We start from the raw sequence: 229,752 nt of genomic DNA, 5'->3' as shown, positions 1-229,752 counted from the left end.
CTCGTCGACACTGCGGCCTTCGCGCAGGGCCTGTTCGCTGATGCGTTGACGCAGGGAAGGGGAGTCGACAGTGCCGGGGCAGATGGCGTTGCAGCGGATGTTCTGGCTCACAAAGTCAGCCGCCACCGAACGGGTCAGGCCAATCACGGCACCCTTGCTGGCGCAGTAGGCAAAACGGTTGGGCACGCCTTTGACGCTGGATGCCACCGACGCCATGTTGATGATCGAACCGCCGCCGTTACTCAGCATGCCCGGCAGGAAAGCGCGGATCATGCGGTACATGGCGGTGACGTTGAGGTCCAGGGCGAAGCTCCAGTCTTTTTCGCTGCACTGCAGGATATTGCCGCTGTGCACCACACCCGCACAGTTGAACAACACATCCAGCGGGCCAAGCTCACTGGCCAGGCGCTCGATGGCACCGGCATCGGTAACGTCTAAAAGAACAGGGTGTGCGCCTTCGAGGGCGTCGAGGGCGGCGGCATTGATGTCGGCGGCGAATACTTCAGCGCCAGCGGCGAGGTATGCCTGGACACTGGCCAGGCCAATGCCCTGGGCGGCGGCCGTGATCAGCACGCGTTTGCCGGAAAGATCCATAGATGCTCCGTATTGCAGTTCATTATTTTTATTTTGGCCCAATGGTCAGGCCATTGTGGGCGTAGCAAATGGCAAAACCACGCAGTATCGGGATAAGGTTTGCTATGATCGCTTTACGTTATCCGTTCAATGGTCAGGCCATTGGGCCTTTTGTAGCATGCACCTCAAGCATCAACAAGCGTCTTTTTTCCCCAAAAGTGCTCGTCGAACGCTGTCCAGACCAGAGCTTATTTCACGATGCCATTTCAAGTAATTGATAACCAAAGACTTTATCGACAGATCGCCGATCAGTTGCGGGCCTTGATCGACAGCGGAGAATTTCCGCCGGGCAGCCGTTTGCCGGCCGAACGCGAGCTGGCCAAGTTGCTGGGGGTGAGCCGGGCTTCTGTGCGCGAGGCGATGATTGCGCTGGAAGTGATTGGTCTGGTGGATGTGCGTGTGGGTAACGGGGTGCTGGTATGCGAGCCGCCGGTACAAGCGGTATCCAATGAACCGGTGATGGCCCAGGTTACGCGCAACCAGTGGAAAGAACTGGACCCCGAGCTGGGTATCGAGGTGGATTTCAGTGCCGAGATCCCGCCCTTCGCCTTGCTCCAGGCGCGCCGTCTGATCGAACCCGAAGCCGCGGCGCTGGCGGCGGTGAATGCCAGCGATGAAGAACTGGCAGGCATCCGCGAAGCGTTCGAGCGCAACGTGCAGGACAACCGCCAGGACTCGCACACCCATCCCGGTGATCGCCTGTTCCATATCCGCATCGCCCAGGCCTCGGACAATCCGGCCTACGCGCTGATGATCCAGCACCTGCTGGGCCATCGTTACGGCAGCATGTTCCAGCGCCTGCAAAGTCATTACGGCTCAGGTGACATGCCCCATCGTTCCGAAGATGAGCACCGGCGAGTGCTGCAGGCGCTGGAGCAGCATGACCCGGCCGCTGCGCGGCAGGCGATGGCGGAGCATCTGGATGAAGTGATCCGGATTTTCAGTCGCAGCGCTCAGTAAGCGCCGTGATCACAGCCAGGATTCGCTGATACGCCGGTCCAGCTCTTCCAGATCAGCCATGCCCAGTACCCGGGTGGTGTTCAGGCCGCGCAGATAGCCCCTGAGCTGATTTGCGGTAGAGCGCACGACGTCCACAGGTGCATGTTCGTCGTGCAATGCCTCTTCATACACCACCAGGTATTCAGCTACCCGGTCGCGAAATTCAGGGAGTACTGCTTCACGGATACGGTCGAAAGTTCTGAGCTTTTGATTAGTGTTCAAGTTTCCCCCTGTGGGAGTGTTGTTATTAGATGCGAGCTCAATGTATCTCACGTGAGCGTATCTACACAGGGGGCACGGCTATTTGCTTATGCCGCGTTGAGCACCGGCGCTTTATGCTGACGATAGAGCGCCATCGTTGCGCAGAACCCGCAGAAGGCCGCGAACATCAGCCAGAACGCAGGTGATGCCTTGTCTCCGGTGGTTTGCACCAGGATGGTCGAGATAGCCGGGGTAAAGCCACCGAACAACGCGGTAGCCAGGCTGAAGGCCAGAGAGAACCCCACCACCCGCACGTTTTGCGGCATGACTTCGGTCAGGGCCGCCACCATTGCGCCGTTGTACAGACCAAAGAAGAACGAGAAGTACAGCAGCACGATGAGCAGCCGTTCAAAGCTCGCGGCCTCGGCCAGCCAGTGCATGGCCGGGTAGGCGGTCAGCATGCACAGCAGGGAAATGCCCAGCAGCAAGGGCCGACGGCCGATCTTGTCGGAGAGCGCACCGCCAATGGGCAACCAGATGAAGTTGCTCAGGCCGACGAACAGGGTCACCACCAGACTGTCGGTGGTGCTCAGGTTGAGCACGGTTCTGCCGAAGGTCGGGGTATAGACCGTGATCAGGTAGAAGGTGGTAGTGGTCATGGAAGCCAGCAGGCCGCCCGCCAGTACGGTCCGCCAGTTATCACGCATGGAGCGGAACACTTCACGGGTACTCGGGTGGTGGCGTCGGGCTTTGAAGTCTTCGGTTTCTTCCAGCGAACGGCGAATGACGAAGATGAACGGGATAATCGCGCAGCCGATGAAGAACGGAATGCGCCAGCCCCAGGCGGCGATTTCGGATGCCTCCATATAGGTATTGATCGAGTATCCCAGAGCGGCGGCCAGAATGATCGCCACCTGCTGACTGGCTGATTGCCAGCTGGTGTAGAAACCGGTACGCCCGGGTGTGGCGATTTCAGCCAGATAAACCGAAACACCGCCCATTTCTGCACCCGCAGAAAATCCCTGCAGCAGCCGTCCCAGCAACACCAGAACCGGTGCGGCAATGCCGATGCTGGCGTAGCCCGGCACCAGTGCAATCAGTACCGTGCCCGCGGCCATGATCGACAGCGTTACGATCAACCCTTTACGCCGCCCCACTTTGTCGATGTAGGCACCCAGAATGATGGCGCCCAGCGGGCGCATCAAAAAGCCGGAGCCAAAGACTGCAAAGGTCATCATCAGCGAGGCAAATTCGCTGGTCGCCGGAAAGAAGGTCCTGGAGATATAGGTGGCGTAAAAGCCGAACAGGAAGAAGTCGAACTGTTCGAGGAAGTTACCGCTGGTGACCCGCAAAATGGCGCCCAGCTTGGACCCCTTTTTGCGGCTTGTTTCTGTTGTTGTTTTCATCATGGCTACCGTCTTGCTGGATATTGTTATTGGAATGAGTGCTTCTGGTGTCAGTCGCTTGCCGCGTTGATCGGGTTTGGCTGGCGCTTTTCGATGGCGTATTTGAGCAGTGCTGCGCTGCGGAAGATGCCGTGGGCAAATTTGCTGTACGGCATGGTCAGGAAGAACGCCATGACCAGGCCGAGGTGGATCGCCAGAGCCAGCCCCAGGCCGCTGGTTTCACGCAGGGCGAGTAACGCCAGGCCGCTGGCACTGATCAACAGCAGCAGTGCGATAAAGCCGCGGTCCATGGGTTTTTGCTGCTCGTCGCCCTGATCCGGATGACGGCGCAGGTTCAGCCACAACAACCCGGCGGGGCCGACCAGCAGGCCAAGCCCACCGACAATCCCCAGCATCACGGGCAGGCTGAACACGGGATACGGAGCCGACCAGTGCAGGACAAAGTGATAGAGGGTGGCGACGCCGGTCGCTGCGAAGCACAGCAGGAAGCCGTAGAAGGTCAGGTGGTGGAAGCGCCGACGCCACAGGGTGAAAGCGTCGTCGCTATTGTTGCAGCCCTCGCCATGCCCGCCGTCCAGATACTTGAGCCGGGCAACGTTGGACGTCGCTTCAAGGGCCGCTGAGGTTTTAAGCCCCAGGCTGGCACTGGCAGGTGATACATCGCGCCAGAAGCGGCGTACGCCCAGGGTCAGGGCAAGCACTGCAAAGCCGAACACCGGCCCGAACATCAATGCCAGTGTGTTGTGCGGGAAAATTCCGTAGAAATTGCCCCCGGGCATAGCGGTAAAGAGATTGCCCATCACCAGCAACATGAGGCACAGAAATAGCGTCAGCCCCGCCGCAGTGGCCAGAGCCAGGGTCAGGCCGTTGCGCTGATACAAAGTGCCCAGGGCCTTGGGCCAGGCGTATTCGGCGTAGGTGTCCAGGCGTACCTTGGCCATGGCCTTGGGTATATTGATTGCGAATTCGTGGGGAGCTGCGTATTGGCAGGCATGCAGGCACGCACCACAGTTGTGGCAAAGATTGGCCAGGTAGTGGATATCGGCCTGGCCAAACTCAAGACGCCGGGTCATGGCCGGAAACACCGCGCAGAAGCCCTCGCAGTAACGGCAGGAGTTGCAGATCGCCAGCTGGCGCTGGACTTCGGTTTCATCAAGGTTCAATACCGGGATCAATTCGCCGGATGCCTTGGGATCAAACAGTTGCATGTCGAGATTCCGATATCGTGGAGGAAGGGCCATAGCCCACGGAGGCGGCGGCCTGGACGCCGGCAATACGCCCGAACGCAGTACCGATGGCCATGCCGATACCCGCGGTGTAGCCCTTGCCCAGCACGTTGCCGGCCATCATTTCGCCGGCAACGAACAGGTTGGGGCTGGGCTCGCCATTGAAATGCACGGCAGCGGTTTCGTCGGTGGCAAGGCCCAGATAGGTGAAGGTAACGCCCGGTTTGAGCGGATAGGCATAGAACGGTGGTTGCACCAGCGGCCGTGCCCAATGGGTTTTGGCCGGGGTCAGCCCCCGGGTGTGGCAATCGTCCAGTGCGGTGTGGTCGAAGGTGCCGACGTGACAGGCCTGGTTGTAGTCCTCCACGGTTTTCACGAACGCAGCCTGGGGCAGTTGCAACTGGCGGGCCAGATCCTCAAGGGTGTTGGCCCGGGTACCGGGGAAGACCGGCGGCATGAAGCGACCGATGGCTTGCTGGTCGATGATCGAGTACGCCTGCTGACCCGGTTGACCCGCCACCAGCCGTCCCCAGATGGCATAGCGCTTGGGCCAGAAATCTTCGCCCTCATCGTAGAACCGCTCGCCGTCACGGTTGACGACCACACCCAGGGATACGCAATCGATACGCGTGCAAATACCGCCGTCATACAGGGGGGCGCGAGCATCAATGGCGACCATGTGCGCCTGGGTCGGATCGCCGATGCCATCAGCACCGTGATCAAGCATGCGCCGCAGCAGGATACCGGTGTTGAACCGTGTGCCACGGATCAGGAAGTTGTCCGAAGGCCATTCCCCCCGTTCATTCTGCCCCCAGGCTTCGCGCAGCCATTCGCGGTTGGACTCAAAGCCGCCAGCTGCCAGTACGCAGGCCCGGGCTTCAATGCGTTGCGCGGCCACGGCCTGGCCATCGACCTCATGGGCGCCAATGTGGGCGGCGATAAATTTGCCGTCCTTGAGCTCAATGTCGGTCACTTGCGTGTTGTAGCGGATCTCGACGCCCAGGCGTTCGGCACTGCGGAAATAAGCATTGACCAGGGCTTTACCGCCGCCCATGAAAAAGGCGTTGGTCCGCGCCACATGCAGCGCGCCTGATAGCGGTGGTTGAAAATGCACGCCGTGGGAGCGCATCCAGTCGCGGCAGGTGGACGACGCGCGAATGGCGATTCGGGCCAGCTTCTCATCGGTGATACCGCCGGTGACCTTCAGCAGGTCTTGCCAGTATTCCTCTTCGGGATAGGCATCGATCAGCACATCCTGAGGAGCATCGTGCATGCAGCGCAGGTTACGCGTGTGTTGTGAATTGCCGCCTCGCCATACCTTGGGCGAGGCTTCAAGCAGCATGACGCTGGCGCCGGCTTCCCGAGCCATCAGTGCGGCACACAGGGCTGCATTGCCGCCACCTATGATGAGTACATCGATCATTATTTCTCCTCGGTTCCCAAGGCAGCCGGAGCAAAGTGCGCCTTGCAAAGGAGGGAGAAGGTAGGTGACAGCGCAAAGCGCCGAAAGACGGGATTCGACGCGGGGTGTTTAGTTTTATTAAAGGGTTGGCCGGTTCGGGTTGCTAGCCGCTGGCGGTTTCAACCAGGGTTGCGCCGGGCCACTGCTGATCGAGCACCAGTTTTTTTGCCACCTCTACCATTACCAGCCGCGTGGCCAGCGCCGCGGGGGACAGTTCGTCATCGGCCAGGGTCGCCAGAAGATTACGCCGGCCCACATGGGGATCAGTGATTTGCACCAGTGAAAGCCCGGACTCACCTTTAAGCGCCGCTGCCGCGCCGGGTTGAATCGTGGCGGCATGCCCGGCCCGCACGGCGTTCATCAAGATTGCCAGACCGTCGACTTCCATTACGATATTGGGGGTGATCCCCGACCGCTCAAAGGCCGTCATCAAGGTTGAACGCAGTCCGTGTTGCGAACTCGGCATCACCAGCGGCAAGCCCCCCAGATCGGCTATCTGCACGCCATCACCGCGAGGAGCATTGGGCAATTGGGGTGAGGCGATGACAAACAGCTTTTCATCCAGCAGGGGGGTGATGCTCCAGCGCTTCCCGCCTTCGAGCTGAAACAGGATGGCCAGGTCGATCTGGCGGGCATTGAGCTGCGTGGCCAAGTGGCCCGACAGCATTTCCACCAGATGCAACTGAATGTCCGGATAGCGCTCACGCATCGCATTGATCAAGGGCAGCGCGAGCACGGTAGCCGTGGTCGGGGCCAGGCCGACGCTGACGTACCCGCTCATACGGCCGCGATGGGCAGCCATCACGGCGTTTTCCGCCTGACGCAGGGTCAGTTGGGCGTGATGTAAAAAGGCAACACCGGCGCTGGTGGGGGTGACGCCGGTGGAGGTGCGATTCAGCAGGCGGGTCGACAGCTCGTTTTCGAGCCTTGAGACTTGCTGGCTCAGGGCCGAAACCCCGACCTCCAGCTCCAGGGCGGCACGTCCAAGACTGCCCAGTTCAACAATCTTTACGAAATAGCGCAGTTGCCTCAACTCCAAACGATACCGCTCCCCTCAAATGCTGATTCAGACGCCGGGAAATGCCTGGCGAGTCGCGCCGCTATTGTGCCCATCCCGGGTTCAACGCAGAAAGCGACTTTTACCCCAGGCCGCCGGTTATTGGAAGCTGTAAGGCGTGAGCGCGGTCGGATCAATGTTCTGATCGACTTTCAGCAGCGCCTCTTTGAGCGGGCACAGCAGGCCGACGCTGGTTTTGCGGCAGTCTTTGGCGCTGGCGAAATCACCCTTGAGCGGTTTCTCGGCGCCGTCCAGCCGGGTCAGGTTGCGGATCTGATCCATCGACTGGGCTTCAAAGGCGATGCGCAAAAAGTACTCGCCGGTTTTGACTTCCCGGTAACGCTCGAACTGCAGGGTGCCCACCGGCGGGATGTTGTTTTCCAGATAGTCACCCAGTTTCCAGCCGAAGCCGAGCATGGTGCGCAGGTACGAGATGTTGGTGTCATGGGCCACCAGCAGCATCAGCGGTACATCGGGCGGGGTGCCTGGGGCATCTTTTTTGGCGAAGGAGGTGCCTTGCTTGAGCTCCAGGGAAATCTGGTTCATCAGCTCGGATGCGCCACGGCTGGCGATATAGGGGATGTCATTGAGGAAGTCGTACTTGGCTTTGGTCAGTACCATCAGGCTCGACACTTCGGCCGGGGTGCGGGCATTACCGAAGGCGACCTTGTCCAGCGGCAGGCCCTGGCTGTACTCCAGGCGGAACACTTCGCCCATGTTGGCCCCGGCGCTCAGGCCCTTGATCGAGAAGCGGCCCTTGGCGTTTTCTTCGAGCACCCAGGGCTGTTTGCCGTACGGGCAATCAGCACCCGGCAAGCAGGCCACTTCCCGGAGTTTTTCTTCATAGGGTTTGTAGCGTGCCTGGGCGGCTTCGATGCTGCCCCCCATGGCTTTGAATATGCCGGCCTTGGCTTTGTCCGGGTCGAGTGCGGCAAATGGCATTTCATTGGCCTGGAACAGGGCGTCCTGTTTGCCTGCAACGTAGGTCGGCTGGAAACCGCAACCGGGGAACATGCCGTCGAGCAAGGCCTGGGCCGTGGCTTTGGTGCGTTGCAGGGGACTGGCATGGACCAGCAGTTGGCTGGCGTCCGGGCAGCCTTTGGGGATCAGCCCGGCAGTGCGCAGCACCTGGCCCCGGTAGCGGCCCATTTCCACGGCGCCGGTGTAGCCGTGACCGGTCAGGTTGCCCAGGGGCACCAACCAGATCGGCCATTGGCGTTGGGTGACGCTGGTGAGCAGTTTTTCATTGGACTCGGTAGGCGGGCGGACTCCGTGGCGGCTGACCTGTACCACTTTATCCAGGACGTAGCCGTCACTGGATGGCGTTTGGGCAAAGGCTGGCGGGCTGAGCATGCCGGCCAGCAGCAGGCTGGCATAGAGCGAGGTCTTCATGGGTTTTCCTTTTAGTCTTCCTGGACACAATGGGCGCAGAGTCTAGTCGGCTAATGACTCAAGTACGGTGAATCCTGTAGTCGCTGCCAAAGGTTGCGATAAGGGCCCAAGGACCTTCGTCTCTGTCCGGCCCCATCGCAGCCTGCGGGTTTATGGGTAGCGCGCTGTGGTCATCGCTGTGCGGTCAATGGCTTTGCTCAGGTTGCTGGCAAAACTCTCCAGCGGGCACAGGGTGCCAACCGCGGTTTTCTTGCAGCCGGGCTGTTCGAAGTCCACCTGCAGCGGCGCGTTGTTGCCGGTCAGCGGGGTCAGGTTGCGGATCTGATCCGGTGACTGGGTCACGAAGGTGGTCCTGATGAAGCGTTCGCCACTGTTGGTATCGCGATAGCGTTCAAAGGCCAGGGTGCCGGTGGGCGGGATGTTGCCGGGCTGGTACTCGCCCAGGGTCCAGTGAAAACCGAGCATGGTGCGCAAGTGCGAGAGGTTGGTGTCGTGGGCGACAATCACCAGTAACGGGGCTTTGGGCGGATTGCCCAGCGGGTCGGATTTTTCCAGTGCGGTGCCTTGTTCCAGTGCCAGCAGCAGCTGGTTCATCAACTGCGAACCACCGCGTTTGGCAATGTGCGGCGTGTCATTGACGAAGTCGTACTTGGCGCGGTGCAGTCGGGTCAGGGCCATCACCTGTTTGGCGTTGGCGGCATGGCCGAAAGCGACTTCGGACAAAGGTTTGCCTTCGCTGTATTGCAGGCGAAAGGTTTCGCCCAGGGATGACGCCTTGTCCAGGCCCTTGATCTTCAGACGCCCCTCATCATTCTGTTTAAGCACCCATTCGGCTTCGTAGAACGGGCATGGTTTGCCTTCGATACAGGCTGCGGCCTTGAGCAGGTCCAGGTCCGGTTGCAGTCGGGCCTTCGCCGCCTGCAGGTCACCGCCCAGGGCCTTGAGGATTTCACCTTTGGCGATCACCGGATCGATGCGGGCAAAGTCCATCTTGTCGGTCTGGAACAGCGGGTCGAGTTTTTCCGCGCTGGCCAGGGCCTTTTGTCCGCAGCCGGGGAACATGCCGTCGAGCAATGCGCCAGCGGTGGCGCGGGTACGCTGTTTGGGGCTGGACAAGGTGTACACCGTGGCGGTGTCCGGGCAACCCGCCGGGAGCAACCCGGCCTGACGATAGTGCCCGGCCTGCCAGGCGCCCATCAGGCTGGCTGCCAGATAGCCGTGGCCGGTGAGTTCGCCGTCACGCACCAGCCAGGTGGGCCACTGGCGCCGGGTGGCGTCCACCAGTTTTTGCGTGTCGGTCTGCGGGCGTACGCCGTGGCGGCTGACCTGCACGGCTTTTTCCAGTACGTAGTGGCCGTTGTCCTGGGCGTGGGCAATCTGGGGGGCGCTGATGCTCAGGGCCGCCGTCAGCAGCGGGCCGCTGAGGCGAAAAAGGGCCGAAAGAGAAACGTTCATTCACAGTCTCCTGGAGGGGGTTGCAGGGGGGCGCGCGATCAGAATTTGTATTTAAAGCCCACGCGATAGCGGGCCTGACGCTCGTCGGTGTCTTTGTCGACGTACACGTCGGCCACTTCAAAGTAAGGAATAAACCGGTGGGTCACTTTGTAGTCGATGACGAACTTGTTGCTGTAGTTACGCTTCTTGCCGTCAAACGCTATCTGGTTGCTGTAAATCTCTTTGCGCGCTATGCCGATGGACATCCGGTCGGTTCGGTACTTGCCGCCCAATGACCAGACGTTGTCCCTTTTGCTTTCCTTGCCGTCATCTTTATAGGTGGTGACCTTGTAGTAGTAACCGGGGATCACGGAAAAACTGTTGTTCAACTCGTAGGGGAACTTGAACGCCGGTTTATAGGACTTTTTATCCTTGCCCTGGGAGTAGGTGAACTTGGGTTTGAACTTCAGGCGCTTGGTGAGTTTGTGTGAATACTTGACCTTGCCTTTCAGGGAATCCTTGGTCATGTGTTCAAACGGCTGGCCGGGCTGACCGTTTTCCTTGACTGCGGGGCTGGCAACCATCTGGAAGGAGAACGCCAGGCCATTGTCCAGGGCCTGGGTGATCATCACCTTGTCGGTGTGGTCGCGATCCTTTTCGTTGTACTGATGCTGGTAATCCAGATCCAGTGCGTGGGACGCAGTGGGCATCAGCATGAGCGCGCCTTCCAGTGCGGTGAAGCACAGGGCGGCGATCAGACCGTTGTAGCGACCGGGTTTGCACACGTGTGCATTCCGCGGCGAAAAAAAAGATGTGTTCAGGGCTTCATTCAATGGATAGGTCATCTTGTTTGCTCGTTTATTGTTGTTGTTAGTTCCAAGACACGGCGGTATTGCTCTTGGGAAACACACAACTCCTTGCTGGCCAGTCGCCAACTATGCGGGATGAATGTTGCAGGTATATGTCACTTTTTGTTTCAGGATCAAGAGCGGTTTAAATCTTTGCCGGTTCAGCAAAGGCTGCTGTTTTACCCATAGGCGGTTGTGTGCGCTTTTGGATATACAGGGCAAACAGGGCGGTCATGAGCACCGAGATCAGCGAGGCACTGACCCAGAAGATCGACAGGGTCTGGAATTGATAGACCTTGCTGCCATTGCTCAACACCGTAGTGCCGTGCTCGATCAGTACGCCGGTGAGAATTTCACCTGCTGCAGCGCCGCCATAGCTGGCGATACCGATCATGCCCAGCGCAGCACCGGAAGCGCTTTTGGAGGCAATGTCAGTGGCCATCAGGCCGCCGAGGAAACACAGCAGAGCCCCCATCGACAGACCGAAGAACATCATGGCCGTAGCATCCAGCCAATAGTGGCCGGCCGGAACGAACAGGAATGCGGCCAGCGACGCGGTGTTCATCAAGCCGAAGATCATCGCCAGGGCATTGCGCTTGCCGTTGAAGAAACGGTCCGAAATCAGCCCGCTCAGGCCGGTACCGATAATTCCGAAAACCCCGGTAATGGAGATCAGTGTCGAAGCGCTGAGGGTGTTGTAGGCCTTGGCGTTTTCCAGGAAGAACACGCCCCAGGAAATCACTGCATAGCGCCCGATGTACATCAGGCAAGAGGCCAGGGCGAGCAGCCACAGGGCCGGGTTTTTCAGCAGTTCCAGCTGTTTGCCGAAGATGCTCGGCCCCGTCTTGTCATGGGGTTCAGGAGTTTGTACCGGGGGGAAACCGCAACTTTGTGGCGAGTCGGCCATAAAAAAGTAAATCAGGGCCAGCCCCGCCAGGCCCATCAGGGTGGCGAGCCAGTAGCCGAACTGCCAGCCCCAGGTCACCACCACAGCGGCCACGGCCACGTAGGTCAAGGCTTCGCCCAGGCTGTGGGCAATCGACCAGAAGCCATAGAAGGTCCCGCGTTCCTTGTCGGTGTACCAGCGCGACAGCGAGACCACGCACGGCCCGACCCCCATGGATTGGGCCCAGCCATTGAGGCCCCAGATCAGGGTCAGAATGATGGTGTTGGTGGTCATGCCCATGCAGGCATTGACGATGGCGCTGAGCAGCAGGCCCAGCATCATGAAGCGGCGCACATTGGAGTGATCGGCCAGAAAGCCGTTGACCAGTTTGCCGATGGCATAGGCGAAGAACAGCGCCGAGCCGATGATGCCCAGTTGGGTGGGGCTCAGAATGTTGTTCGATACCAGTGCCGGCTTGACCACGTTGAACGAGAGGCGACACACGTAGAACAAGGCGTAGCTCAGTGACATGGATATAAAGGTCTGCCAGCGCAAAACCCTGAACCTTTGCATGTCCTGGCTGGGGATACCCTCGCGGGCAGGTGCAGCCTTGAAGGCATTGAGTAGAGATTTCATGGCGCAAGATTTCCTGTTTTTGTTTTTCTAGGGGCCTGCTTGTAAAACCTTTTCTGGATCTGTCCGGTGCAGCCTGATTGATCTGACCTGCCGGGTTGAGTCCGCTGCCACAGCAGTCAGCTGTTCAGAGAAGGCCCGATCATACGGGCCAGTGCCGGGTACAGCTGAGGCGCGGCCACCAGTAGCGGGTTGCCTTCGATCAGGCCCCGGTCCTTTAAAAAGTCACTGCATTGACCGCCGGCTTCGCTGACCAGTACCAGACCGGCAAGGCAATCCCAGCTGTTGATATGGGTTTCGTAGTAACCGAGCAGGCGCCCGGCGGCGACGTAGGCGATCATTAATGCACCCGAACCATTACGAATGAACATTCCGCCTTCATCCAGCAGCTGTTTGATGAATGGCAGAAAGTGTTCCTTGCCCCGTCGATGGGAGGTACCGACTCCGGTTACGCCCAGGGTCAGATCGACAGCCGGGTTGACCACGATGGGGGTCTGGTTGACGTAGGCGCCCAGGCCTTTGCAGGCATGGAATAGTTCGTCGTGGTTGGCGTCGGCCACGGCGCCCAGGCTGGGCACGCCATCCACCAGCAAGCCGATGGACACACACCAGGTGTGCAGGCCGTTGACGAAGCAGCTGGTGCCATCAATCGGGTCGACCACCCAGATGCAGCGTGCCTGCAAATCGCTGCCGCCGGTTTCTTCGCCGAGAAAGCCATCTTCGGGGAAGTGTTGGGCCAATTGCCCCTTGATGAAATCTTCCAGTTCGCGGTCGGCCATGCTGACCACGTCCTGGCCAACACCGTCCTTGTGCGCGACTTCCAGGGTTTCGCGCTGGCGATAGTATTCAAGCCCCAGCTGCGCCGCCTGTACGGCGATGCGCTGGGCTTGCAGGTAGCGATGTTCGAGGGCCAGCGGCTGGTTTGGGTCGAGGTCCAGATGAGCAGTGAGGGTTGCCGGCATGCTTTTTTTCCTTGGATTGCACACGTGTGCAATCTGCTGTTTAAAAAAAGTGAATGGACCTTTTTGCCTTGGGGCGGGCAGGGGGCGATTCACTGTTGGGGCTAATACAACACGAAACAAAAATTCAATTCAACATAAAAATAAAACAATTATTCCACTGTGCTGCCGCGACGAACCAGAGACACCGCAATAGAGCCGTGCAGGCCACAGTGCTGAAAATTTTTGCGACGGGCGACAATTGCGGCTACCGCGCTTTTTGCCAGTTCACTGCTGTTCTGGCGCAGGGTGGTGAGGTTGTAGGCCAGGTGCGCAGCCTGGGGAATATCGTCGAAACCTATGACTTGCACGTCGTTCGGCACCGATAACTGCAACTTGTAACGCAGCCCGTCCAGCGCGCCCAGGGCCAGCATGTCGGTGGCACAGAACAGGGCGTCCGGTCGCTCGCGGCCGCTGAACAATTGTTGTACGGCGCCAAGTCCGCCGTCATAGCTGGGCGCTGCATCCAGAACCGCGACCGGGCTCAGGCCCGCTTCGGCGAGCCGGTCGCGAAAGCCTTCCCAGCGTTCGCGGCTACTGAAGTTGTTTTGCCCCTGGCCGATGAAGGCCAGGCGTCTGGCGCCACCCGCGAGCAGGGTGGCCGCTGCCAGGCGGCCGCCGCCGCGGTTGTCGCTGCCGATTACCTCGGCGCCTTCCAGTTCGTGTCCGCGGTTGATCATGGCCACCGGGATCTGGTGTTTCAGGTAATGCTGAACCACCGACAGCGGCGGTGATGCCGAGGTCAGAATCACCCCGGCAATCTGGTAGCTGAGCAGTTCGTGCAGTGACTGTTCGAGTTGCCGCGGGTCATCGGCGTTCATCAACAGTGGCATCAACCCCTGTTTGTTCAGCGCCTCGGTGATCGGACTGAGCAGGCTGGCCCGAAACGGGCTTTCAAAACCTGCGGTGACCACGCCGACGAAATTGCTGTAGCCCTTGTTCATGGTGCGGGCGATCAGATTGACCTGGTAACCCAGGGCCCGGGCCGCAGCCATGACCTTGTCGCGGGTAAGCGGCGACACGCTGGCGCCCGGGGTGAAGGTGCGTGAAACCGCTGAGCGGGAGACTCCGGCATGGCGCGCGACGTCGTGGGCGGTGATCAAGTGAGTGTCGTCTTTAGGCATGCCGGGCACTGCGAAGAAAAATAGAATCGCCACCCTAATGGCTTGTGTTGCCGTTGCATAGGTATCGGCGTTTTTTCGCGCTATCACGCTCTACGTCGTCGCTGCCAAGGAACAAAGACTGCGAGGGCAGATTCAGCGAGCTGAACATCTGAAGGCCTGGGGCCCTTATCGCAGCCCTCGTTCCTCGGCAGCGACTACGAGGGTATTCCAGGAATTGTTCGGCGACTGCTTGAAATCCCGAACGGGTGGTGCGTATTTTGTACGGATTGCCGTTCGCGGCCCGTACCACAACAAGGAAAGTGTCATGACGACCGATGACCAGCGCTCTCTCGCACAGCGATTGACCGGCATTGACGAGATTGAATGTGTGACTGCCGATTTGAACGGCGTTCCCCGGGGCAAGGTAATGACTGCAGCGGGGTTCCTCGAAGGGCGGCGTTTGCAAATGGCCCGGGGGGTGTTGCTGCAATGCATCATGGGCGGTTATCCCGAGGCGCGCTTTTACGGCAGCGATGATGGCGATCTGGCACTGGTGCCTGACCCGGCCCACATCTATCCCTTGCCCTGGAGCCAGCAACCCCGGGCGCTGGCCATTTGCGACGCGGATGAATTCAGCGGTGAAAGCTCGCGTTTGTCGACCCGTGGCCAGTTGAAGGCGGTCATCGCCCGTTATGCCGCTCGCGGCCTGGCGCCGGTGGTGGCGACAGAACTTGAGTTCTTTGTGTTCGCGCCCAACCCCGATCCGACCCAGCCGTTCCGTCCGCCGGTGGGCCTGGACGGTCGTCGCGAAGACGGTTTTTCGGCGTTCAGCATCAGTTCCAATAACGGTCTGCGGCCGTTCTTCAATGAAGTCTATGAGTGCATGGCGGCACTGGGCTTGCCCCGTGACACCTTCATGCACGAAATGGGCGTCAGCCAGTTCGAGATCAACCTGCTGCATGGCGATCCGCTGCTGCTGGCCGACCAGACCTTTTTGTTCAAGCACCTGCTTAAAGAAGTCGCACTCAAACATGGCCTGACCGTGGTGTGCATGGCCAAGCCCCTGGCGCACACGGCCGGCAGCTCGATGCATATTCACCAAAGTGTGGTGGAACTGGGCAGCGGACGTAATGTGTTCAGCGATGATGCGGGGCAGCCGACCGCGACCTTCCGTCATTTTATCGGCGGACAACAGGCGGGCATGGCCGACTTTACGGCGCTGTTTGCGCCGAACGTCAACTCCTATCAGCGCCTGTGCCACCCTTATGCATCGCCGAACAATGCCTGCTGGTCCCATGACAACCGTGCCGCAGGGTTGCGGATTCCGGCCAGTTCACCGGTCGCCCGGCGGGTCGAAAACCGCTTGCCGGGGGCAGACGCCAACCCCTATCTGGCGATTGCCGCGAGCCTTGCGGCGGGCCTGTACGGGATTGAAAACGAGCTGGAGCCGACGGCTGCGATCCAGGGTGAATTCGAAGTGCCGGATTCTTTGTCCCTGCCATGTACCTTGCATGCCGCCCTTGAGCGTCTCAAACGCAGTCACTTGGCGATTGAACTGTTCGGTAAGGAGTTCATCGAAGGTTACATTGCGTCCAAGACCCTGGAACTCACCAGCTTCTATGATGAAATCACCCCCTGGGAGCGTCGTGTATTGGCGGCTCAGGCTTAATCGTTCAAGCGCCTGCCACTTGGCATGAGCGTTTGACACTGTGGCCGCCGGCTATCGAAGGATTGCCGGCGGCCCGCACACGGAGCTGCACGGAACGCCATGCACCAAATCTGGAAGTCTTTTCGCGCCCTGTATTTTGCTTCGCTGATGATGTTGATCGGCTCGGGGCTTTTGAGCACCTATCTTGCCCTGCGCCTGGCTGCCGACGATGTCGACGGCTTGTGGATCGGCGCATTGATGGCGGCCAACTATTTTGGTCTGGTGCTGGGCGGCAAGATCGGTCACCGGCTGATTGCCCGTGTCGGTCATATCCGGGCCTATGCCACCTGCGCCGGTATCGTCGGGGCAGCAGTACTGTGCCACGGCCTGACGGACTGGTTGCCGATATGGTTGCTGCTGCGGGTGATCGTCGGTCTGGGCATGATGTGCCAGTACATGGTCATCGAAAGCTGGCTCAACGAGCAGGCTGATGCCAAGCAGCGTGGGGTGGTGTTCAGTCTGTACATGATCGCTTCCTACCTGGGTCTGGTACTCGGCCAGCTGGTACTGGTGATTCATCCGGCCCTTGGCCCTGAATTGCTGATGCTGGTGGCGTTGTGTTTTGCCCTGTGCCTGGTGCCCGTGGCCATGACCCGGCGGATTCACCCGGCGCCGCTGCACCCGGCACCGATGGACCCGAAATTTTTTATGAAACGGGTACCGCAGTCATTGATTGCGGTACTGGGCGCCGGCTCGCTGGTCGGCTCCTTTTACGGCCTGGCGCCGCTGTATGCGTCGCAGCAAGGGCTGTCCACCGAACTGGTCGGCCTGTATATGGGCTGCTGCATTTTCGCCGGCCTGCTGGTGCAGTGGCCGCTGGGCTGGCTGTCGGACCGTTATGACCGGCCTTTGCTGATCCGGATCTTTGCCTTGATCCTGGCGGTGGTTTCATTGCCGCTGGCAATCCTGCCTTCAGTGCCGCTGCAAGTGTTGTTTGCAGCAGGTTGCCTGAGTGCGCTGGTGCAGTTCTGTATTTACCCGCTGGCTGTGGCGTTTGCCAACGACCACATTGAAGGCGAGCGCCGGGTTTCGCTGACCGCCATGCTGCTGGTGACCTACGGCATTGGCGCGAGCATCGGCCCTCTGGTGACCGGGGTGCTGATGAAACTGTTTGGCAGCCATATGCTCTACGCGTTTTTCAGCGTTGCGGGGTTACTGCTGGTTTGGCGCATACGGCCGAATGCGGTCACCAACCTGCACCAGGTCGACGATGCGCCTCTGCATCACGTTGCCATGCCTGACAGCATGTCCAGCTCACCGCTGGTGGCAGCGCTTGACCCGCGGGTGGATGAGCAGGTGGTGCAGGATCAGATGGTGGACAACATCGCACCGGAGCCTGAACCTGATCCTGAAACCGGGCATTCAGAACCTGAAACCAGGCCTGAGCCCTGAAGGCAGGAGCAAACTGACTGTAGGAGCGAACTGACTGTAGGAGCGAGCTTGCTCGCGAGCTCTTCAACGAGAGAGCAAAAGCTCGCTCCTACAGGTTTATTTCTTTTTTACAGGCTTATCAGTAGTCGTCTTTATCGAACTGGCGCGCTTCGCGCTGCAGTTGATAGACAAAACGCTCGACCTGACGCTGCACAGCCCCGCTGATGTTGTGAAACCGCAGGCCGGCAAAGGTGACGTTGAGGCGCTCTTCAAAATGCAGGTAGCGCAACTCCACGGCCGTGGTCATGGCGCCGAAGGGCAGGGCGGCACTGAAGCGCTCATACACCTGGCCCAGCTGCATGCTCTCGCCGATATTGCCTTCGAAGCGCAATTTGCAGCCCGTGGCCGATACATCAAGCAGCTTGCCCTTGAGCGGCGCCTTGAGCTTTTCGCCCGCCACTTCGACATTCACCAGATTGGCCAGTTTGAGTGCCGCGCGAAATGCGTTGCGCCGCTGGTGGTACAGCACTTCGCCCGGCAGGGCGGTGCGGTAGCAGCGGTGGTCATGGGCGTCGTCAATGGTCAGGCGGCTGGTGCATTCCCAGGCGATGCGTACGCCTTCATGGAAACCTTCAACCCGAAACGGTACGCCGTCCTGAAGAAAACGCTCGCCGTCACGGGGGATCATTTCGTCCAGGGCCATGGAGTTGCCCTCACGATCCACTTCGACCACATAGCTCTGGAAGCGCTGGCTGCGGTCCTGGAACGTAATAATCAGCGGGTCATGGCTCTCTTGCAGCATGCGCAGGCTGGAGGCCACTTCCAAAGGTGTGGAAAGCACCTTGGGTGGCTGCGGAGCATCTTGGGAATCGAACACGGTTCAGCGGTCTCCGGACAATAAACAGCAACACGCAGGGGGTGGCATTTTGCCATTGTGTTGCGTGTCTAGATAGCGTGACCGTGCAGGTTCAGGCCTGGCTGTAAGCGCGGGGTTTATCCAGCATTGAGGTCGAGCCGCGGGCGTCATACAGCGAAGGCGCTTCGCCGCCGTGCAGGATGCGCAACTGATTGGCGGTGATCGCCTGTTGCGTCTGGATCGATTGGCCGTTTAGCAGGTTGGCTGCCTGGCACCGGGCCAGCAACTGGTTCAGCAGATCGCTCTGTGTCAGTAATTGCTCGCCCACGCTGGAGTGGCTGGCAAGGCTTTCGAGGCCGCGGCGGTTGGTGGTCAAGCCCAGGCTTGCCAGTATCTCGCTGCGTCGGCGGCCATGCTGTTCAAGCAGGATGATCAGCGACTGTTTACGCGCCAGAATGTTTTCCAGCACCCGCATGTCGCGGCTTTTGAGGGCAATGGACTCGTCCTGCAACAGGCCGAGCAGTTGCTCGGCCGGTGCCAGATCGTCATTGATCAGTTGCAGCAAATTTTCATCGTGGATGTTGTGCATGTCGGGCTCATGGGTGTTAAGCGTCCAAAAGCCTGGCACTGGCCGTGGGCCTAGCGCTCAGCTTCTATATTCAGCAGTTTGCCGGCAACCCGATTGCTGTCGACTTTATAACTGCCATCGGCAATGGCTTGCTTCAATTCGGCAACCCGATTTTTATCGACCACCGGTTGGTCACGCAACGAGTCACTGATTTTCTGCAACTGTTGAGCTTCTTGACTGAGGTGCACAGATTCACCGCTTGGGGCGCTGACACTGGTTTGTTCAGGTTTTTTTGCAGGGGCCGCTTGCGTGGCGCTACCCGCTTCCTGGTTGGCATTGCTGCGGGTACTGCCGTTTAAGGGCGGGGCACTGTTGAGACGGCTAAAGTCGATGACCATGACGAAAAACCTCTGGGTATTTGGACGCTTGCCATGTTTTCGGCCAAATCCGGGAAAACTTTAGGCGCGATTAATCATGGCTGACTGCTTGTCGGTACTGACCTGCGTCAAGGCACAGTGTAGGAAAGTCGCGAAACTGATGCCAACTTTCCTAGAGTGCTACTTCAACCTGGCCCGGTGCGGTAATCCGTGCCCGGATGACGCGCTTGGAGTTCAGGTTTTTAACCCGGATCTGTTCGCTGAGGCCACCATCAGACAGGGCCTCGCCGGGCATCTTGACACTTAATGTGCCGCTACGTGCGCTGATCACCACGTGATCGCCTTTACGCACGGCCGCAGCCTGTTCCAGATGGGTGAGGGTCAGCACCTGATCAGTGACCATGGGCCGCAGCAGCTTTTGCCCCACTGCCAGCTCGGTCGCGGTCAGGTAGCCCTGTTTGATCAGGCTGATATCGCGCTCGCGCAGGGTGACATCGGCGTAGTCGATGACCATGCCGCGCTGCAGGGGGTGGGTCACGGTGACGACATCGCGGAACAGTTTGACCTGTGCCGGAACAAAGATGGTCCAGGGTGAGTGCCCTTCACAGCGTACGCGCACAATGACGCGGCCCATGGGTTGGGCCGGGCTCTCGAGGCTGGCTGTCAATTCCTTGTCACACCAGGCCAGGCGCAGCCGGGGGTCGAGGTTGTTGACCTGGATTTGATAGCGGCCCTCGATCTGACCAGTGGCAAGGTAGTCTTCGACGGTAAATTCAAGAAAGCCCTGGGTCACGCCGATAAGCTGATCAGGCGATGTGAATTCATCGGCGTGGGACGGCATGCCGATAACCGTCAGGCACAAGGCCGCAAGCAGGCTGAAACAGCAGCGCGGCACGTGGCAGGATTTTGTCGTTTTAGCGTTCATGGCAGATAAATAGCAAAGCCCGTGCCGTTTGCCGGGCAATGTGTGTCGTAACTTAAAGTTTTAACAGGAGCTGAGTATGGCCGGGGTGATGGATGCGGTTAACCAGCGCACTCAACTGGTAGGGCAAAACCGCCTTGAACTGTTGTTGTTTCGTCTGGACGGGCCACAGCTGTACGGGATCAACGTGTTCAAAGTCAGGGAAGTGCTGCAATGCCCCAAGCTGACAATGATCCCCAAATCCCATCCAGTGGTATGTGGAGTGGCGAATATTCGCGGGGCGACCATCCCGATTCTCGATCTGGCAATGGCCACCGGGTCGGGTCCCCTGCAAGATCAAAGCAGCCCGTTTGTCATCATCACCGAGTACAACACCAAGACTCAGGGCTTTTTGGTTCGTTCGGTCGAGCGTATCGTCAACATGAACTGGGAAGACATTCATCCGCCACCCAAGGGTGCCGGTCGCGACCATTACTTGACGGCTGTGACGCGACTGGACGAGCAACTGGTGGAAATCATCGATGTGGAAAAGGTTCTGGCTGAAGTTTCGCCTTCGCCGGAAACCATTTCCCAGGGGGTGATAGATGTCGAAACCCAAGCCAGAGCGCTGTCTTTGCGGGTGCTGACGGTCGATGATTCGTCGGTGGCGCGTAAACAGGTTGCCCGTTGCCTGCAAACGGTCGGGGTCGAGGTGATATCGCTGAACGACGGCCGTCAGGCGCTGGACTACCTGCGCAACATGGCGGGTGAGGGCAAGGACCCGGCCGAAGAGCTTCTGATGATGATTTCGGATATCGAGATGCCGGAAATGGACGGCTATACCCTGACCGCCGAGATTCGTAACGATCCACGCATGAAAAATTTGCACATCATTCTGCATACTTCATTGTCCGGTGTATTTAATCAGGCGATGGTCAAGAAAGTCGGTGCCGATGACTTCCTGGCCAAGTTTCGCCCCGATGACCTGGCATCCCGGGTAGTAGACCGGATCAAAGCAGCAGACCATAGCCAGGGTTCATCCCTGGCGGTCAAAACGATTTAAGAGGCGCGATCATTTGTCGACGGCTAATTTGGATTTTCAACAGTTCCGGGTTTTCCTGGAAAAAGCCTGTGGCATTTTGCTGGGTGAGAACAAGCAGTACCTGGTCTCCAGTCGTCTCAACAAGCTGATGGAGCAGCAAGGGATCAAGTCCCTGGGCGAGCTGATTCAGCGCATTCAGAGCCAGCCCCGCAGCGGGTTGCGCGAGCAGGTGGTCGATGCCATGACCACCAACGAAACCCTGTGGTTTCGCGATACCTACCCCTATGAAGTACTGAAGAACAAAGTCCTGCCCGAGCAGATCAAGGCCAGTCCCGGTCAGCGTCTGCGTATCTGGTCGGCGGCGTGCTCTTCGGGGCAGGAACCCTACTCGCTGTCGATGGCGATTGACGAGTTTGAGCGCAGCAATCCGGGACAGTTGAAAGCCGGGGTGCAAATTGTGGCCACCGACCTCTCCAGCTTGATGCTCAATACCTGCAGAACCGGCGAATACGACAACCTGGCGATTGGTCGCGGTCTGTCGCAAGAGCGCTTGCAGCGCTATTTCGACCCCAAAGGGCCCGGGCGCTGGGTGCTCAAAGCGGCAATCAAGAGCCGGGTCGAGTTCCGCTCCTTCAACCTGCTGGACAGCTACGCCGGGTTTGGCAAGTTCGACATCGTGTTTTGTCGCAACGTGCTGATCTATTTTTCGGCTGAAGTGAAGAGAGACATCTTGCTGCGCATTCACAGCACCTTGAAGCCGGGCGGCTACCTGTTTTTGGGGGCCTCCGAAGCGCTTAATGGCTTGCCGGATCATTACCAGATGGTGCAATGCAGCCCGGGGATCATTTACCAGGCCAAGTAAGCAAAACGGGAGCCCTTGTACGGCTCCTTTTTTATGCCTGCCAATCTTTCCCTGCAGGAGCAGGGAGGGGGCGGCAGAAAAACGGCAGTCAGCGGTCAGGCATTGCCGCTTTTATGACATTGCCGCGCCCCATCTCCCTGCAAAGCCCTGAAATATGGGCCTTAGGTAATTGGCACGGGGTTTGCTCAGTTCATGTCATATAAAGCCTGAATTGCGTTCAGGTCAGCCCACAAAGGTTTCCCGACATGAGCATCAGCTTCGATAAAGCGCTCGGTATCCACGAACAGGCCCTGGGCTTCCGCGCACAGCGGGCCGAAGTGCTGGCGAACAATATCGCCAATGCCGATACCCCGAACTACAAGGCTCGGGACCTGGATTTTGCCTCCGTGCTCGCCGCACAAAGTGACAAAAACCAGAACGGCACGTTTGCGTTGAACAAGACCAACGGCCGGCACATCGAAGCCCAGGGCCTGAGCAGTGGCGACGAGTCCCTGCAGTACCGGGTGCCGATGCAACCGTCGATTGACCAGAACACGGTGGATGCACAGCTGGAACAGTCGAACTACGCAGAGAATGCGGTCAACTTCCAGGCCAGCTTCACTTTGCTCAACAGCAAATTCAAAGGGCTGATGTCAGCCCTGCGCGGGGAGTAATTCATGTCTCTAGCCAGTGTTTTCAATATCGCCGGTAGTGGCATGAGCGCGCAGACCACGCGCCTGAACACCGTCGCCAGTAACATCGCCAACGCCGATACCGTGTCGTCGAGCATCGACCAGACTTATCGCGCGCGGCACCCGGTGTTTGCCACCATGTTTCAGGGCGCGCAAAACGGCACCGACGGTTCACTGTTCCAGAACCAGGACGGTGCCGGCAAAGGCGTGCAGGTGCTGGGTGTGGTCGAGGACCAGAGCGAGCTCCAGGCCCGTTACGAGCCCAGCCATCCTTCTGCCGACGCCAAGGGCTACGTGTACTACCCCAACGTCAATGTGGTTGAAGAAATGGCTGACATGATTTCTGCCAGCCGTTCGTTCCAGACCAACGCGGAAATGATGAACACCGCCAAAACCATGATGCAGAAGGTCCTGACCCTCGGTCAGTGATAAGGGACGACGCAAATGAGTGTGACCGATTCCACCAGCGGCCCGACCCTTAATCAGGTACTCGCCAACTCGGCCCGGACCACGACCACCGACACCAGCCTGGGCGGGGCGTCCAAGGCCGTTGCCGGCAGTAGCTCCCTGGGCAAGGATGCATTCCTGCAATTGCTGGTCACCCAGCTGAAAAACCAGAACCCGCTGGACCCGCAGGACAACACGGCGTTCGTTGCCCAGCTGGCGCAGTTCAGCAGCCTGGAGGGCATCACCACCCTGAACGATTCGGTGAATTCCATCACGGGTGGCCTGCAGTCGTCGCAAGCCTTGCAGGCGTCGTCGCTGGTGGGCCGTTCGGTGATAGTGCAAACCGGCGAAGCCTATGTCGACCCCGCCAGCGGCAAGCCGTTTAACGGCACCGTGGTGGTCAAGGATGCCGATTCCAAACCCACCATCACTATTACCGATGCGGACGGTGAGGTGGTCAGGACCATCGACATGGGCACCCAGAAAGCCGGCAATGTCGACTTCACCTGGGACGGCAAGGATGACGACGGCCTGTTGCTGGACAAGGGTAACTACACCTTTACCGCATCCAGTAAAACCGACACGACCACTACCGCGCTCACCACCTACCTGCCAGCCACGGTCAACAGCGTGACCCTGAGCAAGACCGGCGGTGAAATCATGCTCAACCTCGCAGGCCTGGGCAGCATTGGCATATCCAAAGTCCAGACCATTGGCCTCTAAGCCGACCCAAGGAGAGACACATGTCATTCAATATCGGCCTTAGCGGCCTGTATGCGGCCAACAAGCAACTTGACGTTACCGGCAACAACATCGCCAACGTCGCCACCACCGGCTTCAAGGCGTCCCGTGCCGAGTTCGCCGATATCTACTCGGCCAGCAAGCTGGGGATCGGCAGCAAGACGGTCGGCAGCGGCGTCAACCTGGCGGCGGTCTCGCAAAACTTTGGCCAGGGGGCGATCAATAACACCGGCAACCTGCTGGACATGGGCATCTCCGGCAGCGGCTTCTTCGTGCTCAGTGACAATGGCTCCCTGAGCTACACCCGCGCCGGGACCTTCAAGTCCGACAAGGACGGTTACGTGACCAGCACAGACGGCACGTCGCGCTTGCAGGGCTATGGCGTGGATGCCAACGGCAATATCGTCAACGGCACCTTGACCGACCTGCGTATCGATACTTCCAACCTGGCGCCCAAGCCGACCGGTTCGGTGGAGTCCACGATCAACCTGAACTCCAATGCCGACACTATTGATCAGGTCGCGAACAAGTTCGACCCGGGCGAGACCGCCAGCTACAGCAAAAAATTCAACACCACCGTCTACGATACCCAGGGCAACCCGCACCCGATGGATCAGTACATGGTGAAGACCGGTTCCAACACCTGGAAGACCTACACCCTGATCGACGGCCGCAACCCTGATGGCAGCCCGGTCAGCGGCGCCGGCGCCAAAGATCCGGTGGCCTCGACCATGAGTTTCGATTCGACCGGTGCCCTGGTCAGCGTCACGACGCCGAACCCGGTTGCCGGAGGCCCGGACATCATCAGCAGCACTTTGACTGTCGCGGACTGGATGCCTGGCGCAACCGTCAATGGTGCATGGGTGTCCAACGGCGCCAAGGCCAAAGATGACGGCTTTGGCATCAACATGGCCAGTACCACCCAGTACAACACCGACACCTCGCGCAACCCGCCAACCCAGGACGGCTACGCTACCGGCCAGATCAACAACCTGACCATCGACGGTTCAGGCGTGATGTTCGCCAACTTCAGCAACAACCAGAGCCGTGCCATTGGCCAGATCTCGCTGGCCAGCTTCACCAACGAACAAGGCCTGCAGCCGGCGGGCGGTACTGCCTGGAAAGAGACTTTCGCTTCGGGCCTGGCCGGCTACGATGCGCCGAAGGTCGGCAGCCTGGGCGCGATCCAGTCCAACTCGCTGGAAGACTCCAACGTCAACCTGACCAGTGAACTGGTGGACCTGATCAAGGCGCAGAGCAACTACCAGGCCAACGCCAAGACCATCTCGACCCAAAGCACCATCATGCAGACCATTATCCAGATGACCTGATAGCGGGCAGCACGACAAAAAGCCCCGGCACGCCAATGCCGGGGCTTTTTGTTGTTGAAGCAGGGGGCTTGCTACTGATTGTGAGAGCCAGCCTGCTGGCGATTGCAGCGGTGCGGTGTTGCAGCTGTTTCGCGTCGTTTGTACCGCTGGCTTCAGGGTCTGTTGAATTCAACCCGCTCCGGTACGCGGGTCATCAGCACCTTGCCGGCACGGATCGAGACCCGGGCCTTGGCCTGACGGCGTACTGCTTCGTAATCACTGTCGGCGTCCAGTATCACCAGGTTCGCCGGCCGGCCGACGGCGATGCCATAACCCTCGCCAAGGTTGAGGGTGCGGGCACTGTTGTCGGTGACCAGGTCCAGGCAACGTGCCAGGTCTTCGAAGCCCATCATGTGGCAGATGTGCAAACCCGCATCCAGCACCCGCAGAATGTTGCCGTTACCCAGCGGATACCAGGGGTCCTTGATCGAGTCCTGGCCCAGGCACACGTTCATCCCGGCGCGGTCCAGTTCGGCCACGCGGGTCACGCCGCGGCGTTTTGGAAAACTGTCAAAGCGCCCTTGCAAGTGAATGCTTTCGGTCGGGCACGAAACGAAATTGATCCCCGAAGCCTTGAGCAGGCGAAACAGTTTCGAGCAATAGGCATTGTCGTAGGAACCCATGGCCGTGGTATGGCTGGCGGTTACCCGGCTGCCCATACCGCGGACCCGGGCCTCTTCGGCCAGCACTTCAAGAAAGCGCGAGTGCGGGTCGTCGGTTTCGTCGCAGTGCACGTCCACCAGGCAACCGCTGCGCTCAGCCAGGTCCATCAGAAACTTGATCGAGCTGACGCCTTGCTCGCGGGTGTTTTCAAAGTGCGGAATGCCGCCGACCACATCGGCGCCCATCTCCACTGCACGGATCATCAACTCACGGCCGCCGGCGTAGGACTCGATTCCTTCCTGGGGGAAGGCGACGATTTGCAGGTCGATCAGCCCCCGGGCTTCTTCACGGACCTCGATCATCGCCTTGAGGGCAGCCAGCGTCGGGTCGGTGACGTCGACATGGGTACGCACATGCTGAATGCCATGCTCGGCCAGCATGCGGATGGTGGTGTGGGCGCGCTGTTTGGTGTCTTCATGGGTGATGGTTTCCTTGCGCTGCGCCCAGCGTTCGATGCCTTCGAACAGCGTGCCGCTCAGGTTCCACTCGGGCTGGCCCGCCGTGAGGGCGGCATCCAGGTGGATATGCGGTTCCACCAGGGGCGCGATCAGCAATTGGCCTTGAGCGTCGATATCGCCCGCCTGCGCCATCACACTGGCGCACTGCAGGGTTATGGCGCTAATGCGCTCGCCCTCGCAGCTGACCGTATACAGGCCTGGAGTTTTACGTAGCGTGGCATTGATGATGTTCATGCTTGGTCCTGTCGTTGGGCTTCGGTCATGCGCCACACGAGGAGGGCAACCGAAGCATTCATTCTGAAAAGTGGGTCATCGAGCGATTGTCCGCTGTGTTGCTCGATGCGTTGTATCCGTTGGTTGATGGTGTTTCGGTGAATGTTCAAACGCCGGGCCGCCTGCAGGGCATTGCCGTTTTCCTGGAGCAGGGCGTCCAGGGTTTCAAGCAGGCTGTGGGGTTGCTTGCGCCGGGGCTCGATCATGGAACCCAGGGTCTGCTGCACGAATGCCTCGATCACCGAGCGTTCGCCAATGGCCTGCAACAGGCGCAGCACCCCCAGCTCACTGAAATCACAGAAACCGCTGGCCGGGCGCAGATTTTCTGCAACATCCAGGGCCTGGCGCGCTTCGTTCAGCGCCTGATGGTAGTGCCCGCAATCCTCTGCCTTGCTCGCCACCCCCATGAACAGCGCCATGTCACCGATCATGGCATGCAAGTCGCGATACAGGCAGCCCAGTTCGGCGCGAATGGTTTCGCCCTCGTTCAGCAGCAGAATGAACAGATCCCCCTGGACGATGACCGGCAGCGCGCGGGGCAGGGCACGGGCCCAGATATCCAGATGATCCTGTACGGCCTGTCGCGTTTGTTGCAATAACCGTTCTGCGGCATCCGGGGCATGGTTGTCGAACAGCACGCTGACCGCCGACAGCCGCATTGCCACCAGGCGTCGCGGGCCGTCCAGAGGCAGTTTCAAGTGCGCCGCACGCTGGCGGGCAGTGGCCAGGCTCGGATAATCGCCGCTGAGCAACTGCGCCAGAATGTCGTGGCGTGAACGCTTGGTCTGGCCCATTTGTACCAGCGCCGTGCCGATCAGGTGCGTGACAATAACCATCTTCAGCAAGTACGGCTGTTCGATCAGCACCAGACCGTACTCCTCGCACAGTGCTATGACCGAGTCCGGAATACGCTGAATAAAGGCATCTCCGGTCAGGATCACCAGCCCGGCAATGCCGCTGGCGTCGCCTTCGTGCACCAGGCGCAGCAAGTTGGCCTCGTCCCGGGGATGGTTGATGCCGGTGACGAACACCAGTTCGCCGCCCATGACCCATTGCCTCAGGCCTTCGTTCTCGGCCACGTAGGGCCAGCGCACGTTGCGTTGCAGGTTGCAGGCACCGGCGCGCAGGGTCATTTCTTCCAGGCCGGCCAGCCCCAGAATTTCTGCAACCGTGAGGCTCAAATGTCCTCCTGCACGACGGGCAGCACGGCACGCCGGCGGCTGATTTCCAGCAGCAGGATGTAGCACGCGGCGGATGCGGCAATTCCAACCAGTGGCGCAATCCACGGTGAGCAGTAGGCCAGCAGTGCGCCGAAGGCGTATGCGGTCAGGCCCGGGACGTTGTAGCGCGGCAGTTTCACACTGGCCAGCGTCGGGTATTTGCCGTGATGGCGATACCAGAAGTCGGCCATGATCACGCCCCCGATGGGCGGGATGATTGAGCCCAGCAGCACCAGAAACGGGATCAGCATTTCATACATGCCGCCAATGGCCAGCACCACGCCGACGGCAGCGGCGATCAGGGTCATGGTGCGGCGCCGTTCGCTGCGCACCAGATGGCAGGCTGCCGCCGACACGTTGTAGATGGTCGGGCCCTGGATCGTCCAAAGGTTCAGGCACAGCATGACTACCGCGGCGAACGACAGGCCCTGGAGCATCATCACGCTGACGATGTCGGCCTGTTGATAGACCATGGCGCACCATGCGCCGGCCACTATCATCAGGCCATTGCCCAGCAGAAAACTGACCACGCTGGCGATGACGGCAATCCGCCCGGTGCGCGATAGCCGGGTCCAGTTGGTGGCTTGGGTCGCGCCGCTGGCGAACGTGCCGAAGACCATGGTGATGGCGGCCGAGAAGGTCATTGCTTCGTGGGGGATTACCGCTGCCAGGCCCTTGAAGCCGCCGACATGGCGGGTGGCGATGTACATGGACACGATCAACAGGACAAACATCAGCGGCACCGAGACCCGCGACAGCACGTCCAGCCCTCTGTAGCCGATAATCGCGGTGATGCTGAAACCCAGCCCGAAAAACACCATCAGCGGCCAGGTGAAGCCTTCAGCCAGGCCGAGCATTTTCACCAGTACGATGGCCACGGTGGCCGTGCCCCAGGCGAACCAGCCCAGCTCGGCAAAACCCAGCAGAAAGTCCGAGAGACGGCTGCCGGCCTCGCCAAAGCAAAAACGCCCCATCAATACCGTATTCAGGCCGCTGCGGGCGGCAATCAGCGCCAGTGCGGCGGCATACAGGGCCAGCAGGCTGTTACCGATGGCCGCAATCCACAGCATGTCGACGAAGTTGAACGCCATGCCCAGTTTGCCGCCGGCGAACATGGTGCCGGTAAAGAACGTGAAGCTGAACAACACCATGGAAATCGATAGCAGCCCCTTGCGTGCAGAACGCGGGGCTTCGCTTAAAGGAAATTCGCCGGGTGCACTCATGTTGTATTTCTCCGCCTCGAATGGGTAGGGCCGTGGTCAGTGGCACCCTGGGGCTAGAGCAATAAGCGGGCCTGTTTCGGGCCAGATGTCAAAACAGAAAAAAGCGGGCAGAGGGCATAGAGGTCGGTGTTCAGGTTGAACATATTTGAAGGGGATTGGCGGGCAGAGGTGTGCAGAGTGATTCATTTTGTAGCGCTGATGCACCGTTGTGGGTGCTTATGGCCAATCGCCGGCTCCGACAACGGGCTGGTGACCTCCTTGTGGGAGCCGGCTTGCCAGCGCTGGACGCGGGTGTGTTGCCCATAAAAAAACCCCCGTTAAACCCAACTGTTACCAGGGTTTAACGGGGGTTTCGGTCAGGCGGTCAAGCCGTCTGACGGCTCAGCTTATTGGCAAGCTTCGCAATCCGGCTCGTCAATGGCGCAAGCCTTTGGCACCGGTGCAGGACCGGCAGGCGCGGCAACCACGTCTTCGCTGTTGTTGCCGTTGGACACCGCGTTGAGCTTGCCGGTGTTGACGGTGGACTTCTCGGTGCTGGTCGCGGCCAGGGCACGGAGGTAGTAAGTGGTTTTCAGACCACGGTACCAGGCCATGCGGTAGGTCACGTCCAGCTTCTTGCCCGAAGCGCCGGCGATGTACAGGTTGAGCGACTGAGCCTGGTCGATCCACTTCTGACGACGGCTGGCGGCGTCAACGATCCACTTGGTGTCGACTTCGAACGCAGTGGCATACAGCTCTTTAAGCTCTTGCGGGATGCGTTCGATCTGCTGCACGGAACCGTCGTAGTACTTCAGGTCGTTGATCATGACCGAGTCCCACAGGTCGCGGGCCTTGAGGTCGCGAACCAGGTACGGGTTGATCACGGTGAATTCGCCCGAGAGGTTCGATTTCACGTACAGGTTCTGGTAAGTCGGTTCGATCGACTGCGATACGCCAGTGATGTTGGCGATGGTGGCGGTCGGTGCGATGGCCATGATGTTGGAGTTACGGATGCCTCTCTGAACACGGGCGCGAACCGGTGCCCAATCCAGGGATTCGTTCAGGTCAACGTCGATGTACTTCTGGCCGCGCTGTTCGATCAGGATCTGTTGCGAGTCCAGTGGCAGTACGCCTTTGGACCACAGCGAACCCTGGAACGTCTCGTAAGCGCCACGCTCGTCTGCCAGGTCGCAGGACGCCTGGATCGCGTAGTAGCTGACCGCTTCCATCGACTTGTCGGCAAATTCCACGGCCGCTTGCGAGGCGTATGGAATGTGCTGCAGGTACAGCGCGTCCTGGAAGCCCATGATCCCCAGGCCGACCGGACGGTGCTTGAAGTTCGAGTTGCGGGCCTGTGGCACCGAGTAGTAGTTGATGTCGATTACGTTATCGAGCATGCGTACGGCTACATCGATGGTGCGCTTGAGCTTGTCGGTATCGAGCTTGCCGTCCTTGATGTGGTTCGGCAGGTTGATCGAGCCCAGGTTGCAGACCGCGATTTCGTCCTTGTTGGTGTTCAGGGTGATCTCGGTGCACAGGTTCGAGCTGTGGACCACGCCCACGTGCTGCTGCGGGCTGCGCAGGTTGCACGGGTCTTTGAAGGTCAGCCACGGGTGGCCGGTTTCAAACAGCATGGACAGCATCTTGCGCCACAGGTCTTTGGCCTGAATGGTCTTGAACAGCTTGATCTTGCCCGGGTACTGGGACAGGGCTTCGTAGTACTCGTAACGCTCTTCGAAGGCCTTGCCGGTCAGGTCGTGCAGGTCCGGTACTTCGGATGGCGAGAACAGGGTCCACGGGCCGTCATCGAAGACGCGCTTCATGAACAGGTCAGGGATCCAGTTGGCGGTGTTCATGTCGTGGGTACGACGACGGTCATCACCGGTGTTCTTGCGCAGCTCGATGAACTCTTCGATGTCCATGTGCCAGGTTTCCAGGTAGGCACAGACAGCGCCTTTGCGCTTGCCACCCTGGTTAACGGCTACGGCGGTGTCGTTCACTACTTTGAGGAACGGGACCACGCCCTGGGATTTGCCGTTGGTGCCCTTGATCCATGAACCCAGTGCACGTACCGGAGTCCAGTCGTTGCCCAGGCCACCGGCGAATTTGGACAGCATGGCGTTGTCGTGGATCGCGTGGTAGATGCCCGACAGGTCGTCCGGAACTGTGGTCAGGTAGCAGCTGGACAGCTGTGGACGCTGGGTGCCGGCGTTGAACAGGGTCGGAGTCGAAGCCATGTAGTCGAAGGACGACAACAGGTTGTAGAACTCGATGGCACGGTCTTCTTTTTGCTTCTCTTCGATTGCCAGGCCCATGGCCACGCGCATGAAGAAGATCTGCGGCAGTTCGAAACGCACGCCATCCTTGTGGATGAAGTAACGGTCGTACAGGGTTTGCAGGCCCAGGTAGGTGAACTGCTGATCGCGCTCGTGGTTGATCGCCTTGCCCAGTTTTTCCAGGTCAAAGGTCGCCAGCACCGGGTTCAGCAAATCGAACTCGATACCTTTGGCGATGTAGGCCGGCAGGGCTTTGGCGTACAGATCGGCCATCTCGTGGTGAGTCGCGCTTTCTGCCACTTCTAGGAAGCTCAAGCCTTCGGCACGCAGGGTGTCCATCAGCAGGCGAGCGGTTACGAAGGAGTAGTTTGGCTCACGCTCTACCAGGGTGCGGGCGGTCATCACCAGGGCGGTGTTGACGTCGCTCAGGGCTACGCCGTCGTAGAGGTTTTTCAGGGTTTCGCGCTGGATCAGGTCGCCGTCAACTTCTGCCAGACCTTCGCAGGCCTCGGTGACGATGGTGTTCAGGCGGCCCATGTCCAGAGGTGCGAACGTGCCGTCAGCGCGGGTGATACGAATCGACGGGTGAGCCTGGACAGTGTCTTCGGCCGGGGCGCGGTTAGCACGCTCCTTGGAGCGGGCATCGCGGTAGATCACGTAGTCGCGAGCCACTTTTTGCTCGCCGGCGCGCATCAGGGCCAGTTCAACCTGGTCCTGGATTTCTTCGATGTGGATGGTGCCACCCGATGGCATGCGACGCTTGAAGGTCGCGGTGACTTGTTCAGTCAGGCGCGCAACAGTGTCGTGAATGCGGGACGAGGCGGCAGCTTTGCCACCCTCAACTGCGAGAAACGCTTTGGTGATGGCGACGGTGATCTTGTCATCGGTGTAAGGAACAACAGTCCCGTTACGTTTGATCACGCGCAATTGGCCTGGCGCGGTCGCAGACAGATCCAGATTTGAATCGGAACCCTGCGAGTTCTCGCGAGTTGTGTCGGTTTGCATGGGGGGGTGTCTCCACATTCTCTATGTTTGTTTGGGCACCTTTTGGGGGCCCACCGTTCCGTCCTGAAGCACTACAACCGACGATCAAGCCGGGTATAACAACTTCGGGACGTACAGAAAGGGGGGTTAAGCCGCTTCCGTGCCGAAGTCCTGGCGTTGCGCGTACCGGCGCAAATCCTGTTCCTGATGGGTGACAGTATTTTTACTGCAACACCCGGGCCGCTTTCCGGCTTTTACGCTGGAAACCGGCTGCCATCCGCATGCGCGGTTTGGACTTTAAAAGCGTGTTTACTCAAACCCGACAGGCGCGAGAAAAGGACTTGAAATTCTCGTCTGAGTTGTGTTGGGTTTTTGGCCTAAAACCCTATATGTGGGGTTGTTTGGCCGAATAGATACAAGATATGCGTTTTGCCGAGTCTCTGCAACGTAGGATCTTGGCTTGAATCACTGCGTGTTTTGTGTATGAAAGCGTAAAAAACCGTGTAGGCCCCATGGGCTCGGCTTCAGACCGTTTGTCACCAAATTTTGCCGGATTAAACGCCCCGGACTGAATTTTGAGGGCGCGAACCCTACCACAAAAAACAGCGCTGTCCGAACGCATTTTCAGGCGCGTGCAAAGATAGGAAAGGTCAAGGGGATATTGGTGTTTCAAGACACCGCAAAGGCCTTGGCTGACCTTTGCGGCAGATGCGGGAAATTACAACAATTGGAAGCTGTTTTGCTGCACGTTCTGCGAATCAAGGCCGATCATCACCTCGAACTCACCGGGCTCGGCGACGTATTTCAATTGCGGGTTGTAGAACTTCAGCGCGTTCTCGTCGATGTTGAACTGCACGACTTTCTGCTCTCCGGCCTTGAGCATGATTTTCTGGAAGTCCTTCAACTCCTTGAGCGGCCGGCTCATGGAGGCGGCGACATCATGCAGGTAGAGCTGGACCACGGTTTCGCCATCGCGCTTGCCGGTGTTTTTCACGGTCACGCTGGCGGTCAGTGATGCCCCGGGTTTCAGGGTTTTGGCGGACAGGCTGACGGCCGACAGGCTGAAATCGGTGTAGCTCAGGCCATAGCCAAACGGGTACAGCGGGGTGTTTGCCTCGTCGAAGTACTGCGAGGTGTAGTTGCCCGGCTTGCCCGGGGTAAAGGGCCGGCCAATGCTCAGGTGGCTGTAGTAGGTCGGAATCTGCCCTACAGAGCGCGGGAAGGTGATGGGCAGCTTGCCGGAGGGGTTGTAGTCGCCGAACAGGACATCGGCAATGGCATTGCCGCCTTCAGTACCGCTGAACCAGGTCTCCAGCACGGCATCGGCCTGCTGCTGTTGCAGGTCGATCGACAGCGGCCGGCCATTCATGAGCACCAGCACCAACGGCTTGCCAGTGGCCTTGAGGGCGGTGATCAGGGCGCGCTGGCTGGCTGGCATGTCCAGGCTGGTGCGGCTCGACGACTCGTGGGACATGCCCCGCGACTCGCCCACCACAGCCACCACCACATCGGCCTGCTGCGCCGCCTTGACCGCTTCGTCAATCATCACATGGGCCGGGCGCGGGTCGTTGGTCACTTCCGGGCTGTCGAAGTTCAGGAAGTTCAGATAGTCGACGATTTTCTGGTCGTCGGTGATGTTGGCGCCCCGGGCATAAATCAGCGTGCCCTGCTGGCCGAGTGCGTTGCGCATGCCGTCAAACACGGTGACCGATTGCGCCGGCTGGCCATTGGCCGCCCAGCTGCCCATGATGTCGATCGGTGCCTTGGCCAGCGGGCCCACCAGAGCGATGCGTGCCTGTTTTTTCAGTGGCAGGGTCTGGTCCTGGTTCTTCAGCAGGACCAGACTCTTGCGCGCCACTTCGCGGGCTTCGCGCCGGTGCAGGCGGCTATCGGCGTTGGCATCGGCCGGATCGTCCTGGGCCTTGCCGATCCGCAGGTACGGGTCGGCAAACAGACCCATGTCGTATTTGGCCCCGAGCACTTCGCGCACCGCATTATCCAGATCGCTTTGTGGCACTTCGCCCGACTTCAGCAAGCCCGGCAATTCTTCGCCATAGACCTTGTCGTTCATGCTCATGTCGATGCCGGCCTTGATTGCCAGCTTGGCGGCTTCGCGCCCGTCCTTGGCGACGCCGTGCCTGATCAGCTCGATGATCGCGCCATGGTCGCTGACGGCGACCCCTTTGAAGCCCCAGTCCTTGCGCAGCAGATCCTGCATCAACCACATGTTGGCGGTGGCCGGGATACCATTGATCGAGTTCAGCGCCACCATCACCCCGCCAGCGCCGGCATCAATTGCGGCGCGGTACGGAGGCAAGTAATCCTGGTACATGCGCACCGGGCTCATGTCGACGATGTTGTAGTCCCGGCCGCCTTCCACTGCGCCATACAGGGCGAAGTGCTTGACGCTGGCCATGATGTTGCCGGGCAGGGCGGGTGAAACTCCCTGATAGGCGTGGACCATGACTTTGGCAATGCGCGATACCAGGTAGGTGTCTTCGCCAAAACCTTCCGAGGTGCGCCCCCAGCGCGGGTCGCGGGCAATGTCGACCATCGGCGCGAAGGTCAGGTCAATACCGTCGGCGCTGGCTTCTTTGGCGGCAATCCGGCCGCTCAGGCCGATGGCGTCCATGTCCCAGCTGGAGGCAAGGGCCAGGCTGATAGGGAAAATGGTGCGATGACCGTGAATCACGTCGTAGGCAAAAAACATCGGGATTTTCAGGCGGCTGCGTTGAGCGGCATCCTGCATCGGACGGTTTTCGGCGCGGGTGATCGAGTTGAAAGTGCCGCCGATACGGCCTGCAGCGATTTCCTTGCGAATCATCTCGCGGGGCATTTCCGGGCCGATGCTGATCAGGCGCAGTTGGCCGATCTTTTCATCGACCGTCATTTGTTTGAGCAGATCAGCCACAAACACATCTTTGGGCGGGAGCGGTGTCGGCGGGTTCTGGGCTAAAACCGAGTGACTGGCCAGACTAAGGGCCAGGCCCAGCAAATACATATTTCTCATGACATTCTTCTACGCGGCCGCTCTCTTAAAGCGAGGGATGGCCCGCGCTTTTGAAGCGATATTGTTCTGTGGGGGATGTAAGGACTACTTAACTTAAAAATTACCCTATCGTTAAGGTAAGTATTCCCACATGGCAGGCAGTCTTTTAGCTGATTAGCTACCAGCAATCCAGTGTTGCCGGGAGATATTCAGTCACGGTGAGGGAGTTTTTCCACAGGGTATGCGGTCAATAAACTCAATCGGGTTATTTCGGAGCGTCACAAGCATGGAATTACAAAGCGTTAGGTCCTCGGGCTGGAAAGTCATCGCGCTGCTGGCGTTGAGCAGTCTGCTGGCGGGATGCGGGATCAATACCATTCCGACCCTGGACGAGCAGGTCAAGGCGGCCTGGTCGCAAGTGCAGAACCAATACCAGCGGCGTTCCGACTTGATCCCCAACCTGGTGGAAACGGTCAAAGGTGCGGCCAGGCAAGAGCAGGCGACCCTCACCGCGGTGATTGAGGCACGGGCCAAGGCAACGTCGATCCAGGTGGATGCCAGCACCCTGAACAATCCGGAAAAACTCAAACAGTTCCAGGATGCACAGAACCAGCTGACCGGAGCCTTGAGCCGTCTGATGGTGGTGTCCGAGCGCTATCCGGACCTCAAGTCCAATCAAAACTTCCTCTCCTTGCAGTCGCAACTTGAAGGCACGGAAAACCGCATCAGCGTGGCCCGTCGCGACTTCATCCAGGCAGTTGAACGTTACAACACCGAAATCCGCACCTTCCCCGGCCGTTTGTGGCATGCCGTGATGTACAGCGACTTGCCGATTCGCCCGACTTTCGAGGCCACCGCACCGGATGCCGACAAAGCCCCGGAAGTGAAGTTCTAACCACCGCCTGACCCTGCACTTACTGGGGGGCAAGCTGCCGAGGTGCTGATGCGCGTATCAAAACCGGGTTTGGGTCTGTTGCTTTGGCTATTTATAGCCACCGCACAGGCACTCACTTTTCCGACGCTGAGCGGGCGGGTGGTGGATGACGGGCAGATGCTCGACCCCGCCACACGCCAGCAACTGGCGCAAACACTGGAAGCCCACGAAAAAGCCACCGGCGAGCAAGTGGTGGTGGTTACGGTGGCGGATCTGCAAGGGACTCCCATTGAGGATTTCGGCTACCAGTTGGGCCGGGCCTGGGGTATCGGGCAAAAGGATAAAAACAACGGCGCCCTGCTGATCGTCTCGCGTGATGACCGCAAACTGCGGATCGAGGTCGGCTACGGTCTGGAAGGCCGCCTGACCGATGCGCAATCCTCGGTCATCATTAATCAGATCATTACCCCGGCCTTTAAAGCCGGTAACTTCAGCCAGGGCATCAGCGACGGTGTTGCCGCGATCCTGCAAGTGTTGGGTGGCGATCCCGTGCCTGAGCCGGCCTACGCCAGCGGGCAGGGCGATGGCAGTGACTTGATGACCGAGCACCCCGGTGTGGTGTTGCTGTTATTTCTGTTGTTCGTTGTGGTCGTGGCTGTCTGCCAGTTTTACGGCATTTGCAACTCGGGCGGCGGCGGTGGCACCCGCTCCGGCGGGTTCGGTGGCGGGGGCTTCGGTGGCGCAGGCGGTGGCGGCTTTCGGGGTGGCGGCGGCAGTTTTGGCGGCGGCGGAGCTTCCGGCGGCTGGTAATTCACTTATTTAACGGGCATCGACACTCATGGCTTTACTTACCCCACAGCAACAACAGCAGGTTGCCGACGCGGTAACCCGCGCCGAACAGCGTACCGACGCCGAAATTGTCACCGTGCTGGCGCCGCGCGCGGATGATTACAGCTATATCCCCTTGTTATGGGCCAGCCTCATCGCCCTGGTGGTACCCGCTCTGGTGCATTTTTTGATCGGCGGTCTGCAGATTTACGGCTTGCTGATGTTGCAGTGGGCCTGCTTCGTCTTCCTCAGCCTGATCTTTCGTCTGCCGGCCATCACCACCCGCTTGATCCCGCCGCGCATTCGGCATTGGCGCGCGAGCAATCTTGCCCGGCGCCAGTTTCTCGAACAAAAACTGCATCACACCCGGGACCGCACCGGCGTGCTGATTTTTGTCAGCGAAGCCGAGCGCTATGTCGAGATTCTGGTGGACGAAGGGATATCGCAACATCTGGACGACAGCGATTGGGGCAGCATCGTCAGTGATTTCACGCGCCGTGTGGCATTGGGTCATACGGCTGAAGGCTTTATTTCCTGCATCGATGCCTGTGCCGAACTGCTGGAGCGGCATGTGCCGAAAACCCATCCGCGCAATCAATTGCCCAATCGGCTGGTGATGTTGTAATCGCCGCTGGCTGAAATAACCCCGTGCCCCTGGCGGCGAACGCGCCTAAAATAGCCGCCATTGCTTTTCAGATTCCCCCTCCTGCATCCCCCGAGGCACCTTTTTCAATGTCAGTGACTGCTACCACCGCCCCGTCTGTGCCGGATCATCGTGCGCAATTTTTGCACTTGCTGGAAACCGGCCTGGCCCAGAACTCCTTTATCAAACTGGTACTGGCCAAGTATGTCGGGCCAGAGGCCGAGCTGCAGCGGATCATCATCAAGCAAGTCACGGTCAAGGATCAGCCTTGCCTGTCGTTTGTGTACCGTTACAAAACCCGCGATATCACCAAGAACTTCCCCCTTGAAGAGGGCGTGGCCAATATCGCCGGGCTGTTGCCTGAAGCGTTTAAAAACGCGCATTTGCTGACTCTGACCGACGAAGTGCAGCTGGAATACAGCAAAAAGGGCAAAAGCTCGCTGTTCAAAGGTAAAAGCCAGCAGGAGCGTGAACTGCCTTCGGCTGAGCATAATCGTGAGAAAAATCGCTTCCTGGACCTGACCCGGCCGTTTTTGGCGGATCTGGGGGTCACCAACAAGCAGCAAGAACTGATCCCGGCGATGTCGCGTAAGTGGAAGCAGATCAACAAATTCATCGAGGTGTTTTCCCACGCCTTGAGCAACTCGCCGCTTAAGCTCGATCAACCGGTCAAGGTGGTGGATTTCGGTTCGGGCAAGGGTTACCTGACCTTTGCCATTCACGATTACCTGCGTCACAGCCTCAAGGCTGAAGGTGTGGTCACCGGGGTTGAGCTGCGTGAAGACATGGTCACGCTGTGCAACAACGCCGCCCAGCGCCTGGAGCACCCGGGCCTGTACTTTCAGCATGGTGACGTACGCAGCTTTGCGCCGACCCCGATTGACGTGATGATCGCCCTGCATGCGTGTGACATTGCCACCGACTATGCGATTCATATGGGCATTCGTTCGGGGGCGGCGATCATCATGTGCTCGCCGTGCTGCCATAAGCAGATTCGCCTGCAGATCCAGAGCCCGGCGCTGCTCAAGCCGATGCTGCAATACGGGTTGCATCTTGGCCAGCAGGCCGAAATGGTCACCGACAGCTTGCGTGCACTGTTCCTTGAGGCCTGCGGTTATGAAACCAAAGTGTTTGAGTTCATTTCCCTGGAGCACACCAACAAAAACAAAATGATCCTCGCGGTAAAACGCGACGAACCCCTGGACCCGGCGCAGTTGCTGGTGAAAATCCAGGAGCTCAAGGCGTTTTACAACATTCAGGAGCACTGCCTGGAAACCTTGCTGCAGGCGGACGGTTTGTTGAAGTAGGCCTGTAACAAGCCTGCGGGCGGGCACGTAGTACCTGGCTATTACCCGCGTGGGCCCTCAGGGGGTACCTTGGCTACTCTTATCAGTCCAAGGCTTACCCCGGAGGAGAACTCACCATGGCGGCGAAAAAAATTCTGATGCTGGTTGGCGACTACGTTGAAGACTACGAAGTGATGGTGCCGTTTCAGGCGCTGTTGATGGTGGGTCATCAGGTTCACGCAGTGTGCCCCGGCAAAACCTCGGGGCAGACCGTTCGCACGGCGATTCATGACTTCGAGGGCGATCAGACCTACAGCGAGAAGCCGGGTCATCTATTCGCCCTGAATTTCGATTTCGACAAAGTCCGGGCCAGTGACTATGACGCGCTGGTGGTACCAGGTGGCCGAGCTCCGGAATACCTGCGGTTGAACGAAAAGGTTCTGGAACTGGTTCGTGAATTCGATAAGGCCGGTAAGCCAATTGCTGCTGTGTGCCATGGCGCGCAATTGCTGGCGGCTGCCGGAACGCTGCGAGGCCGCGAGTGCAGTGCTTACCCGGCCTGCGCCCCGGAAGTGCGATTGGCCGGCGGTACTTACATTGATATCGACGTGACCAAGGCCCATGTGCAAGGCAACCTGGCGACGGCGCCTGCGTGGCCGGCGCATCCTGCCTGGCTGGCGGCGTTTCTTGGGTTGTTGGGTACGACCATTACCTTGTAAGAAGAGGGTGCGACCATGTGTGAGCTATATGTCAAAGCCGATCCGATTCTTTACGAGTCGCGCTCGCGCTCCTTGCGTATTTGCGGCGTGGTCACCACCTTGCGCCTGGAAAACCAGTTCTGGGACATCCTCAGCGAGATTGCTGAAACCGATGGCATGACCACCAACCAACTGGTGGCCAAGCTCTACGAAGAGGTGATGGATTATCGGGGCGAAGTGGTCAACTTCGCCTCGTTCCTGCGGGTAAGTTGCAGCCGCTACCTGAGCCAGCGCCGGGTGCAGGCGCCGGAATTGAATTTGGTGGGGCGCAAGCAGGGTTGAGCCTCTCTCTTGTAGCCGCTGCCGACAGGCTGCATCCGGTGGCGAAGCTGTCCTGAGGTCGGTGTGCGAGGTATCTGCAGTTTTAGAAGAACCGGGTCACGCTGACTTTGGCGTTGCGGCCCTGGCTGTAGGCATTTTCTCCGCTGAGCATCGGGCGATAGCTTTTGTTGAACAGGTTATCCACCGTGAAGTTGACCTCGGTGCCTTTGAGGTAGGGCTGAGTCGGTTTCCAGTTGGCAAACAGGCCCTGTACGTTGTAGCCGTCATTGTCGTAGTGGTCCCAGTAGCGGTCGCCCAGGGCACTGATATCGCTGCTGTAGTAGTTATCGCTCGGCAAGCGGTCAGTCTTGCGCACGAACTCGCCTTTCCAGCCGATTCGGGCATCCCAGGCCGGAATTTTCGTGCCCAGTACGGCCACCCACTTGGGCGCAGGAACATCTCGGGCCCATACGTCGGGGCCCCAGGGGTTGGTGTAGGCGCCTTGGTGTTTGCCGGTCATCCATGCGTACGACAGCGATCCGAAGAGGTAAGTGGCCTCGTAGAAGCTTTCGATCTCAAAGCCCTTGATGGTCACGCTACCAATGTTGCGGTAGTTCGGCATGTTGGGGCCGCAGTCTTGTGTCATGCCGCCTGACGCGGTTTGCGCTGCACAACCCACGCCCGTGGCTTTGAAAATCTCATCGTCGATCTTGTTGCTGAACAGGGTGGTGCGGATCAGTGCGTGGTCGCTGTCGCCAAAGATCTGATCGAACGTGGTGATATTGCCCCCGCGCCAGCCAGTGATGCGCTCCGGTTTGAGGCCGAGGCTGGTGGATGTTCGGCCGCCAATGGCCTGGACTTCGTACTGTTCGTCGATCACCGGGGCGCGCCAGGTTTTGCTGTAGTCGACAAACAGGGCGGTCTGCGGGGTTATTTTCCAGAACGCTGACAGGCGCGGCGACCAGCCGGTGTAGGTTTTGGCGCTGTAGTCATGGCCCAGTTCCAGGTGGTTGTAGTAGGGCGCATCGTTCTCCTGGCCACGATTTCGAACATGGTCATAGCGCATCGACGGCGTCAGAGTGAAATCACCGAGGGTGATGGCGTCCTGGATATAAAAGCTGTTGGTGTCCACCTTGCCGGCGGGCATAAAGCCTGGCTGGTAATGGCCATAGTTGTATTTTTCTACTTCGTAGGTCTTGCCCGGCATCCACATGTTCACATCGCGTTCATGCTTGCGAAACTGCACGCCGGTGGTGATTGCATGGTCCAGGGGGCCGGTGGCAAACAGGCTGATGTTTTCGATCTGGAGCATGTCATCGGTGTAGCCGGTTTCCATCTTGCGCCCGCCGCTGGTGGGCTGGATGAAGGCCTGTTCGCCGCGCTCGTCGGTCTGCTCGGTGTTGGAGTGCGAGTACTTCACTTCCAGATCAAGCAGAGGGTTATCGATGGGCTCGTAGTTGTATTTGGCCGACCAGGTGGTGTCGACGGTCGAACGGGTGGACAGGTAGCGCTGCGAAGCAATGTCGTAACCGTATTTATCGATGTTGGCCTGGCTCGGCGGCGCCGGGTAGCTGACAGCCGAGAACGGGACCCACAAGTGGTTGTTCGATTGCGAGTAGGACATTGCGACGCTGTGCTCGTCGGTCAGGTGCAGGTTGAGCTTGAGCAGTTGCGCATCCAGGTCCTGGGCCGTATTGGGCAGGCGCAAGGGGTTCACCGGGTAGACATTGCCGGGGTTGGGCATATTATCCGCGAGCTTCATGTCATCGCCGTCGCGTTTGGTGTAGTACACCAGCGCATCGGCGCGGCCATCTTCGGTCCGGCCGTAGGCGGCGCCACTGTAGACCTGTTGATGGTCGTTGCTGCTGTAACCGTACTTGAGCATGGCGCCCAGGTCTTTGCCTTCTTCCAGCAGGTCCGGTGCGTCTTTGGTCTCCATGTGCACGACGCCACCAAAACCGCCATTGCCGGTGCGGAAATCGTGGGGGCCTTTTTCGACTGCAAGGCGTTTGATCAGTTCAGGTTCGATGAAGATCGTGCCTTGCTTGTAGCGCTCAAAACCGCTTTTGGTCGCGCCATCAACGGTCATCTGGACGTCTTCGGCTTCGCCCATGCCCCAGATGTTGATGGTCTGGCCGCCCGGTTTCAGGGAGCCGCCGAGGTTGATGCCCGGCAAGGTGGCCAGCAGGCTGGGAATGTTATTGGCCTGATACCTGTTGATTTCGGTTTGGGTCATGGTCGACTTGCCGACGTTGCTGGAGTCGACTTCGTTGCCGTTGCCTACCACGCTGACCGCGCCCAGCTCCAGGCTGTTGCTGGTGGTGATGCCTTCTTCCCGGGGGCGCACAACATAGGTGCGGTCGACCTGGATCAGACTGAAATCCGTGCCTTTGAGCAACCGGTTGATCGCCTCTTGCGGGCTGAAAGTGCCACTTAGGGCCGGGGCTTGCACATTGCGTAACAAGGCTTCGTCAAACAGCAGCTGGATTTTTGCCTGCTGTGCCACATCACTCAATGAGCTGGCCAGCGATTGCGCCGGCAGTTGCAACTGGATCGATTCGGCATGGGCGTGCAGGCTGACCGCCATACACGCAGCGAGCAATCCAGTACGTGTGCACAAGTGCGAGAAGTGATGTGGTGCGCGAAACATGAAATCCCCCGGTGCGGCAACAAAGGCCAAAAAAGACATGCGTTAGCAGACCGAAGGAAGACGCGGCACAAAGAGAAAACCACATATGCGAATGAAAAATATTCGCATATGTTTTTTAGCGGGGCTCGATACGGATTTTTCCGTTATCCAGCAGGTGATTTTTCACCGGGATCAGCGCGGGTAAAGCCTTGACCAGAGCCAAGGGGTCACTGACATCCAGATTGCCCGAGACCTTGTAGCGGCCAAGCGGGCCGTCTGCCAGCTCGATCACCCCGGGGCGGTATAAGTCCAGCTCGTCCACCAGGCTGGCCAGTTCACGATTGCGAAAGGACAGATGCCCGCTGCGCCAGTCAGCCACTTCACCCGGGCTGAGACTTTGCTCCTCAAGCGAGCCTTTGGCGTAGTCGTAAGTGGCACGCTGTGAGGCGCCCAGCAAGGCGGCCGACTTGCCATCGGGGATAAACGCGACTTGCCCGTGGGCGACACTCACCACCAATTGACGCTGGCTGCGGCGCACATCAAAACCGGTGCCGACGACCCGGACCTGCGCATGGCCGGCGTGTACCACCAGCGGCTGTTCCTTATTGGCGGCCACTTCGATATAGAGCTGGCCCCGATCCAGATAGATGTCCCGCTGACTGGCGCTGAAGTCGATGCGCAAACGGGTGTTGGCATTGACGGTCAAGGTGCTGCCGTCGGGCAGTCTGACGGTTTTTGCGTCCTGACTCTGGGTTGCGATCTGTTGTTGATGCAGCTGTACCGGGGTACCGATATTGAGTGCAAACACGGCGCATAACACTGCTGCGGCCGTTGCCAGGGCAAGCACTGAGCGGCGGCGCCGGGGCAGGGGCACGGGTTTATTCAACTGCTTGAGTTCGCCGAGATCGGCCCACAGAGACTCAAATTCGGCATATGCCCGGGCATGGGCAGGGACGGCCTTCCAGCTGTTGAATTGCTCGCTGCAATTGCTGTCGGGTTGATTGCGATTACGCGCAAACCAGGTGGCCGCCTGTGGGTCGATGCTCTCGTGAGCGGTCATTTGAAAAGGGGTCATTGTGGCTGCTCCTTGCCGCTGTCCCGTTGTAAATGTCGCTTGCAGTGAAGCAAGGCAAAGGCAATGTGCTTTTCCACCATGCTGACGGAGATCCCCATACGTTCGGCAATCTGCGCCTGACTCAAGCCTTCAAAACGATGCAGCATAAGGGCTTCGCGGCGTCTGGGCGAGAGTTCTGCGAGCACGGCTTTGAGTTGCTCGAGATATTGCAGGCGTTGTGCGCCAGCCATCGGCTCATCCCTCTCGTCGGTCAGGGGCTCGGGTTGACCCGCACTCTGTTCGCTGTGCACCGCTTGACGTACCTGTTGGCGACGCCAGTGATCGCGTAACAGATTGCGCGCCATCTGGAACAGAAAGGCCCGTGGCTGCTCGACTTTGGCCCGGTCCTGATAACCCAGCCATTGGGTGAATACATCCTGGGTCATGTCAGCTGCATCGCTGGCGTTGTCCGTGCGTTTGCGCAGGAAGTGCAGAATCTGTGTGTAGAACTCGCGCAAGGATTCGGCCACTGGCGGGTCAGGTTTGAAGCGGGACATGAAGATCCTTAAGGATGCAGCGATGCAAACAAGTCGCGAATGGTATCGAGAATTATTGCTATTTGTCTCGCTGGAAATTCATCTTTGCGCTTATTGCGGCGGATAAATGGCTAAATACCCTGTGGCCGCTTTACTGAAGAAGGGAAAAATCCCTACTACAGCAGGAGAGTGGTTATGTCAGGTTGGTACGAGTTGAGCAAAACCAGCAACGGACAGTTCCGTTTTGTCTTGAAGGCGGCAAACGCCGAAACGATTTTGGTCAGTGAGCACTACACCACCCTGGCGGCGGCCAAAGCCGGGATTGCCTCGGTGCAGGCCAATAGCCCCCATGATGAGCGCTATGAGAAGAAGGTCGCCAAAGACGGCAAGCCGTACTTCAACCTCAAGGCGGCGAATCACCAGATCATTGGTACCAGCGAGCAGTACAGCGCCGAGGCGGCGCGGGACAAAGGCATAGCCAGCGTCAAAACCAACGGGCCGACCACGCTGATCAAAGAAAAATTTTGATGACCCCATTGGTCTGAGCCTGCTGGCGAAGGTGTCACTGGGTTTTCAAGGGCAAAGCATCAGTGTCATGTTCGGCAGCAGGCCCGGGTGTTGCGGGAGAGTCAGCGCAGGGTTTTCAAGATTTGCTGCAATTGTGAAACGGCGCTTTCAGACAGTGGAAATACCGGCAGGCGCGGGTCCCCAGCCTCAATGCCGGTAAGGCGCAGACCTGCCTTGATAGTTGCGGGCAAGCCACCTTTTAGAATGAACTGCAGAAGTGGCAATTGGCGATAGAACAGCTCGCGGGCTGTTTTCAGGTCGTTGGCCAGTACCGCTTCATACAACCCCAGATTGAGTGCCGGAATCAGGTTCGGTGCAGCCGTACACCAACCTTTGGCTCCGGCCGCGAACGCTTCCAGTGCCAGCGGGTTGCAACCGTTATAAAACGGGATCTGCCCCTCGCCCAGCTGTTGCAGGCGATGCATGCGCTGAATGTCGCCGGTGCTTTCCTTGACCATGGTGACGTTTTCAACCGCATTGAAAATGCGCAGGATCAACTCGACCGACATGTCCGTACCGCTGGTGGCCGGGTTGTTGTAGAGCATGATCGGAGTGCTGATGCTGTGGCCAATGGCGCGGTAGTGAGCGAGGATTTCGGCTTCGCTGAGTTTCCAGTAGGCGGCCGGCAAGACCATCACCACATCGGCGCCATATTGCTCGGCAAGGCGCGCGCGCCGCACAGCCTTGGCGGTGGTCAGGTCGGACACACTGACTATGGTCGGTACCCTTTTGGCGACATGGGCCAGGGTGAACTGGCTGACTTGATCCCATTCGGCGTCGCTCAAGTACGCGCCTTCGCCGGTGCTGCCCAGGGGGGCAATGGCGTGAACACCGCTGTCGATCAGTTGGTCGATGGAGCGTCCCAGTGCGCTCAGGTCAATCTGTTCGCCGTCGGCGGTAAACGGGGTGATGGTGTAACCGATGATGCCGTGAATGTTTGAGGTCGACATGAAGTATCTCCGTTTCAACAGGTAGGTGGGCTCAGTTCAGGCAATCGGCATGACGACGCAGGTTTTGCCGGGCGTAGTAATTGAATGCGGCAGCGTGACGTTTAGGACGGCTGATCCAGTCATGGGCTTCGCGACCCAGCGCCGGCTCGACGGGTTTGATAGTGCCGGCCGCCATCGCCAGCAGTTGCAGCTTGGCGGCGCGCTCGATCAGTTGCGCGATCACGCAGGCTTCTTCGATGCTGGCCCCGCTCGACAACTGGCCGTGGTGCGAGAGCAGGATCGCGCGTTTGGCGCCCAGCGCCCGGGTGATGATTTCACCTTCTTCATTACCCACTGGCACCCCCGGCCAACCTTGCAGAAAAGCGCAGTCTTCGTACAGCGGGCAGAGATCCATGTGCGACACCTCAAGCGGTACTTCCAGCATCGACAGTGCGGCTACGTGGGTCGGGTGAGTGTGGATGATGCAGTTCACATCCGGGCGGGCGCGGTAGACCCAGCTGTGAAAGCGGTTGGCCGGGTTCGGCATGCCGTGGCCTTCGAGTACTTCCAGGTCTTCATTGACCAGCAGTAGATTGCCGGCAGTTATTTCGTCGAATCCCAGGCCCAGTTGTTGGGTGTAATAGGTGCCGGGTTGTGGCCCGCGAGCCGTGATTTGCCCGGCCAGACCAGAGTCGTGGCCGTTTTCAAAGAGGATGCGGCAGGTCAGGGCCAGCTTTTGCCGGTCAGTCCACGTATTATCCGCCAGCGTATTTTGCATCTGTACAAGCGCTTGCTTGACCAGCTGCTCTTTCGGGAGTGCTAATGTCTTGGCCATGTCGGTGTCCTTTGCAGTGATTGCCGGATTGCCTGCCCCGCAGCCTGGAAAGTGGCGGGGTAGCGTATATGACACTTAAGAGGCTATATGACACAAAGTGTCATTGGCAAGAGAAACCCGCGGCTCCTTTGATGGATTAATTGCTATACATGTCTATCCGATTGAAATTACTCAGAAAAAAACTGGGCGTTACCCTTGAGGTGCTGGCCGAAAAATCCGGCATGACCAAGAGTTACCTGTCCAAAGTTGAGCGCGGGCTTAATACGCCGTCGATCGCCGCGGCGCTTAAATTGGCCAAGGCGCTGAATGTGAACGTCGAGGAGCTGTTCTCGGAGGACAGCGCACGGCTGGACAACTACAGCCTGGTGAGAAGTGATCAGCGCCAGTTGCTGTCGGGCACCGGGCAGTCACCCGGTTATGCAGTGCTGGCGCATCAGGTCAGCGAGCGCAACCTGTTGCCGTTCATGATGTTCCCCCCTTTCGAATTCGCCGATCCCAGCTTCAAGGAGCATGCGGGCGAAGAGTTTTTGTTCGTGCATGAGGGGGCAGTAGAGGTGGATTTCATGACTGAGCGGGTCATTTTGCAGAAGGGCGATGCCTTGCATTTCAACGCCCAAAAGCCCCACCGTTTACGTTCGGTGGGGCAGGTTCAGGCGCAGTTGCTGGTGGTGGTCAATAGCAGGGATGACTAGGGATTGCGGGCCCTTTTCCCGTTGCGGGAGGGGAGCGGATTCAGACCTCCACCGGCACCGAGTGCCTGGTGTAGCCAAGCGGGTGGGTTTTCGAATTATAGAAGCGTAATGTCAGCTTTTTGTCTGCAAATAGCGCCGCGTAGTGGTGCTTCTGAAAGCGGATAAAGGCTTCGTTGCGCGGGTAAATCGAGATCCACAGGGTTTTCAGCGGCGCCTGGCGCAGGGCATCAATCAGGTGCTGATCCTGCTCTCCCAGGCTGTGACCAAAGATGCACAAGCTGTCTTTGTGGCTCATCAACTGTTCATGGCAAAACGACAGGTAATCCGAGTGACGAATGGATTTACGCTTGTCGTCGCTGTTGCTTTCGCTGACAAACAGCGGCACATCGTCCAGGGCGCTGATCGAGTGATTAATCGCGAAGTTACTTAGCAGCACGGGTGGCGTGGCGTTGATCTTGCGCGCCTTGCCTTCCTGGTTTTTCACCAGATGCAGGCCGCCGTGCAGGTAAAGCACGCGGGTGGATTTGCTCTTGCCCAGTGCTGCACCCAGTTCGAAGGTAGCCCCGGGGCTGTCGAACAAGTCATTGAACTGTTTTGGCGCCTGCATCACAGCCCAGGGGGTGAGCAGGTCGTAGTTGGAGCAGTACACCGTGGCGTAGCGCGCCAGCTCCTGGTTCCAGCATGCCAGGGTTTCGGGTTGCATCAGGCGCCAGGGGATATGTACGTCCTGGGTGCTGTTGATCAAGGCTTCCTTGATGGCGTAGTAGCGTTTGCGCGGCGAAGCCGAGTTGATGGCCAGGGCCTTGTTGACCTTGCTTGCGGTTTTGAGTGCACTTAACACGTGCTCGAAATTACGCGTACCCAGTGCTTCGAACACGCTGAGTTCGGTCTGGCTGAGGGGCTTTTCGGCGACGCTTTTGGCTTTTTCGAATAGCGAGTCGTAATAAAAGTCATGCCACACGGCCATGCTTGCGCCGTTACCAATCAGCAGTCCGCTGCACGCTGTGCCGGTGCTCAGTGCATTCCAGTCTTCTAGTTCTGCATCAAATTCCTGGAAGGGGGTCATGGCAAATATCGTCTCAAGGCGGGGGGCAAAGCAGGACTTTATCACGCTCAAGTGTTGAGCCAGATCAACATTGGTGTACCAAAACAGGTTGAAGCTATGCACATGGATTTATTCAGCGTCGCGGGCTGCACCCCGCCTTAGAGGACTCGCCATGATCAGCACATTTTTTATTCCCGCCGTGAACATAATGGGTAACGGTTGTCTGGATGAAGCGATGAGCGCGATTCGCAATTATGGGTTTCGCAAGGCGCTGATCGTGACTGATGCCGGGCTGGCCAAGGCCGGGGTAGCGACGCTGATCGCAGAAAAGCTGGGCTTGCAGGATATCGAATCGGTGGTTTTCGACGGCGCCAGGCCGAACCCGAGCATTGGTAACGTAGAGGCGGGCCTGAAGGTCCTCAAGCAGCATCAATGCGACTTTATTGTCTCGCTGGGCGGCGGTTCGCCCCACGACTGTGCCAAGGGGATTGCGCTGTGCGCCACCAACGGCGGGCATATTCGTGATTACGAAGGCGTCGATCGGTCGGCCAAACCGCAACTGCCGCTGGTTTCGATCAACACCACGGCGGGTACGGCCAGTGAGATGACGCGTTTTTGCATCATTACTGACGAAGAGCGCCATGTGAAAATGGCAATTGTCGACCGCAACGTAACACCGCTGCTGTCGGTCAACGACCCGCAACTGATGGTGGCAATGCCCAAGGGGCTTACGGCTGCGACCGGTATGGACGCGCTGACCCACGCCATTGAAGCCTATGTGTCGACGGCGGCCAACCCGATTACCGATGCCTGTGCAATTAAAGCCATGGAGCTGATCAGTCAGAACTTGCGTCAGGCAGTATCCGACGGCAAGGATCTGACCGCCCGGGAGAACATGGCCTACGCGCAGTTCCTGGCGGGCATGGCGTTCAACAATGCGTCGCTGGGGTTTGTGCACGCCATGGCGCACCAGTTGGGTGGCTTCTATGACTTGCCGCACGGGGTGTGCAACGCGGTACTGCTACCCCATGTGCAAACCTTCAACGCTCATGTATGTGCGGCTCGCCTGACCGACGTGGCCCACGCGCTGGGCGCCGATGTCCGGGGTTTGAGTCCGGAGGAGGGTGCGCAAGCAGCCATTGCGGCGATTCGGACCCTGGCCAAGGATGTTGAAATTCCGGCGGGGCTGCGGGATCTGGGGGCCAAGCTGGATGACATCCCGATTCTGGCAACCAACGCGCTGAAAGACGCCTGTGGTTTTACCAACCCGCGCAAGGCAGATCAGGGGCAGATTGAAGAAATCTTCCGTAACGCGTTTTAACATCCCGCAGGAGCGCACTTTTTAGCGCAGCAACGAAAAGCTCGCGAGCCAGCTCGCTCCTACAGTGAAGTGGCATAAAAAAACGGCCGGGTGATTAACCCGGCCGTTTTTTTGTGTCTGGCTTAGAAGGGCTTACTGCACTTCAACGGCCAGGCTTTCGCTGATTTTCTTCTGCCAGATTGCCGGGCCGGTGATGTGCACCGACTCGCCTTTACTGTCGACAGCCACGGTAACCGGCATGTCTTTTACGTCGAACTCGTAGATCGCTTCCATGCCCAGTTCGGCAAAGGCGACTACGCGGGATTTCTTGATGGCCTGAGCCACCAGATACGCTGCACCGCCAACCGCCATCAAGTACACGGCTTTGTGGTCCTTGATCGCTTCGATAGCGGTCGGGCCGCGCTCGGATTTGCCGATCATGCCCAGCAGGCCGGTCTGATCCAGGATCTGGCGGGTGAACTTGTCCATCCGCGTGGCTGTGGTCGGACCGGCAGGCCCCACTACTTCGTCGCCGACCGGATCAACCGGGCCCACGTAATAGATGAAGCGACCCTTGAGGTCGACCGGCAAGGTTTCGCCGCGGTTGAGCATTTCGACCATGCGCTTGTGCGCAGCGTCGCGACCGGTGAGCATTTTGCCGTTGAGCAAAACGGTCTCGCCCGGCTTCCAGCTTTGCACGTCTTCCGGGGTCAGGGTGTCCAGGTCTACACGGCGTGCCGATGGACCTGCTTCCCAGACGATTTGCGGGTAGGCGTCCAGCGGTGGTGCCTCGAGTTCGGCCGGGCCGGAACCGTCGAGCACAAAATGCGCATGGCGGGTGGCCGCGCAGTTCGGGATCATGCACACCGGCAAGGAAGCGGCGTGGGTCGGGTAGTCCATGATTTTTACGTCGAGCACGGTGGTCAGGCCGCCAAGGCCCTGGGCGCCGATGCCCAGCTGGTTGACCTTCTCGAACAGCTCAATACGCATCTCTTCGATACGGCTGGACGGGCCGCGCTTGATCAGGTCGTGGATGTCGATGGATTCCATCAACACTTCCTTGGCCATTACCGCTGCTTTTTCAGCCGTGCCGCCGATACCGATGCCGAGCATGCCCGGTGGACACCAGCCTGCACCCATGGTCGGAACGGTCTTGAGTACCCAGTCAACGATCGAGTCGGACGGGTTGAGCATGGCCATTTTCGACTTGTTTTCGGAGCCGCCGCCCTTGGCTGCTACGTCCACTTCCACGGTGTTGCCCGGAACGATGGAGTAGTGGATAACTGCCGGGGTGTTGTCCTTGGTGTTGCGACGAGCACCGGCCGGGTCGGCCAGGATCGAAGCCCGCAGGACGTTTTCCGGGAGGTTGTAAGCGCGACGCACGCCTTCGTTGATCATGTCGTCCAGGCCCATGGTGGCGCCGGTCCAGCGCACATCCATGCCCACACGCACGAATACGGTGACGATGCCGGTGTCCTGGCAAATCGGGCGGTGGCCGGTGGCACACATGCGCGAGTTGATCAGGATTTGCGCCATCGAGTCACGGGCCGCTGGCGATTCTTCGCGCAGGTAAGCCTCGTGCATGGCCTGGATGAAGTCCACGGGGTGGTAGTAGGAAATGAACTGCAGGGCGTCAGCAACGCTCTGAATCAGGTCGTCTTGCTTGATCACGGTCATGGGTCGCGCTCCTCTATAAGACGGGAACATTCAATAAGGTGTTTGCGACCTGGGTCTATCGGTCTGTCGAAAACATCTTTGCTGGGCATACCGGGCACGGAGGGCCGGTACAAAAAAGGCGCGGCAGTATAACCCGGCGTACGACTTGATACACCTGCGGGGGGTATAAACGAAGGTCGGGGGTATTTGTAGCCGCTGGCGAAGGCTGCGCCGGACCTTGGCTTTTCATATTCGGGGCCGCTGCGCGGCCTGTGGCAGGCAGCGGCTACAGGCTTATCGGATTATCATGCAGCACTGAACCTCTTACAGGACATATGAAGTGCCCGAGTTACACGTCGCTGACCGGCGCTGGTCGGTTCCCCAGGATGCCAATTTGCTCGATAGCCTCAATCAGGCCGGTGTGGCGGTGCCTTACAGCTGCCGTGCCGGCAGTTGCCATGCCTGTCTGGTGCTTTGTGTGCGTGGCGAGCCGGCCGATCTCAAGCCCGAGGCACTGAGCCGCGCCCAGCGCGAACAAGGCTGGCGCCTGGCCTGTCAGTGTCAGGTGGTGGAGGACTTGCAGCTTGAAGCCTTCGATCCGATCCGCGATGGCTTGCCCGCCGAGGTGCTGAGTGTCGACTGGTTGAGCCCGACGGTGTTGCGCTTGCGGTTGTTGCCCGGGCGTTCGCTGCGTTATCGCGCCGGTCAGCATATGGTGTTGTGGACAGCCAGCGGTGTCGCGCGTCCGTATTCGCTAGCCAGCCTGCCGGATGAAGAGCGGTTTCTGGAGTTCCACCTCGATTGCGCCCATGCCGGTGAGTTTGTCAGCGCCGCGCGTCAGTTGCGGGTTGGCGATCCGCTGCGGTTGGGGGAGCTGCGTGGCGGCGCCCTGCGTTACGACCCCGACTGGCAGGAGCAGCCGCTCTGGCTGCTGGCGTCCGGCACCGGGCTGGGGCCGTTGTATGGCGTACTGCGCGAGGCGCTGCGTCAGGACCATCAAGGGCCGATCCGTCTGATCCATGTGGCCCGGGATGCCGCTGAACACTACCTTAAGGCTGAACTGCAGGCGCTGGCGGCCGCTGAGCCAAATCTGCAGGTCGAGTGGGTCGAACGTGCCCGGCTAGCGGACTTTCTGGCCGGGCTGAGGGTGGATTCGCGCCAGACCCATGCTTTGGTCTGCGGTCACCCCGACAGTGTCGAGGCCTTCGCCAAGCGTTTGTTTCTGGCGGGGCTGGCGCGTAACCGGCTGCTGGCAGACGCCTTTTTAACCCGCAGCTGAACGCAAGTACGACTTAAGCCCTCTACAGTGGGAGGCTGTCTGACTGTAGAAACCTACTTGAGCGGGCGCTCCAGACCCGCATGATCACGCCGAGCCTGAGGATGGAACACACCTTTTAATTATCCGCACTGGAGCAATTATCAATGAGTGCCAACGTCGACCTCAACAATCGTCCCGACTATGACCGCGTCTTGCAGGACATTGCCGATTACGTCCTGACTTACACCATCACTTCGCCCGAAGCCCTGAACACTGCCCGCCACTGTCTGCTGGACACCTTGGGCTGTGGCTTGCTGGCGTTGCGTTTTCCGGAGTGCACCAAGCACCTGGGGCCGATAGTCGAGGGCACGCTGGTGCCCTTTGGTGCCCGCGTGCCGGGCACTTCGTTGCGGCTGGACCCGGTCAAGGCGGCGTGGGACATCGGCTGCATCGTGCGCTGGCTGGATTACAACGACACCTGGCTGGCGGCGGAGTGGGGTCATCCTTCGGATAATCTGGGGGGCATTCTGGCGGTGGCCGATCACCTGTCGCAAAAGCGGGTGGCCAATGGCGAAGCGCCGCTGAGGGTGAGGGCGGTGCTTGAGGCCATGATTATGGCCCATGAGATTCAGGGGGTGATTGCCCTGGAAAACTCCTTCAACCGTGTAGGACTCGATCACGTGCTGTTGGTGAAAGTCGCTTCGACGGCGGTCTGCGCCAAGCTGATGGGGGCTGACCGCGAGCAGTTGCTGTCGGCATTGTCCCATGCCTTTGTCGATGGCCAGGCGCTGCGCACCTACCGCCATGCACCCAATGCCGGGTCGCGAAAATCCTGGGCGGCCGGGGATGCGTCGAGTCGTGGCGTGCGTCTGGCGGATATCGCGATGCGCGGCGAGATGGGGGTTCCCGGGGTGCTGACGGCGCCGCAGTGGGGTTTTTACGATGTGCTGTTCAGCCATACCAACAAGGATCTGGCGCTCAAGCCTGAAGACCAGCGTCAGTTCAGCCTGTCCCGGCCCTATGGCACTTATGTGATGGAAAACGTGCTGTTCAAGATCAGTTTTCCGGCCGAATTTCATGCACAAACCGCCTGTGAAGCGGCGGTAACCTTGCATCCGCAGGTCAAGGATCGTCTGCATGAGATCGAAAAAATTGTGATTACAACCCACGAATCAGCGATTCGGATCATTTCCAAGCAGGGCAAATTGGCCAACGCAGCGGATCGGGATCACTGCATTCAATACATGACGGCTGTGCCGCTGGCCTTTGGCAATTTGGTGGCGGAGCAGTACGAGGATGATTTTCACGCGGCGCATCCGATCATCGATCAGTTGCGCGAGAAGATGGTGATTGTTGAGGAGCCGCGTTTTACCCGCGAATACCTGGAGGCCGACAAGCGCTCGATTGCCAACGGGATTCAGGTGTTTTTCAGCGATGGCAGCAGCACCGGGCAAGTGGTGGTGGAGTATCCGGTTGGCCATCGTCGGCGGCGTGCCGAAGGTATTCCTTTGCTGGAAGACAAGTTCAAGGCCAATTTGGCGACGCGCTTTGTGGGCCAGCGTTGCAAGCAGATTTTTGCGTTGTGCAAGGACCAGGCGGCGCTGGAGGCGACACCGGTTCATACATTTGTGGATTTGTTGGTGATGTAAACCCGTTGTAACCCCAGAGCAATGATTGCGGGAGCTGGATTGCCAGCTCCCGCAGAGTAAGGGCCGGGTTTATTTGAAACGTCGCTCCACGCCTTTTTCGACCAGGATTTTGGCCGAGATTTCTTCCACCGAAAAATGCGTGGAATTGATGTGAGGAATGTTTTCGCGCTGGAACAGTAGCTCGACCTCGCGCACTTCAAACTCGCATTGGGCGTAGCTTGAATAGCGACTGTTGGGTTTGCGCTCGTTGCGAATGGCGGTCAGGCGGTCAGGGTCAATGGTCAGGCCGAAGAGTTTGTGTTTGTGCGCGCTCAAGGCCGCCGGCAACTTGAGGCTTTCCATGTCGTCATCGGTCAGCGGGTAGTTGGCCGCCCGAATGCCGAATTGCATTGCCATATAAAGGCAGGTCGGGGTTTTGCCGCAGCGTGACACGCCCACCAGGATCAGGTCGGCTTTGTCGTACTTGTGGGTGCGGGCGCCATCGTCGTTGTCGAGGGCAAAGTTCACGGCTTCGATTCGCTCCATGTAATTGGAGTTGTGGCCGATGGAGTGGGATTTGCCCACCGAGTACGAGGAATGCTCATCCAGCTCTTGCTCCAGTGGTGCAAGGAAGCTGGAGAAAATATCGATCATGAAGCCATTGGAGGTGGCGAGGATCTCGCGAATATCCTGATTGACGATAGTGTCGAAGATAATCGGCCGAAGTCCGTCTTTTTCGGCGGCGTTGTCGATTTGTTGTACCATTGCCCGCGCTTTGTCCACGCTGTCTATATAGGGGCGTGTGAACTTGCTGAAGGTCACATTTTCAAATTGTGCCAACAAACTTTGGCCCAGGGTTTCGGCAGTAATGCCGGTGCCATCGGAGATAAAGAAAGCAGATCGTTTCATTTGCGCCTTGGGCCTTAAGCTGGTGACGATTGTTGGATATGATAGGTGCGATTTGTCGCGCTACATGGCCGGCAGTGTCACTTATTTTCCAGGTCCAGGCCACAATCGCTGCGATGCCCCCCAGATGAGCATTCAGCGCCCTGAGCTTTTCCAACACAGTTAGTGGAGAGATCACCTTGGTAGAGTACGTAGTTTCCCTCGATAAGCTCGGCGTCCATGATGTAGAGCATGTGGGGGGCAAGAACGCATCCCTCGGCGAGATGATCAGTAATCTTGCAGGCGCTGGTGTTTCGGTTCCCGGTGGTTTTGCCACCACCTCCCAGGCATATCGTGATTTTCTTGAGCTGAGCGGCTTGAACGATCAGATTCATGCGGCGCTGGACGCGCTGGATGTCGATGACGTGAACGCCCTGGCCCGCACCGGTGCCCAGATCCGTCAATGGATCATGGAAGCCGAGTTCCCGGAAAAGCTCAACGCAGAAATCCGTACCGCTTTCGCAACCTTGTCCCAGGGCAACCCGGACATGGCTGTTGCCGTGCGCTCCTCGGCCACCGCCGAAGATCTGCCGGATGCCTCCTTTGCCGGTCAGCAAGAAACTTTTCTGAACATCCGTGGTGTCGAGAACGTGATCCGTGCGGCCAAAGAGGTATTTGCCTCCTTGTTCAACGATCGTGCGATTTCTTACCGCGTGCACCAGGGTTTTGACCACAAACTGGTCGCCCTGTCGGCAGGTGTGCAGCGCATGGTGCGCTCCGAAACCGGCACCGCGGGTGTGATGTTCACCCTGGACACCGAGTCGGGTTTCCGTGATGTAGTGTTTATCACCGGCGCCTACGGCCTGGGCGAAACCGTTGTGCAGGGCGCGGTCAACCCGGACGAGTTCTACGTCCACAAGCAGACTCTGGAAGCCGGTCGCCCGGCGATTTTGCGCCGCAACCTGGGCAGCAAGGCAATCAAGATGATTTACGGCGAAGAGGCCAGCGCCGGCAAGTCGGTCAAGGTGATCGACGTTGACAAGGCCGACCGTGCCCGCTTCTGCCTGACCGACGCTGAAGTCAGCGAGCTGGCCAAGCAGGCGATGATCATCGAGAAGCACTACAAGTGCCCGATGGACATCGAATGGGCCAAAGACGGTGACGACGGCAAGCTGTACATCGTTCAGGCGCGTCCTGAAACCGTGAAAAGCCGCAGTGCCGGCAATGTCATGGAACGCTATCTGTTGAAAGAAACCGGCACGGTGCTGGTGGAAGGTCGGGCAATCGGTCAGCGTATCGGCGCAGGCAAGGTGCGCATCATCAAGGACGTGTCCGAGATGGACAAAGTCCAGCCGGGCGACGTTCTGGTCTCTGACATGACTGACCCGGACTGGGAACCGGTCATGAAGCGCGCCAGCGCCATCGTCACCAACCGTGGCGGGCGTACCTGTCACGCGGCGATCATCGCGCGCGAGCTGGGGATTCCGGCCGTGGTCGGTTGCGGCAACGCAACCCAGTTGTTGAAAGACGGCCAGGGCGTGACTGTTTCCTGTGCCGAAGGTGACACCGGTTTCATCTTCGAAGGCGAGCTGGGCTTCGACATCAAGAAAAACTCGGTTGATGCCATGCCGGAACTGCCGTTCAAAATCATGATGAACGTCGGTAACCCGGATCGCGCGTTTGACTTCGCACAGTTGCCGAACGCAGGTGTGGGTCTGGCCCGTCTGGAATTCATCATCAACCGTATGATCGGTGTGCACCCCAAGGCACTGCTGAACTACGACGGTCTGCCTCAGGAAATCAAGGACAGCGTCGACAAGCGTATCGCTGGCTATGACGACCCGGTCGGTTTCTATGTCGAGAAACTGGTTGAAGGTATCAGCACCCTGGCCGGTGCCTTCACTCCGAAGAAAGTGATAGTGCGTCTGTCGGACTTCAAGTCCAACGAATACGCGAACCTGATCGGCGGCAAGCTGTACGAGCCGGAAGAAGAGAACCCGATGCTGGGCTTCCGCGGTGCTTCGCGTTACATCAGCGAAAACTTCCGCGATTGTTTCGAGCTCGAGTGCCGCGCCCTCAAGCGTGTGCGCAACGAGATGGGCTTCACCAACGTCGAAATCATGGTGCCGTTCGTGCGCACCCTGGGTGAGGCGAGCCAGGTCATCGACCTGCTGGCTGAAAACGGCCTCAAGCGTGGCGAAAACGGCCTGCGCATCATCATGATGTGCGAGTTGCCGTCCAACGCGATTCTGGCTGAAGAGTTCCTTGAGTTCTTCGACGGTTTCTCCATCGGTTCCAACGACCTGACCCAGTTGACCCTGGGGCTGGACCGCGACTCCGGTGTCATCGCACACTTGTTTGACGAGCGTAACCCGGCAGTTAAAAAGCTGCTGTCCAATGCTATCCAGGCCTGCAACAAGGCTGGCAAGTACATCGGTATTTGCGGTCAGGGCCCGTCCGATCATCCGGATCTGGCGCTGTGGTTGATGGAGCAGGGCATTGAAAGTGTGTCCCTGAACCCTGACACCGTGCTGGAAACCTGGTTCTTCCTGGCGGAAGGTCAAGCCCAGGCTTGAGTCGTTGAGAGAAGGGCGGGGCAGCCAATGGGCTGCTCTGCTCTTTATAAGCAGTGGTAGGGCGAGTTCCTCTATGGAGTCGCCCTTTTTTGTGCAAGAGCATTATGCAAAGCAGCAGTCATCTTTTTCCCGTTGCCCTGATTAGCGCTGAGCGTCGGGGTGATCTAAGCGAAGACGTTTATCGCTTGAAACCCGCCAATAGCCCGGACATTTCCGTGGAGCTGGTGGTGACGCGCCTGGGCATGGCTGACGCCAGCGAAGTGCGCGGTGTGCCGGTTATCCTGTTGCACGGCAGCTTTTCCAATCGTCGGTTCTGGTACTCGCCCAAAGGTGTGGGGTTGGGGGCATTTCTGGCCCGGGCCGGCTTTGATGTGTGGTTGCCCGAAATGCGCGGTCATGGTCTTTCGTCACGCAATATCCATTGGGGCAAGAATCGGGTGGCGGATTACGCCCGTTATGATTTGCCGGCCATCGGCGCATTCGTGCGCGAGCAAAGCGGTGATATACCGCACTGGATCGGTCATTCTCAAGGCGGCATCAGCCTGGCAGCGGCCCTTGGTGGACAGTATCTGGGGGATGAGGACGTGGCCTCGGCGGCATTTTTTGGGTGCCAGATCAACCGCCGTTACTGGTCACTGAAAATTCCGCCGGTGCAGTGGTGCGCTTATCTGCTGTTGAAGCGCTTTGCGCAGCTCTCGGGTTCGCGGCTTAAGCGTGGTCCGGAAGACGAGCCCATCAGCATGGCCCTGGAAACCTTGCGCTGGAATGGTTTCATGGGTGGCTTCAAAGATACACAAAGAGATTGGTGGGCAGGGCTGGCCGAGGTTCAGGTGCCGGTACTGGCCGTTGCTGCCGCGGGCGATCAGCAAACGCCGGAGTGGGCGTGCCGAAAACTCTACGATCAGTTGGGCTCGCAGCAGCGTACTTTTGTCACGTTGGGGCGCCAGCAGGGTTTCACTTCTGACTTCAGTCACGTAGAAATGCTGGTTAGCCAGGCGGCTCGGCAGGAAGTCTGGCCGTTGGTGCGTAACTGGTTGATGCAGCACTCCGTGCCGGCGGCCGAAGAAGGGCATGCCCGGGTCAGCGGTTTTTAATCCGGGGCGCTGAGTGCTGCAGGTGCTGGCAGGTCGGTGACGCCGCTTGTGATTATGGTCACATTTGGCGTCCTGGCTTGTGCTCTGATCTCGCTGATGGATGCGTAAACATATACAGTCAGCCTGTACCAGAGCGTCTATAAAGTAGTGTTGTCGTATTTCTCCCTGCTGCGCCATCCGAAACAGGAGTTATTCCATGAATCACTACATCACTCCCGATCTGTGTGATGCCTACCCTGAGTCTGTCCAGGTGCTTGAGCCGATGTTCAGCAATTTTGGCGGACGGGACTCCTTTGGTGGTGAGATCGTGACCATCAAGTGCTTCGAGGACAATTCCCGGGTCAAGGAGCAAGCCGAGCTCAATGGCAAGGGCAAAGTCCTGGTTGTTGATGGCGGGGGCTCTCTGCGTCATGCCCTGCTGGGCGACATGATTGCCGAAAAAGCATCGAAGAACGGTTGGGAAGGGCTGGTGATTTACGGTTGTATCCGTGATGTCGATGTTCTCGCTCAAACTGACCTGGGGGTGCAGGCCTTGGCCAGCCACCCGCTCAAGTCCGTCAGGCGTGGTCTTGGTGATGTGAATGTGCCAGTGACGTTTGCAGGTGTCACATTTCGTCCCGGAGAATTCATTTACGCCGATAACAATGGCGTTATCATTTCTCCAGTTGCTCTGAAAATGCCGGACTAAACGCTTTAACACTAAGGATCATGGATGTTCGAGGACGAAAACGCTCAATGGGGGCTGGTGCATGCGCTGGTGCTGGACGGTGAAGGCGGTGCGCGCTCGATCGCTCGTACCGAGCTGAACGGTCTGCAGTTGCAGGCGCATGAAAGCATTTGGTTGCATTGGGATCGCAGTCACCCGCAAACCCAGAGCTGGTTGCGGGACTCCAGTGGTTTAAGTGACTTCAGCTGTGATTTGCTGCTTGAAGAAAACACCCGTCCTCGTTTGCTGTCACTGCCCGACAGTGAGCTGCTGCTGTTTTTGCGCGGGGTCAATCTGAACCCCGGGGCAGAGCCCGAAGACATGGTCTCGCTGCGGATCTTTGGCAGTGCCCAGCGGGTTATTTCTTTGCGGATGCGTCCGTTGCGGGCCACTGACGAGCTGCTCGGTGAGTTTGCCGTGGGTGAAGGCCCCAAAAATCCGGCTGAACTGATCCTTTATCTGGCTCAGCACCTGACATTGAAGGTGCAGGATTTGATAAGCGAGCTGTCAGAAATCGTCGATGACGAAGAAGATAAAATAGATGCCGACGAACGGTATACGCCGGAGCATGGATCTATTCTGCAGATTCGTCGGAGGGCTGCCGCTTTGCGTCGTTTTCTGGCACCGCAAAGGGATATTTTCGGACAGCTCACACGGACAAAATTACCGTGGTTCAGCTCTGATGATGCTGATTACTGGAACGAGCTGAACAACAGCCTGACCCGCTATCTGGAAGAACTCGAGTTGACCCGCGAGCGCGTGGGGCTGGTCCTTGAGGCTGAAGATCGTCGTTTGAATGTGCGCATGAGTCGCATCATGTATCGCTTCGGCGTGCTTACCGGGATATTCCTGCCCATCACCTTTCTTACCGGTTTGCTCGGGATCAACGTGGGCGGTGTACCGCTCTCCAACGACCCCTATGGTTTTGCCGTGATTTGCATTTTGATGCTGATCATTGGTGTCGGTCAGTGGTGGTTTTATCGTCGTTTGCAGTGGCTTTGAACGGGGCGCATGTGACGCCGATAAAGTTGTTCGCGTCTTTTACAGACATACCGAGAGGTGCTTATGCACGATCCGTTTGAACAGTCATTACGTGAAATGCTCAAGGCGCCGCCGTCCACGCGGGACGATGACGCCTGCCTGGGCCGAGTACTGAAAACCGCTAACCGCCAGGTAGGCGCGGGCGATCTTTTCAGCTTGCTGGGGCGCTGGGTGCAAGCACTGATGATTGCTTTGAACAGCGGTTCGGCTCATATTGCGCCCGTTTCGCGACGCAAACCTGTTGCTCGCCCTGCTGATAAGGCTGATTGAACATGGAACTTGATCTCTGGACCCAGAGCCTGGTCACGGCAATGACTGCCTTGTGGACTAAAATTGCCAACTTCATCCCTAACCTTTTCGGGGCGTTGGTGGTGGTGCTGCTGGGCTTCGTTGTAGCCAAGCTGCTGGATACCCTGCTGTCGAAGCTGCTCGCCAAGTTGGGTCTTGACCGTTTGATGGGTGGCACCGGTCTCACCAAGATTCTGGGGCGCGCAGGCATTCAGGTCCCGATTTCGACCCTGATTGGCAAAATCGTCTATTGGTTTATTCTGCTGATCTTTCTGGTCTCCGCCGCGCAGTCGCTGGGGCTGGAACGTGTCTCTGCTACGCTTGACATCTTTACGCTGTATTTGCCCAAGGTCTTTGGTGCGCTGCTAGTGTTGTTGGTAGGTGTGCTGGTTGCACAGTTGCTCAACGGTCTTGTACGTGGCGCTGCCGAGAGTGTCGGGTTTGATTACGCAGGCGGTCTGGGGCGTGTGGCACAGGGTCTGGTGATCATCATCAGTATTTCCGTGGCAATCAGCCAGCTGGAGGTCAAGACTGACCTGCTTAACCATGTAATTGTGATTGTACTGATTACCGTTGGCCTGGCTGTGGCCCTGGCCATGGGGCTGGGAAGTCGGGAGATTGCAGGGCAGATCCTCGCCGGGATCTATGTGCGTGAGCTGTATCAGGTTGGGCAGGACGTTCGAGTGGGTGAGGTTGCAGGTCAGATTGAAGAAATAGGCACGGTTAAAACCACGTTGCTGACTGATGAGGGTGAGCTAGTCTCCATCTCTAATCGGATCTTGCTGGAGCAGCACGTGACCAGCCGCTGATGCGGCAAACCCTGCTAATGTATGCCACCGCAAAAAAGCCTGTTTTCAAGGCTGCGGCGGACATTGACCTGACTGTCGGCACGACTCGTTTTGAATAAAGCCCAATCGCTATCCATGCGCTACGACCCCCGCGAGCTCTCTGATGAGGAGTTGGTGGCGCGCGCGCATGATGAGTTGTTTCACGTCACGCGCGCCTATGAAGAACTGATGCGACGCTATCAGCGCACCTTGTTCAACGTTTGTTCAAGATATTTAGGGAACGATAGGGACGCTGATGATGTCTGTCAGGAAGTGATGCTAAAGGTGCTGTATGGTCTGAAGAATTTCGAGGGCAAATCGAAATTCAAAACATGGCTATATAGTATTACTTACAACGAATGTATTACGCAGTATCGAAAGGAACGGCGAAAGCGTCGCTTGATGGACGCATTAAGTATTGACCCCCTCGAGGAAGCGTCCGAAGAAAAGGCGCCGAAACCTGAGGAAAAGGGCGGACTTGATCGCTGGCTGGTGCATGTGAACCCGATAGATCGTGAAATTTTAGTGCTGCGTTTTGTCGCAGAACTGGAATTTCAGGAAATCGCAGACATAATGCATATGGGTTTGAGTGCGACAAAGATGCGTTACAAGCGTGCTCTTGATAAATTACGTGAGAAATTTGCAGGTATTGCTGAAACTTAGTTCAGCGCAAATTGCTCTACGTGTAGGCAAGGTCTGATAGACTTGTCGCCGAGTTGTCCCCCGGATATGTGGGACTGCTTTACAATCACCAGATGGGGATTTAACGGATGAAACTGAAAAACACCTTGGGCATTGCCATTGGTTCCTTTGTAGCCGCAACTTCGTTCGGTGCCCTGGCACAAGGCCAAGGCGCGGTCGAGGGTGAACTGTTCTACAAAAAACAGTACAACGACAGCGTCAAGTCCGTAGAAGACGGTTACAACCCAGGCGCATCGATCGGTTACTTCCTGACCGACGACGTTTCGTTGAACCTGACCTACGACACGACTAACCACACCCGTTCCACCAAGGGTGACCATCAGAAAATCAAAGGCGACAACTTTGGTCTGAACGCTCAGTACCACTTCGGCACCGTAGGTGACGCTCTGCGTCCATACGTTTCCGGCGGTGTTGCTCACAAGAGCATGACCGGCGTTGAGGCCAATGGCCACAGCGGTCGCGACAAGTCGACTTTCCTGACTGCAGGCGCTGGTGTTAAGTGGTACATCACTGACAACCTGTTCGCCCGTGCAGGCGTTGAAGCTGACTACAAACTGGACAACGGCAAGTGGGACTACGCTCCTACCGTTGGCCTGGGTGTGAACTTCGGCGGCAACGGCGGTAAAGTTGCTCCTGCTCCAGTTCCAGCGCCAGCACCAGTTGCTGAGCCAGAGCCAGAAGCTCCGATCGCTGAAGTGGTTCGCGTTGAACTTGACGTGAAATTCGACTTCGACAAGTCGGTTGTTAAATCGCAGTACATGCCTGACATCAACAACGTTGCTGATTTCATGAAGCAGTACCCTGCGACCAACACTACTGTTGCTGGTTACACTGACAGCATCGGTCCAGACGCCTACAACCAAAAACTGTCGCAACGTCGTGCTGACGCTGTTCGTGCAGCTCTGGTTAACCAAGGTGTTGCAGCTAACCGTGTAGACGCTGTTGGTCACGGTGAAGCTAACCCAGTTGCAAGCAACGCAACTGAAGAAGGCCGTGCTCTGAACCGTCGCGTAGAAGCTACCGTTCAAGCAGAAGCTAAGTAATTTTTAGCTAGGCTGTTCAGAAAAACCCGGCTTAGGCCGGGTTTTTCTTTGCCTGCGATTTAGCCCGGCAGGGGCATTGTGATGCGTCTGCCCCTCGCTTGCGCAGGGGATGCGCGGCTATAATCGCGCCCCTATTCAAGTCATCTTCGAGACCATTGAGCCCATGTATAACCTGGCCCGCCAGTTGCTCTTCAAACTATCCCCAGAAACCTCTCACGATCTGTCCCTGGATTTGATCGGTGCGGGTGGCCGTCTGGGGCTCAACAGTTTGTTGTGCAAGACACCGGCAAAACTGCCAGTGACCGTCATGGGACTCGATTTTCCGAACCCGGTGGGGTTGGCGGCAGGTCTCGATAAAAATGGTGCGGCCATTGATGGCTTTGCACAGCTGGGTTTTGGCTTCGTCGAGATTGGTACGGTTACGCCGCGCCCTCAGCCAGGCAACCCGAAACCGAGAATCTTTCGATTGCCTGAAGCACAGGCAATCATCAATCGTATGGGGTTTAACAACCTTGGGGTTGATCACCTGCTGACGCGGGTTCAGGCTGCCAGGTACAGCGGTATTCTGGGCATCAATATTGGCAAGAACTTCGATACACCGGTTGAGCGCGCAGTCGACGACTACCTGATCTGCCTGGACAAGGTGTATACCCACGCCAGCTATGTAACGGTCAACGTCAGTTCGCCGAATACACCTGGATTGCGCAGCCTGCAATTCGGTGATTCGCTCAAGCAATTGCTTGAAGCCCTACAACTGCGTCAGAACGAACTGACGCAACGCCACGGCAAACGAGTACCGCTGGCGATCAAGATTGCCCCGGACATGACTGACGAAGAAACCGTCCTGGTGGCCCAGGCACTGCTTGAGACGGGGATGGATGCAGTGATTGCGACCAACACCACCCTGAGTCGTGTCGGGGTTGAGGGTATGGAGCATGGTGACGAGGCCGGTGGTCTGTCTGGCGCGCCGGTTCGCGACAAGAGCACCCATACGGTCAAGGTACTGGCGGCAGAGCTGGCAGGGCGCATGCCGATCATTGCCGCCGGCGGGATCACTGAAGGCAAGTACGCAGCTGAGAAAATCGCTGCTGGTGCTAGCCTGGTCCAGCTCTACTCGGGCTTTATCTACAAGGGGCCAGCCTTGATTCGTGAGTCGGTCGACGCCATTTCTGCTCTGGTTCGCAAATAACAGTTTGCAAAAGGGTAATTGCGTCGACAGGCAGGCATAAAAAAGGGCTCCCAAAAGGAGCCCTTGGGCCGAAGCCCGCCGCCCGGATAGGACGGCATGGTTAAGTCGTTACATCTTCGAGGTGATGTCGGATTATGCCCGGTGTTAGCCGACGGCGTGGAGTTCGTTGAGTTTGTGGATGCCCGCAGTGCCAGTCATACCGTCCCAGTTGTCGCCGCGTCCTTCGCGCCAGCCGTTAATCCAGGCTTGGCGTACCGACGGTAGAGTAAAAGGGCAAAGCTCACGGGACTTTCCATGAACGCCGTATTGATATCCGCGTATAAAAGCTTTTTCCAACGGATCACGCTTAAGTCTTCTCATAGGGTGTTGCCCTCACTTGTTGACTGTTTTATATAGCGTCGACCTACCAAGGGTCGGGGCAGAGTGTTCTGCCGTTGGTGTGCTCGCTGCCGGCGTGGCGAGCATTTTGTTGGCGCCTGTGCGGCGACAACCTAGGTTCAGTTCTAACCAATGCGCCAAGGCGTGTGAATGATCGTTTTGTCATAAGGACGTAACGATAATGGTGTTAAGGCCATAAGAACGGCTGCTTTTGCATGGCCGGTTTCGCCCAAAGCCTGATAGGGCGAGTGTTTACAAAGATGATGTGTTTCATTCTCTGCTGCGAATACCTATCCATATCGCTGGGAGACTATTCGACGAAGGGTCTGATCATGACCATTTGTTTCTCGATGAATGACCTGCCTCTGCGTCTAAACTCTTCGTGCCTCAGGGCATGACTGATCGCGGGGGTGGAACGGCACAGTTTCGTGCCACACGAGCGCTCTTCAAGAAAAGCGCTTGATTGAAAACGGAGCAGGCAATGCGTTGTCTGCTCACTGATAGCTAAAAGCTCAGGAATCCCATGTCGGATCGTTACGAATTCTTCCTTACTTGTCCCAAAGGCCTTGAAGGCCTTCTCCTTGAGGAGGCTACCGGCCTTGGTCTTGAGGAAGCCCGCGAGCACACCTCGGCCATTCGTGGCATGGCAACTATGGAAACTGCCTACCGCCTGTGCCTCTGGTCGCGTCTTGCCAACCGAGTGTTGCTGGTGCTCAAGCGCTTCCCGATGAAAGATGCGGAAGACCTGTACCACGGTGTGCTGGATATCGAATGGCAAGACCATATGGTTCCGGACGGCACCCTCGCCGTTGAATTCAGTGGCCATGGCTCAGGCATCGATAACACCCACTTTGGCGCCCTGAAAGTTAAAGACGCCATCGTCGACAAGCTGCGCACGCCGTCCGGCGAGCGTCCTTCCATCGACAAGATCAGTCCCGATATTCGCATTCACTTGCGCCTTGATCGCGGCGAAGCGATTTTGTCCCTGGACTTGTCGGGCAGCAGCTTGCACCAGCGCGGCTACCGTCTGCAGCAAGGTGCTGCACCGCTGAAAGAAAACCTGGCAGCAGCCATTTTGATCCGTGCCGGATGGCCGCGTATGGCCGCCGAAGGCGCAGCCCTGGCTGACCCGATGTGCGGTGTGGGTACCTTCCTGGTCGAAGGCGCGATGATTGCTGCCGATATGGCGCCAAACCTCAACCGTATTCACTGGGGTTTTGACGCCTGGCTGGGCCATGTGCCGGCGATCTGGAAGAAGCTGCATGAAGAAGCCACAGCGCGTGCAGAGGCCGGCATGGCCAAACCGCCGTTGTGGATTCGTGGCTATGAAGCTGATCCGCGTCTGATCCAGCCTGCCCGCAACAACATTGAGCGTGCGGGCTTGAGTCACTGGATCAAGATCTACCAGGGTGAAGTCGCGACCTTTGAGCCGCGTCCTGATCAGAACCAGAAAGGTCTGGTTATCTGTAACCCTCCGTACGGCGAGCGTCTGGGGGATGAGGCTAGCTTGCTCTATCTCTACCAGAACCTTGGCGAGCGCTTGCGTCAGGCCTGTCTGAACTGGGAAGCGGCAGTGTTTACCGGCGCCCCGGATCTGGGCAAGCGCATGGGTATTCGCAGTCACAAACAGTATTCGTTCTGGAACGGCGCCTTGCCGTGCAAGTTGTTGCTGATCAAGGTCGTCCCGGATCAGTTCGTCACTGGCGAGCGCCGCACGCCTGAGCAGCGTCAGGCTGAGCGTGAGCAGGTCGAATCTGATCTGCCGTCCAACATCGAAGCTCCGGGCAAGTACGAGAAGTTCAACAAGAACGGCAACCCGATCAAGCCGGCTCCTGTGGTGATCGAGCAGCCGCGCTTGAGCGAAGGCGGGCAGATGTTTGCCAACCGTCTGCAAAAGAACCTCAAAGCGCTGGGCAAGTGGGTCAAGCGCGAAGGTATTGATTGCTACCGTGTATACGACGCCGATATGCCTGAGTACTCGATGGCTATCGACCTGTATCACGACTGGGTTCACGTCCAGGAATACGTGGCGCCAAAATCCATCGATCCGGAAAAAGCCTCGGCCCGTATGTTCGATGCCCTGGCGGCAATTCCGCAGGCGCTGAACATCGATAAAAGCCGCGTCATCGTCAAACGTCGCGAGCGCCAGAGCGGCACCAAGCAGTACGAGCGTCAAAGCGCCCAGGGCAAGTTCACTGAGGTCAATGAGGGTGGCGTGAAGCTGCTGGTGAACCTCACGGACTATCTGGACACCGGGTTGTTCCTTGACCACCGCCCGATGCGGATGCGCATTCAGAAAGAAGCGGCCGGCAAGCGCTTCCTCAATCTGTACTGCTACACCGCAACCGCCAGCGTTCACGCGGCCAAGGGCGGCGCACGCAGCACTACCAGCGTCGACCTGTCGAAAACATACCTGGACTGGGCGCGACGCAACTTGTCCCTTAACGGTTTCTCGGACAAGAACCGTCTGGAGCAGGGTGATGTGATGGCGTGGCTGGATGCCTGCCGTGAAGAGTACGACCTGATCTTTATCGATCCGCCGACCTTCTCCAACTCCAAGCGCATGGAAGGCATCTTCGATGTCCAGCGTGATCATGTGCAGTTGCTGGACCTGGCCATGGCGCGTCTGGCGCCGGGTGGCGTGTTGTACTTCTCTAACAACTTCCGCAAATTCATCCTCGATGAAAATCTGGAAGCGCGTTATGCGGTAGAAGAAATTACCGCCAGCACCATCGATCCGGACTTTGCCCGCAACAGCAAAATCCACCGTGCCTGGAAAATCACGGCTCGGTAAGAGCAGTGACACCGGCATAAATAAAAACGCCCCCGATCTTGTGATCGGGGGCGTTTTTTATTGTGGGCTAAATGCCCGCGGCGCTACAGAATCATAGTAGCTAGGGCCTGCAAAATTTATTGCGCGATAGATACCGAGGTGTTGGCCAGGGCAGGCTGGCGATACAGGTCGAGCAGTACCTGGTCGAGAATCGATGAAGCGCCCCATGGGCGAGGGTCGTTGAGGATGGCCACGACTGCCCATGTATGACCGTTGCTGTCGCGGCTAAAGCCTGAAATCGCGCGCACGGTATTGAGGGTGCCGGTTTTGATATGGGCCTGGCCGTTCATGGCTGTGGTTTTCAGACGTTTACGCATGGTGCCGTCTTTACCGGCAATGGGCATAGAGCTGATGAACTCGGCCGCATACGGACTTTTCCAGGCGGCCTGGAGCATTTGCGCCATTTCCCGCGCGCTGACACGTTCGGCCCGTGACAGTCCGGAGCCGTTCTCCATGACCAGATGGGGCGCGGTAATGCCTTTCTTGGCCAGCCACTGGCGTATGACACGCTGTGCAGCCTTGGCGTCGTCACCATCGGCATCGCTACGGAACTGCGCGCCCAGGCTCAGGAACAGTTGCTGGGCCATGGTGTTGTTACTGTACTTGTTGATGTCGCGAATGATCTCTGCCAGATCCGGTGAGTAGGCCCGGGCCAGCAATTTGGCATTTTTGGGCACGGCGGCCTGACGGTTCTGCCCCTGAATGCTGCCGCCCAGTTCTTTCCAGATGGCGCGTACCGCACCGGCGGTATAAGTCGCATGGTCGAGCAAGGACAGGTAGGTCTGGGAGTTGCAGCCATCGGCCAGCTGGCCGCTGACGGTGACCAGGACCGACCCGTCGGCCTGGGTGACGGGGTTGTAGCGAACATCACCCGTGCATTGCTTGGTGTTGACGGCCTTTACCTGATTGTCGATCCGGATGCTGGCAATCGGTGGTTCGACCGAGATCAGCACCTTGCCGGCATCATTGCGTGCAACAAAGCGCAGGGCTTTAAGGTTGACCATCAGTGAGTCGGGTTTGACCAGGAACGGTTTGTTCTTGTCGTTACCGTCGTCATCAAACACCGGCAGCTGTGGTTGCTCGAAGAAACTGCGGTCAAGCACCAGGTCGCCGGTGATTTGCTGCACGCCGTTGGCTCGCAGGTCGCGCATCAGCAGCCAGAGTTTTTCCATGTTCAGCTTGGGATCGCCACCACCCTTGAGGTACAGGTTGCCCTGCAGGATGCCGTTGCTCAGGGTGCCGTCGGTATAGAACTCGGTTTTCCACTGATGGGTCGGGCCGAGCATTTCCAGGGCCGCGTAGGTGGTCACCAGCTTCATGGTGGAGGCGGGGTTCATCGATACGTCGGCATTGAAGACTGTTGGAGTGCCGGGGCCATCCAGGGGGATCATGACCAATGACAGTGCATCATTTTGCAGCTTGTTGGTCTTGAGGGCTTGCTGGACTTTTGGCGAAAGGGTGGTGTTGACGGGGGCGGCGTTGGCGCCGAAGGCGAGCGGCAAAAACAGGCTGGCCAGAAGCAATGGTCGTAAAGATTTGATCATATGAAGTAAAACCCTGCAGGCGAGGGGAGAAAATAAGAGGGCATGATAAATAAGCCCTCGATAGTCATAAAAGTATCGGCATTATGCCCCAAGGTCAGCGGGCTTGTGCATCGCTGTGATGCAGGTATTGGCTGATTAAATACAGAAAACGATGAACCGTTCACATGGAATCGGGCAACTGCGGCCTTAAGCTGCTAAAGTGCCGCCCGTAATTACTTATGAGGATTGTTCAATGGCTACTAATCGTTCCCAGCGTCTGCGCAAAAAACTGTGCGTTGATGAATTTCAGGAGCTGGGTTTTGAGCTGAACCTGGATTTCAAAGAAGACCTGTCGGAAGAGGCTATCGATGCATTCCTCGCAGCGTTTTTGAAAGAAGCCATGGAAGCTAACGGTCTGGGCTATGTTGGCGGCGACGACTACGGTCTGGTTTGCCTGCAGAAGCGCGGCTCGGTCAGCGAAGAGCAGCGTGCCGCTGTTGAAGCCTGGTTGAAAGCTCGCCCAGAGCTGACCAGCGTTGAAGTTAGCCCGCTGTTGGACGTGTGGTACCCGGAAAAGCCAATCAATCCGGTAGCCTGATGTCAAATGAAGGCAGCCCCAGTGGCTGCCTTCATGTTTTACCCCCGCCTGCATCTGGCCCGCTTCGGGCAGCGCTTTACTCTCTTTCTGCTTTTTGACCGCAACCTTGTGCGTGACTTCGCGCGGGTGGCACTTTTTGAGCTGCCATCAAGCCCCGGGCTTTGCTGCTGCCTGCCATAGAATTTCAGCGATCCCCTGCCGCTTGGCGATCAGGCGGGCTGCGACGAACAGTAAATCTGACAGACGGTTGATATACGCCAGGCCTGCCCCGGTCATGGGCTCAACTGCATTGAGTTGTTGGCAGCGACGTTCGGCACTGCGTGCCAGGCTGCGACAAACATGAGCTTGTGCGATCAGGCTCGAGCCGCCGGGCAGAATGAAGTTTTCCAGCGGGCCCAGTTCTTCGTTCCAGCGGTCAATCGCCGCTTCAAGTCTTTCGATTTCAAGGTTGTCGAGCGCCTGGTAGGCCGGCATGGCCAACTCGCCGCCCAGATCAAACAGCCGATGCTGACAGGGCTCAAGTACTTCAATCAGCTCATTGAGCCCCGGGCATTGCGCGCTGTGCTCGGTGAGTCCGGCCAGCAACAGGCCGACCTGGCTGTTTAGGCTGTCGACCTCACCAATGGCTTCTATTCGCGGATGGTCCTTGGGGACACGGCGCCCGTCACCCAGGCCGGTTTCGCCCTTGTCGCCCGTGCGGGTATAAATCTTCGATAAACGAAAGCCCATGTCTAGAGTTCCACCTTGGTTGATTCCTGTGCGGCTATCAGGTTACCAGCCAACGGCAGGCGCAGGGTAAAGCAGGTGCCCTGACCCAGGGTTGAATGCACTTCCATTTGGCCCTTGTGGTTGTTGGTAATGATGAAGTACGACACTGACAGGCCGAGCCCTGTGCCCTGGCCAACTTCCTTGGTGGTAAAGAAGGGTTCGAAAATCCGTTTGCGCACGTGCTCCGGCATGCCGACGCCGTTATCTTCAACCTGTATTTGCGCCCACGGCGGGTTGAGCTTGGTACGCAGGATGATGCGTCCCGGTTCGCGCTTGTCGGTGCGCTGGTGAATCGCCTGGGCGGCGTTTTTCAGCAGGTTCAGCAACACCTGTTCAAGCTCGTTGGGAATAACGGGCACGGGGCCTAGCTGCGGATCGAACTGGCGCGTAACGGCGTGTCCCTTGAAGTCAAAGCCAATGCTCAGGTCAAAGTCATTGCTGGCGATATCTATGGCCTGATCGATGAGCGCAGACAAATCGCAGGGGCTCATTTGTCGATTGCTGCGCCGGCTGAAACTGAGCATGTGGGTGACAATTTTTGCGGCTCTGGCCCCTGCCTGCTGGATGCCATCCAGCAGTTTGGGTACTTCACGGGCTTGCAGGTAGCGATTGATAGCCTCCAGTTCTATACCGGCCTGCTGCGCCTGTTCCACATTCTTTGGTAGGTCGCTGGACAAGCGCCGGCGAATGTTCTGCACGTTATGCAGGATGGCGCCCAGCGGATTATTGATTTCGTGTGCCATGCCGGCGGCCAGGCCGCCCACGGAGAGCATCTTCTCGGATTGCACCATCATGTCTTCCAATGACAGGCGCTGGGTAATGTCGTCAATCCGGATAACCACACCGCGGCCGCCACCGCCCATCAGCGGGTAGAACGTCAGAGCATAGTGCCGTGCATCTTCGCCCTGGCCCCAGGTCACGCGTTCAATTTTAGCGACCCGGTGGTTTTCGATGGTGTCCTTGAGCTGTGGCAGGAAGGGCTGGAGGGGTTCGAAGGCAAGGTCAATCGGCTGATTCAAGGCCTCATCCAGTTGCGTTCCCGAGAGTACGCTGGCCTCCTGATTCCACTGGGTGACATAGAGTTGTTCGTCCAGAGCGATCAGGGCTGAAGGCATGGAGTCGATAATACTGTTCAGGTATTTCTGAAACCCGGTCAGTTTTTTCTCGATTTTGCTGCGTACCTGGACTTCCAGCTCCAGCTTGCGATTGGTGTTGCGGGTTTCTTCTGCGAGTGCCTGCGCTTGATCGTACGCTGCTTGTGCTTCATCCCGCGCACGCTTGAGTTCCTGTTCACGCGCTTCAATGCGCGACAGCATGGTGTTGAATGCCTCGGCGAGGCTGCCGATTTCGTCGTTGTTGCCCGGCGCTGCGCGTAAGGCGTAGTTCTCTTCCCGGGTGACCTGGCGCGACAGCTCTTCAAGTCGGTAAATGGGTTGGGTAATCAGGCGTTTGATCTGCCGGGCAATCACGAACCAGAGCAAGGTGCTGAAGATCAAAATCCCCAGGCTGGCGGTGAGTGTGCCGGTGTAAAACGCCATGGGCAGTTCGCTGCTGGCGACCAGCAGTAAATGCCCTGGAGGGCCCTGGTCCCGGGGGAGTTTCGCGAGTTGATTGCTGCGCAGTTCGGTCAGGCGCCAGGCTTCGATCTGGCGGTAGTGCTCGGGCAGCGGCAGGTGTTCTCCGTGCTGCAATTGCGCCAGAAGATTACCCGCACTGTCATAAATCGCAGCGGCCCGCAGAGGGGCGTAGCTGCCAATTTCCTCAAGCAGGGCTTCGGCGTTGTGTTCGGAGTCCAGTGCGTGAGCGATAAGTGCGGGTTTCGACGCCAGCTGCCCCAGTGTCTGCAAGGCCTGTGGTGCAGTGCTCTCGTGGGAGATCCAGTACGCAGCACTGATAAACGTCAGGTTGGCCACCAGCAACACGGTAGCCAGCAATACGAGGAGGGCGGCCAGCAACTTCTGGCCTACCGGGAGGTTTTCAAGGCGCTGGCGCAAGGGCATGGGTCGTCGCATTCAAGAAGAACAAGGCCGCAGAGTAGCGCGGGCCTCAGTTGCAGGGCAATCCACGCTGCTTCAAGTGATTGCTGAGCCGCTGTTGCAGCGCCTGTAAGTGCGGGGCCGCGAGTTGGTGATTGGCAGCGGCCGCGCAGGCATAGCCCAGCAGGTAGCTGATTTCGGTGCGCCGGCCTTGGGTGACATCCTGGTGCATGGAAGAAAAGTTGTTGGCAGTGGCCTGGATGACGCGGTTGACTTCGGCAGTCAAATCGATCGCAGCCTCAGGGTGTCCGCAATCTTCAAGCAAGCGACTGAGTTCGGTGCACAGCGTGCCGACTTCGCCACTGTGTGCTTGCAAACCGCCGTTACGACAGTCGTGCAGTACGGTCAGTGGATTGATCGCACAGTTAAGGGCCAGTTTTCGCCATAGACGGCTCAGAATATTCGGGCTCCACTGGTGGGCTATGCCGCTGCGCTGCAGTTCTTCAAGCCATTGCGGTGCTTCGCCGCCGCTGGTATCTCCCAGCCATGTCTGGCCTTGGCCGGCAAACACTACGCGCCAGTCGCTCTGGCGAAATGCGCCTTCAGTGCTTGAGGCAAAGATGCAGCGGTTGCGTGGGACAAGGTCGGCGACGATTTGCTGACTGCCAAGGCCATTCTGCAACAGGATCAGTTCGGCATCGGGGCTGAGCCGTCCGGCAATCTGCCTGACGGCGTGCTCTGCGTCATAGGCCTTGCAGGTCACCAGCAGACGCTGAACTGGCTCGTCGGTCTCGGGTGTTTGGGCGCGGATGGGTATCAGTTGCGAGTGCTCACCTTCAACTAAAGTTACCCCCTGTGCCGCTTGATAGGCTTGCAGGCGCGCGCCGTTGCGCAGGATCAGCGTGACAGGCAGGCCGGCACGCGCCAGTCGCGCGGCCCACAGCATGCCCATGCTCCCGGCGCCGAGAATGTGCCACGGCGTCGGCATATTGGAGGAGGTTTGAGGCAAGGCCGAATTTGGCATGTGTACTCGCAAGTGAATGAAGTCGAAGAACCGCTATAATGCCCGCGCATTTTAACTGTCAGGTCAGGCGTGCTCCATCTGTGTTGAGCGCGCCCTTTATTATTGGAGAAAACTACATGCCGTCGTTCGACGTGGTATCCGAACTGGACAAGCACGAAGTCACCAACGCCGTTGAAAACGCGGTCAAGGAGCTGGATCGTCGTTATGACCTCAAGGGTAAGGGTACTTTTGAGTTCAAGGAGAAGGACCTGACCGTGAACTTGACCGCCGAGGCTGACTTTCAGCTGGAAGCGATGATCGAGATTCTCAAGCTGGCCCTGATCAAGCGCAAGATTGATGCGCAATGCCTTGAGATCAAGGATGCCTACGCTTCTGGCAAATTGATGAAGCAGGAAGCCGTATTGAAGGAAGGCATCGACAAGGAGCTGGCGAAGAAAATCGTTGCTCACGTCAAGGACGCCAAGCTCAAGGTTCAAGCTTCCATTCAGGGCGAGCAAGTGCGTATCACTGGCAAGAAGCGTGACGACTTGCAGGAAGCGATCGCTGCACTGCGGGCCAAAACCTTCGATATGCCGCTGCAGTTCAATAACTTCCGTGACTGAATACGGGGGAACCTATGGCGATTATCTACGTCCGATTTTCCCTGGACCTGCAAAAACGATTGAGCTGTCCTATCGTCTCGCTGAACGAATGAAGTCGCCGGATATGGGTGCAAGGAGATACAAGTGGATTTGAATGCTGAAGTTGATCAGTTGATCAAGGCCTCACAGGCCTGGATCCCGATGATTATGGAATACGGCAGCCGTGTGCTGCTGGCAGTGATCACCCTGGCGGTAGGCTGGTGGTTGATCAACCGGTTGACGGCAAAACTGGCGCACTTGCTGGCGTTGAGGAAGGCTGATCTGGCGTTGCAGGGTTTCATCAGCAGCCTGGTCAATATCATTCTCAAGGTGTTGCTGGTTGTTAGCGTTGCCTCAATGATTGGCATCCAGACCACGTCGTTCGTGGCGGCCATTGGTGCGGCAGGCCTGGCTATTGGCCTGGCGTTGCAGGGCAGCCTGGCGAACTTTGCCGGCGGAGTGCTTATTCTGTTGTTCCGTCCGTTCAAGATCGGTGACTGGATTGAAGCGCAAAGCGTGAGCGGAACCGTCGATAGCATTCAGATCTTCCACACGGTGTTGCGTACCGGTGACAACAAAACCGTGATCGTGCCAAACGGTAATCTGTCCAACGGCATCATCACCAACTACAACCGTCAACCGACACGCAAGGTGGTGTTTGACGTCGGTGTTGATTACGACGCGGATCTGCAGAAGGTGCGTGAGGTGCTGCTGATGCTGGCAGATGATCCGCGGGTACTTAAAGATCCGGCCCCGGTGGTGGTGGTATCCGCCCTGGGTGAGAGTGCTATCACGATGTCGCTGCGGGTTTGGGTGGATACGCCGAACTACTGGGATGTTCTGTTCATGTTCAACGAGCACGCACGTGATCGCCTGCGGGCCGAGGGTGTGGACATTCCGTTTCCTCAGCGAGTCATCCGTATGGTTCAGGAAGTGGCTGCGAACTAATACTGCGCACCACACTTGATCATCAGGTGCAGGAACAATTAAAGGGGCGAATATGCCCCTTTATTTGTTTTAGTGCCTTCATACGAGGCGATGGGGGCAGGGGCCAAGAAGTTGTTGGTTACCGGGTTGTTAGTTAGCTTGCTATATATACTTTGCCCTGGGCAATAAAAAACCACGCCCCTGAGGCAGGGGCGTGGTTTTTACTAAACACAGTACTTGTAACTAAAGCCCGAAGGCATCGATTACAGGATGTTCAGTGGGTACTCAGCGATCAGGCGAACGTCGTTGACGTCATTGCCGTAGTTGCTGGTGGTGCGGTAAATAGCGCTACGCAGACGGAAAGACAGGTCTTTGGCCGGGCCTTCCTGCAACACGTACTTGGTTTCGAAGTCGAACTCGTGCTCTTTACCTTCACCGTCATTGGTGGAGATGTTGGTGCCTCGAACGTAGCGAGCCATGAAGCTCAGGCCTGGAACGCCGTAGCTGGCCATGTTCAGGTCATAACGACCCTGCCAGGACTGCTCGTCTTTGGCGTTAAAGTCGGAGTACTGCACGGAGTTGGCGAGGAAAATGGTGCCGCCGCCGTCTACGCCGTAGTAGTAACCGCTGTCACCGGTGGAGCGCTGGTGAGCAATGGTGAACTTGTGGGCGCCGAGGCTATAGGCAGCTGCCAAGCTCCAGATTTTGTTGTCTACGTTGCCAGCCAGTTCCTGGCCCTGGCTCGAAGTTCTGTAGCCGTTGAGGTCGAAGTTCAGGGCTTGAGAGTCTGCGATCGGCAGGGTGTAGTTCAGGTTGATGTACTGCTTCTTGAAGTAGTCATCAACATCGGATGCCGCCACACCACCGACAAGGTTGTCGGTGAACTGGTAGGTTGCGCCAGCAATGTTGGCAGAGGTCAGGCCAGGCTGGCCTGGGCCGTTGATGCTGTCACGAGCCATGCCAGTTTGCGAGCTCAGCGCTGTGAAGCGGCCGGCGCTCAGTTCCAGACCCTTGATTTCCTTGCTGGTGAGCAAGGTGCCGGTAGCTACTTCTGGCAGCAAACGGCTGTCATCGGTAGAGAATACCGGGCTGGCAACAAACTGGTTGCCGTATTTCAGAACGGTATCGGAAAGACGGAATTTTACAGCACCGCCGATTTTCGATTGGGTATCTTCCGGAGAACCGTCGCCTTTGGTAGCGAACAGGCCGTTGCCCTGGCGACCAGCGCCGCCGTCCAGGCGTACTGTGCCCATGGCGAAAGCGTCAACACCGACACCGACGGTGCCCTGGGTGAAGCCGGACTGGTAGTTGAGCAGTTCGCTCAGGCCCCAGTCTTCGCGGTAGCCGCTTTTGAAGCCGCCACCTGGCTTGGCGATGTTGCCAGCGCCGTTACGGAAATCACGGTTCATGTACAGCATGCGAGTTTTGGAAGTCAGCGTGCTGTCTTCAATGAAACCTTTAGCATCGTCCTGCGATGAGGCCATTGCGAACTGGGTAGTACCGGCTGAAACAGCCAGGGCGATCATGCTCCACTTCATCACGCGCATCGTGATTTGCTCCTTTGGTTTTTAGGAAGAGTACTGCCGTCCCACCTGAATTATTATCTGGGGCGGCTCTTTCTTTTTGTGTCGGCGCAAACTTATATCACGCCGGCCATGTTGGCGATACTTGCTCTCATAAGCATTCAGTTTCTTTACAGCCGTGTCGCAAATTGCTACCCCGCATGTCGCAGGCGCATAGCTGTATGCCGTTTTTCAGCATGTTTAAAGTGCTGTTTACAGCTGTGGCTACATGGAAACTACGTTGCGCCTACACATTTAAATCCCGGATTCTAGCGGCGCAGCTATTGTTATTTATCGCCCGGTGACCGCACTCCGGCAGACACTTGGACGACTGTCTCAGTGGCTTATGCAACAAGCATGCTCAAATTACCCAATAGCTCGAAAAATATTTTTTTGGGCATTTCCAGTCTGAAAATCCAGACGCTGCTTGGGTTAAACGGGAATATTGCAGGGCTGGCTGCCAGTTTTTCCGTTGTAAAGGCCAGGTTCTGGCGCAGGGAAACACCTCAAACGTTACCGGTAAACACCTGTTGGGGTGGTCGGTGACGTTTTGGTGCACTAAAAACATTCATATTGTGCGTTTTTGGTGCACAAGTGTTTGATGACTGTTGATTGAGCCCTTGTTGCTGCGCTGCTGGTGGAAATCAATGCTTGCTGCCGTGATGTATGGAGCAATCAAGGGTATCCTGCAGCTCTTTCGCCTGGCGGTTGATACGTGTCGTCAGGCGCCGGTTGAACTGAAACTGCCCGTTGAACAGGAGAACACCCAGTGTTCGTTTTGGATACACGCCTTCACGAGGATACCTGGCTGATAGGGGACTTCCCCTTGTGCCGCCTGCTGCTCTCCAATGATTCGAATTATCCCTGGTTTATTTTGGTGCCACGGCGCGAGGGTATAAGTGAATTGTTTCAATTGGATGAACATGATCAGCAGTTGATGTGGGCTGAGACAACAGCCCTGGCGCGGACGCTGAAGGATGCATTCGGCGCGGACAAAATGAATGTCGCGACGCTGGGTAATGTTGTCAGCCAGCTGCACATGCACGTCATTGTTCGGTACCAGGCCGATGTTGCATGGCCCGGTCCGGTCTGGGGCAAGCACCCGGCAAAGCCGTATACCCAGGCAGAGGTGGGCGCGATCCAGGACAAGTTGAAGTCGGCCCTTGGTGCCGAGTTCACTTTTTCAGAGGTGCAATGATGGCCCTTGAGGCGCGGGTAATGGACCTTGAGAGCCGTCTGGCTTTTCAGGATGACACCATTCAGGCATTGAATGATGTACTGGTGATGCAGCAGAACGCCGTCGACCGTTTGCAAATGCAGATGGCTGCGCTGCTCAAGCGCCAGGAAGAAATGGGCGGACAGTTCGAATCATTTGAGGAAGAAGCTCCGCCGCCGCATTATTGATTTTTGAGCAGGCAATAAAAAACCGCGATCAGCCAGGGCTGGATCGCGGTTTTTTTTTGCTGAAATTAGCGGCGTGGCAACGCTGCAATCACATCTTCAGCTTGTAGGCCTTTATCGCGGTTCATCACCGAGAACTCGACACGTTGTCCTTCCACCAGTACCCGGTGACCTTCGCCGCGAATGGCGCGAAAGTGGACAAAAATGTCATCCCCGGAGTCGCGGGAAATAAAGCCGAACCCCTTGGAGGTGTTGAACCACTTTACAGTGCCTGTATCGCGGTTGGTCATGTCATAGCTTTGCGAAGTCGACGAAGGTGAAGATTTGTAGAAGCTGACTACAAGATGCAGCAACACGGCAATTACAGCAGGAACGAGACTGATCAAAATTGCTGGCTGATCGCCGATCGGCAACAACAGGCCGAACAGGGTCAGGGTTTGCAGGACAACAGCCAGCACCAATAGAGCGCTGACCAGATTTTGCAGTTGATGACGGGGGCCTTTATTCCAGAACGGAATGACTGGAGCCAGTGTCAGGTTAAGGAGACCAAAAAAAGCCAGATACAGAGCATCGGCGTGTTGCAGGTAAGGTATAGCTTCAGGTTGCAGGCTAGGAATGAAGGACAGCAGCAATGCAGCTGCGCCCGTTAGCAGGTGGACGATTTTCAACATTTCAATAAACTCACATTTAAGACGGATCGCAAGGAAGAGCTGATTGCGTACGGTTCGCTTCTGAAAATGATGGAGGCGCTAGACACGTACGGGCATCAGCCTATGCGCCGTCGCCAGAGGCTTGACGAAGGCGACACGCCGCCTATTTAACAGCAAAGCTTGGGCCTTCTCAAATTAAGCGTATTGATGGGATGTTGATGTGATTGCACAGCACATGATGATCCCCCGCGTTTTTTAGTGGTAGAGCCTTGTTCTAGAGGTGTGCAGCCCATTTCAGGCGGCATCTGCTGGCGTCGGGTGATTGTGGCTGGTTACAGCATCCTATGCCGATGTTGGTACAGGCATGACCGTTGGTCATATTTCCAGGGGGCAGAGCCCTGGAAGGAGTTGTATTTATAATCTGCTATGAATTGACAAAAATAATGGGTTGCTCAAGTACTGAAAGTGTCGTGCTGGCTCGTATTTAAACTATGAGTGATAGGGGGCTTGTAGTATGTGATTTAAAAGGCGGTGCTTGAGTGTCGAGCATGATCTGGATGAGTGCGGTTTTGTGTTTTTTTGATCATGCATAAAGTGTCAGTTGTCGCTGCGGGCGGGTATTTTTTAACGCTGAAGTACCAGACGTTGAGTGGGGGCATTGTATTTTCCTTAACTGTTCTGGATGGGTGCGAAGGCTTTAGCATGGACGTTCCCGGTTAGTTTGCTCAGGGGTTCATGTTCTTTGGTCGGGCCCGGGGCGCGCATGCCGACTTGAGAGGCTTGCGGTCTGTGTTTCATAAGGGGTTGTTTCAAAAAAACCACCTTTGATTGTGCTGGATGTTGATTGATGTTGGCGCAGAAGTGCAGGGCGCAGGGCGGGATGGATGTTTGTATTTTTTGATTTTGCAAAGAACTTGCCCAGGACCCTTTCCAGTTTGGCCTGGCTGGAGGACTGTCGCCGGTTTGCCGATATATATCAGCAGGTGGGGTTTTATATTGAGGGTAAGAACCGTTGTTTGATAAATGCCCGGCGTTCTTGCATTGATCGGGAAGTTGATAGTGGGGCGTGGAGGGTGCAAGACGTTGACTGCCTCATTGGGTTGGCATGTACCCAGGCTCGGAGAGCTTCTCCCGAAGCTGCCGAAAAATACCGGTTTGCCGGGCGATTCGGGGTGTGGCGCCGGAGCAGTTTGTTCGGTGGCTTGTAATCTTTTGCGAATCATGGTGCCTTTAAGGTCTTATGGCTGTTCATGCGGCTGCAATGGCTCGATTTACCAGATATAATCTCGCGCTTTGCTGCGTAACCCTCCTTATGGGTTGCCGCTAACGGATTGTCGAGACACGCCAATGCCCATGTACGATTACCAGTGCGCTTCCTGTGGTCATCAACTGGAAGCCATTCAAAAGATCAGTGACTCGCCACTGGTTGATTGTCCTGCCTGTCAGGCCCCTGAGCTGAAGAAAATGCTGTCCATGCCAGGCTTCCGCCTTAGCGGCACCGGCTGGTATGAAACAGACTTCAAGACAGGCTCGAAAAAGAATCTGGCAGGCGGCGACAAATCCGACTGAGGCTGAACCAAAGCAGTCTGAACACAAGCGGGCTCTTGCATTGTTACCAGCACTGACGGTGCGCAAGACCTCCACCGAATTTCGAATTACGAGAAGTGAAACCACTACCATGATGCGCAGCCATTATTGCGGCCAACTGAACGAAAGCCTGGAAGGCCAGGAAATTACCCTTTGCGGATGGGTCCATCGTCGCCGTGACCACGGTGGGGTGATTTTCCTCGATATCCGTGATCGTGATGGTCTGGCCCAGGTGGTGTTTGACCCGGATCGCGCCGAGACCTTCGCCGCCGCAGACCGTGTGCGCAGCGAGTACGTGGTCAAGGTCACCGGCAAGGTGCGCTTGCGTCCGGCCGGTGCCGGCAACGCCAACATGGCTTCGGGCATGATCGAAGTACTGGGCTACGAGCTGGAAGTCTTGAACGAAGCGGAAACCCCGCCGTTCCCGCTCAACGAATTCTCCGACGTCGGCGAAGAAACCCGTCTGCGCTATCGCTTTATCGATCTGCGTCGCCCGGAAATGCTCGAGAAGTTGCGTCTGCGCTCGCGCATGACCACCAGCATCCGTCGCTTCCTGGACGAGAACGGCTTCCTGGACGTCGAAACACCGATCCTGACCCGTGCCACACCGGAAGGCGCGCGTGACTATCTGGTGCCAAGCCGTACCCACGCCGGCTCCTTCTTTGCTCTGCCGCAATCGCCGCAGCTGTTCAAGCAGTTGTTGATGGTTGCCGGCTTTGACCGCTACTACCAGATCGCCAAGTGCTTCCGTGACGAAGACCTGCGTGCCGACCGTCAGCCTGAGTTCACTCAGATCGATATCGAAACCAGCTTCATGAACGAAGCCGAGATCATGGGTCTGACCGAAGAAATGATCCGCAACCTGTTCAAGGAAGTGCTGGGTCTGGAATTCGGTGAATTCCCGCACATGACCTGGGAAGAGGCCATGCGCCGCTTCGGCTCCGACAAGCCTGACCTGCGTAACCCGCTGGAACTGGTTGACGTTGCCGATCAGCTTAAAGATGTGGAATTCAAGGTGTTCAGCGGCCCGGCCAACGACCCTAAATGTCGTATTGCTGCCTTGCGCGTTCCTGGCGGCGCGAGCATGCCGCGTAAACAGATCGACGACTACACCAAGTTTGTCGGCATCTACGGTGCCCGTGGCCTGGCGTACATCAAGGTCAACGAGCGCGCCAAAGGTGTTGAAGGTCTGCAATCGCCGATCGTCAAGAACATCCCTGAGGCCAACCTCAATGTGATCCTCGATCGCGTCGGTGCGGTTGATGGTGACATCGTGTTCTTCGGTGCCGACAAGGCCAAGATCGTTAGCGAAGCGCTGGGTGCACTGCGTATCAAGGTCGGTAACGATCTGAACCTGCTGACCTGTGAGTGGGCTCCGATGTGGGTTGTCGATTTCCCGATGTTCGAAGAGAACACCGACGGCAGCTTCAGCGCCTTGCATCACCCGTTCACCGCACCCAAGTGCTCGCCTGAAGAGCTGGAGGCCAACCCGGCCACCGCGCTGTCCCGTGCCTACGACATGGTGCTCAACGGTACCGAATTGGGTGGCGGTTCGATCCGTATTCACCGCAAGGAAATGCAACAGGCGGTCTTCCGTCTGTTGGGTATCGGTGAAGCCGAGCAGGAAGAGAAATTTGGCTTCCTGCTGGACGCCCTGAAATACGGCGCGCCACCCCATGGTGGTCTGGCGTTCGGTCTGGATCGTCTGGTGATGCTGATGACCGGTGCCCAGTCGATTCGTGAAGTCATTGCCTTCCCGAAAACCCAGAGCGCTGCCTGCGTCATGACTCAGGCTCCTGGTGTAGTTGATGCCAAGGCACTGAGCGAGTTGCACATTCGTTTGCGCGAACAGCCTAAGGCTGAGTAAAGCTGACCTGCAAAGGCGCATCTCCGGATGCGCCTTTGCTATTCGGGTCGAGAATTTTTATTGCCGGTTCGTGGCACGTGTCAGGACCGGCAAGGTTTCATAAAGGATTCGGAGTGCGTTATGGCAGGTCATTCTAAGTGGGCGAACATCAAGCACCGCAAAGAGCGTCAGGATGCCAAAAAAGGCAAGATTTTCACCAAGTGGATTCGTGAACTGACCGTCGCTGCCCGTCAGGGCGGGGCTGATCCGGGTTCGAACCCGCGCCTGCGTCTGGCGCTGGACAAGGCCCTTGGTGCAAACATGAGCCGTGACATCATTGACCGTGCCGTCGCTCGCGGTGCCGGTGCCGCCGATACCGACGACATGGTCGAGTTGAGCTACGAGGGCTACGGTCCGGGTGGCGTTGCAGTGATGGTTGAGTGCATGACGGATAACCGTAATCGCACCGCAGCCGCCGTGCGTCATGCGTTCAGCAAGTGTGGCGGCAATCTTGGTACTGACGGCTCGGTGGCTTATCTGTTCGAGCGCAAAGGGCAGATATCCTATGCCGCGGGCATTGATGAAGATGCGTTGATGGAAGCTGCGATGGAGGCGGATGCCGACGACGTGGTGACCAACGAAGACGGCTCCATGGATGTATTCACTTCGTTCTCAAGCTTCTACGCGGTTCGCAACGCACTGGAAGCCGCGGGTTTCACCCCGGCAGACGCTGAGATTGTGATGTTGCCGACCACCAGCGCCGAGCTGGACCTGGACGGTGCGCAGAAGGTGCTCAAGCTGATCGATATGCTTGAAGACCTGGATGACGTACAGAACGTGTATTCCAATGCCGAAATTCCTGATGCGGTGCTGGAACAGCTAGCCTGATAGCGTGCTACAAACCTGAGGCCGGAGGTGCAACGTTGCGATGATCGCTACGCTGTGCACCTCCGGCTTCTGCCTTTAAGCTGTTCGGGCATGTTCCCGTGGGCGTCACTTCATAAGCTGTAGGCGTTATGACTCTTATTCTTGGTATTGATCCTGGTTCGCGAATCACCGGTTATGGCGTGGTGCGAGACACCGGGCGTGGTTGCGTGTACGTGGCGTCGGGATGCATTCGTACGGGCAGTGGCGAGTTGCATGAGCGGTTGCAGATCGTCTATCGCGGAGTGCGCGAGGTGATTCAGACTTACGGGCCGGTAACCATGGGCATCGAAAAAGTGTTCATGGCCCGCAATGCCGACTCGGCGCTCAAGCTGGGCCAGGCAAGGGGCGCCGCCATTGTGGCGGGTGCTGAAGAAAGCCTGGAGATTGCCGAGTACTCGGCCACTCAGGTCAAGCAGGCCGTGGCGGGTACCGGGGGAGCCAACAAGGAGCAGGTGATGATGATGGTCATGCATTTGCTCAAGCTCACGACCAAGCCGCAAATCGATGCGTCGGATGCGCTGGCGATTGCCTTGTGCCATGCACATACTCGTTCCAGCCTGTTGCCCCACGGCCTGGGTGCGGCGCGTAGCCGGGGCGGGCGTTTGCGGCTCTGAAACACGTTTATTAATGTAATTAAGCTTGCTGGCAGGGCTCTATCTGCAATGATGCAGCCTGCTCGTTGCAGTTGTGAGCCATTGATCTGGCCAGAGAAAAGGATCTAAAACGTGATTGGACGCTTGCGCGGTACTCTGGCTGAAAAACAGCCGCCGCACCTGATTCTTGATGTAAATGGCCTGGGCTATGAGCTTGAAGTGCCGATGACCACGCTGTATCGGCTGCCATCCATAGGCGAGCCGCTGACCTTGCACACCCACCTGGTGGTTCGCGAAGACGCCCAGTTGCTCTATGGTTTTATCGGCAAGCGTGAGCGTGACTTCTTTCGTGAGCTGATCCGGCTCAACGGTGTCGGCCCCAAACTGGCTTTGGCGTTGATGTCCAGCCTTGAGGTAGACGAGTTGGTGCGCTGCGTGCAGGCGCAGGACACATCTGCCTTGACCAAGGTTCCGGGGGTGGGCAAGAAAACCGCCGAGCGACTATTGGTTGAGCTCAAGGATCGTTTCAAGGCCTGGGAGCAGGTGCCAAGCATGTTTGCGCTGGTGCCAAACCAGCCGGACGCGCCGTTGCAGGTGGCCAGTGCAGAAAGCGATGCGGTCAGCGCCTTGATTTCTCTGGGGTATAAACCTCAGGAAGCAAGCAAGGCGGTAGCCGCGATCAAGGATAAAACGTTGAGCAGTGAAGATATGATTCGTCGTGCCCTCAAGGGAATGATTTAAGTGATTGAAGCTGACCGTTTGATAACCGCCTCAGGCGGGCGGGACCGCGAAGAGGTTCAGGATCGGGCGATTCGTCCTTTGAGCCTGGCCGACTATATTGGTCAGCCGACGGTGCGCGAGCAGATGGAGCTGTTTATCCAGGCTGCCCGCGGGCGCTCGGAATCGCTGGATCACACCCTGATTTTCGGTCCGCCCGGGCTGGGTAAAACTACGCTGGCCAATATCATTGCCCAGGAAATGGGGGTGTCGATCAAAAGCACCTCGGGTCCGGTGCTGGAACGACCGGGTGATCTGGCCGCGTTGCTGACCAACCTTGAGCCGCACGATGTGCTGTTTATCGATGAGATCCATCGCTTGTCGCCCATCGTTGAGGAAGTGCTGTACCCGGCAATGGAGGATTTCCAGCTCGACATCATGATTGGTGAAGGGCCGGCCGCACGCTCGATCAAGCTCGACTTGCCACCGTTCACCCTGGTGGGAGCGACTACCCGCGCGGGGATGCTCACCAATCCGTTGCGTGACCGGTTCGGCATCGTGCAGCGGCTGGAGTTTTACAGCACGGATGACCTGGCAACGATTGTCAGCCGTTCGGCCAAAATCTTCGGTCTGCCCCTCGATCCGGAAGGCGCCTACGAAATTGCCCGGCGCGCACGTGGCACACCACGCATCGCCAACCGTTTGTTGCGTCGTGTACGGGACTTTGCCGAGGTGCGGGCCAAGGGTCATATCACCAAGCCGGTGGCCGACCTGGCGTTGAATCTGCTGGATGTCGACGAGCATGGTTTCGATCATCAGGACCGGCGCCTGTTGTTGACCATGATCGAGAAGTTCGACGGCGGTCCGGTCGGAGTCGACAGTCTGGCCGCTGCAATCAGTGAAGAACGCCATACGATCGAAGATGTGCTGGAGCCGTATTTGATCCAGCAGGGCTATATCATGCGCACGCCCCGTGGTCGCGTTGTGACCCGGCACGCGTATTTGCACTTCGGACTGAACATTCCGTCGCGCCTGGGCGAAATGCCGGTCGTAGACGAGTTTTTGAATGCTTTAGATGATTAATAAGCGGTCGGCAGTCGATTTTTTCGGCGTTTTTGCTGTCTCAAGGGCTGGCGCTGAAAATCCCGGGTCTTAAAGTCCGGGAAGAATGAAAAAACAGTCGATTGGCGGATTGGCAACCTGAGGAGTAAGCACTAGAGTATGCGCGCGCAAAACAGGCTTGAGCCGTTCGCACATCGCTGTCGCGTTTATTACGAAGACACCGATGCGGGTGGCGTCGTGTATTACGTAAATTATCTAAAGTTTATGGAGCGGGCTCGAACCGAAAGGCTGCGGGAGCTGGGTTTTTCCCAGTCCGAGCTGGTGGGGGAGAACCTGTTATTTGTCGTGCATTCCAGCGAGGCGCGTTACCACGCTCCGGCGCGACTGGACGATGAACTGTTGGTTAGTGCGCAAGTGACAGAGCTCAACCGTGCAAGCCTGCGTTTCAAGCAGCAGGTCTGGCGGGCGACAGATGCAACACTGCTCTGTGAGGGGCAGTTTTTGGTGGCCTGTGTGCGCGCCGATAGTTTTAAACCCCGGGCCATTCCCGAAGCTTTACGTACGGCCTTTGCCGACGTGAGCGGCGCGGGTAAACATTTAGAGCAGGAGATAAAGCGTGGAAGCTAACGTCGTCGACCATTCCTCCATGTGGAGCTTGGTCAGCAATGCCAGCATTGTTGTGCAGTTGGTAATGTTGATCCTGCTGGCCGCATCGGTTACCTCATGGGTCATGATTTTTCAGCGCAGCACCATGCTGCGCGCCGGTCGACGTGCCCTGGAAAGCTTTGAAGAGCGTTTCTGGTCCGGTATCGACTTGTCGAAGCTGTATCGTCAGGCGGGTAGCAACCCGGACCCGGACTCCGGAGTCGAGCAGATTTTCCGTGCCGGCTTCAAAGAGTTCTCTCGTCTGCGCCAGCAGTCGGGTGTTGATCCGGAAGCCGTTATGGAAGGTGTTGCACGTGCCATGCGTGTAGCCATCTCCCGTGAAGAAGAGAAGCTTGAGCAAAGCCTGCCGTTCCTGGCAACCGTGGGTTCTGTCAGCCCGTACATCGGTTTGTTCGGTACGGTCTGGGGCATCATGAACTCCTTCCGGGGTCTGGCCACTGCCCAGCAAGCGACTCTGGCGACTGTTGCCCCGGGCATTGCCGAAGCACTGGTTGCCACGGCGATTGGTCTGTTCGCTGCGATCCCGGCAGTTATCGCTTACAACCGTTTTGCTGCACGTAGCGAAACCTTGATTAGCCGCTACTACACCTTCGCCGATGAGTTCCAGGCGATCCTGCACCGCAAAGTGCACACCAGCGAAGAATAAGCAGGTAATTTCCAATGGCTTTAATCGCTCGAGCGCGCAAAAAGCGCAAGCCGGTTGCCGAGATGAACGTAGTGCCATACATCGACGTGATGCTGGTACTGCTGGTCATCTTCATGGTGACCGCACCGATGCTCAACCAGGGTGTGAAGGTTGATTTGCCCAAGGTCTCCAGCGAGGCTTTGCCGCAGGACAACAACACTCAGGTTCTGACCATTTCGATCAAGGCTGACAAGACCTATTTCTGGAACCTTGGCAGTGAAGTCGACACCGAAAAGCAGATGGACAAGGCCATGACCTTGCCGCAGATGACTGACGCAGTGACTAAAATCATCCGCGCGGGCAACGAAGGCGGCAAGCACACCCAAGTCTTTATCCGCGGTGACAAAACTGTGGATTACGGCGCGGTGATGGGCGCCATGGGTGGCCTGCAGAAGGCCGGGGTCGGTAACGTTGGCCTGATAACCGAGGCTCCCTGATGCGCGAACAGCGGGAGCCGTCCGCCTCTGAAAACTATTTTTGGCCTACAGTCTGGGCGGTAGGGCTGCACATCCTGATTTTTGGCATGCTGTTCGCCAGCTTTGCCATGACTCCGGAACTGCCGCCGTCCAAGCCGATTGTTCAGGCAACCTTGTATCAACTGAAGTCCAAAAGTCAGGCGACCACCCAGACCAATCAAAAGATTGCGGGTGAGGCGAAGAAATCCGCCGCACGCCAGACCGAAGTCGAACAGATGGAACAAAAGAAGGTTGAGCAAGAGGCTGTAAAAGCCGCGGAACAAAAGAAAGAAGAGGCTGCCGAAAAAGCTGCTGATGCCAAGAAGGCTGATGAAGCCAAGGCGAGCGAAGCCAAAAAGGCAGACGAGGCGAAGAAGGCAGATGACGCCAAGAAAGCCGACGATGCCAAAAAGGCTACAGAAACCAAAAAAGCCGAAGAGAAGAAACTGGCTGATATAGCCAAGAAGAAATCTGAGGAAGAGGCCAAGAAGGCTGCGCAAGAAGAGGCCAAGAAACAGGCCGCTGAAGACGCGAAGAAAAAAGCGGCCGAAGATGCGAAGAAGAAAGCTGCTGAAGATGCCAAGAAAAAGGCCGTAGCAGACGAGGCGAAGAAGAAAACCGCCGAAGATGCGAAGAAAAAGGCGGCTGCCGATGCTGCCAAGAAAAAGGCCGTAGAAGCAGCGCGTAAATCGACCGAAGACAAAAAGGCGCAAGCACTGGCTGATTTGCTTTCCGATACGCCACAACGCCAGCAAGCCCTGGCTGATGAGCAGGGCGATGAGGTCGCCGGCAGTTTCGATGACTTGATTCGTGCTCGAGCAGCAGAAGGCTGGGCTCGTCCACCTTCGGCCCGCAAGAATATGACAGTGGTACTGCAAATTGGCATGTTGCCAGATGGCACGGTAACGTCGGTGACGGTTGCCAAGTCCAGTGGTGATGGCCCGTTTGATAGCTCGGCTGTGGCAGCGGTCAAGAATATTGGCCGTTTAACGGAAATGCAGGGCATGAAGCCCAGCGATTTTAATCCTTACCGATCATTCAAGATGACATTCACACCTGAGGATCTAGCCTTGTGATTAAATTTTTTCGAGGACTGCTAGTCATCGTCTGCTGCGTGGCAGGGATGGCGGTAGCAGATGAAAAGAACATTCTGGTTACCAGTGGTAGCGACCGGGCAACGCCAATTGCAGTTGTTCCTTTCGGCTGGCAGGGCGGTACCGTCCTGCCCGACGACATGGCTGAAATCATTGGCAATGACCTGCGCAATTCGGGTTATTACGCGCCGATTCCAAAGCAGAACATGATTGGCTTGCCGACCCAGGCCAGCGAAGTCATTTTCCGTGACTGGAAAGCCCTGGGCGCCCAGTACGTCATGGTTGGTAATATTGTCCCGGCGGGCGGTCGCCTGCAGGTTCAATATGCCTTGTTCAACGTGGCGACCGAGCAGCCAGTGTTGACCGGCAGCGTGTCGGGTACCACTGATCAGCTGCGGGACATGGCGCATTACATCTCTGACCAGTCATTTGAAAAACTGACCGGTATTAAAGGTGCATTCTCTACACGTCTGCTTTATGTAACGGCTGAACGTGCCAGTGCGACCAACACCCGCTACACCTTGCAGCGTTCGGACTACGATGGTGCCCGTGCCGTTACCCTGCTGCAGTCGCGCGAGCCTATTCTGTCGCCGCGTTTTGCTCCGGACGGCAAGCGTATCGCTTATGTATCGTTCGAGCAGAAGCGTCCGCGTATCTTCATGCAGAACATTGATACCGGCCGTCGTGAGCAGATCACCAACTTTGAAGGCCTGAACGGTGCGCCTGCCTGGTCGCCGGATGGTTCCAAGCTGGCGTTTGTATTGTCCAAAGACGGTAATGCCGAGATCTACGTGATGGAACTGGCTTCGCGCCAGCTGACTCGCGTGACCAACAATCCGGCAATTGATACCGAACCGTTCTGGGGTAAAGATGGCAATACCATCTATTTCACCTCTGACCGGGGCGGTAAACCGCAAATCTACAAGACCACAGTTGGTAGCGGTAATGCAGAGCGCGTAACTTTTATCGGGAACTACAACGCCAGTCCGAAGCTTTCGGCTGACGAAAAGACCCTGGTAATGATCCATCGTCAGGACGGTTTCACTAATTTCCGTGTTGCAGCGCAAGATTTGCAGCGTGGAACCGTGAAAATCCTCACAGATACCAACCTTGATGAGTCAGCTACTGTTGCACCCAACGGCACCATGGTAATCTACGCCACCCGCCAGCAGGGCCGGGGAGTCTTGATGCTCGTGTCCATTAACGGACGCGTAAGGCTCCCTCTTCCTACCGCTCAAGGCGAAGTCAGAGAACCTTCCTGGTCCCCTTACCTGAACTGACGTGGTGATAGCTTTACGTTGCATATAACACTTGGGGTTCATTAGGAGTTTTACGATGGAAATGCTGAAGTTTGGTAAATTCGCTGCGCTGGCACTGGCCATGGCTGTAGCTGTAGGTTGCTCGTCCAAAGGCGGCGACAATGCCGGTGAAGGCGCTGCTGTTGATCCAAACGCTGGTTACGGCGCAAACACAGGCGCTGTTGATGGCTCCCTGAGTGAAGAAGCTGCTCTGCGCGCGATCACTGTTTTCTACTTCGAATACGACAGTTCGGACCTGAAACCAGAAGCAATGCGCGCTCTGGACGTACACGCTAAAGACCTGAAAGCTAACGGCGCTCGCGTTGTTCTGGAAGGTAACACTGACGCCCGTGGTACTCGTGAGTACAACATGGCACTGGGCGAGCGTCGTGCGAAAGCCGTTCAACGCTACCTGGTACTGCAAGGTGTTTCTCCAGCACAGCTGGAGCTGGTGTCCTACGGTAAAGAGCGTCCAATCGCTACTGGCAACGACGAACAGTCGTGGGCTCAAAACCGTCGCGTCGAACTGCGTAAGTAATTCGTCATGCGAACGTGCCGCCGTGCTGTAACTATTCTGACTCTCAGCCTCATGCCGCTAGCGGCATGGGCTGCGGTTCCTGTGGTCGATGACAACTCTGGCTATAACAATAGCGGGGGGAGTAATCCGGCTACGGGTTACGGTGCGAGCGGCGCCTATGCCGGGGGAGGGGTTTCGACCCCTATCTCGGCACAGGGCGAGCTGTTCAACCAGTTGCAACAAATGCAGGAGCAGATTGCCCGCCAACAAGGTGTGATCGAAGTTCTGCAAAATGATGTTTCGCGGATGAAGCAAGAAAGCCTGGAGCGATACCAGGAACTTGATCGGCGAATAGGAACCGGCGTTGCTCCTGCTGCCGCTCCTGATAATTCCTCTGCCGGTGGTGCTAATGCCGCCGGTAACAGCGCAGCACCTGCTTCTCAGGCCGCTGCCAGTTCGGAACCTGGCGATCCGGCGAAAGAAAAGCTCTATTACGATGCTGCTTTCGACCTGATCAAAGCCAAGGACTTCGACAAGGCCAGTCTGGCGTTCACTGCCTTTCTGCGCAAATACCCGAACAGTCAGTATGCGGGCAATGCCCAGTACTGGTTGGGTGAAGTGAATCTGGCCAAAGGTGATTTGCAGGCCGCTGGCCAGGCATTTGCCAAGGTCAGTCAGCTGTATCCCAAGCATGCCAAAGTGCCGGACTCGCTTTACAAGCTCGCTGATGTAGAGCGCCGCCTCGGTCATACCGACAAGGTAAAAGGCATTCTGCAGCAAGTGATCGCCCAGTACCCTGGTACTTCGGCGGCACAGCTGGCGCAGCGAGATCTGCAGCGCATGTAAGCAACACAATGCTTTCATCGAGAAACCCGCGCCTGTCGCGGGTTTTTTCGTTAGAATCCACGCCCTTTTATGAAATACGCTCTTCTGAGTCCTGCGCAGGCAGATTCTTTGGAGTGCCTGACGGAGGCGGACAGCCTGTTTAGCTGTTACGCCCGTGGCGGATATGCAAGACACATTGAGAATTACCGAAGTTTTTTACTCTTTACAGGGTGAAACGCGAACGGCTGGCCTGCCCACCGTTTTTGTGCGCCTGACCGGCTGTCCTTTACGCTGTCAATATTGCGACAGTGCCTACGCGTTCAGTGGCGGCACCGTACGTCCCCTCGACAGTATCCTTGAGCAAGTGGCCGGGTTTCGTCCGCGTTATGTTTGTGTGACGGGAGGGGAGCCTCTGGCGCAGCCCAATGCCATCCCTCTGCTCAAGCAACTGTGTGATGCGGGTTATGAGGTCTCGATCGAGACCAGCGGAGCGCTGGATATCTCTGCGGTCGACCCGCGTGTCAGTCGGGTGCTCGACCTGAAGACGCCGGGCTCCAAAGAGTCCCATCGCAACCTCTATGAAAACATTGCGCTGCTGACACCCAATGACCAGGTCAAGTTTGTGATCTGCTCGCGGGAAGACTATGACTGGGCGGTCTCCAAGCTGATCGAGTACGGCCTGGAGCGACGAGCTGGCGAAGTCTTGTTCTCGCCAAGTCACCACGACCTGAAGGCCCGCGATCTGGCGGACTGGATCGTGGCGGATAACCTGCCAGTACGCTTGCAAATGCAGCTGCACAAATATCTTTGGAACGACGAGCCGGGGCGCTGAAATGACCGAACAAACTGTTGTCACCGAAAAAAGAGCCGTAATCCTGCTGTCTGGCGGTCTTGACTCCGCGACTGTGGTGGCCATGGCGCGCGCCGAAGGCTACAGCTGCTACACCATGAGCTTTGATTATGGTCAGCGTCACCGTTCCGAACTCGACGCCGCCGCGCGCGTAGCCCGTGACCTGGGTGCGATCGAGCACAAAGTCATCGGCCTGAACCTGGACGGCATTGGCGGCTCGGCTCTGACCGACAGTTCTATTGACGTGCCAGAGACCCTTGGCGAAGGCATCCCGGTCACCTACGTGCCAGCACGTAACACCGTGTTCCTGTCGTTGGCGCTGGGCTGGGCAGAAGTGCTGCAAGCGCGGGACATCTTCATCGGCGTCAATGCGGTGGACTATTCGGGCTACCCGGATTGCCGTCCTGAATTTGTTCAGGCATTCGAAGTCATGGCAAACCTTGCGACCAAGGCCGGCGTGGAGGGGAACGGGTTCCGCATCCAGGCTCCGCTGCAAAACCTGAGCAAGGCGCAAATCGTCCAGACCGGTGTAAAGCTCGGTGTTGATTACTCCCTGACGGTTTCCTGCTATCAGGCAGACGCTCAGGGCCGTGCGTGCGGTAAATGCGACAGCTGCCGACTGCGTGCTGAAGGCTTTGCAGCGGCCGGAATTACTGACCCAACCCGCTATTTTTGAATTATTTCGCATTTATTTTTAACTGGGTGTTGAATTCTCGTTAAAAATCAGTATTATACGTCCCACAACGAAGCGGGTCGTTAGCTCAGTTGGTAGAGCAGTTGGCTTTTAACCAATTGGTCGTAGGTTCGAATCCCACACGACCCACCATATGCAACACCAAAACAGCCGGTCTAATCCTCAGGATTAACCGGCTTTTTTGTGCCCGGGATTTGTGGGTGCAGGGTGGCACGCAGAGAAGAGCCACCATGGCGGGCCAAGGCCCGCACAGGTCGACAACGCAAGTTGGCGTCGTTTCCGGGGTGAGTCCAGCCTCAGTTGCTTCCGCCCCCCTGTCGAGCCTCCACGAGCCTGTACGCGGCTAAATTCCTTTGAACACGTCTTTAAACAATCCCTTCAACTGTTCGTTGCCTGCGTCTACGAGATGGTTGTCATCGTAATACAGCGGAACCCCGTCCCTGGACCCCATGCATTTGCCGTCAGGGCATAGATATGGGGTTGGATCCACTACGGTTGCGTTGCAACGCTTTGCTGCAGTTTCGATCGCGGTAATGGCAATCCTGTTGCGCTTTTCATATTCATGCAGCGGGATCGAAATATCCGTGGTGTGCTGGAATATTCGCCTGTGCAGATTCAGGCCTTTATAGACACTGAAGGGCATTTCCGGAATCGGCTTTACGATATAAACCGGATGGTTTTGTGCGATCGAGCAGACGACGTCGATGTATTTCGCGGTGTAGGTTTCGACAAAAGATGAGCCATCCGGGTCTTTGGCCTCAGGGAAGAAAATTCGGTGCTTGTTGTTTCGGCTCTGGTCCCAGTACAGCGCTGCCCGACTGAACAGCACCACGGGGATTCCCTTATAGGAGTTCTTCAGGACTTCCAGTTTTTCCTGGTTGAACGCCTGGCATTGGCGCTGCAGTTCTTTGTCACGCATTTCAAAATTTTGCAGGGTCGGACAACCACCGCGCGCCCAGGATAAAGCGGCTTGCTTGTTCTCGAGCTGGACCGCTGCTGCCGTTGATTGAGCGTGACTGTCACCAAACAGAATGACCGACACTTCGCCCGTACCGAGTTTGCAATCGGCGGCGGCATAGTCGTTGGGGAAGCATTCCTGCGAGTACAGTGTGCCGGAATACGCAGGTTGGCCCAGGTCCACAAAGGCAAACCTGACGCCAGGGTAGTCTTTTACTACCGAGGACGTGACGGCTGACAAGGCGACTGCGCCAAGCGCATATGAGGCGTACTTGATGATGGTTTTCGTAGCGGAGGTAGCGCTGTTCGCCCGTGACTCCACCAGATAGAACGACAGGGCACCCAGCACGAACGAAAGAATAATTGCGCCGGTCACGTACGGCCAGCTCGTCAGCAGGCCACAGGTATAGAGCAATACCACCAGCGGCCAATGCCAAAGGTAAACCGAGTAAGAGATCTTGCCGGTGTATTGCAGGGCTCTGTTGGTACTGAAAGCCGACTGGGTATTTCCGTAAATCACCAGCGCTGTTCCGAGAACCGGCAGCAACGCTAAATAACCGGGCCACTGATCCTGCTCGGAAAAGCACATCACACTGGCCAGGATGGCCATAAGGCCCAGGCCTTCGCAAATCGAACTGCTGCGCTTGCCAAGTTGCAGCGGGTACAAAAATACCAGCCCGCCTGCGATCATCTCCCAGGCTCGGGTGGGCAGCATATAAAAGGCAAATACGGGACTGGTCCTGGTCAGAACGACAGAGGCCGCGAACGAGATCAAAGCCAGCAGTACCAAGGTACTTCTTGTGTTTTTGGCACCCATAAACTTGTAGAGCGCCATCAGCAGTAACGGATAAAGCATATAGAACTGCCACTCAACCGACAGTGACCAGGTATGCAGTAGCCAGTTTTCGTGCAGCGGAGCGTCGAAGTAACTGCCGCCTTTGGCGAATGTGAAGTTCGAGCTGAAAAGCAGACTGCTTTTGAGCGTCCTTATGGCATCCCGATAATCATCCAGGGGCAGAAATACGAAGCCGAATATCAACAGTGCAATGCACAGGGCCAAAAGGGCCGGGATGATGCGGCGCGCTCTTGATGCGTAAAACCCCAGGAGGGAGAAGCGCTGCGTTTGTAGACCGGTGAAAATGATTCCGGTCATCAGGAAGCCCGAGATGACAAAAAACACGTCGACCCCTGCAAATCCTCCACCAAACCCTTGAACCTTGAAGTGGAAAAGCACCACCGAAATAACGGCGAGTGCCCGTAACGCATTGATGTTATTTCGAAATTCCATCGTCCTGCCCAATATCACGTCCATTGTGGGGTGGCATTGTAGTGGCCATGATGGGCTGTATGAACGGAAATCGTTTTTCCATCGCTAAACTATTTCAGCCGGCATCGGCGGTCGATGCTGTGCAAGGTTTCGCGCAGGGAAATCACCTGCTCCGGAGCCAGCCAAAAGCACCTGCCCAGGGGTGGGTGGGCGATCTTGCCGGCTCGCTGTTGGCCGGATTGCACTTCAAGTGGCGTCAACACCAGCGGGGCTTCAGATAAGGTTTAAAATCTGCCCGGTCTCGACAATGGTCGCGTAGTCCATTGCCAGATTGCTGAGAGAGATTGCATGTATATCCTCTGCACTCCAGTGGCGGCCTGTCAGATCATTTTGATCGAACGTGTAAGCAGCGTCCGCAGGCACTATCACCTCAAAGCCCAGGTTGCCTCCCGAGCGCACCGTCGACTCCACCGAGTTATTGGTAACAACACCGCAGATCACCAGTTGCCGAATTGAACGGGTGGTCAGCCAGCGCTCAAGGCTGGTGGCGGTAAAGGCATCCGGGACGTTCTTTTCCACAACGTGTTCATGGGCCAGAGGCACAAACGCCTCCTGAAACTCGCAGCCGGGTTGTCCCGGGTGAAATACCGAGTCGGCTGATCGCGATATGTGCCGCACGTGAACCACCGGCCTTGCAGACCGTCGCCATGCACTCAGTAACGCCTCGATCCGCAACTCGGCCTGGGGGTTGTTGCGTCTGCCCAGCTTGGGATGATCAATGCCTTTCTGCATGTCGATGATCACCAGTGCTGCGTTGTCTTCGAGCCTTTGCATGTGATGTCCGATTGCCGGGGGGAAGGGGCGCAATGCTAGCGCGAAGTGCCGGGCGGGCGCCTGCTGTCCGGCAATGAACATCAGGCGACCGCCGTGCAGGGTTTATGGGCGCTGCTTCTCAAAGCGCACATCACCTTGCTCCAGGTTCTCCACCGCTTGCCAGCCGAGCTTGCGGTAGAAGCCACTGGCGCGGCTAGCCCCGGCGGTTTCGAGCCAGATCGTCGGGTGCTGCTGGAACAGGCAGGCTTCGGCTTTTTCCATCAGGCGTCGGCCGAAGCCGTGACCCTCGAATTCAGCCTGCACGAATGCCGCAAACACGCAGCCTTCTTCGAGATCAACCATGGAAAACCCCACCGGGGTGCCATCGGCCTCCGCGATCCAGAGGCACGGCGCCCGGGACATCGCCTGGCGTATGGCTTCGGGGGTAATGCCCATTTGCGTTAACTGATCACGGGACAGGTGGTTCTCTGTCACGCTGGTGCGGATGTCGAATATCACCTCGATATCCGTCTCATTGGCGATTCTTACCGTTCTTTGCATGATCTGTGTCCTCGGCTTCGGCGTTTTTTTGCTGGCAATTCAGTCAGCGCAGGGGTCCTGAAAGCTCCAGTCCTGTGCCTGGACAACACGGCAGAAAGGTCCGTCCAGGGTCGCATTGTGATGTGCCACTATCTGCCGGGCCTTGAGCAAGGGTGTGTCGGAGCAGGTATGACCGTCGGCAATCAGCACCGCATCAAAGCCCAGATCCCTGGCTGCCCGGCAGGTGCTGTCTACGCAATATTGAGTCTTCATTCCGGTGACGACTATGCCCGTGCATCCATGCACTTGCAGCTGTTGCTCCAGCTCAGTCATGCAAAATGCGTTTGGCCGGCTTTTGTTGAAGATAACTTCGTCACCCTGCAGCTCCAGTTCTTTAACGATTTGCGTCAGCGGGCTGCCTGGTTCGATGGGCGACCCCGACGGGCCAGTGTGTCGGGCCAGGAAGATCGGGGCGCGGGATTGCCGTGCATCGCTCATCAGCCTGTTCAATGTGTTTATCAGCGCTGGCACCTGCCAGGGCTGGTCCGGGCCCTGAACCAGACCGACCTGCATATCGAGAATCAGTAGTGCATACATGGTGCATTTCCTTGCGAGTGAGCCAGCGACAGCAAGGCACAAAAAAGGCCCTGCGCATTGCTGGCGGGCCTTTGAAGTTCGTTTGGGTTCAGCTCACGACACTTCTCACGGCCCGCCTTGTGCGGTCGTGGTAGTGGTGGTGGTCGAGGCGATACGGTACGTGCTCATGGACTGGAAGGTAGCCACCCCATTGCGGATTGGCAAGCGCCATTGTGAACGCGGTGTAGCGCAAGGTTGTCCCTCACCCGGGCGCACGCTAGTCTGCGCCACTTCGTATTGACACTGGTACAGGGAGGGGCCGCAGCATGATTTCAGTACGTCCGGTTGAGGCCGGTGAGTGGCGCAGTTACCGGGACCTTCGTCTGCAGTCGTTGCAAGACTCTCCCGATGCTTTCGCCAGCACCTATGAGTCAGAGGCGGGCAGGACCGATGAGGTCTGGGCTTCACGGCTTGCAGGTGCCGTATCCTCGGGGCAGGCGCGAATATTTGTTGCGCTCGATCACCAGCAAATGTGCGGGCTGGTCTGGTGCAAGTTGCCGGAAGCCGGCGTGGCCGAAATTTTTCAGATGTGGGTTGATCCTGCGCGCCGTGGCCTGGGCGCTGGCGGTGCACTGCTGCATGAAGCGCTGGAGTGGGCAAAGAGTGTTGGTGTACGCCGTGTTTGCCTGGGCGTAACGGCCGCAGACACGCCGGCAATGGGCCTGTACACGGCATCTGGCTTTCGTCCGGTCGGCCCTCTGGAACCCCTGCGTGATGGCTGCGGCCTGATGTCCCAGGCAATGGAACTGCAACTCGGCGCTGACTGATCCGCCGGTTGTGGCACCTTCCGGAGAAATTGAAGTCCATAGCTGCTCCCGACACATGAAAATTCAAGGATCGAATGAAAACAACTCTGGTTTTTACCCTCGCAATAACCCTGGCCCTGTCAATTACCGGCTGCGCCAGCCGCCAGTCTGCCGTTCAATCCACGCCAGAGCCGCTGGTGACGATACCCGCGGATGAGCAGCATGCAAGCCTTGCGTTCCGCACTGTCGGCGGCGCAGGTGACCATCCCGTCAGCTACTCCACCGGGCCGAGTGACGCCGGTCGATTCGGCATGCAGTCTGCTGGCGAACAGGTGTATGACACGGCTTATTTCAAGCGCATACCCGGGTACCTGAAAAAAATGGCCGGTGGGACGTCGAGTATCGACACGCTGGTAGAGGCCAATAAACCGCTGAAGGTCAATGCGCTGGTCAAGCAACAGGTTGCGACCCTCAACGGCATTCCCATGCACTCGATGTTCGGTTACGCCATAGCGGCTCAGCCTGAGACTCAAGTCTTTACCCCAAAACCCAAGACCGCTTACCTCATCGAAACAGTCATAGCAGATAACTACGTCATGACGGTTTACGAGATTACGGGCACGGGGGAGCGCAAGCCGGTGAGCGTGGTTAAATCCCGGGAAGAATTCTATTAACCCTCCATCACCCAGGAAAACCCTTTATGCCGTTACCCGTCACGTCCTCCTATGCGCAGCGAATGCTCGAGCTGGAAGCCAGTAACTCGGATGTCGCGCAACTGGCCGGGCAAATTGCCGGGGCAATAAAGTCGGAGTATCTGAGCCAGTCGGCCGAGGTGCTGGTGCAGGATCTGTTTGCCCATCTGGACCCGGTCGCCCGACAGGAGCCCGGTTGCGTGACGCGCCTGGCAATGTGGCTGCAGAAGCTGGCGGACGCCCGGGCATTGTCCCATGCCCAGGTGGCGAAGTTTGTGACCGGCGCAGTCGGCCAGGGTGGTCCATCCGCTGTGGTGCCGCTGTAGGGGTCAGTGCCGGGCGGGGCCGTCTGACTGTGCGCTTGAGTCTCGCACCACCAGGGTCACCAGGGGCGCATCCATGCGCTGACGTTGCCCGGTATTGTTGATTTGCTCGAACAGTAACTCGATGGCCTGGGCCGCGATTTGTTCGAGATGCATGTTCACGGCCGTCAAGGGCGGGTTGCATTCCCGCGCCCGCAAGCCGTTATAGCGCGTCACCACTTTTACATCCTGCGGCACCTTCAAGCCTCTTGCCGTCAACGCCTGTACGGCGCCAGTGGCGAAGGCATCCACCGGGACGCACAAACTGTCCAGTTGCGGGTACTCCTCCAATAATTGCAGGCAGGCCTCAGCGCCGGCTGATTCGCCTCCGGCTTCATCCGCCCGCACGATGGCGACGGGCTGGTCAGTGGAGGCGCAGTAAGCGCGATAGGCATGCTCCATATCGACATAGGAGTGCCTGCTTTGAGCGCCGATTATCAGACCGGTCCGGCGGGCGCCCTGTGCGTGCAAGTGCTCCAGCAACAGGGCACCTGCAACGTCTGCATGCATATCAATGTACGGCACCGGATCGTCGGTCTCGGGCTGGCGTCCAATTGAAATCAGCTTCACTCCTCTCTTGCGCAAGCGGGCAATGTGCGGGTCGTTTGCCACCGGCTCGATGATGATTGCCCCGTCAATATCCAGGGTATCCAGCAAATCCTGCGCTCCCTCCATCGGTGGCACCAGAACCAGAGCCACGCCCTGACGTAATGCAGCCTCCATCGCGGTGGCAGCGATTTCCATCAAAAACCCCAGGCGTGAAGATCCGCCGGCAACGGCAAAGGGCATGGATGACAGCAGGGCTATTGAGTTGGCGCGCCCGGTGCGCAGGCGCTGCGCCCGCAGGTTCGGGCTATAGCCCAGGCGGGCGGCGACTTCCTTTACCAGGGTCCGGGTCTGGGGGTCGACCTGGCCGCGGTCATTGAGCGCATGGGAGACGGTGGTACGCGACACACCAGCGGCACTGGCTACATCAGCAATGGTGGGGCGACGAGAGCTGCTGCTGGGCATAGGTAGGGAAACTCAATAAACGATGGGCCGAGTTATACGCCTCCTGACCCGGATCAGCTACTCAAGCCGGGTTGCCCGGGGTCTGCCGTTGACAGGTTAATTGAACAGGACTACATTCCACCCAAATCGATTTGGGCGGCATGTGTAAATCGATTTTGGCGCGGATTTATCTGCATGTTCATCGTTAAGGCTGCGTCTGGAACAATCACTCAATGAGCCGTTGATGCTGGCTTAACGTAGAGGTGGGATATGTCGGATAACAATAAGAAACCCGTTTCCCCTGTTGATGAGTTTCTGCCATGGCGCCAACTGCTGCTGTTTGGCGGCCAGCATGTGCTGGTGATGGCGGCGTCACCCATAGCGTCGGTTTTTCTGATGGCGACCGCCCTTGGATTTTCCAGCGACTTAACCCTTCAGCTGTTGAGTGCCACCTTTCTGGTCTGCGGCCTGGGGACGCTCTTGCAGTCACTGGGCTTGCGCGGATGTGGCTCGCGCTTGCCTTTCATCATGCTCCCCGGCGGAGCCCCGATCATGCTGTTCATATTGATTGCCCAGCAAAACGGGGTCGCCACTGCTTCGGGCGCAGTGATCCTGACGGGTTTTTTCTACTTTCTGGTACTCCCGGTTTTTCGCCGGCTGCTGCGTTTTTTTCCCTCTGTGGTGGTCGGTACCATGTTGCTGCTGGTGTCGGTCAATCTGGTCAAACTCTCGGGCCAGCTCATTGTGGGGGAGCCGGGCACTGCCGGTTTCGCCGCGCCACAGCAACTCCTGCTGGCCTTCTCAACCATCTTTATCACGGTGCTGTGTTCACGCCTGCTGCGTGGAACCTTCGGTCAGCTGTCTATTTTGCTTGGCTTGATTGGTGGCAGCTTGCTGGCCGTGGCTCTGGGGGCATTCGACAGCTCGCGGTTGAGCCTGTTGCCCCTGCTGAACCTGCCCACGTTGATGCCGTTCGGGGTCCCGCAATTCGATCTGTTCGCCTCCATTCCGCTGATGCTGTTCTGTCTGGTGTCCATGGTCGAAGCAACGGGCCAGACCGTCGCCATCAGTGAAGCCGTCGACAAGCCCCTGGATATAAACCGCGATGTGGTGCGAACCATCCGCGGGGATGCGCTGGCCTCGATTCTGGGCGGGTTTATGGGCACCTCACTGATTATTACCAGCGGAGAAAACATAGGTGTCATTCGTGCCACCGGGGTCCGCTCCCGTTATGTCACTGCCGTTTCAGGGCTGCTGTTACTGCTTTTTGCACTGCTTGCGCCACTGGCGCGTTTGATCGAGGGCGTGCCCCAAGCCGTGGTCGGCGGCACCAGCCTTATCGTGTTTGCCATTGTCGGCACCATGGGCATCGACATGCTGCGCAAAGTGGACCTGCGCGACCACGGCAACATGTACGTGGTGTCTGTGGCCCTGGCCGTGGGGCTGCTGCCGATTCTGGTCCCGGGGGTCTACAGCCACTTCCCGGACGGCCTTGCCGGCCTGCTGGGCAACGGCGTCGCCATGGGGGCCTTGACTGCGGCACTGATGAACTTTGTATTCCATTGCGTTGGTCGCCAGCCAGCCTCAGTTGCCGCCAAGACCAAGCTGATTAACTGATTCAAACAAAAAGGCATCTCCATGGATTCCAGCTCTGCGACTCACTTACTGTCTTCACCGCAACAGCTTGTTGCCTCTGGTCAATTATTGGCTCCCCAATGGCTAATGCTCCCTGAGGGGCCGCGCCGCGAACATGCCGTGCTGATTGAAAATGGCTGCTTCGCCGATGTGGGGCCTTTGGCACTTTTGCAGGGCCGTTATCCCGATCATCAAGTGCTGCGCCTTGATGATCAATTATTGATGCCGGGGTTTATCGATACCCATCACCATCTGAGCCAGAGTTTCGGCAAGGGGCTGGTGTTCGGTGAGCCTTCAGAAATATTCAAACGTATCTGGATACCACTGGAAGGCTCCCTCGATACCGACCTGCTGTACCTGACCAGCAAGCTGGCGGCATTTGAATCCCTGCGGGGTGGTTTCACCACCGTATGTGATGCGGGTACCCGATCCAGAGAGGGGGTCGAGACAATTGCCCGGGCCGTCCATGAAGTGGGCATCCGCTGTGTATTGGCCAAGACCTGCAATGACCTTCAGGGCGGGCAGGTACTGGAGGCAGGTGCGATTCTCGCCAGGGCAGAGCAGCACCTGTCAGAGTGGGACAACGACACACTGGTCACGCCTTCATTGGCAATCCCCATTCCGGAAATAGCCACCGACTCGACCCTCAAGGCGGTCTACGGTCTGTGCCACGAGGCGGGACGCATATTCCAGAGCCATGTCAATGAACACCTGGTGGCCGTCGAACGTTCGCTGGAACTCTATGGCGTGCGCCCCCTGGAGCACCTGCACCGGGCCGGAGCGCTGGGCCCCGGGGCTCTGCTTGCACACGCCACATTGCTCACACCGAATGAAATTTGCCTGTTGCGCGATAGTGGCGCCGCCGTGAGCTACAACCCGGTTGCCAGTGCCTGGAAAGGCAATGCGGTGGCACAGGCGCATCTGATGCACTGCCTGGGTATTCCAGTGGGGCTGGGCACAGACGGTACCCGCGGTGACGGGTTCCGCCTTCTGGATTATGCCGAAGCCGCCCAGCGTTTCGCCCACGGCTTGCCAGTAGGGGACTCGGTGTGCGGCAGCGGCAAACTGTGGCTCGACATGGGCACCCGGGACGCAGCCCAGGTGCTGGGGTTAGGCAAGGTCACGGGGCAAATTGCCCACGGTCTGGCGGCCGATTTTCTGCTGGTGGACCTGGCGGTACCGGAACTGCTGCCGTCCTGGAACCTGACCTGGGACCTGGTCCGGCTGGCCAACCGCGATCAGATCCAGGCCGTTGTGGTGCAGGGCAAGGTGCGGTTATGGCAGGGCTGGCCCACCGACTGGGATGCCCGGGCCCTCATGCGTCAAGTGGATGCTCTGGCCCGGGATGTTGTGAGTCGGGCACCCATTCATAAAGTCCATCCGTTACCGTCTGTGCTTTTGCACGGCGAGTAGATGAGTAAAACATGAGCTTACCTTTCGATCCGATTTACATCATCGCTATAGCCGTCGCATGTGGTGCCCTGATCCAGGGCACCACCGGAATGGGCTTCGCCCTTATCGTGGCGCCGGTCATGGGCTTGCTGGCTCCAGAGTCATTGCCCATCAGTTTATTGATCCTGATGTTGCCCCTGAATGCCGCCATCGCCTGGCGCGAACGGGCGGCAATCGATTTCAGAGGCAGTTCGTGGATCACTCTGGGGCGCTTTGCAGGAACCTTTGGCGGGGTCTGGATTCTGTTCTGGCTGCCGCTCTCGCAACTCAACATATTGATCGGCCTGTCTACGATTGCGGCCTGCATCGCCACCTGGGTGGCCCCCTCATTCGTCCCCGGCCGGCGGGCGCTTATTTCGACGGGAGTCATTACCGGCATCACCGAAACGGCCACCGGGGTGGGCGGTCCGCCTCTGGCTCTGGTGTACCAGCATTCTCCGGTTGCCACTTTGAGAGGCTCGGTTGCCCTGTGCTTTCTGGTGGGCGAATTGATCTCGCTGGCGGTACTGGCGGCAGGCGGTCATCTACAGGCCGGACAAGTCGAACCGGTGCTGATCCTGTGCTTGCCCCTGGCGCTCGGCGTGCTTGCCAGTTACCGGGCCCGGCACATGATCAACGAGAAACGCCTGCGCCGGTTCGTGCTGATCTTCGCTTTCGTTTCGGGATCACTGTTGCTGGTGCAGTAAGTCGTACAGCCAGCGGCGTCCCTACGGAAAACGACTGGCCTTCAGGGCTTTCACAAAGGTGTACGAGGCGTGGTTGAGCGAGTCCCTGGGCGGGGTGATGACACTGACCGAGCGCATGATCCGCTCGTCTTCCAGGGGTAGAAAGCGCAGGTCGGTGCTACTGGCCGAGCGCCTGAGCAATTCGGGAAGCAGCGTCACGCCCATGCCCTGGGCAACCAGAGCCAGCAATGAAGTGGTGTTTCTGACGCTGAGGGTCGACTGGTCTCTGATGTGACGAAACTCCGCGGCATTGATGTCTGCTCCCAGGCCGCTGTTGATGAAGTTATGACCTTCCAGATCGCTCCAGCGTACCGGGCGGGCGAGTGAGCACAGCGGGTTATTGGCCGCGCAGACCACGCAAAAGGCGTCCGAGAACAGAAAGTCCTGATTGATGTTCGGAATACTGGCCGGCACGGTGGCGATGCCAATATCCACTTCGCCGGCCAGTACCGCCTGGACGACTTTTTCGGAGTCCATGTCGCGGATATCAAGGTGGAATTGCGGGTATTGCTCATGGAAGTGCTTGAGCAGCGGTGGCAATAGCGTGATAGCGAATGACGGCACCGCTGCCACCCGCACCAGCCCGGTTTCGGCCTTGGCATAGGTCTTGATGGTGGTGATGGTGCGCTCGAAGTGGGTCAGCTCGCGTTGCGCCTCCTGCAAGACAAACCTGCCCAGGGGGCTGAGCAGGTTTTTGCGCTCGCCTTCAAATAGCGCGCCGCCCAACTCCTCTTCCAGTTGCTTGAGCGAGAGCGAGACGGCCGCCGGTGTGCGATGCACCCGTTGGGCGGCCTGGGTCAGGCTCTGACTGGTGGCGACAGCGACGAAAAACTGCAAATTGGTGATTTTGATGCTCATGGCGGTCAGTTCGCAGATTAAGGCTTTATTTAAATAATACTTAACTATCGTTAAAATTTACTAGATTTACTTAATAGTCTGGCCGCTCATAATCTCCTCCATAACAGTTACAGGCGATGCCGATTCATGGCATGCCAGTCAGGAGGAATTCATGACGTACAGCAATTTGAATTACATCGCCGGTGAGTGGCTCAAGGGCCAGGCTGAAGTCGAAAACCGCAACCCTTCCGATACCCGGGATCTGATTGGCCTCTACGCACAGGCTTCTTCGCAGCAACTGGAAACAGCCATCGAAGCCGCCACCCATGCGCAAAAACTCTGGGCCCGTTGCGGTATCGAACAGCGCTACAAAGTGTTGATGGCCATTGGTCAGGAGTTGATCAATCGCAGCGCCGAAATCGGTCAGATGCTGTCCCGTGAAGAGGGCAAGCCACTGGCTGAAGGTGCTGGCGAAGTGTATCGGGCTGGCCAGTTCTTCACCTATTACGCAGCCGAAACCCTGCGCCAGATGGGGGATAGCGCAGACTCGGTACGTGATGGCATTGAAATCGATGTACGTCGCGAGGCGGTGGGTGTGGTGGCCATTATCTCGCCATGGAATTTCCCGATGGCCACGGCCTGCTGGAAGATTGCTCCGGCACTGGCCTTCGGCAATGCCGTGGTCTGGAAACCGGCCAATCTGACCCCGGCCTGTGCTGTCATCCTCAGCGAAATCATTTCCCGCCAGGACATTCCCAAAGGCCTGTTCAATCTGGTGATGGGCGCCGGGGCGCAAATTGGTCAGGCCCTCATCGAACATCCGGGCATCAGTGCCATCTCCTTTACCGGCTCGGTTGAAGTTGGCAAGGGGATTGCCGCCGCTGCCGTGGCCAATATGACCAGGGTGCAGCTGGAGATGGGCTCCAAGAACGCCCTCGCAGTCATGGATGATGCCGACCTGGACCTTGCCGTGACCTGCGCGGTTAACGGTGCGTTCGGTGGTAGCGGGCAAAAGTGCACTGCGTCCTCGCGGCTGATCGTGCACGAGCGCGTGCACGATGCCTTTGTCGAAAAGCTGGTCGCCGCTACCCGGGCGTTGAAAGTGGGGCACGCCCTGGAAGCGGGAACCCAGATCGGCCCCGTTGCCAGCGCTGCGCAATTGGCCAGCAACCTGGCCAGTGTCGAGCTGGGGCGCCAGGAAGGCGCTGAATTGATCACCGGTGGCAATCCTCTGGAACTGGCCACACCCGGTCACTTCATGGCCCCCGCGTTGTTCGTTGAAACCCGCAACAGCATGTTGATCAATCGCCAGGAACTGTTTGCGCCTATTGCCTGTGTACTCAAGATCGGCAGTTATGATGAAGCCCTGACGCTGGTCAATGACACGCGTTTTGGCCTGACTGCCGGGATCATGACCCGCTCGCTGGCCCGTGCCAGCCATTTCCGGCGCAATGCCCGGGCCGGCTGCGTCATGGTCAACCTGCCAACCGCCGGTACTGACTACCACGTGCCCTTCGGTGGGCGCGGTGATTCCAGTTATGGCCCGCGGGAACAAGGCCGGTCGGCCGTCGAGTTTTATACCCATGTAAAAACCGGCTACATCGCCGCAGGAGAGCCGCTATGAATCCGGCCCGACCATTCGCTGTGCGCGGGCCCCGGGTTGACTGCATGCAATACGGCAACTGGTCAGAGAAAATCTTCCGGCAGATGCGCGACGGCGGGGTTGATGCGGTGCACGTCACCATCGCCTATCACGAAAACTTTCGTGAAATGGTGGCCAATATCGAAGCCTGGAACCTGTTGTTCGAGCGCTTCAGCGATTTGATCCTGCACGGCAAATGGGCCGGCGACATCGCGTTGGCGCGCCAGACCGGGCGCACGGCGATCTTCTTCGGCTTTCAGAACCCGTCGCCGATCGAAGACGACATCGGCCTGGTGGAAGTGGTCCATGCCCTGGGTGCGCGCTTTATGCAGCTGACTTATAACAACCAGTCGCTGCTGGCCACCGGCTGTTATGAACAACATGACACCGGGCTGACCCGCATGGGCAAGCAGGTGGTGCGCGAGATGAACCGTGTGGGGCTGGTGGTGGACATGTCGCACTCGTCCGACCGCTCCACCCTGGAGGCTATTGAGCACTCGCAGCGACCGATTGCGATCACCCATGCCAACCCGGCGTTCTGGCATCCGGCCTTGCGCAACAAGTCCGACCAGGTGCTCAAGGCGCTGGGCCAAAGCGGCGGCATGTTCGGTTTTTCCCTGTACCCCCATCACCTGCACGGCAAGAGCGCCTGCACCTTGCAAAGCTTTTGCGAGATGGTCGCCCGCACGGCCGATCTGGTGGGGGTCGAACACCTCGGGCTGGGTTCCGACCTGTGCCAGGACCAGCCTTACAGCGTGGTTGAGTGGATGCGGGTGGGGCGCTGGACCAAGGAAGTCGACTACGGCGAAGGTTCTGCGGCAAATCCGGGGTTTCCAGACCAGCCCGAATGGTTCCGTGACAACCGCGACTTCGTAAACATTGAAGCAGGCCTCGCTGCCACAGGCTTCGGGCCTGCCGATATAGCGGCCCTGATGGGCGGCAACTGGCTGCGGTTTTTCGAAGCGGGCTTTGTACCCGAAGATGCCCGCAATAGCACCACGGCTCGCACCGTAGATATCGCGATTTAAAGTATTTCAGCCACCCGGATTCGCAACTGCAAGGCCGACAAGGACATCGCGCAATAACAACAAAAGTACTTCCAACAATAACAATACTGGCGATCGACAACTCTCTTCGGAGGGGAGGCTCAATGGAAATTCCAACTGAAGTTTTGGTGGGGAGTGAACCCTGCACGCTTCGTAAAAGTGCTATCGGCAAACTCGACTGGTCAACGTTCTGGATCAGTGGCGGCTTCTTCCTGCTGTTCCTGATCATTGCCCTGATTGATTTGAAAACCCTGTCCGGCCTGATCGGCGGAGCGTTTTCCTGGGGCACCCATTACTTTGGCCTGTACTGGCAAGTGCTGATGCTGCTGACATTTGCCTCCAGCCTGTATATCGGTTTCAGCCGGGTCGGCCGGGTCCGCCTTGGCGGGGTGAACAGCACACCGGGCATGAGCACCTTCAATTGGGTGTCGATGATCATGTGTGCACTGCTGGCCGGTGGCGGCGCTTTCTGGGCGGCTGCCGAACCCTTGTCGCACTTTATGAAACCTGCGCCTTACTTCGGCGTGGCGGCGCAGAGTGCGCCGGCCGCGGTGGCGGCACTCTCGCAGTCATTCCTGCACTGGGGGTTCATGGCCTGGGCCGTTCTCGGCAGCCTGTTGACCGTGGTGTACATGTACCTGCACTACGAGAAAAAACTGCCGCTGATGCCGCGAACCCTGCTTTATCCATTGCTGGGAGAGCGAGCGCTTAAAGGGCCCATCGCCGTGATTGCGGATGCCTCGGCGATTATTGCCGTGGTTGCCGGCACCATCGGGCCAGTGGGTTTTCTGGGGTTGCAAATCGCTTTTGTCCTGCACTCGGTGTGGGGCGTGCCCGATACCATTACTACCCAGGCCATGGTGATTCTGGCGGTCACGACCATCTACACCCTGTCGTGCGTGGTGGGCCTGGGCGGTCTGCGTCTGGTCAGCAAGGTCCATGTGTGGCTGATGCTGGGGCTGGCCGCGTTTCTGTTTATCTTTGGCCCGACTCTGTTTCTCAGTGAGACCTTCGTGCAAGGCCTGGCCTTGCATGTGACCAGTTTTTTCCAGACTGCCCTGTACCGTGACGACAGCCAGTGGCTCAACAGCTGGACGCTGTTCTACTGGGGCTGGTTTATCGGTTATGCACCGATGATGGGGATCTACGTCGCCAGGGTCTCCCGCGGCCGCAGCATCCGCGAAGTGGTGGGCTTGCTGTCGGTGGCGGCGCCCCTGATCACCATGGTCTGGTTCACCCTGGTGGGTGGTACCGGCATTGGCCTGGAACTGAGTTCGCCGGGCAGTGTGGTCAGCCACGGGGTGCAACCTGAAGCACTGTTGCTGGGGGTTGCCCAAGCGATGCCGATGCCTACTTTGATTTCAGCACTGTTTCTGTTCCTGAGTTTTTTCTCGGTGGTGACCAGTGCCGGGTCGATGTCCTACACCGTGGCCATGGCCATCAGTACCGATCATGGCGAGTCGCCAACCTGGCTGAGGGTGTTCTGGGCGGTCGGCATGGGAGTGGTCGGCGCCATTCTGATCACCCTGGGTGAAGGCGGAATCACAGCTTTGCAGTCGTTTATCGTGATCACGGCAGTACCTGTGTCGATCCTGATTTTGCCCTCTGTGTGGGATGCCGTGCGCATTGCCCGGCAGATGGCGCGTGACCAGGGAGTGATCTGATATGCAACTGCGACCACCTTCCAGTGTCATGAAGGCCGCGCGCCTGGGTGCCTTTCATCAGTCCCGGCTGTCGTTCATGCGCCAACTGCTGCGCCGCTTGAAGCGCGAGCAGTGGCAGTTCCAGCGCACGGTCTGGAGCATCGACGGGCAGGGCGTCGGCCGGGCCGTGTATGTGGCCCGGGGGCCGGAGCGCGCATATAGCCTGGTGGCCTTTGCCCATGATCTGGACCCTGCGCTGCGCTCTGACCGGGTGATTGCCACGGCCTGGGATGCCACTTTCGCTTTGTTCGACGGGGTTCCTGATGAAGTCGAGCTGCAGCGCCTGCAAGCCAATGTGCCGAAACAGGAAGCGGGCCGCGTGTCGTCCCGTGAGCTGTGCATGGCGCGAGCTAACCGCTCGGTGCGCCTGTTTGACCATGTGCTGCAGGAACTGGCCGCAGGCCGCCAGCCGGACTGCGCTTTTGTCGAGCAGGTGGGTTACCTGATGCGCACCACGGCGGTCTATGGCAGCGGCAAGTTTGGCGCGGCCGATCGTGAGTCGGTGGCCGCGCGCCCCGAGCTGTCGGCACCTTTTCAGGCGGAAATGCTCACGGTGTTCCTGATTCGGGCCTTTAGCGTCGATCTGGTGGAGCATCTGGCACAGGTTCAGGCCCCGGGCACGGCGGTAGTGCTGGAGCCCGGAATTCGCCGCCGTTTCGGCCTGGGCAACTCCACGGGCCTGGGCATGGCACCTTTTCTGTTGAATCACCCGATGCTTTTAAACAACTGGGTGCAAGCCCGGGAAACAGCGCTGCAGCGGGTGCGTGCAGTGCGCCGGCCAACGCCTGCGGAGCAGGGAATGTTTGTGGATTTTGTGCGCCGCGCACAAGCCGACGCCCGCAGCTGGCACTCGGACCACCCGTTGCAAGGGCAGCGCATCCTCGAGTTGCAACAGGACTTCAAGGCCCTGCAACTGTGTATGGGCGAAGGCATTCTGCAGCGCGAGTATCCATGGGATGCGCTTTATCGCTGGGCCGAAAACCGGCTGTCGCTGGAGGCACAAGAGCAGTTGGTGTCTTTGTTGCTCGAGCCCTACGGGCATTTGATCGACGATCTGGGGCAAACCATGCAGGCCGATGAACAGCTGGGTTTCGCGGTGGACGGCAGCATGGGGGTGGGTGCCCTTAAACAGATTCTTGCCACTGATTACGCCTGGGTCGCGGCCATCGATTTTTCCACCGAACAGAGTCACTCGCTGTTCTGGTATGTGTCCGAGGAAAAGCTCGAGCCGCGGATCGGGCAGCGCTTCAGCGAGCCGGGCGAAGCACTGGAGCAGCCTTTGGCAGTGGCGCGGGATATTTCCCGGCTGCAGCAGGCCCTCAATGGTTGCGACGACGGGCAGACGGTGGCCACCTTCCTGCTGGAGCATCCCGAGCACCGGCATGTGGTCAGGCGTGTGCAGCTGGCGCCGGGCTGCCCGTACGCCGATATACAGGACAACTTGATTGACCGGGCTCTGCTGCCGATCGATTTGCTGCGCTGCAAACTTTCGTTCTTCGGCGCCACCCGGTTCGACCCGCGTTCCGATCGTTGGGTGCGCATCAACATGTATCAGAACGCCCCCTTTCCCCATGAGTTGAGTCAGGTGTTGGCCGATGACTGGTCTTATCCCGGTCTTGGCAGTCAGGAGCAGCGCCATGCATGCATCGTTGAATGAGATCGAAAGTCTGTGCAAAAAGGCCGCCCGTGGTGCGGGCATGTCCTGGGGGCTGGCGGAGGAGGCCGGCAAGGCGGCGAAATGGTTGTCGGCCCATGGTCTCGATGGCCCGCAGGTGATTGCCGGGCAGTTGCGGCGTGACGACGGGGTTGTTTATAGCGAGCTGGCGCCAGTGATCGGCGCTGGCGCCTGGCACGGGGCCAGCGCTGCGCTGTGCCCCTTGATCACAGGCGCGGCCCTCAGTGACCACGCTTATCTGCTGGGTAGCCACGGACAGATTCTGTTGAACGATGTGGCCAGCCCGCAGTTACTGATCCCCTTTGTCAGCGCCATGGCCAGACGCCTCAAGGCGCCCGTCGAGCTCTCGTGGCCGGGTTGCAGCCTGGGCTTCGACAGTCTGGGCGGGGTTTTTCTGAATGACGCAGGGGGGCTCGGCCAGCAGCGCGCAGTCAGTGTGTGCTGCAAGCAAGGCACGGATGCTCTGGATCCGGCCAGTGCGCTTGCCGGCAGCGTTCGCCCGGTCGCCGAATCTGACCTTGCCTATCTGCAATCACTGGCCGCCCGTACCTACGTGCCCGCTACCGAAGCATCGCGGCTACTGGGCGCCGGTGCCGGACTGAGCGACAACAACTAAATACCCATCTTTTAACCCAAACGGATCTGCATCATGACCTCTGCTATTCAACGTCTCGGCACCACCCCGCGTTTCAGCCAAATCGTCATCCATCAGCACACCGCGTATCTGGCAGGTCAGGTCTCGCAATTGATTGAGGGTGATATCAGCGACCAGGCGCAGGACGTATTCGGTAAAATCGATGCCTTGCTGGCCACCGCAGGTTCAGACAAGAACCATCTACTGTCGGCGCAGATCTGGTTGGCTGACATGGCGGACTATGAGGCCATGAATCAGGCCTGGGATGCCTGGCTGACAGGCGTGGGGGCGCCGGTGTGTGTGCAATCGCCCATGGCGAAAAAGCATTATCGCATTGAAGTTCTGGTCATTGCCGCGCTGACCGCCTGAGGCCCGCGCGGTGTCTGAGGTGCTGTCTTACAACGTCCACTTCAGCGAGACCATCAGGTTGCGCGGGTCGCCGTAGGTCCCGCTGCCGCTGGCGGTGGGGATGCCCTGCCAGTATTTTTCGTCGAACAGGTTGTTCAGGTTGACCCGGGCGTCCCAGTGCTCGTCCAGGCGATAGCCTGCCATCAAGCCGACAACTGCATAGGCATCCTGTACCGCATGGCCATTACCGACCCGGCCGTAGGTTTCGCTTTGGGCCAGTACGTCGGCGCCGATGCGCAGTTTTTCCAGGTCGCCGCGCAAGTGATAGGTGGTGGCGGCCTTGAACAGGTGCTTTGGCTGGTTGGGTGCGAACAGGTTGCCTTTGTCAAAGGACTTGTCCTTGACGTACTGGCTCAGCACCAGGGTGTAGGCAGCCGAGGCTTGCCAGTACGGGGTGAGGGCACCGCTGATTTCAGCGTCCAGCCCGCGGCTGCGGACTTCGCCGGCGGCTTCATAGCAGGTGCGGTTGGTGGCCAGGCAACTGGCGGGCTGGGTGTCCAGCGCATAGGCACGGTTTTCCTGGGTCATGTCGAACAGCGCCAGGGAGGCATTCAGCTCGCCGTCGAAGTACTCACCCTTGATCCCCACTTCATAACTTTCACCGGTCATCGGTTTGAGCACCGCGCCGCTGACGTCCTGCTGGGTTTGCGGTTTGAAAATTTCGGTGTAGCTGGCGTAAACCGAGTAGGTATCGTTGAGGTCGTAGATGACGCCTGCATAGGGCGTGACTTGCTGGGTGACTTTGTAATCGCCGGTGCCCGAGCGATTGTCGTAGTCGTACCAGCTCAGCCGGCTGCCGACTATTAGGTGCAAAGGGTCGATGGGGTTGAAGCGGGCGGCGGCGTAAACGCCTTCTTCGGTGGCCGTATTCTGGCTTTGGTACGGGGTGCGATCGGCAATGTCCGGCTTGGGAATGACCCCCGGATCGAAGTTGTAGATATCGATCGGAGTCGCCTTGGACCAGAAGCCGCCTTTTTGGTCGAACTTTTCCTGACGCCGGCTCGCGCCCAGGGTCAGTTCATGTTCACGGCCAAACAACCTGAACGGGCCCGAGAGCGAGCCATCCAGATTGGTCTGCACGTCGGTGGTGTCATATTGCCCTGACGACTGGTTGAATCCGCCGCCCTTGGCAGCGCTCAGGTAGCTGGAGAAGGTGTTGGACTCGGCCCAGATTTTGGCGAATGCCAGTTTTGAGGTCCAGCCGTTGTCGAAGCGGGTGGTGAGGTCGGTGAACAGCGAGACGTTGTCCCGATCCCAGTAGGCCCAGTCGTTGCTCAGGAAGGTCGAGCGTGGCAAGTGCAGGTTTTCACCATTGGGTCCGGCCGGCAGGCTGCCCCAGTCCGAGGTTGCATCGTCACGCTGTTTCGAGGCCCCGAGGGTCCAGGTGGTAGCGTCGCTCAGGTCGGCTTCCATAACCCCGTAGAAGGTCTGGCGCTGATTATCGCGTACGTCGATATAGCTCTTGTTGTCTTCATAAGCGGCCACTACCCGCCCGCGAACGGTCCCCGTTTCATTGAGCCTGTTCGAGGCGTCGACCTCGGTGCGGTAGCGATCCCAGCTGCCGGCGCTGGTGGTGATGCTCACTTGCGGCGTAGCAGTGGGGCGCTTGCGCACCAGGTTCAGGGTGGCCGAGGGGCTGCCGGCACCGGTCATCAGGCCGGTGGCGCCGCGTACCACTTCCACCCGGTCATACATCGCCAGGTCAGCCCCGGCGATGGTGTCCAGGGTGAAAGTACTGAGGCTGGTGGGCAGCCCGTCGTACATCAGGTTATCGATGGTAAAGCCGCGGGCCAGAAACTGTTGGCGGTCACCGCCGAACTTGCGCAGGGTGATGCCCGGTGCGTACTTGACCACATCGTTGAGGTCTTTGATGCCCTGATCATCCATGCGCTGGCGGGTCATGACGCTCACCGACTGCGGTGTTTCGCGGATCGACAACGGCAGGCCGACGGCAGTGCTCATGGCCCCGGTGGTGTACGAGCCGCTGCCTTCGGTGGTGGCGGTGCCTGAAATACCGGCTTCGGCATTCACATTGACGCTGTCGAGGGTCAACGGGCCTGCGGCTGGTGCTTGCCGGTCGGCGGATTCGTCAGCCGCCAGGGCCGCCGCCGAAAAAGCCAACAGCAAAGAACCGGTCATCACGGGCATAAAGGGACGAAGCATCTCAGAGATCCTGTAGAGGGGAGGGAGACGTGTCGCCTTTGCGGACACCTTGCAGTGGGGCGCCAGACGTATGGCAAAGACTACGCAGGGCGGAATGGTAGAGATTTATTCGCATATGTAAATAGTAATTATTACCATATGCAGTGAATTTGTATTCGCTCCTGTCTTTATGGCCTGTTCTGGTCCCTGGCTCAAAAGCGGGCACTTCGGTCAAAGCACTGCGGGCCTGTTGAGGGACCAACGGGGCGGCAGCGGCTGAACGGTTGCCTGATCAGCATGGTCTACCCTGCAGCACCTATGGGTTGTCTCTCTCAGCAGGAGGTTAACGATGAGCAAGAAAATTCTGGTGGTACTGACCAGTGTCGAAAAATACCCCGACCTCGATCGCGCCACAGGGTTGTGGCTGGGCGAGGCAGTGCATTTTGTGCACAAGGTCGAGGCCGCGGGGTATGCCGTTGACTATGTCAGTCCGCAGGGCGGTTACACGCCGATCGATCCCCACAGTCTGGCCAAGGACATGGCGTCGCAGATTGACTGGGAGTGGTATCACGACAAGGGCTTCATGAATCGCCTCGGGGCAACGCTCAAGCCGGACCAGGTCAACCCGGATGATTACGTCGCCATTTATTACACCGGCGGCCACGGGGTGATCTGGGACTATCCGGACAACCCGCAGTTGCAGGCGTTGAGTCGCCATATCTATGAGCGGGGCGGGGTGGTTTCGTCGGTTTGTCACGGTGCAGTGGGGCTGCTCAATATCCGACTGTCTGACGGCGAGTTGCTGATCAAGGGCAAAAAGCTCACCGGTTTTTCCAATGAAGAAGAGAAACTGGCAGGCCTGGCTGACGTTGTGCCGTATCTGACCGAGAGTGAGTTGATGAAGCGTGGCGCTCAGTATCTGAAGGCCGGCACGCCCTGGGCACCCTTTGCCATTGCCGACGGGCGGCTGATTACCGGGCAAAATCCTGCGTCCGGCGGTCCGGTGGCAGATCTGGTGCTGGCCGCCATCAAGTAACCCCGGCCGCTGCCAAACCTTGCGGTTGAGATAGCAGCCGTTTCAGACCGATGCCGGGCCGTCCGTCCGGCATCGCTTATCCGCCGCTCATGGCAACAATAAACTTTTGAATCCCAAGGATATTCTGTAGCCTTGTCGCGCTTCATTGCTTGTCCGTGCCTGATGACACACACATTCTCCCAGCGGGACTCGAAGGGTCCAGAGCTGGTGGTACACTCGACTTTCGCGCACTAGCGCTTGCAGGTCTTGCGAACATGACGCAAATTTCTGAACGACTTCTGGTTCAAGCCCACCTCGATGCCAGGCAGCCCAAGCCTTTGACCGAGGCTCAAGCACAGGGCCTGCGGGCACAGATCGCGGCTGAGCTTAAAGCCCGCGACGCGGTGTTGGTGGCGCATTTTTATTGTGATCCGGTCATTCAGGCCCTGGCCGAAGAAACCGGTGGTTGTGTGTCCGACTCCCTTGAGATGGCCCGTTTTGGTGCTGCCCATCCTGCCAAAACCATTCTGGTGGCCGGCGTGCGCTTTATGGGCGAGACAGCCAAAATCCTTACCCCGGAAAAACGCGTGCTGATGCCCACGCTGGAGGCGACCTGTTCGCTGGATCTGGGGTGCCCGGTTGAAGAGTTTTCGGCCTTTTGCGACAAGCATCCCGAGCGCACCGTGGTGGTTTATGCCAACACTTCGGCGGCAGTCAAGGCCCGGGCTGACTGGGTGGTGACCTCCAGCTGCGCACTGGAAATCGTCGAAAGCCTGATGGACAACGGCGAGACGATCATTTGGGGGCCGGACAAGCATCTCGGGCATTACATTCAGCGCCAGACCGGAGCCGACATGTTGCTGTGGGACGGCGCTTGTATCGTCCATGAAGAGTTCAAGTCCAAGCAGCTGGAAGACATGAAGGCGCTGTATCCCGATGCGGCCATTCTGGTGCATCCGGAGTCACCGGAGTCGGTGATTGATCTGGCTGACGCGGTAGGTTCTACCAGTCAACTGATCGCGGCGGCGCAAAACCTGCCGAACAAAACCTTTATCGTGGCCACCGATCGCGGCATTTTTTACAAAATGCAGCAGCTGTGCCCGGACAAGGTGTTTATTGAAGCCCCTACCGCAGGTAACGGTGCCGCGTGCCGCAGTTGCGCTCACTGCCCGTGGATGGCGATGAACACCCTGGAGCGCACCCTTGAGTGCCTGCAGCAGGGGAGCAATGAGATCTTCGTCGATCCGGCGCTGGTGCCTCAGGCCATTCGTCCGCTTAAACGCATGCTGGATTTCACCCAGGCCGCGCGTTTGAAACTGGCGGGCAATGCCTGATAACAAATAAACAAACCCTAGGAGCGAGCTTGCTCGCGAGAATAGAGCTCGCGAGCAAGCTCGCTCCTACAGGGGTGGGGCGGGTTAGTTCATCATGTCCTTGAGCGCACGTTCCTGATCCATCAGCTCGCGCTTGCGGGCATCCAGGCGCGATGACAGCTGGAAGTTGTTGGTGAGCTTTTGTGCGAAATCCAGCTGTTGTATGGCCTGGCGGAAATCACCGACCAGAGCGAAATACTCGGCGCGGGCCTGATGCAGGCCAATGATGTTGCCCGATAACCCCCGGGTTTCGGCGACCGAGTACCACACATCCGGGTCATCCGGACGGCTCTTGAGCAATGCTTCCAGCGCCTTGTCGGCATCGGCCGGGCGGTTTTGCTTGAGCAACAGATCGACCCTGGCCTGATTGAGCGGGTAGTTGCCCGGATACAGGGTGCGCATTCGATCGACCCGTTGCTGGGCTTCCGCCAGGCGGTTGCTGTCGGTGTCCAGCTCAATCTGCGCCAGGTTGTATGTGATGTCGTTTGGTGCCTTGTCCAGCAGCGGCTTGAGGTTTTCTCGCGCTTCGTTGAACTGGCTGCCCTTGATCTGGGCTATTGCCAGGCCATAACGCGCCACATCGTTTTTCGGGTTTTCATCCAGTTGCTGGCGAAAGCGCTTGGCGGCAATACCCGGTGTTTCTTCGTAGTTGAGCTGCACGCGGGCGCGAATCAGCTGGTAGCGCAAACTGTCTTCGGTGCCACCGGCCCTTGCCTGTTCGGCGCGGTTACGGGTGTCGGCGATACGCGACTCGGTCACCGGGTGAGTCAGCAGGAATTCCGGCGGTTTGGCGTCAAAGCGGTACTGGCGCATCAGGCGTTCAAACATGGTCGGCATCGAGCGCGGGTCGTAGCCGGCTTTTTCCAGATTGAGGATGCCGATGCGGTCGGCCTCTTGTTCATTTTGTCGCGAGAAGCGGCGCTGTTCCTGTAACGCGGCAGCCTGGCTGCCGGCAATGGCGGCGATCCCGGCATCGCCTGCACCAGAGGCCGCGACGATGATCCCTGCGAGCAAGGCCGCCATCATCGGCAGCTGCATGCGCTGCTGGGCTTCTACGCCCCGGGCGAAGTGGCGTTGCGACAAGTGAGCCAGTTCGTGAGCCATCACCGAGGCATATTCACCTTCGGTTTGCGCGTTGAGGAACAGGCCGCCATTGACGCCGATGATCCCCCCGGGCGCGGCAAAGGCGTTGAGCTGCGGGCTGTCGATCAGAATGAATTCCAGACGCCGGTCTTGTACCTGGCTGGTTTCGACCAGTTTGTAGACGCTGGTTTCGACGTAGTCCTTGAGCTGCGGATCGTTGAGTTGCGCCACCTGGCCGCGCAGCATGCTCAGCCAGGCGCGACCCAGTTGGTATTCTTGTTGGGGGGAGACGATGGACGAACTGGCGTCACCCAGAGACGGTAAATCGTCGGCAAAACTCGGTGATGCGAGCAGGCAAGCGAGCGTCAATAGGGTCGGGCGCAGAAAAGTCATGCACAAAGCTCTGGTCGGTAAAGCGCTTACTGTAGCCGCACACGTGTCTGGCGACCAGTAGCGGGTCCGCTTGGGGTATTCTAACCGGCCGCAAAATGCCGACTCTGAAGGAGCACGTAATGACTGATGCGTTGGCGCATGATGCGCTGGTGGATGCCAGTGGCCTGAACTGCCCGTTGCCTCTGCTCAAGGCCAAGCTGGAGCTTAATCGCCTGGTCAGTGGTCAGACCCTCAAAGTGATCGCCACGGACGCCGGTTCGCAGCGAGATTTTCGGACCTTTGCACGTTTGGCAGGCCATGAACTGCTGCGTGAAGAGAATGATGCCGGCACCTATTGCTACTGGTTACGCAAGGCCTGAGATGCGGGCCTTCTTCTAAGGAATATCGATGTTCAAAGTGTTGCGTGATTGGGTTCAGCGCTATTTCTCTGATGAAGAGGCGGTGGTGCTGGCGGTGTTGCTGGTGCTGGCCTTTACCGCCGTGCTGACCTTGGGCGGCATGCTGGCGCCGGTACTGGCAGGCATGGTGCTGGCGTACCTGATGCAGGGGCTGGTGGTGGCTCTGGAGCGGCTGCGGGTGCCGGCTGCCGCAGCGGTCGGCCTGGTATTTGCGCTGTTCATGGGGTTACTGCTGGTGTTTATCGTAGTGGTGCTGCCGTTGCTCTGGCATCAGTTGATCACGCTGTTCAACGAGCTGCCGGGCATGCTGGCCAAGTGGCAGTCACTGTTGTTGCTGTTGCCGGAGCGCTATCCCCATCTGGTGTCGGATGAGCAAGTGCTGCAGGCCATTGAAGTCGCCCGCGGTGAAATCGGCAAATTCGGGCAGCTGGCACTGACCTTTTCCCTGTCCAGTTTGCCGTTGTTGGTCAACATCATGATCTATCTGGTGCTGGTGCCGATTCTGGTGTTCTTCTTCCTTAAAGACCGGGCGCTGATCGGCCGTTGGGTACGTGGTTATTTGCCTCGTGAGCGGGCGTTGATTACCCGTGTCGCACAAGAAATGAACCGCCAGATTGCCAATTACATTCGCGGCAAAGTCATCGAGATCATTATTTGCGGCGGTGTGACCTACATCGCATTTGTCACCATGGGCCTGAACTACGCGGCGCTGCTGGCGCTGTTGGTGGGCGTCTCGGTGGTGGTGCCGTATGTGGGGGCAGTGGTGGTGACGGTTCCGGTGCTGCTGATTGCGTTGTTTCAGTGGGGCTGGAGTGACCAGTTCATCTATCTGATGGCGGTCTACGGCATCATTCAGACCCTGGATGGCAATGTGCTGGTGCCCTTGCTGTTCTCCGAGGCAGTGAGCTTGCACCCGGTGGCAATCATTTGCGCGGTGCTGTTGTTTGGCGGGTTGTGGGGGTTCTGGGGGGTGTTCTTCGCGATACCGCTGGCGACCCTGTTCAAGGCCGTACTGGATGCCTGGCCGCGGGAGCAGCAAATCGTCGCGCCACTGCTTTAGAGCTTTTACCCCGCACATAAAAAAGCCCCGGCTCACAAGAGCCGGGGCTTTTTCGTTACTGCATCAGCTTACGCTTGAATAACCGGGATATTGGCAGTGGCTGCCGCTTCACGGAATTCGGCGATCTGATCAAAGCTCAGGTAGCGGTACACGTCCGCCGCCATGGTGTTGATCTCTGCCGCGTAGACCATGTATTCCTCTACGGTAGGCAGGCGACCCAGGATCGAGGCTACCGACGCCAACTCGGCCGAGGCCAGGTAAACGTTCGCGCCGTCGCCCAGACGGTTCGGGAAGTTACGGGTCGAAGTCGATACCACGGTGGAGTTCGGTTCAACCCGTGCCTGGTTACCCATGCACAGCGAGCAACCTGGCATTTCCATGCGCGCGCCGGCTTTGCCGAAGATGCCGTAGTAGCCTTCTTCGGTCAGTTGGTGAGCGTCCATCTTGGTCGGCGGCGACAGCCACAGACGGGTTGGCAGCTGACCCTTGACCTTGTCCAGCAACTTGCCCGCAGCGCGGAAGTGGCCGATGTTGGTCATGCACGAACCGATGAACACTTCGTCGATTTTCTCGCCGGCAACGCTGGACAACAGGCGTGCATCATCCGGGTCGTTTGGCGCGCAGAGCACAGGCTCCTTGATATCAGCCAGATCGATTTCGATGACTTCAGCGTATTCGGCGTCAGCATCGGCTTCCATCAGCTCAGGGTTGGCAACCCAGGCTTCCATCGCTTGAGCACGACGCTCAAGGGTACGGGCGTCGCCGTAACCTTCACCGATCATCCAGCGCAGCAGGGTGATGTTGGAGTTCAGGTATTCGGTGATGGATTCTTTGGACAGCTTGATGGTGCAGCCAGCAGCCGAACGTTCTGCCGAGGCGTCGGACAGTTCGAACGCTTGCTCGATGCTCAGGTTGTCCAGGCCTTCGATTTCCAGGATGCGACCGGAGAATTCGTTGACCTTGCCTTTTTTCTCTACCGTCAGCAGACCCTTCTGGATAGCGACGTAAGGAATGGCATGAACCAGGTCACGCAGGGTGATGCCTGGCTGCATTTCGCCTTTGAAGCGAACCAGAATCGATTCCGGCATATCCAGTGGCATTACGCCAGTGGCTGCGGCAAAGGCCACCAGACCGGAACCGGCCGGGAACGAAATGCCCATCGGGAAACGGGTGTGGGAGTCGCCGCCAGTGCCGACGGTATCCGGCAGCAGCATACGGTTCAGCCAGCTGTGGATGATGCCGTCGCCCGGACGCAGGGAAACACCGCCGCGGGTCATCATGAAGTCTGGCAGGGTGTGGTGCGTGGTCACGTCGATCGGCTTTGGATAGGCCGCGGTGTGGCAGAACGACTGCATGACCAGATCGGCCGAGAAGCCCAGGCACGCCAGGTCTTTCAGTTCGTCACGGGTCATTGGACCGGTGGTGTCCTGAGAACCTACGGTGGTCATCTTCGGTTCGCAGTAAGTGCCCGGGCGAACGCCGGTCACGCCGCAAGCCTTGCCGACCATTTTTTGCGCCAGGGTGAAACCCTTGGTGCTTTCAACAGGCGCTTCCGGCTTTTTGAACAGGTCGGATGGACCCAGACCCAGTTCGGCGCGGGCCTTCTCGGTCAGGCCACGGCCGATGATCAACGGGATACGGCCGCCAGCGCGAACTTCGTCCAGCAGAACCGGGGTCTTCATTTCGAAGGTGGTGATGACTTCGTCGGTACCGTGTTTGCAAACCTTGCCGGCGTGCGGGTACAGGTCGATCACGTCGCCCATGTTGATGTTGCTGACATCGAATTCGATTGGCAGTGCGCCAGCATCTTCCATGGTGTTGTAGAAGATCGGAGCGATTTTGCTGCCGAAGCAGAAACCACCGGCACGCTTGTTCGGCACGTAAGGAACGTCGTCGCCGAAGAACCAGAGTACGGAGTTGGTTGCCGATTTACGCGAAGAACCGGTACCGACTACGTCGCCGACGTAAGCGATAGGGAAGCCGGCGTTACGCATTTCTTCAATTTGCTTCATCGGACCGATGGAGCCCTGCACGTCCGGCACGATGCCGTCGCGAGCCATTTTCAGCATGGCCAGGGCGTGCAGCGGGATATCAGGGCGTGACCAGGCGTCCGGTGCCGGCGACAGGTCGTCGGTGTTGGTTTCGCCGGTGACCTTGAATACGCGCAGGCTGATTTTGTCAGCCAGGGTAGGGCGGTTCTTGAACCACTCGCCGTCAGCCCAAGACTGCACCACGGCTTTGGCGTGGACATTGCCGTTTTTGGCTTTTTCAGCGACGTCGTGGAAGGCGTCAAACATCAGCAGGGTGTGCTTGAGTTGCTCGGCGGCAACCGGTGCCAGCTCTGCATCGTCCAGCATCTCGACCAGAGTCACGATGTTGTAGCCGCCTTGCATGGTGCCGAGCAGTTCAACAGCGCGTTTTTTGTCGATCAGCGGGGAAGTCGCTTCACCTTTGGCGATGGCGGACAGGAAGCCGGCCTTCACGTAGGCGGCTTCGTCAACACCGGGTGGAATACGGTTGGTGATCAGGTCGACGAGGAATGCTTCTTCGCCTGCAGGCGGGTTTTTCAGCAGCTCGACCAGGCCTGCGGTTTGTTCGGCGTTAAGCGGCTGGGGAACGATACCCAGGGCTGCACGCTCTTCGATATGTTTGCGGTAGGCTTCAAGCACAGTTATTACCCTCATCATTGGTCCCAAATGGGTGTCCGGGACGCTCATCCAGGAATGCCGAGCACCCATGCGCTGCGGGGCTTTTTGAGCCGCTTAGCCAGAGTTCAAGGATTCCCAACAGAAGCTGTTTTCAAAGTTTTACGCCTTCCGAACGGGGAGGGTGATGAATGTTGATGCGGGCATTTGCAGTGCAAACACCCCACACCAACACCGTTCTTCGGGATCAACTGTGCTCGTGACGCTTTGAAAACAGCTTCTAACGGACATTGGCGCCTTAAAAGGCAGGCCGATTCTACGGTAAAAAATTGTTAAAGGTAAGTTAGCCCCTGAAGGTTGAGGGGTGATCTGCGTTAGACAAAGGGCTAACATGTGCACCTGTTTCGCTCTGCAGTGCTCTATTTCGCCATGTCCAATCAAACCATCAAGACTCCCTGCATCGGCCTCTGCTCTACGGTTTACGGCGACCTTGTGTGCCGCGGTTGCAAGCGTTTCCATCACGAAGTGATCAACTGGAACGGCTATGACGAACAGGCCAAACGTGCGGTCTGGCTACGTCTTGAGCAACTGTTGGTGCAGGTGATGACGGGCAAGGTGGAGGTTTTCGACCCGGCTGCGTTGCGCGCTCAGCTGGTGGCCCGCAAGATCCGTTTTGTGCCGCATCAGTCGGAATATTGCTGGGCCTACCAGTTGATTGCCCGGGGGGCGCGGGTGATCAATCAGCTGGAGATGTACGGCATGGTGCTGTTGCCGGAGTTTCGCGACTGGGGTCTGCCCGAGTTGCGCGACGCCATTGATCGGGAATTCTTCCTGCTTTCCGAAGCGCACTACGAGCGCTATATCGCGCCCGGCTTTCTCAAGGATGCGATCTTGTAGGTGCTGGCCTGCCAGCGATGCAGCCATCGCCGGCAGGCTCCTGCAGTGGTGAGGTTGTAGCCATGAGGATCAGGCCTTGGCCGCTTTTTGCTCCAGGTGCTGGATGATGTCATCGGGCTTGAGCACCAGAATGTCGCATTCAAGCTTGTCGATCACCACTTCTGCGGTATTGCCGATCAGCGCCCCGGACAGTCCGGTACGGGCTACGGTGCCGATGACTGTTACCACTGCATCCAGCTTTTTGGCGACCTGTTGAATGATGATGTCCGCCGGCCCTTCATTGATGTGCAGGCGACTGTCGTCGATTTCGTACTGGTTCTGGAACTCTTTGCAGGCCGCTCTGTAGCTGGCTTCGTACTGGGTGTCCACGGGGTAGACCGCATCGACTGCTGCCAGCATGGGTGCTGGATGGGCGCTGACCACGTGCAGCTGGCCGTGGGCGAGGCTGGCGACACGAAAACCCTGGTCGATAATGGTTTTGTGCAAAACCATGTGTTCGTCATCGCTGCAGCCCACATCCACTGCCGCCAGCACCACGCCGCCGCTCCAGCTTCTGGCGTGTTTGACCATCAATACCGGGCACGGGCAATCGCGCAGCAATTTCCAGTCTTCCGGCGTGAGCAGCAGTTTTTTCAGCATGGAATCGGGAGCGTGCTGCTTGATCACCAGCGCACAACCCCTGGCTTGCTGCTCCTTGATGATGGTGGTGTGCTGGTTTTCGTACCAGGTCTGGTTGCTCGTTACGCTGTAAGCCTCGCTCGCCAGGCTGCTTTGCAACACGCTGAGCAAGGCTGAATGGTCATTTTCCTTGTCGCAAATCAACAGGTGCAAGTGCGCCTTGGTGCTGTTGGCGATTTCCTTGGCACGCTTGAGGGAGAGGCTTTCCATCAATTGGGGTTCGATGACGACCAAAAGGCTGCGTATGGTTTGCATGACCGGTAGCTCCAAATGTTTTCAGGCGATTTGAAGTCACTATAGTTGCTCGTCAGTTGTAGCCGTGTTGATACATATCAAGTCGTGCGGCTGGTGCTGCGACGCGGGGCCCGTATAATCAGCGGCCCTCGCCTCAATCCAGTCTTTGTGAGCCACATGTCAGCGATTTTTCAAAACACTGCCGGTCTGCTGTGCACCCCCCCATGTTCGGGAGCGCGCCCGTGATTCTTCCAGAAATTCATGAGTTTTTGGGCTGTCGTACCCCTGACGGCTGGATTGCGGCTGCCCTGGCGGATCAGGAAACCTTGCTGATCGACCACAAGAATTGCGAGTTCAAGGCAGCCAGCACCGCGTTGAGCCTGATCGCCAAGTACCATTCCCACGTCGATCTGATCAACATGATGTCGCGTCTGGCCCGTGAAGAACTGGTTCACCACGAGCAAGTCATGCGCTTGATGAAAAAGCGCAAGATCGAACTGCGTCAGCTGTCGGCCGGGCGCTATGCCTCAGGGCTGCGCAAGGTAGTGCGCAATCACGAACCGGTGAAGCTGGTGGATACCCTGGTGGTGGGGGCCTTTATCGAAGCGCGCAGCTGTGAGCGATTCGAAGCCCTGGTGCCGCATCTGGATGAAGAACTCGGCAAGTTCTACTTCGGTCTGCTCAAAAGCGAAGCGCGACACTTCCAGGGCTACTTGAAGCTCGCCTATCAATACGGCGATGCCAAGGATATTGCCCAGGTCATCGAACGGGTGCGGGCGGCCGAGCAGGAACTGATCGAGTCGCCGGATGTTGAGTTCCGTTTCCATAGCGGCGTGCCAGCCCAGGCATAAGCCTCCTCCCTGCGTCAGCGGCTACGCACATTCAGACAGGCAAATAGATAGCCGGCTAATAGTCGGCTTGACATTAGCTGCCTAGGCAGTAACATTTAGAAACATTACTGCCTGGGCAGCTTCCTGATGAAGCATTTCCATCCCGATACTTTTCAAAATTGCACCCTGGGTTTGCTCCTGGGGCGTACTGCCATGCTCAAAGACCGCATCATTGACCGCCACATGGAGCCTTTCGGCATCACCGCGGCGCAGTTCAAAGTGCTGATCATCATGGCCCAGTTCGACGTCGATACCCCGGCCGAACTCTGCCGTCACCTGTCACTGGACAGCGGCTCGATGACTCGCATGCTTGATCGGCTGGAGCAAAAAAACCTGCTTATACGCCAGCGCTCCGAGGCTGACCGACGTCAGGTGCGACTGGTACTCACCGATGACGGGCAAGCACTGGCGGCCTTGCTACCGCAGGTTGGCGCCGATGCCATGAACCAGTTGGCGGCTGCTATCAGCCCGCAAGAGTTGCAGAGCCTGGAACAGATCCTCAAAAAAATACTGCTGGCGGCCGGTGATCCGATCACTGTCATGCGCTTGGGTGAAAAATGAGCAACAAAACGCTACGTACAGGCCTGAGCCTGGTATTTGTCTGCATGGCGTTGGCCGGTTGCGCCAGCTATAGCGGCCTGGGCACCGAGGGTACCAGCCTTGAAGCCAAAAGCCTCAAGGCAGCGCAGACGCTCAAGGGTGTCAGCGTCACGCCTGCCGCCTGGCCGCAAAAGGACTGGTGGAAACGCCTGGGCGACGGGCAGCTCGACGGCCTGATTCAGGAAGCATTGCGCGACAGCCCTGATATGCAGATTGCCAGTGCCCGGGCTCACCAGGCGAGCGCAGCGGCCGGTGCAGCCAATGCCGCACGCATGCCGACCCTGGATGCCGAGGCGGACGTTACGCGTTCGCGCCTGGCCCGTTCCCAGGATCCGAGCGGTCGCGGCGGTGTTTATGACACGGTGCGCGACGTCAATCTGACGTTCAATTACACCTTCGATCTGTGGGGCGGTCAGCGTGATGCCTGGGAGGCCGCTCTGGGCGAAGCCCGTGCCGCCGAGGTCGACGGCCAGGCCGCGAGCCTGACTCTGGCTGCTGATGTGGCGCGGGCTTACAGCAGCCTGGGGCATGCCTACAGCGTGCGTGATCTGGCCAATGACGATCTGGCGCGTACTCGCCAAATGCTCGACTTGAGCAAGCGGCGCCTGCAAGCCGGGATTGACAGTCACTATCAGTACCAGCAAACCGAAAGCCTTGAAGCCAGCTCCCAGGAGCAGGTAATCAATGCCGAAAAACAACTCAAAAGCGCCCGTATTGCGTTGGCGGTGTTGTTGGGCAAGGGGCCTGACCGGGGCATCGAGATTGCCCGGCCGAAGATTCTGGCACCCGGTGCCGTGGCGTTGCCAAGCACTTTGCCCGCCGAGCTGCTGGGTCGTCGTCCCGATCTGGTCGCTGCCCGCTGGCGGGTAGAGGCTGCCAGCAAGAACATTGCCGCCGCCAAAACGCGTTTTTATCCCAACCTCAATTTGACTGCGGCGGCGGGTACCCAGTCGTTGCTGGGGGATGCGCTGTTCGGCTCGGCCAGCCGCTTCTTCAATATTGCACCTGCGGTTTCGCTGCCGATCTTTGATGGCGGGCGCCTGCGTGCCGGTCTGGATGCTGAAGACGCCAACTACGATCTGGCCGTGGCGCAGTACAACAAGACCCTGGTGGCGGCACTCGGTGATGTCAGCGATACCCTGGAGCAGCTAAAAGCCATGGGGCTGCAAATCGGCGCGCAGCAGCGTGCGGCGGATATTGCTCAAGAGTCCTACAACACCGGGTTGCAGCGCTATGAATCGGGCGTGGGCAATTACCTTGATGTCCTCAGCATTGAGCAACAACTGCTTCAGGCCCAGCGCCAGCTGGCGGACCTGAATGCTGAGCAGATCGATCTTTCGATTCAACTGATGCAAGCCCTGGGCGGTGGCTTTGAGCCCGGCAACACGGCTGCGGCCGTTCCCACTCAAGCCTCGCTGGCAGAATAAATTTAGGTACTCGTCATGGCCACTGTGCAAACACCGAATGAAACGCAACAAAACCAGGACGCTGGCAATCAGCGCAAACGCAAGCTCTGGCTCGGCGGGCTGGCGATTCTGGTGATCCTGGTCGCGTTGGGCGTCTGGGCCTGGCATGAGCTCTATGGTCGCTGGAGTGAGAGCACGGACGACGCCTATGTAAACGGCAATGTGGTGGAGATCACCCCGCTGGTCACCGGAACGGTGGTGAGTATTGGCGCCGATGATGGCGATCTGGTTCATGAGGGGCAGGTGCTGCTCAACTTCGACCCAAGCGATGCACTGGTTGGCCTGCAGAGTGCCGAGGCCAACCTGGCCCGCACCGTGCGTCAGGTCCGCGGCCTGTTCAGTGATGTGAACGGCATGAAGGCCCAGGTCTCGGCGCAAAAAGTCGAGGTGCAAAAAGCTCAGGACAATTACAACCGCCGTAAAAGCCTGGCCGCAGGCGGGGCGATTTCCCAGGAAGAACTGTCCCACGCCCGGGATGATCTGGCCTCTGCCCAAAGTGCCTTGCGCAATGCCGAGCAGAAGCTCGATACCACCAGTGCACTGGTGGATAACACCACGATTGCCGATCATCCCGATGTGAAGGCTGCAGCAGCGCAGTTGCGTCAGGCCTACCTGGCGAATGCCCGCTCCACGTTGATTGCTCCAGTGACCGGTTATGTGGCCAAACGTACGGTTCAGCTGGGGCAGCGGGTTCAGCCGGGTACTGCCTTGATGGCCGTCATTCCGCTGAATCAGTTGTGGATCGATGCCAACTTCAAGGAAACCCAGTTGCACAAGATGCGCATCGGGCAGCCGGTGGACATCGAGTCGGACATCTATGGCAGTGACGTCAAGTACAGCGGCAGCATCGACAGTATCGGTGCCGGTACCGGCAGCGCATTCGCCCTCTTGCCGGCGCAAAACGCCACCGGCAACTGGATCAAGATCGTGCAGCGGGTGCCGGTGCGTATTCATATCAATGCCCAGGAGCTGGAAAAGCATCCACTGCGGGTCGGCTTGTCGACCACGGTCGATGTGAACCTGCGTGACCAGAGTGGCCCGGTGCTGGCCCAGCAGCCGCCGCAAAAAGCGTCGTTCACCACCAATGTGTACGAGCAGCAGCTGGCGGACGCCGAAGCCATGATTACGCGCTTGATTGACAGCAACAGCGCCTTGACGGGCAACACTGCGGCTCAACGCTGATTCGCCAATCCATAAGCTCTGCCGCACGGGCAGGGCTGCAGCCCGAGTTTTAAAGGATTTGCGATGAGTACAAACGCGTCTTTTTCCCCGCCCAGCTTGGTGCTTGCCACCATTGGCCTGTCGCTGGCGACCTTTATGCAGGTGCTCGATACCACCATCGCCAACGTGGCGTTGCCCACTATCTCCGGCAACCTGGGGGTGAGTTCGGAGCAGGGTACGTGGGTAATTACTTCATTTGCCGTAAGTAACGCTATTGCCTTGCCGTTGACTGGCTGGCTGAGCCGGCGCTTTGGTGAGGTGAAGCTGTTTCTGTGGGCCACGGTTCTGTTCGTGCTGGCTTCGTTCCTGTGCGGTATTTCAACCTCGATGCCTGAACTGGTGGGCTTTCGGGTGTTGCAAGGCCTGGTCGCCGGCCCCTTGTATCCCATGACCCAGACCCTGCTGATTGCGGTGTATCCGCCTGCGAAACGGGGGATGGCATTGGCATTGCTGGCGATGGTCACGGTGGTTGCGCCCATTGCGGGCCCCATATTGGGTGGCTGGATCACGGACAGTTACAGTTGGCCGTGGATCTTCTTCATTAATATCCCGATCGGCTTCTTTGCCGTGATGGTGGTTCGCCAGCAACTCAAGGCGCGTCCGGTGGTGATTACCCGTCAGCCGATGGACTATGTGGGTCTTATAACTCTGATCATTGGCGTTGGTGCGCTGCAGATAGTGCTCGACAAGGGCAATGATCTGGACTGGTTCGAATCCAATTTCATTCTTATGGGCACTGCATTGTCAGTGGTGGCGCTGGCGGCTTTTATCATTTGGGAAATGACCGACAAGCACCCCATCGTAAATTTGCGTTTATTTGCTTATCGCAACTTTCGTATCGGTACCATCGTGCTGGTATTGGGCTATGCAGGCTTCTTCGGCATCAACCTGATTTTGCCGCAATGGCTGCAGACGCAGATGGGCTATACCGCGACCTGGGCCGGTCTGGCCGTGGCGCCGATCGGTATCTTGCCGGTACTGATGTCGCCGTTTGTGGGCAAGTACGCGCATAAATTCGATTTGCGCCTGTTGGCGGGGCTGGCCTTTTTGGCCATTGGCCTGAGCTGCTTTATGCGGGCCGATTTCACCAGCCAGGTGGACTTCCAGCATGTGGCACTGGTGCAGCTGTTTATGGGGATAGGTGTGGCGCTGTTCTTTATGCCGACCTTGAGCATTTTGATGTCGGATTTACCGCCACATCAGATCGCCGATGGCGCCGGGCTGGCGACGTTCCTGCGAACGCTGGGGGGGAGTTTTGCGGCATCCCTGACCACCTGGATCTGGATTCGTCGTGCGGATCAGCACCATGCCTACATGAGTGAAAGCATGAGTACCTATGACCCCATCACCCGGCACGCGCTGGAGAATCTCGGCGGGGCGAGCACCAAGGCTTACGCCCAGCTGGATCAAGTCCTGACCAGTCAGGCCTATATGCTCTCGACTGTGGACTACTTCACGTTGATGGGCTGGATGTTCATGGGGCTGATCTTGCTGGTGTGGCTGGCCAAACCGCCGTTTGCCGCGAAGGCGGGGCCGGAGGCGAGCGGACATTAATGCGGTAAAAGCCGCAGGGCTGTGGGAGCCGGCTTGCCGGCGATAATATCGCCGGGGTCTGGCTGATGCCGGGTGATGCCATCGCTGGCAAGCCGGCTCCCACCATCCTACTGTTGGCTGTGTTGCAGTAAGGGCGGGGTGGCGAAATCAAACGGCGCCAGTTGCATGCCTTGCTCATCCACCTGGAGTGCCCAGCCCTGTTTGTCCCAGTCGCCGAGCACAATGCGTTTGGCGGCATGTTCGCCGATCTGCAGCTTGTGAATGGCCGGGCGGTGAGTGTGGCCATGAATCAGCGTGCGTACGCCATGCCGGGCCATGATCAGCGGTACTTCTTCGGGGGTCACATCAACGATGTCGTTGGCTTTCATGCGGGTCTGGGCGCGGCTTTCGCTGCGTAACTTGCGCGCCAGTTTTTGCCGGGTGCCCAGTGGCAGGTGGCGTAAAATCCACATGATTACGGGGTTGCGCAGGTAGCGCCGCAGGCGCATGTAGGATTCGTCGCGGGTGCACAGGCTGTCGCCGTGCATCAGCAAGACCGGTTCGCCGTAGAAATCTACAACGCTGGGGTCTTTGATCAGGGTGCAGCCAGCCGCTTTACAAAAGGCCTGGCCAAGCAAAAAGTCGCGATTGCCGTGCATCAGAAAAATCTGCGTGCCGCTATCGCTCAGTGTTCGCAGCGCTTCACAGATAGAGCGCTGGTAGGGCGTCATTGCATCGTCGCCTATCCAGGCTTCGAAAAAATCACCCAGGATGTACAGCGCCTGAGCCGAGCGCGCACGCCCGGTCAGGAAATCCAGAAACGCCCGGGTTATGTCCGGGCGCTCCTCTTCCAGATGCAAATCTGAAATCAGCAGTATCACTCAATGATCTCTGCTTTCTCGACAATCACGTCTTCAGCCGGCACGTCTTGATGGCCCGCTTTGGAAGTGGTTTTGACACCTTTGATCTTGTCGACCACGTCCTGACCTTCAACCACTTTACCGAACACTGCATAGCCCCAGCCTTGAGCGGTCGGTGCGGTGTGGTTGAGGAAGCTGTTGTCAGCCACGTTGATGAAGAACTGGGCGGAAGCCGAATGCGGCTCCATGGTGCGAGCCATGGCCACGGTGTACTTCTCGTTCGGCAGACCGTTGTCCGCTTCGTTCTTGATGCTTGGACGCTTGTCTTTCTTTTCTTTCATGCCAGGTTCGAAACCGCCGCCCTGAACCATGAAGTTACCGATTACACGGTGAAACACAGTGTTTTCGTAGTGACCGGCTTTTACGTACTCGATGAAGTTGGCGACGGTGATCGGCGCCTTTTCAGCGTTCAGCTCAATCACGATGTCGCCGTGGTTGGTAGTCAGTTTTACTTTGGACATGATTGCTATCGCTCTATCAGATGAATTCGGTGAGCTTTTTGGTCCGGCCAATTGGCTCGGAGACTAAAAGCTGGCTGGGTAGATACAGCCGCGCGGCGCAGTTTAGCGTGCCCGCACGGCATTTCGATGCTGTTTTTGCGATATGGGGGCTAAAAGGCGCTATTTCAAATGCGTTGATTGAGCGCCTGCTCTGTCAGGGACTTGACAGCATCGGCTATGATAGGCGCTTTGATTTAGTCGGCCGACCCAGGCCGCGCACCTGTTACGTTCAAGGATCCTATGAGCAAGCCCACTGTCGACCCTACTTTGAATCCTAAGGCTGGCCCTGCTGTACCGGCTAATTTCCTGCGTCCCATCGTGCAGGCGGACCTTGACTCGGGTAAATGCAAACAGATCGTGACCCGCTTCCCGCCTGAGCCCAACGGCTACCTGCACATCGGTCACGCCAAGTCCATTTGCGTGAACTTTGGGCTGGCTCAGGAATTTGGCGGCGTCACCCATTTGCGTTTTGACGACACTAACCCGGCCAAAGAAGACCAGGAATACATTGATGCGATCGAAAGTGACGTCAAGTGGCTGGGCTTTGAGTGGTCGGGTGAAGTGCGCTTTGCCTCGCAATATTTCGATCAGTTGCATGAGTGGGCGGTTTACCTGATCAAGGAAGGTAAGGCCTATGTCTGCGACCTGACACCTGAACAGGCCAAGGAATACCGTGGCAGCTTGACCGAGCCTGGCAAAAACAGCCCGTTTCGTGAGCGTAGCGTCGAAGAAAACATCGACCTGTTCGCCCGCATGAAGGCTGGCGAGTTCGAAGACGGCAAGCGTGTGTTGCGGGCCAAGATCGACATGGCTTCACCGAACATGAACCTGCGCGATCCGATCCTGTATCGCATTCGTCATGCCCATCACCATCAGACCGGTGACAAGTGGTGCATTTATCCGAACTATGACTTCACCCATGGTCAGTCGGATGCGATCGAAGGCATTACCCATTCGATCTGCACCCTGGAGTTCGAAGGTCATCGCCCTCTGTACGAATGGTTCCTCGACAACCTGCCGGTGCCGAGCAAGCCGCGTCAGTACGAGTTCTCGCGCCTGAACCTGAACTACACCATCACCAGCAAGCGCAAGCTCAAGCAACTGGTTGATGAAAAGCACGTACATGGCTGGGATGACCCGCGCATGTCGACCCTCTCGGGTTTCCGTCGTCGTGGTTACACGCCCAAATCAATCCGCAACTTCTGCGACATGGTTGGCACCAACCGCTCCGATGGCGTGGTTGACTTCGGCATGCTGGAATTCAGCATTCGTGACGATCTGGACCACAGCGCTCCGCGCGCGATGTGTGTGCTGCGTCCATTGAAGGTCATCATCACCAACTACCCGCAAGGCCAGGTCGAAAACCTGGAGCTGCCTCGCCACCCTAAAGAAGACATGGGTGTACGAGTGCTGCCATTCGCCCGTGAGATCTACATCGATCGTGACGACTTTATGGAAGAGCCGCCAAAAGGTTACAAGCGCCTAGAGCCTGCCGGTGAAGTGCGCCTGCGCGGCAGCTATGTGATTCGTGCTGACGAAGCGATTAAAGACGCCGATGGCAACATCGTTGAACTGCATTGCTCGTACGATCCCGAAACGCTGGGCAAGAACCCTGAAGGCCGCAAGGTCAAGGGTGTTGTGCATTGGGTGCCGGCTGCTGCCAGCGTCGAATGCGAAGTGCGTCTGTACGATCGTCTGTTCCGCTCGCCGAACCCTGAAAAGGCTGAGGATGGTGCGGGCTTCCTGGAAAACATCAACCCGGATTCGCTGCAGGTTCTTACGGGTTGTCGTGCTGAGCCGTCGCTGGGCAACGCACAGCCGGAAGACCGTTTCCAGTTCGAGCGCGAAGGTTACTTCTGCGCAGATATCAAGGACTCGAAACCTGGCCAGCCGGTATTCAACCGTACTGTGACCTTGCGTGATTCCTGGGGTCAGTGATCAAGTTTTGAGGGAGCCATCGTGCTAACGATTTACAACACGCTCACCAAGAGCAAAGAAGTTTTCAAGCCGCTGGACGGCAACAATGTGCGCATGTACGTGTGCGGCATGACCGTGTACGACTATTGCCATCTGGGTCACGGCCGCAGCATGGTGGCTTTTGACCTGGTAACACGCTGGTTGCGTTTTAGCGGTTACGATTTGACCTATGTGCGCAACATCACCGACATCGAAGACAAGATCATCAACCGTGCCCGTGAAAACGGCGAAGCGTTTGAGGTGCTCACCGCGCGCATGATCGCTGCAATGCATGAAGACGAAGCGCGACTCAATATCCGCAAGCCGGACATGGAGCCGCGTGCCACGGATTATATCCCCGGCATGCACGCGATGATCCAGACCCTGATCGACAAGGGTTATGCCTACGCCCCGGGCAACGGCGACGTGTATTACCGTGTCGCCAAGTTCATGGGCTACGGCAAGCTGTCGCGCAAGAAGATCGAAGATCTGCGTATCGGTGCACGTATTGAAGTCGACGAAGCCAAGGACGATCCGCTGGACTTCGTGCTGTGGAAGGGCGTCAAGCCGGGCGAGCCGAGCTGGGAGTCGCCGTGGGGTGCAGGTCGTCCGGGCTGGCACATCGAGTGCTCGGTGATGTCGACCTGCTGCCTGGGCGAGACCTTTGATATTCATGGTGGCGGCAGCGACCTTGAGTTTCCGCACCATGAGAACGAAATCGCCCAAAGTGAGGCAGCGACGGGTAAAACCTACGCCAATGCCTGGATGCATTGCGGGATGATTCGCATCAATGGCGAGAAGATGTCCAAATCCTTGAACAACTTCTTCACCATTCGCGACGTTCTGGAGAAATATCACCCGGAAGTGGTGCGTTACTTGTTGGTGTCCAGCCACTACCGCAGCTCGATCAATTACTCCGAAGATAACCTCAAGGACGCGAAAGCGGCTCTTGAGCGCTTTTATCACGCCCTCAAGGGGCTGCCAAAAGTGGCACCGGCCGGTGGTGAAGCGTTCGTTGAGCGTTTTACCCAGGTGATGAACGATGACTTCGGTACTCCGGAAGCCTGCGCGGTGCTGTTCGAGATGGTTCGCGAGATCAACCGCTTGCGCGATACCGATTTGCAGGCCGCGGCTGGCCTGGCTGCGCGCTTGAAAGAATTGGCTGATGTGCTGGGTGTATTGCAGCTTGAGGCGGATGATTTCTTGCAGGCTGGCGCAGAAGGGCGGGTGGATGCGGCCCAGGTTGATGCTTTGATCGCGGCTCGTCTGGCGGCTCGTGCCGGTAAGGACTGGGCTGAATCGGACCGGATTCGTGATCAGCTCACCGCCATGGGTGTTGTGCTTGAAGACGGTAAAGGCGGTACGACCTGGCGCCTGGCTGACTAGGTTTATCGCTGTTTGAACGAAAGCCCGCCAAGTGCGGGCTTTTGTTTGTCCGGGTTTTGGCTGCACCAATAACAACGGCACCCGAAGGTGCCGTTGCTGGTATCGATGCCGGGGCTTATGCGTGCAGCGTTTCGGCGGCGTACAAAGTATTTTCCAGCAAGCAGGCGCGAGTCATCGGGCCAACGCCGCCAGGAACCGGTGTAATCCAGCCGGCGCGGGGCAGGGCGGTTTCGTAAATCACATCGCCTACCAGCTTGCCATCAGCCTGACGGTTGATGCCGACGTCGATCACGATCGCGCCTTCCTTGATCCATTCGCCTTTGACCAGGCCCGGCTTGCCGGCAGCCACGACCACCAGATCTGCACGGCCTACGTGGCCGGCCAGGTCCTTGGTGAAACGATGGGTAACCGTTACGGTGCAGCCGGCCAGCAACAGTTCCATGGCCATCGGGCGACCAACGATGTTGGAGGCGCCAACGATTACTGCGTCCATTCCGTAAAGGTCCTGGCCGGTGCTTTCCAGCAGGGTCATGATGCCTTTAGGGGTGCAGGGGCGCAGTAGCGGGATGCGCTGGGCCAGACGGCCGACGTTGTAGGGGTGGAAACCGTCTACGTCCTTGTCCGGACGAATGCGCTCCAGCAACTTGGAGGCGTCCAGATGCTCGGGCAGTGGCAGCTGAAGCAGAATGCCGTCGATATCCGTGTCTTCATTAAGACGGTCAATCAGGTCGGTCAGTGCTTGCTGGCTAGTGTCCGAAGGCAGGTCATAGGCTTGTGAAAGAAAGCCTACCTCTTCGCAGTCTTTACGCTTGTGCGAAACATAAACCTGGGAGGCAGGATCGCTGCCGACCAGAATCACTGCCAGGCCGGGAGTGCGCAGGCCTTGCTCGTGACGCTCGGCGACACGTTTTGCAATCTGCTTGCGCAGGCTGGCGGCGATCGCTTTGCCGTCGATTAGTTGTGCAGTCATTACGCGTGATTAACCATCGTAAAGGGTGGAAAAAGGACGTGCATTCTCGCATGCCGTGACGTAAGGGCAAAGGCGCTTGGTCTGCTTATTCCCCTAACTCCTTTATATTTCTAAACTTTTTTCAAAAAAGAGTTGACGGCTTTCGGGGTCGCCTATAATATTCGTCGCACTTGTCGGGCACAGCCTAGCACTGGTTAAGAAGGTAGAGCGAAGTTGATGTCTGGCTTGGTGATACTGAAAGCACTTAGTTTGTAGTCGTCACAGAATACAGATTAACAAGGCGCCCGTAGCTCAGCTGGATAGAGCATCCGCCTTCTAAGCGGATGGTCGCAGGTTCGAGTCCTGCCGGGTGCGCCATTAGGCAGCTTTGGCACAAGTAGGGTTACAAAGGCAATATGGTGGGCGTAGCTCAGTTGGTAGAGCACGGGATTGTGACTCCCGTTGTCGAGGGTTCGATCCCCTTCGTCCACCCCATATTTAGAAAGGCGCCAGATTAATAGTCTGGCGTCTTTGCTTCAAAAGTTTGAATGCGGATGTGGTGGAATTGGTAGACACACTGGATTTAGGTTCCAGCGCCGCAAGGTGTGAGAGTTCGAGTCTCTCCGTCCGCACCAAATAAGGTTTGGCGATGCCTGAATCGGGTTCGCCAGGCTGATGAATAAAGCCGCCTAGAGCGGCTTTATTCTTTTACGAAGCTGCGCTTTGATGCGCATTCGTAGCGATGCAAATAGAGCTGTAAATGCAATATGGTGGGCGTAGCTCAGTTGGTAGAGCACGGGATTGTGACTCCCGTTGTCGAGGGTTCGATCCCCTTCGTCCACCCCATATTTAGAAAACGCCAGATTAATAATCTGGCGTTTTTTTTCGTTCCGGCTTTTTTGAAGGGGGGGCAGGCGGGCGGCATTGTGTTGCTGAATGATGCCTGTCTTGCGTCCGTGTGTCGGTGCGGGTGTTGTCATGCTCTTGCTTGATGCCTTCTTCTATATATAAGGAAGGAGGCTCTGAGTTGGGGCTATGTAAGCATTTTTGTGTATTCGGGTGTTTAAGCAGATCACTGCTTGCGCTTAATAATGTGCCTGCTGTTTCTGTGCGCGATTGCGGTAGGGTGACTTCTTGAGTTTGACCCACTAGAATGCATGCCCTTGATTATGGGGTCGGAAACGGCCGGCTAATGTCTGTGCAACGAGGAATATCCATGCAAGTTTCTGTTGAAAATACTTCCGCTCTTGAGCGTCGCATGACCATTGGCGTGCCATCTGAGCGTATTGAGGCTGAAGTCAACAAGCGTCTGCAGCAGACCGCCCAAAAGGCCAAAATCCCGGGCTTCCGTCCAGGCAAGGTGCCAATGAGCGTGATTCGTCAGCGTTACGAAGCTGATGCGCGTCAAGAAGCACTGGGCAACGTGATCCAGGCTTCGTTCTATGAAGCAGTGGTTGAGCAAAAGCTGAACCCGGCTGGCGCACCTTCGGTAGAGCCTAAAGTCTTCGAAAAAGGCAAGGATCTGGAATACGTTGCGACCTTCGAAGTATTCCCTGAATTCGAAGTTACCGGTCTGGACACCATCGCCATCGAGCGCCTGAGCGCCGAAGTGGCTGATGCCGACCTGGACAAAATGCTGGACGTGCTGCGCAAGCAGAACACCCGTTTTGAGCTGACTGAGCGTGCTGCGCAGAACGAAGATCAGTTGAACATTGATTTCGTTGGCAAGGTAGATGGTGAAGAGTTCGCTGGCGGTTCCGCCAAGGGTACTCAGCTGGTTCTGGGTTCGGGCCGTATGATTCCTGGCTTCGAAGAAGGCCTGGTAGGCGCTAAAGCTGGCGAAGAACGCGTTCTGAACCTGACTTTCCCTGCTGACTATCAGAACCTGGACCTGGCTGGCAAAGCCGCCGAGTTCACCGTTACTGTCAACACTGTTTCCGAGCCTAAGCTGCCAGAGCTGAACGAAGAGTTCTTCGCCCAGTTCGGTATCAAGGAAACAGGTCTGGAAGGTTTCCGCGCCGAAGTTCGCAAGAACATGGAGCGTGAGCTGCGTCAGGCGATCAAATCCAAGGTCAAGAATCAGGTAATGGACGGTCTGTTGGCTGCCAACCCGATCGAAGTGCCAAAATCGCTGCTGTCCAACGAAGTTGATCGTCTGCGCGTTCAGGCTGTTCAGCAATTCGGTGGCAACATCAAGCCTGACCAACTGCCGGCCGAGCTGTTCGAAGAACAAGCCAATCGCCGTGTGGTTCTGGGTCTGATCGTGGCTGAAGTGGTCAAGCAATTCGACCTCAAGCCTGACGAAGATCGTGTTCGCGAAATGATTCAGGAAATGGCTTCCGCTTACCAGGAGCCTGAGCAGGTTGTTGCTTGGTACTACAAAAATGACGCGCAATTGAACGAGGTTCGTTCGGTTGTGCTGGAAGAGCAAGTTGTGGATACTGTTCTGCAGAAGGCTAAGGTGACCGATAAAGCGGTCTCTTACGAAGAAGCAGTTAAGCCGGTGGAAGCTCCACAAGCCGACTGAATTCTGACTCGTTAGAAAACACAACCATAAGCCAGCCTCGAGCTGGCTTATGCGTATTCCAGACAAGACTATTTGGGAGTGACTGCCGGACATGTCCCGCAATTCTTATATTCAGCAGAACTCTGACATTCAGGCCGCTGGCGGCCTGGTCCCGATGGTTGTTGAGCAGTCTGCCCGTGGCGAGCGCTCCTACGACATCTATTCGCGCCTCCTCAAGGAGCGGATCATCTTCCTGGTAGGCCCTGTCGAAGACTACATGGCGAACCTGGTTGCTGCGCAGCTGCTTTTCCTTGAAGCCGAAAACCCGGACAAGGACATTCATCTCTACATCAACTCCCCGGGCGGCTCGGTAACAGCAGGGATGTCGATCTACGACACCATGCAGTTCATCAAGCCAGACGTGTCGACCATCTGTATCGGTCAGGCGTGCAGCATGGGTGCTTTCCTGTTGGCCGGCGGTGCTCCGGGCAAGCGTCATTGCCTGCCTAACTCGCGGATGATGATTCACCAGCCGTTGGGCGGTTTCCAGGGGCAGGCGTCGGATATCGACATCCATGCCAAGGAAATCCTCAACATTCGTCATCGTTTGAACTCGCTGTTGGCCCACCATACCGGTCAGTCGCTCGAAACCATCGAGCGTGACACCGAACGTGACAACTTCATGAGCGCTGAGCGTGCAACCGAATACGGTTTGATCGACTCTGTGTTCAGCAAGCGTCAAATGCCCGCTTAAGTAGTACAAATGAAGGCGGTTGGATTAACTGACCTCCTGCGGGCTTGAAAAAGCCCGCAGTTGCCTTCATCTTGTGTTGCAAGCCTATCGGATTTGGATCGATCGAATGACTGACACCCGCAACGGCGAGGACAACGGCAAATTGCTCTATTGCTCCTTCTGTGGCAAAAGCCAGCATGAAGTGCGCAAATTGATTGCCGGCCCCTCGGTCTTTATCTGCGACGAATGCGTCGACCTGTGCAATGACATCATCCGCGAGGAGGTGCAGGAAGCCCAGGCCGAGAGCAGTGCGCATAAATTACCTTCGCCAAAAGAAATCAGCGGCATCCTTGATCAATACGTCATTGGTCAGGAACGTGCCAAAAAGGTTTTGGCCGTAGCGGTATACAACCACTACAAGCGCCTTAACCAGCGTGACAAGAAAAATGACGACGTCGAACTCGGCAAGAGCAACATTCTGCTGATCGGACCTACTGGCTCGGGTAAAACCTTGCTGGCCGAAACCCTGGCTCGTCTGCTGAATGTACCTTTCACTATTGCTGATGCAACCACGCTGACTGAGGCGGGTTACGTAGGCGAAGATGTGGAAAACATCATTCAGAAGCTGCTGCAGAAGTGCGACTACGACGTAGAAAAAGCCCAGATGGGTATCGTCTATATCGATGAAATCGACAAGATTTCGCGCAAATCTGACAACCCGTCCATCACCCGTGATGTTTCCGGTGAAGGCGTGCAGCAGGCTTTGCTCAAACTGATCGAAGGCACTGTGGCTTCCGTACCGCCTCAGGGTGGTCGCAAGCATCCGCAGCAGGAATTCTTGCAGGTTGATACCCGTAACATCCTGTTTATCTGTGGCGGTGCGTTCTCGGGCCTGGAGAAGGTTGTTCAGGCACGCTCTACTCGCGGCGGCATCGGCTTCAGTGCCGAAGTACGCAGCAAGGAAGAGGGCAAGAAGGTTGGCGAGTCCCTGCGTGAAGTAGAACCTGATGATTTGGTCAAGTTCGGTCTGATCCCGGAGTTTGTTGGCCGTCTACCTGTTCTGGCGACACTGGATGAGCTGGATGAAGCTGCATTGATGCAGATTCTGACCGAGCCGAAGAATGCGCTGACCAAGCAGTATGGAAAGTTGTTCGAGATGGAGGGTGTTGATCTCGAATTCCGTGCTGATGCCTTGAAAGCCGTGGCCAAGCGTGCGCTTGAGCGCAAGACTGGTGCGCGTGGTTTGCGTTCGATTCTGGAGAGCGTTCTGCTCGACACCATGTTTGAAATCCCCTCGCAGTCCGAGGTGAGTAAAGTGGTGATCGACGAAAGCGTTATAGAAGGTAAGTCCAAGCCGTTGTTGATTTATGAAAACAACGAAGCGACTGCCAAGGTTGCACCTGACGCGTAAGTGTATTGCTGCGTATTACACATTGCGTGTTAAAGAAGGGGCCTTCGGGCCCCTTTTTTTTTCCTGTCGTCCAACGCTTGTTTTTTTTCGGAACTGCCCCCATCTTGGCTTCAAGCTTACTTCCATCTGATTACGGCCTTATGGCCGCCGTAGAGGCGAAATCATGAAGACAACCATTGAATTGCCTCTCCTGCCATTGCGCGATGTTGTGGTCTATCCGCACATGGTGATCCCACTGTTCGTGGGACGCGAGAAATCAATCGAGGCCCTCGAGGCTGCGATGACGGGCGACAAGCAGATCTTGCTGTTGGCCCAAAAAAATCCTGCTGACGATGATCCGGGCGAAGACGCGCTCTATCGTGTAGGTACCATTGCGACCGTTCTGCAGTTGCTCAAGCTGCCGGATGGCACCGTCAAGGTTTTGGTCGAAGGCGAGCAGCGTGGCGCTGTCGAGCGCTTTGGCCAGGCTGAAGGCTATCTGAGTGCCGAAGTCTCCCTGATTGATGAGGTGGCTGCCCCGGAGCGTGAATCCGAGGTCTTTGTCCGCAGCCTGATCTCGCAGTTCGAGCAATATGTACAGCTGGGCAAAAAGGTCCCGGCCGAGGTTCTGTCCTCGCTTAACAGCATCGACGAACCAAGCCGTCTGGTCGATACCATGGCTGCCCATATGGCACTCAAGATCGAGCAGAAGCAGGAGATTCTTGAAATTATCGACCTGCAAACCCGGGTTGAGCACGTATTGGCATTGCTTGATGCCGAGATCGACCTGCTGCAAGTTGAAAAGCGTATCCGTGGCCGTGTCAAAAAGCAGATGGAGCGCAGCCAGCGCGAGTACTACCTGAATGAGCAGATGAAGGCCATTCAGAAGGAGCTCGGCGATGGTGATGATGGGCATAACGAAATCGAAGAGCTGAAAAAGCGCATCGAGTCCGCTGGTTTGCCCAAGGATGCAATGGCCAAGGCTCAGGCTGAGCTGAACAAGCTCAAGCAAATGTCCCCCATGTCCGCTGAAGCCACTGTCGTGCGCTCCTACATTGACTGGCTGGTTCAGGTGCCATGGAAAGCACAGAGCAAGGTCCGCCTGGATCTCAAGCGCGCTGAAGACATTCTGGATGCAGACCACTACGGTCTGGATGAAGTCAAAGAGCGGATTCTCGAATACCTCGCCGTGCAAAAACGGGTGAAGAAAATCCGTGGTCCGGTTTTGTGCCTGGTAGGACCTCCTGGTGTAGGTAAAACCTCCCTTGCAGAGTCCATAGCCCATGCAACAAACCGCAAATTCGTACGTATGGCCTTGGGTGGCGTGCGTGACGAAGCGGAAATTCGCGGTCATCGTCGTACCTACATTGGCTCGATGCCAGGTCGATTGATTCAGAAGATGACAAAAGTGGGGGTGCGCAACCCTCTGTTCCTGCTCGATGAAATCGACAAGATGGGCAGCGACATGCGCGGTGACCCGGCCTCTGCATTGCTTGAGGTGCTCGATCCCGAGCAAAACCACAATTTCAATGACCATTACCTCGAGGTCGACTACGACCTGTCTGACGTAATGTTCCTGTGTACCTCCAACTCGATGAATATTCCTCCAGCGTTGCTGGACCGGATGGAAGTCATTCGTCTGCCGGGTTACACCGAAGACGAAAAAATCAACATTGCCGTCAAATACCTCGCCCCCAAGCAAATTGAAGCCAATGGCTTGAAAAAAGGCGAGATAGCGTTCGACAACGAAGCCATCCGCGACATCATTCGCTATTACACCCGCGAAGCCGGTGTGCGGGGCCTTGAGCGCCAAATTGCGAAAATTTGCCGCAAGGCGGTCAAAGAACACGCGATGGAAAAACGTTTTGCAGTGACTGTGACGCCCGAGCTTCTCGAGCACTTTTTGGGTGTTCGAAAATACAGCTACGGACTGGCCGAGGTACAGGACCAGATTGGTCAGGTGACCGGTCTGGCCTGGACTCAGGTCGGTGGCGAATTGCTGACAATTGAAGCTGCGGTAGTGCCGGGCAAGGGTCAGTTGATCAAGACCGGTTCTCTCGGTGACGTGATGGTGGAGTCGATTACTGCTGCGTTGACAGTGGTTCGCAGTCGCGCCAAGAGCCTGGGTATCCCGTTGGATTTCCACGAGAAACGTGACGTTCACATTCACATGCCGGAAGGGGCTACGCCCAAAGATGGTCCTAGTGCTGGTGTAGGAATGTGTACAGCTCTGGTTTCTGCGCTGACTTTGATTCCAGTACGTGCGGATGTTGCGATGACCGGCGAAATTACCCTGCGTGGCCAGGTGCTGGCGATTGGGGGCTTGAAGGAAAAGTTACTGGCTGCTCACCGAGGTGGGATCAAGACTGTAATTATTCCTGAAGAGAATGTCCGCGATCTGAAGGAAATTCCTGACAACATCAAACAGGATCTTCAGATTAAACCGGTTAAATGGATTGACGAGGTCCTGCAAATTGCGCTGCAATACGCGCCGGAGCCCTTGCCGGATGTGGCTCCCGAGATCGTTGCCAAGGATGACAAGCGAGAGTCTGACTCTAAGGAAAGAATTAGCACGCATTAATACGGATTTGCCTGACGGGCTTTCTTGACGCTTTTTAGAGCCCTTGTTATAAAGCGGCTCTATAAGTGTCCGTAAGTGATTCAGCAATCGTTTGCTTTTACCAAAAAACTTTAGAAACATACTCAGATAGATATAAGGGGACTTAGAGTGAACAAGTCGGAACTGATTGATGCTATCGCTGCATCTGCTGATATCCCGAAAGCTGCAGCTGGCCGTGCGCTGGACGCAGTAATCGAATCCGTCACTGGCGCTCTTAAGGCTGGCGACTCTGTGGTACTGGTTGGTTTTGGTACTTTCTCTGTGACTGATCGTCCTGCTCGCACTGGTCGTAACCCACAGACTGGTCAAGCACTGGAAATTGCTGCTGCTAAAAAACCAGGCTTCAAAGCCGGTAAAGCACTGAAAGAAGCGGTTAACTAAGTTTTTGTAACACTTTTTACCCAACCGGGTCAGGCGCACGCCAGGCTTGGCAGCGGAGCGGTAGTGCAGTCGATGGTTATATCGACGTGGTACGCCGGGGGTCGCGGGTTCGAGCCCGGTCCGCTCCGCCAGTTACGAGAAGGCGCATCCTCGGATGCGCCTTTCTTCTATCCGGACTCTACCCACGCTCCACGGTTGCTCATTATGCAAGACCGTTTCTGGGGGAAGCATGCTGCAAAATATCAGGGACAATTCACAAGGCTGGATTGCCAAGACCATCATCGGTGTCATCGTCGCGTTAATGGCGTTGACCGGTTTCGATGCTATTTTTCAAGCCACCTCGACCAGCCAGGATGCGGCCAAGGTCAACGGTGACGAAATCACTCAAGTTGAGCTCAGCCAGGCTGTCGACATGCAACGTCGTCAGCTGATGCAACAGCTGGGCAAAGATTTCGACGCTTCTTTGCTGGACGAGAAAATGCTGCGTGAAGCAGCCCTTAAAGGGTTGATCGATCGTAAGTTGCTGCTGCAGGGTGCTAATCAGGCGAAGTTCTCCTTCTCTGAAGCGGCCCTGGATCAGGTCATTCTGCAGACACCTGAGTTTCAGGATAACGGCCAGTTCAGCGCTGAACGTTTCGACCAGGTGATTCGTCAGCTGGGTTACGGTCGCCTGCAGTTCCGCGACATGCTGGGCCAGGAAATGCTGATTGGTCAGCTGCGCGCCGGTTTGGCGGGCAGTGGTTTCGTGACCGATGAGCAAGTGAACGCTTTTGCCCGTCTCGAAAAACAGACCCGTGATTTCTCTTCTCTGAACATCAAGGCCGACCCGGCTGCGGTGAAAGTCAGCGACGACGAAATCAAGGCTTACTACGACGAGCACGCCAAAGAATTCATGACGCCCGATCAGGTCGTGATCGACTACATCGAGTTGAAGAAGTCTTCGTTCTTTGATCAGGTGGCTGTGAAGGATGAAGAGCTGCAAGCCCTTTATCAGAAAGAAACCGCCAACCTTGCTGAGCAGCGCCGTGCTGCACACATCCTGATTGAAGTGAACGACAAGGTCAGCGACGAGCAGGCCAAAGCCAAGATTGCTGATATTGAGCAGCGTCTGGCCAAGGGTGAAAGCTTCGAGGCTTTGGCCAAAGAGTTCTCTCAGGATCCAGGCTCGGCTGCCAATGGCGGTGATCTGGGTTTCGCAGGTCCGGGTGTTTACGATCCTGTGTTTGAAACAGCGCTTTACGCTCTGAAAAAAGATCAGGTTTCTGAGCCGGTTCGCACCAGCTTTGGCTACCACCTGATCAAGTTGATGGGCGTCGAGGCACCTGAAGTGCCGAGCTTTGCCAGCCTGAAAGACAAGCTGACCCGTGACCTGAAAACCCAACAGGTTGAGCGTCGCTTTGTTGATGCAACCAAGCAGCTGGAAGACTCCGCATTTGAGGCGTCCGATCTGGTTCAACCTGCTCAGGAACTGAAGCTGACCGTGCATACCTCTGCACCGTTCGGTCGTCAGGGCGGGGAGGGGATTGCTGCCAACCGTGACGTGATCCAGGCAGCATTCAGCACTGAAGTGATGGATGAGGGGGCAAACAGTACTGCCATCGAACTCGATCCCGAGACGGTAGTGGTGTTGCGCGTCAAGGAACACCTCAAGCCTGAGCAGTTGCCTCTGGAAGCCGTTGCCGCAAGCATTCGTGGGCAATTGGTTAAAGAGCACGCCAGTGCAGCGGCTAAAACCAAAGCTGAAGAAATCATCAAAGGTCTACGCGATGGCAAGTTGCCGTTGGATAAGCCAGTTGATGGCCTGTCGTGGAAGGCTCACGAGGCAGTTGCCCGCGGTCAGGAAGGTATTGACCCTGCCGTGCTGCAAGCTGTGTTCCGCCTGGCCAAGCCAGTATCCAAGGACAAACCGACCTTTGGTAGCGTCACCCTGGCCGATGGCACCGTTGTTGTGCTGCGTCTGGATGGCGTGAACGATGCTGCGAAGCCGACTGAAGAAGAGAAGGCGTCGTACCGTCGCTTCCTCGCTTCGCGTGTGGGCCAGCAAGACTTCGAAGCCTACCGCAAGCAGTTGCAAAATGAGGCGAAGGTCGAGCGCTACTAAGCGCTGGATCATCCGCACGACGAAAAAGGCCGCTCATTGAGCGGCCTTTTTTATGGGGCGGATTCAAGCAAGCCTGCGCTCACGAGTGAACTTTACGGCTGTCAGCCGGCGCCTCGGATCGCTCAGTGAGGGAGTAGTCGCGCAAAACATGGGCGATGCGCAAACGATAGTCCTCGAAGACTTGAGTACGTCCTGCGGCCTGGGCCATGCGGTGTTGTTCCAGTTGGCGCCAGCGCTGGATGGAGTCTTCGTCGCGCCAGAATGACAGCGACAGCAGCTTCCCGGGTTCACTGAGGCTCTGGAAGCGCTCGATGGAAATGAAGCCCTCAAGGTCAGCGAGCAATGGCCTGAGTTCGGCTGCAAGGTCCAGGTAACGCTGGTATTGGTCGGTGCGTGGCCACGCCTCGAAAATAACGGCAATCATTGCGCAATCTCCGGCTGCTGGCGAAATCGTGGAATTCGGCCATTGAGTGATGGGACATAGCTCCAGTGGCAGGTCCGGATAAAGGATGTGCCATGGCGTTGTAGTAGTACTGCGATGGTTTGTGCGGCGATCGCCAGTGCTATTTGTTGACCCGGGCATTGATGCCGGCCATGGCCGAAGCTGAAATTTTGACGCCGGGGCCGGTTGAGCAGAAAACAGTCCGGGTCATGATTGATGGCCGGATCTCTGTTTGCAGATGCCAGCAACACCAGAACCGTATCTGCGGCTTGCAGAGTGCAATTGCCGATGACGCAGCGTTTCGCGACAAAGCGCCGGGTGTTCTGTACCGATGGGTCGTGACGTGCTGCCTCGGCAACCAGCTCGGGGACAAGCGCCGGGGTTCGGCTGACCGCTTCAAGCAGCTCAGGCTGTTGCTGCAGGGCCACCAGTGCATTGCCGATCAGGCCGGCAGTGGCTTCGCAGGTCTGAGATAGCAGACCGATCAAATTGGCGATAAGCGCGGGACGATCGGCCTGGGGGCCAGATCGGTAAGCTGGACAAATAGCGTTGAGAAAAGCGCTGTGTCCAGCTTCGTCGTTCAACAGAACCTCAAACATCTGACTCAGCCGGGTTGCTGCAATGTCAGCGCTGCGCAGTTGTAACTCGCTGGCCAAAGGAGAAAGGCAGGCTACGAAATCACCGGTCAAAGCGCTCAGGGTATCAAGCTGGTGGTCATCGAAGCCCAGCAAGCGGCATAGCACTGAAACCGGCAATTTGAACATGAGTGAGTTCAGGCTATCGGCAGAGCTGTCTGTGATGGGGAAGAGGTGTGCAACCAGTGTTGCGATGTCTGCTGCCGACACTGACGCCAGTGCCGGTTCTATCCCGTGTCTGGGGCACTGATGGCGCGGCCCTTCATTCATGCGCATCAACTTGCCGAACACCTGGCCTGAAGGCCTTTGTGCTATGGCCGGTGGAACGGGCTCATGTGGGGGGCGTACCAGCAAATCAGGATGTTGCACAATGGCCTGTATGACCCTTGCACCGCTTGCGACCCAACATCCCAGTCGGGAGTCAAAGTACAGGTCGGCCCTGTGTCTCAGTTGCGCATAAAAGGTATAGGGGTCGGGGTGGGTTGCAGCCTCGAAGGGTGTCATTCAGAGCGTCCTTTTCATGAAGAACCGTGACTTTCTCCCATCCCTTTGGCCGATAATTCGCTCAGGAGCGAAGTATGGATGTTGCTTCCCGCACCCGCGGGGGGGGCAAGTGTGGCTGCCCACGGGCAATGAGTTTATAAAAGCCCGCAACGCAAAACGCCCGATGCAGTCAATGCACCGGGCGTTTCGGGTACAGGCTGCAAGCAAAGATTTACTCTTCGAGGCTGCCCATTGCGGTGGTGTTGAAGCCGCCGTCTACGTACATGATTTCACCGCTGATGCCGGATGCCAGATCCGAGCACAGGAACGCGCCGGCATTGCCGACTTCATCGATGGTGACGTTACGACGCAGAGGGGTCTGCGCTTCGTTGGCCGCCAGCATTTTACGGAAGTTCTTGATCCCCGATGCTGCCAGGGTGCGGATCGGGCCAGCCGATACGCAGTTAACGCGCGTACCTTCCGGGCCCAGGCTGCCTGCCAGGTAACGTACACCCGCTTCCAGGCTGGCCTTGGCCATGCCCATCACGTTGTAGTTAGGCATGGTGCGCTCGGCGCCCAGGTAGGACAGGGTCAGCAGGCTGCCATTACGGCCTTTCATCATCGGACGGCCGGCTTTGGCCAGGGCCACGAAGCTGTAGGCGCTGATGTCGTGAGCGATGCGGAAGCCTTCACGGGTAGTTGCGTCCGTGAAGTCGCCGTCCAGCTGATCGCCAGGTGCGAAGCCAACGGAGTGCACGATGCAGTCCAGGCCGTCCCATTTCTTGCTCAGGTCTTCGAAGACCTTGGCGATTTCTTCATCGCTGGCTACGTCGCAAGGGAAGCACAGTTCAGGGTTGGAACCCCAGCCTGCAGCGAACTCTTCAACGCGGCCTTTAAGCTTTTCGTTCTGATAAGTGAAAGCAAGTTCAGCGCCTTCACGGTGCATGGCGGCAGCAATGCCAGAAGCGATGGACAATTTGCTAGCGACACCGACGATCAGGACGCGCTTACCGGCGAGAAAACCCATGTGTTGTTCCTCTATCAGGTTAATCGACAGCCACTGGCGCCAAAAAGGCGGCTTCCAGCAGCTGCTGTGTATATGGATGTTGCGGTGAGGCAAAGATATTTTGCGCATCACCCTGTTCGACCACTTGGCCATGCTTGACCACCATCAGTTGGTGGCTAAGCGCTTTGACGACAGCCAGGTCATGGCTGATAAACAAATACGTCAGGTTGTACTTGGCTTGCAGCGAGCGCAACAGCTCAACCACCTGGCGTTGTACGGTCCGGTCCAACGCGGAGGTTGGCTCGTCCAGCAGAATCAACGCCGGTTTTAAAACCAGTGCCCGGGCAATGGCGATTCGTTGCCGCTGCCCGCCTGAAAACTCGTGAGGGTAGCGGTGCCGGGTTTCCGGATCCAGACCTACTTCGCGCAAGGCTTCAATAATTGCCACTTCCTGTTCTTCAGCGGTGCCCATGCGGTGAATACGCAAACCTTCACCGACAATCTCGCTGACGCTCATGCGTGGGCTGAGGCTGCCAAACGGATCCTGGAACACCACCTGCATTTCCCGCCTCAGCGGTCTGACCTCCTGGCGGGAAAGACAGTCTAGCCGTTTGTTTTCGAAACGGATCAAACCCTTGCTGGCAATCAAACGCAAAATCGCCAGGCCCAGGGTCGACTTGCCCGATCCGCTTTCTCCCACAATGCCCAGGGTCTGTCCCTGTGGCAGGCTGAAGTTTATGCCGTCGACCGCTTTGACGTAATCCACGGTCTTGCGCAGGAGTCCCTTTTTGATCGGGAACCAGACTTTCAGGTCCTCGATTTCCAGCAATGGCGGCCCCGCAACCGTATCGGCCGGGCCTCCGCTGGGCTCTGCGCTAAGCAGTTCCCGGGTGTACGGATGCTGTGGCGAACGGAACAACTGTTCGCACGATGCCTGTTCGACGATTAAACCGCGCTGCATGACACATACTCGATGCGCAATTCGTCGAACCAGGTTCAAATCGTGACTGATCAGTAACAGCGCCATCCCCAGGCGGGCCTGCAATTGCTTCAGCAATTCCAGAATTTTCAACTGCACTGTAACGTCCAGTGCCGTGGTGGGTTCGTCTGCGATCAGGAGTTCGGGTTCGTTCGCCAGGGCCATGGCGATCATCACGCGCTGGCGCTGGCCGCCTGAGAGCTCGTGTGGCAGCGCTTTGAGGCGTTTGTGGGGCTCGGGTATGCCAACCAGCTCCAGCAGCTCCAGGGTGCGCAGGGTGGCTGCCTTGCCGGTTAATCCCTTGTGAATGCCCAGCACTTCATTGATTTGTTTTTCAATGCAATGCAACGGGTTCAGCGAGGTCATGGGCTCCTGGAAAATCATGGCAATGCGATTGCCACGAATATGCCTGAGCTTTTTCTCCCCCAGCGTCAGCAGATCCTCGCCGGCATAGACGATGCTGCCCGTGGGATGGCGGGCCAGGGGGTATGGCAACAGGCGCAGAATCGAATGCGCGGTCACCGATTTGCCCGAGCCGCTTTCGCCAACCAGCGCCAGGGTTTCGCCGCGCCTGATATCGAAACTGATGCCTTGCACTACGCGATGGGGTTGTTCAGCGCTGACAAACTCGACGGAGAGATCACGCACTTCGATCAGATTTTCCTGCGTCATCTCATTTCCTCGGGTCGAAAGCATCGCGAGCGGACTCGCCGATAAACACCAGCAGGCTGAGCATGATGGCCAGCACGGCGAAAGCACTGATGCCCAGCCATGGCGCTTGCAGGTTGGACTTGCCTTGCGCCACCAGTTCACCCAGCGACGGCGCGCCGGGGGGCAGGCCGAAGCCCAGAAAGTCCAGCGCGGTGAGGGTACCGATGGCGCCGGTCAAAATAAACGGCATGAAAGTCATGGTCGAAACCATCGCATTGGGCAGGATATGTCGGTACATGATCGCAATGTCCTGCATGCCCAGTGCCCGTGCGGCGCGCACATATTCCAGATTGCGTCCGCGCAGGAATTCGGCGCGTACCACATCTACCAGGCTCATCCATGAGAACAGCAGCATGATCCCCAGCAGCCACCAGAAGTTCGGCTGGACGAAACTGGCGAGAATGATCAGCAGATACAGCACCGGCAAACCTGACCAGATCTCAAGAAAGCGCTGACCGGCGAGGTCGATCCAGCCACCATAAAAACCCTGCAGGGCTCCCGCGATCACGCCAATGATCGAACTCAAAATGGTCAGTGTCAGGGCGAACAGCACCGAGATCCGGAAACCATAAATCACCCGCGCCAATACATCGCGGCCCTGGTCATCGGTGCCCAGCCAGTTCTCGGCGGAAGGCGGGGCCGGTGCCGGGACTTTCAGGTCGTAGTTAATACTCTGATAGCTGTACGGGATGGGCGGCCACAAGACCCAGGCGTCTTTCTTGGCCAGCAGTTCACGGATATAGGGGCTCTTGTAGTTGGCTTCGAGGGGGAACTCGCCGCCAAAGTCCGTCTCCGGGTAACGCTTGAGTGCCGGGAAATACCATTCGCCGTCGTAATTGATTACCAGCGGTTTATCGTTGGCGATCAGCTCAGCACCCAGGCTGAGTCCGAATAGAAGCACAAAGATCCACAGCGACCACCAACCACGCTTGTTGGCCTTGAAACGTTCAAAACGTCGCCGATTGAGAGGGGACAGTTTCATCTCAATGCTCCCTGCTTTCGAAGTCGATGCGCGGATCAACCAGGGTGTAAGAGAGGTCTCCGATCAGTTTCACCAGCAGTCCGACCAGGGTGAAGATGAACAGGGTGCCGAAGACCACCGGGTAATCGCGATTGATCGCCGCTTCGAAACTCATGAGTCCCAGTCCGTCCAGCGAGAAAATCACTTCGACCAGCAATGAGCCGGTAAAGAAAATCCCGATAAAGGCCGACGGGAAGCCGGCAATTACCAGCAACATGGCATTGCGAAACACGTGACCGTAGAGCACCCGGTGGTTGGTCAGGCCTTTTGCCTTGGCGGTGACTACGTACTGTTTGTTGATTTCATCCAGAAAGCTGTTTTTGGTCAGCAGGGTCATGGTGGCGAAGTTGCCGATCACCAGGGCTGTGACGGGCAAGGCCAGGTGCCAGAAATAATCGAGAATCTTGCCCCCCAGACTCAGCTCGTCGAAGTTGTTGGAGGTCAGGCCCCGTAACGGAAACCAGTCCAGATAGCTGCCGCCGGCAAACACCACGATCAGCAGGATGGCAAACAGAAAGGCCGGAATGGCGTAGCCCACAATGATGGCCGAACTGGTCCAGACGTCGAACTGGCTGCCGTGTCGCGTGGCCTTGGCAATGCCCAGCGGGATAGACACCAGGTACATGATCAGCGTGCTCCATAGACCCAGCGAGATGGAGACAGGCATCTTTTCCTTGATCAGGTCGATGACCTTGGCATCCCGGAAAAAGCTCTCGCCGAAGTCCAGTCGGGCGTAGTTCTTGATCATGATCCACAAGCGCTCGGGGGCGGGCTTGTCAAAGCCGTACATCTTTTCGATTTCCTGGATCAGGGCCGGGTCCAGCCCCTGGGCGCCGCGATAGTTGGAGCCCGCCACCGAGACTTCGGAGCCACCGCCCGCAATGCGGCTGGTTGCGCCATCGAAGCCTTCAAGTTTGGCGATCATCTGTTCAACCGGCCCCCCGGGTGCGGCCTGGATGATGATGAAGTTAATCAGCAAAATACCGAGCAATGTCGGAATGATCAGCAGCAGTCGCCTGAATATATACGCCAGCATTTAAGGCTCCAGGTTTGCACTTTTGGTTTCGGTTGGAGTCGCGGGTTTGGTGTCAGGCTTTGCCCACCACGTAGTGGTTCCAATGTCGTACAAGGGGGTGACCGCGGGATGGCCGATATGATTTGAATAGGCCACGCGCCAGGTTTTGATGTGCCAGTTGGGAATCACGTAGAAGCCCCACTGCAAGACGCGGTCCAGAGCGCGGGCGTGATTGATCAGGCTATGACGCGATTCAGCGTTGATCAGCCCCTCGGTCAGCTGGTCAATGGCCGGATCTTTGAGACCTATGAAATTGCGGCTGCCGGGTTTATCGGCGCTCTGCGATTCCCAGTACTCGCGCTGCTCGCTGCCAGGGGAGCTGGACTGCGGGAACCCGCCGACGATCATGTCGAAATCCCTGGAGCGCAGGCGGTTGAGGTACTGGGAGGTGTCAACCCGACGAATTTGCAAATCGATGCCCAGGTCGCTGAGGTTACGTTTGTAAGGCAGCAGAATTCGTTCGAACTCGGTTTGCGCCAGCAAAAATTCGATTTTTACCGGCTTGCCCTGGGCGTCGACCATCTTGTCGTCGACAATCCGCCATCCGGCGTCCTGCAGCAATTGATAGGCACGGCGCTGCTGGTCGCGAATCATGCCGCTGCCATCGGTGACCCCAGGGTTGAACACGTCGGTAAACACCTGGTCGGGGATCTGGCCGCGCAAGGGCTCCAGAATGGCCAGTTCTTCGGCCGTGGGCAGTGCTTTTGCGGCCATGTCCGAGTTTTCAAAAAAACTGTTGGTCCGTGCGTAAGCGCCACTGAACAACTGTTTGTTGGCCCATTCAAAGTCGAACAGCAGGCTCAGCGCCTCGCGTACCCGAACGTCCTGAAACATGGGCTTGCGCAGGTTGAAGATAAAACCTTGCATGCCTGTGGGGTTGTGGTTGCGTATTTCTTCTTTTTTCAAGCGTCCCTGAGTGAACGCCGGGGCGTTGTAGGCGCTGGCCCAGTTCTTGGCGCTGATCTCGAACCAGTAATCGAACTGCCCGGCCTTGAGTGCTTCAAAGGCCACGCTGTTGTCACGGAAGTAATCGACGGTAATCGTGTCGAAGTTGTACAGCCCTTTGTTGATCGGCAGATCCTTGCCCCAGTAGTTTTTGTTCCTTTCGTAACGAATTGAGCGCCCCGGCTTGATCTCGCTGATGGTGTAGGGGCCGCTGCCTACCGGGATTTCAAGATTACCCTTGCCGAAGTCCCGGTTTTCCCACCAGTGTTTGGGAAGGACGGGAAGTTGACCAAGGATCAGTGGCAACTCGCGGTTCTTGTTGTGCTTGAACGTGAACTTCACCTGCAGCGGGTTTTCCGCGATGGCCTGGTCAACATCGCTGTAGTAGCCCTTGTACAGCGGCGAGCCATTTTTCATCAGGGTATCGAAGCTGAACACCACGTCTTCGGCGCGAATCGGATGACCGTCGTTGAATTTGGCTTCGGGGCGCAGGTAAAAGCGCACCCAGCTGTTGTCCGGCGCTTTCTCGATCTTTTCGGCGATCACGCCATAGGCGGTGAAAGGTTCGTCCAGGCTTTGCCGGGCCAGCGTGTCGAAGGTCAGGTCAATGTCATCGGCCGGCACGCCTTTGTTGATAAAGGGGTTAAGGCTGTCAAAAGTACCCAGCGCCGATTTTCGGAAGATGCCGCCCTTGGGGGCATCCGGATTGACGTAATCCACATGCTTGAAGTTGGCCGGATATTTCGGCGGCTCATCGTAGAGCGTCAAAGCATGCTGCGGGGCCGCCAGTGCCGCGCAGGCAAGACTCGCCAGCAGCATGGCGCAGAGAGGTTTGAGCAACGTACGCAAAGGCATCATCGGGTTTTCTCCGTAGGCTTGAGCCACCACGCGCTAAGGCCCAGGGCGTAGGGCGGCGTAGTCACGAAGGCGAACCGGTTGCGGTACGCCAGGCGGTGATAATTCAAATACCAGTTAGGAATGCTGTAGTGCTGCCAGAGCAGGACGCGATCCAGCGCCCGGCCTGCGGCCAGTTGTTCTTCGCGGGTCTGGGCTGCCAGCAGGCGTTCGAGCAATTGATCGACCACCGGGTTCGCCACGCCTGCATAGTTCTTGCTGCCTTTGACATTGGCCTGGCTGGAATGGAAGTACTGCCACTGCTCAAGTCCGGGGCTCAGGGTCTGATCCAGGGTCATCAGGATCATGTCGAAGTCGAATTGATCCAGGCGCTGTTTGTATTGAGCGCGGTCCACGGTGCGCAGTCGGGCATCGACCCCGATACTGGCCAGGTTCTCCACGTAGGGTTGCAGGATGCGCTCAAGGTTGGGGTTTACCAGCAGTATTTCGAAGCGCAGCGGTTTGCCATCTATATCGAGCAGGCGCTGTCCGGAAAGTTTCCAGCCACCCTCGGCCAGTAAACCCAGTGCCTGGCGCATGGTGTCCCGGGGAATGCCCCGGCCTCCGGTCTGCGGCAGGCCAAAGGCCTGGCTGAACAGTTCTGGCGGCAGCTGACTGCGCCAGGGTGAGAGCATCAGCCACTCATGCCCTTGTGGAATGCCGCTGGCCGAGAACTCGCTGTTGGGGTAGTAACTGGCGGCGCGCTTGTAGGCACCGTTGAACAGCGTGCGGTTGGTCCATTCAAAGTCGAACATGAGGCCCAGGGCCTCACGGACTTTTGCCTGGGCAAAGGCAGGGCGCCGGCTGTTCATGAACAAGCCCTGGGTTTGCGTCGGGATCTGGTGGGGGATTTCGGCTTTGATCACCTCGCCGCGACGGACGGCCGGGAAGTTATAGCCATTGGCCCAGTTCTTGGCCTGGTGTTCGATATAAATGTCGAACTCGCCCGCCTTGAATGCTTCGAAGGCCACATCGCTGTCGCGGTATAACTCCACTTCAACCCGGTCGAAATTGTATTTGCCGCGATTGACCGGCAGGTTGGCCCCCCACCAGTTTTTGACGTGCTCAAACACCAGTTGCCGGCCGGGTGTGACCTTGGTGATGCGATAGGGGCCACTGCCCAGCGGCGGTTCGAAGGTGGTGGCTTTAAAGTTGCGGTTTACCCAGTAGTGCTGTGGCAGGACGGGTAATTCACCAAGGCGCAGAATCAGCAAGGGGTTGCCCGCGCGCTTGAACACGAAGCGAATGCGCTTGGGCCCCAGGATATCTACGCGCTGGACTTCCTGAAGGTTGGTCCGGTACTGCGGATGGCCTTCTTTGAGCAGCAGGTTGTAGGAAAACGCTACGTCGTAGGCGGTGATGGGGGTTCCATCGTGAAAGCGGGCTTCCGGGCGCAGGTTAAACACCACCCAGCTGCGGCCTTCGTTGTACTCCACCGATTGCGCGATCAGCCCGTAGCTGGAAGTGGGCTCATCGCCGGAGGGGGCGTATTGGCCAGTCCCGGCCATCAGGGTTTCGTTGAGCTCGTTGACCCCGTACTGCAGGAAATTTGCGGTCGATACCGGGCTGGTGCCCTTGAAAGTGTAGGGGTTGAGCGTGTCGAAGGTTCCAAACGCCATGACCTTCAGCGTCCCGCCTTTAGGCGCGTCAGGGTTGACCCAGTCGAAATGGGTAAACGTGGCCGGGTACCTGAGGGTGCCGAACTGCGCATAACCGTGGCTTTCACTCAGGGTTGCGCTTGCGGGGAAGCTCAAGGCCAGGCCGATTAATAACGGGAGGAGGGGTCGCATCAAGGCAAGAGATCCGATCCAGGCGTTGGGCTTAGGGTTTCCGTACAGTAACAGCTTGTATCTGTGGGAAAAAGGCCACTCTGGAAAGCACTGCGGGCAAGCTGCTTCTTACATATCTGTAGGAAACAGCTTGCCCGCAATATTGCCAGTCAGGAGCTTAGCGAGGTTTGGAAACCGTCAGCATTTGCCCTGGTTTCAGGGCTTTGGCGCTGCTCGGGTTCCAGCGCTTGAGGTGCTGCATTTCAACGTTGAAACGCTTGGCAACGATGTACAGCGAGTCGCCTTTTTTAACCTTGTATTGCGTCGGTTTTTTGCCTGCCGGTTTGCGTGTGTCTTGCATGACCAGAATCTGGCCGACCTTGAGGTTGTTGCCGCTCAATTTGTTCCAGTGCTGCAGGTCTTTGGCATTGACCTTGTTGGCCTTGGCAATCAGCGTCAGGTTGTCGCCACTCTTGACCCGGTACTTACGGTTAAGCCGGGTTGGTGAAACGCTTGCAACGTTGTCAAATACCGGCTTTTTAGGGCGCAGGCTGATCAACTCTTCAGGGTTGAGGTTGGACAGGCTGGCGGTCAGCAGTTGCGCTTTGGAAGTGGGGACCAACAAGTGCTGCGGGCCGTCGATGGTGGCGCGCTGTTTATAGGCCGGGTTCAGCTGGAACATCTCGTCTTCGTCGATCTCGGCCAGCGCTGCCACGCGTGACAAGTCCATGGACTGTTTGATTTCGACCATTTCGAAGTAGGGTTCGTTGGCGATGGGGTTCAGGTTGATGCCATAGGCCTCAGGGGCCATGACCACCTGAGACAGTGCCAGTAATTTGGGCACATAGTCTTTGGTTTCCTGCGGCAGGGGCAGGTTCCAGTAGTCAGTAGGCAACCCCAGTTTCTGGTTGCGCTCGATGGCCCGGCTTACGGTGCCTTCACCGGAGTTGTAAGCGGCCAGTGCCAGCAGCCAGTCACCGTTGAACATGTCGTGAAGGCGGTTAAGGTAGTCCAGCGCTGCGATGGTGGAGGCCGTAATGTCGCGGCGACCGTCGTAGGCACGGGTTTGACGCAAATTGAAGTAACGGCCTGTCGAAGGAATGAACTGCCAGAGCCCGACTGCATTGGCGTGGGAATAAGCCATCGGGTTGTAGGCGCTTTCGATGGCTGGCAGCAGCGCCAGTTCCAGCGGCATGTTGCGCTCTTCGAGGCGTTCAACGATGTAGTGGATATAGAGGCTGCCGCGCTCTCCGGCGTTTTCGAGAAAGGACGGGTTGCTGGCAAACCACAAACGCTGCTGTTCAATGCGCGGGTTAACGTTCTGACCGTCTTGCAACTTGAAGCCCTGGCGCATCCGTTCCCATACATCTTGCGGGGCCACGGGGCTAGGTTTTTCACTGAGCCAGAGAGGCTCCTGAGGAATACGTTTGGTGATTTTCAGGCTGGCGCGTTCGGTTGGCTGAGCCGAATGGTCCATGGATTGGCAGCCCGCGAGAATGGCAGAGACAGCCACCGCGATAGCTTTGACCAAGCGCGTCAATGCGTCTGAATTGATGGAGTTACCTATAGATGACGACATTGGCTAGAAGATAGTTCAGGCAAAAATGTCGGGGGATTCTAGAAAGCAGGGGAGACGCGGTCAACTGTTCAGAATTTTTGTGCCAACCGCGACCCTGTTTAGAACTTATCTTTCCAGCTGCGCAAGCTGGCAAAGACCGCACTGGGCGAGTCATTGTCACGGGAATTCCACTCGTCAGCTTTTTCTTTAACGGATGTTTCATTGACCCGCAGAAACGGATTGGTGAGCAATTCAAGGTCAATACTTGATGGCAGACTGATGTGACCTGTTGCCCGCCATTCGGTGACTTGAGCGATTCGCGCGGCAATATCCGGGTTGCCAGGCTCTACCGCCTGGGCGAAGCGCAGATTGCTCAAAGTATATTCGTGGGTGCAGTACACCGCCGTGTTGGCGGGGAGTGCGGCCAGCCGGCTCAGGGACTGGTGCATCTGTTCGGGGGTGCCCTCGAACAGCCGGCCGCAACCGGCGGCGAACAGGGTATCGCCACACAGCAATATCGGCGCCGCCTGGTCAGCGTGATAATAGGCAATGTGTCCCAGGGTATGGCCGGGCACGAGCAGAACCTTGAACGTCAGGCCCAGGATTTCGATTTGATCGCTGTCGTTGAGTGCCACTTGTCGGGACGGGATGGTCTCGAGTGCAGGTCCCCAGACCTTCGCGTTAGTGTGCTCGTGAAGCTGGGCAACACCCCCCACATGGTCGAAGTGGTGATGGGTCACCAGAATGTCGCTTAGCACCCAGTCCGGGTGTCGGGCCAGCCAGGCCAGAACAGGCGCGGCGTCACCCGGATCGACCACGGCGCAACATTTGCGGGTCATGTCCTGTAACAACCAGATGTAGTTGTCGCTGAAGGCGGGCAGGGCGTCGATCTGTAACATGGTGCAATTCCCAAGTGCGAAACAATGGCGCATCTTAGGGGTTGTTGCCGGTTCATGGCGAGCCACGATGTACAGCAGCCCCGGGTTTGGTAATAGGCATATGGCGAGTTGGAGGAGCAATGACCGATAAAGCATTGGCTCAGGCAGATCCTGAGTGGCTGGAGCTGATCAGTTCAGCCCGAGAGTGGTTGTCCAGCCCCCTTGGACAAGTGCTGCTCAACGATGAGCAGCGGGTTCTCGAGGAGGAGCTCGGGCGCTATTTCGGCGGTTATCTGGTGCATTACGGCCCTGGCGCCGACAGCCCGCCCAAGGCGCCGCAAGTGCAACGCAATGTACGCCTGGGGGCCCCCCTGCCCGGTGTCGAAATCATTTGTGAAGAACAGGCCTGGCCTTTATGTGAGCACGCCGCCGATGTCGTGGTGTTGCAGCATGGCCTGGATTTCTGTCTGTCGCCCCACGGCCTGTTGCGTGAAGCGGCCAGTAGCGTGCGTCCCGGCGGCCATTTGTTGATTGTCGGTATCAACCCCTGGAGCGGCTGGGGATTGCGCCATGTATTCGCCAAGGATGCCCTTGGCAAGGCTCGTTGCATCTCACCTTCGCGAGTGGCCGACTGGCTGAACCTGCTGGGCTTTGCGCTGGAGAAACGCCGCTTTGGGTGCTATCGTCCGCCGCTCGCATCGAAAGCGTGGCAAAGCCGATTTTCAGGCTGGGAGCGCAAGGCCGGTAGCTGGCAATTGGCCGGTGGCGGCTTCTATGTATTGGTCGCGCGTAAAATGGTGGTGGGCTTGCGTCCCGTCAATCCGATGCGCAGAGAGCCGATGGGCAAGCTGATCCCCTTGCAGATGGCCAAGGTCAATCGGCGTCACACTGAACCTTAATTAATGTCAGGTCGGGTTTGCCCGGCCTCAGGTGCTGCTGATCCTCGATTGGCAGGCCAAGGCAGCCTTTTCTGGATAGTTTGTAATGAGCGATAGCGTTGAGATGTTCACCGATGGTGCCTGCAAGGGCAATCCTGGCCCGGGCGGCTGGGGTGCTTTACTGGTCTGCCAGGGTGTCGAAAAAGAACTCTGGGGCGGCGAACCCGCTACCACCAACAACCGCATGGAGCTGATGGCGGCCATTCGTGGCCTTGAAGAGCTCAAGCGCCCCTGTGAAGTGTTGCTGGTGACCGACTCGCAGTACGTGATGAAAGGCATTACCGAGTGGATGGTCAACTGGAAAAAACGCGGCTGGAAAACTGCGGCCAAAGAACCGGTTAAAAATGCCGACCTGTGGAAGTTGCTCGATGAGCAAGTCAATCGTCATACCGTGAAGTGGCAGTGGGTACGCGGGCATATCGGCCATTATGGCAACGAGCGCGCCGACCAGCTGGCCAATCGCGGGGTGGACGAAATGAGGGGCATCAAGCATGCGTAGTGTTGTTCTCGATACTGAAACCACCGGTATGCCGGTTACCGATGGCCACCGGGTGATCGAGATCGGTTGCGTCGAGTTGATGGGCCGCCGTCTGACCGGCCGGCATTTTCACGTGTATCTGCAACCCGATCGTGAAAGTGACGAGGGCGCAATTGGCGTTCACGGTATTACTAACGAATTTCTGGTGGGCAAGCCCCGTTTCGCAGAAGTCGCCGACGAGTTTTTTGACTTCATCAAAGGCGCGCAACTGATCATTCATAACGCCGCGTTCGACGTGGGCTTTCTGAATAACGAATTTGCCCTGATCGGGCAGACCGACCGCGCCGACATCACCCGCCATTGCACTATTCTCGACACCCTGGCGATGGCGCGAGCGCGTCATCCGGGTCAGCGCAACAGCCTGGATGCCTTGTGCAAACGCTATGGCGTCGACAACTCGGGGCGTGAACTGCACGGCGCACTGCTCGACTCCGAGATTCTGGCGGACGTTTACCTGACTATGACCGGTGGCCAGACCAGCCTGTCGCTGGCCGGTAACGCATCTGACGGTAATGGTTCCGGCGAAGGTTCAGGCAACCAGGCCAGCGAAATCATCCGCTTGTCAGCCGATCGCCAGCCTGGCCGGATTATCCGTGCAAGTGAAAGCGATCTGGCCGAGCACGCGGCTCGTCTGGAGGCTATTGCCAAGTCTGCGGGTGGGCCATCGCTGTGGGCCCAGCTTCTCGAAGCCAAAGAACAGACACTGCAATAACCCCGTTTGACGCCGGGGCTATTGCGCACGAAGAAGGATTTTTCATGTACCTGGTTATGAATCCAAAGGACCCGGAAGTCTCTGTGCGTTTGGCCGATGAAGGCTTTGCTCCCTACGTGTGGGGCAATGATTTCAGTTTTGACGTCTGTGCCTATGCCCGTGTCGACCAACATAAAAAGGTCGAGCACTGGCCATTGGATACGATCACGCCTTACCGCAAATGCTACGGGATTGACCCTGACGAATTCGCCAGCTACCGCGGGGCGCCAGACAGTGCGATCTTCATGGCCTATCTGGACAACCAGCCGGTCGGCCATGTTGTGGTCAGCACCAACTGGAACGGTTTTGCCCATGTCGATGAACTGGCTGTCGCCGCCTGTGCCCGGCGCCATGGTGTGGCCAAGTCATTACTGGACGTGGTCAGGTTCTGGAGCCTGAAGAAAAAACTGCCAGGCATCATGCTTGAAACCCAGAACAACAACATTGGCGCCTGTCGGCTGTATGAGCGCTGCGGGTATCAGGTGGGGGGTATCGATCATCTGCGTTATCGAGGCATTGACCCGCTGACCCGCGAGGTCGCGATTTTTTGGTATCTGTTGTTCGAAAACCACTGCTGACGTTGCAGGAACTGATTTGCCGGCGACGGGATCGCCAGCAAGATGCACGATTGGATTACAGCGCCATCAACCCCTGATCAGCCAGCAAGGCTTCGGCCTTCTGCCGCACGATATCGAACAATGCCTGCAACGCCGGGGCTGGCTCCGAGCCCTTGGGAGTCAGTGCATACAGGGTCACCGGGATCGCAGGCGAGAGCGGGCACACATCCAGCCCGCCGGCTTTGGCACCCGCAGCGGTAAACGGGTCGACCAGGGCCAACCCTTCGCCAGCCTCCACCATGCTGCGCAACATCTGATAATTCTGAACCTGAATCTGCACCACGGGTGCCGGGCGCAAGGCTTGCAGCTTGCTGTCCAGCACGCGGCTCAGCGGGTCCTGGTGTTGCAGGCCAATCATTGCCTGGCCTGCCAGATCTTGCAGACCTATGTATTTTTGCTTGGGGGATAACCAGCCGTGGGGGGCCAGCAACTGCACCTTGCCCTGGGTCAGCTTGAGGCAATCAATGCCCGGTTGTTCAGCCGGGTGCAGGCTGAAGCCCACATCGCATTCGTCCATCAACAAGCGGCGCGCGATTTCGCCGCAGGGCGCGCTGCTCAAGGTGCTGGGCGTATCGGCAATGCGCCGTCGCAGCAGTGCAATGCTGTAGGGCAGCAGGGTCTGGGCCAGTGTTTCGCTACAGGTCACGCGCAATACGGGCTCCTGATGCTGGCGCAAGGCGTCGGCAAGCCGGCGTAGTGGCTCGAAGTCCAGGTACAGTTGATTGGCGAGGGGTTGCAGCAGAAGGGTTTCGCGGCTGGCCTGCAGCCGTCCGCGTACGCTGGCAAACAACATGAAGCCGAGCTGTTGCTCGGCCTCATGCAGCGTGGCACTGAGGGTGGCCACTGGCATTTGCAGCAGCTCGCCAGCATGGTCGAGGCTACCGGTCTGCAAGATGGCCTGAATCACTTCGATATGGCGTAAGCGCATGCGTGAAGTCCATGTTCAGCGGATGAGGTTTCAGCGTTGTGAAGCCTGACCCAAGTCTCATCCTGTGACTTCAGCGGTATGCCGAGTGCAGCAGGTTATGCAGGGATTACAGGGACTACAGGTGCGACATACTCGGTTTCGCGAATCAGAATGACGCCCGACTGCACCAGTTCGAAGTTGTCGTCATCAGTCTTTTTGACGCGATCGCCAATAGCCAGTTTGTACGTTGTTACGGGCTGGTCGCCTGTTGCTTCTAAATTTTCAAACTCATGCACGGAATAGACACGACCTTCCGCGTCCCTTGCATGAAATTGCCCAACGAGAACTGCAGCCATTTGTAGAGAACCTCTGGAGATAAACACCCAATTTGCGGTTCTGTAGACCGTTGATCAGTAGGGGAAGTTTAACGATTTGGAAAAAATAGTCCGTCTACTTTACAGGCTTGCAAGCCGATAAGGTGAACCGGGGTGCAAGAAAGGCTTCCGATCATCTATAACTAGTCTTCCTATCGCCAGACTCTCGAGGTTTTTTATGAGCAAGGTCTACAACGTTGCAGTGTTGGTCGGCAGTTTGAGGAAGGATTCCCTTAACCGAAAGGTGGCCCTGGCGCTCGCAGAACTGGCACCGGCCCAGCTGAAACTGAAGATTGTAGAGATTGGCGAACTGGCGCTGTACAGCGAAGACATTGATGTGACGCCGCCACCTGCGTCTTACACGACCTTTCGCGATCTGATCCGTCCGGCCGATGCCGTACTGTTTGTCACTCCTGAGTACAACCGCTCGGTCCCCGGGGTATTAAAAAACGCCATTGACGTCGGGTCCCGGCCTTATGGTCAAAGCGTATTCAACGCCAAGCCGGGAGCCGTGATCAGCGTCTCGCCGGGGGCGATCGGTGGCTTCGGGGCCAACCATCATTTGCGCCAGTCGCTGGTATTTCTCAATGTGCCGTGCATGCAACAGCCAGAAGCCTATCTGAGCGGAGCAGGTGATGCGTTTGATGCGGCGGGCAAATTGTCCGAGAAAACCCGGCCATTTTTGCAGAAGTTCATCGACGAATTTGCCAAGTGGGTCGAACAGCAGCACAAGGTCTGAAGCTTTAGACGCGCCGATCTGCAAATAAAAAACGCGGCAGACCTGGTCACAGGCTGCCGCGTTTTTGTTTCTGCAGACTCAGCTGCTTTGTGGCATCTCGCCATTGGCCAGGCGCTTGTTGATATCGGCAATCACGTCCGGCAGATCACTGATGGTATCGATCATGTAGTGCGGGCGTGAGCCTTCGAACAAGGTGTGGATGCGTTTGCGTTCGCTGGCCAGGGTTTGCGCGTCGAGCGCCTTGTACTGCTCGTAGGTCAGGCCCAGGGCGTTGCCGGAGCACACCAGTGCCACCGTCCACATCCCGGCCCGACGACCTTCGAGGATACCCGGAACGGTGTCATCGATCTTCACGCAGGCACCCACATCGTCGATACCCAGGGCAATCACGTTGGCCAGTGCCTGGGCCGGCCATGGGCGACCGTTGGGAACTTCGTCGGTGGCAACGACGTGGTCGGCGATGTAGCCGTTGGTTGCGGCCAGCTCGACCACCTTGGCCATCACTTGCGCCGGATAGCCCGAGCACGAACCGATTTTGATCCCTTGCTGGCGCAGCTCGGCAATGGTTTCCAGAGCGCCGGGAATCAGTGCCGAGTGGTCAGCGATCTTTTCGATTTGCAGTGGCATGAAACGCTCATAAATCGCGGTCACATCTTCGTCGGTGGGTGTGCGGCCAAATACTTTTTTGTAACGCTCGGCGACCTGAGGCTGATCGCACAGGGTGCGGATGTGATCCCACTTGCCCATGCCCATCGGCCCGCGGGCTTCTTCGATGGAGACCTGGACGTCGAACTCGCCGAAGGCTTCGACAAAGATCTGCGTCGGAGCGAACGAGCCGAAGTCGACCACGGTGCCAGCCCAGTCGAGAATGGCGGCCTGAAGTTTGCTCGGGTTGGTGTAGTTCATGTCAGTAAGTCCTGTATGAGCAGCCGTGGCCGCACGCAATAATTAGGTTGGTTTTGAGCGTTGCGAACTTCAGATTTCCTGCACTTCCATTTCCTGCAGCACCTGGGCCACAGCGTTCACCGCGGCTTGCATTTCGGCCTGATTGACATGGCCGATGCAGCCCACACGGAAGGTTTCGACCTGGGTCAATTTACCCGGGTACAGGATGAAACCCTTGGCCTTGACGCGCTCGTAGAACTCCTTGAACTGATACCGCGGGTCTTTCGGCGCGTGGAACGTGACGATGATCGGAGCCTGGATTGACTCTGGCAGGAAGCTGCGAATGCCCAGTGCGGCCATGCCGTCGAGCAGCACCTGGCAGTTGTCGGCGTAGCGCCGGTGACGCGCCGGCAAGCCGCCTTCTTCGTTGTATTGCAGCAGGGCTTCATGCAAGGCGGCGACCACGTGGGTCGGCGGGGTGAACCGCCATTGTCCGGTCCTGGCCATGTAGGCATGCTGGTCTTGCAGGTCCATTGCCAGTGAGTGGGAGTTACCCGTTGCGCCAGCCAGTGATTCTTTGCGGGCGAATACGAAGCCCATCCCCGGTACGCCTTCCAGGCATTTGCCCGAGGCCGCGATCAGCGCATCAAAGGGTACTTTTTGTGCATCGACGGGCAGGGCACCGAAAGAACTCATGGCATCGATAATCAGACGTTTGCCATGTCGGGCAATAACTGCAGCAATTTCCGGCAGCGGGTTAAGAATCCCGGTGCTGGTTTCGCAATGAATCAATGCCACATGGGTGATGCCCGGATCGGCCTGCAGCAGGCGTTCAACGTCAGCGGCAGTAGTGGGCTGGTCTTCGGCTGTTTCAAAGGTGCTGAAACGCCGGCCCAGAACTTCACAGATTTTTGCCAGGCGTTTGCCGTAGGCGCCGTTGATCAGGACCAGAACGTTGCCATTGCGTGGCACCAGTGTGCCGATTGCGGCTTCGACGGCGAAGGTGCCGCTGCCCTGCAAGGGCACGCAGTGATGACTCCCGGCGCCATTGATAATGGCCAGCAGTTGCTCACAGAGGCTGGCGGTCAGCTGGTTGAAGCTGTCATCCCATGAACCCCAGTCGACCATCATCGCCTGGCGGGTACGCGCCGAAGTGGTCAGTGGGCCAGGGGTCAGCAGGATCGGCGCGACAGTACTCATTCTGGTTTCCTCACAAACTTTGGGATGGCTACTGGATACACGGCATAAGTTGCAGTTTGAGTTGATATCAATCAAATTGTTTATTGTTATGCCAGTCATCAGTGAGACTTATGCGATGAATTTGTTCCAGCTCCGTGCGTTTGATGCTGTGGCCCGTGAGGGCAGTTTTACCCGCGCCGCGGCCCGATTGTTTATCAGCCAGCCGGCGGTGACCGGGCATATCAAGACCCTTGAGGAGCACTATCAAATTACCTTGCTGCGGCGTACTGCCCGGCGTGTGGAACTGACGGAGGAGGGGATAAAGCTGGCGGCCATCACCCGTGCCATGTTCGGTTTGGTGGATGAAGCGCAGGTTATGCTTGAGGCTAATCGCCAGTTGCTCACAGGGCGGCTTGAAGTGGCGGCGGACGGTCCGCACATGGTCATGCCGATGCTGGCAAGCCTGCGGGCGCGTTACCCCGGGATCACCGTCAACTTGCGTCTGGGAAATGCTCAGGAAACCCTGGCTGCCCTGCTTTCAGAACACGCCGATGTGGCGGTGCTGACGGAGGTTGAACCGCGTAAAGGGCTGACTTTGCGGGCACTCGGGGAGTCCCGGATTTGTGCCCTGGTGCCGGCCAGTCATCCATGGCTGGCGCTGGCGGATGGCATCGACATTTCCCTGCTGGACCAGGTGATCATGGTGTTGCGTGAGCCCACCTCAATCACCCGGCGCACCTTTGATGAGGCATGCGAGGGCGTCGGCGTGACTCCGCGGGTACTGCTGGAGCTGGACAGTCGCGAGGCGGTGACCGAAGCCGTGGCGGCACAGTTGGGTATCGGGATCGTGTCGTCGCTGGAGGTCAGCCATGACCCTCGCGTACGAGCGGTGCCGATCAACGGGGCCGGATTGCTCAACCGGCACATGCTCGGCTGCATGGAGCGGCGTGCCGGATTGCGGTTGATCAAGGCGTTTATGGAACTGGCCCCGGCATTTGAAACGGTCTGACACCTCGTGGGAGATCCCTTGTAGGAGCGAGCTCTTTGCGGTGGTTGAAAAGCTCGCGAGACAAGCTCGCTCCTACAGGTGCAATTGCAGCCTCATGCATGGGGTGCCTGACGGCCTGGGCGGAGAAAGCTGCGATCTGCCTTGTCTCCCGCATTTCTGCACGGCACAAACCCCGTAGGAGCGAGCTCTTTGCGGTGGTTGAAAAGCTCGCGAGACAAGCTCGCTCCTACAGGTGCAATTGCAGCCTTATGCATGGGGTGCCTGCCGGCCTGGGCGGAGAAAGCTGCGATCTGCCTTGTCTCCGGCATTTCTGCACGGTACAAACCCCGTAGGAGCGAGCTTGCTCGCGAGCTCTTTGCGGCTTGGTTGAAAAGCTCGCGAGACAAGCTCGCTCCTACAGGTGCAATTGCAGTCTTATGCATGGGGTGCCTGCCGGCCTGGGCGGAGAAGGCTGCGATCTGCCTTGTCTCCCGCATCTCTGCACGGCACAAATCCCGTAGGAGCGAGCTTGCTCGCGAGCTCTTTGCGGTGGTTGAAAAGCTCGCGAGACAAGCTCGCTCCTACAGGTGCAATTGCAACCTTCTGCATGGGGTGCCTGCCGGCCTAGGCGGAGAAAGCTGCGATCTGCCTTGTCTCTCGCATTTCTGCACGGCACAAACCCTGTAGGAGCGAGCTTGTCTCGCGAGCTCTTTGCGGTTTGGTTGAAAAGCTCGCGAGCAAGCTCGCTCCTACAGGTGCAATTGCAACCTCATGCATGGGGTGCCTGCCGGCCTGGGCGGAGAAAGCTGCGATCTGCCTTGTCTCTCGCATTTCTGCACGGCACAAACCCTGTAGGAGCGAGCTTGCTCGCGAGCTCTTTGCGGTGGTTGAAAAGCTCGCGAGACAAGCTCGCTCCTACAGAGGGGGTGGTTCTTTCCCGGGGGCGATTGGCAAGGGCTTACAAACTCTCGCGCACAATATCCAGAAATGTCGCCACCACCCGCCGGGAACTCTGCTCCTGCAGGCAGACCAGGGTCTCGGTCAGGCGTCGTTTACAGTCAGTGATGGGCAAGGCGATCACCCGTGAGTCCGAGCCGAACTCTGCCGCTGAAACCACCCCTACGCCAATCCCGACCACCACTGCCTCCCGCGCGGCTTCGCGACCTTCCACCTGAATCGCGGCCCGCATCCGCAGACCCGCCTGACTCATTTCTTCTTCCAGGGTCTGGCGGGTTACAGAGCCGATTTCACGCAATACCAGCGGGGTGTCCTCCAGGTCGGAGAGGCATATCGAACTGCGACCGGCCCACGGATGGGTGCGGGCAACAAACGCCACCATGGGATCACTGCGCAATCGCAGACTAAGCAGCCTGTCATCACTGACCTCGCGCCCCAGCAACGCGAGATCGGCCTGATAGTTGAACAGCCGGGCCAGAGATTCGTCGGTGTTACCGGTTTCGATTTTGACGCTGATGCCGGGGTAGCGTTCGCAGAACCGGGCGATCTGCGGCAGTACGTGTACAGGCGCATCTACGGCCAGCACCAGGCTGCCGGTTTGCAGGGCCTGGGAGTCCTGTAACAACTCTTGGGCTTCGGCCTGCACCACAAACAGGCGCTGGGTGATGCTCAGCAAGCGCTCCCCCAGATCGGTCAGGCGCACCGAACGTTTGTTGCGATGGAACAACAAAACACCGAAGCGCTCTTCGAGTTTTCGTACCTGATCGGAGATTGCCGGCTGACTCAAAAACAACCGCTCGGCGGCGCGGGTGAAACTGCCGTGGACGGCAACCGCATGAAAGGCTTTCAACTGCGCATGGGAAACCGGCATCGGACAACCTCTTACAAGCTGAGCTTATTAGTGAAATACGATAAATCGATTTTACCTATTAGTCAGTAATTGCTTTGATCGATTCCGGCCCGGCGTTATGTCCTCGATAGCGCCGGGTTGTGACATGCCCCTGAGCGATCCTGAAATCCAATAAAAACAGGAACGTCATGGCTTGTCTGATTGATGCCGCCCTGGTCTGAACAGCGGCATTGAAGTGCTCAACACAATAAAAAAACAGGCGATCTTTTCTGATTCTGCCGGCACATCCACATCAGAGGTCAGACCCGACATGAACAAGTCCATTGGCACCATCAAACGTTGGCGGATGCAGGTTTTTGCCATCACCTGGCTGGCCTACGCGGCCTTTTACTTCACGCGCAAAGCATTTTCCGTAGCAAAGCTGGGAATTGGTGAAGATCCGACCTTCCATCTGGACAAGATGGCGATGGCCAACCTCGATGCGGTCTATCTTGCGGCTTACGCCATCGGGCAATTTACCTGGGGCATCCTCGCCGATCGCTATGGGCCGCGGGTGGTGGTCATGGGCGGGCTGATCATCTCGGCCTTGGCTGCCCTGATGATGGGCACTTTTGCCACCTTGCCCATCTTCGCCACATGCATGCTGATTCAGGGCCTGGCGCAATCCACGGGCTGGTCGGCGTTGTGCAAAAACATTGGCAGCTTCTTTCCGGCAGAACAGCGTGGTCGGGTGCTGGGGTTGTGGAGTTCGAGTTACGCCTTTGGCGGGCTGGTGGCTTCGCCGTTTGCCGGTTGGTGGGCATACACCCTGATGGGCACCTGGCACGCGGCATTTATTTCCAGTGCGGCGGTAGTGGCGGTGGTCGCGGTACTGTTTTTTATCTTTCAGCGCAACAAGCCTGAAGATGTCGGTTTGCCAGCCGTCGAACCCGAGCCGCAGATGACGGCCGAGGAAGAAGCTGCGGAAAAACGCCTCAGTATCTGGGCGCCACTACGCGAAATCATGCGTAATCGAACGGTGCTGACCCTGGGGCTTGCGTACTTCATGCTCAAGCCGGCGCGTTACGCGATTCTGTTGTGGGGGCCGGTAATTGTCTTCGAACAGATGCCACAAGTGGGCAAGGTTGGCGCCGCGATTATTCCTACGGCGTTTGAGCTGGCCGGTTTGCTGGGGCCGATCATGATTGGGCTGGCGTCGGACAAAATCTTCGGTGCCCGGCGCATGCCCGCCTGCATTCTGAGTCTGCTGGCGCTAACCGTTTCCCTGGCTTTCTTTATGGGGGCCTTGCAGTCCGGCAGTGTGCTGCTGGTGGTCGCCCTGCTGTTTGTGATGGGGCTGACCCTGTACGGCCCGGATTCGATGATCTGTGGCGCCGCGGCGATTGATTTTGGTACGGCCAAAGCCGGTGCTACGGCGGCGGGGTTTGTAAACGGCTGCGGCTCGGTCGGGGCGGTGCTGGGTGGTCTGCTGCCGGGCTATTTCGACACGGTCACAGTGTTTATCGTCTTTGCCGTCTGCGCACTCTTTAGCGCGCTGGTACTGATCCCGCACTGGAACAGTCGTCCTGACGGGTACAAACGCGAATGTGCCTTCGTGCCCAATCATCCGTTGTTGATCAAACCTTTTCGTACCTGAGTGGGAGAACTATCCATGCGACCTTTTTGGCTGGAGCAGGCGCTTGCCCTGGAACATGTCGAGCCTTGTGAAGCGTTGACGGGTGAGGCCCGTGCCCAGGTCTGCATTGTGGGCGGCGGTTATACCGGGCTGTGGACGGCCATCATGCTCAAGGAGCAGAACCCGCAGCTGGACGTGCTGCTGATAGAGGCCGATATCTGCGGGGCAGGGGCCAGCGGGCGCAATGGCGGCTGCGCATTGTCGTGGTCGGCCAAGTATTTCACCCTGGAGCGTCTGTTCGGGGTCGAGGAGGCGGTGCGCCTGGTGAAGGCCTCCGAGCAAAGCATTTATGCCATTGGCGCGTTCTGCGAAAAGTACGGGGTAGATGCCGATTACCGGCTGGACGGCACGCTGTACACCGCGACCAATCAGGCCCAGGTCGGCTCGACGGACGGGGTGATTGCAGCGCTGGAGCGTCAGGCCATCAACTCGTTCAGCAAGCTGGCGGTGGACGAAGTGCAGCGCCGTGCGGGTTCGGCTCAACATGCGGAGGGCTGGTTCTCTCCGGCCGCCGCCAGTGTACAGCCGGGCAAACTGGTGCGCGGTTTGCGCCGGGTGGCATTGCAGCTGGGGGTACGGATCCATGAAAACACCCCTATGGTCGGTCTGGAAGAAGGTGCCACGGCCCTGATCCGGACCCCGACCGGCAGCATTCGCGCCGAGCGCGTGGTGCTGGCGATGAACGCCTGGATGGCCAGGGCATTCCCGCAGTTTTCCCGCAGTGTGGCGATTGTCTCCAGCGACATGCTGATCACCGAGCCGCGCCCGGACTTACTGCAAGAGATCGGCCTGACCAGCGGCGTGACAGTGCTCGATTCGCGAATTTTTGTGCACTACTACCACAACACTCCGGACGGCCGGATCATGCTCGGCAAGGGCGGCAATACCTTTGCCTATGGCGGGCGCATGCTGCCGGTGTTTGATCAGCCTTCGCCCTACGCCGGGTCGTTGCAGAAAAGTTTGCAGCAGTTTTTTCCAGCATTTGCCGGGGTGGGTATCGAGGCCACCTGGAACGGTCCCTCGGACCGCTCAGTGACCGGCTTGCCGTTCTTCGGCCAGATGAGCGGCCATGGCAATGTGTTTTATGGTTTCGGCTACTCAGGGAGCGGAGTGGGGCCCTGTCACATGGGCGGGCAGATTCTGGCCTCGCTGGTGCAGGGGCAGGCCAACGACTGGACACGTTCGCCGCTGGTCAATGGTCCGCTGGGGTATTTTCCGCCTGAACCTATCCGCTACCTGGGCTCGTTGATGGTGCGCAACGCCATTCGACGCAAGGAACGGGCGGAGGACCACGGGCGCCGGCCAAGGCATCTGGACGTACGTCTGGCCAAATTTGCCGCCGCTGCGGGCAAGGCTGACAAAGGTTGAGGACCGATCGATTGGATTTTTTGGTCGATTGAGGACTTCTTGCCGTATAAACTTGCGCCCATTCGACGGCCAACCCGCCGCGACACACCAGATTGAGAGAGTGAGTAATGGGCGCACAGTGGAAGGTTAAACACAAAGCGGACGCCGCCAACAGCCGCGGCAAGATTTTTGGCAAGCTGGCCAAGGAGCTGACGGTCGCTGCCCGTAATGGCGCAGACCCGGACATGAATTCGCATCTGCGTTTGGTATATGAACAGGCCAAAAAGGCGTCGATGCCGGCGGACACCATCAAGCGCGCGATCAACAAAGGCGCCGGTATCGGTACTGAGGCGGTGCAATATCACCGCGTCACGTACGAAGGTTTTGCTCCGCATCAGGTACCACTGATCATCGAGTGCCTGACTGACAACATCAACCGTACCGTGGCTGAAATCCGCGTGGCATTCCGCAAGGGTCAATTGGGCGCTTCGGGTTCGGTAGCGTGGGACTTCAACCATGTCGGCATGATCGAAGCCAAGCCGGACACCCCGGATGCAGATCCCGAGATGGCCGCGATTGAAGCCGGCGCCCAGGACTTTGAGGAAGGTGAAGAAGAAGGCACTACGCTGTTCATCACCGAGCCGACGGACCTCGATGCCGTGCAAAAAGCCCTGCCGGAGCAAGGCTTCACCGTATTGTCGGCCAAGCTGGGCTATCAGCCGAAAAACCCGGTCAGCGCTTTGACCGATGAGCAAATGGCTGAAGTTCAAGAGTTTCTGGCCAAGCTCGAAGAGCAGGACGACGTACAAGAGATGTTTGTGGCGTTGGCATAACCCCGGTCGCTGCCACAGGCTGCCTGTGGCAGCAGCCCTGCGCTCCTTGTCGCAGCCTGCGCCAGCGACTACTGCATCAGGCTTTTAGCCCAATGCCCGGGTGATTTCGGCAAAACCCGGGCGTGCCAGTACATCGGCTTGTATGCAGCGCTGCTGCAGGTCGTGCAGCCGTTCTTGCTGTTGATCGCTCAACCCCGTGTCGATCCGCTCCAGCAATTCCCCCAGTAAAATCCCGAATGCACGCACTTCAATGCGTTGCAAGGCGCGGGTGTGCGGGCTGTCGTCAATGGCGTGAAAGCACGCTGCGCCAAAGTCGCCGAGCAGGCAATCGCCCTGGGCATTGAACATGATGTTGTGCCCGTACAGATCACCATGACAGATGCCCTGCGCGTGCAGATGACCGGCTGCCGAGGCCACGCCGCGGGCAATGCGTAGCGCGCAGTCGGCGCTGAAGCGGGTGTGTGTTTGATAGACGTCACGGCTGCAGGTATCGAAGCTTGGCAGGGTGGCGAGATTGGCGAAGGACGGATCGATCAATTCCATGACCAGCCCCGCGGTGTTGTCAGGGTGACCCGCGACACGGCCCAGGACTTTGATCAGGTTCGGATGCTGGCCGGCGGCAATGCAGGCGTTCATTTCATTGAGCGGTGAGCCGTCGCTGGTGATGCTGCCTTTGTAGAGTTTGACGGCAACGGATCTGCTTGCCTGGCCGGGTGCGCTCCAAAGGGCTCTGGAGATGATGCCCGAAGCGCCTTCGCCCAGCTTTTGTTCAAGCTCGAGCTGTGACCAGTGAATGTCCGGCGTGTTGTCGGCTGTAAGCTGCGCGCTGGCGTCTTCGTGCAGCGGATTACCGGCATAGGCCAGCCAGCTCAGTCCCGGCAATGTCAGCAGCCAGTCGGGCACTTCGTGCAATTGGTTGGCCGCTAGGCGGATCAGCTCCAGACGCTTGCAGTTAACCAGGCTGGTGGGCAGTTGTTGCAGGCGGTTACCTGCCAGCATCAATTTTTGCAGTAACGGTCGCTGACCCAGTTCTTCGGGTATGTGCTCGATGCTGTTGTCGGTCAGTATCAACCAGCGCAGCAGGGGCGGCAGCGAAGTGCCGGGCACTGAGGTGATGCGGTTGGCTTTGAAGCCAACCATGCTTAACTGCGCGCACTGCCCCAGGCATACGGGCAGTTCGGTGAACCTGTTGTCCGAGCAAAACAGAATCCGCAAATGAGTCAGGCGATGTAAATCCTCGGGCAGGCTGCTCAGGGCGTTACCGCTCAGATTGAGAATTTCCAGTGAGTCCGCCAGCTGAAAAATCTCGGCCGGGAACTCGGTCAGTCCACAGGACAGATCAAGGCGTTTGCAGCCCGCCAGTTGGCCGGCGCGCAATTTAGCGAGGGTATCCATAAAGGAGCTTTGAGTACTCGTGAGAATCTATTGATATGGCGGCCAGGGGGAAGATATCTGGCCGCCGCTTACTCCGGGTTTAGCGCAACTCGCGAACCATGTCCGACAAGGTGCTGAGCACACTCTTGCCCAGTTGCATGGAGCGTTTACCGTCCCAGCCGGTTTGTGGCTGCGGTGCATCGTTGTTGTCCTTGAACGGCATCTCAAGGGTCAGCGACAGGCAGTCAAAGCGCTGGCCGACGCTGTTGCAGGCCAGTGTCATATTGGCAAGGCCGGGTTCGTCCCGGGTGTAGCCGTGGGTCGTCTGGAAGTCAGGGGTCAGGTTACTCAGATGAGTGCGGAAACGCTCTTCCAGGGTCGCCAGGCGCTCGGTGTAACCCGGGTTGCCCTCGCAGCCTGCAGTGAACACATAAGGGATTTCTTCGTCCCCGTGAATATCCAGAAACAGGTCCACCCCGTATCGGGTCATTTGCTCCAGAGCGAAGAACACCTCAGGGCTTACGTTCGGGTCGGTGTTTTGCCAGGCCCGGTTCAGGTCCTGGCCGTTGGCGTTGGTCCGCAAATGGCCGTGGAACGCGCCGTCCGGATTCATATTGGGGATCAGGTACAGGTCGGCGAAGTCCAGTAGCTTGCGCAGCTGCGGGTCGCTGCCTTGTTCCAGGCGCTCAAGGACTCCCTGCATGAACCACTCGGCCATATGTTCACCGGGGTGCTGCTGGGCAATGATCCATATCTTGCGTTTGTGGCTGGCGCCATTGCCCTTGCGCAAGAGCTGGATGTCGCGACCTTCAACACTTTTACCGACTGCCAGCAGTTCGCAGCCCGACCACTGGAGTGCATTCTTGATCAACAGATCATGACGCTCGCGGCTGTAGGGTTCGAAGTAAGCAAACCAGATGACTGGGTGCTCGGCCTGCACGCTGAAATTCAAGGCTTTGCCGTCGAACTCGGTGGGAACACGGAACCAGGTTTCGTGATCATAGGACGCCACGGCCTGGTAGCCATCCCATGCTTTGTTGTAGGAGGACTGGCTGGCGTTGCTCAACTGAAAATGGTGGGTCTGGCCGGGTATCAGGCCTTCGGCCTTGAAGTGGAACCATTGAAAGTGCGGGCTGCGGGTATCGGGCTTGATCGCAAGCTTGAGGTGCAGCGGGTCACTGGCATCCAGCACCTGAATGTTGCCGCTGTCAAAGTCACTGCTGATGCGAACGGAAGAGGGCGCCACGGTCATCGTCAAAGTCCCGGAATCTGATAATTGTGGGCGTTACTTTACATCGCAACGGCGCCGGGCCAATACGGAATTTTGGAGAACGGGAAGCGGGGAGAAGGGAGGGGGGGCGTCATCCTTGACGCAGCGCCACGATAGTGTATTTGCGAGTGATTCTCAAGTGCTAACTTGCCGTAACGGCCGTTGTTTCGGGACTTCAGGCTTCCGTTGGTCGATGTTCTTTTGCTATCATCGCCCGCATCGTAGCGGTCACCGAAAAAAACCGGCCGCACACCAGACTTCATTAGCCTGAAGCACGCAGAGCCAGATAACTGGCCGCAAAAAAAAGACCCGGCCAGAAGCCGGGTCAAATAACCGTGATTAGCCTGATGAGGAGCTAATTCAAAAAACCGACCTAAGGTTCCTTGAATTATCGACTGATCTCGCGACCAGCTAAGTGCAATAATAATCATTCTTATTTGCAGGTCAAGCTGTTTTCCTCGCTTTGTCCTGGTTTCCCCGCTCATTCCCCGCTAGACCCCTCTATCTCAGGCCTTTAGGGCCAGAATTTTTTTTACCCCAGCAGCAACACCGTGATGGTTTGACCTGGCCCATTGCGATACGTGGCTGTGCCTCCTGAACCTGAAGCTTGTACAACCAGTGATCGAGCTGCCGGTGTCATCGCTCATCACCGTGAGCAGGCATACCGAAGGGGTGTGGCGGCGCGATGGGCTGCATGCGCCGGATCAGGTAATCAATGGGCGCGCAATTATTGATGTGTCCTGGGAGTACTGCAGGGGGGCGCCTTAACAAGTACGTCAGCCATTGCGTCAGATCTTACTGCGCGGCAAAACAGAAGCTACACGCCTGATCCCTTGATTGAGCGGCGTTGGCTCATGGGGCCGGTGCCGCCATTGTGAGTCGCGCCTCTGGCATACCGAAATTCCAACCGGTCCACTGGACTGGCCAGGGTCTTTTGGTCTCTCAGCGCGCTGAGACTTGTTGCACGTCCAGTGCTTTGTCCAACAGCATCTTGGCCGATTCGACGCAGTGCGCCACGCTCAGGAACAGGTCGCGATGAGAGCCTTGCTGGCTTTCAGCTGCGCCCTGGGCGGTAGCGATTGCGCAGCGCAGAAAATCTGATGCATTGACCAGCGCTTCTTCCTGGCTCAGATCGCTGCGTACGATGAACAGTTTTTTCTCGAAATAGTGCTGAGAAACAGCCGGTTTCAAATAATAGTCGAGTGCACGCTGGGTTGCGGCACTGTCCTTGAAGGTTTCGAGCTCGATTTCAATCTCGGTTTCCGGGGTTATTTTTGTTATGGGAGTCATGATTTACCTGCGCTCTAAGATTAATCGAATCAGCCATTAGCAGATTAGTACATAAGGTATTTATATTATTGGTATAAATAATACAGAATGTGTATTGTTGCCTCGAGTTCAATCCGTATTGTTCGGCTGATGGATAAATGGATCGCTTTAGTCAGAACCAAATTGCGCGAGCTCAAGCTCACGCAGGAAAAACTAGCCGAACGCGTCGGGGCTTCTCAGGGCGGTGTCGGTCATTGGCTCAATAAACGCCGTCAACCCGACTTGCCGACAATGAACAAAGTGCTGCACGCCCTGGGGCTGGAGCATCTGGAAATTGCCCTGGTCATCCGCGAGCGCAGCGCTGCAGCGGATGAGTCTGCTGCTAACGAATGCTCCTACGACATCACTTCTGCTTTTCGTTATCCGGTCAGTAATTGGGTGACGGCGGGGCAGGTCAACGAGCAGGCCCGAGAGGCCGGCTACCAACCCGGCGAGGTGTTCGAGGTCAGCGATCATTACGCCAAAGGTGCAGCGTTCTGGTTGCAAGTGCGGGGCGATGCCATGACCGCTCCGATAGGAATCAGCGTTGCACAAGGGATGATGATTCTGGTGGATCCCGATATTGATCCCGAACCGGGAAAAATGGTGATCGCACGCATTCCGGGCACTGAAGAGGCCACCTTCCGGCAGTTGATTGAAGAGAGCGGCCAGCGCTATCTCAAGCCGCTGAACCCGACCTACCCCAAGACAGTGTTTGATGAGCATTGCCGGGTTATCGGAGTGGTAGTGCAGGCCACTGCCAAGTTCTAGAAACAAAAAAAGGCGGCCCCCTGAAAAAGGGCCGCCTTTTTTGGCTGTTGCTTCTACGTCAGTTCAACCAGCACCGTACCTTCGCTGACCATTTCGCCTTCCTGACAAAACAGCGCTGTTACCACACCGTCGTGTGGCGCCCGCAGGCTGTGCTCCATTTTCATGGCCTCCAGCACCACCAATTGGGTGCCGGCTTCGACAGTCTGTCCGGTTTCAACCAGGATGCGCACAATGCTGCCGTTCATGGGGGCGCTCAAACCACCTGTCTGGGCATGACTGGCACCTGCCGCGGCAATCGGGTCATAGACCCTGACGCTATGCAACTCGCCGTCCCAGCGCAGGTAGAGCGTCTCTGCGCGGCGAATTGCCAGATGCTGGCGACGCACACCGTCCTGTTCAATCAGCAATTGCTCGTCGCGCAACACCGATGACGGCGTGTGGAGGTTGACAACCTGCTGCTCGCCGTTGCAACTCAAGGCCAGCAGGGTCTGCGGGGGCAGGCCGTTGCGAAAGCCGTTGCGGATGGCCCAGGGCGAGGCCGGGTCATCTTCGCGCAGCTGGGATGTCTGGCTCTGATGAAATGCTTCACCCGCGGCGGACCAAAATGCTGCAGGTAAAGGCAGGGTGGCTGGCAGTAATTGCTCCTGGTAACGGGGGATGAAGCCCGTATCCAGTTCGGCTGCAGCGAAGGCCGGATGAGCGATGATGCGGCGTAAAAAAGCCAGGTTGGTTTTCAAGCCGCCAATGGCGAACTCATCAAGCATTGCGAGCAGCCGCAGCCGCGCCTGTTCGCGGTCTTCGCCCCATGCAATCAACTTGCCCAGCATCGGATCGTAGAACGGTGAAATTTCGTCCCCTTCACTGACCCCGCTGTCGACCCGGCGCCCCGGCCCGGCGGCAGATTCGCGGTACACCTCGAGACGTCCTGTTTGCGGCAGAAAATCATTGCCCGGGTCTTCGGCATACAGGCGTACTTCAATCGCATGGCCGCGCAAAGGCACTTCAGACTGACTGATGGGGAGCGCCTCACCGCGGGCCACGCGGATTTGCCAGGCCACCAGATCCAGTCCGGTGATGGCTTCGGTTACCGGATGCTCCACTTGCAGGCGGGTGTTCATCTCCATGAAGAAGAACTCGCCCCGTGCATCCAGCAAAAACTCCACGGTGCCGGCGCCGACATAACCGATGGCCTGCGCCGCCCGTACCGCGGACTCGCCCATGGCTCGGCGTTGTTCAATACTGAGGCCCGGGGCCGGCGCTTCTTCAACCACCTTTTGATGACGGCGCTGAATCGAGCAGTCGCGCTCATTGAGGTACAGGCAGTTACCGAGGCGGTCGGCAAAAATCTGGATCTCCACGTGACGTGGCTTGAGTACATACTTTTCCACCAGCATGCGCGCATCGCCAAACGAGGACAGCGCTTCACGTTGTGCCGAGGCCAGGGCTTCGGCCAGTTCGCTGACGTCCTCGACTACTTTCATGCCTTTGCCGCCGCCACCGGCCGTGGCCTTGAGCAACACCGGATAACCGATGTGCTCAGCTGCGGCGCGGAAGGTTTCCAGATCCTGCGCTTCACCGTGGTAGCCCGGCACCAGCGGCACCCCGGCAATTTCCATCAACGCCTTGGCTGCCGATTTACTGCCCATGGCATCAATCGCCGCAGCCGGGGGGCCGAGAAAGATCAGTCCGGCGTCCTCGATGGCGCGTGCGAAACCGGCGTTTTCGGACAAGAATCCATAACCCGGATGAATCGCCTGTGCCCCGCTGGCTTTAGCCGCAGCAATGATCTTGTCGATTTTCAGGTAGCTGTCGGCGGCCTTGCTGCCCCCAAGATCGACGCAGATATCAGCTTCGCGGCAGTGCCGTGCGTCACGGTCGGTGGCGCTGTGGACAGCTACGGTGGTCAGGCCCAAAGACTTGGCCGTGCGCATCACGCGGCAGGCAATTTCGCCCCGGTTGGCCACCAGTACAGACGTAATCTGAAGCGCGCTCATGGGCGTGGCTCCCGGGACGAGGTGTCGGTCTGCCAGCTTGGCGCACGTTTTTGCAGAAAGGCGCGCAAGCCTTCCTGGCCTTCGGGGCTGACCCGGATTCGGGCAATGGAGTTTTCGCAGTAGCGGCGAATGGCCGTAGTGGTGGCTCCATGGCTGACTTCGCGCAGCAGATCCTTGCACGAACGCATGGCCTGCGGGCTATTGAGCAGCAAGTTGTCGGTCCAGAGGGCGACTTGCCGTTCAAGCTCGGCGCCGGGATAACACTCAGAGAGCAGCCCCAGTTCACGGGCACGCTCACCGCTGAAGCGTTCCGCAGTCAGGGCATAACGGCGTGCAGCGCGCTCGCCGATGGCCTGTACCACGAACGGACTGATCACGGCCGGCGCCAGGCCGATTCGGACTTCGGACAGACAGAACTGCGCATCCTCGCTGCCGATGGCCATGTCGCAAGCACTGATCAGGCCCAGGGCACCGCCGTAGGCTGCGCCTTGCACCACCGCTATGGTCGGGATTTTCAGCTTGGCCAGGTTGTACATCAGTTCAGCCAGGTGCCGGGCGTCATCGAGGTTGGTGTGATAATCGAGCTCGGCTGACTGTTGCATCCAGGCAAGGTCGGCGCCGGCACTGAAATGCTTGCCCCGTCCGCGCAGCACCAGAAAGCGCAGGGCCGGATCGCCTTGCACGGTGTCCAGGGCGAGGATCAGTTCGCGGATCATCTCGGCATTGAAAGCATTGTTCTTTTGCTCGCGACTCAACCACAGGGTGGCAAAGCCCCGGGGGTCGTTGTGCAGTTCCAGGGTGTTGAAATCGATCATGTCCGTCAGTCCTTAAATGGATGTGGGCGCTGGCTCGCCAGCGTTGCAGGCACCGGGCGGGTTACATGCGAAACACACCAAAGCGCGTGGCTTCGATCGGAGCGTTCAACGCCGCCGACAAGCCCAGCGCCAATACATCACGGGTTTGCGCCGGGTCGATTACGCCGTCATCCCACAAGCGGGCACTGGAGTAGTAGGGGTGGCCCTGATGCTCGTACTGGTCAAGGATCGGTTGTTTGATTGCGGCTTCTTCCTGGCTGGAAAATACCAGGCCGTTGCGTTCGGCCTGCTCGCGCTTGACTTGTACCAGTACCCCGGCGGCCTGTTCGGCGCCCATTACGCCGATCCGGGCGTTTGGCCACATCCACAGAAAGCGCGGGTCATAGGCCCGGCCACACATGCCGTAGTTACCGGCGCCAAAGCTGCCGCCGATGATCACTGTAAATTTGGGGACCTTGGCGCAGGCGACTGCAGTCACCAGTTTGGCGCCGTGTTTGGCGATGCCACCGGCTTCGTATTTTTGCCCGACCATAAAGCCGGTGATGTTTTGCAGAAAAATCAACGGAATACCGCGCTGGCATGCCAGCTCAATAAAGTGCGCGCCTTTTTGTGCCGCTTCGGCAAACAGGATGCCGTTGTTGGCCAGAATCGCCACCGGGTAACCGTGTAAATGGGCAAAGCCGCACACCAGGGTGGTGCCGAACAGGGCCTTGAACTCATCGAATACCGAGTCGTCCACCAGACGCGCGATCACTTCGCGTACGTCAAAGGGCTGCTTGGCGTCGGCAGGCACGATGCCATACAGCTCTTCGCAGCTGTACAGCGGTGCCAGCGGTAGCCGCTGTTGCAACTGGCCATGCTTGCGCCAATTGAGGTTGGCTACGCTGCGACGCGCGAGGGCCAGGGCGTGCTCATCACTTTCGGCGTAATGGTCGGCCACTCCTGAAATTTTGCAGTGCACATCGGCACCGCCCAGGTCCTCGGCACTGACCACTTCGCCGGTGGCGGCTTTCACCAGCGGCGGGCCGGCCAGGAAAATCGTCGCCTGCTGGCGCACCATGATTGCTTCGTCAGCCATGGCCGGTACATACGCGCCACCCGCGGTGCAGGAGCCCATCACCACTGCGATTTGCGGGATGCCGGCCGCGCTCATATTGGCCTGATTGAAGAAGATCCGGCCGAAGTGTTCACGGTCCGGGAACACTTCATCCTGACGCGGCAGGTTGGCGCCGCCAGAGTCCACCAGATAGATGCACGGCAGGCGGTTTTGCTCGGCAATGGTCTGCGCCCGTAAGTGTTTTTTTACCGTTAGCGGGTAGTATGAGCCCCCTTTGACCGTGGCGTCGTTGGCCACAATCATGCATTCCACGCCTTCAACACGACCGATACCGGCGATTATTCCGGCCGCCGGGACGTCTTCGCCGTATACACCGTAAGCGGCCAGTTGACTGAGTTCGAGAAACGCAGAGCCGCTGTCCAGCAAGCGATCAATGCGCTCTCGGGGCAGGAGTTTGCCACGGGAGGTATGGCGCTCCTGGGCCTTGGCGCCGCCACCTTGCTGTACCTGGTTGAGCAGGGTGTGCAGGGCCTCAACCTGTTTGAGCATGGCGTCACGATTGGTCAGGAATTCGGCCGAACGCGGGTTGATTGTCGTGTGCAGAATGGACATGCGCGCTCCTTAGCGAGTTTCGTTAAACAGTTCGCGGCCAATCAGCATGCGACGGATCTCGCTGGTGCCCGCGCCGATTTCATACAGCTTGGCGTCGCGCAACAGGCGTCCGGCTGGGAATTCATTGATATAACCGTTGCCGCCCAGAATCTGGATCGCGTCGAGGGCCATTTGGGTGGCACGTTCAGCGCTGTACAAAATCACCCCGGCTGCATCCTTGCGCGTGGTTTCGCCACGTTCGCAGGCGGCCGCCACCGCATACAGATAAGCGCGGCTGGCATTGAGCTGGGTATACATGTCGGCGACTTTGCCCTGGATCAGCTGAAACTCGCCGATGCTCTGGCCAAACTGTTTGCGGTCGTGGATATAAGGCACCACCAGATCCATGCAGGCTTGCATGATCCCGGTGGGGCCACCCGAGAGCACCACACGTTCGTAGTCCAGGCCGCTCATCAGGACTTTCACCCCGGCGTTCAGAGGGCCCAGCAGGTTTTCCTGCGGGACTTGCACATCATCGAAAAACAGTTCGCCAGTGTTCGAACCGCGCATGCCGAGCTTGTCGAAATGCTTGCTGCGGCTGAAGCCTTTCCAGTCGCGTTCGACGATGAACGCACTGATGCCATGGGCATTTTTTTCGATATCGGTTTTGGCGTAGATCACGTAGGTATCGGCATCCGGGCCGTTGGTGATCCAGGTTTTACTGCCGTTCAGTACAAAGTGGTCGCCACGCTTGTCGGCACGCAGCTTCATCGAAACCACATCGGAGCCGGCGTTCGGCTCACTCATGGCCAGGGCTCCGACGTGTTCGCCGCTGATCAGTTTGGGCAGGTACTTGAGTTTCTGTGCGTGGCTGCCGTTGCGGTTGATCTGGTTGACGCAGAGGTTGGAGTGGGCGCCATAGGAGAGGGCGACCGAGGCTGAGCCGCGGCTGATTTCTTCCATTGCCACCACGTGGGCCAGATAGCTCAGCCCGGTACCGCCGTACTCTTCTGCAACAGTGATGCCCAGCAGGCCCATGTCACCGAACTTGCGCCACATGTCCGCCGGGAACAGGTTGTCCTTGTCGATCTGCGCCGCCCGTGGCGCCAGCTCTGCTGCAACGAAGGCCTGCACCTGATCGCGCAACATGTCGATGGTTTCGCCAAGGGCGAAGTTCAAAGTCGGATAGCTCATGGGGCACCTTGTACGTTGTTCTTATAGGGAGGCGTTTGCTGCGTCGCCATGGGTAAGCTTTACGTTAACGTAAGCCTGGCGTAGATAGCTGTCAATGACCTTTACGTTAACGTCAACTTGAGGCAGAGTCATTCTTGCTCTTCAATCGAGATGCCGCCTGCAGGCGGCGTACTCATGCTCCCAAAACAATCACAAGAGGAGTTTTCATGAAGTCACCATCTGTCCCCAGTTACAGCCAGGGTCCGCAGGACAAAGCGTTGCTGGCGATGACCATCGGTCAGGCGTTCGATCAAACGGCCGCCCGTTATGCCGGCAACGACGCGCTGGTGGTCTGCCATCAACAGCAGCGGTTCACCTGGGCTCAGCTGGCAGCAGCCGTTGACCTGCATGCCAGAGGGTTGCTGGCATTGGGCTTGCGGCCCGGAGACCGGCTGGGAGTATGGGCGCCGAACTGTGTTGAATGGTTCCTGTGCCAGTTCGCCAGCGCCAAAATCGGCGTGATTCTGGTCAACATCAACCCTGCCTACCGGCTGTCTGAACTGGAATATGTCCTTCAACAGTCAGCATGTCAGTGGCTGGTCTGTGCCGGCTCGTTCAAAACCTCCAACTATCACGCCATGCTCCAGGAGCTGATTCCAGCGCTGGCCGATTCGGCGGCAGGGCAGTTGGAGAATGAAAGCTTTACCGCGTTGCGCGGAGTCATCAGTCTCGATGCACAGCCACCTGCAGGCTTTTTACCCTGGTCGCAACTGAGCACGCTGGCCGCCGGGGTCAATGCCGAACAACTCGACAGGCGTCAGGCCAGTGTGCAGCCCGGTCAAGCGGTGAACATTCAGTACACCTCGGGCACCACGGGGTTTCCTAAAGGTGCCACCCTCAGCCATCACAACATCCTCAACAATGGCTATATGGTTGGCGAAAGCTTGGGCCTGACATCCAGTGACCGGCTGGTGATTCCGGTGCCGCTCTATCATTGTTTCGGCATGGTGATGGGCAACCTGGGGTGCGTGACCCATGGCACCACCATGATCTATCCCGGTGAAGCCTTTGACCCTGGCCTGACCCTGCAAGCCGTTGCCCAGGAGCGGGCAACGGCCCTGTACGGTGTACCCACCATGTTCATCGCCATGCTCGACCACCCGCAGCGCGCTGAATTTGACCTGTCGAGCCTGCGCACCGGGATCATGGCCGGAGCCACTTGCCCGATAGAGGTGATGCGCCGGGTCATCAGCGAGATGCACATGGGGGAAGTACAGATCGCCTATGGCATGACAGAAACCAGTCCGGTATCGATACAGACCGCGCCTGCGGATGATCTCGAATTGCGCGTTACCACCGTAGGACGAACTCAGCCGCAACTGGAGAACAAGCTGATCGATGCCGAGGGCAATGTTGTGGTCCGGGGCGCGATCGGTGAGTTGTGTACCCGGGGCTATAGCGTGATGCTGGGCTACTGGAACAACCCGCAGGCCACCCGCGAGGCAATCGACAGCGAAGGCTGGATGCATACCGGTGATCTGGCGCAGATGGATGAGCAGGGCTATGTGCGCATCGTCGGGCGCAACAAGGACATGATTATTCGCGGGGGTGAAAACATTTACCCGCGGGAGCTGGAAGAGTTCTTTTTCACTCACCCTGCGGTGGCAGATGTACAGGTGGTGGGCATTCCCGATGCCAGGTACGGCGAAGAGATCGTCGCCTGGATCAAGTTTCATCCGGGTCACACAGCCAACGAGCTGGAACTGCAAACCTGGTGCAAGTCGCGCATCGCGCACTTCAAGACGCCGCGTTACTTCAAGTTTGTGGATGTGTTTCCGATGACGGTGACCGGCAAGATTCAGAAATTCAAAATGCGTGAAATCAGCATTCAGGAAATCGGCACACCTTAAGGCTTGCTCAAATCCCTGCGGGAGCGAGCTTGCCTCGCGACAGGATCAATACGGCGTGACTGCAACGGTTGCGCCAACCTCCCCATCGCGAAGCAAGCTCGCTCCTGCAGAAAAACGGGGATTACAGACAACACAAAGGGGAGCCGAGGCTCCCCTTTAATATGTCGTTGCGTGCTCTTTTTTTATTATTGAGGGGCGGTCTATTGTTGTTTTTGGAACCGTGGCCCTTTGTTGCTGTTTTGTGCGATCCCCATGCAGGATCAAGAGCAAACGTATTTTTTTGAGCGCTGATCCACTTTCATCACCGGCTATCAAACCTGTGATCCAACCTGTGCGGGTGCTACCTGAAGGTAGTTTTATTATTCTCTGCCCGGTTGCGAGGTGGCTTTTGGCTCCTCGGAAAAGTAAACCTTCTCCAAAAAAATCTGTTAGCTGCGTCTCTGTCGTGTTGTTTTTGTTATGTCAGAGTCGTTTCGTATTGTTTTTATTATGTTGCTGCGATTTTTATTCTTGTTATGCCATAGAGATAGCAGGAGCCGTGCCAACTTTTTAAAATCCTTATAAATCAATGGCTTGAGATTTAAGGCAATAAAAAACCGGCCGCGGAGCAGGCCGGTTTGTTTCCGTGTTACTCGTTTGGGGGATGACGAGGTAACACTCAGCCACACTTATGCCCCTTGGCGCGCCCTTGCTACCCGGGAGCCGGTAACACGGTCCAGTACCTTGCAAATGTGTTCGCCGGCCAGCAGCAGTTTGTCCAGGTCGACCCCGGTCTCGATGCCCATGCCGTTGAGCATGTACAACACGTCTTCGGTGGCCACGTTGCCGCTGGCGCCCTTGGCATACGGGCAGCCGCCCAGCCCGGCGATCGAGCTGTCAAACACCGCGATGCCCTCTTGCAGGCTGGCGTAGATATTGACCAGCGCCTGGCCATAGGTGTCATGGAAATGCCCGGCGAGTTTTTCCCGCGGGACATGAGCGCTTACCGCCTCAATCATTGTCCGTGTCGCCGTCGGAGTGCCGGTACCGATGGTGTCACCCAGTGAAACCTCGTAACAGCCCATGGCATACAGCTCTTGTGCCACCGCTGCGACCTGTTGCGGTGCGATGTCGCCTTCATAGGGGCAGCCGAGCACGCAGGACACGTAGCCGCGCACACTGATGCCATGTTGCCGGGCGGCCTCGATAATGGGGACAAAGCGGGCCAGGCTTTCGCTGACCGAACAGTTGATATTGCGTTGGGAGAACGCCTCGGACGCAGCGGCAAATACCGCAACCTCCTTCACACCCGCTGCCATGGCGTCTTCAAACCCGCGCATGTTGGGCGCCAGAGCGCCATAGACCACACCGGGCTTGCGCCGGATATGGGCAAAGACTTCGGCAGACCCGGCCATTTGCGGCACCCACTTGGGCGAGACAAAACTACCGGCCTCTATATAGCCAAGCCCGGCATCCGTCAGGGCGTCAACCAGTTGCACCTTGTCCGCCACGCTTATGGGGCGGGCTTCATTTTGCAGGCCGTCGCGCGGGCCGACTTCAATCAGACGCACATGGGTAGGGAGTGTCATGGGATTCACCGTATTTTTGTATGCGCCCTGGGGGAGCTTGGGCCTCAGGAGGCCGGCAGGTTTTTTATGGTTTGTTCGAGGGCCTGGATGCAACGCTCTTCAGCCGTATCGAGTTCAAGCTGCATCTGTTGAATGTCCAGCAATTGCTGTTCCAGTTGCTCACGGCGCTCGGCGATTTTGCCCAGCATGCTGTTCAATTGTTTTTGATTGCCGCTGCTGGGGTCGTAAAGCTCGATCAGCTCGCGGCATTCGGCCAGTGAAAAGCCGATGCGCTTGCCGCGCAAAATCAATTTCAGGCTGACTTTGTCCCGGGCTGAGTACACCCGTTCCTGGCCGCGTCGCTCGGGGGCGAGCAGGCCCTGTTCTTCGTAAAAGCGGATGGCCCGGGTGGTGATGTCGAGCTCGCGGGCAAGGTCGGAAATACTGTACGTCTGGCTGCTCATGGGCGGGCTCTTGAGAATTCATGCCCTTAAGCTAATGGCTGCTTGACGTTTACGTCAAGCAAGCTGGCGGCCCCGGCTTCATTTTCGCGGATGACTTGTTCCCGGCACACTTCAATCAGTTGCTCACGCATCCAGCGATTGGCCGGGTCTTGCTCGGTACTTTCATGCCAGTACAGATGGGTTTCGACGTTGGGCAGTTCGTTGAGCGGCAATTTGACAAAGTGCAGGGCATGACGCCGGGCAAAACGCTCGGGTACGGTCATTACCATGTCGGTTTGTTGCAACACATTGGAGGCCATCAGGTAGTGCTGCGAGCGCAGGGTGATCTTGCGCTGCAGGCCCATTTTGCCCAGCGCCAGGTCGACTTCCCCCAGGCCGTTGCGGCGGGTCGAGATATGGATATGGGTCAGTGCCAGATATTCATCCAGGTTGATCACGGGCTTGCTGGCTAATGGATGGCCCTGGCGCATGGCACAGACATAGCGGTCTTCCATTAATTTGACGTGACGTACCTGCGGGTCGGTGTTGAGCGGCGCATCCACGGCAAAATCCAGGCGCCCGGCAGCCAGGTCACTGGTGGTTTCACGTCGATGGGAAAGAAAACTTTCGATCACTACTGCCGGTGCCTGACGCCGCAAGCGCTGAAACAGCGGGGGCAAAATCACCGCCTCGGTCAGGTCGGTCATGCTGATCCGGAACGTTTTACTGGCTTGTAGCGGATTGAAAATACGACTTTCCTGGACGGACACACGTAACAGGGCCAGGGCACTGCGCACCGGGCTGATGATGTTCTGGGCCATGGGGGTCGGCACCATGCCCTGGGCCGTGCGCACGAACAGCGGGTCGTTAAAACTCTCGCGCAGACGTGCAAGGGCATTGGATACCGCCGGCTGGGTGATACCGATGATTTGCCCGGCGCGAGTCAGATTGGCTTCGGTGTAGATAGCGTCGAAGACGATAAACAGATTGAGATCGACCTTGTTCAGATTCATGGCCCGGGGCTCTTGTTCAGTTGTTGACTGCGGCGAATCATATATTGCTTATGAATGGTAATACACGCGGTAAATAGGCAGGGTAAATGGTAGGTGGCTGTTCTAGGATCGGGCATCACATTTCGTTATTCCCGGTAAAAGGTAGCCACCCATGGATTTCGCTTATTCCCCGAAAGTTCAGGCCCTGCGCGAGCGCGTGACAGCGTTTATGGACGCTCATGTGTATCCGGCGGAAGCGATTTTCGACCGGCAAGTGGCTGAAGGTGATCGCTGGCAGCCAACGGCTGTGATGGAAGAGTTGAAACGCAAGGCCAGGGCTGAAGGGCTGTGGAACCTGTTTTTGCCTGAATCGGACCTGGGCGCCGGGCTGACGAATCTGGAGTACGCACCGCTGGCTGAAATCATGGGCCGTTCGATGCTCGGTCCGGAGCCCTTCAACTGCTCGGCGCCGGATACCGGCAACATGGAAGTATTGGTGCGCTACGCCAGTGCGCAGCAAAAGCAGCAATGGCTTGAACCGCTGCTGCGTGGCGAGATCCGTTCGGCGTTTGCCATGACCGAGCCCGAGGTTGCTTCGTCCGATGCCACCAATATGGAGGCCCGTGCTGTAAGGGACGGCGATGAGTGGCTGATCAATGGCCGCAAATGGTGGACCTCGGGAGCCTGTGACCCGCGCTGCAAAATCTTGATCTTCATGGGGCTGAGCAATCCCGGGAACCCGCGCCATCAACAACATTCGATGATCCTGGTGCCCGTCGACACGCCGGGGGTGAAAATCGTACGGCCATTGCCGGTGTTCGGCTACGACGATGCACCCCACGGTCATGCCGAAGTGTTGTTCGATAATGTAAGGGTGCCGTACGAAAACGTCTTGCTGGGCGAAGGACGCGGTTTTGAGATTGCCCAGGGCCGCCTTGGCCCGGGGCGTATTCACCACTGCATGCGCTCAATTGGTATGGCCGAGCGGGCACTGGAGCTGATGTGCAAGCGCTCGCTGGCGCGCACGGCCTTTGGCAAACCGCTGGCGCGGCTGGGGGGCAATATCGACAAGATTGCCGACTCGCGCATGGAGATTGATATGGCCCGGCTGCTGACTCTGAAGGCGGCCTACATGATGGACGTGGCGGGCAATAAAGTTGCAAAAAGCGAGATAGCGCAGATCAAGGTCATTGCCCCCAACGTCGCACTCAAGGTAATTGACCGGGCCATTCAGCTCCATGGTGGCGCCGGGGTTTCGGCAGACTTCCCGCTGGCCTACATGTACGCGATGCAACGCACCCTGCGTCTGGCCGACGGGCCGGATGAAGTACACCGGGCTGCGGTGGGCAAGTTTGAACTGGACAAGTACGCTGCCCTGCAGCCCTGAGGCTTGTCTATTGCGGGAGCTGGTATGCCATCGCAGGCAAGCCAGCTGCCGGTTCAATAAACCCACACTTCAACCCGGCGATTCTTCAGGCGGCCTTCATCTTCGGTGTTGGCCGCCACTGGCATCTGCGCGCCGTAACCCCGGATCTCGCGCAGCACTACAGCGCTTTTAACCAGCTCGCGGCGTACCGCCATGGCTCTGAGTTTGGACAGCAGTTGCGCGCGTTCGGGGTCGTCTTTGGCATCGCCAAAACCCACCAGTGTCACCTGCCGGTCCAACTTGCCATTGGCCTTTAAATAGTCGACCACCCGCAGCAAGTCCTGACGTGCCTTGTTGTCCAGTGATGCACTGCCTTCCTCAAAACGGAAATTGACTGACAAACGCTGCGCCTGTGTGGTCAACGTCTGGTAGTCCCGGGGCATATGCGCGCCGGGAAGCACGCTGCTGGCCTGGACCCTTTGGGCGACAAAACCGTTTTGCGCAACGATGGCCTGGCCCTGGGCACTTTGGGTGAAGCTAATCAGTGCTCGGGCCCAGGGGTTGCTGCTGGTCGGTGGCAGGTAAAAGAACAGGCGTCGCGACAGCGGGTAATCTTCGCTGGCAATCAAACTGTTGAGCGGCAGCATCGGTTGGGACGACCCGTCCACGATGGCCAGGGTTTTGGCGCCACGGATGTAAGGCAGACCGATAAAACCTATGCCTTGGGGATCATGGCTGACGACATCTGACAGCTGCTCGCTGGACTCGAAGCGCTGCGCCGTCTTGCTTAACGGATGTTCGGTACGGCTCAGCACCAACTCTTTAAAGGTCTCCCAGGTGCCGGACTGGTTATCTCGGGCATATAAATGAATCGGGCCCGGGATACCGCCCAGAGCGTCCCATGTACTGATCTGGCCGCTGAATATCTGTGCCAGTTGCTCGGTATTCAATTGAGAAATCGGGTTGCCCGGGTGAAGGATAATGGCCAGTCCGTCGATGGCGATGACTTGCTCGGCGTCGGGGCTTTTCAGGTCGCCAAGGGCTTCGAGTTCCACCAGTTCCCGATCCTTGATCGGGCGCGAGGAGGCCACTAAATCCGCTTGCCCTGCCTTTAATGCAGTGAAACCGGTGCCGGAGCCGTGGGCTGCTACATCCACCCGGACCTGTTGCCCCAGCGCATTGGTGCCGACAATGCTGTGCTCGTTGGGAGGGGACGCAGGGACGTTGTGGACGTCGTGCAGACCTTGTTGTATCAGCATGGCCGTCACCAGGGCCGGTCCGAGATTGGCACCAATGGTGTTTGAACCCTGAATTCGCAAATCGGCGGCATGGGCCGGACTGGCTATCGCCCATAACAGGCATAGCAACATTAAGCGCAGCATCGACGGGCACCTTCCCCAGGGAAATGCCAGCAATTTAAGTCAGATGTGTTTCAGCCCGATGACACAGGTCCAGGGCCCGCTCCCGCAGGTTCTGTAATTTTCATCACATAACCCCGCAGGGGCGAGCTTGCTGCTGCACCCGTTCAGCTCAATTCCAGCCAGATCGGCGCATGGTCCGAAGGCTTTTCCATGGCGCGCAGGTCGTAGTCGACACCTGCAGCCTTGATCCGGGGCACCAGCCCCCGGGAGGCCAGGATGACGTCGATGCGCAGGCCGCGCTTGGGCTCGTCTTCGAAACCACGGCTGCGATAGTCGAACCAGCTGAAGCGATCAGTCACATCCGGGTACAGGTAGCGAAAGCTGTCCACCAGCCCCCAGCCCTTGAGGCGTTCCATCCACTCGCGCTCTTCGGGCAAAAAACTGCACTTGCCGGTTTTCAGCCAGCGCTTGGCGTTGTCCGGGCCGATGCCGATGTCACAGTCTTGCGGGGAAATATTGATGTCGCCCATCACGATCAATGGCTGCTCGTTGCTGAACTGGCTCTCGAGCAGTTGTTGCAGGTCGCTGTAAAAGCGTTGCTTGGCAGGGAATTTGGTCGGGTGATCGCGGTTTTCTCCCTGTGGGAAATAACCATTCATGATGGTTACCGGCTGGCCGTTTTCGTCAGCGAACGTGCCCCAGATAAAGCGCCGCTGGGCATCTTCTTCATCGCCGGCGAAGCCTTTGTGCAATTCAAGCGGTGCCTGGCGCGAGAGCAGGGCGACCCCGTAATGGCCTTTCTGCCCATGAAAGTGCACGTGATAGCCCAGTGCTTCGATATCGGCCAGGGGGAACTGATCGTCATGGACTTTTGTTTCTTGCAGGCCGATCACGTCGGGTTGGTGTTTTTCAATCAGCGCTGCCAGCTGATGCGGCCGGGCGCGCAGACCGTTGATGTTGAAAGAAACGATTTTCATGGGCGGGCAGTCCTGAGCAAAACTGCGATGTTAGCGGCCTGCGTGCAGTGCGGCAAATGCGCTGCTAACGTAGGAAGCACGTGGCCACGATTGAACTGTTGTGGTCCTCGGGGGCTCGTACTCACTAGAAGTGCCGCCATCCGCCAGGGAGATTGACCGTCATGACGCAAACGTCGAACGCCGCCAGCCAGATTCAAATGCTCGACAGCGGCTATTCCAGGGAAGCGCGTTCTCTGCTTTATCAGGCATACAGGCATGAACCGACGTTTCGCTACTTGTTTGAGGCGCAGCGCCGGGGCTATGAGCAACGGGTTCGGGCCACGGTTCGCGAGTTGGTAAAGCAGCATTTCCTGCAGGATCTGCCCGCGCTGGGATTGCTGGTCAATGACCGGCTGGTGGGCATTGCCCTGATTGCCCCGCCACAACGGCGGCTGGGTATTACGGAAAGCTGGGCGTGGCAGTTGCGCATGTTGCTGAGCACGGGGTTGCGCTGCACGCGGCGCTATCTTGACTATCATCAGGCGGTCCTGGCCTGCGTGCCCGGCGACGCGGTACACATGTTGCCACTGCTGGGCATCCATCCTGAACTTCAAGGCTTGCACTATGGCGAACAGTTGCTTGAGGCCGTGCACAACTGGTGTGCCGAGGACGAGCATTCCGAAGGCGTGGTGCTCGATACGGGCAACCCGCATTATCAGGATTTCTACAAACGCCAGGGGTATGTGGAGATCGGTGAAGTGGCGATCGGCCCGGTGGTTGAGCGCGTGTTTTTTCACGCCAATCCGCAGGTGTTACATACAGACATGGCTTAAAACCGAACTTCTGCGCGTTGGTGCGCTCTATGCGCACTCCTGCCCGTGATAGCATCCGCGCCTATGAAGTTTCCAGGAAGATTTACCAGTGGTCTTGTCCTGCTGATCAGCAGCTTCGCGGCATTTGCCCAAAGCGAGTTGGTGGTCAAGGTCAAGCCGGCAAACAATGCCCTCAAGGCCAATGTGGAAGGCTATATCGGCAGCCTCGGCGATCGCGACGAGGCGGCTTTGTTGCGCTTCAAGCGTGGCGCCCAGGAGCAAGCCCTGAAAGCCTCCCAGGCCCTGGGTTACTACCAACCCACCATTGATGTCGAGGTCAAACCCGGTGATCCGCCGCGTCTGGAGTTGAGTATCGATCCCGGTGAGCCGGTGCATCTGCGCAACGTCAACGTGCGTGTCGAGGGCCCGGCTGCCTCGCTCAAGGCCTTTCAAATCCCCGCCAGTGATGATCTCAAACCCGGCGCGGTGCTCAATCAGGGCAACTACGAACAAGCCAAACGGATGATTCTGAACCGTGCCCTGCGCTACGGTTTTTTCAACGGTAAATTCATCAAGCACGAACTGCTGGTCGATCCTAAAGGCGGGTTTGCCGATATCAATCTGGTCTACGAAAGCGGGCCGCGCTATGTGCTCGGCAAAGTCAGCTTTGCCGGTGATGCGCCCTTTGATCAAACCCTGCTGCAACGCATGGTGCCCTTTAAACCCGACACCCCTTATGACTCGGAGCTGATCGCCGAGCTCAACCAAAACCTGCAAAGCAGCGGCTATTTTGAGATTGTGCGCGTCGATGCTGCACCGAGTACCGCTGTGGGGCAGGTGATTCCGGTCGACGTGGATCTGCAAACGCGCAAACCGCGCACCATGACCCTGGGTCTTGGTTATTCGACCGACACCGGCCCCCGGGGCAAAGCCAGCTGGACCCGGCACTGGGACAACCCGCGGGGCGACAGCTATGGCTTTGAGTCCGAGATTTCCCAGCCCAAGCAAAACGTCGGCGCCTGGTATGACATTCCGCTGGACCCGCCCCTGACGGACAAGCTGCGCCTGGCTGCGGGCTATCAGTACGAAGAAATTGCCAATACCGATACCTTGAGCAAGCTGCTGACGGTGGGGCCCGAGTGGCACAGCAAGCTGGATAACGGCTGGACGCGGATTGTTTCGCTCAAGTGGCAGCGCGAAGAATACCGTCTGGGCGATGACTCGGGTCTGAGTACCCTACTGATGCCGGGGGTGAGTTATTCGGTCCTGCGCAGTGATAACCGCATCGACCCGAGCCACGGTTACAGCATCAACACCGATGTGCAGGTGGCCAAAGAAGGCCTGATGTCGGATACCAACCTGCTGCACGGCGATATCAAGTTCAAGGCCCTGACCACCCTGTGGGACAAGCACCGCTTTTTGGGCCGTGTCCAGTTCGGTGGTAGCGCCACCAACGGCTACAAGTCGATTCCGCCGTCCTTGCGGTTCTTTGCCGGTGGCGATCAAAGCGTGCGTGGCTATGACTACCAGAGCCTGTCGCCAAAAAACTCGGACGGTGATCGCATCGGCGGGCGCTACATGCTGGCAGGGAGCCTCGAATATCAGTATCAGTTCGCTGAAAAATGGCGCTGGGCGGCCTTTGTCGATCAGGGCAATGCGTTCAACACCCTGGACTTCCCGAGCTTGAAAACCGGTGTTGGTGTCGGTATTCGCTGGATTTCGCCGGTAGGCCCTATACGTCTCGATCTGGCCCATGCGCTGGATGACGATGGCGGGGTTCGTTTGCACTTTTCGATGGGGCCTGAGCTGTGATTCGTGGTTTGAAAATAGTTGGCCTTGTGCTGTTGGCGTTGGTGCTGCTGGTGGTTGTCGGGCTGGGGGTGGTTCTCGGCACCCAGGCGGGCAGCCGCTGGGTGTTGGGGCAAGTGCCCGGTTTGCAGGTGGAAAACTTTGCCGGGCGCCTGGGCGGCCAGTGGAGTGCCGATTACTTATTGTGGGAGCAAGGCAGCAGCCGTGTCGAAGTCAATCGGCCGATTTTTGCCTGGTCGCCGGGCTGCCTGACCCGCATGACGCTGTGTATCGACCAGTTGCAGGCCGACCGGGTCAGCCTGCAATTTCCGCCGGGTGACGACAGCAGCAGCGGCCCGGTCAGCTTGCCTGATCTCAAATTGCCGCTGGCGATCGAAGTCGGGGACGTGAAAGTCGGCAATGTACTGTTCAACGGTATCGAGCAGCTCAAGGGCATGCAGATGGCGGCGCAATGGACCGCCAAGGGACTGCGGATCGACTCGGTGCATGTCGAACGTGAAGACCTGAATGTAGAGATGTCCGGGCTGTTGCAGCCCAATGGCGACTGGCCGCTTGCCCTGCAAGGCAACATCAGCCTGCCTGCGCCGGATGGCAAACTATTGGCACTGGCGCTGAAGGTCGATGGCAATGTGCGCACCACGCTGAACCTGACAGCGGATACCAGCGGTTATCTCAATGCTCATATCGCGGGCGAGCTTCAACCCTTGGCCGACAACCTGCCGGCGCAGTTGAAGATCACATCGGAGCAGTTCAACCCCGGCTTCGACCTGCCGGACACCTTGCAAGTCGAACAGCTGGTGCTCAGCGCCAAAGGTGATTTGAAGGACGGTTACGAGCTGAACGGCAGCGCCACCTTGCCGGCTGAAAATACGCCGGTAAATCTGCTGCTCAAAGGGCGAGTGGATGCCAGGGGCGCACAGATCGCGGCACTGCAACTGACCTCCGGCCCCCAGCAACACTTGAAGCTCTCGGGGCAGGTGGACTGGCATCAGGGATTGAGCGCCGAGGCCAAGATCGACTGGCTGGAATTCCCCTGGCATAACCTTTACCCGGTCATCGCCAAACCTGATGTGGATCTTCGTACCTTTAGCGGCGAAGTCTCCTACCGCGACGGCAATTACCTGGGCAACTTCAAGGCCGACCTCGACGGGCCTGCAGGCAAGTTCAGCCTCAGCAGCCCGTTCAGTGGCGATCTGGGCAAAATCTTCCTGCCGGAGCTCAAGCTGGTTGCCGGGCAGGGCAAAGCCGAGGGCCACGTGAATGTCCAGTTTGCCGACGGGGTTGCCTGGGACACCGCGCTGGACTTGAGCGCCATCAACCCCGCGTACTGGGTTGCCGAATTGCCTGGCACGCTGGCGGGGCCCTTGCGTAGCGCCGGCGAGTTCAAGAACGAGCGCCTCAAGCTGGATGCCAATCTTGACCTCAAAGGCCGTCTGCGTGGCTTGCCCGCCATGCTTCAGGCCAAAGCCGCGGGTGAAGGCGAGGCCTGGACCGTCAGTGCGCTGGACATTCGTCTGGGGGATAACCGGATTAACGGCACCGCCAGTTTGCAGCAACAGATCAAGGCACAACTGGACCTCAATTTGCCGCGCCTGGGTCAGCTATGGCCTGAACTGCGCGGGCAACTTAAAGGGCAGGTCGACGTTGCCGGTACGCTCAAGGCGCCGCAAGGCAAGGTTGTGTTGAATGGCCAGCAATTGGCTTTTGCTGACAACCACCTGCAAAACCTGACCCTGAACGCCAGCCTCGATGGCAATCAGCGAGGCCGGATCGACCTCAAAGGCAGCGGAATTCAGGCCGGTGATACTCAGTTCGGTGTACTGACCGCTAACGGCAGCGGCGATATCAAGCGTCAACAGCTGAAACTGGCTTTGCAAGGGCCAACTCTGCAGCTGGGTATGGCACTGGACGGTGGCCTGGACAAAGACAACTGGCGTGGACGACTGGTCAGTGGTGACATCAAGGCTGGGGGCCAGGATTGGCAGCTGCAAAAACCGGCGCGTCTTGAGCGTCTGGCCGATGGCCGGGTCAACCTGGGGGCGCAATGCTGGATCTCCGGTCCTGCCAGCCTGTGCAGTGAAGATCAGCGTCTGGTGCCGGACCCGCAACTGCGGTTGCACCTCAAGCAGTTCCCCCTCGACAGTCTGGCGCAGTGGTTGCCCAAGGATTTCCAGTGGCAGGGTCAGCTCAACGCAGACCTGTTGCTGGACTTGCCTGCCAGCGGGCCGAAGGGCCAGGTTGTGGTGGATGCCAGCGGTGGCACTTTGCGTATCAAAGATAAGGGCCAGTGGCTGAACTTCCCGTATCAGACGTTCAAATTGACCAGCAACCTGACCCCTGACCGGGTCGACACGCGGTTCGATTTTGACGGTGGCAAGCTGGGGCAATTGATGCTCAGCGCACGGATCAATCCATTGCCGAAAAACAAGCCGATTACCGGTGAGTTCCGCCTGAGCGGGCTGGATGTTTCGGTCGTTCGTCCCTTTGTACCCATGGTTGAAAAGCTCACGGGGCAGTTGAATGGCTCGGGCACGATCGCGGGCGGTTTGCTGGCGCCGCACATCAACGGCAATGTGGCCCTGACCGGTGGTGAGGTGTCGGGCCCGCAACTGCCGACCAACTTCGAGAACCTGCAACTGACGGCCAATATCAACGGCGAAACCGCGCAGCTCAATGGTGGCTGGACCAGCGGCAAGCAGGGGCAGGGCAGCATCAGCGGCGATGTGGCCTGGGGCAAGGCCACGGCGGTCAATGTATTGATCAAGGGCAATCATCTTCCGGTCACGGTTGAGCCATACGCCAAGCTAGAGGTTGCGCCGGACCTGAAAATTTCGCTTAACGCCAATAACACCCTGATGATTGCGGGCACGGTAAACGTACCCAAAGGTGAAATCGTGGTTCGCGAATTGCCGCCTTCGACGGTCAAGATTTCGGATGACACTGTGATTGTCGGGCAACAGGTGTCGGATGAGGCGCCCCCCATGGTGGTCGACATGGACATCAACGTGGTGGTTGGGCAAGAGCTGCTGACGTTTTCGGGCTTTGGCCTGAATGCCGATCTGGCGGGCCAGGTGCATATTGGCAACAACATGGACACCCGGGGTGAGTTGCGTCTGAACAATGGTCGCTACCGTGCTTATGGCCAGAGGCTGACCATTCGCCGGGCGCGTCTGCTGTTTGCAGGCCCTATCGATCAGCCGTATCTGGACATTGAAGCGGTTCGCCAGACCGACGACGTCATCGCCGGGATTCGCTTGACGGGCAGCGCGGAGCAGCCCACCACGCAAATCTTCTCGGAGCCGGCCATGAGTCAGGAGCAGGCCTTGTCGTACCTGGTTCTGGGGCGTCCGCTGACAGGCACTGGCGAAGATGACAACTTGCTCGCTCAGGCAGCTTTGGGCTTAGGGCTGATGGGCAGTTCGGGAATTACCACGGATCTGGCCAATCATTTGGGGATCAAGGATTTTGAGCTCGATACCGAAGGCAGTGGCAATGACACCGCAGTGGTGGCCAGTGGCAAGATCAACGAACGATTGAGCGTGCGCTACGGGGTTGGTGTATTTGAACCCGCCAGCACCATTGCCTTGCGCTACAAGCTCAGCAAACGGGTGTATGTGGAGGTTGCCAGCGGCGTCGCCAGTTCGCTGGATATCTTCTACAAACGGGATTTCTGAGGCTCTGGCTTGTTTGTGGGAGCTGGCAAGCCAGCTCCTGCAGCGTTTTCAAGGGGCGCCAGGTGCGGGTTATGTCCTGAGGAGTCGAGGACTCAGCGATTGAGCTGCTTCATCGACTCTTCTGCATACCGCTGTCCCGCCACGGCGCTGGCCGGGAAGATCGCTTCAAGTGCCGCCAGTTCGCTGGGGCTCAGTTTGACTTCCAGTGCAGCGACGTTCTGTTCCAGGTATTTGCGCTGTTTGGTACCCGGAATCGGGATCAGGTAATCACCCTGGGCCAGTACCCAGGCCAGGGCCAATTGCCCGGCAGTCACGCCCTTGGCTGCGGCCAGGGCTTGCACTTGCTCGACCAGCCGCAGGTTTTTGGCAAAGTTGTCTCCCTGGAAACGCGGGCTGAGACGACGGTAATCGTCGGCAGCAAAGTCGTCCGGGGACTTCAGGGCTCCGGTCAAAAATCCCCGGCCCAACGGGCTGTAGGGCACAAATGCAATGCCCAGACGCTGACATGCCGCCAGGCAACCGTTGTCCTCGGGGTCACGGCTCCACAGTGAATACTCACTCTGCAGGGCACTGATCGGATGCACTTTGTGGGCGCGCTCCAGGGTCGCGACCGAGGCTTCACTCAGGCCCAGATAGCGGACCTTGCCGGCCTTTACCAGATCAGCCATGGCACCGATGGTTTCCTCAATCGCAACACTCGGGTCCATGCGGTGCTGGTAGTAAAGATCCAGGGTTTCGACGCCCAGACGCTTGAGGCTGCCTTCAATGGACTGGCGTATGTACTCGGGGCGTCCATTCACACCTCGGGCCGCAGGGTTGGCCGGGTCTCGCACAATCCCGAATTTGCTGGCCAGAAAAACCTGGTCGCGTTTGCCGCGAATCGCCTGGCCGATCAGTTCTTCGTTGGTGTGCGGGCCGTACATGTCGGCGCTGTCGAGCAGGTTGATCCCCAGTTCCAGCGCGCGGTGCAAGGTGGCCACGGCTTCGCGGGTGTCGCTGCCGGTGGTGTAGAAATCGGTCATTCCCATGCAGCCCAGGCCAATAGCGCTGACCTGCGGCCCGTCTTTACCAAGCTGGCGAGTATGCATGCGGGGTGCTCCTGAGTAGTGGAGGGACTATTGTTAACCCCGACACTGGCAAGATAAACCGGGTAAAAGCATTATGACTGTTCGTAAAATCTAAACAGTGGAAAGACCATGGACCGATTCAACGCCATGCTGGTCTTCACCCGGATCGTCGAGCTGGGTGGCTTTGCCAGGGCCGCAGACAGCCTGCAAATGCCCCGCGCCTCGGTCACGGTGCTGATCAAGCAACTGGAAGCGCATTTGGGGGTGCAGTTGTTACATCGCACCACCCGTCAGGTCAGTCCCACCCTGGATGGCGCGGCCTACTACCAGCGCTGCGTCAGTTTGCTGTCCGATCTGGAAGAAGCCGAAGGGCTATTCAACAGCAGCCAGCCAAAAGGCAAGTTGCGGGTCGATATGCCAGCGGCCGTGGGGCGTCTGGTGGTGTTCCCGGCGTTGCCTGAGTTCACCCGCAGCTACCCGTTGATCGAGCTGGAAATCGGCCTCAGCGATCGTCCGGTAGACCTGATTCGTGAGGGTGTGGATTGCGTGATCCGCGGCGGGCTGACGATGGATGACTCGCTGGTGGCGCGCCCGCTGGTGATGATGGATCAGGTAACCTGCGCCAGCCCCGACTATCTGCAAGCCCGCGGTGTACCGCAAACCCTCGAGGATTTGAGCGGGCACCAGATGGTGGAGTATTTCTCCAGTGTGTCGGGCAAGCGCTACGGGCTGGAGTTTCAGGACGGTGAGCAGGTGCGCATGATCGACCTGCCCAGGAAAATTTCGGTTAACAGTGCAGAAGGGTATCTGGCAGCGTGCACGGCGGGATACGGTCTGGTACAGGCGCCGCATTATCACGTGGCTCAACTGGTGCGAGAAGGGCGTTTGCAAGAGGTACTGAGCGACTGTTTACCGCCGCGTCTGGCGTTGACGGCGTTGTACCCGTCACATCGCCAGCTGTCTTCACGGGTGCGGGTGTTTGTCGACTGGCTGGTGGATTTGTGTGCGCGGCCCGGTAGCGGCTTTCGACACTGACCCGAGCCTGCGGGGCAGGCTCGGGGTCAAGCATTAGCGGTGGTAATAACCAGGGCCGCCATCGTAGTAACGGTGATCGTGATGCCATCCGTGACCTGGGAAAAACACACAACCGCTCATGGCCAGGATGAGCAACAGCGGAACCAGCCGGGTGATTCGACGCAACATGGGTAAATCCTCAAGGTTATCGCCAGGGAGCTAAAAAGCGTCCCCGGCTGTAAGATGAGACCACGGTTGTTTCAAATCATCTCCGCAAACCCGGCATATTTGTTAAATTTCCGGCTTACATTTTTAGCCTTACTTTCAGGAACAGGTAATGACCTCTTCACAGCGCTTGAAATACTCGATTCTGATTTCACTGGTGGTTCTGGGGATCATGTTCGGCCTTTCGTACATGCAGAACGCCGGCATGATTTCCGAGAAAATGTTCCAGTACATTGCCATCGGCGTGGCAGTGGTGGTGGTAGTGATCAACGGCGTGATGCGCCGCAAGACCAAGATCTAAGCCTCGATTTTGCCAGTCAATACGGCTTCAGCCTGTGGATGCAGGCTGTAGCTTTTGTCCTGGTTCAGTACCACCACACCCTCGCTGCACAGACGCTTGAGCACCTCTCGTACACTCAGAAACGACAGTGGAATATCCAGTGCCAGCAAGTGACTGTGCATGCCGCGCACCCCCAGCCGGCGATCACTTCCGGCTGTTGTCAGCAACGCATCGATGACCTTGAGCCGTACCAGGCTGGTACGCAGCCCGAAGCATTTAAGTAAGTGGCGGATCCGTTCATTGCCTTGCAACGGCGCAAGCGCTTCCAGCAACCGGGGGTCAGGCTGGAATGTGGATTCGCGATGCTGTTGGCCGTCCGTTGGCATTTGCTGGTCTCGCATGCAAAAAACTCCTTTTCAGAGCCTGATCAGGAAAATAAAAAATGCTCTCGGTTAATTAGACGAATGAGCGGTGTAAATCATGAACAGCGGAATGTAGAAAATTTGTCGTGAAATCGTCGCATTCACCCAAGGGCCCTTTACGGGCGGGTGTTTTAACCGATTATTAATTTTTTTTAATGTGCTTCGTTTTCTGTACTGGCACCTGCCGGACTGCAAAGTTCAACAGACAGCCCTGCCGAGGGACGCCCTTGAATGTGAGTTTGCAGGGGGCAGGGTGGATCCGGTTAGCGGGTGTGAATACGGGGCGCGCTGACGCCGGTCTTGCAGGCGCGGGCTTGCCAGGGATGGGGGTATTTGATTGCCCCGGGGTTAGCCGCGGGGCAAAGAGCTGATCAGCGGTTTGCCGTCCTGGCCCAGGCTCAGGTACACCGGCAACACCTTGGGCAGGGAATTCACCAACTGATTGATGTCCCGGGTATTGAAGACGCCACCAATGCGCAATTTTCCGGCGGCGTTGTCGGCCAGCACCAGAGGTGTGCCGAGATAGCGATTGATCAGGGGCAAGGCGTCGGCCAGCGGCAGGTTGTCCAGCACCAGCTTGCCGTCGCGCCATGCAAGCTCCGGTGCGTTGGTGTAAGTCTGGCTGATCTGCGGTGCGTAGTCGCCGGCTTTATAGCGTGCCTGCATCCCCGGTTCGAGGCGCAAGCCGTCACTCTTCAGATTCTTGTTGCTGGTCACCAGCACCGAGCCCTCCACCAGTGTCACCCGCACCTGGTCTTCATACATCCACACATTGAACTGGGTGCCGGTGACCCGGATCCGTCCTTCGGCCGCCTGCACCACGAAGGGGTGCGTGGCATCGTGGCTTACCTTGAAAAAGGCTTCACCATTTTTCAGGGAAACCCGGCGCTGGTCCTTGTAGTTGCTGAAGGTCAGTTGCGTACCGAGATTAAGTTCTGCCTGGCTGCCATCGGCCAGGGTCACGGTTTTTACGCTATTACCTGCTTCAAGGCGCTGATAGGAGCTGGGCACCCAGCCCAGTTGCCAGCCGCCATAAGCGGCCAGTGGAACCGCGATCAGGGGGATTGCGGCAGCAATGCTCAGGCGTTGCCAGGTACTGCGACGCTGTTTTTCAGGGCCCGCAGTGATTTGCGCCGGGCGGGGCAAGTGCTCGCTGATATCCCAGATATCGAGCATGGCTTCGTACTCGATGGCGTGGAGAGGGTCTGCGTGCAACCACACAGCGAATGCTTCACGCTCCTGGTTTGTGCAATCGGGCTCGTGCAAACGCATGCACCACTGAGCAGCAGCTTCGGTGATGGCATCGTATTGGGCTGGTGCGTGGCGCGTATCGCTCATTGGTTCTCCTTGAGGCCGAGCATTCTAACCCTGTGCCGGAGTTAACGAGAACCTGAGCCAGATCAAAAGCATGCCATTTAGGTCCATGGGCTGTTTTATATCTGCTACGGTTGTTCCAGTCACATTGAGTACCAGACGCAACATCAATTAATGGAGTTAAGACAATGTTGAAGAAAACCTTTGCTGCTGCGATCACTGCCGCTGTCCTGTTGAGCTCCGGCGCTGCGATGGCTGCTACTCCGGGTCCGAACTGGGCCTTCTCCGAAGAAGCAGTTCAAGTGCTTCAGGGCAAAAATGGTTACACCGTGATCAAGAAAATCGAGCTGCAAGACCCGGCTGCAGGCATCTGGAAAGCTGAAGGCCTGAAGAAAATTGACGGCGTGGAAGTCGAGGTCGAAACCACTTTTGACCATAGCGGCAAAGTGATTTCCGAGAAAAAAGACTGATTCTGACGTCTTTCACGAACCGCTGGCCAAGCGCTTCGAGCCCGACCCTGCCAGTGCAGGGTCGGGCTTTGTTTGAGGTGCGGTTTTGCCGTGCCAGCCATTACTCCCGGGTTATCTCCCGCAAGTCGCAGGCAAACTTGCCACTGACAAAGTCGCATTCTTCGCTGCTCACCAGACCCATGCCGCTACGTTGCGACATTCGCCTCGATCCCAGGTCATGCGCGGCCTTTGGCGCACCCATCAGCGGGCGTTTCAGGGGCTCGAAGCAGAAGCTGTCCAGGGCCTCGCTCATCAAATTCTGACCCTGCCAGGGCGATGACAACCAGAACCCCCGATTGTTATCGACCTCGTCCTGCAGTCGCGCCTGTATTAACCGTTACTGCAGCCGTTACCCATTGCGCGGTACTCGAGAATATGACGCTGACCCTGATGGTCTTCGTAGGTCATTTGCGCCGGAACGACTTCGCAGACGTCATCCAGAGGCGACACACTGATAACTTTCGCAATATCGAGGTTGGTGGCATAGGTGTAATGTTCTACAGCCGGTTGTTGCGCGACTTGAAGTTCATCAGCGCCCGCCAGTGTTGAAAAACCAATCAGTGCAAGAACAATCAAACTTTTCATTGTTGAGACCTTAAAACAATCACGTATCACTGACTTCAATTGCCGTGTCGGCGGGAGAAGTTATTACGCCGTCAGACGTGCGACGTAATACGAAGTACCGTGCCCTGTTTCAATGTTGTGCTGAGGGATGAACATAGAATACGCGTCTGCCGTATTGATTAAAGTCAAACCTTTGCCATGCAGTCTTTCCGGATCAGTAATAATCGGGTGTTTTGCCCGCCCAATAAAAAGCCCCCTCGAAAGAGGGGGCCCGGGGGTTGCGTCCGTGCGTGCAACTGCCTGTGACTAGCGGTTGCTGCAACCGTCGCCCATCACCTGGTATTCAAGGGTGTGACGCTGACCATGGGAGTCTTCATAGATCATTTGCGCCGGAACAACCTCGCATACATCGGGGATGCTGGACAGACTGATCACTTTCGCAATGTCCAGTTTCGACCCGTAGCTGTAGTGCTCGACCGACGTGGTTGGCAGCGTTGAACTTCCACTTGCAACGGCCAAGCTGGCAAAGCCGGCAAGGAATAACGCAATTAAAGTTTTCATGGGAGTGGCCTCTAAAGTTATCAAACTGACTCACTTCATTTGCCATGCAGGCGGAAAGAAGTTACGGCGCGAGTTAAAGAATCGATAAGCGTCGTACGAAGTGTCCTGTTGTTTCAATTACAGTTCATTACACCCATTAAATGATACGCCGATCCATCAAAGTAAAAAGGCCTGATGGCAAAATGCTCTGTTACCGCTCGGGTAACAATGTGGTGGTGCCCTGGACAATTTCAAGTGCCGAAAGACATGGCCTTGCTGGCATACTGGCGGATCTGATTCCGGAGCCCGTCATCGCAATGAATGTTGAGTCCCCCCTCAGTGCCTGGCAACAGGCCGTCGAGCAGCAAGGTTTTGTCCATGATCCGGCCCAATGGCAGGCGGTACAGGTGCTGCAACGTTGCCACGAGGCTCTGCAGCAAGGCTCCCGGGAGGTCAGGGGCGTGTATCTGTGGGGGCCGGTGGGCAGGGGGAAAACCTGGTTGATGGATCAGTTTTACCAGAGCCTGCAAGTCCCGGCGCGGCGCCAGCATTTCCATCACTTTATGCAATGGGTGCATCAGCGGCTGTTTCAACTGACCGGTACCACCGACCCGCTTAACGTTCTGGCCAAGGAGTTGGGCAAAGAGCTCAAGGTTCTGTGTTTTGACGAGCTGTTCGTCAATGACATCGGTGACGCCATAATTCTCGGGCGTTTGTTTCAGGTGATGTTTGATGAGGGGGTGGTACTGGTCTGTACCTCCAATCAACCGCCGGAGCAGCTGTATAGCCAGGGGCACAACAAAGAACGCTTTGCCCCTGCGATTAGCGCCATTCTCAAGCATATGGACATCGTCTCGGTCGACGGCACCGAGGATCATCGCTTGCATCCCGGCATTGCCAAACAACGCTATTGGGTGACCGGTCCGGGGCAGCCGAGTGTCATGCCGCCAGTGTTTGCAGAACTGACCCGGGGGCAGGCTGCCTTTGACCTGCCGATTAGCGTCGGACATCGCTCTGTGCGGGTGGTGCAAGCCAGCGACACTGTGCTGTGGTGCAACTTTCATGAGCTGTGCGAGCAGCCGTTGGCCGCCGGTGAGTTCATGGATATCTGTGACCGCTTCAAAGTGATACTGCTCAGTGATGTGCCTTGCCTGAGTGCCGAGCAACGGGAGGGCAAGATTGCCCGGGGTACCGAAGATGGCCCGGTAAAGGTCGAGGCCGGAGATCGCGAATTGCCGCAGCTGTCCAGATTCGACGACAGCGTACGACGTTTCATCGCACTGGTAGACGAGTGCTACGACCGCAAAGTACCGGTGTGCATTGAGGCGCAAGTGCCAATGAATCAGCTGTACACCCAAGGTTATCTGGAGTTTGCCTTTCGCCGCACCCTGAGCCGGCTGCAGGAGATGCAGCTACAGAGGTTCGGGACGAATCAGAAATAACGACTGCAGGGGCGAGCTTGCCTCGCGATGGTTTCAGCCGGATCGCCTGCGGGGATCATGAAGCAAGCTCGTTCCTGCCTGTCACAGTGCAGCGGTCAATCCCACTTCGGCGCAACGCTTTGCGGGTTGGTCAGGCGATGGCCGCGATCCAGCGCTGCAATCTGCGCCATGTCTTCTTCGCTCAGGGTCAGGGTGCGAGCCTTGAAATTGCTCTCAAGATTGGCACGCTTGGTGGATGACGGAATCACCGAGTAGCCCAGTTGCATGGCCCACGCCAGGGTCACCTGGGCGCTGGTCGCCCCATGGCGATCGGCAATGGCCTTGATCACCGGATCTTTCAGCACCTCGCCGTAGGCCAGGGTCATGTAAGACGTGATATGGATGCCTTTGCTCTGTGCGAACTCAACCAGTTTGCGGTTCTGCAAATACGGATGCAGTTCGATCTGGTTGGTGGCGATGTTTTCGGCACCGACGGCGGCAATGGCGTCTTTCAGCAGGTCGATAGTGAAGTTGGAAACCCCGATTTCTTTGGTCAGGCCCAGTTTTTTGGCTTCAAGCAGCGCGCCCATGAACTCTGCGACCGGGACTTCATTGTTCGGCGAAGGCCAGTGAATCAGGGTCAGGTCCAGGTGGTCGGTGCGCAGCTTTTTCAAACTGTCCTTGAGGCTGGCAATCAGTTTGTCGTGGGCGAAGTTGCTGACCCATATCTTGCTGGTAATGAACAGTTGATCGCGGGGTACGCCGCTCTCGGCGATGGCCTGGCCGACCTCGGCTTCGTTCTCATAGATTTGGGCGGTGTCGATGGCCCGATAGCCCAACTCAAGAGCATTTTTGACTGAATCAATCACCACTTGGCCTTTAAGGCGGAAAGTGCCGACGCCGAATGCTGGAACTGTCATGGATAACTCCTTGGGGGTCGTAAGAATCAGGCTGAGTATCCTCGCCTTTCCCAGCCGGAAAAACCGCAAGTCGGGCAAAGCACATTTAACCGCAGGGCATGAATCACTGATTGCCCCCGTCATTCAGAGTTCCATCCAGTGGCTTACCGTAACTCTTGCAGGAGCGAGCTCGCTCCTACAGGGGAGGTACATCAGGAGGAGACTGAACCTGCCAGCCGCCGCCCAATGCCTTGTACAGCGCGATGCTGGCCTGTAACCGGGCCACGCGCAATTGAACGTTCCGGTCCTGTGCCTGATACAGCGTGCGCTGGGTCTCCAGGACCGTCAGCAACATCTCGACCCCGGCTTTATAGCGTTGTTCGGCAATATCGAATGCCTGCTGCGCCTGTTTCAGTTCTTCGTCTTGCCATTGCCGTTGTCGGTCCAGGCCGCTGGCGCTGTTGAGGGCTTTTTCGACGTCGGCGAAGGCGTTGATGATGCTCCCCCTATAGATTTGCAGCAGCTCTTGCTGGTGCGCCGTGGCTTTGTCGCGCTCGGCGCTGAGGCGGCCGTTATTGAAGATCGGGGCTGCCAGCCCGGCGGCGAGGCTGTAGAGCGGACTGCGCAGGAGCTCGCTGAAACGGTCTGAGCCCGATCCCAGGCTCGCGCTGAGGGTCAGGCCGGGCAGCATGGCTGCACGGGCCACTGTGATGTCGGCCGCTGCTGCGGCGAGCCTGGCTTCGGCACTGGCGATGTCGGGGCGCCGGGTCAGCAGTGCGCTGGGCAAGCCGCTGCCAATCGATGGCCATTGCAACTGGCCAAAGGCAGTGTTGCCCAGAACAAGGCTTTGCACCGGTTGCCCAAGCAGCACGGCCAGGGTAATTCGCGCCTCTTGGGCCTGTTGCTCAACCAGTGGCAATTGCCGCTGCTGGCCGGCCACCAGGCTCTTTTGCTGGGCCAGTTCCACGGCCGTGGCCGAGCCGGCGTCATAGCGGGTTTGCACGACCTGCATGACGTTCTGCGCATTGGCCAGGTTGAGCCTGGCAATGCGCAGTTGTTCGTTGAAGGCCAGGGTTTGCACATAACTGTTGGCCACGCTGCTGAGCAAGGTCAGCTCGACCGTGGCCTGATCAAACTCACTGGCCTTGAGTGCCTGCACGGCGCTGTCCCGTGCTGCGGATTTGCCGCCCCAAAAGTCCACTTCATAACTGGCGCTCAGCTTGGCATCAAAATAGTCCACGGCCTGCTTGTCATCGTTGCCATCAAGCTGGTTATAGCCCTTGCCGTGCAAGAGCTTCTGGCGATTGGCGCTGGCGCCGAATGACACTTCGGGCAGTAGCGGGGCCCCCGCGATCACGGCACTGGCCCGGGCCTGCTGCACGCGTGCGACGGCGGCTGCAAGGTCGTAGCTGCCAGCCCGGGCCTGGGCAATCAGACGGTCCAGTTCGGGGCTGGAAAAATGCGTCCACCACTGCTGATTGCCCGCTGAACTGCTCAGCGTATGGGCGCCTTGCCAGTTGGCAGGGGGGATCGGCGCAGGCTCGTTGTGGAGGCGGGTCTGGTTGCACGCACTCAGCAGCAGGCATGCGGTCAGCAGGCTCAAGGGCAGCTTCATCGAATCATTCACTGGTAAGGGCCGTGACCGGGTCGAGCCGGGCAGCCTTGCGGGCCGGCATGAAGCCGAAGATAACGCCTGTCACCAGTGCACAAGCAAAGGCACCGAGGACCGCAAACGGTGAGAACGCCACAGCTACATCGCACATCAGCAGTATCCCGCCGACCATGAAAGCCAGGGTTATACCTGCCAGGCCACCGACCACCGAGAGCATCAGGGCCTCGGTCAGGAACTGGCGCAGAATGTCGCGTTGACGGGCGCCGGTGGCCATGCGGATACCAATTTCGCGGGTTCGCTCACGGACGGTCATCAGCATGATATTCATCACCCCGATACCGCCAACCAGCAGTGAGATGGCGGCAATCGAACCCAGCATCAGCGACAGCGTATTACGGGTTCTGGCTTCGGCCTGGATCATCGCTGCATTGTTGGTGATCTCGAAATCCCGCGTGCCGTGGTGCAGTTTGAGCATCAGTTGCTCGATGGCGGTTTCAGTCTGTTTGACCTTGCTCGCATCGGTGGCAGCGATCACCACGTATTCCGGATTGTGCGTGCCGAACAGGCGCACGCTGGCAGCGGAGTAGGGCACCACGATGCGCGTGTCACTGTCGGAGTCGCCAGAGCTGGCGCCTTTTTCAGCCAGCACGCCAACCACGCGGAACGGTACGTTTTCCAGCAGGATGTACTGGCCAATGGGGTCGGGCACGTCCTTGAGGACCTTGTCACGGACCTTCTTGCCGATCACTGCGACCGCGGCGGCGGCGTCTTCATCCGCCTGGGTGAAGAAGCTGCCTTGCACCACCGGCCAGCTGAAAATCGCAGAAAAGGCGACGCCATTGCCGCCGGTATACATCGTGTGATCAAGGTTGCCATGACGCACGCCGATTTCGGCACCGTTGACGGGCATGATCATGTGCACTTGAGGCAAGGTTGAAAGCGCCGCTACATCGTTGAGGGTGACGATGCCGGGGGGCGCACGGGGCCTGGGCGACATGCCGCTGAGGTAGATGATGTTGGAGCCGAACGCGCCCATTTGTGCCATGACCTGACGTTTGCTGCCTTCGCCAACGGCCAGCATAACCACCACCGACGCCACGCCGATGACGATACCCAACAGCGTCAGGGCGGTGCGAAAGCGGTTGATCCACATCACCCGCCAGGCGGCCTGTACCGCGTCCACCAATTCGCCTTTCCAGGCCCCGCGGGCTTCACTGCCTTCATTCAGGCGTTTACGCAAATCGACGGCCTGCAAGGCGGCGGGATTCTCGGTGTGCCCACAGGGTTGAGCGTTGGCGCTGTCGCTGACCACCTCGCCGTCGCGCACTTCGATGATGCGGTTGGCCCGGGCTGCGACTTCGCGGTCGTGGGTAATCAGGATCACCACGTGACCCTGGCTGGCCAGCTCATCCAGCAGCGTCATGACTTCGGCGCCGCTGTGACTGTCCAGAGCGCCGGTGGGCTCGTCGGCGAGGATGATGTGTCCGCCGTTCATCAGGGCCCGGGCAATCGATACCCGCTGTTGCTGGCCGCCAGAGAGTTGGTGCGGGCGATTGCCAGTGCGTTCGGCCAGCCCCAGACGATCGAGCAGGGCGGCGGCGCGGGCGTGGCGTTCGGCGGCGGGCATGCCGGCATAGATGGCCGGCATTTCGACGTTTTCCTGGGCCGAAGCCGAGGGGATCAGGTGGTAACCCTGAAACACAAAGCCGAAGGCTTCACGGCGCAACCAGGCCAGTTCGTCACTGTCCAGACAGGCCACGTCTTCACCGGCGAACAAATAGCGGCCGCAGGTCGGGCGGTCGAGGCAGCCGAGAATGTTCATCAGGGTCGATTTGCCTGAGCCAGAGGCCCCGACAATCGCGACAAACTCTCCGGCATGGATCGCCAGGCTGATCCCTTTGAGTACCTGAACCTCGGGCGTGCCGTCACCCCCGTAGACCTTGCGGATCTCTTGCAGCTCGATCAAGGGAGTGGACATCTAGCCTCCGTTGCCGGTGGCCGGGCCGATGAGCAGGCGATCGCCTTCATTCAGGCCATCGAGAATTTCCACCCGCAAGCGGTCACTAATCCCAGTGCGGATCTCGCGCAATTGCAACTTGCCGTTTTTGGCCACGATACGGGCGGTTTGTCGGTCGCCTTCAGTGCTGGCCTGTAACGCAATGATGGGGGCCAGCAATACGTCTTGGGCCTGGCCGGAGACGAAAAATACCTGGGTGGTCATTTCGGGCATCAGCACTTGATCGGTGTTGTCGACATCGAGCAATACGGTGTACAGCACCACCCGGGCACTTCCGCTTTTGCCTGCGCTGGCCGGGCTGCCGCCCCCCTGGCTGGCTTCATTAAGCGGTTTGGGCGGTACGGGCAAAATCTGCCGCACTCTGCTGTTCCAACGTCTGTTGCCACCACTCAGGGTGGTGAAATATGCGGGCATGCCCGGTTTGACGTAGCCGATATCCGCTTCCGAGACTTCAGCCCAGACGGTCATGGGTGAGAGTTTGGCTATGCGCAGAATCAAGGGTGTCTGCTGTTGGGCATTCAGGGTCTGGCCTTCGCGCGCATCCAGCGCTACCACGGTGCCGGAGATGGGGGCGTAGATACGGGTGTAGCCAAGTTCTGCCTGGTCACTGCGCAAACTGGCCCGGGCCTGACGGATTTGCGCCTGGAACATCTCGGTTCGGGCCCGGGTAGTACGCACTTCTGCGTCTGCACTTTGTACGTCTTCTTCTCGGGTGGCACCGCCTTTGGCGAGGTGCAGCTGGCGCTGATATTTCTGTTTGGCCAGATCGTGCAAGGCGCGTTGTTCTTGCAACTGGGCCTGCAGATTTTCAATCGCAAAGCGACTGGCCTCGAGTTTGGCACTTTGTGTCGCGGGGTCGATTTCGACCAGCAACTGGCCCTCTTTGACTTCAGCACCGACTTCGACATGGATTTTGTTGATTTGCCCGGAGGCCTGCGCACCCACATCGACATATTGCCGGGGCTGCAGGGTGCCCAGGGCGGTCACGCTGCTTTCAATGTCGCCGCGGGTAACAGGCACGGTGTCATAGGCTTCGCCACCCAGGGGCAGAAATGACCACGCAGCCAGGGCGCCAGCCAGCAAGCAACACAGGGCGATGAGAAGTGCGCGGCGGGTCTGTCCAGGGCGTTTCATGCAGGGTTCCGGCCAATGGGAATCGGTCCGTGATCAGGTTTTTGCAGCTGTTAAGGGCAAAAGCCAACAGCCTCGGCGAACCGACAGACACGGGGAGCTGTTGAGTAGACGAAGGTGTGGGGCGCGGATTTAACTGTTTGTTTTTACAGGTGTTACTTAATGTTTCTGCGCGATTCAAAGGCATACATCTTAAATCTAGATGAGAATTGCTATAAATTGCATCTTCAGAAGTGCCATCATCGCGCCGCTATCGATTCGGACTGTTTCTGCGCTCATGGAATGTTGCCGCTGACGTTGCGGCCAGGAGTCATGTTGGAAAACTACTATCGTGAACTGGTCACGTTTTTGAGTGCCCGACTGGGCAATGCTCAGGCGGCCGAAGATGTCGCGCATGATGCTTACGTACGAGTGCTTGAGCGCACCAGTGATGCACCCATTGAGCAGCCCCGTGCATTTTTGTATCGCACGGCACTCAACCTGGTGATCGATGGTCATCGGCGCAACGCCTTGCGCCAGGTTGAGCCGCTGGAGGTACTGGACTCTGAGGAGCGTTTTTTCAGCCCTTCGCCGCAGGTGTTGATGGACCGCAATCAGCGTCTGGACCTGCTCCAGCGGGCGCTGGCCGAGCTGCCTGCGGCGTGCCGCGACTGCTTTTTGCTGCGCAAGCTTGAAGGCTTGTCGCATCCTGAAATTGCCGAGCGCCTCGGTGTGTCGCGAAGCATGGTGGAGAAACATATTGTCAATGCAATGAAGCATTGCCGGGTTCGTCTCAGGCAATGGGAAAGCCCCTGAATTTCGGCCCTTTATGCGCGCCGCAATACCGCCTCATATGACATTCTCCGGATGAAACTGAACCCTGCCTGAAGATCCATCTGATTCATAAAACGGCAGCCTTCCTGCGGTTTACTCTCTAAAACGCCGGGCGTAAGCTGCCGGCGTTTTCATTAATAGCGCAGGTTTTCAGTGGGTAGCAGCTCGAGTCACAGTAGTCGGCCGGTTATGAACACCGGCATATTCTCGGCAAGCTAGCGCGCAGATTCCCCTGCCGTTGTCTTGCTGACTAGCGAGAAACGGCACCTTTATCGGGTCATCCACGACCCGTCCCCGGAAGCCCTCTCATCGATACTGAAACGTGTGTGATCAATGCCCTTGGCGGCATGGTCGCGACACGCTGCGCGCGTGTGCCTTTTGGTACTCGCGCGCGCTCTTGCCGTGCCTGCTGCCTGGCTTCGTAGACCGTCAGGGGAATCGTTATGGGCAACTTTTTTATCCCGGTGCGCCGGCGCCAACATCGGCCCAGGTTGCCGGGCTGTGTTCGATTGTTTGATTAAGCGCGAGCATCCGGATTCAAACCATGAACGACGGTTCCAGATCAAGGCCGTCTGCGTAGTCACTCTCAAAGGGTGAGTGCAGACGGCGCAGGAGTAGCACGATGAAACTCACCCTCAAAGAATTCTTCGCCGGATTTTTGCGCACTCGCCATATCGGCCGGCATTTCCGACGTTTGGCCTTGCTTGATAGTTTGACCAACACCACGGTCAGCCGGGAAGTCCCGCCGACGCTGGCACAAACCCTGGTGGCTGCGGCCAACCGCGACAGCGCGGTATTGATCGACAGTCTGGGCACCCATACCGATGGACTCAGCGAGGCCGAGGCCGAGGCGCTGCGCCAGCAACATGGGCTGAACGAGGTTGAACACGAGCAGCCACTCAGCCGCTGGGTGCACTTGTGGCATTGCTACAAGAACCCGTTCAACTTGTTGCTGACTTTGCTTGCCGCGGTCTCTCTGGCCACAGATGACATTCAGGCTGCGGTGGTGATTGGCACCATGGTGGTGTTGTCGACGTTGCTGCGTTTCTGGCAAGAAGCCAAGTCCAACAAAGCAGCGGACGCACTCAAGGCGATGGTGAGTAACACCGCCACGGTCATGCGACGTGATTTCAATGCTGACACCACCCCGATGTTTGGCAAGTTCTCCGGCGTAACTCAGCAAATCAGAGGTGCGCAACGCATTGAGTTGCCGATCAAGCAATTGGTCCCGGGGGATTTGATTGTGTTGTCCGCGGGCGACATGATTCCGGCAGATTGCAGGGTGCTTAGCGCCAAAGACCTGTTTGTCAGCCAGGCGGCAATGACCGGTGAATCAATGCCGGTGGAGAAGTTTGCGCGGCAGTCCGACAGCCAGACCAGTAACCCGCTGGAACTGGACAATATTCTGTTCATGGGCACCAACGTGGTATCCGGCGCGGCCACGGCAGTGGTACTGACCACCGGCAACAACACTTACTTCGGCGCGCTGGCACAGCGGGTTGGCGCGACGGATCGGGGGCCGACGTCGTTTCAGACCGGGGTCAACAAAGTCAGCTGGTTGCTGATCCGCTTCATGTTTGTAATGGCGCCGCTGGTGCTGTTCATCAATGGCTTTACCAAGGGTGACTGGACCGAAGCCTTGCTGTTTGCCTTGTCGGTGGCAGTGGGCCTGACCCCGGAAATGCTGCCGATGATCGTGACCTCAACCCTGGCCAAAGGCGCAGTGTTTCTGTCACGTAAAAAAGTCATCGTCAAACGGCTGGACGCGATCCAGAACTTTGGTGCGATGGATGTACTGTGTACCGATAAAACCGGCACCTTGACCCAGGACAAAATCTTTCTCGCACGCCACGTCGATGTCTGGGGGCAAGAGTCGGATGACGTTCTGGAAATGGCCTATCTCAACAGCTACTACCAGACCGGACTGAAAAACCTGCTGGACGTGGCGGTGCTGGAGCATGTCGAGGTGCACCGCGAGTTGAATGTGGGCACAGCCTTTAACAAGGTCGATGAAATTCCTTTCGACTTCACACGGCGGCGGATGTCGGTTGTGGTGGCCGAGCAGGATCAGCCTCATCTGCTGATCTGCAAAGGCGCTGTCGAAGAAGTGCTGGCCGTTTGCAAAACCGTGCGCCATGGCGAACGGGAAGAAGCCCTGAGCGATGGGTTGCTGGCGCGTATTCGCCAGGTGACCGCGGCATTTAACGAAGAGGGTTTGCGGGTGGTGGCGGTTGCTGCACGGCCAATGACTGAGACGGGTCGTGACACTTACAGCCTGGCAGACGAGCAGGACCTGACGCTGATTGGTTATGTCGCTTTCCTTGACCCGCCAAAGGAGAGCACTGCGCCAGCACTCAAGGCGTTAGCCGAACACGGGGTCGCGGTAAAAGTTCTGACTGGCGATAACGAACTGGTCACTGCGAAGATTTGCCGTGAAGTGGGCCTGGAGCAGCAAGGGCTGTTGATGGGTAACGACATCGAACGCATGACCGACGCTGAACTGGCGGTGGCCGTCGAAACCAGCAACGTGTTTGCCAGGCTCACCCCCACTCACAAAGAGCGCATCGTGCGCTTGCTCAAAGCCAATGGCCATGTGGTTGGCTTTATGGGGGACGGGATCAACGACGCACCTGCGCTGCGTACCGCGGACATCGGAATTTCCGTGGACAGTGCGGTGGATATCGCCAAGGAAGCAGCGGACATCATTCTTCTGGAAAAAAGCCTGATGGTGCTGGAGGAGGGTGTACTGGAAGGGCGCCGGACCTTCGCCAACATGCTCAAATACATAAAAATGACCGCCAGCTCGAACTTCGGCAACGTGTTCTCGGTGTTGGTCGCCAGTGCGTTTATCCCGTTTTTGCCTATGTTGCCGATGCACCTGCTGGTCCAGAACCTGCTGTACGACGTGTCACAAATTGCTATCCCGTTCGATAACGTCGATGAAGAAATGCTTAAAAAGCCCCAGCGCTGGCAACCCGCCGAGGTAGGGCGTTTCATGCTGTTCTTTGGACCGATCAGCTCGATTTTCGACATTCTCACGTTCGGTTTGATGTGGTACGCGTTCAAAGCCAACTCACCTGAGCACCAGACTCTTTTCCAGTCGGGCTGGTTCGTGGTCGGGCTGCTGACTCAAACGCTGATCGTGCACATGATCCGGACGCCGAAAATTCCATTTCTGCAAAGCCGTGCAGCGATGCCGCTGATGGTCATGACAGCTGTGATCATGTTGGTAGGTATCTTCCTGCCAATGGGGCCGTTGGCTGGCTACTTCAAATTGCAGGCGTTGCCGCCGCTGTACTTTGTGTTCTTGCCAATGATTCTGCTGGCCTACATGGCGCTGACCCAGGCAGTGAAAGGTTTCTACATCCGCAAGTTCGGCTGGCAGTGAGGGCGTAGCCGGCAGTCTCGAACATGACACGGAGTGCCGCCTGGCGCTCCGGGGGGAGATGGCCCGAGGCTCGGCTGAGGAATCAATGACGTGACAAGCGGTGTCTTGAAATGTCCCGGAGCGCACCCATTTGCGCTTTGGTGCCAGTGGTAAAGCTGGCGTGTCCCGGTCTAACAGAATGCATTTGACGATGGTTCAGACATCATGCCCACCAAGTCATTGCGAATACTGATTGCCGATGCCGATTGGGCTCAGGCTTTAAAAATAGAAAAGTCGCTTAATGCTGCGGGGTATTTCCGAATTGCCCCCTTGTATGACCTGCAGGCGTTAATGAGCCTGTATGACGCTCAGGTCCATGATTTCGATTTACTGCTGCTCAGCCAGAAGATGGCAGATGTTGCGGCTGTGGATGTCGAGGCGTATCGCCAGGACAATCAACAGTTTCGCCATGTACTGATTTACCTGGACGCCGACTGCCTTGTGCCGCAAGTCGAGGCGCTGATGCAAACCCTGGATCCCTCTGGCCACACATGACGCGGGCACTTGTCTGTGGCGCTTCAGGCACGCTAAGGTCGGGTGTCATCAAAATCGGACACCAAGAACCCAGTCGTCAAGGAATCCAAGCAATGTCGGATGTCGTGGTAGTGCAAGCAAACTATACAAACCCGGTTCACGCCCAGGCTTTGAGAGACGTATTGAATCACTATGCCAAAGACCCTATGGGCGGCGGTGAGGCGTTGTCGCCCCAGGTGCTGGAGCAGTTGCCTGCAGAGCTGGCCAAGCGTCCCCATGCGTTCAGCGTGCTGGCGTTTGTCAATGGCGAGGCGGCGGGGCTGGTCAACTGTTTTGAAGGCTTCTCGACCTTTGCCGGCAAGCCTCTGGTCAACGTGCACGACGTGTCGGTGGTCGATACATTCCGCGGTCTGGGCCTGAGTCAGCAGATGCTGCTCAAGGTCGAGGAGATTGCCCGTGAACGTGATTGCTGCAAGATCACTCTCGAGGTGCTTGAGGGCAACCCGGTCGCTCAAGGTTCCTACAGGAAGTTCGGATTTAGCGAGGGCCAGCTCAACCCGGCCCACGGTCAGATGCTGTTCTGGAACAAATATCTGTAGAGGCACGGCGCTGTTTGGCAGGGCGGGGATCAACTGAAACTGAACGGGGAGCCATTGGCTCCCCGTTGCGTTTTTACTGTTTGGCCACATCGCTCGCGGCAGGGGCCTTGGGTTTGATCAGACTGAAGTCGATCAAGGCTTTTTGCGGGCGCGAGTACGGATCTCCGATCAATTGAGGGCGGGCGACAAATTGATCGCTCACCAGGCTCTTCTTGTCGTCCAGTTCGTCAGCGCTCAAACCGGCCAGATCTGCCCAGGTATGGATGAACTGTGAACTGCTGTAAGGACGGCCAAGGTCGCTGGCGAAGTTCCATGCATGGCTCTCACGCCATTTTGGCGAAGCCCAGGCCATGAACGGAATGGTGTACATCGGCGCTGTGGGTTTGGCCTCGTTGCGGCCCAGCGTGCTGTGGCCAACCGAATCGAACACGTCTTCACCGTGATCGGACAGATACAGCAGGAAGCCGTTGGGGTCGGTCTTGGCAAAATCCTTGATCAGGCTCGACACCACAAAGTCGTTATACAAAACGGCATTGTCGTAGCTGTTGTAAGTCGGCACCTGATCATCGGTCAGGCCGGCAGGGACGCCGGTGCGATCGGTGAACTTGTCGAAGGTCGGCGGATAACGGTACTGATAGCTCATGTGCGTGCCGAGCAGATGAATCACGATCAGCTTGCGTGGTGCACTGTCGGCCAGGATCTTGTTGAAGGGTTCGAGCACGTCACCGTCATACTGGCGCGCGTTCTGGTTCCTGTTGTTATTGAGATAGACCTGCTGGTCTGCCTGCTCGGAGAACGTGGTGAGCATGGTGTTGCGCTTGGTCATGGTCTGCTGGTTGGTCACCCAGAAGGTTTTGTATCCGGCTTGCTTCATCACGCTGACCAGCGATGGGGTGCTGAGGTACAGGTCAGGGTTTTCTTCGTCAGCAAAGGTCAGGACTTGTTGCAGTGCTTCGATGGTGTAAGGACGCGGCGTCACGACGTTGTCGAAAATCGCCAGCTGGTCGCGCAATTTGTCGAGGTTGGGCGTGGTCTCGCGCGGGTAGCCATAGAGGCTCATGCGCTGGCGGTTGGTGGACTCGCCAATGACCAGCACCAGCGTGGTGGGCTTGCCGGCTTCATTGTCCTTGAGGTTGGTCAGGGGCGGAATTTTGCTGGCACTGGCGAGCATGCCCTGCATGTTGTCCAGTTGTTCCAGGTAACGGCGATACGCCACCGCCATCTGCCATGGCACTGCGGGCTCTACCCGGCTTTCAAAGCTTTCCATGGCGGCGGCCAGGGTGTCGTGCTTGATCGTTTGCTTGATGATCGGGTAACCGACAACTGCCAGAAGCAAAGCGATTGCTACTGTCCAGGCTTGTACGCGGGGCATGTATACCGGGCGCAAGCGGGTCCAGAGGAATACGGCGAAGGCGGTATGGGCAAGGAACGCCAGTACCATCCACCAGGCGAAGTACTGGGTCATGTATTCGCCGGCTTCAGAGATGTTCGACTCGAACATGATGAAGATGACGCTTTGCGAGAATTCTTGCTGATAGATGAAGAAATAGCCGAGGCTGGCCATGGAGCACGCCCACAGCAAGACGCCAATGACGGCTGCCATTACACGGGTGTGCTTGGGAAACATGAGCATCGGCGCGAGCCAGATGGAACTCATTATGAAGGCCTGACGAAAGCCCGAAAACCCGGAGGTACCCGTCAGTTGGATCAGCAGTTGGGTAATGCCGGAGAAGTACCAGAAGAACAGAAATAGCCAGCCGAGTCCGGCCCAGTCGAAACCTTTCGCAGATGTGTTACTGCGTTTGAACATCCCCATACAGCGCTCCAGCTGATAACAACTTGAATCGTAGATGCCGTTTAGCCCGGCACAACAAGTGAGGGCCGCCTCAATATTGAGCAGCCACAAAGTGTTTCAGTATTGCTAACGGGATGTGAAAACTTTGTCACAGATGACGGCAGGCTTTGGCTCGCCGCTTGTATCGGCGTGATCAGTCGCTGTGGCGGCTGTGCTCGGCGCCGCCATTAAAAAGCTGGCCGGCCTGGGCGATTTGTAATTGCTGGCGCAATTGTGCGAGCTCCTGGCGCAACTGCACGCACTCGTCCTTGAGTTGACGCAGTTCGTCACGGCGAACTGTGACATAGAGGGTCTGGGCAGGTTGTGCGGACAATACGGTGGTCATGGTTCGCTTCGCCTCTGGCAACTTTAAATCGAGTATCCAAATTGCCCGTTGCAGGACTGGATCACTGTCGGGAGCGATTGTGATTTCTTTCTTGAATGATGTGAACTTTTAATTTTTTTGCGGTCTTGGCGTGCTCGTTCGTCTTCTGAGTGTATTGAATCGCGAATCTGGGTGGCTGCTTGTGCGAAACTATGCAGCATGCGCTAGGACTAATCCTCAGCCGGGCACCTTAAGCAATGCTGCACTAAGGTGCTGTACACCTATTTATTTGTCGTTGGGAGCAACAGTACATGCAGTTGGGAATTATTGGATTGGGCCGTATGGGCGGGAATATCGCGCGGCGTCTGATGCTCAATGGGCATACAACCGTGGTTTTTGACCGCAATACCGACTTTGTCAGTGCCCTCGAGCAGGAAGGCGCCACAGGCGTCACCGACTTGCCGGCGCTGGTAGCTGGCCTTGCCAAGCCCCGTGCTGTCTGGGTGATGCTGCCGTCCGGTGCGCCGACCGAAGACACCATCGAGACCCTGAGCCAACTGCTCGACGCCGGTGACATCATCATCGACGGCGGCAACACCTTTTATAAAGATGACATCCGTCGTTCCCGGGCGCTGGCCGAAAAAGGCCTGCAGTACGTTGACGTCGGAACTTCGGGCGGCGTCTGGGGCCTGGAGCGCGGTTACTGCATGATGATTGGCGGCGACACTGAAGTCGTTAAACATCTGGACCCGCTGTTCGCCGCACTTGCACCGGGTATGGGCGATATTGCGCGCACCAAAGACCGTGTTTCTGAAGATGATCGCGCAGAGCGTGGTTATATCCATGCAGGCCCTGCGGGTGCCGGGCACTTCGTCAAGATGGTGCACAACGGTATTGAGTACGGCCTGATGCAGGCATACGCCGAAGGCTTCAACCTGATGAAGATGAAGGGCGGTGAGAATCTGCCGGAAGATCAGCGTTTTGACCTGAACCTGGGTGATATCGCCGAAGTGTGGCGTCGTGGCAGTGTCGTGTCGTCCTGGTTGCTGGATCTGACCGCCGATGCCCTGGCCACCGACGCGCCGCTTGACGGCTACTCGGGCGCCGTGGCGGACAGCGGTGAAGGCCGCTGGACCATCGAAGCGGCCATGGAGCAGTCGACCCCGGTACCGGTATTGTCGAACGCCTTGTTTGCCCGCTATAGCTCACGCCAGCAAAGCCTGTATGGCGACAAATTGTTGTCGGCCATGCGCTTTGGTTTCGGCGGCCATGTGGAGACACCTAAGAAATGACCGATCAGTCCAGCAAATCCAACACCAAACCGGCACCGCCTACCACGCTGTTCCTGTTTGGGGCTCACGGTGATCTGGTCAAGCGCTTGCTGATGCCGGCGCTGTACAACTTGAGTCGCGATGGTTTGCTGGACGATGGTTTGCATATTGTGGGCGTCGACCACAATGCAATCAGTGATGAGGGCTTTGCCAAAAAGCTGGAGGACTTCATTCGCAATGAAGCCGCCAGCAAAGTGGATCATCCTGAGGGCCAGGGCTTGAATGCCCAATTGTGGGCTTCGCTGGCGAAGAACATCAGTTACGTGCAGGGCGATTTTCTGGATGACAGCACCTATGCCGCGCTGGAACAGAAGATCATCGCCAGTGGCACCGGCAACGCGGTGTTCTACCTGGCCACTGCCCCCCGCTTTTTCAGCGAAGTGGTGCAGCGGCTGGGTGCTGGCGGGTTGCTAAAAGAAACCCCGGAAGCTTTTCGCCGGGTAGTTATTGAAAAACCTTTTGGCTCAGACGTTGAAACGGCGCAGGCATTGAATGCCTGTCTGCTGACCGTCATGAGCGAGAAGCAGATCTACCGGATTGACCATTACCTGGGCAAGGAAACAGTCCAGAACATTCTGGTCAGCCGATTCTCCAACGGGCTTTTCGAATCCTTCTGGAACAATCATTACATCGACCATGTACAGATCACCGCGGCAGAAACCGTCGGGGTCGAGACACGTGGCAGTTTTTACGAGCACACCGGCGCACTGCGCGACATGCTGCCTAATCATTTGTTTCAACTGCTGGCGATGGTGGCAATGGAGCCCCCCGCAGCTTTTGGCGCCGATGCGGTGCGGGGTGAAAAGGCCAAGGTGATTGGAGCAATCCGCCCCTGGTCGAAGGAAGAAGCGCTGAAAAACTCGGTGCGCGGGCAATACACCCAGGGTGAGTCCGGTGGCAAACCGGTCGTGGGGTATCGCGAAGAGAACAACGTGGCCCCTGACAGCAACACTGAAACCTTTGTCGCGCTCAAGGTCATGATCGATAACTGGCGCTGGGTCGGCGTGCCATTTTATCTGCGTACCGGCAAGCGCATGAGTGCCCGTGATACTGAAATCGCAATTTGCTTCAAGCCCGCGCCTTATGCGCAGTTCCGTGACACCGAAGTAGACCGGCTGCAGCCAAACTATTTGCGGATCCAGATTCAGCCCAACGAAGGCATGTGGTTTGACCTTCAGGCCAAGCGACCGGGGCCGGGGCTGAAAATGGCTAATATCGCCCTTGGATTTGCGTACAAAGACTTCTTCGAAATGCAGCCTTCCACCGGCTACGAAACATTGATCTACGACTGCCTGACGGGGGATCAGACCTTGTTTCAGCGCGCTGACAATATTGAAAACGGCTGGCGCGGTGTGCAGCCATTTCTCGATGCATGGCGTGAACACACGGACGTGCAGTCCTATCCGGCTGGACAGGATGGTCCCGAAGCAGCAAAACAACTGCTGGCACGCGATGGTCGCGCTTGGCTGAACATAGGATGAGTGACGTGAAGCAAGAGTCCATTGAGCTGGTGCTGAGTGACATGGATGGCACCCTGCTGTCGCCTGACCACAGCCTCAGTCCTCGCAACCTGGCTGCAGTGAAAAAGCTGCAGGCGGCGGGTGTTCATTTCACGCTGGCCTCCGGCAGACCGCCCAGAGCCATGCGCGAGATCAGCCAGCAACTGGGCATTGAATTGCCGGTCGCCGGGTTTAATGGCGGGCTGCTGGTCAACGCCCAGGGCGAATACCTGCAGTCCCATCATGTGCACTATGAAGGGGTGCTAAAGACCCTGGCCCTGTTGGCGGAACACCCGGTTGAGGTCTGGCTGTTTGTCGATGAAGACTGGCTGGTACGTGATCCGTCCGGCGAAATGGTCGCTCACGAGCAGCACGGCCTCGGGTATGCGCCGAAGGTGGTTGAAAGCTATGAGCCTTATCTGCACAAGGTGCACAAGATCGTAGCCACCTGCAGCGATGCGCCGTTATTGCTGGACCTTGAACAGCGTTTGCAACCGGTGTTGAGCGGGCTCGCGGTCGCCAGTCGCTCACAGGCCCGTTATCTGGATATCACCGCACTCAAGGCCAACAAAGGCGATGCGCTGGTGGCTCTGGCCGAGTTTCTGGATGTGCCGCTGGTGCGCACGGCGGCCATCGGCGATGGCGGCAATGATCCGGCGATGTTTCATCGGGCAGGGATTTCGATTGCCATGGGCCAGGCCCCGGAAGAAATACGCAAGCAGGCGATGTACGTGACGGGCAGCAACCTTGAAGACGGTGTCGCCCAGGCGATCGAGCGTTTTATTCTGTAGCCCGGTTTTTGGCGTAATAACGGCCTGCCTGAGGCCCGCAGTGCTTGTTATAGTCCGCGACTTATTGACCGGCACTGCGCCCCACAAAGGATTGAGCTTATGTCCGACTACCAGGCTTTCAAGGTTGAGTTACAGGGCAGCATCGCCCACGTGCAGATCAATCGACCTGAGAAGGTCAATGCGATGAATGCGGCGTTCTGGAGCGAAATCGTCGAAATCTTTCAATGGATCGATGAAACCGATGCCGTCCGCGTAGTGGTACTCAGTGGGGCGGGCAAGCACTTTTCGGCCGGTATTGATCTGATGTTGCTGGCCTCTGTGGCCAATGAACTGGGCAAGGATGTAGGGCGTAACGCGCGTTTACTGCGGCGTAAAATTCTGCAGATGCAGGCCTCGTTCAATGCAGTCGATGGGTGCCGCAAGCCAGTTCTGGCAGCCATTCAGGGTTATTGCCTGGGGGGTGCCATTGACCTGATCGCCGCCTGCGACATGCGCTATGCAGCAGCAGATGCGCAGTTCTCGATCAAGGAAATCGACATGGGCATGGCTGCCGATGTCGGCACACTGCAACGTCTGCCCCGCATCATCGGCGATGGCATGCTGCGTGAAATGGCCTACACCGGGCGCATGGTGCTCGCTGACGAGGCGCGTACGATCGGCCTGGTCAATCGGGTCTACAGTGATCATCAGGCGTTGCTCGAAGGCGTTATGGCGATCGCGCAAGAGATCTCCGGCAAGTCGCCGATTGCCATTGGCGGGACCAAGCAGATGATCGGTTATATGCGTGATCACCGCGTAGATGACGGTCTGGAGTATGTCGCGACATGGAACGCGGCCATGCTCCAGTCAAGCGACTTGCGGTTGGCGATGACCGCACATATGACCAAGCAAAAGCCTGAATTTCTCGACTGACACTTTTTAACCTGACCAAGGATCGTTTCATGACACCGCGTTGGACCACGGCAGTACTGGATGCAGACCTACCTGGCGGCCTGGCTGTGGTGCGCGGCCCCGACGGATTTCTGCTTGACGATAATGGCCCGCTGTTCCCCCGTGAATGGCTCAAGCGTCAGGACCTGCCGCTGCTGGCCGAGCATGGTATCGGGCATCTGGACGGCGAGCCGGTATATCTGCTGGAGCTGGAGCGTCCGGCGCAGGTTGAAGGCTGCCGCTGGCAGGGCTTGCGGGCTTTTATGCTGGAGGGCGATCACACCCTTTACAAGGTCCTGGGCTACGCCGCGCAAATAGGCACCTGGGCCACAGAGCATCGTTTCTGTGGCAGATGCGGGCGGGCCATGACGCAGGTACCCGGGGAGCGTGCGATGTACTGCGCGCCCTGTAACCTGCGCAGTTATCCGCGTATTTCGCCGAGCATGATTGTATTGATTACCCGGGGCGATGAGGTGCTGCTGGCGCGTTCGCCGCGCTTTGTGCCGGGGGTATATAGCACGCTGGCGGGATTCGCCGAGCCGGGGGAGTCGGCGGAAGATTGCCTGATTCGCGAGGTGCGTGAAGAAGTGCAGCTGGAGGTTACGAATATCCAGTACATGGGCAGTCAGTGCTGGCCATTTCCGCATTCGATGATGCTGGGTTTTCATGCGGAATATGCAGGGGGTGATATCGTGCCCCAGGCGGACGAGATAGAAGATGCGCAGTGGTTCAATGTGCATCATTTGCCGCCGCTGCCAGCATCGCGCTCGATTGCGCGCTATCTCATCGACCTGTATGTGGCGCGGCGCTTAGGCCTGGCCGAACCAGTGTTGCCAGGCTAGGCGTACAGTCAGTCCCAGGACCACGGTGATAAACACCGGGCGAATGAATTTGGCCCCGCCGCTGATCGCGCTGCGGGCGCCAAAGAAAGCACCGACCATTACGGCAAAGCCCATGGTCAGGCCGATCACCCAGTCCACATGCCCCGAAAAAACAAATACCGACAGCGCCGCAATGTTGCTGACGAAGTTCATGCTGCGGGCCACGCCGCTGGCTTTCACCAGGTCGATGGGATACATCAGCATGCTGCTGACGGTCCAGAAGGCGCCTGTTCCGGGTCCGGCTACGCCGTCATAGAAGCCCAGACCCAGGCCTTGTGGCAGCTGCCATTTCTTTTTGATCGGTGCATCGTTGTCGATCGGGGTTTTGGGTGTGCCACCGAACAACAGATACAGGCCACAGCCAAAAACAATCACCGGCAGCATTTTGTTCAGCCACTCGGCGGGCATGTAATGGGCCACGATGGCACCGATCAGTGCGCCTGCCAAAGTCCCGAAAATAGCCAGCTTCCACTCTCTGGGATGGAATAGTTTGCGTCGATAGAACGTAAAGCTGGCAGTGGCCGAGCCGAACGTCGAACTGAGTTTGTTAGTGCCCAGCACCAGGTGCGGGGGCAAGCCGGCAGTGAGCAAGGCCGGGGTGGTGAGCAAGCCACCGCCACCGGCAATGGCATCGATAAAGCCGGCCACAAAGGCCACTGCGGCCAGAATGGCGAGGGTGGTCAAATCTACGCTGAGTTCAAAAGGCATGGGATCGACTTAATTCGGCGGGGCGTACGGCGCACAAGCGCGGGAAGGGCGTCATCTTACCGATAACGGTCGACAGCGGCGATAGACCTTTTGCGCTCGAAAAGTGTTGTCGGGCCAACAGTCATTCAACAAATAAGCGCCAGACAGACAGCTCGCGCCGGTTTCCTGTGGCGGTAAGAGTGGTTTAGACCTGTTGGCATAGATGCTGCTCTGTGGTTAGGACATTTCCTAACGCCGAGATCATGCCTATGAGTCAGCAAGCCATAAAATTTGCCTACTGGGTGCCTAACGTCAGCGGTGGTCTGGTGGTCAGCAAGATTGAGCAACGTACCGATTGGGGGATCGATTACAACCGCAAGCTGGCGCGCCTGGCGGAGGCGGCAGGTTTTGAATATGCCCTGACCCAGATCCGTTTCACTGCGGGTTACGGCGCAGAATTTCAGCACGAGTCGGTAGCGTTCAGCCACGCGCTATTGGCTGCTACCACTCACTTGAAAGTCATCGCTGCGATCCTGCCGGGGCCCTGGAAGCCTGCGCTGGCAGCCAAGCAACTGGCCACCATTGATCAGCTGACGGAGGGCCGGATTGCGGTCAATATTGTCAGTGGCTGGTTCAAGGGTGAATTCAATGCCATCGGTGAGCACTGGCTGGAGCATGACGAGCGCTACCGCCGCTCGGAGGAGTTCATTCGTGTCCTCAAGGGGATCTGGACCCAGGATAACTTCACCTTCAAAGGGGATTTCTACCGGGTCAACAATTACACCCTCAAGCCCAAGCCGCTGGGTTTGCCGCATCCGGAAATATTTCAGGGTGGCAGTTCGCGTGCTGCGCGGGATATGGCAGCCAGCGTATCGGACTGGTACTTCACCAATGGCAACACCCCGGAAGGGATCAAGGCACAGATCGACGACATTCGTGTCAAGGCGGCTGCCAACCAGCGCTCGGTGAAGGTCGGGGTGAATGCTTTTGTCATTGCCCGTGACACGGAGCAAGAGGCGCGGGCGGTGTTGCAGGAAATCATCGAAAATGCCGACGTTGAGGCGGTCCATGCCTTTGGTGACGCAGCGAAACAGGCGGGCAAGTCTTCAGTTGAGGGAGAAGGTAACTGGGCCAAGTCAACCTTTGAGGATCTGGTGCAGTACAACGATGGTTTTAAAACCAATTTGATTGGCACGCCGCTGCAGATCGCACAGCGGATCGTGGCGCTCAAGGCCTTGGGCGTGGATCTGGTGCTGGCGGGGTTTCTGCATTTTCAGGAAGAGGTGGAGTATTTCGGACGTCGGGTGCTGCCTCTGGTAAGAGAGCTGGAAGCGCGCCGGCTCGAGGAATTAACCCCGGCTTGAGGGAAAGCCCGGCAGCAATGCCGGGTTGCTGCCGAGGTGTCCACTCACAACGCCGTTTGCGCATCAAGTCTTCGTGTGTTTACGGCCAGAGCCCCGAGTTTGATCAGACGAGTACGGGTGACATTGCGGCTCAAGCCCAGCAGTTTGGCAGTATGTACCTGGTTGTGATGGCAGAACTCGTAAGCCGCGCGCAACAGGCTGTCCTCTACGGTTTCGTGCAGGGCGCCAGGTTCTTCTTCGAACAGCTTTTGAAATGCACGCTGTAACAAGTGGTCAGTGGTGGTGGATGGTTGTGGCGCAGCAGGCTCCAGGCGTTTGCTGCGTGACTGCGACAGGCGCAAGTCCCGGGCGGTGATGGTCTGATTGCTGCACAGGAGCAAGCTGTGGTGCACGACGTTTTCAAGCTCGCGAATATTGCCCTGCCAGGGGTGATCCATAAGCACCTGTTCAGCGCATGTACTTAATGCTGTAGGGCCGTGTTGCAGTCGTTGCCGGTAGGTTTGAAGGAAATGCCTTGCCAGCGGCAGGATGTCGCCCTGACGCTCGCGCAAGGGCTGAAGAACAAGGCTGACCACGTTCAGCCGGTAATACAGATCTTCGCGAAAGTGACCGGCATCGATAGCCTGCTCCAGATTCACATTGGTTGCCGCCAGCACGCGAACATTGATCGGCGTGCTTTTGCGCGACCCAAGCCGCACCACCTCTTGCTCTTGCAGCACACGTAACAGTTTCACTTGAATGGGCAATGGTAAATCGCCGATTTCGTCCAGAAACAACGTGCCGCCGTCAGCCTCTTCAAACCAGCCGGCCTTAGCCCCGAGTGCACCGGTGAATGCCCCTTTCTCATGGCCGAACAGCTCGGCTTCGACCAGTGATTCGGAGAAGGCTCCGCAGTTTACCGCCACAAACGGTTGTTGATGGCGGTGGCTGAGCTGGTGAATATGGCGGGCGACAATCTCTTTGCCGGTGCCGGTTTCTCCGATGATCAACACACTGGCATCACTGGGGGCTATTTGTTGCAGATGCGCGAGCAACGCCTTGGAGGCAGGGTCTGCAAAAACCTGGGCTGTGGCCCGTATGGAGGTCGCGAGTGCCGGAGTGGCAGGCAGTGTCAAAAGCTGCATGTACAGCTCCTTTTATCGGGGGAGGGCTATACCCACAAAAGGAAAGCCGAAGGCTGCTTTATAAAGAGCTTTTGTTATTCCGTAAACTAACGTAATTCCATATTTATATATCCTTATGGCATATCAGACTTGCGCAGACAGGTACTTTTAGCGCTTTATAGGGCTATGGTTTTTTGATCTCGTGAATTTTGGAAGGCTCCTACGACATTTGTTGAAGCGGCTTCTTTTGTCACCCAGGTTAATCGGGTATTTCTAATGGCCACGTTTTCAAGGTGGCTTCACTCTTCTGATATCAAGCACTGCCTGATTCCGGAACGCTCAGTAGGTTTGCACTATGAACAAAAGACCTCTTTATTTCGATTACGCTGCCACCACACCCGTGGACGCTCGTGTCATTCAGGTGATGGTCGATTGTCTTGGCTTTGAAGGAAACTTTGGCAACCCGGCCTCGGGCTCACATGTTTTCGGTCAGCAAGCCCGAGGCTCGGTGGAGCTGGCTCGCGAACAGGTTGCACAGCTGATCAATGCCAGGGCCGAGCACATTATCTGGACCTCGGGTGCTACCGAGTCCAATAACCTTGCGTTGAAGGGTGTGGCACTGGCCAGCGGCAAGGCGCGCGGGCACATCATCACCAGTCAGATTGAACACAAGGCGGTGCTGGACACGGCCCGGTTCCTCGAAGAATCAGGATTTGATGTGACGTATCTGGCACCCGACAGCCATGGGCTTGTGAGCGCGCAGCAAGTCAGCGATGCGTTGCGAGAGGACACTCTGCTGGTGTCGCTGATGCTGGTGAACAATGAGCTCGGGACAGTGAATGACATACCGGGTATTGGTTTACGGGTTCGCGAACACGGTGCGTTGTTTCATGTTGATGCCGCCCAGGGCGCTGGCAAGGTAGCCATCGACCTGGAGGCGTGGGCCGTGGATCTGATGTCGTTTTCGGGGCACAAGGTTTACGGGCCCAAGGGGATTGGCGCCCTGTATGTGGGGCCACGGGCACAGGATCGTTTGCAGGCCCAGATCCATGGTGGCGGTCATGAGTCGGGGCTGCGCTCCGGAACCCTGGCCACTCACCAGATAGCCGGCATGGGGGCTGCTTTTGCCCTGGCCAGCGAATCATTTGCCCAGGAGCTGGCGCATATAGGCGCTCTGCGTCAGCGGTTGCTGGAACAGTTGGCCGATGTGCCGGGGGTGCAATGCAATGGCTGTCCAACGCAACGAATTCCCCATACCTTGAGCCTGACCTTCAGCGAAGGGCATTTCAACAGTTCGGCATTGAGCGCTGTGCTGGCGTATTCGGCTACTTCGGCATGTAACTCGGCCAGTAAAACCCCGTCCCATGTGTTGCTCGCGTTGGGCCATGATGCTGAAAAAGCCGGTCGAACCATTCGATTGAGTCTCGGGCGCTTTACCCGCGAGCAGGATATTGATGTCGCAGTAAATGCGATTAAAGCAGCCGTTACCGCGCCTGCACCTTTCTGGGCGGTTGCCCAGTCTTAGCCGCTGATTCATTATCCGGAGGGAATAATATTAGTAGTGACTAGCAGGAGGCGGAATGAGTACTCAGTCGTTGAATCCGGGATTGGTAGTGCAGCGTTTGGCGCGCGCCAGAGCCTTGATGAGCCAGAACGGAATACAGGCACTGTTGGTACCCTCGGCCGACCCCCATCTTTCAGAATACTTGCCCGCCTATTGGCAGGGCCGGCAATGGTTGTCGGGTTTTCACGGTTCAGTCGGCACTTTGATTGTGACCCCGACCTTTGCCGGTCTTTGGGCTGACAGCCGTTACTGGGAACAGGCGGCCAAAGAGCTTGCCGGTAGTACCATCGAACTGGTCAAGCTGATGCCAGGTCAACCGGGGCCACTGGAGTGGCTGGCCGAACAGGCACCTGAAGGTGCTGTGGTAGCGGTTGATGGGGCGGTGCTGGCACTGGCCTCTGCACGAACACTGGAAAGCAAACTCAAAGAGCGCGGTGCCGTTTTACGCACAGATATCGATCTGCTGGGGCTGGTCTGGGAGGATCGTCCTGCGCTGCCGGTCCAGGCGGTGTATGAGCATCTACCGCCACAAGCAACAGTCAGTCGCGTGGACAAACTGGCACAGTTACGTAACTCACTGGTGCAGCGCAAGGCCGATGCGCATTTCATAGCAACCCTCGATGACATTGCATGGTTGTTTAACCTGCGTGGCTCGGATGTTTCTTTCAACCCGGTATTTGTTTCGTTTGCATTGATCGACTCGGCGCAAGCCACCTTGTTTGTGGACCTGAACAAGGTCAGTCCCGCCCTGCAAGAGACACTTGGGCGTGATGGTATTGAGCTGCGCGAGTACGTTGAAATCAATGACGCGCTGGCAGCATTGTCAGCATCGACCCGGCTACTGGTGGATCCGGCGCGGGTGACCTGCGGCTTGCTCAGTCATCTGCACCCTGACGTGACGCTGGTGGAAGGGCTGAACCCGACTACCGTGGCCAAGTCGCAGAAGAGTCTGGACGACGCGTTTCATATCCGTCAGGCCATGGAGCAGGATGGTGCTGCTCTTTGTGAGTTTTTTGCCTGGCTGGAAACTGCTCTGGGGCGTGAGCGCATCACCGAATTGACCATTGATGAGCAGTTGACCGCTGCCCGTGCGCGTCGCCCGGGGTACGTGTCGCTGAGCTTCAACACTATCGCTGCCTTTAATGCCAATGGCGCAATGCCGCACTATCACGCGACTGAGCAAGAACATGCCGTGATTGAAGGGGATGGCCTGCTGTTAATAGATTCTGGCGGTCAATACCTGGGCGGAACCACTGACATTACCCGGATGGTACCGATTGGCACCTTGAGCGCGGAGCAAAAGCGCGATTGCACCCGTGTCCTTAAAGGCGTGATTGCCTTGTCCAGGGCCCAGTTTCCAAAAGGTATCTTGTCGCCCTTGCTGGACTCGATTGCCAGAGCTCCGATTTGGGCTGAAAGCGTGGATTACGGGCACGGAACCGGGCATGGCGTGGGCTACTTCCTGAATGTGCATGAGGGGCCTCAGGTCATTGCCTATCAGGCCGCGCCGGCACCCCATACAGCAATGCAGCCGGGAATGATTACCTCCATTGAACCCGGGACATATCGTCCGGGGCGCTGGGGTGTGCGCATTGAAAACCTGGTATTGAATCGCGAGGCGGGCGCCTCGGAGTTCGGTTCGTTTCTCAAGTTTGAAACATTGACCCTGTGCCCGATCGATAGCCGTTGCCTGGAACCCGGCCTGCTCACCCGTGAAGAGCTGGAGTGGTTCGATGCTTATCATGCGCAGGTGCGTGAACGCTTGAGCCCGCTGCTTGAAGGGGCTGCGCTGGAGTGGCTGCTGGCGCGAACGGTGCCTCTTTCGAAAGTTGCCTGAGGCAGTTCTGAAGCGCGGCCAGCTTGCTCAGCTGCGCTTCAGAATGTTCAAGGCTGTCACTTGCAGAGCACAATCATGCTTCGGCTGGTGTATCCGGCAGGATTCAAGCCGAAAGGATAATCCCCTGGCTCCTGTGCGGTATCTCCAGATTTGGCAATCACTCTGTAGCCCTTGTCCCCGCAAGATTTGACGGCTTGGGCGTAGCACTTGTCCCACGAAGAGGATAAGCCGGAGCAGTTGATATGCAGGCCTCGTTTGCCATGCTTTACAGTTGGCTGGGAGGTTGCGGCGCAGCCGGCAACAGCAAGCACGGCTAAAACGGCCAAAATTCGTTTCATTCCTGTCCTTAAGCGTTTGCGTCGGGTTCACGGAGTGCGGGTGTGGATCAATCCTCTATCGCTGGCGTTTGAGGAAGTCCTTATCCGCGCCAAGCAACATTCATAACGAACAAACATCCCTTAAATGAGAGTCAATTACCAGACTTCTGTCAAATAGACGACTAATTGTCAGTCAATACCGGTTTCGAGTGGTTGCGCATCGTCAAGGTGGCTCCGACCGAAGCCATGATAATGCAAGAGATTGCCATCCATTGGCTAAAGGACAGGACCTCATTCAGAAACAACAGACCTGACAGTGCACCGAAGGCGGGTTCAATACTCATGAGAGTGCCAAATGTACGCGTGGGCATGCGTGTCAAAGCAATCATCTCAAGAGTGTAGGGGAGGGCGGTGGACAATATTGCGACGCCAATGGCGATGGGGATCAAGCTTGGGGTCAGCAAGGCGGCACCGGCATGGACAATCCCGATGGGGGCAATGAACAGCGCCGCGATCATTACGCCTAAAGCTGCGGTTTGCACGCCGTTGTCAGCGCCGGCCTTTTGCCCGTATAGAATGTACAGCGCCCAGCAGACTCCGGCGCCCAGTGCATAGCCGGTGCCGACAGGGTCGAGGCCCTGAGTGCTTTCGCCGGTGGGGATAAGCAGTAGAAGTCCGATGATCGCCAGACCAATCCAGGCAAAGTCGATGGGCCTGCGCGAGGAATAAATAGCGACAGCCAGTGGTCCTGTGAACTCGAGCGCCACAGCAATCCCCAGTGGAACCGTACGCAGTGACATATAGAAGAGGAAGTTCATGCCCCCCAGCGCTATCCCGTAAACGATCACGGTTTTTAAGGATCTGGCGGTGAGCTTGGCTCTCCAGGGTCGCAGGATCAACAGCATGATAATGCTGGCGAACAGCAATCGCAGGGTTGTAGTGCCTTGGGCACCTATTATGGGGAACATGCTTTTAGCCAGCGAAGCACCCGATTGTATCGAGGCCATGGCAATAAGCAGCAAGCCGACGGGGAATAGTGTCGATGCAAGGCTTTGGGTGAGCTTGGTCATTACGTGGTGGGCCCGGGCTATAGGTGTCAGAAGCAGCGCATCATGCTTAAATAAGGCCCGATGTGCAATATAGTGCGCAAATCAGGGCTTTTCATTGTCTATTAAGGTGCTTTGTTTAATAGTCGCAACGAATGCTTGACTCAGAATTCCAACGGCCTATAATTCGCCCACTTCCGGCGCAGTCGAAACGGAAAACTCCTTGAGTTTCAATGAGTTGGATGGTTCTTCGGCAGTGTCAGCTTCAAGTCATCGAAGCAGGAAATGAGGTGTTGACAGCAGCGTGTAACGCTGTAGAATTCGCCTCCCGCTAACGAGAGATCGAAGGCGCAAGTGGTTGATGTTACAAGGGAAACTTTGAAAACATCTGAAAATAACCGCTTGACAGCAACAGAGGCTGCTGT

205 protein-coding genes, 5 tRNA genes and 1 pseudogene (1 of these 211 only partly in view) are annotated in these 229,752 nt (G+C 57.8%); 117 read left to right on the top strand and 94 right to left on the bottom strand.

The genetic code is table 11. The features are described from left to right. Positions 1–594, bottom strand: the 5' portion of a protein-coding gene (locus FEZ21_RS19965) for an SDR family oxidoreductase (RefSeq protein WP_003440974.1). The gene continues 147 nt to the left of window position 1, outside the view; the window shows 594 of its 741 coding nt (coding positions 1–594); the start codon lies at positions 592–594; its stop codon lies beyond the left edge, outside the window. Positions 595–831: 237 nt separating this feature from the next. On the opposite strand from FEZ21_RS19965, the gene FEZ21_RS19960 reads away from it, so the two are divergent. Next, on the top strand, positions 832–1,593 hold the full coding sequence (locus tag FEZ21_RS19960) for a FadR/GntR family transcriptional regulator (protein ID WP_003440976.1): 762 nt from the start codon (positions 832–834) through the stop codon (positions 1,591–1,593). Positions 1,594–1,602: 9 nt separating this feature from the next. On the opposite strand, the gene FEZ21_RS19955 is transcribed toward FEZ21_RS19960, so the two are convergent. From FEZ21_RS19955 to FEZ21_RS19905, 11 genes are all read right to left on the bottom strand, one after another. Next, positions 1,603–1,854: a hypothetical protein gene (locus FEZ21_RS19955; protein WP_010655885.1), complete on the bottom strand. Its 252-nt coding sequence runs from the start codon at positions 1,852–1,854 to the stop codon at positions 1,603–1,605. Positions 1,855–1,940: 86 nt separating this feature from the next. After that, positions 1,941–3,242, bottom strand: coding sequence for an MFS transporter (locus FEZ21_RS19950; protein WP_003440980.1), 1,302 nt, complete (start codon positions 3,240–3,242; stop codon positions 1,941–1,943). Positions 3,243–3,289: 47 nt separating this feature from the next. Beyond that, positions 3,290–4,447, bottom strand: coding sequence for a tricarballylate utilization 4Fe-4S protein TcuB (gene tcuB / locus FEZ21_RS19945; RefSeq protein ID WP_160628281.1), 1,158 nt, complete (start codon positions 4,445–4,447; stop codon positions 3,290–3,292). After that, a complete protein-coding gene (gene tcuA, locus FEZ21_RS19940; RefSeq protein WP_003440983.1) occupies positions 4,434–5,888 on the bottom strand; it encodes an FAD-dependent tricarballylate dehydrogenase TcuA in 1,455 nt (484 codons plus the stop codon). The genes tcuB and tcuA overlap by 14 nt, the downstream gene beginning before the upstream one ends. A gap of 142 nt (positions 5,889–6,030) precedes the next feature. Beyond that, positions 6,031–6,966 carry a LysR substrate-binding domain-containing protein gene (locus tag FEZ21_RS19935; protein WP_003440985.1) on the bottom strand — a complete coding sequence of 312 codons (936 nt, stop codon included), beginning with the start codon at positions 6,964–6,966 and terminating at the stop codon, positions 6,031–6,033. 117 nt (positions 6,967–7,083) lie between these two features. Beyond that, positions 7,084–8,376, bottom strand: a complete 1,293-nt coding sequence (locus tag FEZ21_RS19930; RefSeq protein WP_160628280.1) for a histidine-type phosphatase — start codon at positions 8,374–8,376, stop codon at positions 7,084–7,086. A gap of 150 nt (positions 8,377–8,526) precedes the next feature. Further along, positions 8,527–9,831 carry a histidine-type phosphatase gene (locus FEZ21_RS19925; RefSeq protein ID WP_160628279.1) on the bottom strand — a complete coding sequence of 435 codons (1,305 nt, stop codon included), beginning with the start codon at positions 9,829–9,831 and terminating at the stop codon, positions 8,527–8,529. Positions 9,832–9,869: 38 nt separating this feature from the next. Next, entirely contained in the window at positions 9,870–10,595 is a 726-nt protein-coding gene (locus FEZ21_RS19920) for an oligogalacturonate-specific porin KdgM family protein (protein ID WP_178092389.1), read from the bottom strand. Positions 10,596–10,803: 208 nt separating this feature from the next. Beyond that, positions 10,804–12,180: an MFS transporter gene (locus tag FEZ21_RS19915; RefSeq protein ID WP_160628278.1), complete on the bottom strand. Its 1,377-nt coding sequence runs from the start codon at positions 12,178–12,180 to the stop codon at positions 10,804–10,806. 116 nt (positions 12,181–12,296) lie between these two features. Beyond that, positions 12,297–13,139, bottom strand: coding sequence for an inositol monophosphatase (locus tag FEZ21_RS19910; protein WP_003440998.1), 843 nt, complete (start codon positions 13,137–13,139; stop codon positions 12,297–12,299). A gap of 149 nt (positions 13,140–13,288) precedes the next feature. Then, a complete protein-coding gene (locus tag FEZ21_RS19905) occupies positions 13,289–14,299 on the bottom strand; it encodes a LacI family DNA-binding transcriptional regulator (RefSeq protein ID WP_010655882.1) in 1,011 nt (336 codons plus the stop codon). Positions 14,300–14,705: 406 nt separating this feature from the next. Between FEZ21_RS19905 and FEZ21_RS19900 the strand changes: the two genes are divergently transcribed. Next, on the top strand, positions 14,706–15,947 hold the full coding sequence (locus tag FEZ21_RS19900; RefSeq protein ID WP_178092392.1) for a glutamine synthetase family protein: 1,242 nt from the start codon (positions 14,706–14,708) through the stop codon (positions 15,945–15,947). Between the two features lie 99 nt (positions 15,948–16,046). Further along, entirely contained in the window at positions 16,047–17,378 is a 1,332-nt protein-coding gene (locus FEZ21_RS19895) for an MFS transporter (protein ID WP_127196595.1), read from the top strand. Between the two features lie 118 nt (positions 17,379–17,496). Here FEZ21_RS19895 and FEZ21_RS19890 read toward each other — a convergent pair whose 3' ends face one another. The 4 genes from FEZ21_RS19890 to flgA form a co-directional block, all read right to left on the bottom strand. Further along, positions 17,497–18,234 (bottom strand): flagellar brake protein, encoded by a 738-nt coding sequence (locus tag FEZ21_RS19890; RefSeq protein WP_010655880.1) that lies wholly within the window; start codon positions 18,232–18,234, stop codon positions 17,497–17,499. A gap of 91 nt (positions 18,235–18,325) precedes the next feature. Beyond that, the gene (locus tag FEZ21_RS19885) at positions 18,326–18,793 is read right to left on the bottom strand and encodes a flagella synthesis protein FlgN (protein ID WP_029612370.1); all 468 of its coding nucleotides are present in this window, start codon (positions 18,791–18,793) and stop codon (positions 18,326–18,328) included. A gap of 59 nt (positions 18,794–18,852) precedes the next feature. Then, complete coding sequence (flgM, locus tag FEZ21_RS19880) at positions 18,853–19,179, bottom strand: flagellar biosynthesis anti-sigma factor FlgM (RefSeq protein ID WP_127196594.1); 327 nt, start codon at positions 19,177–19,179, stop codon at positions 18,853–18,855. 151 nt (positions 19,180–19,330) lie between these two features. Beyond that, entirely contained in the window at positions 19,331–19,999 is a 669-nt protein-coding gene (gene flgA / locus FEZ21_RS19875; RefSeq protein WP_232286843.1) for a flagellar basal body P-ring formation chaperone FlgA, read from the bottom strand. A gap of 160 nt (positions 20,000–20,159) precedes the next feature. Here flgA and FEZ21_RS19870 point away from each other — a divergent pair, with 160 nt between their 5' ends. From FEZ21_RS19870 to flgE, 6 genes are all read left to right on the top strand, one after another. Continuing rightward, positions 20,160–21,122, top strand: a complete 963-nt coding sequence (locus FEZ21_RS19870; RefSeq protein ID WP_127196593.1) for a chemotaxis protein CheV — start codon at positions 20,160–20,162, stop codon at positions 21,120–21,122. A 13-nt stretch (positions 21,123–21,135) separates the two neighbouring features. Then, positions 21,136–21,963: a protein-glutamate O-methyltransferase CheR gene (cheR, locus tag FEZ21_RS19865; RefSeq protein WP_003441051.1), complete on the top strand. Its 828-nt coding sequence runs from the start codon at positions 21,136–21,138 to the stop codon at positions 21,961–21,963. 245 nt (positions 21,964–22,208) lie between these two features. Further along, on the top strand, positions 22,209–22,616 hold the full coding sequence (gene flgB / locus FEZ21_RS19860) for a flagellar basal body rod protein FlgB (protein ID WP_003441054.1): 408 nt from the start codon (positions 22,209–22,211) through the stop codon (positions 22,614–22,616). A gap of 3 nt (positions 22,617–22,619) precedes the next feature. Continuing rightward, a complete protein-coding gene (gene flgC, locus FEZ21_RS19855; RefSeq protein ID WP_003441056.1) occupies positions 22,620–23,063 on the top strand; it encodes a flagellar basal body rod protein FlgC in 444 nt (147 codons plus the stop codon). Between the two features lie 15 nt (positions 23,064–23,078). After that, positions 23,079–23,804: a flagellar hook assembly protein FlgD gene (flgD, locus tag FEZ21_RS19850; protein WP_003441059.1), complete on the top strand. Its 726-nt coding sequence runs from the start codon at positions 23,079–23,081 to the stop codon at positions 23,802–23,804. A 20-nt stretch (positions 23,805–23,824) separates the two neighbouring features. Then, complete coding sequence (gene flgE, locus FEZ21_RS19845) at positions 23,825–25,153, top strand: flagellar hook protein FlgE (protein WP_160628276.1); 1,329 nt, start codon at positions 23,825–23,827, stop codon at positions 25,151–25,153. 152 nt (positions 25,154–25,305) lie between these two features. On the opposite strand, the gene codA is transcribed toward flgE, so the two are convergent. The 5 genes from codA to bglX form a co-directional block, all read right to left on the bottom strand. Further along, a complete protein-coding gene (gene codA / locus FEZ21_RS19840) occupies positions 25,306–26,547 on the bottom strand; it encodes a cytosine deaminase (RefSeq protein WP_010655876.1) in 1,242 nt (413 codons plus the stop codon). Further along, the gene (locus FEZ21_RS19835) at positions 26,544–27,767 is read right to left on the bottom strand and encodes a PucR family transcriptional regulator (protein WP_010655875.1); all 1,224 of its coding nucleotides are present in this window, start codon (positions 27,765–27,767) and stop codon (positions 26,544–26,546) included. The genes codA and FEZ21_RS19835 overlap by 4 nt, the downstream gene beginning before the upstream one ends. Next, positions 27,764–29,029: a cytosine permease gene (codB, locus tag FEZ21_RS19830; protein WP_003441082.1), complete on the bottom strand. Its 1,266-nt coding sequence runs from the start codon at positions 29,027–29,029 to the stop codon at positions 27,764–27,766. The genes FEZ21_RS19835 and codB overlap by 4 nt, the downstream gene beginning before the upstream one ends. 386 nt (positions 29,030–29,415) lie before the next feature. Beyond that, positions 29,416–32,289: a ribonucleoside-diphosphate reductase subunit alpha gene (locus FEZ21_RS19825; RefSeq protein WP_003441086.1), complete on the bottom strand. Its 2,874-nt coding sequence runs from the start codon at positions 32,287–32,289 to the stop codon at positions 29,416–29,418. Positions 32,290–32,986: 697 nt separating this feature from the next. Then, positions 32,987–35,278: a beta-glucosidase BglX gene (bglX, locus tag FEZ21_RS19820; RefSeq protein ID WP_010655873.1), complete on the bottom strand. Its 2,292-nt coding sequence runs from the start codon at positions 35,276–35,278 to the stop codon at positions 32,987–32,989. Between the two features lie 265 nt (positions 35,279–35,543). Between bglX and FEZ21_RS19815 the strand changes: the two genes are divergently transcribed. The 6 genes from FEZ21_RS19815 (at position 35,544) to FEZ21_RS19790 (ending at position 39,928) form a co-directional block, all read left to right on the top strand. Further along, positions 35,544–36,152, top strand: a complete 609-nt coding sequence (locus FEZ21_RS19815; RefSeq protein WP_003441093.1) for a LemA family protein — start codon at positions 35,544–35,546, stop codon at positions 36,150–36,152. 48 nt (positions 36,153–36,200) lie between these two features. Next, positions 36,201–36,941, top strand: a complete 741-nt coding sequence (locus FEZ21_RS22790; protein WP_003441095.1) for a YgcG family protein — start codon at positions 36,201–36,203, stop codon at positions 36,939–36,941. A gap of 28 nt (positions 36,942–36,969) precedes the next feature. Next, on the top strand, positions 36,970–37,584 hold the full coding sequence (locus FEZ21_RS19805) for a TPM domain-containing protein (protein ID WP_003441098.1): 615 nt from the start codon (positions 36,970–36,972) through the stop codon (positions 37,582–37,584). Between the two features lie 107 nt (positions 37,585–37,691). Further along, a complete protein-coding gene (locus tag FEZ21_RS19800) occupies positions 37,692–38,909 on the top strand; it encodes an SAM-dependent methyltransferase (protein ID WP_160628275.1) in 1,218 nt (405 codons plus the stop codon). Between the two features lie 116 nt (positions 38,910–39,025). Further along, positions 39,026–39,607, top strand: a complete 582-nt coding sequence (locus FEZ21_RS19795; RefSeq protein ID WP_160628273.1) for a DJ-1/PfpI family protein — start codon at positions 39,026–39,028, stop codon at positions 39,605–39,607. Between the two features lie 15 nt (positions 39,608–39,622). Continuing rightward, positions 39,623–39,928, top strand: coding sequence for a ribbon-helix-helix domain-containing protein (locus FEZ21_RS19790; RefSeq protein ID WP_003441106.1), 306 nt, complete (start codon positions 39,623–39,625; stop codon positions 39,926–39,928). An 82-nt stretch (positions 39,929–40,010) separates the two neighbouring features. Here FEZ21_RS19790 and FEZ21_RS19785 read toward each other — a convergent pair whose 3' ends face one another. From FEZ21_RS19785 to FEZ21_RS19775, 3 genes are all read right to left on the bottom strand, one after another. Beyond that, positions 40,011–42,557: a TonB-dependent receptor gene (locus tag FEZ21_RS19785; RefSeq protein ID WP_160628271.1), complete on the bottom strand. Its 2,547-nt coding sequence runs from the start codon at positions 42,555–42,557 to the stop codon at positions 40,011–40,013. 115 nt (positions 42,558–42,672) lie between these two features. Beyond that, complete coding sequence (locus tag FEZ21_RS19780) at positions 42,673–43,611, bottom strand: FecR domain-containing protein (RefSeq protein ID WP_160628269.1); 939 nt, start codon at positions 43,609–43,611, stop codon at positions 42,673–42,675. After that, positions 43,608–44,147, bottom strand: a complete 540-nt coding sequence (locus FEZ21_RS19775; RefSeq protein WP_003441114.1) for an RNA polymerase sigma factor — start codon at positions 44,145–44,147, stop codon at positions 43,608–43,610. The genes FEZ21_RS19780 and FEZ21_RS19775 overlap by 4 nt, the downstream gene beginning before the upstream one ends. Before the next feature lie 174 nt (positions 44,148–44,321). Here FEZ21_RS19775 and FEZ21_RS19770 point away from each other — a divergent pair, with 174 nt between their 5' ends. Continuing rightward, positions 44,322–44,654, top strand: coding sequence for a YegP family protein (locus tag FEZ21_RS19770; RefSeq protein ID WP_127196590.1), 333 nt, complete (start codon positions 44,322–44,324; stop codon positions 44,652–44,654). 101 nt (positions 44,655–44,755) lie between these two features. Here the strand turns inward: FEZ21_RS19770 and FEZ21_RS19765 are convergent, their stop codons facing one another. After that, positions 44,756–45,643 (bottom strand): dihydrodipicolinate synthase family protein, encoded by an 888-nt coding sequence (locus FEZ21_RS19765; RefSeq protein WP_010655866.1) that lies wholly within the window; start codon positions 45,641–45,643, stop codon positions 44,756–44,758. Between the two features lie 31 nt (positions 45,644–45,674). Beyond that, a complete protein-coding gene (locus FEZ21_RS19760) occupies positions 45,675–46,457 on the bottom strand; it encodes an aldolase (protein ID WP_003441123.1) in 783 nt (260 codons plus the stop codon). A gap of 149 nt (positions 46,458–46,606) precedes the next feature. Here FEZ21_RS19760 and FEZ21_RS19755 point away from each other — a divergent pair, with 149 nt between their 5' ends. Then, positions 46,607–47,149 carry a helix-turn-helix domain-containing protein gene (locus tag FEZ21_RS19755; RefSeq protein WP_160628267.1) on the top strand — a complete coding sequence of 181 codons (543 nt, stop codon included), beginning with the start codon at positions 46,607–46,609 and terminating at the stop codon, positions 47,147–47,149. A 40-nt stretch (positions 47,150–47,189) separates the two neighbouring features. Here FEZ21_RS19755 and FEZ21_RS19750 read toward each other — a convergent pair whose 3' ends face one another. Next, positions 47,190–48,215, bottom strand: coding sequence for a DUF4917 family protein (locus FEZ21_RS19750; protein WP_160628265.1), 1,026 nt, complete (start codon positions 48,213–48,215; stop codon positions 47,190–47,192). 151 nt (positions 48,216–48,366) lie between these two features. Between FEZ21_RS19750 and yiaY the strand changes: the two genes are divergently transcribed. Continuing rightward, a complete protein-coding gene (yiaY, locus tag FEZ21_RS19745; RefSeq protein ID WP_160628263.1) occupies positions 48,367–49,515 on the top strand; it encodes an L-threonine dehydrogenase in 1,149 nt (382 codons plus the stop codon). 132 nt (positions 49,516–49,647) lie between these two features. On the opposite strand, the gene FEZ21_RS19740 is transcribed toward yiaY, so the two are convergent. Beyond that, on the bottom strand, positions 49,648–51,171 hold the full coding sequence (locus FEZ21_RS19740; RefSeq protein WP_003441135.1) for a fumarate hydratase: 1,524 nt from the start codon (positions 51,169–51,171) through the stop codon (positions 49,648–49,650). A gap of 319 nt (positions 51,172–51,490) precedes the next feature. Here FEZ21_RS19740 and FEZ21_RS19735 point away from each other — a divergent pair, with 319 nt between their 5' ends. Next, a complete protein-coding gene (locus FEZ21_RS19735) occupies positions 51,491–52,429 on the top strand; it encodes an iron-sulfur-binding ferredoxin reductase (RefSeq protein ID WP_160628261.1) in 939 nt (312 codons plus the stop codon). 143 nt (positions 52,430–52,572) lie between these two features. Beyond that, a complete protein-coding gene (gene prpD / locus FEZ21_RS19730; protein ID WP_010655861.1) occupies positions 52,573–54,057 on the top strand; it encodes a 2-methylcitrate dehydratase in 1,485 nt (494 codons plus the stop codon). A 69-nt stretch (positions 54,058–54,126) separates the two neighbouring features. Here prpD and FEZ21_RS19725 read toward each other — a convergent pair whose 3' ends face one another. Then, on the bottom strand, positions 54,127–54,945 hold the full coding sequence (locus tag FEZ21_RS19725; RefSeq protein ID WP_003441157.1) for a pyruvate, water dikinase regulatory protein: 819 nt from the start codon (positions 54,943–54,945) through the stop codon (positions 54,127–54,129). 176 nt (positions 54,946–55,121) lie between these two features. Between FEZ21_RS19725 and ppsA the strand changes: the two genes are divergently transcribed. From ppsA to FEZ21_RS19680, 9 genes are all read left to right on the top strand, one after another. Then, positions 55,122–57,497, top strand: a complete 2,376-nt coding sequence (ppsA, locus tag FEZ21_RS19720; RefSeq protein ID WP_010655860.1) for a phosphoenolpyruvate synthase — start codon at positions 55,122–55,124, stop codon at positions 57,495–57,497. A gap of 104 nt (positions 57,498–57,601) precedes the next feature. Further along, complete coding sequence (locus tag FEZ21_RS19715) at positions 57,602–58,591, top strand: alpha/beta fold hydrolase (RefSeq protein WP_160628259.1); 990 nt, start codon at positions 57,602–57,604, stop codon at positions 58,589–58,591. 196 nt (positions 58,592–58,787) lie between these two features. Continuing rightward, positions 58,788–59,279 (top strand): ribonuclease E activity regulator RraA, encoded by a 492-nt coding sequence (rraA, locus tag FEZ21_RS19710; protein ID WP_003441164.1) that lies wholly within the window; start codon positions 58,788–58,790, stop codon positions 59,277–59,279. Between the two features lie 24 nt (positions 59,280–59,303). Further along, entirely contained in the window at positions 59,304–60,299 is a 996-nt protein-coding gene (locus FEZ21_RS19705; RefSeq protein WP_003441165.1) for a CorA family divalent cation transporter, read from the top strand. Positions 60,300–60,362: 63 nt separating this feature from the next. Next, positions 60,363–60,608 (top strand): hypothetical protein, encoded by a 246-nt coding sequence (locus FEZ21_RS19700; RefSeq protein WP_003441167.1) that lies wholly within the window; start codon positions 60,363–60,365, stop codon positions 60,606–60,608. 2 nt (positions 60,609–60,610) lie between these two features. Next, positions 60,611–61,435 (top strand): mechanosensitive ion channel domain-containing protein, encoded by an 825-nt coding sequence (locus FEZ21_RS19695; RefSeq protein WP_003441169.1) that lies wholly within the window; start codon positions 60,611–60,613, stop codon positions 61,433–61,435. 90 nt (positions 61,436–61,525) lie between these two features. Beyond that, entirely contained in the window at positions 61,526–62,116 is a 591-nt protein-coding gene (gene sigX / locus FEZ21_RS19690) for an RNA polymerase sigma factor SigX (RefSeq protein WP_029612359.1), read from the top strand. A 107-nt stretch (positions 62,117–62,223) separates the two neighbouring features. Continuing rightward, positions 62,224–63,198: an OmpA family protein gene (locus FEZ21_RS19685; protein ID WP_003441173.1), complete on the top strand. Its 975-nt coding sequence runs from the start codon at positions 62,224–62,226 to the stop codon at positions 63,196–63,198. A 163-nt stretch (positions 63,199–63,361) separates the two neighbouring features. Beyond that, positions 63,362–64,387: a quinone-dependent dihydroorotate dehydrogenase gene (locus FEZ21_RS19680; RefSeq protein ID WP_003441176.1), complete on the top strand. Its 1,026-nt coding sequence runs from the start codon at positions 63,362–63,364 to the stop codon at positions 64,385–64,387. A 144-nt stretch (positions 64,388–64,531) separates the two neighbouring features. Here the strand turns inward: FEZ21_RS19680 and rmf are convergent, their stop codons facing one another. After that, positions 64,532–64,747: a ribosome modulation factor gene (gene rmf, locus FEZ21_RS19675; protein ID WP_003441178.1), complete on the bottom strand. Its 216-nt coding sequence runs from the start codon at positions 64,745–64,747 to the stop codon at positions 64,532–64,534. 541 nt (positions 64,748–65,288) lie between these two features. On the opposite strand from rmf, the gene rlmKL reads away from it, so the two are divergent. Then, positions 65,289–67,559 (top strand): bifunctional 23S rRNA (guanine(2069)-N(7))-methyltransferase RlmK/23S rRNA (guanine(2445)-N(2))-methyltransferase RlmL, encoded by a 2,271-nt coding sequence (rlmKL, locus tag FEZ21_RS19665; RefSeq protein ID WP_003441183.1) that lies wholly within the window; start codon positions 65,289–65,291, stop codon positions 67,557–67,559. Between the two features lie 116 nt (positions 67,560–67,675). Here rlmKL and dacB read toward each other — a convergent pair whose 3' ends face one another. Beyond that, a complete protein-coding gene (gene dacB, locus FEZ21_RS19660; RefSeq protein WP_127196582.1) occupies positions 67,676–69,142 on the bottom strand; it encodes a D-alanyl-D-alanine carboxypeptidase/D-alanyl-D-alanine-endopeptidase in 1,467 nt (488 codons plus the stop codon). A 232-nt stretch (positions 69,143–69,374) separates the two neighbouring features. On the opposite strand from dacB, the gene FEZ21_RS19655 reads away from it, so the two are divergent. Beyond that, positions 69,375–69,719: a YggL family protein gene (locus FEZ21_RS19655; protein ID WP_003441192.1), complete on the top strand. Its 345-nt coding sequence runs from the start codon at positions 69,375–69,377 to the stop codon at positions 69,717–69,719. Positions 69,720–69,866: 147 nt separating this feature from the next. Here the strand turns inward: FEZ21_RS19655 and FEZ21_RS19650 are convergent, their stop codons facing one another. Genes FEZ21_RS19650 through FEZ21_RS19640 form a run of 3 tightly spaced genes read right to left on the bottom strand, consistent with a single transcriptional unit; the run spans position 69,867 to position 73,451 of the window. Continuing rightward, on the bottom strand, positions 69,867–70,448 hold the full coding sequence (locus FEZ21_RS19650; RefSeq protein WP_003441193.1) for a cob(I)yrinic acid a,c-diamide adenosyltransferase: 582 nt from the start codon (positions 70,446–70,448) through the stop codon (positions 69,867–69,869). Positions 70,449–70,450: 2 nt separating this feature from the next. Further along, a complete protein-coding gene (locus FEZ21_RS19645) occupies positions 70,451–72,487 on the bottom strand; it encodes a HAMP domain-containing sensor histidine kinase (protein ID WP_003441194.1) in 2,037 nt (678 codons plus the stop codon). 46 nt (positions 72,488–72,533) lie between these two features. After that, the gene (locus FEZ21_RS19640) at positions 72,534–73,451 is read right to left on the bottom strand and encodes a putative 2-dehydropantoate 2-reductase (RefSeq protein WP_160628432.1); all 918 of its coding nucleotides are present in this window, start codon (positions 73,449–73,451) and stop codon (positions 72,534–72,536) included. A 152-nt stretch (positions 73,452–73,603) separates the two neighbouring features. Here FEZ21_RS19640 and FEZ21_RS19635 point away from each other — a divergent pair, with 152 nt between their 5' ends. Both FEZ21_RS19635 and FEZ21_RS19630 read left to right on the top strand, forming a co-directional pair. Then, positions 73,604–74,089 carry a YajQ family cyclic di-GMP-binding protein gene (locus tag FEZ21_RS19635; protein ID WP_003441196.1) on the top strand — a complete coding sequence of 162 codons (486 nt, stop codon included), beginning with the start codon at positions 73,604–73,606 and terminating at the stop codon, positions 74,087–74,089. Positions 74,090–74,212: 123 nt separating this feature from the next. After that, positions 74,213–75,055: a mechanosensitive ion channel family protein gene (locus tag FEZ21_RS19630; RefSeq protein WP_003441197.1), complete on the top strand. Its 843-nt coding sequence runs from the start codon at positions 74,213–74,215 to the stop codon at positions 75,053–75,055. A 242-nt stretch (positions 75,056–75,297) separates the two neighbouring features. On the opposite strand, the gene FEZ21_RS19625 is transcribed toward FEZ21_RS19630, so the two are convergent. Continuing rightward, complete coding sequence (locus tag FEZ21_RS19625; RefSeq protein WP_003441206.1) at positions 75,298–76,581, bottom strand: OprD family porin; 1,284 nt, start codon at positions 76,579–76,581, stop codon at positions 75,298–75,300. A 784-nt stretch (positions 76,582–77,365) separates the two neighbouring features. Here FEZ21_RS19625 and FEZ21_RS19620 point away from each other — a divergent pair. Both FEZ21_RS19620 and FEZ21_RS19615 read left to right on the top strand, forming a co-directional pair. Further along, a complete protein-coding gene (locus tag FEZ21_RS19620; RefSeq protein WP_160628257.1) occupies positions 77,366–77,794 on the top strand; it encodes an HIT family protein in 429 nt (142 codons plus the stop codon). After that, on the top strand, positions 77,794–78,000 hold the full coding sequence (locus tag FEZ21_RS19615) for a SlyX family protein (protein WP_160628255.1): 207 nt from the start codon (positions 77,794–77,796) through the stop codon (positions 77,998–78,000). Before FEZ21_RS19620 ends, FEZ21_RS19615 begins: the two co-directional genes overlap by 1 nt. Before the next feature lie 65 nt (positions 78,001–78,065). On the opposite strand, the gene FEZ21_RS22785 is transcribed toward FEZ21_RS19615, so the two are convergent. Continuing rightward, a complete protein-coding gene (locus FEZ21_RS22785) occupies positions 78,066–78,668 on the bottom strand; it encodes a cold-shock protein (RefSeq protein ID WP_003441215.1) in 603 nt (200 codons plus the stop codon). 1,326 nt (positions 78,669–79,994) lie between these two features. On the opposite strand from FEZ21_RS22785, the gene FEZ21_RS19605 reads away from it, so the two are divergent. The 16 genes from FEZ21_RS19605 to FEZ21_RS19530 all read left to right on the top strand — a co-directional run bounded on the left by FEZ21_RS19605 (position 79,995) and on the right by FEZ21_RS19530 (position 92,595). Further along, positions 79,995–80,216, top strand: a complete 222-nt coding sequence (locus tag FEZ21_RS19605; RefSeq protein WP_003441220.1) for an FmdB family zinc ribbon protein — start codon at positions 79,995–79,997, stop codon at positions 80,214–80,216. A 109-nt stretch (positions 80,217–80,325) separates the two neighbouring features. Beyond that, positions 80,326–82,101 carry an aspartate--tRNA ligase gene (gene aspS, locus FEZ21_RS19600; protein ID WP_029612355.1) on the top strand — a complete coding sequence of 592 codons (1,776 nt, stop codon included), beginning with the start codon at positions 80,326–80,328 and terminating at the stop codon, positions 82,099–82,101. 120 nt (positions 82,102–82,221) lie between these two features. After that, positions 82,222–82,968 (top strand): YebC/PmpR family DNA-binding transcriptional regulator, encoded by a 747-nt coding sequence (locus FEZ21_RS19595; RefSeq protein WP_127196578.1) that lies wholly within the window; start codon positions 82,222–82,224, stop codon positions 82,966–82,968. Positions 82,969–83,096: 128 nt separating this feature from the next. Next, positions 83,097–83,621, top strand: a complete 525-nt coding sequence (gene ruvC, locus FEZ21_RS19590; RefSeq protein ID WP_003441230.1) for a crossover junction endodeoxyribonuclease RuvC — start codon at positions 83,097–83,099, stop codon at positions 83,619–83,621. 111 nt (positions 83,622–83,732) lie between these two features. Continuing rightward, positions 83,733–84,341, top strand: coding sequence for a Holliday junction branch migration protein RuvA (gene ruvA, locus FEZ21_RS19585; RefSeq protein WP_003441233.1), 609 nt, complete (start codon positions 83,733–83,735; stop codon positions 84,339–84,341). After that, positions 84,342–85,400 (top strand): Holliday junction branch migration DNA helicase RuvB, encoded by a 1,059-nt coding sequence (gene ruvB / locus FEZ21_RS19580; RefSeq protein ID WP_003441236.1) that lies wholly within the window; start codon positions 84,342–84,344, stop codon positions 85,398–85,400. Between the two features lie 138 nt (positions 85,401–85,538). Next, entirely contained in the window at positions 85,539–86,006 is a 468-nt protein-coding gene (gene ybgC / locus FEZ21_RS19575) for a tol-pal system-associated acyl-CoA thioesterase (protein WP_003441239.1), read from the top strand. Continuing rightward, entirely contained in the window at positions 85,996–86,691 is a 696-nt protein-coding gene (gene tolQ / locus FEZ21_RS19570) for a protein TolQ (RefSeq protein WP_003441243.1), read from the top strand. Before ybgC ends, tolQ begins: the two co-directional genes overlap by 11 nt. Positions 86,692–86,714: 23 nt before the next feature. Beyond that, a complete protein-coding gene (gene tolR, locus FEZ21_RS19565; protein ID WP_162207799.1) occupies positions 86,715–87,167 on the top strand; it encodes a protein TolR in 453 nt (150 codons plus the stop codon). Then, on the top strand, positions 87,167–88,261 hold the full coding sequence (tolA, locus tag FEZ21_RS19560; protein WP_003441249.1) for a cell envelope integrity protein TolA: 1,095 nt from the start codon (positions 87,167–87,169) through the stop codon (positions 88,259–88,261). The genes tolR and tolA overlap by 1 nt, the downstream gene beginning before the upstream one ends. 47 nt (positions 88,262–88,308) lie before the next feature. Continuing rightward, positions 88,309–89,559, top strand: a complete 1,251-nt coding sequence (tolB, locus tag FEZ21_RS19555) for a Tol-Pal system beta propeller repeat protein TolB (RefSeq protein WP_050949469.1) — start codon at positions 88,309–88,311, stop codon at positions 89,557–89,559. Between the two features lie 55 nt (positions 89,560–89,614). Next, positions 89,615–90,115, top strand: coding sequence for a peptidoglycan-associated lipoprotein Pal (pal, locus tag FEZ21_RS19550; protein WP_003441254.1), 501 nt, complete (start codon positions 89,615–89,617; stop codon positions 90,113–90,115). Between the two features lie 6 nt (positions 90,116–90,121). Beyond that, complete coding sequence (gene ybgF / locus FEZ21_RS19545) at positions 90,122–90,940, top strand: tol-pal system protein YbgF (protein ID WP_029612352.1); 819 nt, start codon at positions 90,122–90,124, stop codon at positions 90,938–90,940. 163 nt (positions 90,941–91,103) lie between these two features. Further along, positions 91,104–91,751 (top strand): 7-carboxy-7-deazaguanine synthase QueE, encoded by a 648-nt coding sequence (gene queE, locus FEZ21_RS19540; protein ID WP_003441261.1) that lies wholly within the window; start codon positions 91,104–91,106, stop codon positions 91,749–91,751. 1 nt (position 91,752) lies between these two features. Then, entirely contained in the window at positions 91,753–92,445 is a 693-nt protein-coding gene (gene queC, locus FEZ21_RS19535) for a 7-cyano-7-deazaguanine synthase QueC (protein WP_010655856.1), read from the top strand. A gap of 74 nt (positions 92,446–92,519) precedes the next feature. Further along, positions 92,520–92,595 (top strand) — tRNA-Lys (locus FEZ21_RS19530). Between the two features lie 211 nt (positions 92,596–92,806). On the opposite strand, the gene FEZ21_RS19525 is transcribed toward FEZ21_RS19530, so the two are convergent. Next, the gene (locus FEZ21_RS19525; protein ID WP_160628430.1) at positions 92,807–94,708 is read right to left on the bottom strand and encodes an acyltransferase family protein; all 1,902 of its coding nucleotides are present in this window, start codon (positions 94,706–94,708) and stop codon (positions 92,807–92,809) included. A 59-nt stretch (positions 94,709–94,767) separates the two neighbouring features. On the opposite strand from FEZ21_RS19525, the gene FEZ21_RS19520 reads away from it, so the two are divergent. After that, a complete protein-coding gene (locus FEZ21_RS19520) occupies positions 94,768–94,968 on the top strand; it encodes a hypothetical protein (RefSeq protein ID WP_160628253.1) in 201 nt (66 codons plus the stop codon). Here FEZ21_RS19520 and FEZ21_RS19515 read toward each other — a convergent pair. The 3 genes from FEZ21_RS19515 to FEZ21_RS19505 all read right to left on the bottom strand — a co-directional run bounded on the left by FEZ21_RS19515 (position 94,961) and on the right by FEZ21_RS19505 (position 96,637). Further along, a complete protein-coding gene (locus FEZ21_RS19515; RefSeq protein ID WP_003441268.1) occupies positions 94,961–95,521 on the bottom strand; it encodes a cysteine hydrolase family protein in 561 nt (186 codons plus the stop codon). The two genes, FEZ21_RS19520 and FEZ21_RS19515, sit on opposite strands and share 8 nt — an antisense overlap. A 102-nt stretch (positions 95,522–95,623) precedes the next feature. Continuing rightward, on the bottom strand, positions 95,624–96,061 hold the full coding sequence (locus tag FEZ21_RS19510) for a GNAT family N-acetyltransferase (RefSeq protein ID WP_160628252.1): 438 nt from the start codon (positions 96,059–96,061) through the stop codon (positions 95,624–95,626). 39 nt (positions 96,062–96,100) lie between these two features. Then, positions 96,101–96,637, bottom strand: a complete 537-nt coding sequence (locus tag FEZ21_RS19505) for a cysteine hydrolase family protein (protein WP_003441273.1) — start codon at positions 96,635–96,637, stop codon at positions 96,101–96,103. A 305-nt stretch (positions 96,638–96,942) separates the two neighbouring features. Here FEZ21_RS19505 and FEZ21_RS19500 point away from each other — a divergent pair, with 305 nt between their 5' ends. The 3 genes from FEZ21_RS19500 (at position 96,943) to FEZ21_RS19490 (ending at position 98,440) form a co-directional block, all read left to right on the top strand. After that, positions 96,943–97,443, top strand: coding sequence for a GNAT family N-acetyltransferase (locus FEZ21_RS19500; protein WP_003441276.1), 501 nt, complete (start codon positions 96,943–96,945; stop codon positions 97,441–97,443). Positions 97,444–97,517: 74 nt separating this feature from the next. Then, positions 97,518–98,096: a hypothetical protein gene (locus tag FEZ21_RS19495; RefSeq protein ID WP_003441279.1), complete on the top strand. Its 579-nt coding sequence runs from the start codon at positions 97,518–97,520 to the stop codon at positions 98,094–98,096. Between the two features lie 26 nt (positions 98,097–98,122). Beyond that, a complete protein-coding gene (locus tag FEZ21_RS19490; RefSeq protein ID WP_160628249.1) occupies positions 98,123–98,440 on the top strand; it encodes a hypothetical protein in 318 nt (105 codons plus the stop codon). Positions 98,441–98,443: 3 nt separating this feature from the next. Here FEZ21_RS19490 and FEZ21_RS19485 read toward each other — a convergent pair whose 3' ends face one another. Then, positions 98,444–99,487 carry a substrate-binding domain-containing protein gene (locus FEZ21_RS19485; protein WP_003441285.1) on the bottom strand — a complete coding sequence of 348 codons (1,044 nt, stop codon included), beginning with the start codon at positions 99,485–99,487 and terminating at the stop codon, positions 98,444–98,446. Between the two features lie 249 nt (positions 99,488–99,736). Between FEZ21_RS19485 and FEZ21_RS19480 the strand changes: the two genes are divergently transcribed. The 3 genes from FEZ21_RS19480 (at position 99,737) to FEZ21_RS19470 (ending at position 103,239) form a co-directional block, all read left to right on the top strand. After that, the gene (locus FEZ21_RS19480; RefSeq protein ID WP_003441288.1) at positions 99,737–101,083 is read left to right on the top strand and encodes a uracil-xanthine permease family protein; all 1,347 of its coding nucleotides are present in this window, start codon (positions 99,737–99,739) and stop codon (positions 101,081–101,083) included. Between the two features lie 138 nt (positions 101,084–101,221). After that, positions 101,222–102,514: an amidohydrolase family protein gene (locus tag FEZ21_RS19475; RefSeq protein ID WP_256681560.1), complete on the top strand. Its 1,293-nt coding sequence runs from the start codon at positions 101,222–101,224 to the stop codon at positions 102,512–102,514. A gap of 11 nt (positions 102,515–102,525) precedes the next feature. Next, the gene (locus tag FEZ21_RS19470) at positions 102,526–103,239 is read left to right on the top strand and encodes a sulfite exporter TauE/SafE family protein (protein ID WP_003441293.1); all 714 of its coding nucleotides are present in this window, start codon (positions 102,526–102,528) and stop codon (positions 103,237–103,239) included. Between the two features lie 21 nt (positions 103,240–103,260). On the opposite strand, the gene FEZ21_RS19465 is transcribed toward FEZ21_RS19470, so the two are convergent. After that, positions 103,261–104,136 (bottom strand): LysR family transcriptional regulator, encoded by an 876-nt coding sequence (locus tag FEZ21_RS19465; RefSeq protein WP_003441296.1) that lies wholly within the window; start codon positions 104,134–104,136, stop codon positions 103,261–103,263. Positions 104,137–104,287: 151 nt separating this feature from the next. Here FEZ21_RS19465 and FEZ21_RS19460 point away from each other — a divergent pair, with 151 nt between their 5' ends. From FEZ21_RS19460 to FEZ21_RS19435, 6 genes are all read left to right on the top strand, one after another. Beyond that, positions 104,288–105,739: an aldehyde dehydrogenase family protein gene (locus tag FEZ21_RS19460; protein WP_003441299.1), complete on the top strand. Its 1,452-nt coding sequence runs from the start codon at positions 104,288–104,290 to the stop codon at positions 105,737–105,739. Next, positions 105,736–106,785 carry a membrane dipeptidase gene (locus tag FEZ21_RS19455; protein WP_003441301.1) on the top strand — a complete coding sequence of 350 codons (1,050 nt, stop codon included), beginning with the start codon at positions 105,736–105,738 and terminating at the stop codon, positions 106,783–106,785. Before FEZ21_RS19460 ends, FEZ21_RS19455 begins: the two co-directional genes overlap by 4 nt. Positions 106,786–106,907: 122 nt before the next feature. Continuing rightward, positions 106,908–108,467, top strand: coding sequence for a BCCT family transporter (locus FEZ21_RS19450; RefSeq protein WP_003441305.1), 1,560 nt, complete (start codon positions 106,908–106,910; stop codon positions 108,465–108,467). Position 108,468: 1 nt separating this feature from the next. Continuing rightward, entirely contained in the window at positions 108,469–110,163 is a 1,695-nt protein-coding gene (locus FEZ21_RS19445) for a hypothetical protein (RefSeq protein ID WP_160628247.1), read from the top strand. Continuing rightward, positions 110,144–110,797 carry a DUF3726 domain-containing protein gene (locus FEZ21_RS19440; RefSeq protein ID WP_003441312.1) on the top strand — a complete coding sequence of 218 codons (654 nt, stop codon included), beginning with the start codon at positions 110,144–110,146 and terminating at the stop codon, positions 110,795–110,797. Before FEZ21_RS19445 ends, FEZ21_RS19440 begins: the two co-directional genes overlap by 20 nt. A gap of 33 nt (positions 110,798–110,830) precedes the next feature. After that, a complete protein-coding gene (locus tag FEZ21_RS19435) occupies positions 110,831–111,184 on the top strand; it encodes a RidA family protein (protein WP_160628245.1) in 354 nt (117 codons plus the stop codon). A gap of 27 nt (positions 111,185–111,211) precedes the next feature. Here FEZ21_RS19435 and FEZ21_RS19430 read toward each other — a convergent pair whose 3' ends face one another. Then, complete coding sequence (locus FEZ21_RS19430) at positions 111,212–113,386, bottom strand: TonB-dependent siderophore receptor (protein ID WP_160628243.1); 2,175 nt, start codon at positions 113,384–113,386, stop codon at positions 111,212–111,214. Between the two features lie 328 nt (positions 113,387–113,714). Here FEZ21_RS19430 and FEZ21_RS19425 point away from each other — a divergent pair, with 328 nt between their 5' ends. Beyond that, positions 113,715–114,401 carry a type 1 glutamine amidotransferase domain-containing protein gene (locus tag FEZ21_RS19425; RefSeq protein ID WP_003441320.1) on the top strand — a complete coding sequence of 229 codons (687 nt, stop codon included), beginning with the start codon at positions 113,715–113,717 and terminating at the stop codon, positions 114,399–114,401. Positions 114,402–114,655: 254 nt separating this feature from the next. Continuing rightward, positions 114,656–115,714 (top strand): quinolinate synthase NadA, encoded by a 1,059-nt coding sequence (gene nadA, locus FEZ21_RS19420; RefSeq protein ID WP_160628241.1) that lies wholly within the window; start codon positions 114,656–114,658, stop codon positions 115,712–115,714. Positions 115,715–115,798: 84 nt separating this feature from the next. Here the strand turns inward: nadA and FEZ21_RS19415 are convergent, their stop codons facing one another. Continuing rightward, positions 115,799–117,229 carry a M48 family metalloprotease gene (locus FEZ21_RS19415; RefSeq protein ID WP_010655844.1) on the bottom strand — a complete coding sequence of 477 codons (1,431 nt, stop codon included), beginning with the start codon at positions 117,227–117,229 and terminating at the stop codon, positions 115,799–115,801. A gap of 119 nt (positions 117,230–117,348) precedes the next feature. On the opposite strand from FEZ21_RS19415, the gene FEZ21_RS19410 reads away from it, so the two are divergent. Together FEZ21_RS19410 and FEZ21_RS19405 are read left to right on the top strand one after the other, a co-directional pair. After that, entirely contained in the window at positions 117,349–117,588 is a 240-nt protein-coding gene (locus FEZ21_RS19410; protein WP_003441329.1) for a sulfurtransferase TusA family protein, read from the top strand. A 28-nt stretch (positions 117,589–117,616) separates the two neighbouring features. Then, positions 117,617–118,687, top strand: coding sequence for an AI-2E family transporter (locus FEZ21_RS19405; protein WP_003441333.1), 1,071 nt, complete (start codon positions 117,617–117,619; stop codon positions 118,685–118,687). A 68-nt stretch (positions 118,688–118,755) separates the two neighbouring features. Here the strand turns inward: FEZ21_RS19405 and acnB are convergent, their stop codons facing one another. Beyond that, entirely contained in the window at positions 118,756–121,356 is a 2,601-nt protein-coding gene (acnB, locus tag FEZ21_RS19400; protein ID WP_003441336.1) for a bifunctional aconitate hydratase 2/2-methylisocitrate dehydratase, read from the bottom strand. A gap of 405 nt (positions 121,357–121,761) precedes the next feature. On the opposite strand from acnB, the gene FEZ21_RS19395 reads away from it, so the two are divergent. Then, the gene (locus FEZ21_RS19395; protein WP_003441338.1) at positions 121,762–122,229 is read left to right on the top strand and encodes a DUF1289 domain-containing protein; all 468 of its coding nucleotides are present in this window, start codon (positions 121,762–121,764) and stop codon (positions 122,227–122,229) included. Positions 122,230–122,298: 69 nt separating this feature from the next. On the opposite strand, the gene FEZ21_RS19390 is transcribed toward FEZ21_RS19395, so the two are convergent. After that, the gene (locus tag FEZ21_RS19390) at positions 122,299–123,162 is read right to left on the bottom strand and encodes a universal stress protein (RefSeq protein ID WP_003441340.1); all 864 of its coding nucleotides are present in this window, start codon (positions 123,160–123,162) and stop codon (positions 122,299–122,301) included. A gap of 221 nt (positions 123,163–123,383) precedes the next feature. Between FEZ21_RS19390 and FEZ21_RS19385 the strand changes: the two genes are divergently transcribed. The 5 genes from FEZ21_RS19385 (at position 123,384) to FEZ21_RS19365 (ending at position 128,872) form a co-directional block, all read left to right on the top strand. After that, positions 123,384–123,992, top strand: coding sequence for a tRNA-(ms[2]io[6]A)-hydroxylase (locus FEZ21_RS19385; protein ID WP_003441343.1), 609 nt, complete (start codon positions 123,384–123,386; stop codon positions 123,990–123,992). A 126-nt stretch (positions 123,993–124,118) separates the two neighbouring features. Next, complete coding sequence (locus FEZ21_RS19380; RefSeq protein WP_003441345.1) at positions 124,119–124,592, top strand: MarR family winged helix-turn-helix transcriptional regulator; 474 nt, start codon at positions 124,119–124,121, stop codon at positions 124,590–124,592. Beyond that, on the top strand, positions 124,589–126,058 hold the full coding sequence (locus FEZ21_RS19375; RefSeq protein ID WP_160628239.1) for an efflux transporter outer membrane subunit: 1,470 nt from the start codon (positions 124,589–124,591) through the stop codon (positions 126,056–126,058). The genes FEZ21_RS19380 and FEZ21_RS19375 overlap by 4 nt, the downstream gene beginning before the upstream one ends. A gap of 15 nt (positions 126,059–126,073) precedes the next feature. Continuing rightward, on the top strand, positions 126,074–127,279 hold the full coding sequence (locus FEZ21_RS19370; RefSeq protein WP_003441348.1) for an efflux RND transporter periplasmic adaptor subunit: 1,206 nt from the start codon (positions 126,074–126,076) through the stop codon (positions 127,277–127,279). 63 nt (positions 127,280–127,342) lie between these two features. Continuing rightward, positions 127,343–128,872: a DHA2 family efflux MFS transporter permease subunit gene (locus FEZ21_RS19365; RefSeq protein WP_060781813.1), complete on the top strand. Its 1,530-nt coding sequence runs from the start codon at positions 127,343–127,345 to the stop codon at positions 128,870–128,872. Positions 128,873–128,979: 107 nt separating this feature from the next. Here FEZ21_RS19365 and lpxH read toward each other — a convergent pair whose 3' ends face one another. Together lpxH and FEZ21_RS19355 are read right to left on the bottom strand one after the other, a co-directional pair. Next, positions 128,980–129,732 carry a UDP-2,3-diacylglucosamine diphosphatase gene (lpxH, locus tag FEZ21_RS19360; protein ID WP_003441352.1) on the bottom strand — a complete coding sequence of 251 codons (753 nt, stop codon included), beginning with the start codon at positions 129,730–129,732 and terminating at the stop codon, positions 128,980–128,982. Then, positions 129,729–130,232 carry a peptidylprolyl isomerase gene (locus FEZ21_RS19355; protein ID WP_003441354.1) on the bottom strand — a complete coding sequence of 168 codons (504 nt, stop codon included), beginning with the start codon at positions 130,230–130,232 and terminating at the stop codon, positions 129,729–129,731. The genes lpxH and FEZ21_RS19355 overlap by 4 nt, the downstream gene beginning before the upstream one ends. 279 nt (positions 130,233–130,511) lie before the next feature. Here FEZ21_RS19355 and FEZ21_RS19350 point away from each other — a divergent pair, with 279 nt between their 5' ends. Both FEZ21_RS19350 and cysS read left to right on the top strand, forming a co-directional pair. Then, positions 130,512–132,209 (top strand): glutamine--tRNA ligase/YqeY domain fusion protein, encoded by a 1,698-nt coding sequence (locus FEZ21_RS19350; protein ID WP_003441356.1) that lies wholly within the window; start codon positions 130,512–130,514, stop codon positions 132,207–132,209. A 21-nt stretch (positions 132,210–132,230) separates the two neighbouring features. Then, on the top strand, positions 132,231–133,613 hold the full coding sequence (gene cysS, locus FEZ21_RS19345; protein ID WP_160628237.1) for a cysteine--tRNA ligase: 1,383 nt from the start codon (positions 132,231–132,233) through the stop codon (positions 133,611–133,613). 115 nt (positions 133,614–133,728) lie between these two features. Here the strand turns inward: cysS and folD are convergent, their stop codons facing one another. Next, entirely contained in the window at positions 133,729–134,583 is an 855-nt protein-coding gene (gene folD / locus FEZ21_RS19340) for a bifunctional methylenetetrahydrofolate dehydrogenase/methenyltetrahydrofolate cyclohydrolase FolD (protein WP_003441360.1), read from the bottom strand. Between the two features lie 280 nt (positions 134,584–134,863). Between folD and FEZ21_RS19335 the strand changes: the two genes are divergently transcribed. The 10 genes from FEZ21_RS19335 to FEZ21_RS19290 all read left to right on the top strand — a co-directional run bounded on the left by FEZ21_RS19335 (position 134,864) and on the right by FEZ21_RS19290 (position 144,293). Further along, positions 134,864–134,940, top strand: a tRNA-Arg gene (locus FEZ21_RS19335). Positions 134,941–134,981: 41 nt separating this feature from the next. Beyond that, a tRNA-His gene (locus FEZ21_RS19330) sits at positions 134,982–135,057 on the top strand. Between the two features lie 55 nt (positions 135,058–135,112). After that, positions 135,113–135,197 (top strand) — tRNA-Leu (locus FEZ21_RS19325). Positions 135,198–135,332: 135 nt separating this feature from the next. Next, positions 135,333–135,408, top strand: a tRNA-His gene (locus FEZ21_RS19320). A gap of 370 nt (positions 135,409–135,778) precedes the next feature. Then, positions 135,779–137,089, top strand: a complete 1,311-nt coding sequence (gene tig / locus FEZ21_RS19315; protein ID WP_003441361.1) for a trigger factor — start codon at positions 135,779–135,781, stop codon at positions 137,087–137,089. A gap of 91 nt (positions 137,090–137,180) precedes the next feature. After that, positions 137,181–137,822 carry an ATP-dependent Clp endopeptidase proteolytic subunit ClpP gene (gene clpP / locus FEZ21_RS19310; protein WP_003441363.1) on the top strand — a complete coding sequence of 214 codons (642 nt, stop codon included), beginning with the start codon at positions 137,181–137,183 and terminating at the stop codon, positions 137,820–137,822. 106 nt (positions 137,823–137,928) lie between these two features. Next, positions 137,929–139,212 carry an ATP-dependent Clp protease ATP-binding subunit ClpX gene (gene clpX, locus FEZ21_RS19305; protein ID WP_003441365.1) on the top strand — a complete coding sequence of 428 codons (1,284 nt, stop codon included), beginning with the start codon at positions 137,929–137,931 and terminating at the stop codon, positions 139,210–139,212. A 163-nt stretch (positions 139,213–139,375) separates the two neighbouring features. Continuing rightward, a complete protein-coding gene (gene lon, locus FEZ21_RS19300) occupies positions 139,376–141,772 on the top strand; it encodes an endopeptidase La (protein ID WP_003441367.1) in 2,397 nt (798 codons plus the stop codon). A gap of 147 nt (positions 141,773–141,919) precedes the next feature. Then, positions 141,920–142,192, top strand: coding sequence for an HU family DNA-binding protein (locus FEZ21_RS19295; RefSeq protein ID WP_003441370.1), 273 nt, complete (start codon positions 141,920–141,922; stop codon positions 142,190–142,192). A 229-nt stretch (positions 142,193–142,421) separates the two neighbouring features. Then, entirely contained in the window at positions 142,422–144,293 is a 1,872-nt protein-coding gene (locus FEZ21_RS19290) for a SurA N-terminal domain-containing protein (RefSeq protein WP_010655837.1), read from the top strand. 79 nt (positions 144,294–144,372) lie between these two features. Here FEZ21_RS19290 and FEZ21_RS19285 read toward each other — a convergent pair whose 3' ends face one another. The 10 genes from FEZ21_RS19285 to gloB all read right to left on the bottom strand — a co-directional run bounded on the left by FEZ21_RS19285 (position 144,373) and on the right by gloB (position 156,710). After that, complete coding sequence (locus FEZ21_RS19285) at positions 144,373–144,717, bottom strand: antibiotic biosynthesis monooxygenase (RefSeq protein ID WP_003441374.1); 345 nt, start codon at positions 144,715–144,717, stop codon at positions 144,373–144,375. Next, complete coding sequence (locus FEZ21_RS19280) at positions 144,714–145,499, bottom strand: cytochrome P450 (RefSeq protein ID WP_306768571.1); 786 nt, start codon at positions 145,497–145,499, stop codon at positions 144,714–144,716. Before FEZ21_RS19280 ends, FEZ21_RS19285 begins: the two co-directional genes overlap by 4 nt. Before the next feature lie 586 nt (positions 145,500–146,085). Further along, positions 146,086–146,880 (bottom strand): enoyl-ACP reductase FabI, encoded by a 795-nt coding sequence (gene fabI, locus FEZ21_RS19275; RefSeq protein WP_003441378.1) that lies wholly within the window; start codon positions 146,878–146,880, stop codon positions 146,086–146,088. A 19-nt stretch (positions 146,881–146,899) separates the two neighbouring features. Further along, the gene (locus tag FEZ21_RS19270; RefSeq protein ID WP_010655835.1) at positions 146,900–148,510 is read right to left on the bottom strand and encodes an ABC transporter ATP-binding protein; all 1,611 of its coding nucleotides are present in this window, start codon (positions 148,508–148,510) and stop codon (positions 146,900–146,902) included. Position 148,511: 1 nt separating this feature from the next. Then, the gene (locus tag FEZ21_RS19265) at positions 148,512–149,531 is read right to left on the bottom strand and encodes an ABC transporter permease (protein WP_003441380.1); all 1,020 of its coding nucleotides are present in this window, start codon (positions 149,529–149,531) and stop codon (positions 148,512–148,514) included. Between the two features lies 1 nt (position 149,532). Beyond that, the gene (locus FEZ21_RS19260) at positions 149,533–150,606 is read right to left on the bottom strand and encodes a microcin C ABC transporter permease YejB (protein WP_003441381.1); all 1,074 of its coding nucleotides are present in this window, start codon (positions 150,604–150,606) and stop codon (positions 149,533–149,535) included. Continuing rightward, positions 150,607–152,448 carry an extracellular solute-binding protein gene (locus FEZ21_RS19255; RefSeq protein WP_160628233.1) on the bottom strand — a complete coding sequence of 614 codons (1,842 nt, stop codon included), beginning with the start codon at positions 152,446–152,448 and terminating at the stop codon, positions 150,607–150,609. Next, the gene (locus FEZ21_RS19250; protein ID WP_160628231.1) at positions 152,445–154,274 is read right to left on the bottom strand and encodes an extracellular solute-binding protein; all 1,830 of its coding nucleotides are present in this window, start codon (positions 154,272–154,274) and stop codon (positions 152,445–152,447) included. Before FEZ21_RS19250 ends, FEZ21_RS19255 begins: the two co-directional genes overlap by 4 nt. Positions 154,275–154,431: 157 nt before the next feature. Then, on the bottom strand, positions 154,432–155,832 hold the full coding sequence (locus tag FEZ21_RS19245) for a transglycosylase SLT domain-containing protein (protein WP_029612344.1): 1,401 nt from the start codon (positions 155,830–155,832) through the stop codon (positions 154,432–154,434). Positions 155,833–155,930: 98 nt separating this feature from the next. After that, the gene (gloB, locus tag FEZ21_RS19240; protein ID WP_160628229.1) at positions 155,931–156,710 is read right to left on the bottom strand and encodes a hydroxyacylglutathione hydrolase; all 780 of its coding nucleotides are present in this window, start codon (positions 156,708–156,710) and stop codon (positions 155,931–155,933) included. 119 nt (positions 156,711–156,829) lie between these two features. On the opposite strand from gloB, the gene FEZ21_RS19235 reads away from it, so the two are divergent. The 4 genes from FEZ21_RS19235 (at position 156,830) to FEZ21_RS19220 (ending at position 159,494) form a co-directional block, all read left to right on the top strand. After that, a complete protein-coding gene (locus FEZ21_RS19235; RefSeq protein ID WP_160628227.1) occupies positions 156,830–157,588 on the top strand; it encodes a class I SAM-dependent methyltransferase in 759 nt (252 codons plus the stop codon). Between the two features lie 85 nt (positions 157,589–157,673). Then, on the top strand, positions 157,674–158,126 hold the full coding sequence (gene rnhA, locus FEZ21_RS19230) for a ribonuclease HI (protein WP_003441387.1): 453 nt from the start codon (positions 157,674–157,676) through the stop codon (positions 158,124–158,126). Then, the gene (gene dnaQ, locus FEZ21_RS19225) at positions 158,119–158,877 is read left to right on the top strand and encodes a DNA polymerase III subunit epsilon (protein WP_003441388.1); all 759 of its coding nucleotides are present in this window, start codon (positions 158,119–158,121) and stop codon (positions 158,875–158,877) included. The genes rnhA and dnaQ overlap by 8 nt, the downstream gene beginning before the upstream one ends. Positions 158,878–158,921: 44 nt before the next feature. Then, complete coding sequence (locus tag FEZ21_RS19220) at positions 158,922–159,494, top strand: GNAT family N-acetyltransferase (RefSeq protein ID WP_003441389.1); 573 nt, start codon at positions 158,922–158,924, stop codon at positions 159,492–159,494. 55 nt (positions 159,495–159,549) lie between these two features. Here FEZ21_RS19220 and FEZ21_RS19215 read toward each other — a convergent pair whose 3' ends face one another. Together FEZ21_RS19215 and FEZ21_RS19210 are read right to left on the bottom strand one after the other, a co-directional pair. Next, a complete protein-coding gene (locus FEZ21_RS19215; RefSeq protein WP_003441390.1) occupies positions 159,550–160,461 on the bottom strand; it encodes a LysR substrate-binding domain-containing protein in 912 nt (303 codons plus the stop codon). Positions 160,462–160,556: 95 nt separating this feature from the next. After that, positions 160,557–160,796 carry a hypothetical protein gene (locus FEZ21_RS19210; RefSeq protein WP_003441392.1) on the bottom strand — a complete coding sequence of 80 codons (240 nt, stop codon included), beginning with the start codon at positions 160,794–160,796 and terminating at the stop codon, positions 160,557–160,559. A gap of 196 nt (positions 160,797–160,992) precedes the next feature. Here FEZ21_RS19210 and FEZ21_RS19205 point away from each other — a divergent pair, with 196 nt between their 5' ends. Then, positions 160,993–161,553, top strand: a complete 561-nt coding sequence (locus FEZ21_RS19205; protein WP_003441395.1) for an NADPH-dependent FMN reductase — start codon at positions 160,993–160,995, stop codon at positions 161,551–161,553. 78 nt (positions 161,554–161,631) lie between these two features. Here the strand turns inward: FEZ21_RS19205 and phnX are convergent, their stop codons facing one another. Continuing rightward, the gene (phnX, locus tag FEZ21_RS19200; RefSeq protein WP_010655828.1) at positions 161,632–162,459 is read right to left on the bottom strand and encodes a phosphonoacetaldehyde hydrolase; all 828 of its coding nucleotides are present in this window, start codon (positions 162,457–162,459) and stop codon (positions 161,632–161,634) included. 69 nt (positions 162,460–162,528) lie between these two features. After that, on the bottom strand, positions 162,529–163,638 hold the full coding sequence (locus tag FEZ21_RS19195) for a 2-aminoethylphosphonate--pyruvate transaminase (protein ID WP_060781811.1): 1,110 nt from the start codon (positions 163,636–163,638) through the stop codon (positions 162,529–162,531). Positions 163,639–163,753: 115 nt separating this feature from the next. Here FEZ21_RS19195 and FEZ21_RS19190 point away from each other — a divergent pair, with 115 nt between their 5' ends. Then, positions 163,754–164,626: a LysR substrate-binding domain-containing protein gene (locus FEZ21_RS19190; protein WP_010655826.1), complete on the top strand. Its 873-nt coding sequence runs from the start codon at positions 163,754–163,756 to the stop codon at positions 164,624–164,626. A gap of 937 nt (positions 164,627–165,563) precedes the next feature. On the opposite strand, the gene FEZ21_RS19185 is transcribed toward FEZ21_RS19190, so the two are convergent. Beyond that, entirely contained in the window at positions 165,564–166,433 is an 870-nt protein-coding gene (locus tag FEZ21_RS19185; protein WP_010655825.1) for a LysR substrate-binding domain-containing protein, read from the bottom strand. Positions 166,434–166,598: 165 nt separating this feature from the next. Then, positions 166,599–166,724, bottom strand: coding sequence for a hypothetical protein (locus tag FEZ21_RS22780; RefSeq protein WP_255401988.1), 126 nt, complete (start codon positions 166,722–166,724; stop codon positions 166,599–166,601). Between FEZ21_RS22780 and FEZ21_RS19180 the strand changes: the two genes are divergently transcribed. The 3 genes from FEZ21_RS19180 (at position 166,723) to FEZ21_RS19170 (ending at position 170,267) form a co-directional block, all read left to right on the top strand. After that, positions 166,723–168,048 (top strand): MFS transporter, encoded by a 1,326-nt coding sequence (locus FEZ21_RS19180; RefSeq protein ID WP_003441405.1) that lies wholly within the window; start codon positions 166,723–166,725, stop codon positions 168,046–168,048. The genes FEZ21_RS22780 and FEZ21_RS19180 overlap by 2 nt on opposite strands. A 15-nt stretch (positions 168,049–168,063) precedes the next feature. Next, positions 168,064–169,455, top strand: coding sequence for an FAD-dependent oxidoreductase (locus FEZ21_RS19175; RefSeq protein WP_010655824.1), 1,392 nt, complete (start codon positions 168,064–168,066; stop codon positions 169,453–169,455). Between the two features lie 107 nt (positions 169,456–169,562). Further along, the gene (locus tag FEZ21_RS19170) at positions 169,563–170,267 is read left to right on the top strand and encodes a YebC/PmpR family DNA-binding transcriptional regulator (protein ID WP_010655823.1); all 705 of its coding nucleotides are present in this window, start codon (positions 169,563–169,565) and stop codon (positions 170,265–170,267) included. Between the two features lie 84 nt (positions 170,268–170,351). On the opposite strand, the gene FEZ21_RS19165 is transcribed toward FEZ21_RS19170, so the two are convergent. The 3 genes from FEZ21_RS19165 to FEZ21_RS19155 all read right to left on the bottom strand — a co-directional run bounded on the left by FEZ21_RS19165 (position 170,352) and on the right by FEZ21_RS19155 (position 174,201). Then, positions 170,352–171,662 (bottom strand): leucine-rich repeat-containing protein kinase family protein, encoded by a 1,311-nt coding sequence (locus tag FEZ21_RS19165; RefSeq protein ID WP_160628225.1) that lies wholly within the window; start codon positions 171,660–171,662, stop codon positions 170,352–170,354. A 79-nt stretch (positions 171,663–171,741) separates the two neighbouring features. Next, entirely contained in the window at positions 171,742–172,893 is a 1,152-nt protein-coding gene (locus FEZ21_RS19160) for a M14-type cytosolic carboxypeptidase (RefSeq protein ID WP_003441409.1), read from the bottom strand. A 960-nt stretch (positions 172,894–173,853) separates the two neighbouring features. Further along, entirely contained in the window at positions 173,854–174,201 is a 348-nt protein-coding gene (locus FEZ21_RS19155; RefSeq protein WP_003441410.1) for a DUF6124 family protein, read from the bottom strand. A 129-nt stretch (positions 174,202–174,330) separates the two neighbouring features. On the opposite strand from FEZ21_RS19155, the gene FEZ21_RS19150 reads away from it, so the two are divergent. Beyond that, on the top strand, positions 174,331–174,990 hold the full coding sequence (locus FEZ21_RS19150; RefSeq protein ID WP_010655820.1) for a LexA family transcriptional regulator: 660 nt from the start codon (positions 174,331–174,333) through the stop codon (positions 174,988–174,990). Positions 174,991–175,043: 53 nt separating this feature from the next. On the opposite strand, the gene FEZ21_RS19145 is transcribed toward FEZ21_RS19150, so the two are convergent. The 4 genes from FEZ21_RS19145 to FEZ21_RS19130 all read right to left on the bottom strand — a co-directional run bounded on the left by FEZ21_RS19145 (position 175,044) and on the right by FEZ21_RS19130 (position 180,641). After that, entirely contained in the window at positions 175,044–176,984 is a 1,941-nt protein-coding gene (locus tag FEZ21_RS19145) for an acetyl/propionyl/methylcrotonyl-CoA carboxylase subunit alpha (protein WP_160628223.1), read from the bottom strand. After that, the gene (locus FEZ21_RS19140; protein WP_003441413.1) at positions 176,981–177,799 is read right to left on the bottom strand and encodes a gamma-carboxygeranoyl-CoA hydratase; all 819 of its coding nucleotides are present in this window, start codon (positions 177,797–177,799) and stop codon (positions 176,981–176,983) included. The genes FEZ21_RS19145 and FEZ21_RS19140 overlap by 4 nt, the downstream gene beginning before the upstream one ends. A 61-nt stretch (positions 177,800–177,860) precedes the next feature. Further along, entirely contained in the window at positions 177,861–179,468 is a 1,608-nt protein-coding gene (locus FEZ21_RS19135) for a carboxyl transferase domain-containing protein (RefSeq protein ID WP_160628221.1), read from the bottom strand. 9 nt (positions 179,469–179,477) lie between these two features. After that, on the bottom strand, positions 179,478–180,641 hold the full coding sequence (locus FEZ21_RS19130; protein ID WP_003441416.1) for an isovaleryl-CoA dehydrogenase: 1,164 nt from the start codon (positions 180,639–180,641) through the stop codon (positions 179,478–179,480). Positions 180,642–180,847: 206 nt separating this feature from the next. Between FEZ21_RS19130 and FEZ21_RS19125 the strand changes: the two genes are divergently transcribed. Further along, entirely contained in the window at positions 180,848–182,530 is a 1,683-nt protein-coding gene (locus FEZ21_RS19125) for an AMP-binding protein (RefSeq protein ID WP_160628219.1), read from the top strand. 668 nt (positions 182,531–183,198) lie between these two features. Here the strand turns inward: FEZ21_RS19125 and FEZ21_RS19120 are convergent. The 3 genes from FEZ21_RS19120 to FEZ21_RS19110 are packed head-to-tail and all read right to left on the bottom strand — an operon-like array spanning position 183,199 to position 185,533. Further along, complete coding sequence (locus FEZ21_RS19120) at positions 183,199–184,098, bottom strand: hydroxymethylglutaryl-CoA lyase (protein ID WP_003441418.1); 900 nt, start codon at positions 184,096–184,098, stop codon at positions 183,199–183,201. 44 nt (positions 184,099–184,142) lie between these two features. Further along, positions 184,143–184,541, bottom strand: a complete 399-nt coding sequence (locus FEZ21_RS19115; RefSeq protein WP_003441419.1) for a MerR family DNA-binding transcriptional regulator — start codon at positions 184,539–184,541, stop codon at positions 184,143–184,145. 26 nt (positions 184,542–184,567) lie between these two features. Beyond that, a complete protein-coding gene (locus FEZ21_RS19110; RefSeq protein ID WP_003441420.1) occupies positions 184,568–185,533 on the bottom strand; it encodes a LysR family transcriptional regulator in 966 nt (321 codons plus the stop codon). 151 nt (positions 185,534–185,684) lie between these two features. Here FEZ21_RS19110 and FEZ21_RS19105 point away from each other — a divergent pair, with 151 nt between their 5' ends. Further along, complete coding sequence (locus FEZ21_RS19105; protein WP_003441421.1) at positions 185,685–186,899, top strand: acyl-CoA dehydrogenase; 1,215 nt, start codon at positions 185,685–185,687, stop codon at positions 186,897–186,899. Positions 186,900–186,952: 53 nt separating this feature from the next. Here FEZ21_RS19105 and FEZ21_RS19100 read toward each other — a convergent pair whose 3' ends face one another. Beyond that, positions 186,953–188,260, bottom strand: a complete 1,308-nt coding sequence (locus tag FEZ21_RS19100; protein ID WP_003441422.1) for a substrate-binding domain-containing protein — start codon at positions 188,258–188,260, stop codon at positions 186,953–186,955. Between the two features lie 143 nt (positions 188,261–188,403). Beyond that, positions 188,404–189,216 carry an exodeoxyribonuclease III gene (gene xthA / locus FEZ21_RS19095; protein WP_003441423.1) on the bottom strand — a complete coding sequence of 271 codons (813 nt, stop codon included), beginning with the start codon at positions 189,214–189,216 and terminating at the stop codon, positions 188,404–188,406. Positions 189,217–189,377: 161 nt separating this feature from the next. Between xthA and FEZ21_RS19090 the strand changes: the two genes are divergently transcribed. From FEZ21_RS19090 to FEZ21_RS19080, 3 genes are all read left to right on the top strand, one after another. Beyond that, positions 189,378–190,028, top strand: a complete 651-nt coding sequence (locus tag FEZ21_RS19090; RefSeq protein WP_003441424.1) for a GNAT family N-acetyltransferase — start codon at positions 189,378–189,380, stop codon at positions 190,026–190,028. A 63-nt stretch (positions 190,029–190,091) separates the two neighbouring features. Further along, the gene (locus tag FEZ21_RS19085; protein ID WP_003441426.1) at positions 190,092–191,819 is read left to right on the top strand and encodes an autotransporter assembly complex family protein; all 1,728 of its coding nucleotides are present in this window, start codon (positions 190,092–190,094) and stop codon (positions 191,817–191,819) included. Further along, on the top strand, positions 191,816–195,490 hold the full coding sequence (locus FEZ21_RS19080; RefSeq protein ID WP_160628217.1) for a translocation/assembly module TamB domain-containing protein: 3,675 nt from the start codon (positions 191,816–191,818) through the stop codon (positions 195,488–195,490). The genes FEZ21_RS19085 and FEZ21_RS19080 overlap by 4 nt, the downstream gene beginning before the upstream one ends. Positions 195,491–195,582: 92 nt before the next feature. Here FEZ21_RS19080 and FEZ21_RS19075 read toward each other — a convergent pair whose 3' ends face one another. Next, a complete protein-coding gene (locus FEZ21_RS19075; RefSeq protein WP_160628215.1) occupies positions 195,583–196,578 on the bottom strand; it encodes an aldo/keto reductase in 996 nt (331 codons plus the stop codon). A gap of 108 nt (positions 196,579–196,686) precedes the next feature. On the opposite strand from FEZ21_RS19075, the gene FEZ21_RS19070 reads away from it, so the two are divergent. Next, entirely contained in the window at positions 196,687–197,592 is a 906-nt protein-coding gene (locus FEZ21_RS19070; RefSeq protein WP_160628213.1) for a LysR family transcriptional regulator, read from the top strand. Positions 197,593–197,625: 33 nt separating this feature from the next. Here FEZ21_RS19070 and FEZ21_RS22775 read toward each other — a convergent pair whose 3' ends face one another. Beyond that, a complete protein-coding gene (locus tag FEZ21_RS22775) occupies positions 197,626–197,760 on the bottom strand; it encodes a hypothetical protein (protein WP_003441457.1) in 135 nt (44 codons plus the stop codon). 148 nt (positions 197,761–197,908) lie between these two features. Here FEZ21_RS22775 and FEZ21_RS19065 point away from each other — a divergent pair, with 148 nt between their 5' ends. Next, positions 197,909–198,097, top strand: a complete 189-nt coding sequence (locus FEZ21_RS19065; RefSeq protein WP_003441459.1) for a hypothetical protein — start codon at positions 197,909–197,911, stop codon at positions 198,095–198,097. On the opposite strand, the gene FEZ21_RS19060 is transcribed toward FEZ21_RS19065, so the two are convergent. Both FEZ21_RS19060 and FEZ21_RS19055 read right to left on the bottom strand, forming a co-directional pair. After that, complete coding sequence (locus FEZ21_RS19060; RefSeq protein WP_003441463.1) at positions 198,094–198,477, bottom strand: hypothetical protein; 384 nt, start codon at positions 198,475–198,477, stop codon at positions 198,094–198,096. The two genes, FEZ21_RS19065 and FEZ21_RS19060, sit on opposite strands and share 4 nt — an antisense overlap. A 369-nt stretch (positions 198,478–198,846) precedes the next feature. Further along, complete coding sequence (locus tag FEZ21_RS19055; RefSeq protein ID WP_160628211.1) at positions 198,847–199,836, bottom strand: FecR family protein; 990 nt, start codon at positions 199,834–199,836, stop codon at positions 198,847–198,849. A 164-nt stretch (positions 199,837–200,000) separates the two neighbouring features. On the opposite strand from FEZ21_RS19055, the gene FEZ21_RS19050 reads away from it, so the two are divergent. After that, positions 200,001–200,282, top strand: coding sequence for a PepSY domain-containing protein (locus FEZ21_RS19050; protein WP_003441471.1), 282 nt, complete (start codon positions 200,001–200,003; stop codon positions 200,280–200,282). A gap of 369 nt (positions 200,283–200,651) precedes the next feature. Here FEZ21_RS19050 and FEZ21_RS19045 read toward each other — a convergent pair whose 3' ends face one another. Then, positions 200,652–200,906 (bottom strand): DUF2790 domain-containing protein, encoded by a 255-nt coding sequence (locus tag FEZ21_RS19045; protein WP_003441477.1) that lies wholly within the window; start codon positions 200,904–200,906, stop codon positions 200,652–200,654. A 285-nt stretch (positions 200,907–201,191) separates the two neighbouring features. Continuing rightward, positions 201,192–201,446, bottom strand: a complete 255-nt coding sequence (locus FEZ21_RS19040) for a DUF2790 domain-containing protein (RefSeq protein WP_010655813.1) — start codon at positions 201,444–201,446, stop codon at positions 201,192–201,194. A 296-nt stretch (positions 201,447–201,742) separates the two neighbouring features. On the opposite strand from FEZ21_RS19040, the gene zapE reads away from it, so the two are divergent. Beyond that, positions 201,743–202,867, top strand: a complete 1,125-nt coding sequence (gene zapE, locus FEZ21_RS19035; RefSeq protein ID WP_160628209.1) for a cell division protein ZapE — start codon at positions 201,743–201,745, stop codon at positions 202,865–202,867. A gap of 95 nt (positions 202,868–202,962) precedes the next feature. On the opposite strand, the gene dkgB is transcribed toward zapE, so the two are convergent. From dkgB to FEZ21_RS19015, 4 genes are all read right to left on the bottom strand, one after another. After that, positions 202,963–203,766: a 2,5-didehydrogluconate reductase DkgB gene (gene dkgB / locus FEZ21_RS19030; protein ID WP_010655811.1), complete on the bottom strand. Its 804-nt coding sequence runs from the start codon at positions 203,764–203,766 to the stop codon at positions 202,963–202,965. Between the two features lie 175 nt (positions 203,767–203,941). Continuing rightward, on the bottom strand, positions 203,942–205,360 hold the full coding sequence (locus FEZ21_RS19025; protein WP_160628208.1) for an efflux transporter outer membrane subunit: 1,419 nt from the start codon (positions 205,358–205,360) through the stop codon (positions 203,942–203,944). 4 nt (positions 205,361–205,364) lie between these two features. Continuing rightward, positions 205,365–207,335 carry a MacB family efflux pump subunit gene (locus FEZ21_RS19020; RefSeq protein ID WP_160628206.1) on the bottom strand — a complete coding sequence of 657 codons (1,971 nt, stop codon included), beginning with the start codon at positions 207,333–207,335 and terminating at the stop codon, positions 205,365–205,367. Further along, entirely contained in the window at positions 207,336–208,508 is a 1,173-nt protein-coding gene (locus FEZ21_RS19015) for an efflux RND transporter periplasmic adaptor subunit (protein WP_003441497.1), read from the bottom strand. A gap of 312 nt (positions 208,509–208,820) precedes the next feature. Between FEZ21_RS19015 and FEZ21_RS19010 the strand changes: the two genes are divergently transcribed. The 4 genes from FEZ21_RS19010 to FEZ21_RS18995 all read left to right on the top strand — a co-directional run bounded on the left by FEZ21_RS19010 (position 208,821) and on the right by FEZ21_RS18995 (position 213,818). Next, a complete protein-coding gene (locus tag FEZ21_RS19010) occupies positions 208,821–209,300 on the top strand; it encodes a sigma-70 family RNA polymerase sigma factor (protein WP_010655807.1) in 480 nt (159 codons plus the stop codon). A gap of 640 nt (positions 209,301–209,940) precedes the next feature. Further along, positions 209,941–212,706, top strand: coding sequence for a magnesium-translocating P-type ATPase (gene mgtA, locus FEZ21_RS19005; protein WP_160628204.1), 2,766 nt, complete (start codon positions 209,941–209,943; stop codon positions 212,704–212,706). 204 nt (positions 212,707–212,910) lie between these two features. Continuing rightward, positions 212,911–213,240: a hypothetical protein gene (locus FEZ21_RS19000; RefSeq protein ID WP_003441505.1), complete on the top strand. Its 330-nt coding sequence runs from the start codon at positions 212,911–212,913 to the stop codon at positions 213,238–213,240. Between the two features lie 92 nt (positions 213,241–213,332). Beyond that, positions 213,333–213,818, top strand: a complete 486-nt coding sequence (locus FEZ21_RS18995) for a GNAT family N-acetyltransferase (protein WP_003441508.1) — start codon at positions 213,333–213,335, stop codon at positions 213,816–213,818. A gap of 73 nt (positions 213,819–213,891) precedes the next feature. On the opposite strand, the gene FEZ21_RS18990 is transcribed toward FEZ21_RS18995, so the two are convergent. Both FEZ21_RS18990 and FEZ21_RS18985 read right to left on the bottom strand, forming a co-directional pair. Then, complete coding sequence (locus FEZ21_RS18990; RefSeq protein WP_160628202.1) at positions 213,892–215,634, bottom strand: phosphoethanolamine transferase CptA; 1,743 nt, start codon at positions 215,632–215,634, stop codon at positions 213,892–213,894. A 172-nt stretch (positions 215,635–215,806) separates the two neighbouring features. Beyond that, on the bottom strand, positions 215,807–215,998 hold the full coding sequence (locus FEZ21_RS18985) for a DUF6026 family protein (RefSeq protein WP_003441513.1): 192 nt from the start codon (positions 215,996–215,998) through the stop codon (positions 215,807–215,809). Positions 215,999–216,288: 290 nt separating this feature from the next. On the opposite strand from FEZ21_RS18985, the gene gnd reads away from it, so the two are divergent. The 5 genes from gnd (at position 216,289) to nudC (ending at position 221,370) form a co-directional block, all read left to right on the top strand. Further along, positions 216,289–217,269, top strand: a complete 981-nt coding sequence (gene gnd, locus FEZ21_RS18980) for a phosphogluconate dehydrogenase (NAD(+)-dependent, decarboxylating) (protein WP_003441516.1) — start codon at positions 216,289–216,291, stop codon at positions 217,267–217,269. Continuing rightward, a complete protein-coding gene (gene zwf / locus FEZ21_RS18975) occupies positions 217,266–218,789 on the top strand; it encodes a glucose-6-phosphate dehydrogenase (protein WP_003441519.1) in 1,524 nt (507 codons plus the stop codon). Before gnd ends, zwf begins: the two co-directional genes overlap by 4 nt. Further along, positions 218,786–219,598: a Cof-type HAD-IIB family hydrolase gene (locus tag FEZ21_RS18970; RefSeq protein WP_037001458.1), complete on the top strand. Its 813-nt coding sequence runs from the start codon at positions 218,786–218,788 to the stop codon at positions 219,596–219,598. The genes zwf and FEZ21_RS18970 overlap by 4 nt, the downstream gene beginning before the upstream one ends. A gap of 99 nt (positions 219,599–219,697) precedes the next feature. Further along, positions 219,698–220,510, top strand: coding sequence for a crotonase/enoyl-CoA hydratase family protein (locus FEZ21_RS18965; protein ID WP_003441526.1), 813 nt, complete (start codon positions 219,698–219,700; stop codon positions 220,508–220,510). 29 nt (positions 220,511–220,539) lie between these two features. Continuing rightward, entirely contained in the window at positions 220,540–221,370 is an 831-nt protein-coding gene (nudC, locus tag FEZ21_RS18960) for an NAD(+) diphosphatase (RefSeq protein WP_160628200.1), read from the top strand. Here nudC and FEZ21_RS18955 read toward each other — a convergent pair. Further along, on the bottom strand, positions 221,338–222,117 hold the full coding sequence (locus FEZ21_RS18955; RefSeq protein ID WP_003441533.1) for a TSUP family transporter: 780 nt from the start codon (positions 222,115–222,117) through the stop codon (positions 221,338–221,340). The two genes, nudC and FEZ21_RS18955, sit on opposite strands and share 33 nt — an antisense overlap. A 242-nt stretch (positions 222,118–222,359) precedes the next feature. Here FEZ21_RS18955 and sfnG point away from each other — a divergent pair, with 242 nt between their 5' ends. Then, on the top strand, positions 222,360–223,460 hold the full coding sequence (gene sfnG, locus FEZ21_RS18950; RefSeq protein WP_165439792.1) for a dimethylsulfone monooxygenase SfnG: 1,101 nt from the start codon (positions 222,360–222,362) through the stop codon (positions 223,458–223,460). 44 nt (positions 223,461–223,504) lie between these two features. Here sfnG and FEZ21_RS18945 read toward each other — a convergent pair whose 3' ends face one another. Next, entirely contained in the window at positions 223,505–224,584 is a 1,080-nt protein-coding gene (locus FEZ21_RS18945; protein WP_003441537.1) for a sigma-54-dependent Fis family transcriptional regulator, read from the bottom strand. 334 nt (positions 224,585–224,918) lie between these two features. Between FEZ21_RS18945 and FEZ21_RS18940 the strand changes: the two genes are divergently transcribed. After that, the gene (locus tag FEZ21_RS18940) at positions 224,919–226,088 is read left to right on the top strand and encodes a cysteine desulfurase family protein (protein WP_010655802.1); all 1,170 of its coding nucleotides are present in this window, start codon (positions 224,919–224,921) and stop codon (positions 226,086–226,088) included. A 55-nt stretch (positions 226,089–226,143) separates the two neighbouring features. Then, positions 226,144–227,964: an aminopeptidase P family protein gene (locus FEZ21_RS18935; protein WP_160628198.1), complete on the top strand. Its 1,821-nt coding sequence runs from the start codon at positions 226,144–226,146 to the stop codon at positions 227,962–227,964. A 56-nt stretch (positions 227,965–228,020) separates the two neighbouring features. On the opposite strand, the gene FEZ21_RS18930 is transcribed toward FEZ21_RS18935, so the two are convergent. From FEZ21_RS18930 to FEZ21_RS22705, 3 genes and pseudogenes are all read right to left on the bottom strand, one after another. Beyond that, complete coding sequence (locus FEZ21_RS18930) at positions 228,021–228,302, bottom strand: hypothetical protein (protein WP_160628196.1); 282 nt, start codon at positions 228,300–228,302, stop codon at positions 228,021–228,023. Positions 228,303–228,463: 161 nt separating this feature from the next. Beyond that, on the bottom strand, positions 228,464–229,351 hold the full coding sequence (rhtA, locus tag FEZ21_RS18925; protein WP_010655800.1) for a threonine/homoserine exporter RhtA: 888 nt from the start codon (positions 229,349–229,351) through the stop codon (positions 228,464–228,466). Between the two features lie 206 nt (positions 229,352–229,557). Further along, positions 229,558–229,752, bottom strand: a pseudogene (locus FEZ21_RS22705) (hypothetical protein); the annotation flags it as partial.

It is taken from the genome of Pseudomonas sp. 9.1(2019) (genome assembly GCF_009910445.1).
Taxonomy (GTDB): Bacteria; Pseudomonadota; Gammaproteobacteria; order Pseudomonadales; family Pseudomonadaceae; genus Aquipseudomonas; species Aquipseudomonas paraversuta.
Note: the sequence above shows the minus strand (reverse complement) of the source record. Positions and strands in the feature narration are given on the sequence as shown.

Coding starts and splice junctions, on each gene's coding strand:
- ybgF (WP_029612352.1), top strand. CDS start 90,122: ATGCGAACGTGCCGCCGTGCTGTAACTATTCTGACTCTCAGCCTCATG.
- queE (WP_003441261.1), top strand. CDS start 91,104: ATGCAAGACACATTGAGAATTACCGAAGTTTTTTACTCTTTACAGGGT.
- FEZ21_RS19930 (WP_160628280.1), bottom strand. CDS start 8,376: ATGAAGACCTCGCTCTATGCCAGCCTGCTGCTGGCCGGCATGCTCAGC.
- FEZ21_RS19410 (WP_003441329.1), top strand. CDS start 117,349: ATGACTGATGCGTTGGCGCATGATGCGCTGGTGGATGCCAGTGGCCTG.
- FEZ21_RS19180 (WP_003441405.1), top strand. CDS start 166,723: ATGAACAAGTCCATTGGCACCATCAAACGTTGGCGGATGCAGGTTTTT.
- FEZ21_RS19450 (WP_003441305.1), top strand. CDS start 106,908: ATGGAAATTCCAACTGAAGTTTTGGTGGGGAGTGAACCCTGCACGCTT.
- FEZ21_RS19085 (WP_003441426.1), top strand. CDS start 190,092: ATGAAGTTTCCAGGAAGATTTACCAGTGGTCTTGTCCTGCTGATCAGC.
- dkgB (WP_010655811.1), bottom strand. CDS start 203,766: ATGACAGTTCCAGCATTCGGCGTCGGCACTTTCCGCCTTAAAGGCCAA.
- ruvC (WP_003441230.1), top strand. CDS start 83,097: ATGACTCTTATTCTTGGTATTGATCCTGGTTCGCGAATCACCGGTTAT.
- clpX (WP_003441365.1), top strand. CDS start 137,929: ATGACTGACACCCGCAACGGCGAGGACAACGGCAAATTGCTCTATTGC.
- FEZ21_RS19165 (WP_160628225.1), bottom strand. CDS start 171,662: ATGGATACCCTCGCTAAATTGCGCGCCGGCCAACTGGCGGGCTGCAAA.
- FEZ21_RS19765 (WP_010655866.1), bottom strand. CDS start 45,643: ATGTCGACCTCAAACATTCACGGCATCATCGGTTACACCATCACCCCG.
- tolA (WP_003441249.1), top strand. CDS start 87,167: ATGCGCGAACAGCGGGAGCCGTCCGCCTCTGAAAACTATTTTTGGCCT.
- FEZ21_RS19895 (WP_127196595.1), top strand. CDS start 16,047: ATGCACCAAATCTGGAAGTCTTTTCGCGCCCTGTATTTTGCTTCGCTG.
- nadA (WP_160628241.1), top strand. CDS start 114,656: ATGACGCAAATTTCTGAACGACTTCTGGTTCAAGCCCACCTCGATGCC.
- FEZ21_RS19515 (WP_003441268.1), bottom strand. CDS start 95,521: ATGCAAAGGCTCGAAGACAACGCAGCACTGGTGATCATCGACATGCAG.
- FEZ21_RS19245 (WP_029612344.1), bottom strand. CDS start 155,832: ATGTCGTCATCTATAGGTAACTCCATCAATTCAGACGCATTGACGCGC.
- FEZ21_RS19910 (WP_003440998.1), bottom strand. CDS start 13,139: ATGCCGGCAACCCTCACTGCTCATCTGGACCTCGACCCAAACCAGCCG.
- FEZ21_RS19825 (WP_003441086.1), bottom strand. CDS start 32,289: ATGCAAACCGACACAACTCGCGAGAACTCGCAGGGTTCCGATTCAAAT.
- FEZ21_RS19065 (WP_003441459.1), top strand. CDS start 197,909: ATGACCTCTTCACAGCGCTTGAAATACTCGATTCTGATTTCACTGGTG.
- FEZ21_RS19015 (WP_003441497.1), bottom strand. CDS start 208,508: ATGAAACGCCCTGGACAGACCCGCCGCGCACTTCTCATCGCCCTGTGT.
- FEZ21_RS18970 (WP_037001458.1), top strand. CDS start 218,786: ATGAGTGACGTGAAGCAAGAGTCCATTGAGCTGGTGCTGAGTGACATG.
- FEZ21_RS19870 (WP_127196593.1), top strand. CDS start 20,160: ATGGCCGGGGTGATGGATGCGGTTAACCAGCGCACTCAACTGGTAGGG.
- FEZ21_RS22775 (WP_003441457.1), bottom strand. CDS start 197,760: ATGTTGCGTCGAATCACCCGGCTGGTTCCGCTGTTGCTCATCCTGGCC.
- FEZ21_RS19140 (WP_003441413.1), bottom strand. CDS start 177,799: ATGATCGATTTCAACACCCTGGAACTGCACAACGACCCCCGGGGCTTT.
- FEZ21_RS22785 (WP_003441215.1), bottom strand. CDS start 78,668: ATGTTGAAAATCGTCCACCTGCTAACGGGCGCAGCTGCATTGCTGCTG.
- FEZ21_RS19455 (WP_003441301.1), top strand. CDS start 105,736: ATGAATCCGGCCCGACCATTCGCTGTGCGCGGGCCCCGGGTTGACTGC.
- FEZ21_RS19380 (WP_003441345.1), top strand. CDS start 124,119: ATGAAGCATTTCCATCCCGATACTTTTCAAAATTGCACCCTGGGTTTG.
- FEZ21_RS19075 (WP_160628215.1), bottom strand. CDS start 196,578: ATGCATACTCGCCAGCTTGGTAAAGACGGGCCGCAGGTCAGCGCTATT.
- rmf (WP_003441178.1), bottom strand. CDS start 64,747: ATGAGAAGACTTAAGCGTGATCCGTTGGAAAAAGCTTTTATACGCGGA.
- FEZ21_RS19950 (WP_003440980.1), bottom strand. CDS start 3,242: ATGATGAAAACAACAACAGAAACAAGCCGCAAAAAGGGGTCCAAGCTG.
- FEZ21_RS19150 (WP_010655820.1), top strand. CDS start 174,331: ATGGATAAATGGATCGCTTTAGTCAGAACCAAATTGCGCGAGCTCAAG.
- tcuA (WP_003440983.1), bottom strand. CDS start 5,888: ATGATCGATGTACTCATCATAGGTGGCGGCAATGCAGCCCTGTGTGCC.
- aspS (WP_029612355.1), top strand. CDS start 80,326: ATGATGCGCAGCCATTATTGCGGCCAACTGAACGAAAGCCTGGAAGGC.
- FEZ21_RS19120 (WP_003441418.1), bottom strand. CDS start 184,098: ATGACACTCCCTACCCATGTGCGTCTGATTGAAGTCGGCCCGCGCGAC.
- FEZ21_RS19900 (WP_178092392.1), top strand. CDS start 14,706: ATGACTGCAGCGGGGTTCCTCGAAGGGCGGCGTTTGCAAATGGCCCGG.
- FEZ21_RS19060 (WP_003441463.1), bottom strand. CDS start 198,477: ATGCGAGACCAGCAAATGCCAACGGACGGCCAACAGCATCGCGAATCC.
- FEZ21_RS19170 (WP_010655823.1), top strand. CDS start 169,563: ATGGGCGCACAGTGGAAGGTTAAACACAAAGCGGACGCCGCCAACAGC.
- FEZ21_RS18965 (WP_003441526.1), top strand. CDS start 219,698: ATGTCCGACTACCAGGCTTTCAAGGTTGAGTTACAGGGCAGCATCGCC.
- FEZ21_RS19960 (WP_003440976.1), top strand. CDS start 832: ATGCCATTTCAAGTAATTGATAACCAAAGACTTTATCGACAGATCGCC.
- prpD (WP_010655861.1), top strand. CDS start 52,573: ATGAGTGCCAACGTCGACCTCAACAATCGTCCCGACTATGACCGCGTC.
- codB (WP_003441082.1), bottom strand. CDS start 29,029: ATGAGTGCACCCGGCGAATTTCCTTTAAGCGAAGCCCCGCGTTCTGCA.
- flgE (WP_160628276.1), top strand. CDS start 23,825: ATGTCATTCAATATCGGCCTTAGCGGCCTGTATGCGGCCAACAAGCAA.
- FEZ21_RS19375 (WP_160628239.1), top strand. CDS start 124,589: ATGAGCAACAAAACGCTACGTACAGGCCTGAGCCTGGTATTTGTCTGC.
- FEZ21_RS19695 (WP_003441169.1), top strand. CDS start 60,611: ATGGAACTTGATCTCTGGACCCAGAGCCTGGTCACGGCAATGACTGCC.
- FEZ21_RS19905 (WP_010655882.1), bottom strand. CDS start 14,299: ATGCCTAAAGACGACACTCACTTGATCACCGCCCACGACGTCGCGCGC.
- FEZ21_RS19220 (WP_003441389.1), top strand. CDS start 158,922: ATGTACCTGGTTATGAATCCAAAGGACCCGGAAGTCTCTGTGCGTTTG.
- FEZ21_RS19175 (WP_010655824.1), top strand. CDS start 168,064: ATGCGACCTTTTTGGCTGGAGCAGGCGCTTGCCCTGGAACATGTCGAG.
- gnd (WP_003441516.1), top strand. CDS start 216,289: ATGCAGTTGGGAATTATTGGATTGGGCCGTATGGGCGGGAATATCGCG.
- zapE (WP_160628209.1), top strand. CDS start 201,743: ATGAATGTTGAGTCCCCCCTCAGTGCCTGGCAACAGGCCGTCGAGCAG.
- FEZ21_RS19145 (WP_160628223.1), bottom strand. CDS start 176,984: ATGAGCGCGCTTCAGATTACGTCTGTACTGGTGGCCAACCGGGGCGAA.
- FEZ21_RS19185 (WP_010655825.1), bottom strand. CDS start 166,433: ATGCCGGTTTCCCATGCGCAGTTGAAAGCCTTTCATGCGGTTGCCGTC.
- FEZ21_RS19355 (WP_003441354.1), bottom strand. CDS start 130,232: ATGTCCAAAGTAAAACTGACTACCAACCACGGCGACATCGTGATTGAG.
- phnX (WP_010655828.1), bottom strand. CDS start 162,459: ATGAACTACACCAACCCGAGCAAACTTCAGGCCGCCATTCTCGACTGG.
- tolB (WP_050949469.1), top strand. CDS start 88,309: ATGGCGGTAGCAGATGAAAAGAACATTCTGGTTACCAGTGGTAGCGAC.
- FEZ21_RS19705 (WP_003441165.1), top strand. CDS start 59,304: ATGTTCGAGGACGAAAACGCTCAATGGGGGCTGGTGCATGCGCTGGTG.
- FEZ21_RS19750 (WP_160628265.1), bottom strand. CDS start 48,215: ATGACCCCCTTCCAGGAATTTGATGCAGAACTAGAAGACTGGAATGCA.
- zwf (WP_003441519.1), top strand. CDS start 217,266: ATGACCGATCAGTCCAGCAAATCCAACACCAAACCGGCACCGCCTACC.
- FEZ21_RS19595 (WP_127196578.1), top strand. CDS start 82,222: ATGGCAGGTCATTCTAAGTGGGCGAACATCAAGCACCGCAAAGAGCGT.
- flgA (WP_232286843.1), bottom strand. CDS start 19,999: ATGCCGTCCCACGCCGATGAATTCACATCGCCTGATCAGCTTATCGGC.
- FEZ21_RS19640 (WP_160628432.1), bottom strand. CDS start 73,451: ATGCCGACGCCGTGGCACATTCTCGGCGCCGGGAGCATGGGCATGCTG.
- FEZ21_RS19290 (WP_010655837.1), top strand. CDS start 142,422: ATGCTGCAAAATATCAGGGACAATTCACAAGGCTGGATTGCCAAGACC.
- bglX (WP_010655873.1), bottom strand. CDS start 35,278: ATGAGAAATATGTATTTGCTGGGCCTGGCCCTTAGTCTGGCCAGTCAC.
- FEZ21_RS19680 (WP_003441176.1), top strand. CDS start 63,362: ATGTATAACCTGGCCCGCCAGTTGCTCTTCAAACTATCCCCAGAAACC.
- FEZ21_RS19390 (WP_003441340.1), bottom strand. CDS start 123,162: ATGCAAACCATACGCAGCCTTTTGGTCGTCATCGAACCCCAATTGATG.
- lon (WP_003441367.1), top strand. CDS start 139,376: ATGAAGACAACCATTGAATTGCCTCTCCTGCCATTGCGCGATGTTGTG.
- FEZ21_RS18930 (WP_160628196.1), bottom strand. CDS start 228,302: ATGAAACGAATTTTGGCCGTTTTAGCCGTGCTTGCTGTTGCCGGCTGC.
- FEZ21_RS19780 (WP_160628269.1), bottom strand. CDS start 43,611: ATGACCCCTTTTCAAATGACCGCTCACGAGAGCATCGACCCACAGGCG.
- FEZ21_RS19740 (WP_003441135.1), bottom strand. CDS start 51,171: ATGACCGTGATCAAGCAAGACGACCTGATTCAGAGCGTTGCTGACGCC.
- FEZ21_RS19255 (WP_160628233.1), bottom strand. CDS start 152,448: ATGATGCCTTTGCGTACGTTGCTCAAACCTCTCTGCGCCATGCTGCTG.
- FEZ21_RS19755 (WP_160628267.1), top strand. CDS start 46,607: ATGTCTATCCGATTGAAATTACTCAGAAAAAAACTGGGCGTTACCCTT.
- FEZ21_RS18940 (WP_010655802.1), top strand. CDS start 224,919: ATGAACAAAAGACCTCTTTATTTCGATTACGCTGCCACCACACCCGTG.
- FEZ21_RS19045 (WP_003441477.1), bottom strand. CDS start 200,906: ATGAAAAGTTTGATTGTTCTTGCACTGATTGGTTTTTCAACACTGGCG.
- FEZ21_RS19655 (WP_003441192.1), top strand. CDS start 69,375: ATGGCTACTAATCGTTCCCAGCGTCTGCGCAAAAAACTGTGCGTTGAT.
- FEZ21_RS22780 (WP_255401988.1), bottom strand. CDS start 166,724: ATGTCGGGTCTGACCTCTGATGTGGATGTGCCGGCAGAATCAGAAAAG.
- flgD (WP_003441059.1), top strand. CDS start 23,079: ATGAGTGTGACCGATTCCACCAGCGGCCCGACCCTTAATCAGGTACTC.
- FEZ21_RS19270 (WP_010655835.1), bottom strand. CDS start 148,510: ATGACGCAGGAAAATCTGATCGAAGTGCGTGATCTCTCCGTCGAGTTT.
- FEZ21_RS19510 (WP_160628252.1), bottom strand. CDS start 96,061: ATGCAAAGAACGGTAAGAATCGCCAATGAGACGGATATCGAGGTGATA.
- FEZ21_RS19100 (WP_003441422.1), bottom strand. CDS start 188,260: ATGCTGCGCTTAATGTTGCTATGCCTGTTATGGGCGATAGCCAGTCCG.
- FEZ21_RS19635 (WP_003441196.1), top strand. CDS start 73,604: ATGCCGTCGTTCGACGTGGTATCCGAACTGGACAAGCACGAAGTCACC.
- FEZ21_RS19645 (WP_003441194.1), bottom strand. CDS start 72,487: ATGCCCTTGCGCCAGCGCCTTGAAAACCTCCCGGTAGGCCAGAAGTTG.
- FEZ21_RS19260 (WP_003441381.1), bottom strand. CDS start 150,606: ATGCTGGCGTATATATTCAGGCGACTGCTGCTGATCATTCCGACATTG.
- queC (WP_010655856.1), top strand. CDS start 91,753: ATGACCGAACAAACTGTTGTCACCGAAAAAAGAGCCGTAATCCTGCTG.
- FEZ21_RS19770 (WP_127196590.1), top strand. CDS start 44,322: ATGTCAGGTTGGTACGAGTTGAGCAAAACCAGCAACGGACAGTTCCGT.
- FEZ21_RS19040 (WP_010655813.1), bottom strand. CDS start 201,446: ATGAAAACTTTAATTGCGTTATTCCTTGCCGGCTTTGCCAGCTTGGCC.
- FEZ21_RS19415 (WP_010655844.1), bottom strand. CDS start 117,229: ATGACTTTTCTGCGCCCGACCCTATTGACGCTCGCTTGCCTGCTCGCA.
- FEZ21_RS19925 (WP_160628279.1), bottom strand. CDS start 9,831: ATGAACGTTTCTCTTTCGGCCCTTTTTCGCCTCAGCGGCCCGCTGCTG.
- FEZ21_RS18945 (WP_003441537.1), bottom strand. CDS start 224,584: ATGCAGCTTTTGACACTGCCTGCCACTCCGGCACTCGCGACCTCCATA.
- FEZ21_RS19055 (WP_160628211.1), bottom strand. CDS start 199,836: ATGAGCGATACGCGCCACGCACCAGCCCAATACGATGCCATCACCGAA.
- FEZ21_RS19365 (WP_060781813.1), top strand. CDS start 127,343: ATGAGTACAAACGCGTCTTTTTCCCCGCCCAGCTTGGTGCTTGCCACC.
- FEZ21_RS19480 (WP_003441288.1), top strand. CDS start 99,737: ATGTCGGATAACAATAAGAAACCCGTTTCCCCTGTTGATGAGTTTCTG.
- FEZ21_RS19195 (WP_060781811.1), bottom strand. CDS start 163,638: ATGAGTACTGTCGCGCCGATCCTGCTGACCCCTGGCCCACTGACCACT.
- FEZ21_RS22790 (WP_003441095.1), top strand. CDS start 36,201: ATGCGCGTATCAAAACCGGGTTTGGGTCTGTTGCTTTGGCTATTTATA.
- rlmKL (WP_003441183.1), top strand. CDS start 65,289: ATGTCGGATCGTTACGAATTCTTCCTTACTTGTCCCAAAGGCCTTGAA.
- FEZ21_RS19435 (WP_160628245.1), top strand. CDS start 110,831: ATGACCTCTGCTATTCAACGTCTCGGCACCACCCCGCGTTTCAGCCAA.
- yiaY (WP_160628263.1), top strand. CDS start 48,367: ATGATCAGCACATTTTTTATTCCCGCCGTGAACATAATGGGTAACGGT.
- FEZ21_RS19025 (WP_160628208.1), bottom strand. CDS start 205,360: ATGAAGCTGCCCTTGAGCCTGCTGACCGCATGCCTGCTGCTGAGTGCG.
- fabI (WP_003441378.1), bottom strand. CDS start 146,880: ATGGGTTTTCTCGCCGGTAAGCGCGTCCTGATCGTCGGTGTCGCTAGC.
- FEZ21_RS19685 (WP_003441173.1), top strand. CDS start 62,224: ATGAAACTGAAAAACACCTTGGGCATTGCCATTGGTTCCTTTGTAGCC.
- FEZ21_RS19020 (WP_160628206.1), bottom strand. CDS start 207,335: ATGTCCACTCCCTTGATCGAGCTGCAAGAGATCCGCAAGGTCTACGGG.
- FEZ21_RS19235 (WP_160628227.1), top strand. CDS start 156,830: ATGACCGATAAAGCATTGGCTCAGGCAGATCCTGAGTGGCTGGAGCTG.
- FEZ21_RS19370 (WP_003441348.1), top strand. CDS start 126,074: ATGGCCACTGTGCAAACACCGAATGAAACGCAACAAAACCAGGACGCT.
- FEZ21_RS19115 (WP_003441419.1), bottom strand. CDS start 184,541: ATGAGCAGCCAGACGTACAGTATTTCCGACCTTGCCCGCGAGCTCGAC.
- rhtA (WP_010655800.1), bottom strand. CDS start 229,351: ATGACCAAGCTCACCCAAAGCCTTGCATCGACACTATTCCCCGTCGGC.
- pal (WP_003441254.1), top strand. CDS start 89,615: ATGGAAATGCTGAAGTTTGGTAAATTCGCTGCGCTGGCACTGGCCATG.
- FEZ21_RS19395 (WP_003441338.1), top strand. CDS start 121,762: ATGTCCAATCAAACCATCAAGACTCCCTGCATCGGCCTCTGCTCTACG.
- ybgC (WP_003441239.1), top strand. CDS start 85,539: ATGCGCGCGCAAAACAGGCTTGAGCCGTTCGCACATCGCTGTCGCGTT.
- FEZ21_RS19070 (WP_160628213.1), top strand. CDS start 196,687: ATGGACCGATTCAACGCCATGCTGGTCTTCACCCGGATCGTCGAGCTG.
- gloB (WP_160628229.1), bottom strand. CDS start 156,710: ATGTTACAGATCGACGCCCTGCCCGCCTTCAGCGACAACTACATCTGG.
- FEZ21_RS19130 (WP_003441416.1), bottom strand. CDS start 180,641: ATGAGCTATCCGACTTTGAACTTCGCCCTTGGCGAAACCATCGACATG.
- tcuB (WP_160628281.1), bottom strand. CDS start 4,447: ATGCAACTGTTTGATCCCAAGGCATCCGGCGAATTGATCCCGGTATTG.
- FEZ21_RS19485 (WP_003441285.1), bottom strand. CDS start 99,487: ATGCCCAGCAGCAGCTCTCGTCGCCCCACCATTGCTGATGTAGCCAGT.
- FEZ21_RS19135 (WP_160628221.1), bottom strand. CDS start 179,468: ATGTCCATTCTGCACACGACAATCAACCCGCGTTCGGCCGAATTCCTG.
- FEZ21_RS19615 (WP_160628255.1), top strand. CDS start 77,794: ATGGCCCTTGAGGCGCGGGTAATGGACCTTGAGAGCCGTCTGGCTTTT.
- FEZ21_RS19790 (WP_003441106.1), top strand. CDS start 39,623: ATGTGTGAGCTATATGTCAAAGCCGATCCGATTCTTTACGAGTCGCGC.
- FEZ21_RS19445 (WP_160628247.1), top strand. CDS start 108,469: ATGCAACTGCGACCACCTTCCAGTGTCATGAAGGCCGCGCGCCTGGGT.
- FEZ21_RS18990 (WP_160628202.1), bottom strand. CDS start 215,634: ATGGGGATGTTCAAACGCAGTAACACATCTGCGAAAGGTTTCGACTGG.
- FEZ21_RS19490 (WP_160628249.1), top strand. CDS start 98,123: ATGCCGTTACCCGTCACGTCCTCCTATGCGCAGCGAATGCTCGAGCTG.
- flgB (WP_003441054.1), top strand. CDS start 22,209: ATGAGCATCAGCTTCGATAAAGCGCTCGGTATCCACGAACAGGCCCTG.
- FEZ21_RS18985 (WP_003441513.1), bottom strand. CDS start 215,998: ATGACCACCGTATTGTCCGCACAACCTGCCCAGACCCTCTATGTCACA.
- FEZ21_RS19425 (WP_003441320.1), top strand. CDS start 113,715: ATGAGCAAGAAAATTCTGGTGGTACTGACCAGTGTCGAAAAATACCCC.
- mgtA (WP_160628204.1), top strand. CDS start 209,941: ATGAAACTCACCCTCAAAGAATTCTTCGCCGGATTTTTGCGCACTCGC.
- FEZ21_RS19715 (WP_160628259.1), top strand. CDS start 57,602: ATGCAAAGCAGCAGTCATCTTTTTCCCGTTGCCCTGATTAGCGCTGAG.
- FEZ21_RS19700 (WP_003441167.1), top strand. CDS start 60,363: ATGCACGATCCGTTTGAACAGTCATTACGTGAAATGCTCAAGGCGCCG.
- FEZ21_RS19775 (WP_003441114.1), bottom strand. CDS start 44,147: ATGTCCCGCTTCAAACCTGACCCGCCAGTGGCCGAATCCTTGCGCGAG.
- dacB (WP_127196582.1), bottom strand. CDS start 69,142: ATGATCAAATCTTTACGACCATTGCTTCTGGCCAGCCTGTTTTTGCCG.
- FEZ21_RS19785 (WP_160628271.1), bottom strand. CDS start 42,557: ATGTTTCGCGCACCACATCACTTCTCGCACTTGTGCACACGTACTGGA.
- FEZ21_RS19440 (WP_003441312.1), top strand. CDS start 110,144: ATGCATGCATCGTTGAATGAGATCGAAAGTCTGTGCAAAAAGGCCGCC.
- flgC (WP_003441056.1), top strand. CDS start 22,620: ATGTCTCTAGCCAGTGTTTTCAATATCGCCGGTAGTGGCATGAGCGCG.
- FEZ21_RS19160 (WP_003441409.1), bottom strand. CDS start 172,893: ATGACCGTGGCGCCCTCTTCCGTTCGCATCAGCAGTGACTTTGACAGC.
- folD (WP_003441360.1), bottom strand. CDS start 134,583: ATGACTGCACAACTAATCGACGGCAAAGCGATCGCCGCCAGCCTGCGC.
- FEZ21_RS19205 (WP_003441395.1), top strand. CDS start 160,993: ATGAGCAAGGTCTACAACGTTGCAGTGTTGGTCGGCAGTTTGAGGAAG.
- FEZ21_RS19725 (WP_003441157.1), bottom strand. CDS start 54,945: ATGAAACGATCTGCTTTCTTTATCTCCGATGGCACCGGCATTACTGCC.
- FEZ21_RS19915 (WP_160628278.1), bottom strand. CDS start 12,180: ATGAAATCTCTACTCAATGCCTTCAAGGCTGCACCTGCCCGCGAGGGT.
- FEZ21_RS19625 (WP_003441206.1), bottom strand. CDS start 76,581: ATGCGCGTGATGAAGTGGAGCATGATCGCCCTGGCTGTTTCAGCCGGT.
- FEZ21_RS19795 (WP_160628273.1), top strand. CDS start 39,026: ATGGCGGCGAAAAAAATTCTGATGCTGGTTGGCGACTACGTTGAAGAC.
- nudC (WP_160628200.1), top strand. CDS start 220,540: ATGACACCGCGTTGGACCACGGCAGTACTGGATGCAGACCTACCTGGC.
- FEZ21_RS19760 (WP_003441123.1), bottom strand. CDS start 46,457: ATGGCCAAGACATTAGCACTCCCGAAAGAGCAGCTGGTCAAGCAAGCG.
- FEZ21_RS18935 (WP_160628198.1), top strand. CDS start 226,144: ATGAGTACTCAGTCGTTGAATCCGGGATTGGTAGTGCAGCGTTTGGCG.
- FEZ21_RS19280 (WP_306768571.1), bottom strand. CDS start 145,499: ATGTTCAAATTGCCGGTTTCAGTGCTATGCCGCTTGCTGGGCTTCGAT.
- FEZ21_RS19430 (WP_160628243.1), bottom strand. CDS start 113,386: ATGCTTCGTCCCTTTATGCCCGTGATGACCGGTTCTTTGCTGTTGGCT.
- FEZ21_RS19105 (WP_003441421.1), top strand. CDS start 185,685: ATGGATTTCGCTTATTCCCCGAAAGTTCAGGCCCTGCGCGAGCGCGTG.
- FEZ21_RS19470 (WP_003441293.1), top strand. CDS start 102,526: ATGAGCTTACCTTTCGATCCGATTTACATCATCGCTATAGCCGTCGCA.
- flgM (WP_127196594.1), bottom strand. CDS start 19,179: ATGGTCATCGACTTTAGCCGTCTCAACAGTGCCCCGCCCTTAAACGGC.
- FEZ21_RS19210 (WP_003441392.1), bottom strand. CDS start 160,796: ATGGCTGCAGTTCTCGTTGGGCAATTTCATGCAAGGGACGCGGAAGGT.
- FEZ21_RS19050 (WP_003441471.1), top strand. CDS start 200,001: ATGTTGAAGAAAACCTTTGCTGCTGCGATCACTGCCGCTGTCCTGTTG.
- FEZ21_RS19520 (WP_160628253.1), top strand. CDS start 94,768: ATGAACGGAAATCGTTTTTCCATCGCTAAACTATTTCAGCCGGCATCG.
- FEZ21_RS19460 (WP_003441299.1), top strand. CDS start 104,288: ATGACGTACAGCAATTTGAATTACATCGCCGGTGAGTGGCTCAAGGGC.
- FEZ21_RS18955 (WP_003441533.1), bottom strand. CDS start 222,117: ATGCCTTTTGAACTCAGCGTAGATTTGACCACCCTCGCCATTCTGGCC.
- FEZ21_RS19110 (WP_003441420.1), bottom strand. CDS start 185,533: ATGAATCTGAACAAGGTCGATCTCAATCTGTTTATCGTCTTCGACGCT.
- FEZ21_RS19125 (WP_160628219.1), top strand. CDS start 180,848: ATGAAGTCACCATCTGTCCCCAGTTACAGCCAGGGTCCGCAGGACAAA.
- clpP (WP_003441363.1), top strand. CDS start 137,181: ATGTCCCGCAATTCTTATATTCAGCAGAACTCTGACATTCAGGCCGCT.
- codA (WP_010655876.1), bottom strand. CDS start 26,547: ATGAACATCATCAATGCCACGCTACGTAAAACTCCAGGCCTGTATACG.
- FEZ21_RS19800 (WP_160628275.1), top strand. CDS start 37,692: ATGTCAGTGACTGCTACCACCGCCCCGTCTGTGCCGGATCATCGTGCG.
- tig (WP_003441361.1), top strand. CDS start 135,779: ATGCAAGTTTCTGTTGAAAATACTTCCGCTCTTGAGCGTCGCATGACC.
- FEZ21_RS18995 (WP_003441508.1), top strand. CDS start 213,333: ATGTCGGATGTCGTGGTAGTGCAAGCAAACTATACAAACCCGGTTCAC.
- FEZ21_RS19525 (WP_160628430.1), bottom strand. CDS start 94,708: ATGGAATTTCGAAATAACATCAATGCGTTACGGGCACTCGCCGTTATT.
- FEZ21_RS19650 (WP_003441193.1), bottom strand. CDS start 70,448: ATGGGCTTTCGTTTATCGAAGATTTATACCCGCACGGGCGACAAGGGC.
- rnhA (WP_003441387.1), top strand. CDS start 157,674: ATGAGCGATAGCGTTGAGATGTTCACCGATGGTGCCTGCAAGGGCAAT.
- dnaQ (WP_003441388.1), top strand. CDS start 158,119: ATGCGTAGTGTTGTTCTCGATACTGAAACCACCGGTATGCCGGTTACC.
- xthA (WP_003441423.1), bottom strand. CDS start 189,216: ATGAAAATCGTTTCTTTCAACATCAACGGTCTGCGCGCCCGGCCGCAT.
- FEZ21_RS19805 (WP_003441098.1), top strand. CDS start 36,970: ATGGCTTTACTTACCCCACAGCAACAACAGCAGGTTGCCGACGCGGTA.
- rraA (WP_003441164.1), top strand. CDS start 58,788: ATGAATCACTACATCACTCCCGATCTGTGTGATGCCTACCCTGAGTCT.
- FEZ21_RS19265 (WP_003441380.1), bottom strand. CDS start 149,531: ATGAAACTGTCCCCTCTCAATCGGCGACGTTTTGAACGTTTCAAGGCC.
- FEZ21_RS19000 (WP_003441505.1), top strand. CDS start 212,911: ATGCCCACCAAGTCATTGCGAATACTGATTGCCGATGCCGATTGGGCT.
- FEZ21_RS19465 (WP_003441296.1), bottom strand. CDS start 104,136: ATGAGCATCAAAATCACCAATTTGCAGTTTTTCGTCGCTGTCGCCACC.
- FEZ21_RS19285 (WP_003441374.1), bottom strand. CDS start 144,717: ATGATTGCCGTTATTTTCGAGGCGTGGCCACGCACCGACCAATACCAG.
- FEZ21_RS19350 (WP_003441356.1), top strand. CDS start 130,512: ATGAGCAAGCCCACTGTCGACCCTACTTTGAATCCTAAGGCTGGCCCT.
- FEZ21_RS19815 (WP_003441093.1), top strand. CDS start 35,544: ATGGAATTACAAAGCGTTAGGTCCTCGGGCTGGAAAGTCATCGCGCTG.
- FEZ21_RS19250 (WP_160628231.1), bottom strand. CDS start 154,274: ATGCGACCCCTCCTCCCGTTATTAATCGGCCTGGCCTTGAGCTTCCCC.
- FEZ21_RS19090 (WP_003441424.1), top strand. CDS start 189,378: ATGACGCAAACGTCGAACGCCGCCAGCCAGATTCAAATGCTCGACAGC.
- FEZ21_RS19155 (WP_003441410.1), bottom strand. CDS start 174,201: ATGACTCCCATAACAAAAATAACCCCGGAAACCGAGATTGAAATCGAG.
- FEZ21_RS19605 (WP_003441220.1), top strand. CDS start 79,995: ATGCCCATGTACGATTACCAGTGCGCTTCCTGTGGTCATCAACTGGAA.
- FEZ21_RS19190 (WP_010655826.1), top strand. CDS start 163,754: ATGAATTTGTTCCAGCTCCGTGCGTTTGATGCTGTGGCCCGTGAGGGC.
- FEZ21_RS19215 (WP_003441390.1), bottom strand. CDS start 160,461: ATGCGCTTACGCCATATCGAAGTGATTCAGGCCATCTTGCAGACCGGT.
- FEZ21_RS19405 (WP_003441333.1), top strand. CDS start 117,617: ATGTTCAAAGTGTTGCGTGATTGGGTTCAGCGCTATTTCTCTGATGAA.
- sfnG (WP_165439792.1), top strand. CDS start 222,360: ATGCCTATGAGTCAGCAAGCCATAAAATTTGCCTACTGGGTGCCTAAC.
- FEZ21_RS19495 (WP_003441279.1), top strand. CDS start 97,518: ATGAAAACAACTCTGGTTTTTACCCTCGCAATAACCCTGGCCCTGTCA.
- FEZ21_RS19505 (WP_003441273.1), bottom strand. CDS start 96,637: ATGTATGCACTACTGATTCTCGATATGCAGGTCGGTCTGGTTCAGGGC.
- FEZ21_RS19500 (WP_003441276.1), top strand. CDS start 96,943: ATGATTTCAGTACGTCCGGTTGAGGCCGGTGAGTGGCGCAGTTACCGG.